Here is a 202,075-nt window from a genome sequence, read left to right as displayed (position 1 = left end):
CTGCAACGCCCAATGCGGTGAACTGCTGGAGCCAGCGTCCATCGCGGTCTCGATCGGAACTCACGCCGCTCGCTCCCGCAGCCGGACGCCGCCGCCGCCGTTTTCTGGAATGAACTCGACGCCAGCGGCTTCGAGGGCGGTGCGGATCGCGGCCACATTCGCCTCCCGTGTTTGGCGTCGCCCACTCTCAAACTGGCGGACCGTTAAGCCGCTGATCCCGGACCTCACCCCCGCCCGCTGAATTGTCCAGCCCAGAAGCTTCCGTGCCTCCCGGCACTGCTCTGGGGTCACTTTCTTTGGTCCAACAAGTTTCGCGCGGCCCGGCGGAGCAGCCACCCTCGTGGTCCGGGTGCATCAAAGATAGCGGCTCGCAGTCGCCGGAGTTCAGCCTCAGCCTGAGTTCGCGCCAGGGCTGCTTCCAATGCTTGGCCTCGGGCTACCTGCTGCCCCTCCTCAAGCACCTTCATGCGCTTAGCCGTGACCTCGGCAATTCCCTGCTGCTCAATTGTTCGCAGCTGGGCACGAACTTCGCCCAACTCGCGACTGAGCCGGACCATCTCTGCTTCAAGCTCTGCGACACGCGGGGTGGAGCCTTTGGCCAGCCGGCTTGGCCGACGGCGGCTCATCTGCCACGGCTCTCGACCTGCGTGCTCAGCCTGCCCCACGTCGCCGTGATGAGATTAATCCCATCCATTGCTTCGACTTCCACCACGTCTCGGGCCTGCACCACGTCCCGGACCACCACCATGGCCACCAGGCCCATTCCAGCCTGGGCCACCGCCACCATACCCTCCGCATCGATCAAGGCCGATTGGTCCGCAACCGCATCCAGATAGAGCGCCCGCCGTGAGTAGCAGTGCGAGAACCCCAAAGAGCCGCCACCTAGTCCGCCTAAGCATTTTGCCCTCACCCATCACCGTTCAACCGGCACCAATGTGCCAAGGGCAATGCGGCTGCATGAAGGACACGCGACTACTGCAATGCCATGTCACTTGGCGAGTGTGACAGCGATCCTCGGGCTCGGTCGCAAGTCCCTTAATCTTGCCGCTCCTTCAGCCGCACACCGGCACCACCGCCATTCTCGGGGATGAACTCGACGCCAAGGACGGCGATCGAAGCCTAGTGCCCTAAGGCGGGGGGTCTTGGGCTGCGCTGCGGCCGGCGCCGACGTCCGAAAGGCCTGACCTCACCGCGCCCTATTCCTAGCCCGCCTCACACACGCTGTACTCGCACCAGCGACGCTAGCTGCCACGGGGACGCGGGCGGTGTACCCGAACCCTCCCAGACCGGCGATGTGAAGACGCTGCTTGCCAAGCTACGGGCCTGCGCCACGCTCTCAGCGGCAACAATGCAACCACCACGGTAGTGGCTGGCTGTCCAGGCTGGATGAGCCAGTGCCGACAACCGCGGCGTGAGATGGAACTTTAGCATGCCCCAATATGCTGCACCGCAGCACGTGGCTGAACTAGAGATAGCAAGATCACCTACTCGTTAGGATAGCTTAGATGAGCTCTGTGAGGTTTCCGCGCTCCTCCACAGAGGCTTCCGGGTGCCGCAACTCCCAGAGCCGCTCATAAGCAGCAACCAAGGGCTCTACGCTGCGCCGACGCTCCCCAATGTCGGCTCTTGGTGCACGCTCGTGGGCGACTTCGGCCAGCACGAGCAGGCGCCACGCCACGTCTAGGTCACCCTGATCGCTGGCGTGGTGGAAGGCCAGCAAGAGTGCGTCAGACAGGCGGCGGGAGCGACGGGGCTTCGAAGCGGCTGGCGCAACAACCCTGTCTAGAAGAGCGCCAGGGGAGTTCTCTTGCACGGCCGCTGAGTGGAGTTCTGCAAAGGTGCGTGGTGGCTCGTCGTCCATGATCGACCGATCTCCTCGGAACGATCCTGAACCACGACTATTACGCGAACAAGCCATGAGAAGGACATACTTCTGGAGGCGGGCAGGGGATCGTGGCTGCTGAGTGACCCTCCTCGACGGGGGGACCTACGAGCTACTAGCCAGCGCGCCTCACTGACTGTGCGCCTCCCGCTCGATCCGCAGGTGCTCGCGCATCAGGTCCAATGTGGTCTCCAGGGTGGCCAGCACGGTCGGCGCTACTATGGCCGCGTCTGGGTGGCCGTCTCTCTCCAGCTCCGCCACGATTTGGGCTTGGCGACGCACGCGGGCCTCGGCCTCAACAACGTGGCGGCCTGCCATGGCGAGCGGGCTCTCAGGGGTGTCGGTCATGCCTGGCGCTCCCGTAGCCGGACGCCCGGGCCGCCCCCGTTCTCTGGGATGAACTCGATGCCAGCGGCTTGCGGAGGTCATCTCGAAAGGAGACTACCGGCGGAGCTGTTCCATGAAGCGTTGGTGCTGTGCGTCATTCATCTGCTGCTGGCGTGCTGCACCAGCCTGTTGCTGTTGGAACTGCTGCTGTTGCTGCTGCATACGCGCCTGATGATCGGCCTGCATCTGCTGGGATGAGTACCCGCTTCCCACGGCAGGGCCACCAACCATCGGAGGCGCGCCCCCACCTGCCCCAGCCATCTGGAACTGCTGATAGACGCCCATGACCTGCTGAGCGCCAGCCTGGAGGACTTGGCAGGCCTGCGGATTGCCTTGCTGGCAGGCTTCTTGCGCCTGGGTCAGTTCCGCACCGGCCTGCTGGAGCTGTCGCATGGTACCGCACCCCTGCGGGTTACCCGCCTGGCACTGCATTCCGGCCGCATTGATCATCTGCATCAATGGCCCGGCAATCCGTGGATCGAGCTGCTGCGCCGCAGCCGACATTGCGAAGGGTACAAGGGCGAGAGCAACGAGAACGATCCGCACAGCAGCCTCCCATGAAAGGTGCATCGTGGCGGCGGGAGGACCGGGCGAAAAGAACTTTCGATGGCGGATCGTTAGAAAGGCATGGTGGAGTTCAGTCCGCCGCCTTCTTTAACCGTACCCCAGCGCCACCACCGTTTCCGGGGATGAACTCCATGCCGGCGGCTTCCAGCGCTGCGCGGATCGCGGCCACGTTCGTCTCACGCGTCCGGACCTGCCCTAACTCGAAATTGCGAACTGTGTAGCCGCTCGTGCCTGACCGTACGCCAAGCCGTTGGTGCGTCCAACCAAGGAACTTCCGAGCCTCGCGGCACTGCTCGGGCGTCACTTCAAGTAGCTTCCGCCAGTGTCGCAGCCACTTCGGGCGCCCAGGTTAGATCCATCTCGCTACCAGATGCGCAGCCCAGGCCAGCGCTCCCTCAATGAGATCGTCAGGCAGCATGTTGATACCCTCGAAGGTATCAATCTGCACTGCGCGTTTGATGACATAGAGCCCGGCCAGGGTCGGGAGGATCGTCGCCGCGTCAAACACGATTACTGCTGCAGCGCTCAACGCGGTGAACTGTTGGAGCCAGCGCCGGTCCTGACCCTGACTGGCAGACATCATGTCGCACGCTCTCGCAGCCTGACACCGGCGCCGCCACCGTTCTCCGGGATGAACTCCACGCCGGCGGCTTCGAGGGCGGCGCGGATAGCGGACAGTGTAGCGCGCCGGGGGGCTACCTCCCCGTTCTCGAACCTGTCCAGGGTGCGGATGGGGACACCACTGACTGAAGCCAGTCTCTCTCGCGACCAGCCCAGCAGCCCGCGAGCCCCACGGACCTGAGCTGACAGAGTGGCGGATTTCCCGTCAGAAGGCATTGCGTTCACAGACGAACAGTGGCAGGTTTCCCGCCGCTACGGAAGTAGCGGCCGAGCGTGGTGCTGGACACACCGCCGCCCGGCCTGACCACAACCCGCTGATGGAGGTCAGCAAGCCATGGCTACCCACGCCCATACCACACCCACGCCCAGAAGACCGCTCCCGCTCCCCACATCCGGGGTCCGGGACAGAAGAGGCGCACCCACGCCCCGCGCGGCCTACACCGACCGCGCCCTGGCCTACCTGGCCACCGACGCCCGGCTGCCCCTGCCCCGGCTGACGCTGCCCAGCAGTGCGGCTGCCCTGGCCACCCTGGCCCTCCTGTTCGGAGGGCTGCTCTGATGGCCCACGCTCTCCCTCCTCCCGGCCTCGCCGTGACCGTCTCCATCACCGGCCTGCCCGGCATTCAAGGGCAGGCCACCACGGCCCCTCCTCTGGCACAGGGGGGTACCACGACGGTTCCCCCTTCCGCCGACTGGCAGGCCGCCCAGGCCGAGGCGCACGCGCTGCAGGCTGCCGTCCGCCGTGGCCGTGCCGAACTGGAGCAGCGGATCGGTCCGCGCGGCCTGACGCTGGGCCACATCACTCTGCCCGGCGGCGCAACGGTGCCGATCCACGCCACCAGCCCTGACGACGCCAAGCGGCTATGGCGCCGGCTGCACCTCGACTACTCGAACCAGGGCCAGCGTGCGGCTGTCGTGGACGCGGTGCGCGAGGCCTGCGGGCGCTGGGACGCCGAGGCCGAGCGCTGCGGCCTCAAGGGGCTGGAGCGGCGGGCCGAGGGCGCCAGGGAGCGGGCCAGGAACGCCGCCCGTCAGCATGTGGCCCAGCTGAGCGGCGAGCCCGAGCTGACGCTGAGCTAGCAACCCCCATCCCAGCCGCCGGAGCCCGCCGCCGAGATGTGGCGGGCTCTGCGCGCTCACGAGAACGGATAGTGAACAATGACGGACGTTGGCGGTAGAATGCGACTCGGCGCGGCTAGGTCCCCCAGCCGAAAGCCAGGACCCCTTCCCTGGCCCGCCGCGCCATTCCTCAGCCTAGGCAAACCCATCGGAGGTGTTGTTGGAGGACGAGAAGCCGGACCCGCGACTCGACACCGATCCGGTCGAGACGTGGAGACGATCCCCGCTCAGTCGAGAGGCGATCGGTCGAGTGGTGGCGGCAACCAACCTTCCGTTGCTGGCCGAAGGAATGGAAGCGGAGGCCGTGTACCTGTCGCTTGCGAAGCTGCTGGATCTCGCAATGCACTTCGCGATCGGCCTACGGCGCCCCTCGCAGAGCGTGAGGCGGGCAGCTGCGAAGGCCTACTTGGCATTTACGAGGAGCGCCATTCCAACTTGGCACAGTGTGGGTGGTGCACCGGTGCCGCCAGTCGAATGGGCGTTTGCCATGGCGAAGTGGGCGGAGCAGGAAATCACTGCCCCGCCGGAAAAGGGCGCAGCGCGGGACGCCTTCGACCATTTCGCCTATCCACGCTTCCTCGCCTTCTATCGCTGCGTCTTTGGTCGTTCTCCTTCGGCCACTGCGGGCGGGCCAACCGAGCGCTTCCTGACAGCACTTTACGACGAGATGGATCGTGGATCGGTCGGTCGAACCTACGACCCGCCGGAAGCCGGGCTGCGCGTGGCAGAGAGTTGGACGAAGCCGAAGCCGCAGAACCTACGCATGAAGATCCGCGAATTCACTACACTCTCCGAGAGCCCCGAAGTGAACTGCCTTGTTGGCATGTTCCTGGTGAAGTTTCAGGAGCGCACGAGGAACGCCCCAGCAGGTGGGCCAACCACGCATTAACGAATGAACGGCGTAGGGGTGGAGGAAAATGCCCCGAAGTCGCGCCTTTTCCTCCATGGAGGACTCACGGGCGAACTTCGCCATTTAATTCAATCTATTCCTGCCGTTCAGAGCCACTCATCTTCCGCGCACGCACCGGCAACACCGCCAGTGTTCGCGAGGTTAAGATGTCGAACCTGACCCTCATCAACCAAGGACCGCTCGCCGGGACTGCACAGCCGGAAACGCGGCTCGCGCACTCGATCAGCCGCACGGCACAGCTGCTCGATTGCGGACGGACCACGGTCTACCAGCTGCTCGCTGAGGGAAGACTGGAAGCGGTGAAGTTGGGGCGCAGCACGCTGGTGCTCGACAGCTCCATCCGCGCCCTGCTGGACAGCCTGCCGCGCTACGCCGCCTAAAAAAGCAAACCCGCCGCGGGAGGTCCCGGGCGGGCTGCGAGGAAAGACGAACTACAGAACTACGCGGGTCACTGACACCCCGCATGTAGCGTCTCTCTCGCTGCTTCGCCAGCCCCTTTCACGGCTCCCCTCCTGATGTGGAGCCCGACGATGCTTCGAGACTCACATGGCCGGCACAGCGCATCCGAGCGCTACCCCGCCCCGATCCGGCTGCATCTGCTGCCTGACGCACCTGACGCATCGGGCGAGCCTCGCGCCGCACTGCTGGTGCCGCCGTCGCACACCCTGACCCGCCGCCCCGCGCTGCGCGTGTTCGCCACCGTGGCCGCCGCCATCGCTGCCAAGCGGCTGCTGGAGGCCGGGCAGTGATCGTCGCCTCCGACCTCGCCGCACGACTCAGGCTGGAGAAGCACCCGCGTTCCTGGCGCGGTGACTGCCCGTCCTGCGGCTACGCTCGCGCTTTCAGCCTGCGCGCCGGCAAGGAGCAGCGCCCGCTGCTGTACTGCTCTAACGGCTGCGACCGCGACGCCCTCAACGACACGGTGTCACGCATCGCTGGCGGTGATTGGCAGGCACCGCAGCGCGACCTCAGCGCCGAAACCTCGGCACGTGAGCGCAAACAGGCCGCAGCCCTTCGCCTGTGGTCCAGTAGCGCACTGGCGAGCGGCACTCTGGCTGACCGCTACCTGACCGGCCGCGGCCTGCCCGACCTCGCCGCCTCACCCCGGCTGCGCTTCCACGCCGACACGCCGCACCCGGAGGCCGGTCGCCTGCCCGCCATGGTGGCCTGCGTCACGGATGCGGTGGGCGAGACGGTGGCGGTGCACCGGACCTTCCTCGATAGCAGCACTGGCACGAAAGCCAGCGTGGAGCCTGCCAAAGCCAGCCTCGGCCCGGTGTGGGGTGGTGCGATCCGGCTGCAGCCCGTCGCGGCCGAGCTGGTAATCGGCGAGGGTATCGAGACTGCCGCCTCGGCGGGGCGGCTGATGCAGCTGCCGGCCTGGGCCGCCATCTCGGCCGGCAATTTGGCGCGTGGCCTGGTGCTGCCGCCGGAGGTGCGAAGCGTCGTTGTCGCGGCCGATCCGGATCCCGCGGGCCAGGATGCCGCCCGCGCCGCCTGGAACCGCTGGACGGCCGAGGGTCGCAAGGTCCGTATCGCCACCCCACAGCGGGCCGGGGCTGACTTCAACGACATCCTGCGGAGCGCTGCCCATGGCTGATGGCGACGCTGGCTTCACCATCGCGGACGCGCCCTCTGCCACCGACGCACACGGCACCACTTGGCCGCCACTGTTCGAGATGCGGCGTGAGGGGCTGTTCTTCGTCGCGCCCGCCAAGCGCAACCCCAAGACCAATGAGGAGGAACAGGGCTCGCCCATGTGGCTGGCCGCCCCGTTCCGCGTGCTGGGCGAGGCGCGCGACCCCGCCGGGCATGGCCGCGCCCTGCTGCTGGAGTGGCAGGACAACGATCACCGCACGCAGCGCTACGCCCTGCCCCGTCGCCTGCTGCACGCCGAGGGCGGCGCACTCGCCGGCGAGCTGGAGGATCGCGGCCTGCGCATCCGCACCGGCCCGCTGTACCGCAACAAACTGGCCGACGCGCTGTCCGACCTGCGCACCACCGGCCGGGTCAGCAGCGTCGCCCGCGCAGGCTGGCACGAGATCGCCGGCCGCGCGCTCTACGTCATGGCCGATGGCAGCACCTACGGCGCGGGTGGCGAGGCGGTACTGCTCACCGGTGCCGGCGAAGCTGCCGCGGCCCGTGTCGCCGCCTGCGGCACGCTGGAGGGCTGGCAGCAGCAGGTAGCCGCCCCCGCGGTCGGCAATCACCGCCTTGCCCTGTTCCTCTCCGCCGCCTTCGCGCCGCCGCTGCTGGAACTGCTCGGCGCCGAGGGTGGCGGGCTGCACATGCTGGGCAACAGCTCGGGCGGCAAGACCACCTGCCTGGAAGCCGCCGCCAGCGTGTGGGGCAACCCGCGCATGGGGCAGCAGGTGCGGAGCTGGCGCGCCACTGCCAACGCCCTGGAGGGCACTGCGGTCGAGTGTTCCGACGCGCTGATGGCCCTGGACGAGATCGGCCTGTGTGGCGGCCACGACGTGGCGGCAGCGCTGTACATGCTGGCCGGCGGGGCCGGGCGAGGACGCGCGGCGCGGGACGGCAGCCTGCGCGCCGGCAAGACCTGGCGCACGCTGTTCCTCAGCACAGGCGAGCTATCGCCGGCCGACAAGGTGGCCGAGACCGGGCAGCGCAGCCGGGCTGGGCAGGACGTGCGCTGTGCCACCATCCCGGCCGATGCCGGTCGAGGCCTGGGCGTGTGGCAGCAGCTGCACGAGGCTCCCAGCGGTGAAGCGCTGAGCAACGCGGTGAAGGCAGCGGCCCTCGCCCACCATGGCCACGCGGCACGAGCCTTCCTCGACGCACTGACCAAGATGCGCGCCGAGCAGCCGGCGGAACTGCTGCGCGAGCTGCGCGCCACGGTGGAGGACTTCACCCGTGGGCCGCACGTCCCGGCCGGCGCCGATGGTCAGGTGCGGCGTGTGGCCCAACGCTTCGGGCTGATCGCCGCAGCGGGCGAGATGGCCGCTGAGTTGGGTATCCTGCCCTGGCCCGAAGGCGAAGCGGAGCGGGCTGCGGTCGCGTGCTTCGGGGCATGGCTGGCGGGACGCACGGGCGGGCACGGCAGCGGCGAGGATGCTGCGGCCCTCTCGGCGGTGCGAGCCTTCATCGGGGCGCATGGCGCGTCGCGGTTCTCGACGCTGTTCCCCAGCGTGCGAGAGGGTGCCACGGGCGAGCACGACGAGAACGAGCGGCCGATCGTCAACCGGGCTGGCTGGCGCCGCCGCGCTGGCGAAGACCGATGGGAGTACCTGATCCTCCCCGAAGCATGGCGGGACGAGGTTTGCCGCGGCCTCGACGGGCAGCAGGTGGCACGCGCGCTAGATGCGGCCGGACTGCTGGAACGCGGCGAGGGGAAGAACCTTGCTGCCCGCGTCTCCATCCCCGGCGAGGGCCGTCCCCGACTGTTCGTGGTGCGGGCCGGACTGCTGGCCGGGAAGGAAGACTGATGCCCCTTCCGACCTGCTGTCCGACCTGTCCGACCTACTGCGCAGTAGGTCGGACAGGCGTAAGTCTTTGTTCTGAAACAGCTGTCCGACCTGTCCGACCTGTCCGACCTATTTTCAGCATGGGGCCACTCGCATGAGCGGTTTGCGCCAGCTTGCCGGTGCCTATCGCCGGACTGATGCGCCGCCCAGGCCGGCTGCTCCGCCTGCCCTCGACCATGACGCTGCCGAAGCCGCCGCCATGGCCGAGCACTACGCCGCCCCGGCCAAAGTCGCGCCGCCCGCTTCCCGGCCCCGTGACGCCCTCGACGAATGGCTGGGCCTCAACCCGCCCGCGTCCTCCGACCCGCTGCGCGACGGGCTGCTGCGTGGCTACCGCACCACCCGGCTCCGGCCGGCAGCCCTTAACCCTGGAGACCCTGCATGACCACCGCACCCGATGCCCTGTCCGACGCTGAGGTGGAGCGGCTTGCCCGCGTAATCCTCGACGAGTGGGAAGCCGCACGCGCTACCCCCAATCTCCGGCTCATTAGTCTCAGTCCCGGCACGCTGGCCAAGCGGCAGCTCGCTCACGAGTTCGGTCGCCGGCATGGCTGGACGTGGCAGCACCACGACTTCTCGGCGGAGGAGCTGACCGGGCGCCGGCAGCGCTACTTCTACCGACGCACCATGCCGCCGCGGCACGATCACGGCTGTGGCTACCTACAGCGCCGTGCCCGTGCCGCCACCGTCATCCAGCCCTACAACGTGACCGACGAGCACAGGGCCGAGATGCAGCGCTGGGCCGACGAGCACGGTCTGGTGCTGATGTTCCCCGACTTCCCGAGCTGGTGGCTGCCGACCCACACCACGCTCTGCGTCTTTGCCCGGCCGGACCGGCTGCTGGCGGGGATCACCGGGCCGGACGTGCCCCAGCAGGCCGCCGCGGTCGGGGGCTGACCCCTGCCACCCCGGGTCCTTCCCCGTTCCGTCAGGCAATACGGGTGGGCAGGGCGCGTCAGTTTCCTAGCCATAGGCCTACCCAAGGGGGTTCCGCTTCCGGTTCCTCGACACCATATAACTCATTGCAAACGTTGAGCTTTTCATCGGTAGCCAGATCCTACCGGAGCCCAGGGAGTTCCTGTTGATGGCCACGGACGCCGAAGTTGCCGCGCACCTCGACCTGAGCGACCGCACAGTGCGCGAGCTGCGCAAGCGGGGGGTGTTCCCGGCGCTGCGGCGTGGCGCCGCCGACTTGGACGCCTGCCGCCTGGCCTACATCCGGCACCTAAGGGAACAGGCGGCCGGGCGCAGTGCTGACGCCTCCGACGTGACCGCTGCCCGGGTCCGCCTGCTGACCGCCACCGCCCGCCAGCGCGAGGCCATCGTGGGGCGGCTAGAGGCCCGACTGATCACCTCCGACGATATGGAGAAGGTGGTGGGTGGCATGCTCAGTGCCGCCCGCACGCGCCTCCTCGCTATCCCCTCGGCCGCGGCACCGCTGGTCGCGGCACCGCTGGTCGCCACCGTGACGGACGCACGGAAGGTGCAGGACGTCCTGACCAACCACATCCACGACGCCTTGAGCGAGCTGGCGGAAGCGGAGGTGGTGGCGGCCGTGAAGCGGCAGGCCGTCGCCTCGGCCGACCGCGAGGCCGAAAAGCTTGGCGCGGGCGGGGCCTTCGATGATGGCGCCGCGCTGGCCGGGCCCGCTACCGCTAGTGGGCAGGCCCAGGCCCCGCAGCCCTCCGCATAGAGACGCGGCCTAGCTCACGCCGGCCACGACACCCTGGGGCATCGGGCCTCGGGCAGCCTCACGAAAGGATCTAGCCACCATGACCACCGACACGACCCCTGTCCCGTCTGTCGCCACCGCTGCCGGCCTGGCCGAGCTGCTGGGCGTCACGCCCGCCACCGTGGCCCGCCTGACCGAGCGCGGCGTGCTCCCCACGACTGCCGGCCAGCACGACGCCCCGGCGGCGGTGCGCGCCTACGTGGGGCATCTGCGGAGCTGCGCAGCCGGCGTCTGAGCTGCGTTGCCTGCACCCGGTCCTCAGCACGGGGGACCGCGCTTGGTGGGGGCGCCGCACCGTTTCGGGAACACCGTTTCGGGAACGCGTCACCACCTTTCGACAACCGCTTTCCGAATGGGTTTCCGAAAGGGTTCTGCTGCGCGACTTCTTCGCTAGCACCTGCGATGTTGGCTAGAGGCGCACGTTACCCGCCAATTTCGGAAATACCCTGCGCGGCCTGACGCTAGCGAAATAGCGCACCTCGCCCACCCGTATTGATGCAGAGCTCGGGAAGGACCCAGGGCCGGGGAGCGAAGAACCTGTAACGCCGCCCGGCATCACTGCCGGGCGAACGTCACCATGCCGATGCCTTGGTTAGTATCGCCGACGAGGCATCGGGTAGTGCCGCCGCCTGTAACGGGGCGGCGGAGGCGGCGGGGGGCGGTGGCGCCGACGCGGCGGCCCTTCCCTGTACGGCTGAGCTTCAGCGGTCCCCGCAGTGAGCGCCACCGGGGCAGCGCCCAGCGTTACCAGCAATCCGAACAACAGGCGTCTTCGATCCAAGGTAGCCTCCAATCCCCAGCCGCGCCACTACCTTGAAACGCAGAATCGGGGTGCGCCGAGCGTGGACGGTTGCTGAGGGCTTAGGAAGCCTTAGAGGCGGAGGGAGGGCGCCGCATTGCACCGCCTGTTCCGTTCATCGATGACCGCCACTGGCCGTCATAAACCGGCACACGTGCGGGGGTTGGCGCGGAGGTTGAACCTAGATCACAGCCAGAGAACTGGCGGTTTTCTGCCAAAATTGAGCGAAAAGTGGCGGAGGGGATGGGATTCGAACCCACGATAGGACTTGACATCCTATAACGGTTTAGCAAACCGCCGCCTTCGGCCACTCGGCCACCCCTCCGCAGGAGTGGAAGTTCACACGGCGTTGCAGGCCCCGCTTCTACCGAGGCTGCGCGCCCGCGTCAAACCTCAGGACAGCGGAACCTCGAAGCCCTTGCGCGTGCCGGGCCGCGCCATCATCCGCTCGTACCAGGCGGCGACGTTGGGCAGGTCGTCGAAGGGCACCAGGTGCTTCTCGTGCCGCCAGGCCCAGCCCAGGATGGCGAAGTCCGCCACGCTCGGCTCGCCCTCGGTCGCCACGAAGTCCCGCCCGGCCAGCCGCCGGTCCAGCACGCCGTAGAGCCGGCGCGTTTCCTTGCCGTAGCGCTCCACCCCGTAGTCGCGCGCCGGTCCCTCGGGCTGCCCAAGGAAGTGGTGCACCTGCCCCGGCATCGGCCCAAAGCCGCCCATCTGCCACATCAGCCATTCCAGCACCGGCACCCGCGCCCGCAGGTCGCGCGGCAGGAACCGGCCCGTCTTCTCCCCGAGGTAGAGCAGGATCGCGCCGGATTCGAAGACGCTGATCCGCTCGCCCCCCGGCCCGTCCGGATCGACGATGGCGGGGATGCGGTTGTTGGGGCTGAAGGCCAGGAAGGCCGGGTCGAACTGCTGGTTCTTCGTGATGTCCACGACGTGGACGGAATAGGGCAGCCCCATCTCCTCCAGCGCCACGCTGATCTTGCGGCCGTTGGGCGTGTTCCAGGTGTGCAGCTCGATCATGACGCTAGATCTCCACGGGGGATGAAGGTTTCGGGGAGCCCGGCCAAGGTCCCACCGGTGCGAGGTTGCGGCAGCCGGCCGGCGCAAGGAAGATGCGGCCCACCCTGGAGTTCGCCGCTTGCCCGTTCCCAGCAGCCCGCCGCCGCCGGCCGCGGCCCTGTCCGACGCCGCCGCGCTGATGCGCTACGACGCCAACAAGAAGTCGGCCCTGGTGGCCTACCTCTTGTGGTTCTTCGCGGGCTTCCTGGGTGGCCACCGCTTCTATCTCGGGCGGATCTTCACGGCGGTGCTGCAGCTGCTGATCACGCTGCTCTCCGCCCTGTTCACCGTGCTGGTGATCGGCGTCTTCGGCCTGATGCTGGTGGGGCTGTGGGTGCTGATCGACGCCGTCCTCATCCCCGGCATGGTGCGCGAACACAACAACCGCCTGATCCGCGCCCTGGGTCACTGAGCCGCCAGCCCTCATCCCAGCTTGCGCTTGATCACCTCGTTCACCAGGGCCGGGTTTCCCTTGCCCTGCATCGCCCGCATGGTCTGCCCCACGAAGAAGCCGAACAGCTTGTCCTTGCCGGAGCGGTATTCCGCCACCTTGTCGGCGTTCTTGGCCAGCACCTCGTCCACCACCGCTTCGATGGCGCCGCTGTCCGTGACCTGCTTCAGCCCGCGTTCCTCGACGATGCTGCCGGGCGAGCGGCCCGTTTCCACCATCGCCTCGAACACCTCCTTGGCCAGCTTGCCCGACAGTGTGTTGTCCGCCATCAGGTCCAGCAGCGCGCCCAGATCGGCCGCCGAGACCGGCGAGGTCGTGATGTCCCGCTTGGTGCGGTTCAGTGCCGCGAACAGGTCGCCCATCACCCAGTTCGCGGCCTGCTTGGCGTCGCGGCCGCGCGCCACCTCCTCGTAGAAGGCGGCGGTTTCCTTTTCCAGCGTCAGCACGTGCGCGTCGTAGGCCGTCAGCCCGAACTCGCCGACGTAGCGCGCGCGGCGCTCGTCCGGCAGCTCCGGCAACGCGGCCTTGAGCTCGGCGATCCAGTCCTCGCTCAGCACCAGCGGCGGCAGGTCCGGGTCGGGGAAGTAGCGGTAGTCGTGCGCATCTTCCTTGCTCCGCATCGACCGCGTCTCGCCGCGCGACGTGTCGAACAGCCGGGTTTCCTGCACCACCTCGCCGCCGGATTCCCACACCTCGACCTGCCGGCGCGCCTCGGCCTCCACCGCCTGCATCACGAAGCGGATGGAATTGACGTTCTTCACCTCGCAGCGCGTGCGGAACCCTTCGCCCGGCTTGCGCACGGACACGTTCACGTCCGCCCGCAGCGAGCCTTCCTCCATGTTGCCGTCGCAGGTCCCGAGGTAGCGCAGGATCTGCCGCAGCTTGGTGACGTAGGCGCCCGCTTCCTCCGGCGATCGCATGTCGGGCTCGCTGACGATCTCCATCAGCGCCACGCCGGCGCGGTTGAGGTCGATGAAGCTCCGCGACGGGTCCTGGTCGTGCAGCGACTTGCCCGCATCCTGTTCCAGGTGCAGCCGCGTGATGCCGATCCGCTTGGTGGCACCGCCTTCCAGCTCCACCGTCAGCTCGCCCTGCCCGACGATCGGGTGCGCGAACTGGCTGATCTGGTAGCCCGTGGGCAGGTCCGCGTAGAAGTAGTTCTTGCGGTCGAAGCGCGACCAGGGATTGACCTGCGCCTTCAGCCCCAGCCCGGTGCGCACCGCCTGCGCCACGCACTCGCCATTGATCACCGGCAGCATGCCGGGCATCCCGGCATCCACGAAGCTCACCTGGCTGTTGGGCGGCGCTCCGAATGCGGTGGCCGCGCCGGAAAACAGCTTGGCCCGCGAGGTGACCTGCGCGTGCACCTCCAGCCCGACCACGATCTCCCAGGGGCCGGTCTCACCGGCGATGGTGTAGCTCATGCGCCCGCACCGTCAGGATGCAACATCATGGCGGTTCCATAGCCGATAACCCCCGCTCCCGGCAAAGCCCGCGGGCGACCGGGACCAGCCCTGCGGATACCGGCCCGCGATCCCGTCCCCTCATCCGGCCGGCCGGCGGAAGCCCGGGCCACCGCAGCGCGCCGTTCAGCGCAGCCGCCGCACCAGCAGCACCACCGCGGCCACGAGGCACGTCGCCCCGAACAGGCCCGCGAAGACCTGCGCCACCAGCCGGTTCCGCAGCCGGTCCAGCGCGGCGTCGGTGGTCAGCAGCTCCGGTTGCTGCGGGTCCAGCAGCACCCGCACCGGCCTTTCGTCGAAGCTCCCGAAGTAGTCGTAGGCCACGCGCCGCTGCCAACTGGCGCCGGGCCTGGCGGAGGCTTCCAGCGTGGCTTCGCAGCGCGTCAGGAACAGGCGGAAGGTGCGGCAGCTTCCTTCCAGCACCCGGGCATTGGGCGCGGGCTGCGCCCGGTCCTGCACCGCCATATCCGTGCGCAGCAGCGGCCATTGTTCCCGCACCGTGTCATAGGTGCCGTAGGCGATCAGCAGGCAGAGCAGCACGAAGAACACCGTCCGCCCCCAGCCCATGCGGTGGCGGTCGGACCCGGCGGGGCGGGAGGAGGCGGCCTGCGACATGCGGGAACGGTACTACGACGCAACGATCCCGCAAGCCGCCCCGCCTGCCCCGCCTCAGCGCGCGGCGCGCGCCGTCACCCGCCAGATCGTCCCGGCGGTATCGTCCACCACGTAGAGCGCCCCGTCCGGCGCCTGGGCCACGTCCACCGGACGGCCCCAGACCTCGGCGGTTTCCTCGCCATCCACCCAGAAGCCGGTCATGAAGTTGTCGTACCAGCCCACGGGACGCCCACCCTCGAATTTCACCCGCACCACCTTGTAGCCGGTGGGGGCCGCGCGGTTCCACGATCCGCGCAGCGCCACGATGGCGTCGCCCGAGAAGCCCGCCGGCACCCGCGGCCCGTGCCAGAAGATGAAGTCCATCGCCGCCGAATGCGGCTCGAACAGCAGCTCCGGCGTGCGGGACGCTGCCACCCGCTCCGGCGCCATCTGGGCGAAGCCGGGCTGCGGGTTCTGCCCGACATAGGCGTAGGGCCAGCCGAAGAAGGCCCCCTGTTCCATCCGCGCCAGGAAGTCCGGCACCAGCCGGTCGCCCACCCCGTCGCGCTCCTGCACCGCGGCCCAGAGGTCACCCGTTTGGGGGTGGAAGGCCAGCCCCACCGGGTTGCGGACGCCCGAGGCGAAGGTGCGCTGTTCCCGCCCGTCCGGCGAGAAGACCTGGATCGTCGCCTTGGGCTCCGGCTCCACCCCGATATTCCCCGAGGAGCCGACGCCGACATACAACCGTCCGTCCGGCCCGATCTCGATGTCGCGGTTGATGTGTCCCACCGGCATGCCGAAGGCACCGCGGGCCGAGATCAGCGTCTGCTCGTCCATCACCCGCGGCCGGCGCTGCTCGGGCGGGGTATCGGCGGCCCGGCGCACGCCCGGCGAGGAAGGCGGCCGCACCGCCTGGCCGGGCTGGTAGGCCATGCGCCAGATGCCCTGCTGGTCGGTGATCAGCAGCTCGCCATCGCGCAGGGCAATGCTGTTGGGGCGATCGAAGCCGCCGGCCCAGCGCTGGATCCATTCCGCCTTGCCGTCGCCGTCGGCGTCGCGCAGCAGCATCAGCGCGCCCGCCGCCTGCGCCACCACCAGCAGGTCGCCATTGGGCAGCACCAGCAGCTGCCGCGGGCCCTGCAGGTTCTCCGCCACCAGCGTCACCTCGAAGCCGTCCGGCACCTGCGGCACCCGGCCGTCGCGCGGCACGATCAGCGGCGGGTTGCGCAGCGAGGTGTCCTGGTACGGCGCGGGCAGCGCGTCGGCGCGCACGGTGAAGCGCTGGCCGATCGTCTGGTCGGTGACGCGCGGCGTGGCAGCCGGCTGCGCCGCCGCGGGCTGGGCGGCCGTGGATGGGGCGGCCGTGGACTGGGCGGGCGCGGCTTGGGCCGGCGCGGTCTGGATGGGTGCGGGCTGGATGGGTGCGGGCTGGGCCACCTGCCCCGGCCGCGTCTGGGCCTGCACCACGAGGGGCACCGCCCCGCCCATCGCGCCGAACATGGTGGCGGCGAGCAGCATTCGTCGAAGCGTCATGGGCGAGCCTCCCTGGTTCTGGTCGGCGGCGATTTCGGCACCGCTCGCCTGCAAGGAAGGATGGTCCCGCTCAGCCCGACCGACAACAGCGACGGGATGCCGGTCGGATCAGCGGCTTGCCGACTTGGCCCAGGTGAAGACCTTGCGCTGCTCGTCCCGAAGGAAGCGGCGATGCTCGGCCGGTGTGGCGCCGATCGGCAGGCCCAGCCGATCGGCCAGCTTGAGAAAGCCGTCCAGGGCCGGGCCGCTCAACTCGCCGGTCGGCACTTCCTCCATCTTCACCACGATCGCGGAAAGCAACGGCAGGCCCTGCCGATGTGCTCGGATGCAGATGCCGGCAAGGTGGTCGGGCATGCCGACGAAAATCCTACCGTTCCACTCCAGCCCGCTCGCCTCCGCCACGTCGCGGTAGCTCAGGAACCGTTCCCGCTTTGCGGCGTCCAGGAGCGCCGCACGGGTCCGCTCCGGGTCCAGCGTCGCGGCACTGCCGGCACGCCGGTCCAGTTCCTCCTGCGCAGCGATGCAGAAGGGTGCCTCCATCATGCCCCGCGCCTTGCAGTTGGCGAGGATCTGCCGCAGCTCCTCCGGCTTCTTGCCGGCCCAGTCCACGGCCACCGCCGCTACGCCCCCGCCCGCACCGCCGGCAGCGCGTCGAACCCGGCACTGCGCTCGATCGCGCTGCCCACCGCGAACACGGTTTCCTCGTCGAAGGGCCGCCCGATCACCTGCAGCGCCAGTGGCAGCCCGCGCGCGTCCAGCCCGGCCGGCACCGCCAGCCCCGGCAGCCCCGCGAGGTTGGCCGGCACCGTGAACACGTCGTTCAGGTACATTGCCACCGGGTCGTCCTGCTTCTCGTCCGCGCCGAAGGCCGCCGAGGGCGTGGCCGGCGTCAGGATCGCGTCCACCTGCTGCCATGCCAGGTCGAAGTCGCGCTTGATCAGCGCCCGCACCTTTTGTGCCTTCAGGTAATAGGCATCGTAGTATCCGGCGCTCAGCACGTAGGTGCCGATCATGATGCGCCGCTTCACCTCGTCGCTGAAGCCTGCCGCGCGCGTGCGCTCGTACAGGTCCTTCAGGTCGCCGCCCGCCTCGACCCGCGCGCCGTAGCGCACGCCGTCATAGCGCGCGAGGTTGGAGGACGCCTCCGCCGGCGCCACCACGTAATAGGTCGGCAGCGCGTGCTTCGTGTGCGGCAAGGAGATGTCGACGATCTCCGCGCCCTCGGCCCGCAGCCAGTCCAGCCCCTGCTGCCACAGCGCCTCGATCTCGGCCGGCATGCCGTCCAGCCGGTATTCCCGGGGCACACCGATGCGCAGGCCGCGCACGCCGCGCGCGCAGGCGGCGGCGAAGTCCGGCACCGCGACGTCGGCGGAGGTGCTATCCTTCGGGTCGAAGCCGCTCATGCTCCGCAACAGGATGGCGCAGTCCTCGACCGTGCGCGCCACCGGCCCCGCCTGGTCCAGCGAGGACGCGAAGGCCACCACTCCCCAGCGCGAGCAGCGCCCGTAGGTCGGCTTGATCCCCGCGATGCCGCAAAAGGCCGCCGGCTGCCGGATCGAGCCGCCGGTGTCCGTGGCCGTGGCCCCCAGCGCCAGCCGCGCCGCCACCGCCGCGGCTGAACCGCCGGAGGACCCGCCCGGCACCAGCCGCGTGTCGGGGTCGTTGCGCCGTGACCACGGGTTCTCGACACCCCCGAAGGCGGAGGTGCTGTTGGACGACCCCATCGCGAACTCGTCCAGGTTCGCCTTGCCCAGGAACACCGCCCCGTCGCGCAGCAGATTCGCCGTCACCGTGCTCTCATAGGGTGGGATGAACTCGCCCAGGATGCGGCTGGCGGCGGTGGTGCGGACGCCCTGCGTGCAGAACAGGTCCTTGATCGCCAGCGGCACGCCTTCCAGCGGCCCCACAGTCCCGGCCGCGCGGCGCGCGTCGGACGCCCGAGCGGCCTCCATCGCGCGATCGGCGGTCACGGTGATGAAGGCGTTCAGGCGCGGGTTCAGCGCCTCGATCGCCTCCAGGTGGGCGCGGGTGAGCTCCTCGCTGGTCAGCAGCCCCTCGTTCAGCGCGTCCAGGGCGCCGCGCAGGGTGAAGTCGGTCGGGCGCATCACTCGACAACCTTCGGTACGGTGAAGAAATCGCCCTGGCGGTCCGGCGCGTTCGCCAGCACCGCCTCCGTCTGCCCGCCATCCGTCACCACGTCCTCGCGCAGCCGCAGCGTGGCGTCGCCGGCGCCCGCCAGGGGCTCCACGCCGGAAGTGTCCACCGCCTGCAGCTGCTCCACCCAGGCGAGGATGCCGTTCAGCTCCCCTTGCAGGCGGGAAACCTCCCCCTCCTCCAGGTGGATGCGGGCGAGCGACGCGACGCGCCGCACGGTGGCGGTATCGAGCGACATTTCGGGCAAAGACCCCAGTTCTTCGGTATCGGGCCAGGAAGCCGCGGGGTGAGCCGAAGTCAAGGGGCGCGATGTGCCACTTTCGCCCGGAAATGACACATGCCGTGGCTTCGGCAGCGGGTTCGGCTTGACGCGGCAGCCCCATCGTTCTAAGAATAAATTCTTATAAACACCCGGTTTTGCCCGACTTACCCAGCCCTGCGACCGCCTGTGCCGACCGCCGAACGGCCTCCACCGAACCGACCGGGGTAAGGAAGTAAGATGGTAAGGAAGTAAGGCGAACTCCCCCGCCCGCCATCGCCGCTTGACCCCCGGCCCTGGCCGGGCGCTAAGCCCTCCTCGTGCCCATCACCCCCCTGCCCGCGCTGCGCGCCGCCCTGCCCCGCCATGCCCGGCTCATCGGCCTGGACCCCGGCCGCCGCACGGTGGGCGTGGCGCTGTCCGACGTGTCGCTGATGCTGGCCAGCCCGTACCGGGCGCTGGCCCGCGGCAAGCTGCTCGCCAACGCCGCCGAGATCGCGGCCATCGCGGCCAAGGAGGGCGCGGCCGGGCTCGTGGTCGGGTTGCCGCTGGGGCTGGACGGGTCCTTCGGCCCGGCCGCGCAGGCGGCCAAGGACTGGACCTCCGCCCTGTCTGAGGCCACCGGCCTGCCCGCCGCCCTGTGGGACGAGCGGCTGAGCAGCAGTGCCGTGAACCGCATGCTGATCACCGAGGCCGACCTGTCCCGCGCCAAGCGGGCCAAGGCAGTGGACGCCGCAGCGGCCGCCTACATGCTGCAATCGGCGCTGGACGCCACGCGCCCGCCTCCGCCGGGCTGAGGTCGGCCGAGCCGCGTTTGCGCGGCCCGGGACCGGCGCTGCGGGCCTGTCCGGCCCGGCGGCGTCCGTGGGGCAGCGCCCGTCCGGCGACATCTCCCCGGCGCGAACCGGCCCTTAGCGGACCAGGCTGATCCCGGACTCCCGCGCGATGGCCGGCCAGAGCGCGTTGTCCGCCATCGCCATACGCCGCAGTGCTTCGCCGCCGCCACCCTCGGCGGACAGGCCCAGCGGCGCCAGCCGGTCGCGCACATCCGCGGTGCGCGCGGCTTCCGCCACCACCGTCTCCAAACGCGCCAGCACCGCCGGCGGCGTGCCGGCCGGCGCGAAGAGGCCGATCCAGCCCAGCTGTTCCAGCCCGGGAAAGCCCGCCTCGGCCGTGGTGGGGACGTCGGGGGCCAGCGGGTAGCGGGTGGGGGTGGACACGGTCAGGGCCCGCACCCGCTTGCCCTCCAGCCCGGCCAGGGCCGGACCGGGCTCGGTAACGGCCAGGGTGGTTTCGCCGTTGGCGGTGGCGTTGATGGCTTCCACGCTGCTCCGGTACACCACGTCCTGCATCTGGATGCCGGCGCGCTGGCAGAGCTGGGCCACCAGCATGCGGAAGCTCAGCCCGCCGAAGCCGAAGGTCCCGGTATTGGCCGGCCTCGCCTTGGCCCAGCTCACCAGGTCGCCCAGCGTGCGGATCGGGCTGTCGGCCGCCACCATCATAAAGGTGGGAAAGGTCGCCAGCACGGCCACGGGGGCCAGGTCCTTGGCCACGTCGTAGGCCGGCTGCTCGCTGCCGGGATTGGCCAGGATTGGGCCGCTGGGGTTCACCACCAGCGTGTAGCCGTCCGGCCGGGCGCGAATCGCGGCCTCGGTCCCGACCTGCCCGGCGGCACCAGGGCGGTTCTCAATCACGAAGGGCTGGCCCAGCTTTTCCGCCAGCTTCTGCCCGAACAGCCGGCCGAGGATGTCGTTGGCGCCGCCGCCGCCAAAGGGCACGATGATCCGCACTGGCCGGTCCGGATAGGTGCCCTGCGCCCGGGCCGCGGGAAGCCCGCCCGCTCCAACCAGGGGCGCACCGCCCAATCCCGCCAGCACGCCGCGCCGCGTCAACCGCATCGAACAGCTCCCCCCAGGCCTGCCGCGCGGCTCGCCGGGACGTCGGGGCCGCGCGTGGCGTCGAGGCGCAGCATGGCGCAGTCATGCGCCTTGCTCCAGCGGCCCCGTGGCGCCAGGCGGAGAAGCTGTTCGGACGTCCCGTCCCCTGACTGCCGGGCGAGCCGGGCCGGATTCGCCGCCGGCACGCGGTTCCGGACCGGGCACCGCACCGGGCCTCGCCGGGCAAGGGGTCCCGCACGGCTTGGAGCCGCCCGGCCCGGGGGCTAGTGTCCGCCCGCAACCCGGCAGCGAGTGGTGATGGTCGCGTTCCCGCATCGGCATCTCCTGGCCATCGAAGGCCTGGAGCCGCCCTATATCGCCGACCTGCTGGACCTCGCGGAAAGCTACGCGCTGCTGAATCGCAGCGGCAAAACGCAGCGCGACGTCCTGCGCGGCCGCACCCTGATCAGCCTGTTCTTCGAGGACAGCACCCGCACCCGCACCTCCTTCGAGATCGCCGGCAAGCGGCTGGGGGCGGACGTGATCAACATGGGCGTCTCCACCTCCTCCGTGAACAAGGGGGAAACGCTGCTGGACACGGCGTCCACGCTGAACGCCATGAAGACGGACCTGCTGGTGGTGCGCCACGCCCAGTCCGGCGCGCCGGCGCTGCTGAGCCAGAAGGTAGACGCCGCGGTGATCAACGCCGGCGACGGCACGCACGAGCACCCGACCCAGGCGCTGCTGGACGCGCTGACCATCCGCCGGCGCAAGGGCCGGCTGGAGAACCTGGTGGTGGCGATCTGCGGCGACGTGCTGCATTCCCGCGTCGCGCGCTCCAACATCCACCTCCTCAGCGCCATGAACGCCCGCGTGCGGATCGTCGGCCCGCCGACGCTGATCCCGGCCGAGGCCGAGCGCCTGGGCGTGGAGGTGCACCACGACATGCGCTCCGGCCTGCGCGACGCCGACGTGGTGATGATGCTGCGGCTGCAGAAGGAACGCATGGCCGGCGGGCTCGTGCCCTCGGCGCGCGAGTTCTTCCGCTTCTTCGGCCTCGACGCCGCCAAGCTGGCCTGGGCCAAGCCGGACAGCATCGTGATGCATCCCGGCCCGATGAACCGCGGCGTCGAGATCGACAGCGCCGTGGCCGACGACCCCGTGCGCTCGGTGATCGGCGAGCAGGTGGAGATGGGGGTGGCGGTGCGCATGGCGGTGCTGGACGTGCTGTCGCGCCAGCCCGGACGGAACAGCCGCTGATGCCCGACATGCTGCTCAGCAACGCCCGCCTGCTGGACCCCGCCACAGGGCTGGACGCGCCGGGCTCCCTTCTCCTGCGCGACGGCGCGATCGCTGCCCTGTCCACCTCCGGCCCTGCCGGCGTGCCCGAAGGCGCGGCCGTGGTGGATTGCGGCGGCGCCTGCCTCGCCCCGGGGCTGGTGGACCTGCGCGCGTCCCTGGGCGAGCCGGGAGCGGAGCACCGCGAAACCATCGCTTCCGCCGCGCTGGCCGCGGCGGCGGGCGGCATCACCACCCTCTGCGCCCTGCCGGACAGCGAACCGGCGCTCGACGACCCCGCCCTGCTGCAATTCATTTTGCGCCGCGGCGAGGCCACGGGCAGCCTGACCATCCTGCCCTACGGCGCCGCCACCCGCGGCTGCGAGGGCAAGGAGATGACGGAGTTCGGCCTGCTGCGCGAAGCCGGCGCCGTGGCCTTCACCGACGGCGCCCGGACGGTCGCCGACGCCCGCACCCTGCGCCTGGCACTGAGCTATGCCCGCGGCTTCGGCGCCTTCGTGGTGCAGCACCCCGCCGAGCCCAGCCTGTCGCGCGGCGCGGTGGCCACCGAGGGCGAGCTGGCGACGCGGCTGGGCCTGCCCGGCGTGCCGGCGGCGGCGGAAGCGATGCAGGTGGCGCGCGACATCGCCCTGGCGCGGCTTTCCCGCGGGCACGTCCATTTCGCCCATCTCAGCACCGCCGCGGCGCTGGACCTCGTGCGCGCGGCCAAGGCGGAGGGGCTGCGCATCACCTGCGACACGGCGCCGCCCTATTTCGACCTGAACGAGACGGCGGTGGGCGACTACCGCACCTACGCCAAGCTGAACCCGCCGCTGCGCCCCGAATCCGACCGCCTCGCCGTAGTGGCGGCGCTGGCGGACGGCACGATCGACGCCGTGGCCTCCGACCACCAGCCGCACGACGCCGACGACAAGCGCCTGCCCTTCGCCCAGGCCCAGGCCGGCGGCACCGGGCTGGCGACGCTGCTGGGCGTGACGCTGGCCCGCGTCCATGCCGGCGACCTGCCGCTCCTGCGGGCGCTGGAACTGCTCACCAGCGCCCCCGCCGACCTGCTGGGCCTGCCGGTCGGGCGGCTCGCGGTGGGTGCCCCCGCGGACCTCGTGCTGTTCGACCTGGAGCGCGGCTGGAAGGTCGAGGCCGGCAAGCTGCCGGGCAAGGCGCAGAACTCCCCCTTCGACGGGCGGGCGCTGGAGGGCAAGGTGCTCGGCACCTGGAAGCACGGCCGGCGGGTGTTCGGGTGATGCCCTTCTGGCTGGCCGTGTTCCTGGCCTTCATCCTGGGCGGGCTGCTGGGCTCGATCCCCTTCGGCCTGCTTCTCACCCGCGCGGCGGGGCTGGGCGACATCCGCGCCATCGGTTCGGGCAACATCGGCGCCACCAACGTCCTGCGCACCGGCAACAAGGCGCTGGCGGCGGCGACGCTGCTGCTGGACGGGCTGAAGGGCGCCGCGGCGGTGTGGATCGCGGCGGCCTGGTTGGGCCCGCAGGGCGGCGCGGTGGCCGGGCTGGCGGCGATCGGCGCGGTGCTCGGCCACTGCCATCCGCCCTGGCTGGGCGGCCGCGGCGGCAAGGGCGTGGCCACCGCCCTGGGGGCGTTCCTGGCGCTGGGCTGGCCGATCTTCCTTACCGCCGCCGCCGTGTGGCTCCTCGTGGCCAAGCTGACGCGGATCTCCTCGGCCGGCGGCATGGCCGGGATGCTGGCCGCCATCCTGCCGGCCGCCTGGATCGGCGGGGCGCCGCTGGCCACGCCCGTGGCGGCCATCGCGCTCTACGTGGTGTCCCGCCATCGCGCCAATATCGAGCGCCTGCTGGCCGGCACCGAGCCGCGCATCGGCCAGGGGAAGAACCCGGGGAAAGAACGCCGCCCGTGACCGAGGCCGAGCTGCTGGCCCGGCTGCGGCTGGCCCGCACGGACGGGATCGGTCCCCTCACCTTCCGCCGGCTGCTGGACCGCTACGGTTCGGGCGCCGCGGCGGTGGCGGCGCTGCCCGGCTGGTCCGCGCAGCGCAACACCCCCTTCCGCCTGCCCGAGGCCGGCGAGATCGCCCGGGAGCACGACGCGGTGCGCCGGATGGGCGGGCGCTTCCTGCTCTGGGGCGAGCCGGACTACCCGCCGCTGCTGGCCCTGCTGGAGGACGCCCCGGTGGTGCTGGCCGTGCTGGGCGACCCGGCGGTGCTCTCGGCCCGGCAGGTCGCGGTGGTGGGCGCCCGCAACGCCTCCGCCGGCGGGCGGCGCATCGCCGAGGAACTGGCGCAGGGGCTGGCGGCGGCGGGCCTCACCGTCACCTCCGGCCTGGCGCGCGGCATCGACGCCGCGGCGCATGCCGGTGCCCTGCGCGCGGGGCAAACGGTGGCGGCGCTGCCCGGCGGCCTGGACGTGGCCTATCCGCCGGAGAACGCCCGGCTGCAGGACGCCATCGCCGAGCGCGGCGCCCTGGTGGCCGAGGCGCCGCTGGGCACCGCCCCCCTGGCCCGGCACTTTCCCCGCCGCAACCGCGTGGTGGCCGGGCTGAGCCTGGGCGTGGCCGTGGTGGAGGCGGCGCTGCGCTCCGGCACGCTGATCACCGCCCGGCTGGCGATCGAGGCCGGGCGGGAAGTCTACGCCGTGCCCGGCTCGCCGCTGGACCCGCGCTGCCAGGGGTCCAACGACCTGCTGCGCCAGGGCGCGCACCTGTGCGAGCGGGCGGCGGACGTGCTGGAAACCCTGCCGGATTCGCCGCATCCCGTGCCGCTGTTCCGGCCCCGGCCCGAACCGGCCCGTGCCGCACCCGCCGTGCCGCATCCCTCCGCGGAACGTGACTGCGGGGGGGACGAGACCAGCCAACTTCTTGAGCTGATTGGTCATTCCCCCGTCCAGGTTGACGAAGTGCTGCGCCGCTGCCACCTGTCGCCCGCCACCGCCCAAGCCATGCTGCTGGACCTGGAACTCTCGGGCAGGGTGGAAATGCTGCCCGGCAACCGCATCGTCCGGTCCGCCGTTCCGGGCCGAGAGGGCACCTGACCATTCCATGACCGATGTCGTCGTCGTCGAGTCGCCCGCCAAGGCGAAGACCATCAACAAGTACCTGGGTGACGGCTACAAGGTCATCGCCTCCTTCGGCCATGTCCGCGACCTTCCCGCCAAGGACGGCTCCGTGCGGCCGGAGCAGGACTTCGCCATGGACTGGTCCTCGGAGGACCGGGGCGAGAAGCAGGTGCGCGAGATCGCCGCGGCGCTGAAGGGCGCCAAGCGCCTGTTCCTGGCCACCGACCCCGACCGTGAGGGCGAGGCGATCTCCTGGCACGTCCGGGAGATGCTGGAACAGAAGCGCCTGCTGAAGGGCGTGGAAGTCCACCGCATCACCTTCAACGAGATCACCAAGCGCGCCGTCCAGTACGCGATCGAGCACCCGCGCGACCTCGACGTGCCGCTGATCGACGCCTACCTGGCGCGCCGCGCGCTGGACTACCTGGTGGGCTTCACCCTGTCGCCGGTGCTGTGGCGCAAGCTGCCGGGCTCGCGCTCCGCCGGCCGGGTGCAGTCCGTGGCGCTGCGCCTGATCTGCGAGCGGGAAGCCGAGATCGAGGTCTTCAAGCCGCGCGAATACTGGACGGTGGAAGGCCGCTTCGCGACCCCGATCGGCGCCCATTTCAACGCCCGCCTGACCCACCTGGACGGCAAGCGGCTGGACCAGTTCGACCTGCCGGACGAGGCCGCGGCCACCCGCGCCAAGGCGGCGGTGGAAGCCGGCAGCTTCTCCGTGCTCTCGGTGGAGAAGAAGCGCGTCCGCCGCAACCCGCAGGCGCCCTTCACCACCTCGACGCTGCAGCAGGAAGCCTCGCGCAAGCTCGGCTTCGGCGCCCAGGCCACGATGCGGCTGGCGCAGCAGTTGTATGAGGGCGTGGAGATCGGCGGCGAGACGGTCGGCCTGATCACCTATATGCGGACCGATGGCGTGCAGATGTCGCGCGAGGCGATCGACGCCATTCGCGACCACGTGAAGGGCGAGATCGGCCCGGACTACCTGCCCTCCGCGCCGCGCGAATACACCTCCAAGGCCAAGAACGCCCAGGAAGCGCACGAGGCAGTGCGCCCCACCGACGTGGCCCGCACACCCGGCGACGTGGCCCGTTACCTGAACCCCGACCAGCGCCGCCTGTATGAACTGGTGTGGAAGCGCGCCGTGGCGTCCCAGATGGCCTCGGCCGAGCTGGACCAGACCACGGCCGACATCGCCGACGAGTCCGGCCGCACCCGGCTGCGCGCCACCGGCTCGGTGATCGCCTTCGACGGCTTCCTGAAGCTGTACCGGGAGGACGTGGACGACGCGCCCGAAAACGCGCCGCTGGACGACGACCCCGACAGCCGCGTCCTGCCGCCGATGTCCGAGAAGGACCCGCTGAAGCGCGGCGAGGTCCGGGCGGACCAGCACTTCACCCAGCCGCCGCCGCGCTATTCCGAAGCCTCGCTGGTCAAGAAGATGGAGGAGCTCGGCATCGGCCGGCCCTCCACCTACGCCTCCGTGCTGCAAACCCTGCAGGACCGCGATTACGTCAAGCTGGACAAGCGCCGCTTCCAGCCGGAAGACCGCGGCCGCCTGGTCACGGCCTTCCTGGTCTCCTTCTTCGAGCGCTACGTGGACACCGGCTTCACCGCCGCGCTGGAAGAAAAGCTGGACGACATCAGCGGCGGCCGGGCCGACTGGCGAGCGGTGATGCACGAGTTCTGGGACGCCTTTTCCGTCGCCGTGGGGGCCACCAAGGACCTCAAGATCAGCGACGTGATCGACGCGCTGGACGAGGATCTCGGCCCGCACTTCTTCCCGCCCGCCGATGACGGCAGCGACCCGCGCCTCTGCCCGAATTGCGGCACCGGGCGGCTGGGGCTGCGGCTGGGGCGGACCGGCGCTTTCATCGGCTGCTCCAACTACCCGGAATGCCGCTACACCCGCCCGCTGATCGCGCCCGGTGCCGAGGGCGAGGACACCGGCGCCTTTGCCGAGCGCGAGCTGGGCGCCGGCCCGGACGGGCAGACCGTGTCCATGCGGCGCGGCCCCTACGGCATCTATGTCCAGCTCGGTGAGCCCGGCACGGATGCCAAGGGCAAGCCCACCAAGCCGCGCCGCGCCAGCCTGCCGCGCGGCATGGACCCCGAAGGGGTGACGTTGGAGCGGGCCCTGGCCCTGCTCTCCATGCCCCGCATCGTCGGGCTGCATCCCGAGACGGGCGAGGAGATCAGCGCCAATCTCGGCCGCTTCGGGCCCTATCTGAAGATGGGGGCGCTGTCGAAGTCGCTGGACAAGGACGACGACGTGCTGACCGTCGGGCTCAACCGCGCCGTGACGCTGCTGGCCGATGCCAAGCCGCGCTCGGTGATCCTGGGCGAGCACCCGAAGGACGGGGCGCCGGTGGAGATTCGCCGCGGCCGCTTCGGCCCCTATGCCCAGCACGGGCAGCTGGTGGCCAGCCTGCCGCGGGGCGTCCAGGCCGAGGACTTCACCCTGGACCAGGCCGTGGCGCTGCTGGCCGAGAAGGGCAAGGTGCTGCCGCCCCGTGGCGGTGCCCGCAAGGCGCCGGCCAAGCGCGCCGCCGCCCGCCCGGCCGCGGAAGCCGCCGAGAAGCCTGCCCGCGCCGCCGCGGCCAAGCCCGCAGCCGCCAAGGCCCGCCCGGCCGCGAGCAAGGCCAAGGCGACACCGGCCCGCGGCAAGGCAACCGCGGCCAAGAAGGCGCCCGCCCGCAAGGCCACGGCCAAGGCGCCGACCGGGTAAGGGGGAAGAACCGACATGGCGCGGCGGATTTCGCGTGGCCCCGGCTCCGGCCACGTCACGGTGAAAGGGCCGCCGCGCAGCCGCGCCGCGGCGGGTCCGCAGAACAGCGCCCGGCGCCGCCCTGCCCCACCGCCCGACGGTGAGCCGGCCGCCCTACCCAGCCGGGACGCGCTGGTGGCTTTCCTGCGCGACGCCGGCGGCAAGGTCAGCAAGAGCGAGATCGTCCGGCATTTCGGCCTGGGCGTCACCCAGCGCCCGGCCCTGCGCGACCTGCTGCGGGAGCTGAGAACGGCGGCCACCGCGGCGCCCGCCGGCAAGCGCTCCTTCCGCCACCCGGCCTCGCTGCCCGACACCGCCATCGTGGAGGTCTTCGGCACCGACCCGGACGGCGATCCCCTCGCCCGCCCGGTGAACTGGGACGGCGACGGCCGGCCGCTGGTCTACATGCATGCCGAGCCCAAGGGGCAGCCCGCCCTGGCGCCAGGCGAGCGGGTGCTGGCGCGGCTGAAGCCGATCGGCCGCGACAAGTACGAAGGGCGCACCCTCAAGCGCTTGGCGGAAAGCGGCACCTCCCGCATCCTCGGCCTGTTCGAGAGCAGCATGATCCGCCCCGTGGACCGCCGCGCCCGCGCCGACTGGTCGGTGCCGCCCGGGGAGAATGCCGGTGCCGAGGATGGCGAGCTGGTGCTGGCCGAGCCCCTGCCCGGCTACGGCCTCGGCCCGCGCCCCGCGCGCGTGGTGGAACGGCTGGGCCGCATGGACGCGCCGCGCGCCGTGTCGATGCTCTGCATCCACGCCCACGGCATCCCCGCCGAGTTCGACGACGACACGCTGCGCGAGGCCGAGCGGGCCCGCGGCGTCGGCCCGGAAGGGCGCGAGGACCTGCGCGACATCCCCCTCGTCACCATCGACGGCGAGGACGCGCGCGACTTCGACGACGCGGTGTTTGCCGAGCCCGACGGCGAGGGCTGGACGGTGATCGTGGCCATCGCCGACGTTTCTCATTACGTCCGCCCCGGCAAGCCGCTGGACCGCACCGCGGCGGATCGCGGCAACAGCGTCTACTTCCCCGACCGCGTGGTGCCGATGCTGCCGGAGGCGCTGAGCAACGGCTGGTGCTCGCTGCGGCCGGACGAGGACCGCGGCTGCCTCTTCGTGCGGATGCGGTTCGACGCCGAGGGCCGCAAGCAGGAACACCGCTTCGGCCGCGGCATCATGCGCTCCTCCGCCCGGCTGACCTACGAGGCCGTGCAGGACGCCCGCAACCGCGGCGAGCCGCGCTTCGACGCGCTTTACGGCGCCTTCGGCGCCCTGCTCGGCGCCCGCGAGAAGCGCGGCACGCTGGACCTGGACCTGCCGGAGCGGAAGGTGGTGCTGAGCGACGATGGCAAGGTGCTGGCCATCACCCCGCGCGAGCGCCTCGACAGCCACAAGCTGATCGAGGAGTTCATGGTAGCCGCCAATGTTTGCGCCGCCGAGGAGCTGGAACGGCTGCACCAGCCCTGCATGTACCGGGTGCACGACCGCCCCTCGGACGTGAAGCTAGAAGGGCTGCGGGAGTTCCTGGGCAGTTTCGACCTCAAGCTGCCGCCGGGCAACGAGCTGCGTCCGCGCGACTTCCACCGCCTGCTGGACGAGGTGCGCGACCGCCCCGAGGAGCGGCTGGTGAACGAGACGGTGCTGCGCGCCCAGTCGCAGGCTGCCTACGCGCCCGACAACATCGGCCATTTCGGCCTGGCCCTGGCCCGCTACGCGCATTTCACCAGCCCGATCCGCCGCTACGCCGACCTGCTGGTACACCGCGCCCTGGTGTCCGGCCTGCGCCTCGGCCCCGACGGGCTGACGGCGGAAGAAGCGGCGCATTTCCCGGAAACCGCCGAGCACATCACCCGCACGGAACGCCGTGCCGCCCTGGCCGAACGCGACGCGGTGGACCGCTACCTCGCTGCGTACATGGCAGACCACGTGGGAGCGCAGTTCGAAGCGCGCATTTCCGGGGTGACACGCTTCGGCCTCTTCGTCACCCTGGAAGGGAACGGAGCCAGCGGAATCGTTCCCCTGCCTTCACTTCCGGACGACCGATGGGACCACGAGGAAGGCGCACGGCGCGTGGTGGGCCGGCGGACCGGCATCACCTTCTCGCTGGGGCAGCCCGTGGACGTGCGGCTGTTCGAGGCCGTGCCGCTGACCGGCAGCCTGACCTTTCACATCCTGCAGAGCCCCAACCCGCAAGGAGCGTCGCGCCGGCGGACCGGACCGCGCGCCACTGGTTCCAAGGCGCGCTCCTCGCCGCGGCGCTGATCCTCGGGGCGCCGGCGGCGCCGGACTGGGGTCTGGCCGGGACGGCCTGGGCGCAGGCGGCGCCCTTTCCGCGGCTTGCGGCGGTGGACACCCTGACCGCCGGCTTCACCGAGATCCGCGACCGCCACCTGGAAGCCACCGATGCCCGCGATTTGTCGCTCTGGGGGTTGCGCGGCCTGGCGGCCGTCGACCCTGCCCTGTCGACCGAGTTGCGCGACGGCGTGCTGGTGCTGTCTTCCGCGGGGCGGGAGATCGGGCAGCGGCTCGCCGGGCGCGGGCCGGCGGATGCGGCCGAGGCGCTGACCTGGCTGCTGGAGACGGCCTGGAACGCCTCGCCGCCGCTGCGCCGCGGTGGGCTGGACGGCCTGCTGCAGGCGGTGTTCGACGAGATCTTCAACCACCTCGATCCCTATAGCCGCTACCTGTCGCCCGCGGCGGCTGGCACGGCGCGCGACCGCCGCTTCGGCACGGCCGGGGTGGGGCTGCGGCTGGAACCCGGCCCGCGCGGCGTGTCTGTGGCCGAGGTCCTCCCGCGCGGTCCGGCGGAAGCGCTGGGGCTGCGGGTGGGGGATCGGCTGCTCTCGGTGGACGGCACGCCGGTGGAGGACCCCGCGGCCGCGGCAGCGCTGCTGGAAGGACCGCCGGGCACGGGCGTGCGGCTGGTGCTGCTGCGCGGGCGCGGCCGCCGCACCGTGACGCTGCGCCGGGTGATGCTGGCCCCCGTCACCGTGCACGCGGAACGGCGGGACGACCTGCTGTTGCTGCGGCTCTCGGCCTTCTCCTCGGCCACCCAGGACCAGCTCGCCCAGGCGCTGCTGGCGGGTTTCGAGCGGGAGCCGGCGCCGCGCGGCATCGTGCTGGACCTGCGCGGCAATCGCGGCGGGCTGGTGCGCGAGGCGGTGCGGGTGGCCGGCGCCTTTCTGGCCACCGGGCTGATCGCCCGCACCGACGGTCGCCACCCCGATTCCCGCCGCGCCTGGGACGCCCCCGGCGAGGACCTGGCCCAGGCCCGGCCGATCGCGGTGCTGGTGGATGGGCGCACCGCCTCGGCCGCCGAGATCGTGGCGGCGGCCCTGGCCGACCGTGGGCGCGCGGTGGTGGTGGGCAGCGCCACGATGGGCAAGGGGCTGATCCAGATCCTGATCCCCCTGCCCAACGGGGCTGAGCTGTCCTTGTCCTGGAGCCGCATCCTGGCCCCCTCCGGCTGGCCGCTGCAGGCCCTGGGGGTGATCCCTGCCCTCTGCACCAGCGGCGGAGCGGAGGCCACGGCGCAGGCCCTGGCAAGGCTGGGGCGCGGCGACCCACCCCTGCTGCCGGTGCTGGAACGCCAGCGCGCCGCCCGCGTGCCGGTGCTGACCAGCGAGGTCGCGGCGCTGCGCGGCGCCTGTCCGCCAGCCGAGGGGCGCGAGGCCGACCTGCAGGCCGCCACCGCCCTGCTGGTCACGCCCGAGGCGTATCGCGCCGCCCTGCTGCGTTGATCCTGCCTGCGTGCACCGCATCGCCGGGCTGCACGATGCCCGAAGCGCTTGACGCGACGGCAGGTCTGGCTAGGTTGCGCCGTTTCAACGGCCCGGGCATTGCCCGCCGGCCCGCCGCGGAATCCCAGACATGGCCAAGTCCAACACCATCCAGATCAGGCTCGTGAGCAGTGCCGAAACCGGCTACTTCTACGTGACCAACAAGAACACCCGGAACACCACGGGCAAGCTCGAGATGAAGAAGTACGACCCGGTGGCGCGCAAGCACGTCGTCTTCCGCGAAGCCAAGATCAAGTAACACGGCTGGCGCCGGGGCTCCTGCCCCGGCTTCCCCGGTGCGGGGCAGCCTCGCGATGCGCTGGCATGTCCGGCGCAGCCGCGCCCTGACGGGCGCGCGGGGTGTTCAGGCCAGCGCGTCGTCCGCGGCCATCACCAGCCGGTTCCGTCCTGCCGCCTTGGCGCGGTACAGCGCCGCATCCGCCAGTCCCAGCAGCGCTTCCACGCTGTTGCCGGGCGTGGCGGTGGCGCAGCCGATGCTCACGGTCACGGTCAGCGCCTGCCCGGTGTTCAGCACGGGGCTGCCACAGATCGCCTGCCGCAGCCGCTCCCCCACCATCTGCGCGTCGGTCTGGCTGTTGTCCGACAGGATCACCAGGAATTCCTCGCCGCCGTAGCGGGCCACCACGTCCACGGCCCGGACATGCTGGCGCAGGCGATCGGCCACCGCCCGCAGCACCACGTCGCCGCAGGCATGGCCGTAGGTGTCATTGACCAGCTTGAAGTGGTCGACATCCAGCAGCAGCACGGTGGCGCCATTGGTGCGCAGCAGGCTTTCCAGGTGGCGGTTGGCGTAGCGCCGGTTGCGCAGCCCCGTCAGGCTGTCCGTCACCGCCATTTCCAGCGAGCGCTGCAGGTCGGCCCGCACTTGGTCCTGGTAACGTTTACGGCGGATCTGGTTGCGGGCGCGGGCGCGCAGCTCGTTGGGGCCGACCGGCCGCAGCACGTGGTCGTTGGCGCCGAGGTCGAAGCCGCGCAGCACCTGGTTGCGCTGATCCGGATTCGCGATCAGCAGCACGGGCAGGTCGCGCGTGGCACCCTGGGCCCGTAGGCGGGACGCGAAGCGCAGCCCTTCCCCCGCATCCAGCGACAGGCTCAGCACCGCCAGGTCGAAATCCGTCCCGATCAGCCATTCCCAGGCCACGCCCGTGTCGGTGGCGATCACCGACACGATGCCGTCGGCGCCGAGCACCTCCTCCAGGTGCCGCGCCTCGTCGCGGTCCTCCGTGGCAATCAGCGCCTTGGCGCCGGACACGCTGACGGGCGGCTCGTCGGGCCGCTGCAGCCCGAGATCCTCCGCGGTTTCCGAACGAATCCGGAAGGCGTCCAGCACCTGCTTGGTGCGCAGCAGGGCACGCAGCCGGGCAAACAGCGTGGCATGGTCCACGGGCTTGGACAGGAAGTCGTCGGCGCCGGCTTCCAGGCCGCGCACCCGCTCCATCTGGTCCACCAGGGCGGTGATCATCACCACTGGGATATGCGCGGTTCCCGGCCGCGCCTTGAGCCGGCGGCAGACCTCGTAGCCATCCATGCCCGGCATCATCACGTCCAGCAGGATGACGTCCGGGTTCCATTCCTCCGCCAGGCGAAGGGCCAGGAAACCGGAATTGGCCAGGGCCACCTCGTAGTATTCCGCGCGCAGGCGGGCCTCCAGCAGGTGGAGGTTGGTCGCAATGTCGTCCACCACGAGGATGCGTGCACTCACGCTTCCTTGCTCCCTACCGCAGGCCGTTTGGCAGGAGCCGCGAGGACCCGTCCCATCTTGTTTCCCTAGCACATAACGCGTCTACGACCAACCGCGGAAGCGCAGAGATCGTTGCACCTGCGCGTAAAGGTTGTCCATGGCAGGCCGGCATCCCGTGAGCCCTCCTGCCGGCCGGCGCTGCCCACCCGGTCTCGCCGGGCTGCGGCGCCCCGCTTCAGCCCGTTGCCAGCACCACAACCCTGCCGTCAGGCCGCAAGAGCGTCGCGCGCAGCACGGGGGCCGGACCGGGCCGGACGGCGATCCCGCCCACCCCGCGCGCCGCCAGGGCCTGATCGAGGCCGGCAGGATCGGGGTGCTCGGCCACGAGGTCGCGCAGCCGCAGCCCGGAATCCGGCAGCCGCGTCGCGGCGGACACGCCGCCGGGCCACTCGATCAGGCAGGGCAGCAGCCCACCCATCGGATCCGGCGGCGCAGCGAAACGCCAGTGCAACTCGCCGCGCGACATCGCCAGCGCCTCGCCGGCGGCGCCGCCCAGTTGCTCCGTCAGGGCAACCAGCCCGGCGGTGCGGGCCACGAAGGTCAGCAGCGCCGGCGTGTCGCGGATCGCCTCCCGCACTGCCGGACTGCCCAGGCCGAAGGAACGCGGCGGCGCGGGCGCCTGGGCTGGGTCCGGGGCGATCAGCTCCAGGTAAAGCTCCGGCCCCATGCCGACCAACCGGTTATGCGTCCCCCAGCCCGGATGCGCCCCGCCCCCGGCGGCCGCCACCCCAAGCACCTCGCGCGCCCAGCGCTCGCCCTGTTCCAGGGTGGCGCAGCCGACCACGAGGTGGTCCAGCGCCGCGGTCATCGCGCGGTGAACTGCGTCTTGCCGAACATCACCTCGCGCTCGGCATCGGAGATCGGCCCCTGACGCTGGCGGTCGGCCAGCACCTCCACCCCGCGCTGCACGGCGGGGCGAGCGGCGATCGCCTGGAACCAGCGCTGCACCCCGGGATAGTCGGCCAGGTCGATGCCGCGCCGTTCCGGGTTGCGCAGCCAGGGGAAGGTGGCGATGTCGGCAATGGAATACTCGTCGCCGGCCAGCCACTCGGCCTCCGACAGGCGCTTGTCCAGCACGCGGTGCAGCCGCTTGACCTCGTTGCCGTAGCGTTCCCGGGCATAGGGGATCGGCTCGGGGGCGTAGTTGGTGAAGTGGCCGTACTGGCCGAACATTGGCCCGACCCCGCCCATCTGGAACATCAGCCATTGCAGGCAGGCGAGGCGCGCCACCGGGTCGGCCGGGATCAGCTTGCCGGCCTTCTCGGCCAGGTAGATCAGGATGGCGCCGCTCTCGAAGAGCTGGACGCGCTGCCCACCTGGCCCGTCGAGGTCGACGATCGCGGGGATGCGGTGGTTGGGCGTGATCGCCAGGAATTCCGGGCGGAACTGCTCGCCGGCACCGATGTTCACGGGCACCACGCGATAGGGCAGTTCCAGCTCCTCCAGCGCGATATGCACCTTGTGGCCGTTCGGCGTCGGCCAGCTCCAGAGTTCGATCATCGTTTCCGCTTTCCCGATTCCTGGGTTCCCCAGATGGGTGGGGGGTATCCCCCGCGACAAGGCGTTGCCGAACCGGCTGCCGCACCGCACCATCGCGCGCGGTTCGGGAGATGCGGCATGACGGAATGGCAGGTGAAGGACGCGGACAGCTTCGTGGGCGCGGACGGGTCGATCGATGTCCGCCGGCTGATGGCGTCCGTAGACCCCGAGGTGCATGCCGACCGGGCCGACCGCTACTACGCCGCCGTGCCGCTGCACGACCCGCAGTTCCGCAAGCCGGTGGGCGATCCCGGCATGGCGCGCGACATGCTGCGCAAGATGACGCTGGCGATGCAGTTGCTGGACGCCCAGCCCGGCCAGCGGGTGATGGACTACGGCTGCGGCACGGGCTGGCTGTCCCGGGCGCTCGCGCAGCAGGGGCTGGAGGTGGTCGGCGTCGACGTGTCCGCCACCGCCCTGGCCAAGTCCGTCGCCTACACGGCGGTGCACATGCCGCAGATCGCCACCAGGATCCGGCACGCGCAGATCACCGGGGGCAAGGTGCCGGTGGAGGACCAGTCGGTGGACCGCGTGGTCTGCTACGACGTGTTCCACCACGTGCACGACCAGGCCACCGTGCTGGGGGAGATGTTCCGCGTCCTGTCGCCCGGCGGCCGGGCGGTGTTCATTGAACCCGGACCGCGGCATTCCCGCTCCCCCGCCTCGCAAACCGAGATGCGGCAACACGGCGTTATCGAGAACGACGTGGTGCTGGAGGAAATCTGGCCGCTGGCCCAGGTGGCCGGCTTCGAGCGGTGCGAGGTGGCGGTGGTGCCGAACCTGCCGCTGCTGCTGTCCTTGCCGGAGTTCACCGCCGAGGCCGCGCGGGTGGAAGCGAAGGGCCAGCCCTCCCCGGCCACCGTGGAACGCGTCTTTGCCCGGCTCGATCCCTGGATCGAGAACATGCGCTGCTTCGTGCTGCACCGTGGGGGCAAGCCCGCCCCGGCCGCGAAGCCCGCTGCTGCGGGCGCCGAAACCGCCGCCAAGCCTCCAGCCACCGCGGCCAAGGCACCGCCGGCCGGCGGCCCGGCCAAGCCCCCGGCACCCACCAAGCCCGCGACGCCGGCCAAGCCTGCCGCTGCAACAGCAGCGACCCTGCCGGCCGGGAAGACCGCCGCACCGCCGAAGGCGGCAGCGCCCGAGCCCGGGTCGACTGCGCCCAGCAGCCGTGAAATTCCCCGAACCGCAGCGCAGCGCCCCGAACCGCTGGCAGCCGTATCCGCGACCGCCGCGCCGCTGGGTGAGCAGATTGCCGTGTCGGTGGAGGTGCGCAACCTCGGGCCGTTCCGCTGGCTGCCCGGCGGGAGCGGGGTCGGCAGCGTCAATCTCGGGGTGATGCGGAGGGTCGCGGGAGGCGGGCTGGAGCGCGACTTCCGGCGGGTCCGGATGGCCTCGCGCCCCGTGGAACCGGGGGAAACCATCCGTCTGACCTTTGATCTGCCGGTGGCGGGAAGCACGGGCTGGATGCTGGACCTGGTGGCGGAGGAGGTCACCTGGTTCGGCCTGGATGTCCCACTCGAGGTCCAGGCCCCGCCAGCCCGCAGGCCCGGCTGAGCCCGCGCGCAGCGAAGGCGGCGGCATGACCTTGCCCCAAAGGGTGCTGGATCTCTGGTTTGCCGGGAATCCGCACGCCTCCCGGCAGGTCTGGTTTCAGCGCGACGACGCCTTCGACGCGGGTCTGCGCCGCGAACTGGGCGAGGCCGCCGCCTCGGCCGCAGCAGGTGCGCTGGATGCCTGGGGCGAAGCGCCCGAAGGCGCCCTCGCCCTGGTGCTGCTGCTGGACCAGCTGCCCCGCAACCTGCACCGCGGCAGCCCGGAGGCCTTTGCCGCCGATCCGGCGGCCCGGCAGCAGGCTCGCCGGGCGGTGCTGGAGCGGCGCTTCGACCTCCGGCTCACGCCCGTGCAGCGCGCCTTCCTGTACCTGCCTTTCGAGCATTCCGAAGCGATGGCCGAGCAGGACCTGTCCGTCGTCCTGTTCGAAGGGCTGCGCGACGCGCCCGGCATGGCCGCACCGGGCGGCATGGTGGATTTCGCGTGGCGGCACTGGCAGGTGATCCGCCGCTTCGGCCGCTTTCCCCATCGCAACGCCGTGCTGGGGCGGCACAGCGCGCCGGCGGAAGCGGCCTATCTCGCCGCGGAGGGTGCCGGGTTCTGACGGGGCGCCTGTGGCAGGGATGCAACAGGCAGGGAGAAGCGGCGAAGGACCTGCCTGCCTCGCAACCTGGTGAGTTCGTCCACATTCTTACCCATGCAATTTTGCCCCCGATAGAACTCGCTAGGGTTAACTCCAAATGAAGCTTCGCCAGGCACTTCTCGCCGCTACCGTGCTGTCCGCTCCGACCGCTGCGATGGCGCAGTCCAGCTGGCTGCCCACCGCCGCCGCGCAGCCCGTGACGGGCCTGTACATCGGTGCCGGCGCCGGGTGGAACCATCTCGACCATCGCAACATGACGGCCCAGGGCGGCAACGCCACCTACTTCGACACCACCCGCGCCAGCCGCCAGGGCAACATCGACTTCAACGAAGGCTTCGCCGGCGTCGTGTCGCTGGGCTGGGGCTTCGGCAACGGCGTGCGGGCGGAAATCGAGGGCAGCTACCGCTACAACGACCTCGACAAGCTCGGCGGCTTCCCCGGTCGCAACGGCGGCGGCGCGTCCTCCGCGTTCCGCAACTTCAACGGCGAGCAGCAGCAGTACGGCGTGATGGCGAACGCCTTCTACGACTTCCAGCTGCCGCGTTGGTTCCCGCAGATGCCGATCCCCGTCGTGCCCTATATCGGTGGTGGCGCCGGCTACATCTGGAACGACCTGGACGTCCGCGGCACCCGCCTGGTGGCGGGCGGCAACACGGTGGACATCGACGATCGCGTCGGCCACTTCGCCTATCAGGGCATCGCCGGTCTGGCCTTCCCGATCACCGCCGTGCCCGGCCTCTCGCTGACGGCCGAGTACCGCTACATGGGCCAGCTGCAGGGCCGCTTCGACGGCCAGGTGCGCAACCCGCAGGGTGGCGTGGTGAGCCGCGGCAAGTTCGAGGTGGACCAGCCGAACAACCACTCGGCGATGCTGGGCCTGCGCTACGCGCTCTACACCCCGGCCGCCGTGGCGACGCCGGTGGCGCCGCCGCCGGTCAGCCAGCAGCCGGCCCCGGCCCGCACCTACCTGGTGTTCTTTGACTGGGATCGTGCGGACCTGACCGACCGCGCCCGTCAGATCATCTCCGAGGCCGCGCAGAACGCGCGCCGGGTGTCCTCGACGCGCATCGAGGTGGCCGGCCACGCCGACCGTTCGGGCACGCCGCAGTACAACCAGCGCCTGTCCCAGCGCCGGGCCGAGGCCGTAGCCGCCGAGCTGGCGCGCCAGGGCATCAGCCGCTCGGAGATGTCGATCCAGGCCTTCGGCGAGAGCCGCCCCCTGGTCGCCACCGCTGACGGCGTGCGCGAGCCGCAGAACCGCCGCGTGGAAATCATCCTGCGCTGATCCGCGCAGACCACACGCGACCTTCGAGGGAGGGGCCGGTCCGCGAGGACCGGCCCTTTTCCTTTGATCACGAGGCTGAGCCGGCGAGGTCGCGACAGGCTGCCTTACCCGCGTCTGGCCGCCTTCGCCGCGGCGCAGGCCGAGCCCTCCCCACCGCGCGGGTCGCCGAGCACCACCATTCGGCAATCCGGACATGAAAAAGGGCGCCCGAAGGCGCCCTGATCCAGTGTCTGTCCCCTCCGGGAAGAAGGGGAGGAGCCGTGACTCAGCGGGTCGTGGCGGAAGCCTGGCGCACCCGAGCGGCCGGAGTGGCCTGCCGCGTGCGGTTCGCCGGCGCCGAGGCGCGACGGGTGGAGGTCGCGGCAGCCGGCGTCGCCGGGCAGTCCGGGCGGCCGTGCGGGTTGGACAGGTTGTTGGCCTTGGCCACTTCCGCCAGACCGGTCTCGGTCGGGGCCGCGATCGCCGCCTGCAGCATCGGGCGGGCATTGGCGCAGAAGTTCGTGCCCTGGCGGATGCCGTCCTGGGACTGCGCGTTGGCCAGGTTGGTGATGTAACCGTCCACCGCCTTCTGCCCCCCGGCACGGCGATAGCTGGTCGAGATGGTGCGGAAGGCGCCGCCCAGCTCACGCGAGTGGCGCGTCACGAAGGCGTTGTACAGGTCCTGCTCACCGCAGGCGAGCGCCACCACCATCACCTGGCTCTGCAGGGCGCGGACGTCGAAGGCCGCCCTTTCGGCAGGCTGCAGGCAGGCGGTCTGGGCAAAGGCGGGCACGGCAGACCCAACAAGGGCAGCAGCCAGGCCGGCAAAGAGGAAGCGAGACGGCATCATCGCGGCCGATAACTCCGAACGGTTGGATCGGGAGCAAACCCCCTTGCCCCCTGGTCGAGCCTATACGCTGCCTTCGAGAGCTTTGCCCAGCAAGAACGAAGCCGGGCTACATACGATTACACAACGGGTTGCGGCCCGTTGCGGAAATGCCATGCGAACTCGCATCAGGCCGCCCGCCGCCTTTGTAGCCTTCCTAACCGCGCCATCTGCCGGTCGAGGAAGTCCAGCGTCGCGCTCGCCCCGTCGGAGTCGTCGGCCATCCAGTACGCGAGAACCGAGCCGTAGAGCGCGGCCAAGGTCGCGCGGCGCGTGTACCAGGAGAAGTCGGCGGAAGTGTCGCCGGCCGCGTACCAGATTGCGCTGGCCGTGCGCGCCGCGGTGCGCGCGGCAGCCCGGGCGTTCCAGGGCAGCGCCAGCACGGCCAGCCCCCGGCGCACCGCTTCCTTGTGCGGCGCTGCCTGTTGCAGCCGCAGGGCGATCAGGTTGCGCACCGCGGCCGACACCTTGCCCGGCACCGGCGGGGCAGCGGCCGCCATGTCGCGGTCGGCCAGGTCGCACCAGGCTTCCAGCGCGCTCACCGGCCCGGCCGGAAAGAGCCATTCCGCCGCCTCGGCCGGCTCGCCGAGGTCGCGCAGCCCGGCTGCCAGGGCTGCGCGCGTCCAGCCAAGCGCCGCCACGTGCGGCAGGGCCGCCCGCAGCGCCGCGTCGCGCTCCGGGCTGCGTTCAATGTCCAGGCTCAATGCTCATTCTCCGCCGCCGGCCGGGCCGCCGCCGCAGCGCGGGCCAGCTCTTCGTTGAAGCCCAGCAGCGACAGGTCGGTCATCCGCATCGGGTACATCACGCCTTCGAGGTGGTCGTATTCATGTTGCAGGACGCGCGCGCCCAGTGCCTCCGCCTCGCCGGCCAGGGCTTCCCCATCCAACCCCACGGCGCGCCAGCTGACCCGGCGCGCCCGCATCACGCTGCCCCGCAGGCCGGGAATGGACAGGCAGCCCTCCCAGCCAGGCTCTACCGCCTCGCCCAGGGGTTCCACCACCGGGTTGATCAGCGCCCGCCCGCCCTCGCCTTCCCGCACCACGAAGAGGCGCAGCGGCACATGGACCTGCGGCGCCGCGAGGCCGAGGCCGCTGGCGTCCAGCATGGTCTCGATCATGTCCTCGGCCAGTCGCCGGATCTCCGGCGCGGTCGGGTCCGGCACGGGGTCCGCGTGCCGAAGCAGCACCGGGTGCCCCATTCGCGCGATCTTGAGGATGGCCATACGGGGGCTCCGAGGGATGTGCTCCCATTTAGCCCCCGCGCCTCCGTTCGGAAGGGCTTTCCTCGCGTCGGCAGAACGTGGTATCGGCGCCGCTCCTGAAGACCGGGCGAATCGCCCGTGCTTCGGCACATCTTCGATTTTTCCCCATTCGAACCCAGGAGGACCGAGCCGCGTGCAGGTCGTCGTTCGTGACAACAATGTCGATCAGGCCCTCAAGGCGCTGAAGAAGAAGCTCCAGCGCGAGGGCGTGTTCCGCGAGATGAAGCTCCGCCGGCATTACGAGAAGCCCTCCGAGCGCCGCGCCCGCGAGGCCGCCGAGGCTGTTCGCCGGGCCCGCAAGGTGGAGCGCAAGCGCCTGGAGCGCGAGGGCTTCTGAGGCCCCTCTCCTTCCCCTTTCGGGAAGGAGCGAGACCCGAGATCAGGAACGCCGCGGCACGGGACCACCCGTGAACCGCGGTTTTTCTGTTGCCGTGTCCCCTGCCATGCATGTGGGGAAAGGCACGCGGCTTGCTGGCTGGGACGCAAAATTCCCACCGGATCCGCCATGCCCCGACACATCTGCCCTATTCCGCGCCGCAGCCTATTGCTGGGCGCGCTCGCCCTGCCGGCCCTCGCCCGTGCCGCGGCCTCTCCCACGGTCGCGGCCCTGTTCGCGGGCCGGATCGATGATGGCGGCTTCATGCAGGCGGGCTTCCAGGGCCTGACCTCCGCCCGAGAGCGGCTGGGCGTGCGGATCAGCCTGACGCAGGGCATCCGCCCCGAGGCGCCGCTGCTGGCTGCCGCGCTGCGGGAACTGGCCACTGCCGGACCGGACCTCGTGGTGGCGCATGGTGGGCAGAACAACGCCGCCGCGGCCGAGGTCGCCGCGGCGTTCCCAGGGCTGCGCTTCGTGGTGACGCAGGGCCAGGTCACCGGCACCAACCTGTCCAGCTACGAGGTGCTGCAGGAGCATTCCGCCTTTCTGGCAGGCGTGCTCGCCGCGCTGACGACGCGGACGGGGGTGGTCGGGCACATGTCCGGCATCCGCGTCACCCCCGGGCTGAAAGGGCGCGCGGCTTATGCGCATGGCGTGCGACACGGCAACCCCGCCGTGCGGCTGCTGACCAATTTCTCCGGCAACCAGGACGACAACGCCCTGTCGAACCGCAACGCCCTGGCCATGATGGCGGCCGGTGCGGACGTGGTGTTCACCATGCTGAATGCGGGGCGCGACGGCGTGACGGAAGCCTGCCGCAGCCAGGGCCGGTGGCAGATCGGTAATGTCCGGGACTGGGTGGCGGTGGACCCCGCGGTGTTCCTGGGTTCGGCGGTGGCGGATTCCGGCTTGGCGCTGTTCAACGCCGTGCGCGACGTGGCGGAGGACCGCTTCGTGCCCGGCACCATCCGGCAGATCGGGCTGGAACAGCCCGATGCGGTGCGGCTGACCCTGGCGCCACAGGTGCCGCCCGCGATCCGGGCCCGGCTCGATGCCGTGGCGGCGGAGATCGTGGCGAAGCGGCTGGAAGTTCCGACGGAATGGTCGGGCAAGGAATTCCCCAACGCCTGAGCGGGCGGGAGAACCCGAGGGCGAGCCGCGCCGCCCCCGGGATGCAGGTGCTACTTCTGCAGCGCCTGCACGATCTGCTGGGTGACCTTCTTGGCGTCGCCGAACAGCATCATGGTGTTGTCGCGAAAGAACAGCTCGTTCTCCACGCCGGCATAGCCGGACGCCATGCCCCGCTTGACGAAGAACACGGTCTTGGCGCGCTCCACGTCCAGGATCGGCATGCCGTAGATGGCCGAGGACTTGTCGGTCTTGGCCGCCGGGTTGGTGACGTCATTGGCCCCGATCACGTAGGCCACGTCGGCCTGGGCGAATTCGGGGTTGATCTCCTCCAGCTCGTGCACCTCGTCATAGGGCACGTTGGCCTCGGCCAGCAGCACGTTCATGTGGCCGGGCATGCGGCCGGCCACGGGGTGGATGGCGTACTCGACCTCCGCCCCTTCCTTTTTCAGCAGGTCCGCCATCTCGCGCACCACCTGCTGCGCCTGCGCCACCGCCATGCCGTAGCCCGGCACGATGATGATCTTGGACGCATTCTTCATGATGTAGGCGGCATCCTCCGGCGAGCCGGACTTCACCGGCCGCGCCGGCTGCGCCGCCCCCCCGGCGCCGGCCGCCGCGGCGGGCGCACCGCCGAAGCCGCCGAGCAGCACGTTGATGATCGAGCGGTTCATGCCCTTGCACATGATGTAGCTCAGGATGGCGCCCGAAGCGCCCACCAGCGCGCCGGTGACGATCAGCAGCAGGTTGCCGATGGTGAAGCCGATGCCCGCCGCCGCCCAGCCGGAATAGCTGTTCAGCATGGACACCACGACGGGCATGTCGGCGCCGCCGATCGGGATGATCAGCAGGAAGCCCAGCGCGAAGGCCAGGATGGCGATCAGCCAGAACAGCAGCGCGTTGCCGGTCACCACGAAGGAGATGATCAGCACCAGCAGCAGGATGCCCAGGCCGAGGTTCAACTGGTGCTGCTGCGGAAAGGTGATGGGCGCGCCGGACATGGTGCCCTGCAGCTTGGCAAAGGCGATCACCGAGCCGGAAAAGGTCACTGCGCCGATGGCCAGACCCAGCGACATTTCCACCAGCGACTGTGTGTGGATGTCGCCCGGCACGCCGATGCCGAAAGACTGCGGTGCGTAGAAGGCGGCGGCCGCGACGCAAACGGCGGCCAGGCCCACCAGCGAGTGGAAGGCCGCCACCAGCTGCGGCAGCGCCGTCATCTGGATGCGGTTCGCGAGATAGGCGCCGACGCCACCGCCGATCACGAGGCCTGCCAGCACGATCACGATGCCGCCGGTCTGCATCCCCGGCTGCGCCAGGGTCGCCACCACGGCGATCGCCATGCCGATCATGCCGTAGAGGTTGCCGCGGCGGCTGGTCTCGGGGTGGCTCAGCCCGCGCAGCGCCAGGATGAACAGCACCGACGCGACGAGGTAGGCGAAGGTCGAGAGGGAGTGGATCATGGCGCGTGCTCAGCCCTTGCGCCGGAACATCGACAGCATGCGTCGCGTCACCAGGAAGCCGCCGAAGATGTTCACCGAGGCGAGCGTGACCGCCAGGAAGCCGAAGACCTTGGCGGCGATGCTGTCGCCCAGCCCGGTGGCCAGGATGGCGCCCACCACGATCACGGAGGAGATGGCGTTGGTGACGCCCATCAGCGGCGAGTGCAGCGCCGGCGTCACGTTCCACACCACGTAGTAGCCGACGAAGCAGGCGAGCAGGAAGATCATCAGCAGGAGCAGGAAGGGCTCCGCCGCCGCGGCGCCGTGCTGCACCGTCTCCAGCATCGCCGGCACGTGCTGGTCGGCTAGGGCGCGGGCTTCGCGGGCGAGCGCGATGGCGCGGTTGGCCGTGGCCTCCGCCTGGTTGGCGAGATCGGTCGGGTTCATGGTCGCTGTTCTCTTCAGGCGGCCGCGGGGGTGGGGGCGAGTTGCGGATGCACGACGCGGCCGCCGCGCGTCAGGGTGACGCCGCGGACGATCTCGTCGTCTTCCGGGAATTTCGGCGCCGCGGCGTCCTTGTCCCAGTAGGTCGTCAGGAAGGTCAGCAGGTTGCGGGCGTAGAGGGCGCTGGCCGAGGCCGGGATGCGGCCGGGCCAGTTGCGGTAGCCCAGGACCTTCACGCCGTTGGCGGTGGTGGTCATCTCGCCCGGCACGGTGGCGGCGCAGTTGCCGCCCGCATCGGCGGCGATGTCCACCACCACGGAACCGGGCTTCATGGCGGCCACCATGGCTTCGGTCAGCAGGATCGGCGCGCGGCGGCCCTGCACCAGCGCGGTGCAGATCACCACGTCGGCCTTGGCCGCGGCGGCCCCCACCACCTCCGCCTGCTTGCGCAGGTAGGCCTCGCTCATCGCCTTGGCGTAGCCGCCGGCGGTCTGGGCGGCGGCGGTTTCCTCGTCCTCCACGCCTACGAAGGCGGCGCCGAGCGACTTGATCTCCTCCTTGGCCGCTGGCCGCACGTCCGAAGCCGACACCCGCCCGCCCAGCCGGCGCGCGGTGGCGATGGCCTGCAGCCCCGCCACGCCCGCGCCCAGCACCAGCACCACCGCGGCGGGAATAGTGCCGGCGGCGGTCATCAGCATGGGGAAGCCGCGGTCATAGGCGGCGGCACCCTCGATCACCGCGCGATAGCCGGCCAGGTTCGCCTGGGAGGAGAGCACGTCCATGCTCTGCGCCCGGGTAATGCGCGGCAGCAGCTCCATGGAACAGGCGGTGAGGTTGCGGGCGGCGTAACCCTGGGCGCGCTCGGGAACGGACAGGCCGTCCAGGATGCCGATCACCGTGGCCCCCTCGGGGATCAGCGCCAGCTCGTCCAGCTCGCCCTCGCCGGTGGCCAGGGGCGCACGCACCTTCATCACCATCCCCGCCCCGGCCAGGGCCGCGCGGGCATCGGGGGCGATCTCCACGCCCGCCTCGGCGAAGGCGCCGTCGGGGATGCCGGCGGCCAGTCCCGCCCCGGTTTCCACCACGACGGTGTTGCCGAGCGCGATCAGCTTCTTCGCCGTGTCCGGCGTCGCCGCCACGCGGGTTTCCCCGCTCCTGCGTTCCTTGAGTACCGCGAGGCGCATCCTGTCCCTTCCCCCGACACTTCGATGCCGTGTCGCAATGCACCATGACGGCGGCCGGAAGCGCCAGCAAGGCGGCGCTCGCGCGGGGTGGCCCGGCCGTGACAGAATGGGCGCATGTTGTTCCATGAGATCGCCGGCCCCGCCCCCGGCAGCGACGGCCCCGTGGCGCTGGCCATCAGCCAGCCCTCGCATGCCTGGATTTCCGGCCAGTTGCTGCGCGCCTGGGCCGATCCGGTGTCGCCCGCGGTGCTGCTGGCGGCGGAACAGCACGATGTCGGCTGGCTGGACTGGGAAACAGAACCGAGCTTCGACCCCGAGACGGGCCGCCCGCACCTGTTCCGCGCGATCGGCGCCCGGGTGCACGCCCCCATGTGGGCGCGCGGCGTGGAGCGGGCGCTGGGCGCCTGGGGCAGCCGCGTGGCGCTGCTGGTGTCGCGCCATGGCGGGCTGATCTACACGCGCTACACCGACCGCCACCGCGTGGCGCCGGAGGATGCGGCGGCCGCCGACTGGTTCCTGGAAACGCAGCGCCCGATGCAGGCGGCCTGGGCCTGCGCGCTGGGGCTGGACGCGGCGGAGGTGGACCGCGACGCGGCGCTGGTGGCGGCCTCCGACACGCTGTCCCTGGCCCTGTGCGGCGAGTTGCGCACCCCGGTCGAGGTGCCGGCACCGGACGCGAGCGGTACGATGCGGACGCTGCATCTGGCCGCGGCGGATGACACTGCCACCCGCTTCACCCTGTCGCCCTGGCCCTTTGTGGGCGGATCGCTGGAAGTCTGCTGCGAAGCCCGCCCGATCCCTGCCCCCGGCCGGTTCGCGGATGAGGACGCTATGCGGCACTGGCTTCGCTCACCCGAGCGGGCGGTCTTTCGGGTGAAGCTGACGCCGGGCTGACACCCGATACGCACCGTCCCCGCCCGGCTGGCCCCCTCACCGAGGCCCGCCGCGCCTAGACGGCGACCGCTCCGGCAGCCGGCACGCCGGCGCGGGCCAGCGCTTCGGCCTGGCGGGCGGCGAGTTCCGCCTCATCGAAGCCTTCCACCATCTCCTTGAACAGCCGGTGCCAGTTCACCCGTGCCCGCAGGCGCAGGAAGACGCTGCCCAGCCCCACCGTGGCGCGGTCCATCAACACGAACTCTCGCGGCGGGCGGACGCCGCCGGTGCGCTTGAGGCCGGCATGCACCTCCTCGGCAACCTTGCGGCCGTAGAGCGGGTCGTTGGTTTCCTGGATGGGCCGCTCGCGGTCCTCCATCAGCGGCTCATGGACGAAGCGGGCCCACTTCATCAGCACGTCCATGGTGTCGCGCTTGAGGTCGCGGAAACCCCATTTCTCGAAGGCATGGGCGGCCTTGTCGTCGTCGCCGCTCTCGATCGCCTCGAACAGCATCACCGTGCCGCCCACGAAGCGCGGCTCGAAGACGCGGATCGTGCCGAAGTCCAGCAGGTTGATGCCACGGTCGTCGGGGCGAACCTGGTAATTGCCCAGGTGCGGGTCGCCGTGGATCACGCCGTAGCGGTAGAAGGGCACGTACCAGGCGCGGAACAGCGTGCGCGCATAGGCGTTGCGTTCGTCCTGGGAGGGGTCTTCCTCGATACGCTGCTGGATGGCGCGGCCATCCAGCCAGTTCATGGTCAGCAGTCGCTTGGTGGTCAGTTCCGGCACCGGCGAAGGCACCCGGACACCCTCCACATTCTCCAGCATGAGGCCGTAGAGGCGCATCTGCGCGGCCTCGCGCTCGTAGTCGAGCTCCTCGCGCAGACGGTCGCGCAACTCGTCGTAGATGTCGCCGCCCTGAATGGAACTGTCCATGCGCGCGTAGAGACCCATCGCCAGCTTCAGCTGCCGCAGGTCGGCTTCCACCACCGTGGGCATGTCGGGGTATTGCAGCTTGCAGGCGACCTGCCGCCCGTCCGGCAGGGTGGCGCGATGCACCTGCCCCAGCGAGGCCGCCGCCGCCGCTTCCTGCCCGAAGGTCTTGAAGCGGGACTGCCAGGCCGGGCCGAGCTCGCTCGCCATGCGGCGGCGCACGAAGGGCCAGCCCATGGGCGGCGCGTTGGACTGCAGGGTGGCAAGCTCGCGCGCATATTCCTCCGGCAGCGCGTCGGGGATGGTGGAGAGCATCTGCGCCACCTTCATCATCGGGCCCTTCAGCCCGCCAAGGATGGCCTTAAGGTCCTCCGCATGCGCGGCCTTGTCGGTCTTGATGCCCAGGAAGCGCTGCCCCGCCACCCGCGCGGCGATGCCGCCCACTGCGCCGGAGGTGCGCGCCATGCGGCGGAACTCGCCGAAGAGGTTGGCCTTCTCGTCGCTCATGCGCGCGGCTCCGACGCCGGCACCGGCGCTTCCAACTCGTCGATGAAGCCCGCGATCACGTCGAGGCCCTTGGTCCAGAAGGCCGGGTCCGAGGCATCCAGCCCGAAGGGGGCCAGCAGCTCCTTGTGCCGCAGCGTGCCGCCGGCGCGAAGCAGGTCGAGGTACTTCGCCTGGAAGTCCGGCACCGCGCCGGACTGGTAGACGCCGTAGAGCGCGTTCACCAGGCAATCCCCGAAAGCGTAGGCGTAGACGTAGAAGGGCGAGTGCACGAAGTGCGGGATATAGGCCCAGTACACGGAATAATCGGGCGTGAACTCGAAGGCCGGGCCGAGGCTTTCCGTCTGCACCTGCATCCACAGCTCGCCGATGCGCTCGGCGGAAAGCTCGCCGTTGCGGCGTTCGTCGTGCAGCAGCGTTTCGAAGCGGAAGAAAGCGATCTGGCGGACCACCGTGTTCAGCATGTCCTCCACCTTGCCGGCCAGCAGCATGCGGCGACGGGCGGGATCGGTCTCGGCGTCGAGCACGGCGCGGAAGGTCAGCATCTCGCCGAAGACGCTGGCGGTTTCGGCCAGGGTCAGCGGCGTGCCGGAACGCAGGTAGCCCTGCTTGCTCGCCAGCACCTGGTGCACGCCGTGGCCCAACTCATGCGCCAGCGTCATCACGTCGCGCGACTTGCCGTGGTAGTTCAGCAGCAGGTACGGGTGGACGGACGGCACCGTGGGGTGCGCGAAGGCGCCGGAGGCCTTGCCCGGACGTGGCGGCACGTCGATCCAGGGATGGTCGAAGAAGCGCTGCCCGACCGCGGCCAGTTCCGGCGAGAAGGAACCGTAGGCCTCCAGCACGCGGGTGCGGGCTTCCGGCCAGGGGATGGTGCGGTCCTCCTCCTGCGGCAGCGGCGCGTTGCGGTCCCAGTGCTGCATCTTCTCCAGCCCCAGCCACTTCGCCTTCATCGCGTAGTAGCGGTGGCTGAGCCGGGGATAGGCGTCGCGCACGGCCTGCACCAGCGCGTCCACCACCTCGTCCTCGACCATGTTGGCGCGGTTGCGCGACGATCCCGGGCGCGGGTAGTGGCGCCAATTGTCGATGATCTCCTTGTCCTTGGCCAAGGTGTTGGTGATCAGCGAGAAGAGCCGCACCCGGTCGCCGAAGGCGGCCGAGACGCCCTTGGCGGCAGCCTCGCGCACCGCGCGGTCCTTGTCGGAAAACTTGTTCAGCGCGTCCGACACCGTCAGGTCCTGGTCACCGACGCGCACGGTCATCGCCGCCACCGTCTCGTCGAACAGGCGGTTCCAGGCGGAGCGGCCGGTGACCTCCTTTTCGTGCAGCAGCTTCTCCATCTCGTCGGACAGCTGGTGCGGGCGGAACACGCGCAGGTCGCGCAGCCAGGACGCCCAGCGTCCCAGCGCCGGCGAGGCGGCGAGCTTGCCGTCCAGCTCCGCATCCTCCAGCCGGTTCAGTTCGAGCGTGAGGAACAACATGTGGCTGCCGATCCGCGTCGCCCGTTCCTGCATGGTCTGGTAGAAGCGGCCGTTCTCCGGATTGGTGGCATCGCCGGAGAAGAGCAGCTGGGCGAAGCTGAGCACGCGGCCCAGCACCTCCTCCACCCGCTCGAAGCGCTCGATCGCGGCAGCCAGGGCATCGCCGCTCAGGGAAGCGACGCGGCCGGCGGTGGCGGCCTCGAAGGCCACCGCCTCGGCCTCGGCGGCATCCAGGTCGGCGGCGAGGCGCGGGTCGGTCGTGCCGGCGTAAAGGTCGGACAGGTCCCAGACCGGCAAGGCGCCGGCCTCGCCCGCCGCACCCGCCCGCCCCGCCGTGTCGTGCACCTGGTCGCCGGGGGAAAACGCGGCCGGGGAGTTGCCGGCGGGGGCGAAGCCGGGGCAGGTCGGGTGGTTCATGAGGGTGCTGGTACCTTCGGGACGAAGATTCGGTGTTGTGCTGGATATATGGGCGCAGCGATCCGGACCAAGGTGGAAAGCTGGGGGACACGACGGGATGAACGGTGTGTGGAACAGCCTGCCCGGCATGCTGCTGGAACTGGCGGTGCAGCGCGGCGACCGGCCGATGCTGCGCCACTGGGCGGCAGGCGGCTGGCAGCGCACGAGCTGGGCGCAGTTCGCCGCCGCCGTGACCGCCGTGGCGACGGGGCTGCGGGCCCGCGGCATTTCCCCCGGCGACCGCGTCGTGCTGGTCAGCGAGAGCCGGCCGGAATTCCCCATCGCCGACGCCGCGCTGATGGCGATCGGCGCGGTCAGCGTGCCGACCTACACCACCAACACGGTGGCCGACCACGCCCATATCCTGCGCGACAGCGGGGCACGGGCGGCCATCGTGTCGGGCGGCAAGCTGGCCGCCCGCGTGACGGAGGCGGCCGGGCCCGAGGGGCTGGAGCTGGTGGTCACCATGGACGGCAGCGACCTTCCCGGCGCGGTGTCCTGGGCCGAGCTGACCGCGGAAGCGGGCGACCTCGACCTGCTGCGGGCGGAGGTGGAGCAGATCCCGCCGGGGCGGCTGGCCTGCCTGATCTACACCTCCGGCACGGGCGGCAAGCCCAAGGGCGTGATGCTGCCGCACCGCGCCATGCTGGCCAACCAGCGCGGCCTGGCGGAGGTGCTGACGCGGCTGCACCTGGACGGCGAGGCCTACCTGAGCTTCCTGCCGCTAAGCCACGCCTACGAGCACACGGTGGGCAATTTCCTGCTGCCCTCCCTGGGCATGGAGGTGGTGTACAGCCGCGGCGCCGACCGTCTGGCCGCTGAGCTGAAGGACGTGGAGCCCGCCCTGGTCACCGCCGTGCCGCGGCTGTTCGAGGTGCTGCGCGCCCGCATCCTGGCCGGGCTGGACAAGGAGAAGCCCTGGAAGCGCAAGCTGTTCGACCGCGCCGTGGCGCTGGGCCTGCGCCGCCTGGACGGGCCGCGGCTGAACCCGGTCGAGTGGCTGGAGGACCGGCTGCTGGACCGCCTCGTGCGACGCACGGTGCGGGAACGCTTCGGGTCCCGGCTGGTGGCGCTGGTGTCCGGCGGCGCGCGGCTGGACCCGGAACTGAGCGGCTTCTTCCTGGCGCTGGGCGTGCCGGTGCTGCAGGGCTACGGCCAGACCGAGGCCGGGCCGGTGGTGTCGGTGAACCTGCCCTGGGACAATCACCGCCGCACCGTCGGCCACCCCCTGCCCGGCGTGCAGGCCCGCATCGCCGCCGACGGCGAACTGCTGGTGGCGGGCGAGCTGGTAATGGACGGCTACTGGAACGACCCGGCCAACACCGCCACGGCGCTGCAGGCCGATGCCGCGGGCGTGCCGTGGCTGCACACCGGCGACGTGGCGACGATCGAGGACGGCCGCATCGTCATCCGCGACCGCAAGAAGGACTTCATCAAGACGATCGGCGGCGACATGGTCAGCCCCGCCAAGCTGGAAGGCCTGCTGATGGCGGAGCCGGAGATCACCCACGCCGTGGTGGCGGGGGAAGGCCGGCCCTCGGTCGTGGCGCTGGTGGTGCCGGCGGAGGGCGCCGACCCCGGCCGCGCGGTGGATCGGGTCAATGCCCGGCTGTCCGGCATTGAGCGGCTGCGGAAATGGCGGGCGGTGGACGCCTTCACCGTGGAGAACGGGTTGCTGACGCCGACCATGAAGGTGAAGCGGCGGGCGGTGCTGGAACACCACGCCCGGACGGTGGACGGGCTGTACTGAGCACCCCGCCGCGCGGGGCGGGACTGAGCACCGCGCGGAGCGGGTTCGCCTTACTTCCTTACGACCTTACTTCCTTACCCGGTCCCCTCGCGGACCGGCGGCTGCCCCAATCAAGTCGTTGGTTCGACACAAAAATCCGGACGCGGCTCCGGCGCAATCTGACATTATTCCTACAATCTGCCATGCCCCGAGGTCAAGCGAAGCGGGGGCGTCAGTCCTCGCCCTCCGGCCGGCTGCGGCCGGCCTTGACCCCGGCGCGGCGGGTCTTGCCGTCCAGCCGCCGCAGCTGCGACCCGCGGGTGGGGCGCGTCGGGCGGCGGGTGGGCGGCGGCGGGGTGGCGGCCTCGCGGATCAGCGCCACCAGCCGCTCCAGCGCGTCGGCGCGGTTGCGCTCGCGCGTGCGGTGTCGCTGGGCGGTGATGACGATCTCGCCCTCGGCGGTCAGGCGGCGCCCGGCCAGGGTTTCCAGCCGCTGCCGCACGGCGTCGCCCAGGCTGGGGGAATGCCGGACGTCGAAGCGCAGCTGCACCGCGCTCTCCACCTTCCGCACGTTCTGGCCGCCGGGGCCGGAGGCGCGCAGGAAGCTCTCGGACACTTCGCGCTCGTCGATCGCGATCCGGGGGGTGATCGGGATCAGCGCCACGGCGCGCCTCCTCCGCGCGCCGCGCGGTTCCTCACATGCCCAGGGCCCGGCGGTACAGGTCCAGCAGCGTTTCCATCTCCTCCACATCCGCCGGCTCCTGCTTGCGGATGCGGATGATCTGGCGGATTACCTTGACGTCGAAGCCGGCGCTCTTGGCCTCGCCCATGATGTCCTTGATGTCGTCGCCCAGCGCCTTGCGCTCTTCCTCCAGCCGCTCGACCCGCTCGATGATCGAGCGCAGCCGGTCCGCCGCGATCCCACCGACGTCGCTGTCGGGTTCGTCCTTCGTTTGTTCCGCCGCTTCCGACATGGTGTGCCCTGGTCCCCCTCAGTGCTCGCGTGGGGGCGGGTGATAGCGGCCGGGGGGCGCCGCCTCAATGGGGCGGGTGCCAGCGGACGGGAAGCGCCGCCGCCACCGCCCGGCTGCCGCCCGGGAACCCGGGGGTTGTGGCTCAGGGGTTGGGCGGTCCGGCGCCGGGCATGGCGGCGGCCGGGCCTTCCGCGGCGCGGGCGCTCAGATCCGCCTCGCGCAGCATCTTGTTCAGCATCTCGTCGCCGATGTGGTCGTGTTCGCGCAGTTGCAGCAGGGCGCGGCGCACGGCGTCCTGGCCGCGCTTCGGGTCCGCCTCCCCTTCCGCTGCCCGGGATGTTACGCGGCCGGCGAGTTCCTCCTCGCGCTGCTCCTCCGCCTCGTCGCCCAGCGCGGCGGCTTCCACCGCGGTGCGCAGCGTCAGCCCCTGCACCACCACGGAGGCGAGGATCAGCAAGGCGGCCACCACCAGGGTCAGCCCACGATCTTCCATGGCCGGCGGCGCCGACAGCGCCACGATGACGCCGAGGATGGAGGGCGTGCAGGCCCAGGCCATGACGCCGGCCGCCGTCAGCCGGGTGATCTCGCGGCCCGCTTCCCCTTCCCGCTCGCGCAGCGCCCTGGCCGGCGCGGGCAGGCAGGCCGCGAGGTAGGAAAAGGCGAATTGCAGCGCCAGCACCAGCAGCACCAGGGCCAGCGCCGTGCCCGCGGTGCGCCACAGCGGCCAGCCTTCCGAGATGCCGAGCGCCTCGGGCAGCGCGCGCCCGGCCAACAGGAACAGCACGGCCGAGATCAGCAGGCTCACCTCCTCCCAGAAGGGCGTGGCGGAAAGCCGCGCTTCGGCGGAGGTGCCGGCCGAGCCGGTTTCGGCATCCACCTCGCCGGAGGCGACGGTCAGGGCCGCGGCGATGATGGTGGCGGACAGCGAGAGGTCTAGCCCTTGCGCGACCAGGGCGCAGAGGTAGGGCAGCGCCACCGACACCGCGATCTCCACCGGTGCCGGCCTGGCGTGCCCGCGCAGCCAGCGGCTGGCGCGGCCCATCGCCCATCCCGCCGCCGACCCCGCCACCAGCGCCCAGGCGAAGGACCCGGCAAAGGCGAGCGGCGTCGTGCCCCCCGCCGACACGGACTGGACCAGCACCGCCAGGAAGCCCAGCGAGATCACCCGCGCCACGATCTCGCGCACCTTCAGCGCGTCGGCGATGGCCCGGGGCACGCGGGGCCGGCCCTAGGCCTCGTGGAACAGGCGGGTGTCCACCAGCGCGCCGACGATGCCCAGCAGCAGGGCCGGCGCCCAGTCCAGCCCGGGCAGCAGCCAGCGGGCGGTGACGGCGACGGCGGGAATGGTGACGGCGGCCAGCGCGATGCCGATGCCCACCCCCGTGCCGAGGGTGAAGCGGAACAGGTGCACCGAGACCCGGATCGCAGCGGCATAGATGATCGGCGGCAGGAACAGCGCGATCAGCAGCTGCGGGTCCACCGGCGTTTCCGGCAGCCCGGGCAGGAAGGCCGTAGCGACGCCCGCCGCGACCAGGGCGAGCGGTGCCGGGACGCGCAGCAGCTTCGCCAGGACCAGCAGGGGTCCCACCGCGGCGATGACGAGGGCAGCGAATTGAAGCCCGCTCATGGCACAGGGTTCCCGAGAACAGCGCGTCCAGCTTCGGAGAGCAGCATCTCGCTTCCGGCCCGTAAAAAACCGCCGGGCTGCCCGCGGGCCGCGGCCGGTTCTCCGGCCGACGCGCCCCACCGCCGCCGTTCGGGGCAGCCGGTTTGCCGGGCGGATTTCCGTCCCCGGCCGACGGGCGCCGGGCCTTTCCGGCTTCTCGCCCGGGACGCGGAATGGTTGTATCCGGGACGTGATGCGCCATCCTGGCACCCTCCCGCGGCCCGCTGGAACACCCCTGCCGCGACGCCCGGCGGCATGCCCCGATGCGGGTTGCCGTTCCGCGGGCCGCATCCGGCGGGCGGGGCGGGGCGTATGAACCTCAGCACCCCCGAACCGGGCCGGCCCTCCGCGGAGGGTGCGGCCCGCGGCGGCGAGGCGTCGGCGGGCAGCAGCCTGGCGGCGCTGCTCGACGCCGTGGCCCGGGGGCGCCGGGAGGCCTTGCAGCAGGTGTACCAACGGCAATCCTCGCGGCTGTTCGGGGTGGCCCACGCCATCCTGCGCGACCGCGACGCCGCGGCGGACGCCCTGCATGACGGCTTCCTGCGCATCGCCTCCCGCGCCGGGCAGTTCGACCCGGCACGCGGCACGGCGGAAGTCTGGCTGGGGGCGGTGGTGCGGCACGCGGCGCTGGACCTCGCCCGGCGGCGCGGCCGCGAGATGCCGGTGGACGACCCCTCGCTGGGCGACCAGCCGGTGGCGCCGGAAGCGCTGGACCGGCTGCTGGCCGAAGGCGAGGGCCGCCGCCTGCGCGACTGCCTGGCCGGGCTGGAGGAGCGCAACCGGCAACCGATCCTGCTGGCCTTCCTGCACGGGCTGTCGCACCCCGAGATCGCGGCGCGGCTGGAACTGCCGGTGGGCAGCGTGAAATCCTGGATCCGGCGCGGGCTGCTGCAGCTGCGCGGGTGCCTGACGTGACGCCCGAGGAACGCGAGGTGCTCGCGGGGGAATACGTGCTGGGGGCGCTGGACGCCCGCGCCGCCGCCGCGGTGGAACGCGCCCTGCCCGGCGACCCCGAGCTGCGGGCGGCGGTGGCGCAATGGGAGAACGACCTCGCCCCGTTGCTGGCGGCCATGCCGGCGATGGAGCCGCCGCCGGAACTCTGGGAACGGATCGACGCGTCCCTGCGGCTGGAACAGCTGGCGGCCGGCGTGGCCCGCCGGCGGGCGCCGCGGCTGGGGCTGTGGCGCGGCTGGGCGATCGGCGCCACGGCGGTGGCGGCCGGGCTGGCGGGGGTGCTGCTGCTGCGGCCGCCGCCGGAGCGGCTGATGACCGTGCTGCTGACCCAGCGCGACCAGCCCGCCTGGGTCGTGGAGGCCCAGGGCGACGCGCTGCGGCTGGCGGCGCTGAACCCCCGGCCGGTGGAAGGGGACCGGCAGCTGCAGCTCTGGGCCCTGCCCGCCGGTGCCACGCGGCCGACCTCGCTGGGGCTGATCCCGGCCGATGGGCGCTTCAGCGTGGTGCCCAGCGGCCTGCGGCCGGCGCCGGGGATGCTGATCGAGATTTCGCTGGAACCGCCCGGCGGCTCCCCCACCGGCCTGCCCACCGGGCCGGTGCTGTTTATCGGGCGGCTTTCCGCCGCCGGCAGCAGCTGAGGCCCGGCCGGGACCCTGCGGCGCGGGAAGGATAAAAAAACGCGGCCCGCTGCCTCCATCGGCCCTCGCCGCCGGTAGCGCTCCCGAGGGATCCGAACGGTCCCCGCAACTGCCGGGAGTTCTGCCATGAGCCGCTCGTTCACGCGCCTGCGTTCCGCCTTGCCCGCCGTTCTGGCCGCGGGGGCGATGCTCGCCGCCGGCGGCGCCGGGGCCGCCACGCTCGTGGGGCTGACCGCGGACAACCACCTGGTCCGCATCGACACGGAGAGCCGCCGCGCCGAGGCGCCGGTGGCGGTGCGCGGCGCCGAAGGGCGGCTGCTGGGCATCGACGTGCGGCCCAGCGACGGCAAGCTGTACGGCGTGACCGACAGCAACCAGATCGTCACCCTCGACCCGGGCACCGGCGCGGCCACGGCGGTCAGCCGCCTGTCGATGCCGTTCCAGGCCGGCGGCCGCGCCACGGTGGACTTCAACCCCGTGGCCGACCGGCTGCGGCTGATGGGCCAGGGCGGGATGAACTTCCGCATCAACGTCGCCACCGGCGAGGTCAGCCGCGACGGCGAACTGAAGAACCAGCCCGGCAGCCCGGGCGCCGGCAACGCGCCGCGGGTGGTGGCGGGGGCCTACACCAACAGCGTCGCGGGCACGCAGGCCACCGCGCTGTTCACGGTGGACACGGGGACGCGGCAGCTGAACCTGCAGGCGCCGCCCAATGACGGCGTGCAGCAGCCCAAGGGCGAGATCGCGGCCACGCTGCCGGCGGGGGTGGCCTTCGACATCCTGGCCGACGGCCAGGGCGGCAACGCGGCCTTCCTGCTCGCGGGGGCGGCGCTGCACGGCGTCAACCTGGACACCGGCCGGGCGACGCTGACCGGGCAGGTCACGGGGCTGCCGGCTTCCGAGGTGATCGACATCGCCGCGATGCGGTGACGCGCGTCGCGCGGCGGCGGGGTACCGGGCCGTGGTGGCGGGCCGGCCCCCCCCGCCGCGCAGCGACGAAGGCGCCCGGGCGACTCCGTCCGGCCGCCGCGTCGCTGGGGGCGGCGAACCGCGCTCAGGGGCGGGTCCGGCGCGGCGGGGTGGTCACGCCGCGCCGGCCCGGGCCGCCACCCGGCGCGGTGGCGGCGGTGCGCCCGCCACGGTTCCGTCGCGGCCGCGGTGCAGCAGGTGGGTCATGGCGGCGGTGCCGAGCACGGGCACCAGCAGGTTGAGCAGCGGCACCGCGGCCAGCCCGGCCAGGGCGGCGCCCACGGCCAGCACCTCCGGCCGCCGGCGGCGCCACAGGGCGCGCGAGGCGGCCACGGTCATGCGGCGCTGGGCCACGCCCTCGAAGAAGCCCTGGCCCAGCGACCAGGCGGCCACCGCCCAGAGCAGCACCAGCCCCACCCCCGGCAGCAGGAAGGCCAGGGGCAGCACCAGCAGGGTCAGCAGCAGCACGCGCGCCGCCAAGCCCAGGGCCGCCCAGACCTGCGCCGTCAGCGAGGCGCCGGCGGCCGGCGGCAGGCCGGGGAAGTGCTGCCGTTCCACCGCTTCCGCCACCTCGTCCACGAAGAGGCCGGAGATCGCCAGGGCAACCGGCACGAAGAGCCAGACGGCCGACACCAGCACCAGCGCGCCGCCCAGCGTCGCCGCCAGGGTGGCGAGCCAGCCGGTGCCGCCGGCCAGGGCGCCGACGCCCCAGCCGGCCAGCAGCACCAGCGCGCCGAAGGCGACGATGGCGCCGAGCAGCCCCTTGATCAGCGGCCAGCGGAAGCCGGGCTCGGTGAGCTGTCCCCAGGGCAGGAGCAGGCTGGCGGCGACGGCGCGCATGGGTCGAAACGGTGCTCCGGGTCTGGGGCGGTCAGTGGCCGGGGTTGCCGGCGGCGAAGGCGGCCTTTTGGTCCGCCGTGGCCTCGCGCTGGTGCTGCGCCTGCCACTGCTTGTAGGGCATGCCGTAGACGATCTCGCGCGCGTCCGGGTCGGCCAGGGTGATGCCCTGGTCGGCCGCGGCTTCGCGGTACCAGCGGGACATGCAGTTCCGGCAGAAGCCGGCCAGGTTCATCAGGTCGATGTTCTGCACGTCCGTGCGCTCGCGCAGGTGGGCCACCAGCTTGCGGAAGGCGGCGGCTTCCAGAGCTTCGCGCTGCTGGGGGGACAGGTCGGCGGCGGCGCCGATGTCGAGCCGGGCTTCGGGCTGCGGTGCGGGCATGCGGGTGGGCTCCTTCGCGGGGCGTGTGTCGGGCACCCAGGTGGCCCTCCTGCGGCCCGGCTGCCAGGGTGGCGGATATGGTGGTGGCCGCGGTGGCGGATGCGCCGGCAGGGCTGCGCTGCGGCGGAGGCCGCGTGTTGCATCGCGTTCCCGTTGGGGGAAGCTTGTCCGCCATGAACGACTCCACGGCCCGGTCCATCCTGCGGAAACTGTTCGACGCCGGGCTGCGCGCGGCCGATCCGCGCGCGGTGCTGGCGGCGCAGCTGCCGGAACCGCCGCGGGGCGGCCGGGTGCTGGTGCTGGGGGCGGGCAAGGCCAGCGCGCTGATGGCGGCCGCGCTGGAGGATGCCTGGCCGGAGGTGCCGCTGTCCGGGCTGGTGGTCACGCGCTACGGCCACGCCGTGCCGACCCGGCGGATCGAGGTGGTGGAGGCCAGCCATCCCGTGCCCGACGCAGCCGGCGAGGCGGCGGCGCGGCGGATGCTGGCGCTGACCGCGGACCTGCGGGCGGAGGACCTGGTGGTGTTCCTGGTGTCCGGCGGCGGCTCGGCGCTGCTGGCGCTGCCGGCGCCGGGGCTGTGCCTCGCGGACAAGCAGGCGGTGAACCGGGCGCTGCTCGCGTCGGGCGCCACGATCGGGCAGATGAACACGGTGCGGAAGCACCTGTCGGGGATCAAGGGCGGCCGGCTGGCCGCGGCCTGCGCCCCGGCCCGGGTGGTGACGCTGGCGATCTCCGACGTGCCGGGGGATGACCCAGCGGTGATCGCCTCCGGCCCCACCGTGGCCGACCCCACCACCTTTGCCGAGGCGCGCGCCATCCTGCGCGGGCGGGAAGCGGCGGTGCCACCGGCGGTGCTGGCGCATCTGGAGGCCGCCGCGGACGAGACCCCCGCCCCGGGAGACCCGCGCCTGGCGCGGTGCGAGTTCCGCATGATCGCGACCCCGATGCTGGCCTTGCGGGCGGTGGCGCGGGCGGCGGAAGCGGAAGGGCTCTGCCCGGTTATCCTGGGCGACGCGATCGAGGGCGAGGCGCGCGAGGTCGGCACCGCCCTGGCTGGCATCGCCCGGTCCAGCGCGGCGCACGGGCTGCCGGCCGTGCCGCCCTGCGTGATCCTGTCGGGCGGGGAAACCACGGTGACGCTGCGGCACCCCTCGCCCGGGCGCGGCGGCCGCAACACGGAAGCGTTGCTGGGCTTCACCCTGGCCACCGCGGGACGCGGCGGCACCTGGGCGCTGATGGCGGACACGGACGGCATCGACGGGGCGGAGGAAGCGGCCGGCGCGATCAGCACCCCCGACACGCTGGCGCGGGCCGCCGCGCTGGGGCTGGACCCGCGGGCGGCGCTGGATTGCCACGACGCGGCCGGGCTGTTCGGGGCGCTGGACGATCTGGTGGTGACCGGCCCGACCCTGACCAACGTCAACGACCTGCGCCTCATCCTGGTGACGTGAGCGGCGGCGGCCCTGGTGCCGCGGCCGATCCGGCGCATCTGCGGGGGCATGGACCCGACCCGCCGCACCGTTCTCCTGGGCGCCGCCGCGCCCACCCTGTCCAGCATGGGGGCACTGTCGCAGCCCGCCGGCGGGCCGCCCGTGCCGGCCCGGCCGGCGCCCACGCGCCCGGCCCTCGGCCCCGGCGGCTTTCCGGCGGGCTTCAGCTGGGGCGTTTCGGCCAGCGCGCCGCAGACGGAGAGCGCGAAGGGGCGCGGGCGATCCAACTGGGACGACTTCGCCGCGCAGCCCGGGCGCATCGCCGACGGTTCCGACCCTTCGGTCAACACCCGTTTCGAGGACCGCTACGAGGAGGATATCGGCCTGCTGGCCGATGCCGGGCTGGGGGTCTTCTGCTTTTCCGTGTCCTGGCCGCGGCTGGTGCCGGGCGGCTCCGGCCCGCCGGACCCGGCCGGGCTGGACCTGTACGACCGCATGGTGGACGCCATGCTGGCGCGCGGCGTGCAGCCCTGGCCGCTGATGCAGCACTGGGACGTGCCCTCCCCGTTGCCGGGGGCCTGGCTGAACCGCGACATCGCCCCCCGTTTCGCCGAGCACGCGGCGGCGGTGGCCCAGCGCCTGGGCGACCGGGTGCGGAACTTCGTGGTGTTCAACGAGCCCGCGACCGTGGCCTTTATCGGCCACTCGATCGGCATCCACCCGCCGGGGCTGCGCACGGCGGAGGCCTATGTCACCGCCATGCACCACCAGAACCTGGCGCAGGGGCTGGGTTTCCAGGCGATGCGGGCGGTGCTGCCGTCCTCCGCGCGGCTAGGCACCACGCTGAATATCCAGCCCGTGCGGCCCGCCACCGACAGCGACGCGGACCGCGAATCCGCGGCCGTGCTGCACGATGCCTGGAACCTGGCCTTCCTGGACCCGCTCTTCGGCCGCCCCTACCCGGCGCGCTTCGAGCGGCATCTCGCGCCGCTGCTGCGCGCCGGCGACCTGGAGGTGATCGCGGCGCGGCCGGATTTCCTAGGGCAGAACTTCTACCAAGTGCTGCACGCCGCGCCGGCGCCGGACACCGGGCTGGGCCATGCCTTCGGTCGGCCGCGGCCGGGGCTGGAACTGACCGACATGGGCTGGTCCATCACCCCCGACGGGTTGGGGGAATCGCTGCGGCTGTTCCGCGACACCTACGGCAACCCCGACGTGGTGATCACCGAGATGGGCGCATCCTTCCGCGACCCGCCGGGGGCGGACACCGCGGCGGTGGTGGAGGACCCGCGGCGCATCGCCTGGCTGCGGGCGCATCTGGAGGCCACCAAGCAAGCTATTGCCGAGGGCTGCAACGTGTCCGGCGCCCTGGCCTGGACGCTGACCGACAACTGGGAATGGGCGGAAGGCTTCGGCCCCACCTTCGGGCTGGTGCGGGTGGACCGCGCCACGCTGCGGCGGACGCCGCGCCGCAGCCTGGAATGGCTCGGCCGCTGCGCCCGGGCCAACGCGGTGGTGTAGCGCGCCGGCTGCCGACCCGCTGGGAATAGGAAGCCGGGGGGAGGCATCTCCCCGGACCCTCTTCTATTTCCGGGAATTTCCAGGAGCGCCCCTGGCCCGTGGCGCTCCTCTACTCACGAAAGAAGGAGGGGGTCCGGGGGAGTTCACTCCCCCGGCCTTGCTCCGGGTCCGGCAGCACCGCGCAGTGTCACGCGCCCGCGCCTTGGCACCCCGGCCGCCCTGTGGGATGGAGGCGGCCACCGCGCCGCAGCATCGGCGCCGAGGGAGTGTTCGCGAGTGCCGCAGAGGATCCCGTTGCGCCGCCGCCGCCGCACCAAGGTCATCGCGACGCTCGGGCCGAGCAGCTCCTCGCCGGAGGTGATCGAGCGGCTGTTCCGCGCCGGCGCCGACGTGTTCCGGCTGAACTTCTCGCACGGCAACCACGAGACGCACGCGGCCAACATCGCCACCATCCGGGCGCTGGAGAAGAAGACCGGCCGGCCGATCGGCATCCTGGCGGACGTGCAGGGGCCCAAGCTGCGCGTCGGCCAGTTCGGCGGCGGCCGGGTGCAGCTGCAGACCGGGCAGAGCTTCCGCCTCGACCTCAGCCCGGTGCCAGGCGATGCGCGCCGCGTGCGGCTGCCGCACCCCGAGATCATCCAGGCAGCGCAGATCGGCACCACCCTGCTGCTGGACGACGGCAAGCTGCGGCTGCGCGTGACCCGCGCCCGCGAGGACCACCTGGAAACCGAGGTGGTGGTGGGCGGCGCGCTGAGCGACCGCAAGGGCGTCAACGTCCCCGATGTGGTGCTGCCGATCCCGGCGCTGACGGCCAAGGACCGCGCCGACCTGGATTTCGTGCTGGAGCAGGGCGTCGAATACATCGGCCTGAGCTTCGTGCAGCGGCCCGAGGACGTGGCCGAGGCCAAGGAGATTGCCCGCGGCCGCGCCTGGATCATGGCCAAGCTGGAAAAACCGCAGGCGGTGGAGAACCTCGACGCCATTCTGGCGCTGACGGATTGCGTGATGGTGGCGCGCGGCGACCTGGGCGTGGAATGCCCGGCCGAGGACGTGCCGCTGATCCAGAAGCGCATCGTCCGCGCCGCCCGCGCGCACGGGCTGCCGGTGGTGGTGGCGACGCAGATGCTGGAAAGCATGATCTCCGCCCCCTCCCCCACCCGGGCCGAAGCCTCGGACGTGGCGACGGCGGTGTTCGACGGGGCGGACGCGGTGATGCTGAGCGCCGAAACGGCGGCCGGCAGCTTTCCCTTCGAGGCGGTCAACATGATGGACCGCATCCTTTTCCGAGTGGAGCAGGACCCGGGCTGGCGGGCGCTGACCGATGCCGCGCGTCCCGATCCGGAGGCCACGGCCTCGGGCGCCATCGCCGCCGCCGCGCGGCAGGTGGCGCACACCATCGGGGCGGAGGCGATCGCGACCTTCACCTCCACCGGCTCCACCACCCTGCGCGTGGCGCGGGAACGGCCCTCGGCGCCGATCCTCGGCCTGACCTCGGAGATCGACACCTGCCGCCGCATGGCGGTGGTGTGGGGCGTGCACCCGCTGATCACCGCCGTGCCGCATTCCATGACCGACATGGTCAGCCGCGCCACCCGCGCCGCGCAGTCCGAAGGCTTCGCCAAGCTGGGCGACGAGGTCGTGGTCACCGCCGGTGTCCCATTCGGCTCGCCCGGCACCACCAATGCGCTGCGCGTCGCCATCGTCGGCGGCCCCGCCGGCACCAAGGAAGCCTGAGATGTCCCGATCCACCCTGCGCGCCGGCCTGCTGGGCGTGGCGCTCTTCGCCGGCGGCCTCCTCGCCACCGCGGCGCCCGCCGCGGCGCAGCGGGCGGGCGTCTACGACGTCACCGGCACCACCCCGGACGGCCAGTCCTATGCCGGCATCCTCGGGCTGCGGCAGGTCGGGCTGGCCTCCTGGCAGGTGCGCTGGCAGATCGGCGACGCGCCCTATGAGGGCTTCGGCATGTCCTCGGGCACCACGCTGGCGATCGGCTTCTCCATGGGGCAGTCGCCGGCGGTGGCGATCTACACGGTGCAGCCCGATGGCAGCATGACCGGGCAATGGACGCTGATCGGCAGCAGCGAGATCGGCACCGAGACGCTGATCCCGCGCACCGACGGCCCGGCCGCCCCGGCCCGTCCCGCGGCACCCGGCCAGGTGGCGCCCGCGCCGGGAACGGCGGCCCCGGCGGCGCCCGCCCCGGCGGCACCCGCTCCGGCGGCACCCGCTCCGGCGGCACCCGCTCCGGCGGCACCCGCGGCCCGTGCACCCGCGCCGGCCGCCCCGGCAACCCCGCCGGCCCAGCCCGCGCGTCCGGCACGCTGAACCCGGCCGGGGCCGGGTCAGTGGCGGCCCCGGCGCCCACGGGCCGGGCCGCGGCGGATTCCTGCCCACCGCCGGGGCTGGCACGGCACGCGGCCGGGACGGTTTACGCGGCAGCCAGCCCGCGCAGCCGGCCGGCATAGGCCGTCGCGGCCGCGGCGATGGCTTCCGACGTGGCGGCCCTGGCGCCGAAGAACAGGAACGGCTCCTGCCAGGCCAGGCCGCAGCGATGCGCCGTGGCCTGGAGGGGGCGCAGCAGCTCGGGCAGCGGGAACAGGTTCGCGCCGGTGGCGGTATAGGCCTCCGGCCGGTTGCCGGCGGTGGCGGCTACGAGGACGGGGCGGCCGGCGATGCGGGCGCCTTCGGTCTGCGGGTTGATGTAGAACATCCGGGTCAGCACCGCGTCCTGCCAGGCCTTGAGCAGCGGCGGCGTGGCGTACCACTGCACCGGGAATTGCAGCACGAGCCGGCGGGCGGCGAGCAACCGGGCCACCTCGGCCTCCGTGTCGATCCGGCCGGCCGGATACAGGGCGTCCAGATGTGCCACCGCGACCCCGGGCAGGGCAGCGGCGGCTTCTGCCAGAGCCTTGTTGGCGCGGGATGCGGCGAAGTCCGGGTGGCACAGCAGGATCAGGGTGTCGGTCATGGGTCGCTCCTCGGCGTTGTTCGCCGAAGCTGAGGATGCGGGCCCTATGGGTCCAACGGATCATCCGTATGGCCTAACATCGGCCGCATGAATGACATGCGCGGGATCGACCTCAACCTGCTGGTGGTGCTGGGCGCGCTGTTGGAGGAGGTGCATGTCACCAGGGCAGCGCGCCGGCTGGGCTTGTCGCAGCCCGCCACCTCCAACGCGCTGGACCGTCTGCGGCATCTGTTCGACGACCCGTTGCTGCGGCGCGCCGGGGGCCGGCTGCAGCTGACGCCCAAGGCCGAGGCGCTGCGGCAGCCGTTGGCGGCGGCACTGGGAGCGGTGCGTGGGGTGCTGGAACTGCCCGCGCCCTCCGTGGCAACGGCGCGGCAGGTGGTGCGGCTGCTGCTGGCGGATGCGCCGGCGGCGGTGCTGCTGGCAGAGTTGCAGGCCCGGTTGGCGGCCACCGCGCCGGGGGTGACGCCCGCGCTGCTGCCCTGGGCCGGCGCCGCGGACGCCCTGGCGCGGCTGCTGCGGGGCGAGGTGGACCTCGTGGCCTCGGTGCTGCCGGCGCTGGAACCGCCGCTGCGCGGGCGCCCGCTGCTGGAGGAGCGCTACCTCGTGGCCATGCGGGACGGCCATCCGGCGGCGGACGGCTTCGACCTGGAGCGCTGGCTGCGCTTCCCGCACGTCGTGGTGTCCGGCCACGGGGCGACGGAAACGCCGTTGGACGCCGTGTTGGCGGCGCGCGGCCTGTCGCGCCGGGTGGCCGTGGTGGTGCCGAGCTTCCTGCTGGTGCCGCCGCTGCTGACGCGGTCGGACCTGCTCGCGACCCTGCCCTCGCGCTGCATCCCGGCCGGCGCGGGGCTGGCGCTGCGGCCGCCACCCCTGCCGGTGGAGGGCTTCCGGCTGGACCTGGCCTGGCACGAGCGGGGCGCGGGGGATGCGGTGGTGATGCACGTGGCCGGACTGATTGGCGATGCACTGGCAGAGGGGTGAAGGGCGGCGGTTCGCGCGCGGGATGAGAGGAGGTTTCGCGCCGGCGTGGTGGCCGCGATAGGCTGCGGCATCCGCGGGGGTGGCGACGCCGGGACGCGGGTGGGTGGAAGGGAGCCGGCATGGTGCAGGCAGCGGGAAGCGCGTTCCGCGACGGCGAAGGCCTGCCCGAACTCGTGCCCATTCCCGCCGGGCGGTTCCGCATGGGCTCGCCGGACGAGGAACCCGGGCACGAGGACAACGAGTACCCGCTGCGCGAGGTGTGCATCGCCCGGCCTTTCGCGCTGGGCCGCTTTCCCGTGACCTTCGCGGAATGGGACCGCTTCGCCGCCGCCACCGGCGCGCCGCGGCCGCCCGACCAGGGCTGGGGGCGCGGCGACCGGCCGGTGGTCAACCTGTCCTGGGACGACGCGCAGGGTTTCGCGGCCTGGCTGCGGGCGGAAACCGGACGCGCCTACCGGCTGCCCAGCGAGGCGGAATGGGAATACGCGGCCCGCGCCGGAACGGAAACGCCCTGGCACTGGGGCGAAACCGTGGGGCCGGGCGACGCCAATTGCCTGGTGGACGGTTCCGCCTGGGGCGGGCGCGGCACCACGCCGGTGGGGCAGTTCCCGCCCAACGGCTTCGGATTGCACGACATGCTCGGCAATGTCTGGGAATGGGTCGAGGACTGCTGGAACGAGTTCTTCCTCGGCGCCCCCTGCGACGGCACGGCCTGGACCCGCGGCGATTGCGGGCGGCGGGTGCTGCGCGGCGGGTCCTGGCAGGACGTACCGCGGCAGATCCGCGCCGCCGCGCGCAACCGCAACGGCGCGGGGTTCCGCTGCAACGATTACGGCTTGCGGATCGCCCGCGACTTGTGAGGCGCCGCGGCCTCGGCCTCTAGCAGGGCGCGCTTGCGCTCCACCCCCCAGCGATAGCCGGTGAGCGAGCCGTCCTTGCCCACCACGCGGTGGCAGGGCACCGCCAGCGACACCGGGTTGCGGGCGCAGGCGCGGGCCACGGCGCGGGTGGCGCGGGGATCGCCGAGTTCCGCGGCCAGGCCGCCATAGGTGCGGGTTTCGCCCAGCGGGATGGCGCGCAGGGCTTCCCAGACCCGGCGCTGGAAGGCGGTGCCGCGCAGGTCCAGCGGCAGGTTCAGGGCCGCGTGCGGCTCGGCCACGAAGCGAACGGCGTCGCGCAGCGCCCCGGCCAGGGCCTCGCCGGCCGGTTCGATGCGGGCCTGGGGAAAGCGGGCGCGCAGGTCGCCTTCCAGCGCGTCGGGGGTTTCGCCGAAGCCCAGGAAGCAGATGCCCAGCTCGGTGGCACCCACCAGCAGGGGGCCCATGGCGCTCTCGGCCAGGGCGATGCGGATCACCTCCCCCGCCCCGCCGCGCCGGGCGGCGCCGGGGGTCATGCCCAGCGCGCGGCCGGGCTGTTCGTAGACGCGGCTCTCGCTGCCGAAGCCGGCTTCGGCCACGGCATCGGCCACGCGGGCACCGCTGCCCAGGGCGGCCTGCAGGCGGCGGGCGCGCACCCCTTCGGCAAAGGAGCGCGGGGTGAGGCCGGTGGTGTCGCGGAACAGCCGCAGGAAGTGGTGGCGGGCATAGCCGGCGCGGGCCGCCAGGGCGGCGAGCGAGGGGATGGTGTCGGATGCCTCGATCAGCGCGCAGGCGGCGCGCACGGCCTCGGCATGCAGGGCGGCGCGCTCGCCGCGCGGGTCGCAGCGGCGGCACGGGCGGAAGCCGGCGGCCTCGGCCTCGGCGATGCCGGGAAAGAAGCGGGCGTTGCGGCGCAGCGGCGGGCGGGAGGGGCAGCCGAAGCGGCAATACACGCCCTGGGTGGCCACGGCGTAGAGCGCGTCGTCCCGGACTTCGCGTCGCAGCAGGGCGGCCCAGAGGGCGTCCTCCCCGGCTTCCGGCGGCGGGTTCGCGGGCCGCAGGTCGGGCGGCTGGCTCACGGGCGGCGCGTCGGGCGGGGGCGCGGCGGGCGGCGGGGCCGGATCGCGGCGGGACAGGCTGGGGGCGAGGGCGTCGGGCATGCCGCTGCCTCCCACGCCGGGCTGCAACGGCGCCATCCGGCCGTTGCGCCGGTGCGCACGGCCGGCTCCGCTCAGGTGTTGTCGCCCAGGGCACGGCGGCGGAGGTCACGCAGCCGCGCCTCGCCGCCGGCCAGCTTGGGATGCAGGCGCAGCGCCGCTTCCAGGCTGCGCAGCGCGCCCGAAAGGTCGCCGCTGCCATCCTGGATCGAGCTCAGGGCCAACAGCGCGCCGAAGTGCCGCGGCTCCAGCCGCAGTGCTTCCTGCAGGTCGCGGACCCCGGCACGGGGGTCGCCGGCGGCGGCCTGGGCCTGGGCGCGCAGCACCCAGGAATCCGCGTGGTTGGGCTGCAGGGTGATGGCGGCGTCCAGGTCCTCCACCGCATCGGCGGCCTGGCGGGCTTCCATGTTGCGTCCGGCGCGGCGGAGCAGCAGCACCACGGCCGGGCTGGCGCCCTGGGCCCAGAGCGCACGGATGCGGGTTTCGAGCGGCGCGGCGGCGGCCGTGTCGGGCGCGCGGGCGAGCTGGTCCAGCAGCCGGTCCAGCTCGGCGCGGCGGGGGTCGGGGGCGGGGTTGCCGGGCGGGCGGGTGCCGGGCGGCGCGGGCTGGGCCGGGGTTGCGCCCGGGGCGGTCGGCGGGCGGGACGGCTGTGCCGCGGCCGGGATGGCGGGAAGCAGGGCGGCCAGCAGCGCCAGCAGGGGGACGCCTGCCGGGCGGCGCTGCCGCAGCGACACGGTGGGGGACGCGCTCCCCGGCCCCGGGTTCGGCGCCGCTGGGGTCACGCCGCGGCCTGCTTGCGGCGCACGGTGCCGATGGCCGCGGGCTCCGGCCCGCCGGCCATCCAGTCCAGCAGCTCCACCGTGTGCACGGTGGGCATGGCGTCGCCCGCCAGTTGGGTGAGGCAGCCGATATTGCCGGACGCGATCAGGTCCGCCCGGGTGCGGCCCAGGTTGCCCAGCTTGCGTTCCCGCAGCTTGCTCGCGATCTCCGGCTGCAACAGGTTGTAGGTGCCCGCGGAGCCGCAGCAGAGATGCGCCTCGGCCGGTTCGCGCACGGTGAAGCCGGCGCGCTTGAGCAGGTCCTTGGGCACGGCGGTGATGCGTTGCCCGTGCTGCAGGGAACAGGCGGCGTGGTAGGCGACGGTGAGATCCGGCACCGGGCGGGAGGGCGCGTATCCGAAGCGCGTGAGCACCTCCGACACGTCGGCCGCCAGCGCGGCAACGGCGGCGGCACCGGTTCGCCAGGGCTCCGGCTCCTCGCGGAACATGTGGCCGTAGTCCTTGACGGTGGTGCCGCAGCCGGAGGTGTTCACCACGATCGCGTCCAGCCCTTCCCCGCCGATCTCGGCCGACCAGGCGGCGATGTTGGCGCGGGCTTGCGCCATGGCGGTATCGTGGTGGCCCATGTGGTGGTTCAGGGCGCCGCAGCAGCCCTGTTCGCGCGTCACCACCACCTCGATCCCCATGCGGCAGAGCAGGCGGATGGTGGCCTCGTTGATGGAGGGCGAGAGCACCTGCTGCGCGCAGCCCGTCAGCAGCGCCACCCGGCCGCGGCGTTCGCCCTGCGCGGGATGCACCTGCGGCGCCTGCATGGCCGAGCGCGCGGGAAGTTTTGCGGGGGCAAGGTCCAGCATGGCGCGCAGGCGGCGGGCGTTGAGGGAGGCCCCGGGGATCAACCCGCGCAGCGGGCGGGTGAGGCGCGCGCCCAGCAGGCCCAGGCGCAGGCGGGTTGGGCTGGGCAGCATCCAGCCCAGCGCCCGGCGCAGCAGGCGCTCGGGCAACGGGCGGGTGTAGGTGTTCTCGATGTAGTGGCGGGCGTGGTCCACCAGGTGCATGTAGTTCACGCCCGAGGGGCAGGTGGTCATGCAGCTCAGGCAGCTCAGGCAGCGGTCGACGTGCTTCACCACCTCGGCGGTGGCGGGGCGGCCGCTCTCCAGCATGTCCTTGATCAGGTAGATGCGGCCGCGCGGGCTGTCCAACTCGTCGCCCAGCAGCACGAAGGTCGGGCAAGTGGCCGTGCAGAAGCCGCAATGCACGCAGGATCGCAGGATGGTGTTGGACTCTCGGGTGTCGGGGTCCTGCAGCTGCTGCGGGGAAAAAGTGGTCTGCATCGGCGCAGTCTAGAGCAGATCGCCAGGACCGGTATCCTGCCTGCGAGCGGGAATCTGCTGCGACCCGACCGCGGCGCCACGGTTCTTCCCGCCCGCCCCTGCCTCGGAGGCGGGCCGGCCAGCGGCCGCGTCACGCCGCGCCTTGCCGGGGGCGGCAGCCGGGCCGGCGGGATGCGGCGGGTTCCGGCCGGGATCAGGGCGTTCAGCGCCCTGCCCAGATTCGCCCGGGATTGAGGATGCCTGCCGGGTCCAGGGCTGCCTTGACCCGCCGGCTGATCGCCAGCAGCGGGGGCGGCTCGGCCGGCACCACCTCCACCGCGGCGCGCAGCGTTTCGGGCGCGCGGAACAGGGTGTGGGTGCCCTGGGCGGCCTGGGCGGCGGCGACCACCTGCCCGTGCGCTTCCGCCGTGGGGGGGCCGGCGGCCCAGACCAGCCCACCGCCCCAATCCAGCAGCAGCCGCGCCCCGAAGGCCTCGCGCAGGGCCCTGGCGATCTTGGGTCCGGCGGAAGGACGTACCGACACGCGCCACACCGCGTCCTCCGGCGCGGCGCGCAGCAGTTCCGCATCGCGCAGGGCGCGCCACAGCTCGCGCGACGCGTTGCCGCCTATCTGCGACACCGGGCCGAAGCTGCCCAGCGCCTCGTGCAGCCGGGCGGCGCGGTAGGAGACGGATTCGGCGAAATCCTCCAGGCGCAGCAGGGCCGCTGGGCCCTCCAGCCCGTGCGCGCCGGCTCCCTCCGGCAGCACCGCCGCGCCGGACACGCCGAAAGGGCTGCCCAGGCCGGCGGACAGTGCCGCCACGCCGCGGGCAAGGTCGGGCACCCGCACGGCCAGGGTCGCGGTGGCTTCGGGCACCGGCAGCACCTTGACGGTGATCTCCGTCAGCACGCCCAGGGTGCCGTGGGCGCCCGACAGCAGCTTGCACAGGTCCAGCCCGGTGACGTTCTTCAGCACCCGCCCGCCGGAGCGCAGCACCTCCCCTTCCCCATTCACGAAGCGGATGCCCAGCACGTGGTCGCGGGTGGCGCCGCCGGTGATGCGGCGCGGGCCGGACAGGTTGGCCGCCACCGTGCCGCCCAGCGTGGCACCGGCCTCTCCGCCGAAGAGCGGGCGGGGATCGGGCGGTTCGGCGATCAGCATCTGGCCACGTTCGGCGAGCGTGGCCTCGATCTCGGCGATCGGGGTGCCGGCGCGGGCGGACAGCACCAGCTCCTGCGGCTTGTACAGGGTGATGCCGGTGAGCTCCCGCAGGCTGAGGGTGCGGGCGGCCTGCACCGGGCGCAGCAGGGCGTGCTTGCTGCCGGCACCCTGCACCAGCAGCGGCTCGCGCGCTGCGAAGGCGGCAGCCACGGCAGCGGCGACGCCGGCCTCATCGGAGGGCGCGGCGTCGGTCGCGACGGCGATGCTCATTCCGCCGCGACGCGCAGCTCGGGCAGCGGGAAAACCTTGGACGGGTTCAGCAGCCAGTCCGGGTCGAAGGCCGACTTGATCAGGCGCTGCTGGTCCAGCTCCCGGGGGGTGAACTGCACCGTCATCAGGTCGCGCTTTTCCACGCCGACGCCGTGCTCGCCGGTCAGGCAGCCGCCGACCTCGACGCAGAGCTTGAGGATGTCGGCACCGAACTTCTCCGCCGCGTGGAAGGAGGCGGGGTCGTTGGCGTCGAACATGATGAGGGGGTGCAGGTTGCCGTCGCCGGCGTGGAACACGTTGGCCACCTTCAAGCCGCAGGCCTCCGACATCTCACCGATGCGACGCAGGACATGGGGCAGCTCGCCGGTGGGGATGGTGCCGTCCATGCACAGGTAGTCCGGGCTGATGCGGCCCACCGCGCCGAAGGCGCCCTTGCGGCCCTTCCAGATCGCCACGGATTCTTCCAGCGTCGAAGCGACGCGCAGCGAGATCGGGTCGAAGCGTTCGCAGGTTTCGCGGATGCGGCCGAGCAGCCGGTCCTGTTCCTCGGCGCTGCCCTCGACCTCGATGATCAGCATGGCCTCGGCGTCCAGCGGGTAGCCGGCATGGGCGAAAGCCTCGCAGGCATGGATGCAGGGCCGGTCCATGAATTCCAGCGCCACGGGGATCACGCCGGAGCCGATGATGGCGTCCACCGCCTGGCCCGCTACCTCGGCCGAGCGGAAGGCGGCCAGCATGGCGCGCGCGCCTTCCGGGCCGCGCAGGATGCGGACGGTGACTTCCGTGACGATGCCGAGCTGGCCTTCGGAGCCGGTGATCAGCCCCAGCCAGTCGTAGCCCGCGGCGTCCAGGTGCTCGCCGCCGATGCGGATCACCTCGCCCTCAACGGTCACGAAGGTAACGCCGAGCAGGTTATTGGCGGTGACGCCGTATTTCAGGCAATGCGCGCCGCCGGAGTTCATCATGACGTTGCCGCCGATCATGCAGGCGAGCTGCGAGGACGGGTCGGGGGCGTAGAAGAACCCTTCCCCCTGCACGGCACCGGTGATGCCGAGGTTGGTGACGCCGGCCTCCACCACCGCCAGCCGGTCGTCGAAGTCGATTTCCAGCACGCGGTTCATCCGCATCAGCCCGATCACCACCGAATCCGCCAGCGGCAGGGCGCCGCCGCTGAGGCTGGTTCCCGCCCCGCGCGGCACCACGCGGATGCCGTGGGCGTGGCAGTAGCGCAGCACGGCGGCGACCTGTTCCGTGGTTTCGGGCAGCACCACGGCGAGCGGCGGCTGGCGATAGGCAGTCAGCCCGTCCGTCTCGTAGGGCTTGAGGCGCAGCGGTTCGCCGATCACGCCGCCGCTGAGGCCGTTGCCCGGCACCAGCGCGGCCAGGGCGGCGAGAATCTCCTCGCGCCGGGCCAGCACCTCGGGCTTGGGTTCGGGCTGACGGATCATGGGCGCGGCTTCCCGGTGGCTGGGCTGCAGAAGATGGGCGGCGGGGCGGCAGCGGGCAAGCGCAGGGTCGATGGCGGGGCGACTGCGGAACTTCTTCGTTGCGTTTTCGGCACGTTTTCGGGCCATCGTGCCGGCGCCTGTGCGAGGGTCCGCACCGCTGGCCGACCGGTATCCGCGGTTGCCCGGCGCCGTCCCGCTCCGCGCCACGCCGCGGGGAGCAAGCGGCAGCGCCGCCACCACCTCGGGGACGCCGGGCCAGCGCCGTTGCGGAGGACCGTGCCCGATGTTCACCCGTTCGCTGCTGCTGGCCGTCACCCTGGTCTGCGGCCCGCCCTGCCTGCCCGCCGAAGCAGCCGCGCCGAGGCCGGAGGTGGTGACCTTGCGGCTACCCGGTGCCGACGGCACCGTGACACCGGTGTCCGGGCTGCTGAGCCCGCCGGCCGAGAGCACCGCGGCGTCCGCCCCCTGGCCGGTGGTGGTGATGCTGCATGACGGGCTGGGAATGGACGCCCGGCTGTCGCTGCTGGCGGAGCGCTTCCAGGTGGAAGGCTGGGCGACGCTGGAACTGGACCTCGTCCCGGCATCGGAGGACGGGGTCGCCCCGCCCGGTCCCGATCCGCTGGGCCCCTACGCCGATGGCCGGGCACTGGCGGGCAGCCTGGCGGAGGTGCTGTCGCTGCTGGTGACGGACCACCGCATCGACCCGGAACAGGTGGCGGCCCTGGGTTTCGGGCTGGGCGGCCGCGCCGCGTTGCTGGCGGGGTCGGAGGAGGTCGCGTCGCTCTCGCTGGGGGCCTACGGTGTCCGCTTCGCCGCCCATGCCGCGCTGTATCCGGGCTGCGACGCTCTGCTGGCCGAGGATTTCGCGGAACCCGTGCCCTGGAGCGCGGCGCCGGTGGCAATCCTGAACGCGGCGGAGGACGGGCGCGACCCGGCCGGCGCCTGCGCGACGTTGCGCCAGGCGCTGGTCCATGCCGGGCGCGCGCCGGCGCTGTGGCAGGACTATGCCGGCACGACCTATGGCTGGGACCTGGGGGCGACCTCGGGCGAGGCGAGCCTGCGCCTGCCGCGCGCGGACGGCCCGCCGCTGGCCGTGCGGAGTGATCCCTGGATCGCCTCGGACGCCACGGCGCGAGTCGTACATTTCCTGGGCACCGCGCTGCGCCGGGCGCCGGGGTTGCCGGCGGGATCGCAGGAAGCGCTGCGCTGACACGGAAAAACGGGCAGCCGAACCGGCGCGCTGCCCCTGCGGGCCGCGTTCCGGGAATCGGTGCCCGCGCGGGGGCCGGGCCGCAGCCCGGCTGCCCGAATCAGCCCTGGCGGGCCTTCATCCGGGGGTTCTTCTTGTTCAGCACGTAGAGGCGGCCGCGGCGGCGCACCACCACACAGTTCTTGTCGCGGAGCTTGGCGGTCTTCAGGCTGTTGCGGATTTTCATGGCCAACTGCTTGTTCGGGAAAGGTCGCGGGGCTTTACCGGCGGGGGGTGGGGGCGTCAACCGTTCCGGGTCGGCCGTCAGGACCTGCCCGCCCCGGGCAGGTGGTTCGGGTCGAGAATCTCGGTTGGCCAGAAGGGGCAGTCCGCCGGGAGGGAAGCGGCTGCCGGACCGAGCGCCGCGCGTGCCCGCGGCAGGGCTAGGGCGTAGGCCTCGGCCACCACCTCATGCAGCACGGCGTCCAGGACGGGATGGTCGCGCAGGCAGCGCGCGGCTTCCCGCCGGTCACTCCGCAGCGCCAGCCGCCACGCGTCGCACCGACCGGCGGGCTGCAGCTGCCACCGTAACAGGGTGACGATCACGGACTGCAACAGGCCGCTCAGGTCATGCCACTCGTCGCTGCCGGCCCCCGGGATGCGGCGGGCCGTGCCCGGTTCCGTGGCAACGGCCGGCATCATGGCCCGCAAGGCCTCCTTCAGCCAGGCATTGAACGCGGCCTCGCTGCCGCCCTCGGTGCCCAAGGCCGACCCTCCCCGGGGCTCGCTGCTCCGCCCTCAGGCGCTCTGGCGCATCTGCTGCTCCGGCCCTGGCAGCTCCACCGTGATGGCCAGGGCGGACAGGTCGGAGCCGCGCTCCAGGTCCACCTTCACCTTCTCGGGATTGATGGCGACGTGCTTGGCGACCAGCTCCACGATCTCGCGCTGCAGCTTGGGGAGGAAGTCCTCCCCGGTGCGGGAAATCCGCTCGTGCGAGATGATGACCTGCAGCCGCTCCTTGGCGGCCGAGGCAGTCTTAGGCTCCGCCTTTCGGTTGGCCCGGAAGATGTCGATCCAGCCCATCACGCAGCCCTCCCGCCGAAGAGGCGCGACAGGATGCCCTTCTTCTCGGCGCCGAGGAAGCGCATCGGCCGCTCTTCGCCCAGGAAGCGGGCCACGGCGTCCTTGTAGGCCTGGCCGGCGGTGCTCTCGGCGTCCAGGATCACGGGGTTGCCGGTGTTGGAGGCCTTGAGGACGCTCTCGCTCTCGGGGATCACGCCCATCAGGGGGATGCGCAGGATCTCCTGGATGTCCTCCAGCTTCAGCATCTCGCCGCGCTCCACCCGGGCCGCGTCGTAGCGGGTGACCAGGAGGTGCTCCTTGATCGGCTCCTTCCTCTCCTCGGCGCGCTTGGACTTGGATTGCAGCACGCCCAGGATGCGGTCGCTGTCGCGCACAGAGGAGACTTCGGGGTTGGTCACCACGATGGCCTGGTCGGCGAAGTAGAGCGCCAGCAGCGCCCCCTTCTCGATGCCGGCGGGGCTGTCGCACAGGATGTAGTCGAACTCCTTGCTCAGCTCCTCGATCACCTTGCCCACGCCTTCCTGGGTCAGCGCGTCCTTGTCCCGAGTCTGCGAGGCCGGGAGGATGGAGAGCGTTTCCACCCGCTTGTCGCGGATCAGCGCCTGGTTCAGCCGCGCCTCGCCGGTGATGACGTTGACGATATCGAACACCACCCGCCGCTCGACCCCCATGATGAGGTCGAGGTTGCGCAGGCCGACGTCGAAGTCGATCACCGCCACCTTGCGCCCGGTCTGCGCCAGCCCGGTGGCAAAGGCGGCGGAGGACGTGGTCTTGCCCACCCCGCCCTTGCCGGAAGTCACCACGATCACCTGCGCCATAGCGCCCCGCCCCTTTTCCGAAATTGCCCGCTCAGCCCAACCGGTCGAAGCGCATCGTCTCACCCACCAGGCGCGCCTGCACGGCCTTGCCGATCGGCGCCTCACCCAATCCGTCGCGCACGGCGTAGAAGCCGGCGATGGACACCAGCTCCGGGTCGAAGCTCATGGCGAAGACCCGCGCTTCCGTGTCCTCCGCCCCGCCGGCGATGGCGCGGCCCTTGAGCGCGCCCCAGACATGCACGTTGCCGTCCGCGATCACCTCGCCACCAGCGTTCACCGTGCCGGTGACCACGAGGTCGCAGCCTTCGGCCCAGATGCGCTGCCCGCCGCGCACGGAGCCTTCCACGACCATGGTGCGCCGGGCCAGCGGGGCGACGGGCGCTTCCGCCGCGACGGGGGGCGCGGGCGGGGCCGCGCTGGGGGCGGGCATGGCCGGGCCCTCGGCCGCGTCGCCGCCCACGCTGCGCAGTGGCGGCAGCCCGGCCGACAGCGCCGCGGCGCGCAGCCCGGGCGAGCCGCCGGTGGTGCCGATGGGCGAGATGGCGACGGCGCGCAGTTCCCGCACCAGCGTGGCGAAGTCCAGCTGGGCGTCGGGTTCCAGGTCGTCCAGGCCGATGGCGATGGGCGCGTTGCGCAGGAAGCCGGGCGCACGGCGGAACTGGTCGGCGATGGCGGGAACGATGGCCTCCACGCGGCCGTCCAGCAGGCGCAGCACCAGCAGGCTGAAATTGGCGGCCCGCAGCCGGAACGGCTCGGCACGCGGCGCGACATGGGCGGACATCCCGACCGAAACCCCCTGGGAGCAATTCCCCTCGGGACGCAGACTACACGCGGCGGGGGTGGCGACAAAAGCCACCTCACGCGGCCGGGAGCCTATCATGAGCGTGAGAACACCCGTTCCCCTCCGTTCGGAGTACCGCTATTTCCTGCGGATTCCGACGCGGTGGGGCGACAACGACGCCTACGGGCACGTCAACAACGTGCAGTATTATTCCTGGTTCGACACGGTCGTGTCGCGCTTCCTGCTGGACACGGGCGAGATCGACCTGCGTTCCTCGCCCCTGATCGGGGTGGTGGTGGAAACCCTGTGCCGGCACCACGCGCCGGTGTCGTTTCCCGACGAGGTGGATGCCGGGCTGCGGGTGGGGCGGATCGGCAGCAGTTCGGTTCGTTTCGAGATCGGCATCTTTCGGCAGGGCGAGGAGGCGGCCGCTGCGTCCGGCCACTTCATCCACGTCTACGTGGACCGCGCCACGCAGCGGGTGCCGCAGCCGATCCCGGACTCCTTCCGGGCGAAGCTCGCGCCGCTGCTGGTGGCCGAGGGCGGCTGAGCGCGCCCCTGCTTCCACCGCTTTCGGGGTAGGCGCTGCGCGGGTGGGCTGGCACATGGCCGGGATGGCCGCCGGGCGATGTCGCCGGGGCGGCCCGGCCGGGAGAACGCGATGCGGGGCGCTGCCGCCGCCTTCCTGAACGCGATGTGGCGGCGCACGCCGCGCAATCCCGGGGCGGACCTGTCGCGCCTGCCGGTGGGGCTGGACTTCAACGGCATCCGCGTGGCCGAGGGCGTCCGGGCGGCGCTGGCCTGCGCCGTGGTGATCCTGTTCAACGAGTGGCTGCAATGGCCCTCGCTGAACCAGATGGCGCTGGCGGCCTATTTCACCTGCCTGTGCGACATCGGCGGGCCGATCCGCACGCGGCTGCCGGCGCTGCTCTCCTTTACCCTGCTGGGGGCGCTGGTCTGGGCGGGCTTCGGGTTGCTGCGCGGGATGGCCGGGCTGCCCGCCGTGGTGCCGCTGGCCTGCCTGGGCATCGTGCTGTGCTCCTTTGCCCGGGTCTGGGGCGCGGCTGCCACGGCGGTGGGCAACATCCTGGCCATCGTGCTGATCCTGGCGCTGGACGTCCCGCTCCGCCCGGCGGAAGCGCTGGAGATCGGCGGCACCTTCGTGGCGGGCGGCTTGTGGGCGACGCTGCTGGCGCTGGTGATCTGGCGCCTGCACCCGTATCGGCCCGCCCGCGCCGCGGTGGCCGAGATCTGGCGCCGCATGGCCGGGCTGGTGACCGACCTGCGCGACCTGCTGGCGCGAAGCGACGTCGGCCCTGCGGAATGGGAAGCCCATGCACGCGCGCATCGCCGCGCCGTGCGCGAGGAGATCGAGTTCGCCCGCACCCTGGTGATGGACCTGGTCAGCCTGCGCGGGCGGCTGTCGCTGCGCGGGTCGCAGGCGCTGCTGCGGCTGGAAGCGGCGGACCAGCTCTTCGGCACGCTAATCGCGCTGTCCGAGCTGCTGGAGAACGCCGAGCCCCCTGCCCGGCGACAGGCGGCCGCGGCGCTGCTGCGGCGGCTGCGCCCTACCCTGACCGTGCTGTCGCACGCCACCCTGACCGACCAGGTGCTGGCGCCGGAGCGGATGGAGCGCAGCGTGCGGGAACTGGTGGAATCCTGCCGCGACGACCCGGCGCTGTTTCGCCTGGCCGAGGCCATCGCCGACCGGCTGCGCATCGTGGCCAAGCTGAGCACCCCCGGCGGCTATGCCCCCGGCGGCCCCCTGCCCGGTGATGCCGGGCAGCCCTGGCAGCAGCGCCTCCTGGGGCCGCTGCGCGCTAACCTGTCCTGGAACTCGGCGATGCTGCGGCACGCGCTGCGCACCGGCGCGGTGGCAGCCCCGGCCCTGGCGGCGACGCTGATCTGGGAAAACCCGTTCGGGCACTGGCTGACCATCACCGCCGTGCTGACGCTGCAGCCCTTCTACGCCGCCACCTGGCAGCGGGCGCTGGAGCGGGTGGGCGGCACGGTGCTGGGCGGGCTGGCGGGGGCACTGCTGGCGCTGGCGGCGCCGACGCCGGTGCTGCTGGCGGGGCTGCTGTTTCCGCTCTGCGCCCTGGCCTTCGCGGCGCGGCAGGTCAGCTTCTCCGTCTGGATCGCCGGGGTGACGCCCGTGGTGGTGGTGCTGACGGAGCTGTCGCATCCCGGCCTGTCCTCCTGGGAGATCGCGGAACAGCGCACCGTGTTCACCCTGGCCGGCGGCGCGGTGGCGGTGCTGGGCTGGCTGCTGCTCTGGCCGAGCTGGGAGCCGGACCGGCTGCGCGGGGAGCTGCGCGCCGCACTCCTGGCGCATGGGCGCTACGCCCGGGCGGTGCTGGCCGGCCTCGCCGGCGAGGCCGCGGCCGCGGAGGCCACCGAAGCGGCGCGGCGCGAGGCCGGCATGGCCACCAACAACCTGGAAGCCTCGCTGTCCCGCGCCCTGCAGGAGCCCGGCCAGGGCCGGCGGGCGGAGGTGGAGGCGGCGATGGTGGTGGATGCCGGGCTGCGCCGCATCGCCGGGCGGCTGTCCGCCCTGGGCCACGACGCGCCGGCCCGCACGGCGCTGGACCCGGCGGGCTGGCGGCGCTGGGCGGATTGGGCGGCGGGGGCCCTCGCGGGGCTGGCCGGCGGGGCTGGCGGGCCGGTGGCCCGGCCGGAGGACGCGCCGGCGGAGCCGCTGGCGCGGATCGCCCGGCAGATCGAGATGCTGGAAGCGCCGCTGCGCCGGGTGGGCTGAGGTGCTCCCCCGGGTGCGGTCCGGGGCGGCGCTCAGCCGGCCAGGAGACGGCGGGCGCCCTCAAACAGCACGCGCATCCCGGCCGCGAGGTCCTCGGGCCGGGTGTCCTCCGTCCAGTGGTGGCTGATGCCGCCGATCGAGGGCACGAACAGCATCCCCGACGGCATCCGCCGCGCCAGGTACTGCGCGTCGTGCCCGGCGCCGGAGGGCATGCGCTGCCAGCCGCCGGGCACCAGCGCCTCGGCGGCCGCGGCCAGCGCGTCCTGCACGGCGGGATCGCAGGGGGCGGGGCGGGACTGGCTCATCACCTCCAGCCGGGCGGTGCAGCGCTCGCGCCGGTTGCTCTCGGCCACGGCGCGGCGGAGCACGCCGTCCAGCCGGTCCAGGGTCGCGGGGTCGATATCGCGGAACTGGAACAGGATCTCCGCCCGCCCGGGAATGATCGAGGGCGCGCCGGGTTCCAGGGCGATGCGGCCGGTGGTCCAGACCGTGCGCTCGCCGCAATGGCGGGGGAACTCGGCGTCGATCTCGGCCAGCAGGCGCACGGCGGCGAGGCCGGCGTCGCGCCGCTCGGCCATGGTGGTGCCGCCGGCATGGTCCTGCTGGCCCTCGACCGTGATGCGGTACTGCCAGATGGCGACGATGCCGGTGACCACCCCGGCCTGCATCCCCTGGCTTTCCAGGCTGGTGCCCTGCTCGATGTGCATTTCCAGGAAGGCCCGGTAGCGGCCTTCTTCCAGGGCCAGGCGGGGCAGCCCGGCCAGGCTCGCTGCCGCCAGCGCGTCGCGCAGCGGGGTGCCGTCGTAGCGGTTGCGGGCGGCGTCGATCTCCGGCTCCTCCAGCAGGCCGGTGAAGGAGCGGGAGCCGAGAAAGCTGCCGTAATGGCCTTCCTCGTCGGCGAAGGCGACCACGTCCACCGGCAGCCCGCCGCGGGCCAGTTCCAGCGCCGCCACCACGCCCAGCGCGCCGTCCAGCCAGCCGGCCTGGTTCTGGGTTTCCAGGTGGCTGCCGGCCAGCAGCTTCGGCCCAGGGCCGGGATGGCGGCCCAGCACGTTGCCGATGCCGTCGATCGTGGCGTCCAGCCCCGCCTCCGCCAGCCGGGCCAGCAGCCAGCGGCGGGCCTCCATGTCGGCGGGCGAATAGGTCGGGCGATGGTTCCCGGTGCGGAAGGCGCCGATGCGGCGCAGGTCCCCGAGGTCGGCCAGGAAGCGGTCGGTGTCAGGGCGCGGCGGGGCATTGTGCATGACATCGCAAAGTGCGGGCGACGCCGGGGCGGTGCAAGGCAGCAGGTTTCCGGCCGGGTGCTGCCCTCGGCGCGGACGGTCCGGGCAAGGGTGGGTGCCCGGCACCCGCCACTGGCTCCCGCCCGAGGCACAGCGCTGACCCGGCCCCGGACATGATCGTGCCGTTATCCTTTGGAACACAGGGCCATGCGGCTTTCTCCTGCGATCCTCCCGCAGGATGTGGCAGAGAGTTTCGTGCTGCGCCGCACCCACTGCCGCCGGGACCGTGACCGAACGATGCTGACCAGCCTGCCCAACACCCTTCTCGCCATCGCCGCCCTGCTGCTGGTGGTCAGCGCCGTGCAGCCGCTGGCGCGGCGGCTGATGCTGTCGGACACGGTGCTGCTGGCGATCGGCGGCATCCTGATCGGCGGCGGCGCCACGCTGGTGCTGCAGAGCCCCTTCACCACGGCGCTGGACGAGGCGGCGAGCACGCTGATCAACTTCCCGATCAACGCCGACGTGTTCCTGTTCATCTTCCTGCCCGTGCTCGTGTTCCACGGCTCGCTGGGGATCGACGTGCGGCGGCTGGCGCGGGACGCGGCGCCGGTGCTGGTGCTGGCGGTGGTGGCGGTGCTGGTGACCACGGCGGCGATCGGCTTTGCCTTGCAGCCCATCGCCGGGGTGCCGCTGCTGGCCTGCCTGCTGCTGGGCTCCATCGTCGCCACCACCGATCCCAGCGCCGTGGTGGGGGTGTTCCGCGACATCGGCGCAGACAGCCGCCTCACCCGGCTGGTGGAAGGCGAGAGCCTGCTCAACGACGCCGCCGCCATCTCCATCTTCTCGCTGCTGCTGGCGCAGCTGACCGGGCAGCAGGCGGCGGGCCTGGGCGCCGGGATGGTGTCGCTGGTGCTGTCCTTCGCCGGCGGGCTGGCGGTGGGCTTCGTGCTGGCGCGGGCGGTGCTGCTGGCCGTGCCGGTGCTGGGCGGCAATCGGGTGGCCGAGATGACGCTGACCCTGGCCCTGCCCTACCTGTCCTATATCCTGGCCGAGGAGTTCCTGCATGCCTCGGGGGTGGTGGCGGCCGCGGCGGCGGGGCTGACGGTCAGCGCCATCGGCCCTTCCACCTTCCGGCCGCAGAGCTGGCAGTTCATCAACGACGTTTGGGCCCAGCTGTCCTTCTGGGCCTCCTCGCTGGTGTTCGTGCTGGCCTCCATGCTGGTGCCCAAGCTGCTGCTGGGGATGAACCAGGGCGACGTGCTGCTGGTGGGGGTGGTGGTGCTCTCCGCCATGGCGGCACGGGCGGCGGTACTGTTCGGGCTGCTGCCGCTGCTGCATCGCGCCGGGCTGTCGCAGCGCGTGCCCCTGCCCTTCCAGGTCACCATCCTGTGGGGCGGGCTGCGCGGCGCCATCACCCTGGCGCTGGCGCTGTCGGTGACGGAACACCCGCTGGTGCCGCGGCAGGTGCAGCAGTTCGTGGCCATCCTGGCCACCGGCTACGTGCTGGTGACGCTGCTGGTGAACGGCACCACGCTGCGCTTCCTGGTGCGCGCCCTGAAGCTGGACCAACTCTCCCCGGCCGACCAGGCGCTGCGCAACCAGGTGGTGGCGATCGGCCTGGGCGAGGTGCGCGACCGGGTGCGGCAGACCGCGGCGGAGTTCGGCTTCTCGCACCGCGCGGCGGGACCCGTGCTGGAGATGTACGAGCGCCGCATCAAGGTGGAAACCGCCGCCAACACCTTCGACACCGCCATCAGCGACCGTGAGCGGGTGACGCTGGGGTTGATCACCTACGCCTCGCAAGAACGCTCGGTGCTGCTGGAAATCTTCAAGGACCAGGGCCTGAGCCGCCGCATCATGGAGAACCTGCTCTGGACCGCCGAAGCCATGGTGGATGGGGCGCGGGCGGAAGGGCGCCTGGGCTACATCAAGGCCGCGCGGCAGCGGTTGCGGCCGACGCTGCGCTTCGTGCTGGCGCAGTGGATCCACCGCGCCTTCCGCATCGACGCGCCGCTGATGAACTGCATGGCCGAGCGCTTCGAAACGCTGCTGCTGACCCACTTCATCTCCGTGTCCATGAACCGCTTCATGCATCGCCGCATGGAGCCGGTGCTGGGCAAGCGGGTGATCGAGGTGGTGGGGGAGATCGTCGCCCGGCGCGAGGACCTGCTGGCCGACGCGATGGACACGCTGCGCCTGCAATACCCCGGTTACGCCGAGGCGCTGGAAGGCCGCATGCTCCGGCAGATCGGGCTGCGGATGGAATCGGACGAGTACGGCGAGTTGCTGCGCGAATCCTTGATCGGGGAGGAGCTGCACGAGGAGCTGACCCGCTCCCTTGCCACTTGGCGGCGGCAGATCAGCCGGCCGCTGAAGTTCAACCTGCAGGCCGGGCTGGACAACCGCATCAAGGATTTCCCGATCTTTGCCGGCTTGCAGGACGCGGTGCTGCACGACCTGGCGATGAGCCTGACCATCCGCTTCGCGGTGCCGGGGGAAAAGCTGTTCCGCCCCGGGCGGCGGGCGCAGTCCGTGTACTTTATCAGCACCGGCCGGGTGGTGCTGGGACGCGGCGGGCGCGAGGTGGAGCTGGGCCCGGGCGACGCCTTCGGCGAGGAGGTGATGTCCGGGCATCGCCGCCTGGACCGCGCCCGCGCCGCCAGCTTCTGCCACCTGCTGGCGCTGAGCCGGGCCGACCTGCGGCGCCTGAGCCTGGAGGTGCCCGAGCTGGTGTCACGGCTGGAACGCTTGTCGCGCGAGCGCTGGCCGGAGGAGCCCACCCCGGAGCCGGAGGAAAGCCTCACCCTGCCGGGGGTGCAGCCCCCACCGCGGTTGTCCCTGGACAGCCCGTTGCCCAGCAATGCCGCCTGAGGGCTCCGGGGGCACCCCGACCTCGCCGCCCGGTCGGGCCTGCGACCGGGCAGGGGCAGCTCGCTTTGCGGCGATCCAAGCGCGATTGCGACCGGGCCGGCAAGCGCCGCGACGGCTGTCCCGTGCGGTGGTGGCCCCTGCCGCCGCGCCCCGGAAGCCCGGGAGCGCGAGGGCCGGCGTTCCGCCGCCGGGCCGGCCCGGAACCCGGCCGATGCGCCGCGCGGGCCCTCGCGCGGTGGACACCCCCGCCCGGCTCGGCTAACGCCGCCCGCCGTGCCCGAGAACCCGCCCAGCCCGCCCGCCCTGCGGACGGATGACTTCGACTTCGCGCTGCCGGAACGGCTGATCGCGCAGCACCCGGCCCGGCCGCGCGACGCGGCGCGGCTGCTGGTGGTCGGCCCGGAGGGGCCGGAGGACCGCGTGGTGTCCGAGCTGCCGGCGCTGCTGCAGCCCGGCGACCTGCTGGTGTTCAACGACACGCGGGTGATCCCGGCCCGGCTGCACGCCCGGCGCGGCGAGGCGGCGATCGAGCTGATGCTGAACCGCGCCGAGGGCGGCGGCCTGTGGCAGGCCCTGGCGCGCAACGCCCGCCGCCTGCGCCCGGGCGACATCCTGCGCATCGAGGGCGCGCCGGACCTCGCGCCGCGGGTGGTGGAGCGGCAGGAAGGCGGCTCGGTGATCCTGGATTTCGGCCCCGACCAGGCAGCCCTGGCCGCCGCGCTGGAAACCGCCGGCGAGGTGCCGCTGCCGCCCTATATCACCCGGCCCGAAGGACCCTCGGAAGCGGACCGGGCGGATTACCAGACCGTGTTCGCCCGGGTTCCCGGCGCCGTGGCCGCCCCCACCGCCAGCCTGCACGTCACCCCGGCGATGCTGGCGGCGATGGACGCGCGCGGCGTGAAGCGGGTAGGCGTGACGCTGCACGTCGGCGCCGGCACCTTCCTGCCGGTGCGCGACGACGACCCGCGGCGGCACCGCATCCATGCGGAATGGGGCGAGGTGTCCGAGAACACGGCGGCCGCGGTGAATGCCGCCCGCGACGAGGGGCGGCGGGTGGTGGCGCTGGGCACCACCTCGCTGCGGCTGCTGGAAACGGCGGCCGGGGACGACGGACGGCTGCGGCCCTTCCGGGGCCTGACCGAGATCTACCTGCTGCCCGGGCATCGGTTCCGCGGGGCGGATGCGCTGCTGACCAACTTCCACCTGCCGCGCTCCACCCTGTTCATGCTGGCCTGCGCCTTTGCTGGCACGGAGCGGATCAAGGCGGCCTATGCGCACGCCATCGCGGCAGAATACCGCTTCTTCTCCTACGGTGATGCCAGCCTGCTGCTGCGCGCCGAGGACAGGTGATGGCGGCGTCGCACCTGATCCGGAGCTTGCTTTGGTCCCTGGGCGCGACCATCTTGATCTTCGTGACCGGTAAGTTCGGATTGCTGCGATGAGGCGGTCTGCCATGCAGGAAAACGGCGGCGGGTTCCGTCGCGCGGCACGATCCGGCGACGCCGAGCCCCGGCCCGCGCCGCCGCCCCGTCCCGCCCTGGCGGTGCGCGCGCCCGTGCACCTGCCGCCGGGCCTGCCGCACAAGCCGGGCGGCGCCATCACCTTCACCGTGTCGAAGGGCGTGGACGTGTTCGGCCTCCGCCGCAAGTAGAACCCCGCGCCGCAGCCGGCGCGCTTCCCGCCCACCCCGTTCCGCCGGTTCCATCCCTGTCCCGGGTCTGCGCGGCGGGTCCGCCCTGCCCTCTTCCCAGGTTTCCCGTGTCCCTGTCCTTCGATCTTCTCGGCACCGACGGCGCTGCCCGCGCCGGCACCCTGCGCACCGCCCATGGCGAGGTGCCCACCCCCGTCTTCATGCCCGTGGGCACGGCCGGCACGGTGAAGGCCATGACGGCGGATGCGGTGCGCGCCACCGGCGCCCGGATGGTGCTGGGCAACACCTACCACCTGATGCTGCGCCCCGGGGCGGAACGGGTCGGCCACCTGGGCGGGCTGCACGCCATGATGGATTGGCACGGCCCGATCCTGACGGATTCCGGCGGCTTCCAGATCATGTCGCTGAGCAAGCTGCGCGACATGGATGCCGATGGCGTCACCTTCCGCTCGCACGTGGACGGGTCCAAGCACCGGCTGACGCCGGAACGCTCGGTGGCGATCCAGCACCTGCTGGATGCCGACGTGACCATGTGCCTGGACGAGTGCACGCCCTTTCCCGCCACGGAAGCCCAGGCCGCATCCTCCATGCGGATGTCCATGCGCTGGGCCGCCCGCTGCCGCGAGGCCTTCGTACCGCGGCCGGGCTACGGGCTGTTCGGCATCGTGCAGGGCTCCACCTTTCCGGAGTTGCGGGCGGAAAGCGTGGCGGCCCTGACGGCGATCGGCTTCGAAGGCTACGCCATCGGCGGCCTGGCCGTGGGCGAGGGCCAGGAAGCGATGTTCTCCACGCTGGACTGCACCGCCCCGCTGCTGCCGGCGGACAAGCCGCGCTACCTGATGGGGGTGGGCACGCCCGCCGACATCATCGGCGCCGTGGCGCGCGGCGTGGACATGTTCGACTGCGTGATCCCGACGCGCTCGGGCCGCACGGCGCGCGCCTATACCTCGCGCGGGGTGCTGAACATGCGGAACGCCCGCCACGCCGAGGACCTGTCCGCCCTGGACCCGGACTGCGACTGCCCGGCCTGCACCCGGCACAGCCGCGCCTATTTCCACCACCTGTTCCGGGCCGAGGAGATGCTGGGCCCGATGCTGCTGACCTGGCACAACATCCGCTACTACCAACGCCTGACGGCCCGGCTGCGCGAGGCCATCCTGGCCGGCCGCTTCGCCGCCGAGGCCGCCGCCATCGCCGCGCGCTGGACGGCCGGCCAGGCCGCGGAGCCCGCCCCTGCCCTGCCAGCGGCCGCCACACCGGAACCTGCCCGATGACCGCCACCGATGTTTCAGGCCTGACGCAGCTCGGCCGTCCCACCGCCCAGCCCGGCAGCCCGGAGGAGGCGGTGCTGGAGCGCGTGCCCAACCCGCATCCCGGCACGACCTTTTGCGTGCGCTTCGTGGCGCCGGAGTTCACCTCGCTCTGCCCGATGACGGGACAGCCTGACTTCGCGCACCTGGTGATCGATTACCTGCCGCGCGACTGGCTGGTGGAGAGCAAGTCGCTCAAGCTCTACCTGACCGCCTTCCGCAATCACGGCGCCTTTCACGAGGCCTGCACGCTGGACATCGCCAAGCGGCTGGTGCGGGAGCTGGAGCCGATCTGGCTGCGCATCGGCGGCTACTGGTACCCGCGCGGCGGCATCCCGATCGACGTGTTCTGGCAGACCGGCACACCGCCGGAGGGTGCCTGGATTCCCGCCCAGGACGTGCCGCCCTATCGCGGCCGCGGCTGATCCGGGAAAGCTCGGCATCCCTCCGGACGGGGGTGGCTGATCGCCGGGACCGGTTCCCCAGGAGGGAGGCCGGCCACGGTGGGCGGCCCTGCCCCAGCCAGGGGCTGCATTTCCGGCCCAGCCGGAACCGGAGTGCCGCGCCGGCCGGTCCCGCGGGGCCGATCCGATCAGTTGATCTGGGCGAGGTCCTCGCCCAGCACCACGATCTGGATGGCGTAGGAGACTTCGCCGTCCTCGGAGTCGCGGTGCACGGTGCCGATGAACTCGTCGCCGATGCGCAACTCGATGCTGCCGCCACGCTGCTTGGGGGCGGCCACCACGATTCGGGGGTTGCCGAATTGCTTGCGCAGGTGGGCCTGGACCTGCGCGATCTCACCTTGTGTCATGGGCTACTTCTTTTCCTGAGTGGCGGGCAGATAGGCCATGGCTCGCCGTCGTGAAACGGCAACACCGGCGCGCCGGTTGCCTTTCGGGCTATGGCGGCGCGCTGCGGCACTGCTGCAACGCTTGACGGGCGTGATGCCCGGGCCGGGTCCATCCGACGCGCTTGCCGATGCAACCGCCGGGCCGGGGCGGCGCCTCAGCTGCCCAGCAGCTGGCCGCCATCCACCACGATCGTCTGCCCGGTGATCCAGGACGCGCGCGGCGAGGCCAGGAAAGCCACGGTTTCCGCCACTTCCTCCGGCCGGCCGAGGCGGCCGAAGGGTATCTGCGCCAGGGTGTCGGCATAGAGCGGATCGCCCGCCAGGCGGCGGCGCTCCCAGCTGCCGCCGGGGAACTCGATGGAGCCGGGGGCCACGCAGTTCACCCGGATGCGCTGCGGCGCCAGCATCTTGGCCTGACTGCCGGTGTAGTGGATGGCGGCCGCCTTCACTGCGCCGTAGGGAGCAGAGCGCGTGGTGGCCCGCATCGCCGAGATGGAGGAGATGTTGATCACCGAGGCGCCCTGCCCTGCCGCCAGGAAGGGCAGGGCCGCGTGGGTGGCGCGCATGATGGCCAGCAGATCCACGGCCACCGAAGCCGCCCAGCCCGCCTCGTCGTCCGTGCTGCCGAAGCCGGACGCGTTGTTCACCAGCACGTCGATGCCGCCCAGGGCCGCCACCGCTTCCGGCACGTAGCGGGAAATGGCGGCGGCGTCCGCCAGGTCGGCCACCCCGGCATGGGCGAGGACGCCGGCGGCCTCGATCTCTCGCCGCGTGGCTTCCAGGGTTTCGGCGCCGCGGGCGCAGATCGACACCGCGGCGCCGGCGCGGGCGAAGCACAGCGCCGTGGCGCGGCCGATGCCGCGGCTGCCCCCCATCACCACCACGCGCCTGTTCGCGAATTCCATCCCGCCCATCCCTGCCGATTCCCCGGCAGCACAGCCGAGCCGAGGGTTGCCGGCAAGCGCGCGGCGCTTGCGGCCCGCGCCACGGGGGAACAGATAGGGGCTCCCCCTACCCTCGCCCGTGGCCCTGCCCCGCTCCCATGCCCTTCGATGCCCCGCTCTCGACGCCCGCCGCCCGCGACGCCATTCGCGGCGAAGCGTTGCGCCTGGGCTTCGACGCGGTGGGCTTCGCCCGCGCCCATCTCGGGCCGGAGGTGCGGGAGCGTCTCGCCGCCTTCCTGGCCGCCGGGATGCACGGGGAGATGGGCTGGCTGGCAGACCGGGCGGAACAGCGCAGCCACCCGCAGGCGCTGTGGCCCGAGGCGGTGTCGGTGATCTGCCTGGGCATGAACTACGGCCCCGAGCGCGATCCGCTGGAAAGCCTGGGGTGGCGCGACCGCGGCACGATCAGCGTCTATGCCCGCCACCGCGACTACCACGACGTGGTGAAGAAGCGGCTGAAGGCCCTGGCGCGCTGGATGGTGGAACGCTTCGCGGGGTCGGCGCTGAAGGTGTTCGTGGACACCGCCCCGGTGGCGGAGAAGCCGCTGGCACATCAGGCCGGGCTGGGCTGGCAGGGCAAGCACAGCAACCTCGTGTCGCGCGAGCACGGGTCCTGGCTGTTCCTCGGGGAGGTCTTCACCACCCTGGACCTCGCCCCGACCGCGACGCCGGAACCGGACCATTGCGGCAACTGCTCGCGCTGCCTCGCCGCCTGCCCGACCGACGCCTTCGTGGGCCCGTATCGGCTGGATGCCCGGCGCTGCATCTCCTACCTGACCATCGAGCATCGCGGCCCGATCCCGCCCGAGCTGCGGCCGCGCCTGGGCAACCGGATCTACGGTTGCGACGATTGCCTGGCCGTCTGCCCCTGGAACAAGTTCGCCCATCCCACGGCGGAGCCGGCGCTGCAGCCGCGCGACGACCTGATGGCGCCGCCGCTGGCGGAACTGGCGGCGCTGGACGATGCCGGGTTCCGCGCCCGCTTTTCCGGCAGCCCGATCAAGCGCATCGGCCGCGACCGTTTCGTGCGCAACGTGCTGAACGCGATCGGCAATTCCGCCGACCCGTCGCTGCGGCCCGTGGCGGAGGGGCTGCGCGCCGATCCCGACCCGGTGGTGGCGGAAGCCGCGGAATGGGCCGCGGCGCGGCTGGACGGGCCGGCGTGAGCGGCGGCGAGGCATCCGAGACGCGCGGTGACGGCGCCCTGGTGCTGTTCAGCGGCGGCCAGGACAGCGCCACCTGCCTGGCCTGGGCGCTGGAGCGCTTCGGCCGGGTGGAAACCCTGGGCTTCGATTACGGCCAGCGGCACCGGGTCGAGCTGGACTGCCGCGCCGCCTTTCGCGACCGGCTGGCGGCGGCCTTCCCCGCTTGGGCCGCGCGGCTGGGCCCGGACCACACCCTGCCGCTGCAAGCGCTGGGCGCCGTGTCCGACACGGCGCTGACCGGCGAGGCCGCCATCGCGCTGCGCGAGGACGGGCTGCCCAACACCTTCGTGCCCGGGCGCAACCTGCTCTTCGTCACCTTTGCCGCCGCGCTGGCCTATCGGCGGGGGCTGCGGCACCTCGTCGCCGGCATGTGCGAGACCGATTATTCCGGCTACCCGGATTGCCGCGACGACACGCTCAAGGCGCTGCAGGTGGCGATCAACCTGGGCATGGCGAGCCGCTTCGTGCTGCACACGCCGTTGATGTGGCGCGACAAGGCGGCGACCTGGCGGCTGACGCGCGACCTGGGCGGCGCGGCGCTGGTCGATCTGGTGCTGGAACACACCCACACCTGCTACCTCGGCGACCGCACCCACCGGCACGAATGGGGTTATGGCTGCGGCGCATGCCCCGCCTGCGAGCTGCGCCGTCGCGGCTGGGAGCGCTTCGTGGCAGAGCCGGCGGCATGACCACCGCCTCCCCCCACGCCGCCGCGGCCCGCGCCGAGGGGCTGCTCTTCCTGCTCGCCTTCGCGCTGTGCATCCCGGCGGCCAACTGGCTGATCGGCCATGCCGGCACGGTCTGCCCCGCCGATGGCCCCTGCCTGATCCCCGTGGGCTTCGGACTGATGGCGCCCTCGGGCGTGCTGATGGTGGGACTCGGGCTGGTGCTGCGCGACCTCGTGCAGCGGCGGCTCGGCCTGGGCTGGGCCGTGGGGGCGGTGGCGGCCGGGGCGGCGCTGTCGGCCCTGCTGGCGCCGCCGGCGCTGGTGCTGGCCTCGGCGCTGGCCTTCCTGCTCAGCGAGTTGGCGGACCTCGCGGTCTATACGCCGTTGCAGAAGCGCGGGCTGGTGCTGGCGGTCGCGGCCTCGGGGGTGGCGGGGCTGGTGGTGGACAGCGTGGCCTTCCTGTTCGTGGCGTTCGGCAGCCTGGATTTCCTGCCCGGGCAGGTGCTGGGCAAGCTGTGGATGGTGCTCCTGGCGCTGCCGCTGGTGGCCTGGCTGCGGCGGGCCGATGCGCGGCGGGGGCTGTCTCCGGCCTGAGGCGCGGCGGACAGCGGTTGAGGGCGCGGTGGTGCGCATAGCGCGACAGCGGAGCCCCCACCAAAGCCATGGTTCCGCCACCCGGACCACCTCCGCCGAGGCCGGGTCCGTCGGGTCGTCCCGGCTGCCGCGCCGATTGCCTTCGGCACGCGGGGACCTCAACCTCACGGCATGGATGATATCGGCTCCCTTCCCTGGCACCTGACCGCCCCTTCCTTCGCGGAGATCGAGGCGGCGGCCGACCGCATCCGCGGCGTGCTGGTGGAAACGCCCCTGCTGGAAAGCGAGCGGCTGAACGCGCAGCTGGGCGGGCGCCTCCTGCTCAAGGCGGAAGGGCTGCAGCGCACGGGCAGCTTCAAGGCGCGCGGCGCCTGGAACCGGCTGTCCCTACTGACGCCGGAAGAACGGGCGCGCGGCGTGGTCGCCTTTTCCTCCGGCAACCACGGCCAGGGGGTGGCCTGGGCCGGGCGCCGGCTGGGCGTCGCATCGGTGGTGATCCTCATGCCGGCCGACGCACCCGCCGCCAAGATCGAGCGCACCCGCGGCTGGGGCGCGGAGGTCGTCCTCTACGACCGCGTCCACGAGGACCGCGAGGCCCTGGGACGCCGCCTTTCGGCCGAGCGCGGCCTGGTGCTGGTGCCGCCCTACGAGGACCGGCGCGTGATCGCCGGGGCGGGCACCCTCGGGCTGGAGGTGGCGCGGCAGGCCCTGGCGATGGGCGCGGCGCCGGATGCCCTGCTGGTGTGCTGCTCGGGCGGCGGCCTCAGCGCGGGCTGTGCCCTGGCCTGGGAAGCCCTGCTGCCGGCCGCCCGGGTCTTCGCGGTGGAGCCGGAAGGCTTCGACGACACCGCCCGCAGCCTCGCGGCCGGGGAGCGGGTGAGCAATGCGCCCGGCGGCGCCTCCCTCTGCGACGCGGTGCTGGCGATGACGCCAGGGGTTCTCACCTTCTCCATCAACGCGCCGCGGCTCGGGGGCGGGCTGGTGGTCAGCGATGCCGAGGCCCTCGCCGCCATGCGGGTGGCCTTCGAGGAGTTCGGGCTGGTGGCGGAGCCGGGCGGTGCCGTGGCACTCGCGGCCGCCTTGTCCGGGCGCCTGCCGATGGCGGGCCGCACCGTGGCCGTGGCGCTGACCGGCGCCAACGTCGACCCCACCATGTTTGCGCGGGCGCTGGCCTGACCGCCGGGCCGGCCGGTCAGTTCGGCGGCGCCTCCCGGCTGTCCGCGGCAAGATCCAGCCGCAGCACCAGAGCATCGGCGCCGTCGGCGTAGTAGCGCCGCCGGCGGCCGACCTCCACGCAGCCTGCCGCCGCATACAGGGCGCGGGCAGCGGCGTTGCGCTCCGACACTTCCAGGAACAGTTCCGCCGCCCCGCGCGCGGCGGCCCCGACGGCGGCAGTGGCCAGCAGGGCGCCGCCCAGCCCGGCGCGGCGGTGGTCGGGGTGGACGGCCAGGGTCAGGATTTCCGCCTCTCCCGCCGCGACGCGGGCCAGCACGAAGCCGGCGCCCTCCGCCAGCAGGCCGAAGCCGCCGGGCAGGTCCAGCATGGCGCCGATGGCCACCTCGCCCCATTGCTCGGCGGGGGGAAAGGCGGCGGCGTGCAGCGCGGCCAGGGCCGGCACATCCGCCGCCCCGGCCGCGCGAAGCGTCACGGGCGCACCGCCGGGGGTTCGAGGTAGAGCGGCTCGGCCGGGCGCTGCGGGGTGCCGTCGCGCAGCACCCGCGCTGCCACCGCCGCCACGTCGCGCGCCCGCGGCAGGCGGGCATCGGTCAGCAGCGCATTGGTTCCACGGGCCAGCAGCCGGGCGGCCACGGGCAGCGCGGCGTCGCCGGCCACCGCGACCGGGCCGGGGGCGGCGGGCAGCGCATCCTCGGTGAACACGGCGGGGGCCTCGCCCGGGCGTTCCAGCGCGACCCGGCCGCGCTTGGTGTCCACCGCGGTCCAGAGGGCGCGGCGGGCACGGAGTTCCGCCGGCAGCGCCTCGGCCAGGGCTTCGCCCACGGTAATGCCCAGGCAGGGCACGCCCCAGCCGGCGGCCAGGCCGCGCGCCAGGGATACCGCGGCACGCAGCCCGGTGAAGCCGCCCGGTCCCACCGTGACCGCCACGGCGTCGCAGGGGCCCGGCGATGCGGCCAGCAGGTCGCGCACCAGGGCGGGTAGGATCGCGGCGTGGCCGCGCGGGCCGTCTACGACGGCTTCACCGAGGACCGCGCCGTCCTGCCACAGCGCAACGGAACAGCGTGCCAGGGCGCCGTCTAGGGCCAGGATCCTCATGCCCGCAGCCCCGCAAAGAAGTTCCGCAGCAGCGCGGCGGCCTCGGATTCGCGCAAACCGCCGATCACCTCCGGCGCGTGATGGCAGGAGGAGGCGGCGAAAACCCGCGCGCCGTGCTCCACCCCGCCGCCCTTGGAGTCATAGGCGCCGAAGCACAGCCGCCGGATGCGGAAGAAGGAGATGGCCTGGGCGCACATCGGGCAGGGCTCCAGCGTGACATACAGGGTACAGTCGGGCAGGACCTTGTCGCCCCGCGAAGCCGCGGCGGCGCGCAGGGCCAGGATCTCCGCATGGGCAGAAGGGTCGCGCCGGGCCTCGACCTCGTTGCCGGCGCGCGACAGCACGGTGCCGCGGGCATCGGTGACCACGGCGCCCACGGGAACTTCCCCGCGGGCGGCGGCGCTGGCGGCTTCTTGCAGGGCGATCTCGATCGGCGACACGTTGGCTTCTTGCCCCCCGGCCGCGCGGGGGTCTAGCAACCCTCCCATGAACGCGCGCCCCGTGATCGGATTGACCCTGGACGCGGAGGAAGCCGGCGGCTGGTCCAAGCTGCCCTGGTACGCCATCCGCCAGAACTACCTGTCCGCCGTGGCCGAGGCCGGCGGCCTGCCCGTGGCCCTGCCGCACCTGCCGGAACTGGCGGAATCCTACCTGGACGGGCTGGACGGGCTGGTGGTGACCGGGGGTGCCTTCGACGTGGACCCCGCGCTCTACGGCAGCGCCGACCGCCACCCCACCGTGACGCTGAAGGGCATGCGCACCGAATTCGAGCTGGCGATCCTGCGCGGCGCCCTGGCCCGCGACCTGCCGGTGCTGGGCATCTGCGGCGGCGAGCAGCTGCTGGCGGTGGCGCTGGGCGGCACGCTCATCCAGCACATCCCCGACACGGTTCCCGATGCCCTGCCGCACGAGCAGCCGGAACCGCGCACCATTCCCGGCCACAGCGTGTCGGTGGTGCCGGGCACGCTGCTGAGCCGCGTGGTCGGTGGGGCGGCGACGCTGGCGGTGAACTCCTCGCACCACCAGGCGGTGGAAACGGCGGGCACCGGCGCGGTGGTCAGCGGCACGGCGCCGGACGGGGTGATCGAGGCCATCGAGCACCCGGGCTACCGCTTCTGCCTGGGCGTGCAGTGGCACCCCGAATACGCCGTGGACCCGCACGACCCGGATATCTTCACGGCCTTCGTGGCGGCGGCCCGGCGCCGCGTCTCCGAGCGCGAGATGGCTCCGCGCGACGCGGTGGAAGCATGAGCGATCCCCACCGTCCCGCCGGCGGTGACGCCGAGCCGGACGACGATCTGATCGAGATCCCCGAAGGCGAGGCTGCCGCGGAGGCGGAGGGCGACTCGCCCGACGACGCGCCGCCTAGCGAACGTGGCGAGCGCATCGCCCGCTTCCTGGCCCGCGCCGGCGTGGCCAGCCGTCGCGCGGCCGAGGCGATGATCGCGGAGGGTCGGGTCAAGCTGGCCGGCCGCACGGTGGAAACCCCCGCCACCTTCGTGTTCCCCGGCGACAGCATCAGCGTGGACGGCAAGCTGGTGGCGGCGCCGGAGCGCACGCGGCTGTTCCGCCACCACAAGCCGGAAGGGTTGGTCACCACCCACAAGGACCCTCAGGGCCGCCCCACCGTGTTCGAGAAGCTGCCGCCCGGCTTGCCGCGGCTGATCTCGGTGGGCCGGCTGGACCTGACCAGCGAGGGGTTGCTGCTGCTGACCAATGACGGCGCCCTGGCCCGCAAGCTGGAACTGCCGGCCAATGGCTGGCTGCGCCGCTACCGCGCCCGCGTGCACGGCCGGGTGGACGAGGCGGCGCTGGCCCGGCTGCGGCACGGCGTCACGGTGGACGGCATCACCTATGGCCCGATCGAGGCCGGGCTGGACAGTCGCCAGGGCACCAATGCCTGGCTGACCGTGGCCATCCACGAGGGCAAGAACCGCGAGGTCCGCAAGGTCCTGTCCTTCCTGGGGCTGCAGGTGACGCGGCTGATCCGTACCGCCTACGGCCCCTTCCAGCTCGGCGCCCTGCCCTCCGGCGCGGTGGAGGAGGTCAACGCCAAGGTGCTGCGCGACCAGCTCGGGCTGGACGTGGCGCCGCGCATCCAGCGCGGCCGCGACCGCGTGGCCGAACCCGCCGCGGAAGCGGAAGCGCCCGTCCCCGCCCGCAAGCGGCCGCCGCGGGCGCGCAATGCCGGCGACCCGTATCGCACCCCCTGGGGCGCCAAGCCGCGCGGCAAGGCGTGACGCACTCGCTGGGGCGCCCGGCCGCGCGGCAAGACATGGCACGCCGCCCGGTTTGCCAGGCATGAGGATCGTGGCGGGACGCTGGCGCGGCCGTCGGCTGGAAGCGCCGCCCGGGGAGGCCACGCGTCCCACGGCGGACCGGGTACGGCAGGCGCTGTTCGACATGCTATGGCACGCGCCCTGGGCCGGGCGGGAGCGGGTGGAAGGCGCCACGGTGCTGGACGCCTTTGCCGGCACCGGCGCCATGGGGCTGGAAGCCCTGTCGCGCGGCGCGGCGCGGGCAACCTTCCTGGAGAATGACCGGGCGGCGCTGGCGGCACTGCGGAGCAATCTGGAAACCTGCCTGGGCGCTGGGGCGGCGCGCGGCGGCGGGCCGGCGCGCATCCTGTCCGGCGATGCCACCAAGCCGCCGCGCGCCGACGCGCCCTGCGGGCTGATCTTCCTCGATCCGCCCTATGGCCAGGAGCTCGGCGCCACGGCGCTGGCGGCCTTGCGCGGCGCGGGCTGGGTGGCGCCGGGCGCCGTGGCCTGCCTGGAACTCGGCCGCACCGAGGCTGCGCCGGAACTGCCGGGCTGGGAGTCCGTGGCGGAACGCGCGCACGGCGCCGCCCGGCTGCTCGTGCTGCGCGACGCGGGCTGAAGCGGCGCCCGGCCTCCCGCTCCGTCAGGCCGGCAACAGCACTTCGATGCCGTAGCGCGAGGCGGCTGCCAGCAGGCGCGGCACGTCCGGCGGCGACATGGCCGGGAAAGCCGAGGCCTTCGCCGCCGGCACGGGGTCGCCGGCTTCCAGGAAGAAGCGCTCGTGCAGCCCTCCGGGCACGTTGATGATCAGCATGCGGGCTGGCTCGGTTCCGGGATTGCGGAACTGGTGCGGCAGGCCGCGCGGCACGAACAGGAAGGCGCCGGGCCCCTGCTCGGCCGTGGTGTCGCCCAGGGTGAACTCGTAGCGCCCCTCCAGCACGTAGAAGGCCTCGACATCATCGCGTTGCAGATGCGGCGGCGATCCCTGACCGGGGGCGGTCACGGTGTCGATCAGCGACAGCTCGCCCTCCGTGGTGGCGGCCGTGGCACGAAAGGTCAGCAGGTTGCCGAGCAGGTGTACGGTGCTCCCCGCCTGGGGCTGCGCGGTGATGAAGGGCATTGCCTCGCTCCGATCCTGGGTGCATGAAGATCGCATGATGAAATCAAAGTTTCTTCATGAGATTTATGTCTCATGAACCAGCCCTCTCCATGAGTCAATCCGTTTCCGGAAGAGATCGGCAACGGCAACGCACGCGGCGGGACCTGCTGGCTGCGGCGCGCGAACTGGTGGCGGAAGGGCGGCAGCCCACGGTGCAGGAAGTGGCCGACCATGCCGGCATCTCCCGCGCGACCGCCTACCGCTACTTCTCGACGCCCGAACTGCTGGTGCAGGAAGCCTTGCTGGACGCGGTGGCGGGGGAGCTGGACCGCTTCGGCGCCGCCGGCCCGCCGCGCGGGCCCGAGGAGGTGCCCGCCGCCCTGGATGCTCTGGTGGAACGGGTGATGGGCTTCGTGCTGCGGCAGGAAGGGCTGTTCCGCGCCTATCTCGCGCAGGCCGTGACTCCCATGGGAGGGGCGGTGCAGCCTCGCGGTGGCCGGCGGGTGGATTGGATCCGGGAGGTGCTGGCACCCCTGCGCGGCATCGTGCCGGAGCCGGCGCTCGAGGAGCTGGTGAGCGCGCTGTGCCTGCTGACGGGGATCGAGACGGTGGTGGTGCTGCGCGATGTGCGCGGCCTCGGCGACGCGGCGATAGTGGAAACGGTGCGACGGATCGCGCGCGCCCTGCTCGCCGCCACCCGGGCGGGCTGAGGGGCCGGAAAAGGCTCGGGCTCCCCGGCAATGGCCGAGGAGCCCGGGAGGTCCTCAGATGTGCAGGGGCCGCCCGTCCACGGCCAGGGCCGCTTCCTTTACCGCCTCGTTCAGCGAGGGATGCGCGTGCGAGGTGCGCGCGATGTCCTCGGCCGAGGCGCCGAACTCGATCGCCAGCACCAGCTCCGCGATCATGGTGCCCGCATCGGGGCCGATGATGTGGGCGCCCAGCACGCGGTCGGTGTCCTTGTCCGACAGGATCTTCACGAAGCCATCGGTGGAGCCCATGGCGCGGGCGCGGCCATTGGCGGTGAAGGGGAACTTGCCGACCTTGTAGGCGCGGCCGCTGGCCTTCAGCTGCTCCTCGGTCTCGCCCACCGCGGCGACCTCGGGCCAGGTGTAGACCACGCCGGGGATGGCGCCGTAGTTCACGTGCCCGGCCTGCCCGGCCAGGATTTCCGCCACCGCGACGCCCTCTTCCTCGGCCTTGTGGGCCAGCATGGGGCCGGTGATCACGTCGCCGATGGCGTAGACGCCGGGGACGTTGGTAGCGAAGTGGTTGTCCACCACCACGCGGCCCCGCTCGTCCAGCGCCACGCCGGCGGCGTCCAGGTTCAGCCCGCCGGTGAAGGCACGGCGGCCGATGGCCAGCAGCACCACGTCGCAGCGCAGTTCCTCCGCGGCGCCGCCGGCGGCGGGCTCCACGGTCAGGGTGACGCCGTTATCGGCCACGGTCGCGCCGGTGACCTTGGTCTTGAGGCGGAACTTGATGCCCTGCTTGCCCAGCACGCGCTCGAAGGTCTTGCCGACCTCGGCGTCCATGCCCGGCACGAGGCGGTCGAGGAACTCCACCACTGTGACCTCGGCGCTCAGGCGGCGCCACACGGAGCCCAGCTCCAGCCCGATATAGCCGCCGCCGATCACCACGAGGTGCCCGGGAACCTTGTCCAGCTCCAGCCCGCCGGTGGAGGTGACGACGCGCTTCTCGTCCACCTCGACGCCGCGCAGCGGGATGCTTTCCGAGCCGGAAGCGATCACGATGTTCTTGGCCTCGTATTCCTGGCCCGCGACGGCGATGCGGTTGCCCGCCAGGAACTTCGCCTCACCCTTGAGCCAGGTGACCTTGTTCTTCTTGAACAGGAACTCCACGCCCTTGACGTTGGCGCTCACCACCTCGGCCTTGCGCGCCTGCATGCGCGCGAGGTCGAGGCTGACCTGGCCCACGCCGATGCCGTGGTCGGCGAAGTGATGCACCGCCTCGTCGTAGTTCTCGCTGGACTGCAGCAGCGCCTTGGACGGGATGCAGCCGATGTTGAGGCAGGTGCCGCCCAGGGTTTCGCGCTTTTCCACGCAGGCCACCTTCATGCCGAGCTGGGCGGCGCGGATGGCGCAAACGTAGCCGCCGGGGCCGGCGCCGATGACGATGAGGTCGAAGCTCTCGGACATGATGGAGGATATGGTCCCGTGGCCGTGCGATGTCGCCCGCGGAGGTAGCAGGGCAGCCGCGCGACCGAAAGTGCGGGCGCGCAACGGGCGGCGCTTCGGCTAGGCTCGCCGCCCCCAGGGCGAGGAGGGTACGACATGCGGGTTCCTCAGGCTTCCGAGGTTGCGGTGCTGGACCTGCCGCCGCTGCGGCTGGCGGCGCTGCCGCATCGCGGTCCCTACCCCGGCATCGCCGGCGCCTTCGACCGGCTGCTGGGCTGGGCCAGGGAGAGCGGTTTGAAGCGGCCGGACACCCGCTGGTTCGGCCGCTACCTGGACGACCCCGCGGTGGTGCCGGCGGCGGAACTGCGGTCGGAAGCCTGCATGACCCTGCCGCCCGGAGCAGGGATCGGCGCCGGGGCGGCGCTGCCGCTGCAACTGGTGGAACTGCCGGCGATGCGGGCAGCGGTGCTGCGCTTCCAGGGTCCGTATTCGGAACTGCACCGGGCCTACGAGGTCCTGCTGCAGGACTGGCTGCCCGGCAGCGGCGAGCGGCCGGAAGGGCTGCCGGTCATGGACGAGGCGCTGAACGACCCGCGCGAAAACCCGCCGGAGGAATGGCTGACCTCGGTGATCCTGCCGCTTCGGCGTCCCTCTGGCGGCTGAGGACCAGGGGAAGCTTGCCCCGGGCAGGCAGGGACGATTATGTAATACTATATCATATCATGAGGTCACCCCGTGCTCCGCCGCTCTGCGCTGCTCCTGCCCTTCGCCAGCCTTCTCCCGACCGGCGGCCGCGCCCAGACGCCCGCCGATGCGAACGCGGCGCCCCTGGCCGTGGTGGCGTCCTTCTCCATCCTGGGTGACCTCGTGAGGGAGGTCGGCGGCGACCGGGTGACGGTGCGTACCCTGGTGGGCACCAACGGCGACGCGCACGTCTTCCAGCCCCGCCCTTCCGACGCCGCCGCTCTGCGCGAGGCTGCCGTGGTGGTGCGCAACGGCTTGAACCTGGAACCCTGGCTGGACCGACTGGTGCGTTCCGCCGGGACGCGGGCCCGGATGGTCACCGCGACGGAGGGCGTGACGCCGCGCCGCATGGAGGATGACGGCCACGGGCACGGCTCCATTGACCCGCATGCCTGGCAGGACCTGCGCCACGGCCAGGTTTTCGTGCGCAACATCGCCGCCGGGCTGGCCGCGGCGGACCCGGCCGGGGCGGAAACCTATGCCCGCAACGCCGAGGCGCTACGCGGCCGGCTGGCGGCCCTGGACGGCTGGGTGCGCGAACAGGTCGCCAGCGTGCCGGATGCGCGCCGCAAGGTAATCACCAGCCACGACGCCTTCGGTTACTTCGGCGCGGCCTACGGCATCTCTTTCATCGCACCGCAGGGCATGAACACGGAGAGCGAGCCCTCCGCCGCCCAGGTCGCGCGGCTGATCCGGCAGGTCCGCGCGCAGAACATCACGGCGGTGTTCATCGAGAACATGACCAACCCCGCCCTGTTGGACCGCCTGGCGCGGGAGGCCGGCGTGCGGGTGCGGGGGGAACTGTTCTCCGACGCGCTGTCGCCGCCCGAAGGGCCTGCGCCGACCTATGAGGCGATGTTCCGGCACAATCTCGGCCTGCTGGTGCCGGCCATGCGTGGGGAGGGCTGACCGCCCCGGCGCGGCGGCGAGGGCCACCGCGCGACCGGACGGGTTTCCGGCCGCGCTGCGTCGCACCGGCCCGGCCTCAACGGCCGGGTGGCGGTCCCGCCTGGCCCGATGCCAGGGATCCGGCGAAGTGGCAGGCGGCCGGCCAGGCGCCGTGGCGCAGTTCCAGTTCCGGCACGTCGTGCGAGCAGACCGGGAACTCCGCCCGCGGGCAGCGCGGGTGGAAGGCGCAGCCGCCGGGCGGGGCGAGCGGGCTGGGAACTTCGCCGGGGATCGGCGGCGGGCGCGGCGGGGCGTCGGGGTCCAGCCGCGGCACGGCCGAGAGCAGCGCGCGGGTGTAGGGATGCCGCGGCGCGGCGAACACCGACGCGGTGGGGCCCTGTTCCACCACCTTGCCCAGGTACATCACCGCCACGCGCTCGGTCAGGTGGCGCACCAGGCGCAGGTCGTGGGTGATGAACACCAGCGTCAGCCCCAGCCGCTCGCGCAACTCGGCGAAGAGATTCACCACCCCTGCCTGTACCGACACGTCCAGGGCTGAGACCGGCTCGTCCGCCACGATCAGCTCCGGCTCCACGGCCAGGGCGCGGGCGATGCCGATGCGCTGCCGCTGCCCGCCGGAGAACTCGTGCGGCCGGCGGTCGGCGGCGTCGCGCGGCAGGCTCACCTGGTCCAGCAGCGCGGCCACGCGGGCGGGGATCTCGGCCGGCGGCACGATCGCGTGGACGCGCAGCGCCTCGGCCAGGGCCTCGCCCGCCGTGAGGCGCGGATTGAGCGAGCCGTAGGGGTCCTGGAACACCATCTGCGCCCGGCGGTGGAAACGCCGGCGATCGGCGCCGCGCAGGGCGGAAAGCTCCGTGCCGTCGAAGCGCAGCCCGCCCTTGTCCGGTGAGTCCAGTCCCACCAGCAGCCGCGCCAGGGTGGACTTGCCGCAGCCGGATTCGCCGACGATGCCCAGCACCTCGCCGCGTTCCACCCGCAGCGACACGCCGCGCAGGGCCTGCACGCGGCCGCCGCGCGGGGCCCGGAAGGTGCGGACGAGGTCGCGCGCTTCTACGATCGGCGGCGCGGGATGTTGCAGGGCAGCGCTCATGGGTGGGACCGCGGGGTGCCGGTGGCCAGCGCGGGGCCGGCCTGGGGCGGCGGCGCGCCGCCGGGTGGGGGCGTGCCGGCGGCGGGCTGAGCGGCGGCAGCGGTGGCGCCGGTCCGCGGCGGCAGCCGGTCGGCGGCCAGGCAGGCGCTGCGCTGCTCGTCCGCGGGCAGCGGCACGGGGGCCGGCATTTCCACCCGCCCGTCCACCCAGCACTCCGCCGGCACCAGCGGCGGCACCGCCGGCAGGCAGCCCGGCATCACCCAGTTGCAGCGCGGGGCGAAGGCGCAGCCCGGCGGCATGGCGCGCGGGCTGGGCGGCATGCCCGGCACGGGAAAAAGGCGACCGCCCGCCCCGCCCTCGCCCGGCATCGCGCCCAGCAGGGCGGCGGTATAGGCGTGGCGGGGGTGGCGGAAGATCCGGCGCGCCGGGCCGCTCTCCACCACCCGGCCGGCATACATCACCGCGACGCGCGAGCAGGTTTCCGCCACCACGCCGAGGTCGTGCGTCACCAGCACCATGGCCATGCGGTGGTCCGACACGAGGCGCAGCAGCAGCCGGAGGATGCCGTCCTGCACGGTGACGTCCAGCGCGGTGGTGGGCTCGTCGGCCAGCAGCAGCCGCGGCCCGGGGGCCAGCGCGATGGCGATCATGGCGCGCTGCCGCATCCCGCCGGAGAACTCGTGCGGATAGGAAGACAGGCGGGTGCGCGGACTGGGGATGCCGACCTCGGCCAGCAGCGCCTCGGCGCGCTCCCGCCGGGCGCGGCGGCCGAGCGAGGGATGGTGGACGAGCAGGCTTTCCTCGATCTGCGCGCCCACGGTCATCACCGGGTTCAGCGCGAGGCCGGGTTCCTGGAAGATCATCGCGACCTCCCGCCCGCGGGTGCGCTGCAGCTCGCGCGGCGGCAGTGTCAGCAGGTCGACGCCGTTCCACAGCACCTCGCCGGACACGGCGGCGCCGGCCGGCAGCAGGCCGGGGATGGCGCGCAGCGACACGCTCTTGCCCGAGCCGCTCTCGCCCACCAGGCCCAGCACCTCGCCGGGCATCACCGCCAGCTCGGTGCCGTGCACCACCTCGACCCCGCCGAGGGTGACGCGCAGGCCGCTGACGCGCAGGCCGTCGCGGTTCGGCGCTGCCGGCGGGTCGTCCAGCGGGGCGGGCGGAAAGGCCAGGGCGGGGGCACGTTCCATCAGCGGGTCCCCCGCGGGCCGGGGACGGATGCGGGCATCACCGCCGTACCTCCAGCCGATCGGCCAGGCCGTCGCCCAGAAGGGAGAAGCCGAGGCCGCAGAGCACCACTGCCGCGCCGGGAAACAGGGCGATCCAGGGCGCCTGGGTCAGGAAGTTCTTGCCGTCCGCCACCAGCACGCCCCATTCCGCCTCCGGTGGCTGCGCGCCCAGGCCGAGATAGCCGAGCGAGGAGCCCAGCAGGATCGCCAGCGCCATGTCCGACACGGCGTAGGCCAGGATGGGCCGCACCGCATTGGGCAGCACGTGCCGCCCGAGGATGCGCGGCAGGCCGTAGCCCAGCCCCCGCGCCGCGGCCACATGGTCGGAAGCCGACACCACCGATACCTCGCCCCGCATCAGCCGGGCATAGGGCACCCAGCCGGCGATGGCGACCGCCACGTACATGTTGCCCAGGCCCGGCCCGAGCACCGCGACGATGGCGATCACCAGCACCAGGAAGGGAAAGGTCACCACCAGGTCCATCGCCCGGCCCAGCAGCGCATCGGCCCAGCCGCCGAGATAGCCGGCCAGCAGCCCCAGCAACCCGCCCACCAGCAGCGGCCCCGCCACCGCGAAGACGGCAATCTGCAGGTCCACCCGCGCGGCCCAGATGGTGCGCGACAGGATGTCCCGCCCGAACTGGTCGGTGCCGAAGGGATGCTCCCAGGAGGGCGGCGCCAGCAGCGCGGTGAAGTCGAAGGCCAGCGGGTCGTAGGGCGCGATCAGCCCCGGCACGGCCGCGCAGGCCAGCAGCAGCGCGAGCACGGCCGCACCGGCGAGGAGCGCCCTCATGCCGGCGTTGCCCCGGTGAGCCCAGCGCGCATCACCGCCCTCATCCGCGCCGCCGTGCCGCGGCGCGCGGGTCGAGCCAGGCGACGGTAAGATCAGTGACCAGGAAGGTGAGCGAGACCAGCAGGGCCAGCACCAGCGTCAGCCCCTGCACCACCGGGTAGTCGCGGGCAAAGATGCTCTCCACCATCAGCCTTCCGACGCCGGGCACAGCGAAAACGCTTTCCGTCACCACGGCGCCGCCCAGCAGCGCGCCGATATGCAGCCCGACCAGTGACACGGTGGCCGCCGCCGCGGGACGCAGCACGTGGGATCGCATCACGACGTTTTCCGGCAGGCCCTTGGAGCGGGCAAAGGACACGTGCTCGGCCCGCAGCACCCCCAGCAGCGAGGCGCGCAGCGAGCGCGTGGCCACGGCGGTGAAGGACAACGCCAGGGTCAGCGCCGGCAGGAATAGGTGGTAGAGGTGCTGGCCGAAGGTTTCGCCGTAGCCGCCCACGGGGAACAGGCCCCATTGCGCGGCGAACAGGGTCAGCAGCAGCAGCCCCACGAAGAAGATCGGCGCCGACAGCCCGACCTGCAGGCCGCCGCGCACCGCCACGTCCTGCCAGCGTCCGGCGCGCAGGGCGGACAGGAAGGCCAGCGGCAGCGCCAGGGCGAGCGAGATCAGCACCGCCATCAGCGTCAGCAGCCCCGTCACCGGCAGGCGTTCCACCACCAGCCGCCACACCGACACGCGGCTGGCGATGGAGGTGCCGAGATTGCCCCCCAGCAGCCCGGACACGTAGGCGACCAGCTGCGTCAGCCAGGACTGGTCGAGCCCGAGCTGCGCCGAAAGCCGGTTCACGGCCTCGTCGGTCGCGCGGTCGCCCAGCAACGCGGAGATCGCGTCGCCGGGCATGGCGCGGGCGAGGAGGAACACGGCCAGCACGGCGAGCGCCAGGGTGGGCAGCATCTGCGCCACCCGGCGCGCGGCATAGCGGAGCAATTGGGGCTCAGCGCTCGACGTAGGCGCCTTCGAACAGGTTGTTGCCGAGCGGGATCTGCACGAAGCCCTTGCCGTTGCGGCGGAACACCACGGGATAGGGCGTCTCGTAGAGGAACAGGATGGGCGCGGCCTCGACGTAGCGAGCCTGGATCTCGCGGTACATCTCGCCGCGCTTGGCCACGTCGGTTTCCCGGCCGCTCGCCTCGTAGAGGCTGTCGATCCGCTCGTCCTTGAAGCCGGAATACAGGCAGTCGATGTTGGGCGAGTAGGCGAAATAGGACGTGATCTGCGACGGGTCGGAGATGTCGTTGGTCCAGGCCGCCGTGCGCATCTGGAAGTCCTTGGCCCGGTAGCGCGCGGTGCGGGTGGCGCTGTCCACCTGCTCGATCCGCAGCCGCACGCCCAGCGCCGCCCACATCTGCTGCACCGCGACCAGGTCGTTGCTGTCGTCCTGGTTGCCCGACAGCGACATGCAGCTCAGCTCGAAACCCTGCGGGTAGCCGGCCTCGGCCAGCAGGGCGCGGGCGCGGGCGGCGTCGAAGGGATAGAGCGGCGCGAAGCTCTGGAACAGCGGCGTGGTGGTGGACATGAAGGACTGCATGGGCTTGCCCAGCCCCTGCGTGGTGATGGCGATCACCGCGTCCTTGTTCACCGCGTGGTTCAGCGCCCGCCGCACCCGCGCGTCGCCCAGCGGGTTCTTGGCACCTCGGTATTCCGGCCGGCAGTTGAAGGTCAGGTAGCGCACGCGGGTGGAGGGCCACAGCTCCATGCGCAGCTGCGGGTCGTTCTGCAGCTCGCGCACCCGGGCGTAGGGGACGAATTCCGTGCCGTCCAGCTCGCCGGCGCGCAGCTTCAGCAGGCGCGTGGCATCGTCGGGGACGATCTCGAAGCGCAGCTCGTCGAGGTAGGGCAGCGGCCGGCCGTCCTCGCCCAGCTTCCAGTGGTGGGGATTGCGGCGCAGCACCATGGTCTGGCCGCGCCGCCATTCCGTGACCACGAAGGGGCCGGTGCCCACGGGCCGCTCGGCGAAGGCCTTGATCTTGTCGTCCAGCGTGGCGCCGGGCGTGGCCTCCACCAGGCGCTGCGGCAGGATGCCGGTGTTGAAGGTGGCCAGCGCCGGGACCAGCGTGGCATCCGGCGCCTTGAGCCGCACCACCACCTGCGCGCCCGACACATCCACCCCGGCGATGGAGCTGACGAGCGAGCGCCAGGCCCCGCTCTCCCGCGCACGGTTGAGCGACCAAACCACGTCCTCGGGCCGCATCTCGGAACCGTCGGAGAACTTCACCCCCTGGCGCAGCGTCAGCGTCAGGGCCGTCTTGTCGCCGTTCCATTCCCAGGCCGTGGCGAGGCCGGGCTGCACGTCCTTGCCATCCGCGGTGGGCAGCAGCAGCGTGTCGAAGACGTTGGTGAGGACCCAGATATCCGTGTTGGCGTCGTTCAGCACGGGGTCGAGGAACTGACTGTCGGCGTAGCGCCCGAATACCATCCGGCCGCCGCGCGTGGCGGCCTGGGCCGCGCCGGAGCTCAGCACGGCCGGCGCCACCGCCAGCGTGGCGAAGCCGCCGAACAGGGCGCGCCGGGTCAGCTCGAAGGGATGGGTCATGGACGATCTCCGCGGATGGCGTGAGGCTGGTATGCCGCGGGCGAGGGTGTCAACGGTCGCGGGCAGCGTTTCCCAGCCGCCACCCGGCCACCCTGGCTATGCCGCGCGCAGGCGGTGCGCGCGGCCGGCGCCGACGCCTATCCGCTGGGCAGCCCCCGCTTGCAGGACAGGGCGGTGCCCGGCGGCAGGTCAGCCGGCGCGGTTCGCCTCCGCGGCCCGGTCCTCGGCCGCCATGTGGCCCTGGCGCTGCATGTCCGGCATGAACAGCACCGACACCAGCGCCACGGCGAGCAGCGCGGTCACGTACCAGCCGAATCCGGCCTCCCAGCCTTCGGCCTTGAAGCGCAGCGCGACGTATTCCGCCGTGCCGCCGAAGATGGCGTTGGCCACGGCGTAGGAGATGCCGACACCGAGGGCGCGCACCTCGGCCGGGAAAAGCTCCGCCTTCACCACGCCGCTGATGGAGGTGTAGGCGCTGACCACCAGCATCGCGACCAGGATGAACCCCAGGGCCGTCCAGGGCGAGGACGCCTGCCCGATCACCCCCAGCAGCGGGCCGGTGGTCAGGATGCCCAGCACCCCGAAGGCGATCAGCATGTTCCTGCGGCCCACGCGGTCCGACAGTGCGCCGAGAAGCGGCTGCATCAGCATGTAGAGGAACAGCGCCCCGGCCATCAGGATGCTGACCGTTTCCACCGCGAAGCCGGCGGTGTTGACCAGGTATTTCTGCATGTAGGTCGTGAAAGTGTAGAAGACGAGGCTGCCGCCCGCGGTCAGCCCCGTCACCGTCAGCAGCGAGCGCGGATGGTCCAGCAGCGCCCGCAGCGTGCCGGCGCCGCGGCGGGAGCGGGTTTCCGCCGTGGACGTCTCGTGCAGCGAGCGGCGCAGGAACACCGCCACCACCGCGGTCAGCGCGCCGATCACGAAGGGGATGCGCCAGCCCCAGGCGCGCAGGTCCTCGGTGCTCAGCAGCTGTTCCAGCACCACGATCACCAGCACCGCCAGCAGCTGCCCGCCGATCAGCGTGACGTACTGAAAGGAGGCGTAGAAGCCGCGGTGCTTCGCCGTGGCCACCTCGCTCATGTAGGTGGCGGAGGTCCCGTACTCCCCACCCACGGAGAGCCCCTGCCCCATCCGCGCCAGCAGCAGCAGCGCCGGGGCCGCGAGTCCGATCGTCTCGTAGGTCGGCAGCACGGCGATCAGCAGCGAGCCGCCGCACATCAGCAGCACCGAGACCAGCATGGAAAAGCGCCGCCCCTTGCGGTCCGCCAAGCGCCCGAACAGCCAGCCGCCGATCGGCCGCATCAGGAAGCCGATGGCGAAGACCGCCGCGGCGTTGAGCAGCTGCACGGTGGGATCGTCGGAGGGGAAGAAGGCGTGCGCGAAATACAGCGAGGTGAAAGCGTAGGCGTAGAAATCGTACCACTCGACCAGATTGCCCGAAGCGGCGCCGACGATGGCCAGGATACGGTCGCGGACCTCATGCGGCCGGGCGATGACGGGGGTGGCGGCGGTGTCCATGGCGAGGAGCTCCCCTGCGGGAACCGCCACGGCCCGATCCGGCCGGCCGTCGCGTCCCGCGCCCACCCGGGATAGACCCGCGCCGGCGCGCTGTCCCGGCGCTGCGGGCATGGCTGGCAACACGAGGCGCGGAGGAATCCCGCGAGCCGCCGAAGGCCGGACATGAAAAAGGGCGGGAGCCGATGGCCCCCGCCCCGATCCTTCGCCCGGCCCGGGGGCCGGAGGCGCCGTGCCTCAGAGGCCCAGCATCAGGCGCCGGGGGTCCTCGATGCCTTCCTTGACGCGCACCAGGAAGGACACCGCCTCCTTGCCGTCCACCACGCGGTGGTCGTAGCTGAGCGCGAGGTACATCATCGGCCGCACCTCGATCTTGCCGCCCACCACCATCGGGCGCTCCTGGATCTTGTGCATGCCCAGGATGCCGGACTGCGGCGGGTTCAGGATCGGCGTGCTCATCAGCGAGCCGTAGATGCCGCCATTGGTGATGGTGAAGGAACCGCCCGCCAGCTCCTCCAGCTTCAGCTGGCCGTCACGGGCACGCTTGCCGAAGCCGCCGATCGCCTTCTCGATCTCCGCGAAACCCAGGTCCTGGGCGTTGCGCAGCACCGGCACCACCAGCCCGCTCGGCCCGCCGACGGCGATGCCCATGTGGACGAAGTGCTTATAGACGATGTCGTCGCCGTCGATCTCGGCGTTCACCGCCGGCCATTCCTGCAGCGCCGCGACGCAGGCCTTCACGAAGAAGCTCATGAAGCCGAGCTTGACGCCCTGCTTCTTCTCGAAGGCGTCCTTGTACTCGTTGCGCAGCGCCATCACCGCCGACATGTCCACCTCGTTGAAGGTGGTCAGCATGGCGGCGGTGTTCTGCGCCTCCTTGAGCCGGTTCGCGATGGTCTTGCGCAGACGGGTCATCTTGACCCGCTCCTCCCCGGCCTCCGGCGCCCGGGCGGCGCGGGCGGCAGGCTTGGGCGTCTCGGGCGCGGGACGGCTGAGATAGGCCTGCACGTCGCCCTTGGCGATACGGCCGTCCTTGGCGCTGCCCTGGCCGATCTGCGCGGCCGTGACGCCCGCTTCCGTCATCATCTTGGCGGCGGCTGGCAGCGGCGCGTGGGCCGGGGCCTCCGAGCCACCGGGACGGGCGACCGGGCCGGTGGTGGGCCGCGGCGTCTCCACCTTGGGCTGCGCGGGGGCGGCGGCCACCGGCTGCGGCGCCGGCGTCGGCGCGGCCGGGGCGGCCACCGGCTTGGAAGCGGCGGTGCCGGAACCGGCGCCGATGCTGCCCAGCAGGGCGCCGACCTCGACCTCGGCGCCCTCGTCGGCGGCGATGGACTCCAGCACCCCGGCCTCGGGGGCGTTGACCTCCACCGTGACCTTGTCGGTCTCCAGTTCCACCAGCGGCTCGTCCGCCTTCACCGCCTCGCCGGCCTTCTTCAGCCAGCGGGCCACGGTGGCAGTGCTGACGCTCTCGCCCAGGGTGGGCACCAGGATGTCGCTCATGGAAACTATTTGCCCCGTGTCACGAAAGGCCGAGGGCCTGCTTGACCAGGGCCTCCTGCTGTTGCGCGTGGACCTTGGCCGAACCCGTTGCCGGGCTGGCGGCCGCGATACGCCCCGCGTAATCCGGCCGCTTGGCCTTCATGTCCAGCCCCTTCAGCACCGCCTCGACCCGGCGGTCGATGAAATTCCAGGCGCCCATGTTCTCAGGCTCCTCCTGGCACCACACCACCTCGGCGTTGCGGTAGGGCGTCAGCGCGGCCGCCAGCGCCTTCTTGGGGAAGGGATAGAGCTGCTCGACCCGCAGGATGGCCACGTCGGTCAGCCCGGCGTCGCGGCGGGCCTGCAGCAGGTCGTAGTAGACCTTGCCGGTGCAGAGCACGACGCGCTTCACCTGCTCGTCCGGGCCGAGGGCATCGACCTCGGGCAGCACGGTGCGGAAGGCGCTGCCGGGGCCGAACTCGCTCAGGCTGCTCACCGCCAGCTTGTGCCGCAGCAGCGACTTGGGCGTCATCTGCACCAGCGGCTTGCGGTAATTGGCCTTCAGCTGCCGCCGCAGGGCGTGGAAGTAGTTGGCGGGGGTGGAGATGTTGACCACCCGCATGTTGTTCTCGGCGCAGAGCTGGAGGTAGCGCTCCAGCCGGGCGGAGGAATGCTCCGGCCCCTGCCCCTCGTAGCCGTGCGGCAGCAGCATCACCAACCCGCTCATGCGCAGCCACTTCGTTTCGGCCGAGGCGATGAACTGGTCGATGATCACCTGCGCGCCGTTGGCGAAGTCGCCGAACTGCGCTTCCCACAGCACCAGGGTCTGCGGGTCCGCCAGGGAATAGCCGTAGTCGAAGCCCAGCACGCCCATCTCGCTGAGCAGCGAGTTGAAGGCTTCCAGCCGCGGCTGGCCTTCGCGGATGTTGTTCAGCGGGACGTATTCGGCCTGGGTCTGCTGGTCGATCAGGTAGGCGTGGCGCTGCGAGAAGGTGCCGCGCTGCACGTCCTCACCGGACAGGCGGACGCGATGGCCCTCCAGCAGCAGGGTGCCGAAGGCCAGGGCCTCGCCGGTCGCCCAGTCGATGCCCTCGCCGCCCTCGATCGCCTGCTTCTTCGCTTCCAGCTGGCGCAGGATCTTGGGGTTGGCATTGAAGCCCTGCGGCACGCGGCTCAGCGCGGCGCCGACCTCGCGCAAGGTTTCCAGCGCCACGGCGGTGCCGTCCTCCGTGTCCGCCGCCTCGTCGCCGGCGGCCTTGAGCCCGGCCCAGTGGCCTTCCAGCCAGTCCGCCTTGTTGGGCTTGAAGGAGGCGCTGGCCTGGAAGGCTTCCTCCATCCTGGCGTTGAAGCGGTCCAGCATGCCCCGCGCCTCGGCCTCGGGCACCGAGCCCTCGGCCGCCAGGCGCTGCGCGTACTTCACCCGCGTCGTCGGCATCTCCTTGATGCGGGCATACATGGTGGGCTGCGTGAAGGCCGGCTCGTCCGTCTCGTTGTGGCCGTGGCGGCGGTAGCAGACGATGTCCAGCACGATGTCGGCGCCGAACACCATGCGGTACTCGGCGCACATGCGGGCGCAGAACACCACCGCCTCCGGGTCGTCGCCGTTGACGTGCAGGATCGGCGCCTGCACGGACTTGGCCACGTCGGTGCAGTACAGGCCGGAATAGGCGTGCGCGGGGGTGGTGGTGAAGCCGATCTGGTTGTTGGTCACGACGTGCACGGTGCCGCCGGTGCGGTAGCCGATCAGCTGGCTCATCGCCAGCGTCTCGTAGACCAGCCCCTGGCCGGCGAAGGCGGCGTCGCCGTGCAGCAGGATGCCCATCACGGAGCGGCGGCCCTTGGTGTCACCGGCCATGTCCTGCCGGGCGCGCACCTTGCCGACCACCACGGGGTCCACCGCTTCCAGGTGCGAGGGGTTGGGCTGCAGCGACAGGTGGACGAGCCTGCCGCCGATCTCCACGTCCGTGGAGGTCCCGAGGTGGTACTTCACGTCGCCCGAGCCCTGGACGTCGTCCGGGTTGGCCTGCATGCCCTTGAACTCGGCGAAGACCTGCACGAAGGGCTTGCGCACCACGTTGACCAGGGTGTTCAGCCGGCCGCGGTGCGCCATGCCGATGGCCACCTCGGTGACGCCGCCCTCGGCCGCGGTCTCGATCACCGCCTGCACGGCGGGAATGGTGGACTCGCCGCCCTCCAGGCCGAAGCGCTTGGTGCCGACATACTTGCGGGCGCAGAAGGCCTCGAAACCCTCAGCCTCCGTCAGGTCGTTGAGGATCTTGGCCTTCTGGGCCTTGTTGAAGGCGCCGGTCCAGGGCGCGCCCTCGATCCGCTGCTGGATCCAGGCCTTCTGGTCGGGGTCCTGGATGTGCATGAACTCGACCCCGATGGGGCCGCAATAGGAGGCGCGCAGGATCGCAATGATCTCGCGCAGGGTCGCGGTTTCACGACCGAGGACCTGGTTGATGAAGATCGGGCGGTCGTAATCGGCATCGGTGAAGCCGTAGGTCGCCGGATCCAGTTCGGAATAGGACTTCTTCTTCTGCAGGCCGAGCGGGTCGAGGTCGGCTTCCAGGTGGCCGCGCACGCGATAGGCGCGGATGAACATCAGGGCGCGGATGGAATCCAGCACCTGCTGGCGCGCGGCTTCCGGGCTGGCCGCCGCGGCAGCCGGGGCGGCCTCCGCCTTGCCCTTGCCCTTCGGGGCAGCGGCCGGCGCGGCCTCCTCGGGCGCGAAGCCGCCGCGGGGGCGCGGCGCCCAGGACGCGCCGGAGGCATCCTCCAGCACGGCGCGGGCGTCGTCGTTCAGGGCGGCAAAGAGATCCTGGAAGGAGACATCGACGCTATCGGGCCGTTCCACCCAGCGCGCGTAAAGGTCCGCGAGAAAGGCGGCATTGGCGCCCGTCATCGCGGTCGCGAGGATGTCCACACCCGGCATAACACGTCCTCCTGCGTGCCGACCCCTTTCGGCCGGACGCTTGTCCACTTCTCAAACCGTCGCCCGTCATAGGACGGCAGCGGCGGTTAACATAGGGAGGATGCCGAAATCATGGCACCGGGCATCACATCGCACAGTCGCGTGGCAGATACGCGCCGGCTGCTGTCCGGAAAGCCACACCCTCTGTTCGGGGAAGGGGAAAACGGCCGGACCGCACGATGGCGGACACGGCGAAGCAGGGAGACCGGGGCGCGGGGATGAACCCGCGCCCCGCTTCGGTTCAACCGTTGATGGCCTTGATCATGGTGGAGCCCAGCGCCGCCGGGCTGTCCGCCACGTGGATGCCGGCTTCCCGCATGGCGTCCATCTTGGCCGCCGCCGTGTCCTTGCCGCCGGAGATCACCGCGCCGGCATGCCCCATGCGGCGGCCCGGAGGCGCCGTGGCGCCGGCGATGAAGCCCACCACCGGCTTGTAGTTGGCCGAGCCGGGCTTGTTCTCGCGGCCCAGGAACTCGGCCGCGAGGATCTCGGACTGGCCGCCGATCTCGCCGATCATCACGATCTGCTTCGTTTCCGGGTCGGCCAGGAACAGCTCCAGCACCTCCTGGAAGTCCGTGCCCTTCACCGGGTCGCCGCCGATGCCGACGCAGGTGGACTGGCCGAGGCCCGCCGCCGTGGTCTGCGCCACCGCCTCGTAGGTCAGCGTGCCCGAGCGGGACACGATGCCCACCGAGCCGCGGCGGTGGATGTGGCCGGGCATGATGCCGATCTTGCAGGCCTCGGGGGTGATCACGCCCGGGCAGTTCGGCCCGACCAAGCGGGACTTGCTGCCGGACAGGGCGCGCTTGACCTTGACCATGTCCTGCACCGGGATGCCCTCGGTGATGCAGATGATCAGCGGCAACTCGGCCGCGATCGCCTCCAAGATGGAGTCCGCGGCGAAAGGCGGCGGCACGTAGATCACCGAGGCATCGGCCCCGGTGGCCTCCACGCACTCGGCCACGGTGTCAAACACGGGCAGGCCGATATGGGTCTGGCCGCCCTTGCCCGGCGTCACGCCGCCCACGTAGTTGGTGCCGTAGGCGATGCCCTGTTCGGCGTGGAAGGTGCCCTGGGAGCCGGTGAAGCCCTGGGTCATCACCTTGGTGTGCTTGTCGACGACAATCGCCATGATCAGGCGGCCTTCTTCACGGCGGCGACGACCTTCTGGGCCGCGTCGGCGAGGTTGTCGGCGGGGATGATCGCCAGGCCGGAATCGGCCAGGATCTTCTTGCCGAGGTCCACGTTGGTGCCTTCCAGGCGCACCACCAGCGGCACGGAGAGCGAGAGGTTCTTGCTCGCCTCCACGATGCCGTTGGCGATCATGTCGCACTTGGCGATGCCGCCGAAGATGTTGACCAGGATCGCCTTGACGTTGCTGTCCGAGGTGATGATCCGGAAGGCTTCCGTCACGCGGGCCGCGGTGGCGGTGCCGCCCACGTCGAGGAAGTTGGCGGGCGAGGAGCCGTAGAGCTTGATGATGTCCATGGTGGCCATCGCCAGCCCGGCGCCGTTCACCATGCAGCCGATCTCGCCGTCGAGCGCCACGTAGTTCAGGTCGTTCTTGACCGCGTCGAGTTCCTTCGGGTCCATCTCCGTGTCGTCGCGGAGGGCCTCCAGGTCCTTGTGGCGGAACAGCGCGTTGTCGTCGAAGCTCACCTTGGCGTCGAGCGCCACGATCTCGCCCGCGCCGGTGACCACCAGCGGGTTGATCTCGATGGCCTCCATGTCGAGGCCGGTATAGGCCGCATACATGGCGGTGACGAACTTCACGAAGGTGCCGACCTGCTTGCCTTCCAGGCCAAGACCGAAGGCCAGCTTGCGGGCCGCCCAGGGATACAGGCCGGAGGCCGGGTCGATCGCGACCTTCAGGATCTTCTCGGGGTGCTTCTCGGCGACCTCCTCGATCTCCATCCCGCCCTCGACCGAGGCCATGATGGTGACGCGGGAGGTTTCGCGGTCCAGCAGGATCGAGAGGTACAGCTCGCGCTTGATGTCGCAGCCGGCCTCCACGTAGACTTGGTTCACGACCTTGCCCTCGGGGCCGGTCTGCTTCGTCACCAGCGTGTGGCCGAGCATGGCGGCCGCCGCCTCGCGCGCACCCTCGGGCTTCACGACGCGGACGCCGCCCTTGCCGTTCGGGTCGTCGGTGAAGCGGCCGGCGCCGCGGCCGCCGGCATGGATCTGCGACTTCACCACCACCACGGGGCCGGGCAGCTTCTTCGCCGCCACCTCGGCCTCCTCGGGGGTCCTGGCGAGAAAGCCGTCGAGCACTGCGACGCCGTAGCGCTTCAGCAGCTCCTTGCCCTGGTATTCATGGATGTTCATGCCGGCACCGCTTTCCTGATCCGGAAAGAGGCCAGGACGCGCCCCGCGTGCCCCGGCCCCCTGTTGTGGGATGGGCCAGGGCGCGCGGAGCGCACCCCGGCCGGATGCCTCAGACGCCCAGCGCCTTGAAGTCCTCGACCAGCTTCTTCACCGCGTCGCAAGACTTGTCGAAAGCGGCCTTCTCGGCCTCGGTGAACTGCACCTCGACGATCTTCTCGACGCCGCCGGCGCCGATCACCACGGGCACGCCGACGTAGAAGTCGTTGAGCCCGTACTCGCCGTTCAGCATCACCGCGCAGGGCAGGACGCGCTTCTTGTCCTTGAGGTAGCTCTCGGCCATGGCGATGGCGGAGGCCGCCGGCGCGTAGAAGGCGGAGCCCTTTTCCAGCAGCTTCACGATCTCGCCGCCGCCATTGGCGGTGCGCGCCACGATGGCGTCGATCTTCTCCTGCGTGGTCCAGCCCATCTTGATCAGGTCGGGCACGGGGATGCCGGCCACCGTGGAGTAGCGGGTCAGCGGCACCATGGTGTCGCCGTGGCCGCCCAGCACGAAGGCGGTCACGTCCTCGACCGAAACGTTGAACTCCTGCGCCAGGAACAGGCGGAATCGGGCGCTGTCCAGCACGCCGGCCATGCCCACCACCTTGTTGGCGGGCAGGCCGGACTTCTGCTGCAGCGCCCAGACCATCACGTCCAGCGGGTTGGTGATGCAGATCACGAAGGCGTCCGGGGCGTGCGTCTTGATGCCCTCGGCCACCTGGCCCATCACGCCGGCATTCTTGGTCAGCAGGTCGTCGCGGCTCATGCCCGGCATGCGAGGGAAGCCGGCGGTGACGATGATCACGTCGGCGCCAGCGATCGCGGAATAGTCGGACCCGCCGGTCATGTGGCTGTCGAAGTCGTCCACCGGGCTGGACTGCATGATGTCCAGCGCCTTGCCGGCCGCGACGCCGCCGAAAACGTCGAACATCACGACGTCGCCGAGTTCCTTGAGCCCGATCAGGTGGGCGAGGGTGCCGCCGATGTTGCCGGCGCCGATCAGCGCGATCTTCTTGCGGGCCATGGGAGGGGATCCTTCGGGAAGCCGTTGCACTGCGAAAAAAACTCAGGAGCGCTTAGCCCCGGCCGCCCGGCCGGGCAAGGCGGGCCCGGGATGCGGCCCCCCTGCCCCAGCCCGGCTCACCCTTTGCCAGAGCGCCGCGACCGGCCTCCCCCCGGAAACCGACGCGGCCGTCAGGCCCGCTTTCCCGGCGCCCCCGCGCCGGGAAAGCGGGCCACCCCCATCAGAGCGGCATGCAGCGGATGGTGTCGGAATGGCCGCGGGCCAGGGTGGCCATGGTGCCTTCCGGGCAGGCCATCTGCTCGCCATCGCTGGCCGGCAGGCCGGCATGCCAGGACCGCGCGGGTGCCGGCGCGGCCTGAGCGGAGGAGATGAAGCCGGCGAGCCGCGGCCCGGTGCAGCGCCCGCGCGAGTCGCGGCGCAGGCAGGCGGCCGAGGCCATCTGGCGCATCTCGGCCCGGTCCAGCACGCGGTTGGCGTGGCGGGTGCCGGGCAGCGCCTTGGCCTGTCGGCTGCCGGCGCGGGCCACCACCATGCGGCCGCGCAGCGGCGCCGCGGCGACGATCCGCCCGCGCGAGGGGGCGGCAGTGAAGGCACGGCCACGCAGCGGGGCCGCGGCAAAGGCGCGGCCGCGATCCGCCCCGCGAGCGGCGACGCGCGGCACCACGGCGCGGAAGGCGCGCGGCGCCGCAACGGCCCGCACCTCACGGCGAGAGGCCGGCGCGGCGCTGGCGCGGGCGGCCCGAACGGCCGGGCCGGGCGCCTTGGCGGTGCGCGTCACCTGGGTACCCCGCGACGAGGAGCCCCCGCGCGCCGCCTCGGCCTGCCCCCCGGCAAGCACGGCCACGCCGAGCCCCGTCAACAAAGCGATCGTTTTGATCAGCCGCATGCTGTTCCCCCTCATGCGTCTCAGGTCAGGTGTGGCAGAGCGAGGTAATCCTGGCTCTGCATCTCCAGGAGGCGGGAAACGGTGCGCTGAAACATGTGCGCGTTCTCTCCCCGCTCGTAGAGCCTGTCAGGCTGGTCGGCGGCACTGGCCACCAGCTTGCAGCGGTGCTCGTACAAGGCGTCGATCAGCGTCACGAAGCGACGCGCCTTGTCGAAATTCTCCGGCCCCAGCCGCGGCACGCCGTCCAGCACCAGGGTGTGGAAATGCGTGGCGATGGCCAGGTAGTCGGCCGGGCCCAGCGGGTGGCCGCACAGGTCGTCGAAGCCGGCCCGGCCCACGCCGTTGACGGCCTGCGGCATTTCCACCCGGCGGCCCAGCACGGCCATCGCCTGCGGCTCGCCCCGCTCGCGGCCGGTCAGCTCACGGAAGGCGGCGTCCAGGGCGCGCTCGGCGCGGCCGTCATCGGGGGAATGCCAGGTCGGCAGACCGCGCACGCGGTCGCGACGGTAGTCCTGCTGCGCCTGCAGGGTCAGGACTTCCAGCCGCTGCTTGATCAGGGCGATGAAGGGCAGAAAGGCGTCGCGGCCGGGGCGGCCCTTGAACAGGTCGTCCGGCGCGGTGTTTGAGGTGGCCACCACCACCGTGCCGCGGGCGAACAGCGCCTCGAACAGGCGGCCCAGGATCATGGCGTCGGTGATGTCGTGGACCTGGAACTCGTCGAAGCAGAGCAGCGCGGCGCGGCCGGCGATGCCATCGGCCAGCGGCGGGATCGGGTCGTCGCCGCCGGGGTTCTCGCGCTTCCACCGGTGGATGGTGCGATGGCAGTCCTGCATGAACTGGTGGAAGTGGATGCGCTGCTTGCGCGGCACGTCGGCGGTGGCGAAGAACAGGTCCATCAGCATGGACTTCCCGCGCCCCACCTCGCCCACGAGGTAGAGGCCGATCGGTGCGTTGCCGGGCGCTTCGTCCACCGGCTTGCGGCGGAAGAAGCGGCTGAAGAAGCCGGCCTCCTCCGGGGCTTCCGGGCTGGGATCGTAGCCGCGGGTGCGGCGCCACAGGTCCTGCAGCTTCTCCGCGGCCAGGGCCTGGGCGGCGTCAGCACGCAACTCCCCGGCGGCGACCTTGGCGCGATAGGCGGGCAGCGGGCCGGACGATGCGGCCGGGGACGCTGCGAGAGGAGCCGGGGCCGCGGAAGTTCCGTCCATCGAGGCGACGGGATAGCCCGCCCGGATGGGGCGGGCAACCCGATTAGCTCGCGACGCCGTGATTACGCGACGCGCTTCACCCGCCGGGACAGGGCAGCAGCGCCCCTGGGCCGCTCAGGCTTCGGTGTGGTCGCGCCCACCGCCATTGGTCTCGATGAGCCCGATGGCACCCTCGCGTGGGAGTTCCGTCACGAGCTTGCCATCCGTCACGGCGGAGATGGCAGCCAGGGGCAGGTAATGGTGCTGCCCATCGGTGCTATCGCGCCGGGTCAGCTTGATGCGACCAGCGTCCAGGTGGTCCACAGTGCCGAGGTGCCCGCCATCGGCACCCACGACCTCCATATGCTCGCGGATCTGGGTGGTATCGACCATCGGCGCCTGCTCCCGGGAGTTGGGGCGCCGGGTGAACCGCGCCCTGTTTCACAGCAGGATGCTAACGACGCACCGCCGCGCGAGATGCGGCCGCCTGCCACCCGCGAGGGGATGGCAGGCCTTGGAGAAAAGGCTGCTTAGCCCTCGCGTTCCACCAGCATGGTCTTGATCTGCCCGATCGCCGCCGCCGGGTTCAGGCCCTTCGGGCAGGTGCGGGCGCAGTTCATAATGGTGTGGCAGCGATACAGACGGAACGGGTCCTGCAGGTTGTCGAGGCGGCCGCCCTTGTCCTCGTCGCGGCTGTCGGCGATCCAGCGATAGGCCTGCAGCAGCACGGCCGGGCCGAGGTAGCGGTCACCGTTCCACCAGTAGCTCGGGCAGGCGGTGGAACAGCAGAAGCACAGGATGCACTCCCAGAGCCCGTCGAGCTTGGCGCGCTCCTCCTTGCTCTGCAGCCGCTCGGAATCCGGCGGCGGCGCGGTGTCGGTCTTCAGCCAGGGCTCGATCTCGCGCAGCTGGGCGTAGAGCTGGCTCAGGTCGGGCACGAGGTCCTTGACCACCGGCATGTGCGGCAGCGGGTGAATGCGGACCTCACCCTTCACGTCCTCGATCGGCTTCAGGCAGGCCAGGGTGTTCAGCCCGTCGATGCTCATGGAGCAGGAGCCGCAGATGCCCTCGCGGCAGGAGCGCCGGAAGGTCAGCGTGCTGTCCACCTCGTTCTTGATCTGGATCAGCGCGTCCAGGACCATCGGCCCGCACTTGTCCAGGTCGAGCTCATAGGTGTCGTAGCGCGGGTTCTCCCCGGTGTCGGGGTCCCAGCGATAGATCTTGAAGGAGCGCGGGGTCTTGGCGCTCGCCGGGGCAGGATAGGTCTTGCCCTGGCGGACTTCGCTGTTCTTGGGGAGCTTGAACTGGGCCATGATCCTCGGGGTCCTAGTACACGCGCGCCTTGGGCGGGAAGACCTGCACCTCGTTGGTCAGGGTGCGCATCTTCACGTCGCGGTAGTCCAGCCTCACGTTGCCCTGCTCGTCGCACCAGGCCAGCGTGTGCTTCATCCATTCCTTGTCGTCGCGCTCGGGGTAGTCCTCGTGCGCGTGGGCGCCGCGGCTCTCGTGCCTGGCCTCGGCCCCTACCATGGTGCACATCGCGTTGCCCATGAGGTTGTCGAGCTCCAGCGCTTCCACGAGGTCGCTGTTCCAGATCATCGAGCGGTCGTTGATCTTGAGGTCCGGCAGCCCGGCCCAGACCTTGTGCATCTTCTCGACGCCCTCGGTCAGGCTCTCGGCGGTGCGGAACACTGCGGCATGGTTCTGCATGGTGCGCTGCAGGTTCACGCGCAGCTCGGCCGTGTGGGTGCTGCCCTTGGCGTGGCGCACCCGGTCCAGACGGACCAGCGCCGCCTCACCCGCGTTGGGCGGCAGCGGTGCCTGCGAGGCGCCGGGCTTGATCGTCTCGGCTGCCCGGTGCGCCGCGGCGCGGCCGAACACCACGAGGTCGAGCAGCGAGTTGGTGCCCAGCCGGTTGGCGCCGTGCACGCTCACGCAGGCCGCCTCGCCCACCGCCATCAGGCCGGGCACGGTAGCGTCCTGGTCCTCGCGGGTGGGGCGCAGCACCTCGGTGTGGATGTTGGTCGGGATGCCGCCCATGTTGTAGTGCACCGTCGGGAGCATCGGGATCGGCTCCTTGGTGACGTCCACGCCGGCGAAGATCTTGGCCGTCTCGGAAATACCCGGCAGCCGCTCGTGCAGCAGCTCGGCGCCGAGATGCTCGAGGTGCAGGTGGATGTGGTCCCTTTGCGGACCCACGCCGCGGCCCTCACGGATCTCCATGGACATGGCGCGGCTCACCACGTCGCGGGAAGCGAGGTCCTTGGCGGTCGGGGCGTAGCGCTCCATGAAGCGCTCGCCCTCGGAGTTGGTGAGGTAGCCGCCCTCGCCGCGCGCACCCTCGGTTACCAAGCAGCCGGAGCCGTAGATGCCGGTGGGGTGGAACTGCACGAACTCCATGTCCTGCATCGGCAGGCCGGCGCGCAGGGTCATGCCGCCGCCGTCGCCGGTGCAGGTGTGGGCGGAGGTGCAGGAGAAGTAGGCGCGGCCGTAGCCGCCGGTGGCCAGCACCACCGTCTGCGCCCGGAAGCGGTGGATCGTGCCGTCTTCCAGGTTCCAGGCCATCACGCCGCGGCAGGTGCCCTCATCGTCCATGATGAGGTCGAGCGCGAAGTATTCGACGAAGAACTCGCAGTTGTGCTTGAGCGACTGCTGGTACAGCGTGTGCAGGATGGCGTGGCCGGTGCGGTCGGCGGCGGCGCAGGCGCGCATCGCCGGGGTCTTGCCGTAGTCCTGCATGTGGCCGCCGAAGGGCCGCTGGTAGATGCGGCCGTCATCGGTGCGCGAGAAGGGCACGCCGTAGTGCTCCAGCTCGATGATCGCCGGGATCGCCTCGCGGCACATGTACTCGATGGCATCCTGGTCGCCGAGCCAGTCCGACCCCTTCACGGTGTCGTACATGTGCCAGCGCCAGTCATCCTCGCCCATGTTGCCCAGCGCCGCGCCGACGCCGCCCTGGGCGGCCACGGTGTGCGAGCGGGTGGGAAACACCTTGGTGATGCAGGCGGTCTTGAGGCCCGAGGCCCCCATCCCGAAGGTGGCCCGCAGCCCCGCCCCGCCGGCGCCGACCACCACCACGTCGTAGGTATGGTCCACCACCCGGTAAGCGCCGCCGCCGAGACCCGGCTTGCCGATCGCGTTCATTCCAACCGCCTCACACCTTCGCGGCGCGCCGGACAGGGCCGGGTTGCCGCAGGAGAAACTGTTCCCACCGTTTCCGGGGCGATGCCGGGCGGGCCCTTGCCGCGGCCCGGCGTCTTCCCGGAACAAATGGGGTGCGAATTCAGCGCCGCCAGACCTTAAACGGCCCGGCAACGCGCATCCCCGATCAGACCGCGATCCGCAGCACCGCCAGGGCCGACACCAGCGCCAGAACCAGGCAGATGCCCTTCTGCAGCAGGTTCACGGCCTGCCGGGCGCTCTCGGGGCGAACATAGTCCTCCACCACCACCTGCAGGCCGGAGGCCGTGTGCTGGAAGCCGATGCCGATGATCAGCAGCAGCAGCACCGCGTTGAAGGGCCGCCCGATCCAGCTCACCACCCGCTCGTAGGGAGCGCCGGACAGGCTGGCCACGGAGAACACAAACCACAGGGTCAGCGGCAGCAGCGCCAGGGAGGACACCCGCTGCAGCCACCAGTGATGCGTGCCGCCCTTGGCGGAACCCAGGCCGCGAACCCGGCCCAGCGGGCTCTGCAGGCGGGTGAGATGCGTTTGCTGGTCCAAAACCGCGTTCCTTCTCAGCGTGCCCAGGCGATGATGGCGATCACCCAGGTCAGCACCGTCAGCACCGCCGTGCCGATCAGCACCATCCAGCCGGAGCGGTAGGTGGTGGGGATGTCGTAGCCGTAGCCGGCATCCCAGAAGAGGTGGCGGACGCCGTTCAGCGTGTGGAACCAGGCCGCGCCGCTGAGCAGAAACAAGGTGATGACGCCGAGCCAGGAGCCCGCATACCACTGCGCCGCCCCGAAGGCGCGCGGGCCGGAAGCGGCGGCCGCCAGCCACCACACCAGGAACACCAGCCCGAAGCTCCAGCCCACGCCCGTAGCGCGGTTGGCGAAGCTCAAGGCACTGGTCATCTGCAGCATGTCGTAGGCTTGCAGGTGGGGCGAGATGGGGCGCTGGACGATGCTGCCGTCCGTGCGCCTCCCCTTCATGATCGCTTCGCGCGCGTCGTGCCCTGCCATCTCAGCGTCCCTGGCTGTTCCCGCAGACCGCAGAAAACATCGCCCGGCGCGGCACCGGGCCGATCGCGGCCTCTGCCACCTTATGTTGCTGAAAAGCCGAAACCGTCAACGCAGGGGGAATGGATGGCAGCCCCCCGCCGGGCGGAGCCGGTGGGGGGCTGCATCACCTCCGCGTGGGGGCGGAAGGCTGCTTACCAGCCGCGGCCCCGGCCATAGCCGCGGTTGTAGCCCCGGTCATAACCCCGGCCGTAGCCGCCGCCGTAGTAGCGCGGCTCGCGCGGGGTAGTCACGGCACCGCCCACGGCACCCAGGGCACCGCCGATCAGCGCGCCGGCACCCACATTGCCATCCGTGGCGCCCGCGATGGCGGCGCCCGCGCCGGCCCCCAGCAAGCCGCCGCCCACGGCACGCTGGCCGGGGTCATAGGGGTTGGTGCAAGCCGCGGTGCCTAGCAGCAGGAGGCCCAGCGCCCCAGCCTTCACGGTCCGAATCATGTCGCGCTCCTCGATCAGAGATGCCGGTCACCCTGGGGGCGAGTCGCGGCGTCTTTGCGGCGAACGCAGGACGGGGGCATGGCGCTGCATCGCGGGAACGCGAGAAAGGCCCGGGATACGCGGCCCGGCCCACGGGACCCGCGCCACGCCGTCCGGCCTGACCGGGGACTGCCCCGATCAGGCCATCGCGGCCCGTCAGGCCGCTTCGCGCACCAGCAGGCCCTGGCGGTGCATCTCCTCGGCGATCTGCACGGCGTTCAGCGCGGCGCCCTTGCGCAGGTTGTCCGCCACGCACCAGAAGGCCAGCCCGTGCTCCACCGTGGGATCGCGGCGCAGGCGGGACACGTAGACCGCGTCCTCGCCGGCGCAGTCCACCTGGGTCACGTAGCCGCCGTCCTCGCGGTGGTCGAGCACCACCACGCCCGGAGCGGCGCGCAGCGCCTTCCAGGCCTCGGCCTCGCTCACCGGCCCCTCGAACTCCACATGCACCGCCTCGGCATGGCCAATGAACACGGGGACGCGGACGCAGGTGGCGAAAACGGCGATGTCGGGGTCGAGGATCTTGCGGGTCTCGACCGCCATCTTCCACTCTTCCTTGGTGGCGCCGTCATCCATGAACTTGTCGATGTGCGGGATGCAGTTGAAGGCGATGGGCTTGGTGAACTGTTCCGGCGTCACCGCGTCGTTGACGAAGGTGCCGCGGGTCTGGGTGAAGAGCTCGTCCATGCCTTCCTTGCCGGCGCCGGACACGGATTGGTAGGTCGACACCACCACCCGCTTGATCCGCGCGATGGCGTGCAGCGGCTTCAGCGCCACCACCATCTGGATGGTGGAGCAGTTCGGGTTGGCGATGATGCGGCGCTTGCGGAAGCCCTTCAGCGCCTGCGGGTTCACCTCCGGCACCACCAGGGGGACGTCCGGCTCCATGCGGAATTGGCTGGTGTTGTCGATCACCACGCAACCCGCCTCCGCCGCGCGCGGCGCGTGGATCGCGGACACGGAGGCGCCAGGGGAGAACAGGCCGAGGTCGGTGCCGCGGAAGTCGTACTTGTCCAGGCTCTGCACGGTGAGGACCTTGTCCTCCCCGAAAGAGACCTGCTGCCCGGCGGACCGGCCGGAGGCCAGGGCCACCACCTCACCCACGGGGAAGTTGCGCTCGGCCAGCGTCTTGAGCATCTCGCGCCCCACCGCCCCGGTGGCGCCGACGACCGCGACCTTGTAGCCCATGTGTGATCCCCGACCCTTCTTGACAGGCAATGAAGGGCGGGACTTAGGGCGCCCGTACCCCCCGGCGCAACCCCGGAAGCGCCCGCGCAACGCAGCGGGCCATGCAGGGCCGGGCGGGCAGGGTCGCGCGGCCCTGCCCGCCCCCGCCCGTCAGGCCGCGCGCACCGCGGCCAGGAAGGCGGTGGACTTGGTGCGCAGCACCTCGGCCGAGGTGGCCAGCCCGCCGCTGGCTTCCAGCATGCCGGCCGCGGCCTGGCCGGTATCCTCCGCCGCCCGGCGCACCCCGGTGATGGACTGGTTCACCGTGTTGGTGCCCTGCGCCACCTTGGCGGCGGAGCGGGCGATCTCGTGCGTCGCGCTGCTCTGCTCCTCCACCGCCGCGGCGATGGCGGTGGCGATCTCGCTGGTGCGCTCCACGGTGGAGCCGATGCCGTGGATCGCCTCCACCGCCCGGCCGGTGGCGGCCTGCATCTGGGCGATCTGCTGGCCGATCTCCTCCGTGGCCTTGGCGGTCTGGGCGGCGAGGTTCTTCACCTCCCCCGCCACCACGGCGAAGCCCTTGCCAGCCTCGCCGGCCCGGGCCGCCTCGATGGTGGCGTTCAGCGCCAGCAGGTTGGTCTGCCCGGCAATGGAGCCGATCAGCCGCACCACGTCACCGATCCGCCCGGCGCTCTCGCTCAGCCCGCGCACGGTGTCGTCGGTGGCGCGCACCTCGGACACGGCGCGGTCGGCCACGGCGGCCGCCTCGCCCACCCGGCGGGTGATCTCGGCCACCGAGGCAGCCATCTCCTCGGCCGCGGCGGCCACGGCCTGCACGTCGCCGCTGGCCTGGCCGGAAGCTTCCGCGACCTCCGCCGCCTGACGGCCGGAATGGTCGGCCGCGTCGGCCAGCCCCTGGGCCGCCTGCCGCAGCTCGCCCGCGCGGGACGCCACGCCGTCCACCACGGAACCGACCTCGGCCTCGAAGGTGTCGGCCAGGCGCGCCTGCTCGGTCACCACGGACCAGCTCAGCATCGGCCCGACATAGCCGCCGGTCGCGTCGGTCACGGCGGACACGCGCAGGTCCAGCACCTCGCGGCCCAGCTGCATCCGGGTACGGTGCGGCAGTCGCGACGGGTCGGACAGCACGTCCCGGTTGGCTGCCAGTGGCGGGAAGATCTCCAGCCCCTTGCCCACGACCTCCTCCGGCGCACAGGGCAGCGTGTCGGCAATGCGGTCCAGCACGGCGCGCATCTCGGCATTGGCGTAGGTGATGCGCAGCTCGTCGCGCGGGTCGGCGGTCATGACGCCCAGCGGCAGCTGCTCGATCATCTGGCCCTGGGCAAAGGCGCGCCCCACCGTGCCGCGCAGCTTCTCCAACGCGTCGGCGATCAGGCCGATCTCGTCCTTGCGGCCCTGGTCCGGCACGGGGGTGGAAGCGTCGCCGCCGGCAATGGCCTGCACGCTGCCGGCCAGGCGGCGCAGCGGCGTGCCGATGGCGCGGGCGGTGAACCAGCCCGAAAGGATCAGCAGCAGCGCCATGCCGCCACCCAGCAGCAGGGTCATCTCCTGCATGCGGTCGGTGGTGGCAACCACCGCGGCGCGGTCGGCATCCGTGTCGGCGGCCATCAGCTCGCCCGCCCGGCCCAGCGCCGCCAGCATGGCCACCTGCCCCACCGCGATCTGCTCGCGCCGGGCCTTCTCCAAGGCGGCCGCGGCCTGGAGGATGGTATCGGAGGCGGCGGACATGCCTTCCGCGATGCCGCCGACGCGGCCCATATCCTCGCGCAGCTTGTCGCTCATACGGCTGGACAGGGTGCCGCGCAGGTGCACCCGCAGCTGCGCCATGGCGCGGCGGATGCGGCGGACCTGGGCCTCGTCCTCCGTGGCCAGGAAGCGCTGCAGCCCCAGCCGCATGTCGTTCACCGCCGCGTGGAAGGCCAGGGCGCGCTGCCGCAACTCCTCCGCTTCCGTAGGGCTGGATGTTTCGAACTCGACGCTGCTCAGCACGGTCTCGAAGGCCTGATCGTAGAGGCCGCTGTTGGGGTAGAAATTCTCCTCCCGCGCCTTGAGCAGCGCCGTGCGCGCCGCCTGCAAGGCGCCGACGCCTTCCTGCAGGCCCTGGGTGGCGGCCGGCACCGCCAGCACGGCGTCACGCGTGGCGGAGGTCACGCTGCCCTCGGCCGCGCGCGCGATCATGTCCCGGGCGCGATTCAGCGTGGCCAGGGCCTCCGCAGCGAGGCTCTCCACCGCCGCCAGGGTCTGGGCATCCTGCAGGTCCTGGCCCAGGCCGGGCAGGCGGCGGGCGGTGGCGCCGGCGTCGGAAAGCAGCTTCTCGGCCGCGGCGACCCGGCCCAGCTCGTCCTGCCGTGCCACCACATCCGCCATCTCACGGCGGGTGACCACCGTCAGCGCGCCCAGCAGAACCAGTGTCAGGCCGGCCGAGGCGGCGAGCTTGCGGCCGACCGACAGGTTGGAGAAGAAACGCATGCGGTGGCACCCCTCGGGATTTTGGCCCGGCGAGGATGTCACGCGGCGGTGAAGGGCCGGTGAACGCGGCCGCCCTCCCGGGCGAGGCGCACGGGACGGCCTTGCGGAGCGCGCCCGGTGGCGGCAGATGCGCCTGCCGTGCTGAACCTCATCAAGCTGTCCGTGGGCCCCCGGGACGTGGCGGAACTGCGCCGCGCGCAGGCGCGCCGCCTGGGCGAGGATCCGCCACTGCGCCACTGGACGCGGATGATCCCCAAGCGCGGGGCGGAGCTGGTGGATGGCGGCTCCATCTACTGGGTGGTGGCCGGCTTCGTGCGGGTGCGGCAGCGCATCCTGGCCATCGAGGCCGGGCAGGAGCCGGACGGCCGCGCCCGCGCCGGGCTGGTGCTGGCGCCGGAGCTGGTCCCGGTGGAAGCCCGCGCCACCCGGCCCTTCCAGGGCTGGCGCTACCTGCTGCCGGACGCGGCGCCGCCCGACCTGCCCGCGGGCGTGACCGAGGCCGAGGGGCTGGACGCGCTGCCGCCCAAGCTGCGGCGGGAGTTGCGGGAACTCGGCCTGATCTGAACCCGCCGCCCGGGCCGGGGTGAACGATTTGTCAGCATTGGCCCATGGGTGGGTGAGGAGCCGGGCCGCATGATCCCCTCCGTCGCGCGGTTCCCACCGCCCCTTCGCGGGGGCAGGACACGGTTCCGGGCGGGAAGGATCGGCGGTGGCCTAATCCCGGCAGGTCATCGTTCGACCGGCCGTCCTCGCGAGGGGTCTGGCTGTCTGGGCCGGCTGGGCGGAAACGCCCGGCCGGCCCTTTCTTTGTCGGGCGCCGGGCTTCCGCCGATCACCCGCGCGCCGCCACCGCCGCACTCCAGGGCGACATCACGTCGCTGATGCCCACCGCCTCCTCGCCGACGCGCCGGATCGCGTTGGGGCAGGCGAAGTTCACCGGCAGGGTGGTGTGCTCCACCACCTCCAGCGCGCCGTCGGCGGCCAGAGCCTCCAGCGCGGCGGCATCCAGGCGGCGGTCGGCGGTGGCCCCTTCCGTGCCCGATACGTCGATGCGGGGGAAAGCGGCCGCCTCCTCCGGCGCCATGCCGAAATCCAGGTTCAGCGCCAGGGTCTGGTACACCGCGGCCAGGATGCGCCGCCCGCCCGAGGCGCCGGCGGCCATCACCGGCCCTGCCCCGTCGCGGGCCGAAACGGTGACCGGGCACATGTTGCACAGCGGCCGGGCGCCGGGGCGGATGGCGTTGGCGCTGCCGGGTTCCGGGTCGAACCACATCACGCCGTTGTTCATCAGCACCCCCGTGCGCGGCAGCACCACGCGGCTGCCCATGGAGGAGAGCAGCGTGGTGGTGACGGACACCATGGTTCCTTCCGCGTCGGTGACACACAGGTGGGTGGTGCAGGTTTCCCCCGGTTCGGCGGTGGCGGCGCCCAGGCCGGACAGGCGCTCGCCATAGGCGGCGCGCATGGCCCGGGCAAAGGCGCGGTACCAATCCGCATCCGGCCGGGCGCCGGGGACGGTGTCAGCCATCGCGCGCATCACCGCGGCCAGGGTCGGCGCGGCGGTCAGCCCGCCGGCCGTGTGCAGCCTGTGGGTGCCGCGCCAGTCCAGCACCGTGGCCGGGCGCAGCGTGGCCCGGCATCCCGCCAGGTCGGCCGCCGTCACCACCCCGCCGGCTTCGGCGATGTCGGCGGCCAGATCGGCCGCCACCCCGCCGCGGTAGAAGTCGTCCAGCCCTGCCGCCGCGAGCCGTTCCAGCGTATCGGCCAGCGCGCCCTGCCGGAAGAAGCGGGCGCTACCCTGGTAGGCTGGCACCGGCGGCAGGTCGCCGGGCAGGTAGATCCGGGCGCTCTCGGGGTACAGGCGCAGCACGGAGGCGGAGTTCGCGACCTTGAGCAGCGTGAACCAATCCTGCGCCAGCCCGCGCCGCGCCAGGGCCACCGCCGGGGCCAGCAGGTCGCGCGCCGGCATGCCCGTGCCGAAGCGCGCCCGCAGCGCCTCGTAGCCGGCCACGGCGGAGGGGATCACGAAGCTGAGCGGGCCGTGGATGTTGCGGTCCCCCACCACCTCCGGCCAGGTGAAGAGGTCCTGCTTGCGCCGCCCGGTCAGGGGATAGGCGGCGGGGTCGATGCCCGCCGGCGCCACCGGGCCGAAATCCACCACCTCCGCCTCGCGCTGCCCGGCGCGGTGCACCACGGCGAAGCCGATGCCGCCCAGCCCGCTGTTCCAGGGCTCCGCCGTGGCCAGGGCGAAGGCGGCGGCCACCGCCGCATCCGCCGCGTTGCCACCGGCTTCCAGCACCGCCACCCCCGCCTCCGCCGCCGAGCGCGATTGCGACACCACCATCCCCCGCCGCCCGCGCGCGGCCGGCTTGGTGATCTGCCAGTGCTGGGTGACGTGCGGGGCGGGCTGGTAGTCGGACAGGGTGGACATGCGGGAAAGGCTCCTCGGGTCGCCGCAGCCTCCCGCCGCAGGGCGGCCACGGCAAGCGGCACCCCGCACAGCCATTCGGCGGCGCCCCTTGGCCAGTGGGCACCGGGCGGCTTATCTGCCCGGGAACACGGCCGGAAACGGAAGGGATCGACGCATGGCAACGAGCCGCGGCTTGCAGGTGGCACCGGCGCTGGAGGCCTTCATGGCCACCGAGGCCCTGCCAGGAACCGGCATCGAGCCCGACATCTTCTGGAGCGCAGCAGAAGCCATCCTGCGCGACCTCGCCCCGCGTAACACGGAACTGCTGGCGCGGCGCGACGAGTTGCAGGCACGGATCGACGCCTGGCACCACGCCAACCCCGCGCGCCCGATCGACCCCGCCGCCTACGAGGGCTTCCTGCGCGAGATCGGCTACCTGCTCGACGCGCCGGGCGAGGTGAGCGTGTCCACCGCCAATGTCGACCCGGAGGTCGCCACGGTGGCCGGGCCGCAGCTGGTGGTGCCGGTCAACAACGCCCGCTACGCGCTGAACGCCGCCAATGCCCGCTGGGGCAGCCTGTACGACGCGCTCTACGGCACCGATGCGCTGCCGCAGCAAGGCCCGAAGACGAAGGGTTACGACCCCGCCCGCGGCGCGCAGGTGATCGCCCGCGCCCGGCAGGCGCTGGACGAAGCCGCGCCACTGGTCGAGGGCAGCCACGCCGACGCCACCGGCTACAGCGCCGCGAACGGCGCGCTGGCGGTGACGCTGCGCACCGGCAACACGGTAGCACTGCGCGATCCCGCGCAGTTCGTCGGCTTCGCCGGCGAGGCCGTCAGCCCTGCTTCCGTGCTGCTGCGCAAGAACGGGCTGCACCTGGAGATCCGCTTCGACCGCAGCAGCGCCATTGGCAAGGGCGACGCCGCCGGCGTGTCCGACCTGGTGCTGGAAAGCGCCGTGTCCACCATCCAGGACTGCGAGGATTCCGTCGCCGCCGTGGACGCGGAAGACAAGGTGCTGGTGTACCGCAACTGGCTCGGCCTGATGCGCGGCGACCTCGTGGAAACTTTCGAGAAGGGTGGCCAGACCGTCACCCGCGCGCTGAACCCGGACCGCACGTTCACGGCGCCGGACGGCAGCACCCTGACGCTGCCCGGCCGCTCGCTGATGCTGGTGCGCAATGTCGGCCACCACATGATGACCGACATTGCCACGCTGGACGGCGAGGCCGTGCCGGAAACGGTGCTGGACGCGCTGATCACCGCCGCCTGCGCGCTGCACGACATCGGGCCCAACGGCCGCCACCTGAATTCGCGCGCCGGTTCCGTCTACATCGTGAAGCCCAAGATGCACGGGCCCGACGAGGTGGCCTGGGCGGTGGAACTGTTCGGCCGCGTGGAGGACGCGCTGGGCCTGCGGCGCAACACGCTCAAGATGGGCATCATGGACGAGGAGCGGCGCACCACCGTGAACCTCAAGGCCTGCATCGCGGCCGCGCGGGAGCGGGTGGTGTTCATCAACACCGGCTTCCTCGACCGCACCGGCGACGAGATCCACACCTCCATGGAAGCCGGGGCGGTGGTGCGCAAGAACGACATGCGCGCCCTGCCCTGGATCAAGGCCTACGAGGACTGGAACGTCGACACCGGCATCGCCTGCGGGCTGCGCGGCAAGGCGCAGATCGGCAAGGGCATGTGGGCCGCGCCCGACGCCATGGCGGACATGCTCCAGCAGAAGATCGGCCATCCCCGTGCCGGCGCCACCACGGCCTGGGTGCCCTCCCCTACCGCGGCGACGCTGCACGCGCTGCACTACCACCAGGTGGACGTGGCCGCCCGGCAGGAGGAGATCGCCGGCGGCGGCCCGCGCGCCAAGCTTTCCGACATCCTGTCCGTGCCGCTGGCGGAGAACACCAACTGGGCGCCGGCCGACGTGCAGGCGGAGCTGGACAACAACGCCCAGGGCATCCTGGGCTACGTCGTGCGCTGGGTGGACCAGGGCGTCGGCTGCTCCAAGGTGCCGGACATCCACGATGTCGGGCTGATGGAGGACCGCGCCACGCTGCGCATCTCCGCCCAGCACATCGCCAACTGGCTGCGCCACGGCGTCGCCACGGAAGCGCAGGTCACGGAAACCCTGCGGCGCATGGCGGCGGTGGTGGACAAGCAGAATGCCGGCGACAGCAACTACACGCCGATGGCGCCGAACTTCGACGGCCCTGCCTTCCGCGCCGCCGCCGACCTGATCTTCCAGGGTGCCGCGCAGCCCAACGGCTACACGGAATTCGTGCTGACCGCGCGGCGCCGCGAGGCGAAGTCCGCCGCCTGAACGCGCGGTCCGGGTCTGAGAAAGGAAGGTCGGGGGAGTGAACTCCCCCAATCCCCCTCCTTCTTTCGGGAGTTTGCGGGTGCCCCGAAAGGCACCCGCAAACTCCCGAAAATAGAGGGGGGTCCGGGGGGATACTTTCCCCCGGCTTTCTTCTCTCCGACTCTCAGCCTGCCAGGGCACCGGCCGGGATCAGGCGCGTCACGTCCGCCCCGGCCTTGGTCGCGAACTGCGCCTCGATGCGTCGCGTGTCGAGGTCCAGCACCGCCACCTTGTCGGAGGACAGCGACACGAAGGCCACCGGCCGCGACGGATGCAGCGAGGCCGCCGCCGGAATCGCGTCCAGCTGCACGACGGCGATCTCCTCCATCTCCGGGCTGAGCATGGTGATGGTGCGGGCCTGCAGGTTGGTCACCAGCAGCCGGCCGTCCGGCAGGGCGTAGACGCGCAGCGGGTCGCCGCCAAGCTGCTTGGTGAAGCGGATGCGCATGCTGTCCGTCTCGATCGCCACCAGCGTGCCGCTGCGCCGGTTGGCCACGAACAGCGTGCGCTCGTCGGGGCTGAGGCAGTTGCCTTCCGGCATGCGGCCGGTGGTGACGCTCACCGGCGCGACGGACGCGTCGCGCGGCCGCACCAGCGTGGCGGTGTTGGACAGCAGCCCGGTGACGAAGGCCCGCTCGCCGTCGCGGCTCAGGGAGAAGAGATGCGTCTTGAGGCCACCCGCCGCGACGGCGCTGCTGGGCGCGGTGGCATTCAGCGGCTCGTCGATGCTCAGCAGCACCGCCTTCTCCTCGCTCAACGCGTAGAGGCGGTCACGGCTGTCCAGCGCCATGCCGTGTAGGCGGTTGAAGGGGCTGCACTCGATGCTGCGCGCCACTCGGCGCTCACGCAGGTCCACCACCAGCACGGCGTGGCCACCCTCCCCCGGGTTAGCCGAGGACTCCACCCCGTAATGCCCCACGAAGGCGGTGCGGTTGTCGGAGGACACGACGAACTCGTGCGGAAAGGGCGGCAGCCGCACCTCGCCCAGCCGGGCGCCGCTCGACGCGTCCAGGAAGGCCAGGGTAGCGGCGGTCTTTTCCATCACCAGCAGCACCTCCCCAGCCACCGCCGGCGTTTGTGCGGCCACGACGGACGGGGCGGCGGCCAGGGCGGCGAGGCCCCCCAGAACGGTTCTGCGCTGCGGCACGGCTCTTTCTCTCCCTCGGGTAGGCGGGGCGCCGCGGTTAGCCTGCGGCACTGCCCCGGTAAGCCTAGCCCGGCGGCCGGGGTTGCGCGTGGCCGCCGGGTCAGCTGTTCCAGGGCGCGGCGGTCAGCACCAGCATCGCCTCGATCCCCGGCCGGGTCCGCTGCACGACGGGGATGCGAAATTCCAGCCCCCCGGCCGTGGGCGTGCCGACCGCGTCCTGGGTGGTGCGGTTGGGCGAGGTGGAATCCGTCCCGTAGCGCAACCGCCACTGCCCAGCCGGTTCCTCCGGCGGGATGGCTTCCAGGTTGAACTTCTCGCGGAACAGGTAGCCGCCGGGATAGTGGTTCTTCAGCCAGAGCACCCCGTCCACCTCGTATTCCGGCACCAGCACGCCGAGGTCGAGGCTGAAGCCCAGCGAGGGCCGCTGCGGATCGACGCGGGACGCGGCGTTCAGGTAGGTGGTGAACAGCTGCGGCCGGTCGTGGTGAGGCCGGTCGTAGTTCTCGGCCTTGTCGGGAAAGAGTTCGCCGAATTTGCGGAACACGGTGGAGTTCTCCGCCGCCAGCCGCCGGCTGAGATCCCAGTTGGCGCCGCGCACCCGGGTGACGCACTCGAAGTGGTAGGAAGCGCGGATCTGCTGCCCGCCGTCCTTGAAGGCCTGGATATCCTCGGGCAGCGACAGCGCGTGCACTTCCAGCACGCCCTCGACGCGCACGTTGCCGAACAGGAAGCGCGTGAGATTCTGGTAGCCCTCCTCGGAGTTGACGATGCCGTAGGGGCCGGAATGGCTGCGGTGCACGAAGGCGCGCGGCGCCAGGCGCTCCGGGCAGTCCGGGATGCCGGTGAGCGCGGTCACGGCGGCATTGGCGATGCGCACCAGCCCGTCGCTGAACGGCCCCACCACGCGCGACGACCAGCCGCTGGCCACCGCGTAGTCCTTGGCGTTGGTGCCGACCAAGCAGAAGAAGCGGTCCGCGTCGAAGCGGCCGTTCAGGGAATGCACCGGATCGGTGCCGGCGGGCAGGCCGAGATACTGGGCCATGCGCTCGCGGTTGAAGTTGTCGGCGCTGTTGCGGGTGAAGAAGCTCGGGACGTTGCCGATGATCTCCAGCTCGATGCCGTTGTGCGGCGTCGCGTAGGTGAAGGCCTTGTCCACCAGCGCCTTGGTTTCCGGTCGGCCGATGGCATCGTTCTGCAGGAAGCAGCGGATCACCAGCCCGCCCATGGAGTGGCCGACGAGGTAGACCTTGAAGCTTTCCCGGTCGGCGGGGTCGGTGCAGACGCTGTCGCGCACGCGCTCGATCAGATCGTTCAGGTCGGCACCGAAGGTTTCCATCCGCAGCTGCTCGCCGCCGCCGAAATCGGCGGAAACCTTGTCGTAGTAGCGGTAGATGATGATCGACTTCGGATCGAGCGGCCGGTCCGGCACCATGTCCAGCCCCGCGGAATACACGTCGCGGTAGCCGAAATCCTTCATCAGCCGCACCAGCGGGGATTCGAAGTAGTGCCGCTCGACCTTGCCGGTCCAGAGCTGCCGCAGCTTCGTGGAGCCGAGATTGAACCCCATATAGGGGTCGGACACCGTGTCCTCGATCTCGCTGTCGTTGCCGGCATAGCCGCGCACGTAGATGATCGGGAAGAAGGGCGCGGTGATCGGCATGAGACGGGCTTCCTCCGGCCGGGAAGCGCGCCGCCTGGGTTCAACGACGGCGCGACGCCGGTTTGCGCCGTCAACCGTAACGGTTTCGGACCATTCTCGGCAAGGCGCCGCGTGGGTTCAGCCCAGCCAGTGCGGCAGCGGCAGGCCCTTTTCCCGGAGGAACTCCGGGTTGAACAGCTTGGACTGGTAGCGCGACCCGCCGTCGCAGAGCACCGTGACCACTGTGTGCCCGGGCCCGAGGTCGCGCGCCACGCGGATCGCCGCCGCCACGTTGATGCCCGCGCTGCCGCCGATGCTCAGCCCTTCTTCCGACAGCAGGTCGAAGATCTGCTCCAGCGCCTCGGGGTCGGGGATCTGCACGGCATCGTCGATCGGCGCCCCTTCCAGGTTGCCCGGCACGCGGGCGGCCTGGCCGATGCCCTCGGTGACAGAATTGCCCTCGGCGTGCAGCGTGCCGGTCTTGACCCAGGAATACAGCGCACTGCCCATCGGGTCGGCCAGCACGATACGGATATCCGGGTTACGCGCCTTCAGCGCCCGCGCCGTGCCCGCCAGGGTCCCGCCCGTGCCGCAGGCACAGGTGAAGGCATGGATGCGGCCATCCGTCTGTTCCCAGATCTCCGGGCCGGTGGTCAGCTCATGCGCGTGCGCGTTGGCGAGGTTGTCGAACTGGTTGGCCCAGACCGCGCCCATCTCCTCCGCCAGGCGACGGGAATAATGGACGTAGTTGCCGGGGTCGGAATAGGGCTTGGCCGGGATCAGCCGCAGGTCGGCGCCGATCATGCGCAGGAAGTCGATCTTCTCGCGGCTCTGCGTCTCGGGCATCACCACCACCGACCGCCAGCCACGCGCATTGGCCGCCAGGGTCAGCCCGATACCGGTGTTGCCGGCCGTGCCCTCCACCACCGTGCCGGGCTGGAAGGGCGTCAGCAGCCCGCGCTGCACGGCGTCGCCGAGGATGCCGATCGCTGCACGGTCCTTGACGCTGCCGCCGGGGTTCATGAACTCCGCCTTGCCCAGGATCTCGCAGCCCGTGGCCTCCGAGGCGCGCCGCAGCCGGATCAGCGGCGTTTGCCCCGCAGCACCCCAGAACCCGTCCGCGCGGGATGCGGACATGCCGCCTGGCAGCGTCACGCGCCCATCCCCGCCGCACCGACACGGCGCACCACGTCGCGGTTCCACTGCGAAGACTCCGGCTGCTGCAACATCGAGCTTCTCCCTCCTGCCTCGCGCCGAAACCGGCCGGCCGCGTGACGCCGCTGACATGTGCAGCCTGCCCCGGGGCGATACCAGGGGGCGTCCGCCGCGGTCGCGGCGGTTTGCGCGGTGCCGCGCTGCCTCATAGGCTGCCGGACGAGTGCGGGCCCGGCGAAGCGCCGCCCGCCCCGTTTTCCCAACGCCGGAGCAGAACCGGGATGTCCGACGAACGGGAGCTTCCCTCCCCCGCCCTGCCGGCCACCGAGCCTTCGGCGCAGGAACGCGCCGAGCGCCTCGCGGCCGAGCTGGACGCGTCCTTCAAGGCGCGCGGCCGGTTGTACTGGGATTTCTACACCGTGCTGCGTGACGCCCACGGCGAGGCCGAGGCCGAGCGCCTGCTTTCCGCCGCCATCGAGACGCGCGGCCGCGCCGCGGGAGAAGCGCTCTTCGCCGATCTCGACGATCCCACGCCGCGCAGGGTGGTGGAACGCTTCCTGACCCGCGCCAGCCCGGATTGGGGCCAGCTGTTCCCGCACAGCATCCGCGAAGCCCCGGACGGCACGCTGCGCGTGCTAGTGCGACGCTGCCCGCTCAAGGATGCCTGGGAGGAGGATGGCCGCACCCCGGCGGAGATCGCGACCCTGTGCCGCATCGCCAATCGCGCCGACCATGCCGTGTTCGGCTGCAGCGGGCTGCGCTTCTCGGCCGAGAGCTGGACTCCCGGCCATGAAGGCTGCTGCCACCTGAGCTTCGTGCCGGACTGAGGGCGTGGCCCACCGCCGGACCGGGCCAGCGACCCGGCAACCGACGAAGCCGGCGGCGAGGCGGATCGCGCCGCCCCGCCGCTTCCGTCAGGCCCGCGCCAGCGCCGCCTTGACCCGCTCCGGCGTGAACGGCGCCTGCCGCAGACGCACGCCGGTGGCGTCGAAGATGGCGTTGCCGATCGCTGCCGCCACGGGGCGGGAGGATGCCTCGCCGGCACCGGTGGGCGGCTGGTCCGGGCGGTTCACCAGCACCACCTCGACGCCCTCCGGCGCCTCGGTGATGTCGATCATCGGGTAGCCCATCCAGTCCGTGCTGGTGACGTTGCGCTCGTCGAAGGTGATCTCCTCCCACAGCGCGCGGGAGGTGGCGTGGACGATGTTGCCCTCCACCGTCAGCCGCGTGCCGTTGGGATTGATCACCAGCCCGCAGTCATGCGCCACCACCCAGCGCAACGGCCGCACCGCGCCGGTGCGCCGGTTCACCTCGATGGTGACGATCGCCGCCACGATGGTGTCCACCCGCTGCGCGTAGGCCACGCCGCGGCCCTGCACCACCTCGCCGCCGGCGACCTGCCGCGCCGCCGGGCGCGGCTGCCAGCCGGCGCGCTCGGCCGCGGCGCGCAGCACCCGCAGGCCGCGCTCGCTCTTCATGTGGTCCAGGCGGAACTGCACCGGGTCGGCGCCGGCCACCGCCGCCAGCTCGTCGATGAAGCCTTCGGAGGCGAAGTTGATCTGCGGCCCGAGAGGGTCGCGCAGGTGCGAGGTGCGCAGCGGCGACGCCGCCGCCAGCAGCGGGGGGATGGTTTCCCAGGCCAGCAGCTGGTTCTCAAAGTCGTAGGTTTCCGCCGGCACCGCGAAGCCCTGGGTCGGCTTGGGCGCCTGGCCGTTCATCTGCCCGGCCAGGGACTGCCGCGGGTCGCTCTCGTTCGTGTCGATGTCGACGCGCGAGAAGCCCTTGCTGATGAAGGAGTAGCCCACCACCCGCCCCTGCGCGTCCAGCCCGGCGCGGCAGCGATGGATGGAGGCCGGGCCCTTCGGGTCCCAGGCCGTGCCGTCGGCGCGCATGTACTGCAGCCGCACGGGGCGCCCGACTTCCTGCGACAGCACCGCCGCGTCCAGCGCCGCGTCGCCCGCGTCGTTGCGGCCGTAGGAGCCGGGGCCGCGCACGAAGATGGCGCGCACCTTCTCCACCGGCAGGCCGGTGATGGCGGCCACGCCGTCCCGGCCGAAATGCGGCTTCTGGCTGCCGGTCCATAGCGTGGCGCCGTCGGCGCGCACGTCGGCGACCGCACAGGCCGGGCCCATGCTAGCGTGCGACTGGAAGGGCCAGTGGTACTCGGCCTCCACCACCCGCGCGGCGCCGGTGATCGCCGCCTCGGCGTTGCCCTGCTTGGTTTCCTCGCGCCGCGTCACCACGGGGGCATCGCGGATGTGCTCGTACAGACGGTCGCTGCCGGGAAAGGCCGGTGCGGCGTCGGACCAGGTCACGGCCAGCTGGGTGCTGGCGCGGATGGCATTCCATTCGCGCTCGGCCAGCACCGCCAGCAGCCCGCCCTTCTGCACCACGCGGGCGCCGGGGATATCGCGGATCGAGTTCTCGTCCACGCTCACCGGGACGGCACCCGCCACGGGCGGGCGGATCACCCGCGCATGCAGCATGTTCGGCAGCCGGATGTCGGTGACGAACTCCATCCGCCCGAAGACCTTCTCGCGGATGTCGGTGCGCGGGATGGATTGGCCAACGACCCGGTACTGGTCGGGCCGCTTGGGCTCCGCCACGCCCCGCGCCACCAGCTCGTTGCCGATCTTCCCGTTCCACTGCATCGGCACGTCGAAGAAGCGGCCGCCGATCAGCTCGCCATAGGACACCGTGCGCGCGGCGTCGCCGCGCACGGACACCACGCCGTCCGTGACCTCCAGCGCTTCCGTGCCCAGGCGCTGCGCCGCCAGGGTCAGCAGCACGCGGCGGGCCTCGGCCGCGGCGTAGCGCAGGGTGATGCCGCCCTTTTCCACGCCGAAGGAGCCGGAGGCGCCGCCCTGGTTCACGCTGCTGGCGCTGTCGCCCATCACCACCGTCACGGCGGAATGCGCCACGTCCAACTCGTCGGCCACGATCTGCGCGATGGCGACTTCCAGCGCCTGGCCGACATCGACCTTGCCGAAAAAGGCGGTGACGGAACCGTCCGCCTGCACGGCGATCCAGCTGTCCAGCTGGTCGGCCGTCAGCGGCGGCTTCGCCGCGGCGGGCGTGCGCGCCGGGGCGCTGCCGGACTCGTCACGCGGGGCGTCGACCTGGGCCAGCGCCGGGGCGCCGAAGGCGACGAACAGAGCGCCGCCGGCGCCCAGCAGGCCGCGGCGGGACAGAATGGCGTTCATGGTCCCTCTCCCCTCACGCCGCCTGGGCGACGCGCTGCACGGCGCGGATGATCGACAGATGCGTGCCGCAGCGGCACTTCAGCCCCGACAGCCCTTCGCGGATCTCGGCTTCCGTGGCGCGCGGCTTGTCGCGCAGCAGCGCGGCGGCGGTCATCACCCAGCCGTTGATGCAGTAGCCGCATTGCAGCGCCTGCTCCTCGACGATGGCGGTCTGGATGGGATGCGGCCGTTCCGGCGTGCCCAGCCCGGCCAGCGTCACCACCGGCTGCCCCTCCACCGCCGAGATCGGCGTCACGCAGGAGCGCGTGGGGGTCCCGTTCACGTGCACGGTGCAGGCGCCGCATTGCGCCAGGCCGCAGCCGAAGCGGGGGTCGTTCATGCCCAGCTCGTCGCGCAGCGCGTAGAGCAGCGGCATCTCGGGATCGTCGACCTCGATCCGGTGGGACGTGCCGTTCACGTCCAGCTTCACGGCCACGGCCATGATTGTTCCTCCACTCGGCAGTTCTTTTCAACCACCGAGGGTAGGCCGTTAGCGATTCGCGAACAAGCTTCGCGAGCATCTTCCTGCCGGGCGGTCGCGAAGGGGCGCGGCCGGGTGAGAAACGCCCCCCGCGCGCAGGATGCGGCCGCGACGCTCCGGCCGCCGGGACCGGCGCTCAGAGCATCCCCTTCAGCCGCAGCAGCCCGAGCGCGGCGACCGTGGACTGGTCCTCGATCACCCCCTCGCGGATCATCCCCTCCACCTCGGCCAGCGGAAAGGCGCGGGTGATGAGGTCCTGCTCCTCCGGCTCCAGCGACGCTTCGCCGGGCGTCAGGCCGGTGGCCAGGAAGACGTGGTTGGCTTGGGTGCAGAAGCCGTAGGCCAGGAACAGCCGCCCGGCATAGGTGACCTCCGCCGCCCGCAGCCCCGTTTCTTCCCGCAGTTCGGCACGGGCCAGCTCGCGCGGGTCGGTGCCGGGGCGGTCTTCCCACATGCCCTGCACCAGCTCCCAGTAGCGGCGGCGGACGGGGTAGCGGTACTGCTCGATCATGTGGACCATGCCGTCCTGCACGGCGGCGACGGTGACGAAATCCGTCTTCTCCACCACGCCGAACAGGCCGGGCGAGCCGTCGCGCCGGCGCACCCGGTCCTCTCGCACCCGCATCCAGCGGTTCTCGTAGACCAGTCGGGTGTCGGTGGTGGTGATGTCGTGGTCGGACATGCGGCGTGCGGTTTCCCGGAATGGTCGGCGGTGCTGGGTCGGGCGGGGTGCGAAGCGCTGCGGGCCGCCGCGCGGCCCGGCGGGTGTCAGGCGGCGTTCTCGCCGGCATAGGGGTTGCCCTGCCGCTCCTCGCCCAGCGTGCCGCCGGGGCCGTGGCCGCACAGGAAGGACACCTCGTCGCCCAGCGGGAACAGCTTCTCGCGGATCGCGCGCACCAGCCCGGGCCCGTCGCCGTAGGGGAAGTCCGTCCGCCCCACCGAGCCGCGGAACAGCACGTCCCCCACCAGCACCAGCTTGTGCCCGGCATTGTGGAACACGACGTGGCCGGGCGTATGGCCGGGGCAGTGCAGCACGGCGAAGCGGTGGCCGCCGACCTCCACCGCGTCGCCCTCGGCCAGCCAGCGGTCGGGGGTCACGGCGCGGGCAGGGAAGCCGAAGGGCGCCGCGGCTTCCGGCAAGCCGTCCAGCAGGAAGCGGTCCGCCTCGTGCGGGCCTTCCACGGGGATGCCCAGGGTTTCCGCCACCTCCGCCGCCCCCGAGGCGTGGTCGAGGTGGCCGTGCGTCAGCAGCACCTTCTCCGCCGTCACGCCCAGTTCGCGCAGGGCGGCCAGCACCGGCGCAGCCTCCCCGGGGTCCACCACGGCGCCACGCTTGGTGGCGTCGTTCCACAGGATCACGCAGTTCTGCCGGAACGGCGTCACCGGCAGGATGGCGCCGCGCAGGGTGCCGGTGTCGGACAGGGCCATGCTCGGCGCTCCTCCTTCGGGGTTCAGGCGCCGCTCGCCAGGTGCTCGGCGGGCCGCCCGGCGGTGGTTGGCGCCGGCGGCCGCTCGCCGGGACGCCAGCCGGCGGGCACAGGGCCGGCAGCGGGGCGGCTGGCCACCGCCACGGCGGCGCGCAGCTCCTCGGAGGAATAAGGCTTGGACAGCAGCGGCAGCCCCGCCGCCGCTACCCGCGCCGGCGCGCCGCTGTAGCCGCTGACCAACAGCGCCGGCAGGCCGGGGCGGCGGCGGCGCGCTTCCGCCACCAGCGCCAGCCCGTCCATGCCGCCGGGCATCAGCACGTCGGTGAACAGCAGGTCGAGGCCGAATTCCGGGTCCGCCATGGTGGCCAGCGCCTGCGCGGCCGAGGACACGCGCGTCGCCCGGTGGCCGAGGCGGCGCAGGGTTTCGCTGGCCAGCACGGCCACCGCCTCGTCATCCTCCACCACCAGGATGCGCAGCCCCGGCGTATCCCCTGCCCCGGCCGGATCGCCCGCGGGAACCGGCGTCACCGCCTCGGCCGGGGCGGTGCGGGGCAGCAGCAGCGTCACCGTCGTGCCCTCGCCCGGCACGCTGTCCACCCGCACCGCGCCGCCGGACTGGCGCGCGAAGCCGTGCACCTGTGCCAGCCCCAGGCCGGAGCCGACGCCGACCTCCTTGGTGGTGAAGAAGGGCTCGAAGATATGCGCCAACACTTCCGCCGGCATGCCCGTGCCGGTGTCGGCCACGCACAGGCGCACGAAATCGCCGCGCAAGCCGTCCGGGTCCGGCGCGGCCTCGCCGATCGTGACATTCTCGGCGGTGATGCGCAGCGTGCCGCCCCCGGGCATGGCATCGCGGGCGTTGACGGCCAAGTTGATCAGCGCCGCCTCCAGCTGCGCCGGGTCCACCAGCGCAGGCCACAAGCCCGGGGCGAAGCGGGTTTGCAGCTGCACGTCGCCGCGCAGCGACCGCGCCAGCAGCTCGCGCAGCGACCCGTCCACCAGCCCCGCCACGTCCACCGGCTCGGGCCGCAACGCCTGCCGCCGCGCGAAGGCCAGCAGCTGCCGCGTCAGCGCCCCGCCGCGCCGTACTGCGTCCCGCATGGCGGAGATGAAGCGGGCGCGCCGGGCGGCATCGCGCTCGGCCGCACCGTTGCCGTCCTCGGGCGGCGGGGCCGCGCCGCCTTCCGTGCCGTTCGCGCGGGCCCGCCCCTCGGGTTCGCGCACCCGCTCGATGGCTTCCAGCCCGGCGCCCAGCACCTGCAGCAGGTTGTTGAAGTCGTGCGCCACGCCGCCGGTCAGCTGCCCCAGCGCTTCCAGCCGCCGCGCCTTATCGGTGGCCGCTTGGCGGACGCGTTCCTCCGTCACGTCGCGGGCGACGCAGAACAGCAGCCCGTCGGCCAGCGAGGCCTGCACCTGCCAGGACAGCCAGCGCCAGGAGCCGTCGGCATGCCGGCAGCGGGTTTCCAGCCCCTTCACGTCGGCCCCGTCCAGGGCGCGGGCAAAGGCGGCGCGGGCGGCGCCCACGTCCTCGGGGTGCAAGGAGTCCAGGAAGGGGCGCGTCAGCAGCTCCGCCTCCGGCCGGCCGGTGATGCGGGTCCAGGCCGGGCTGACGGAGCGGAAGCGGCCATCCGTGCCGCAGATGCCCAGCACGTCCAGCGACAGGTCGAAGATCCGCGCCAGGTCGCGCGACCGTTCGGCGACCCGGGCCTCCAGCTCCTGGTTCAGCTGGCGCAGCGCTTCCTCGCCGCGCTTGCGGGCGGTGACGTCCTGCGACACCCCCACCAGCCGCGCCGGCCCTGGGCCGGGCACGGACTGGCCGCGGATCTCCACCCAGCCGGGCGCGCCGTCACCCCGCAGCACGCGGTATTCCACCGCGAATTCCCGCCCATCGGCCAGCGCCGCCGCGACGCTCCGCTCCAGTTCGGGCCGGTCCGCGGGCTCCACCATGCCCAGCAGGATGCCGTAGTCCAGCGGCGCCTCCGCCGGCAGGCCGTAGTTGCTCTTGCACTGCGCCGAGACGATCAGCGTGCCGTCGCCGGGGATCAGCTCCCAGGAGCCCAGCCGACCCGCCGTCAGGGACAGCTTCAGCCGCGCCTCGCCCTCGCGCAGCGCGGCCGCTGCCTGCTCGCGCTCCTGCAGGTGGGCGCGCGCCTGGTATTGCCGCTGGCGGGCGCGAAAGGCGGTGCGCACGGTGCGCACCAGGGTGGCAGGGTGGAAAGGCCGTTCCAGCACCGTGCCGTTGCCCAGCGCATCGGCCAGCCGCGGTGCCGCTTCCGCCGCTTCGCCACGCGATCCGGCCCGCGCCAGGATCACCACCGGCAGGTCCGACCAGGGGGGCTGGCCGGCCATCCAGTCGCGCAGCGCGCCCAACGCTTCGCCGTCCTCGCGCAGCGCTTCCTCCGTGGCCACCAGCACGGCGGCGCCGCGCGCCAGCTCGCGCAGCGCGGTGGCGAGGTCGGAGCAGGCTTCCGCCTGCAGCTGGGCATCGCACAGCAAGCCCACGGCGATGGCGGCATCGCGCCCGTGCGGTGCCACCACGAGGCAGCGCAGCTCCAGCGCCGTGGCGGGGGCTCGGTGCGGCATGCGGGTCAGTCCGCCGTCCTGTCCCCGGGTTCCAGCAGCATCCCGCCGGCCCCGCCGGCCAGGTATTGCGGCGTGCCGCGCAGCACCCCCTGCAGCCCCGTCATCGGCTCGCCCACCTGCACGCCGGAGAGGCCGATGCGGTATTCGCGGATCGTGTCCTCGTGCCGGCCGATGCGCTTCTTGATCACGGACATGGCGCGCCGCACCCGGCCCTGCGCCTCGAAGTAGCGCAGCAGCACGATGGTGTCGGAGATGTAGGTGAAGTCCACCGGCGACCTCATCTCGCCCACCAGCCCGTGCTGCGCCAGCGTCACCAGCGTCAGCACGTTGCGCCGGTTGAGGTAGGTCAGCAGCTCGTGGACGTGCAGCAGCAGGAAGTGCTCGTCCGGCATGGCCGCCTGGAAGCCGTTGAGGCTGTCCACCACCACCGTGTCGACGCCGCGCAGCTCCACCTCGTCGCGCACGCGATGGGCGAACTCGCCCGGCGAGAGTTCCGCCGCGTCCACGGATTCCAGCCGCAACCGCCCCGAGGCCATCGGCCCCGCCAGGTCCAGCCCCATGCCGGCGGCGCGCGCCACCACCAGGCTGATCTCCTCGTCGAAGACGTAGATCACGGCAGCCCCCCCCGCCGCCGTGGCGGCCAGGGCGTAGTGCAGCGCGATCACCGACTTGCCGGCGCCGGAGGGACCCATCAGCAGCGTGTTGGTGCCGCGCTGCAAGCCGCCGCCGAGCAGGTTGTCCAGGCCCGGCAGCCCGCTGGGGACCTGCTGGTGCAGGGCCCGCGATCCCGCGCCCGTGCCGAGCTGCCGCCCCTCCTGGTCCGCCGCCACGAGGCGCGGAAACACCCGCAACCCGCCGGTGTCGAGGACGAGGTCGTGGTAGCCGCCGCGGAAGCGGGTGCCGCGGTACTTGACCACGCGCAGGCGCCGGCGCTCGGCGCCGTAGGCGGGGGCCAGCTCCTCCAGCCGCACCACGCCGTGGGCGATGCTGTGCACCGCCGCGTCCGCGTCGTCCGTGGTCATGTCGTTGAGCAGCAGCACCGTTACCCCGGTATGGGCGAAGCGGTGCTTCATCGCCAGCAACTGCTGCCGGTAGCGCAGCGGCCCCTGCGACAGCAGGCGGATCTCGGACAGCCCGTCGATCACCACGCGGGTCGGGCGATGCGCCTCGATCTGCGCGAAGATGCGGCTCACCGCCTCGCCCAGTTCCAGGTCGGCGGCGTGCAGCAGGCTCTGGCCCAGGCTGGGATCGGCGAGCTCCGGCGGGCTGACCTCGAATACCACGAGGCCGGGATGGTCCAGGGACCAGCCATGCGAGGCCGCGGCGGCGCGCAGCTCGGCGCCACTCTCCGACAGGGCGACGTAGAGGCAGCGTTCCCCGGCCGCCAGCCCGGCCAGCAGGTAGGCCAGGCCGAAGGTGGTCTTGCCGGTGCCGGGCTTGCCTTCCACCAAGTAGAGGCGCCGCCGTTCCAGCCCGCCCGCCAGAATGCCGTCCAGGCCGGGAATGCCGGTGGTGGCACGCCCGGCGGGTAACGTTTCGTCGCTCAAGCCGTGCTCCACCCTTCGCCCGCTTAGCATGCCGCATCGGACCGCCCTCGTCACGGCGGCAGGGCGCGGTTCCCCTCCGCCCCCTGGGCAGGCGGCCCGGGTTCCCGGATGGCCGGGCCGGTCAGGCGATGCCGCCTTCCGCCGCGGCGGAAGGCGCTGCGGGACTGCCGGGCGCGGGCGGCCCGCCCAGTTCCGCCATGATGCCGGGGACCTCCCCCGGCAGCTCGCGCGCCAGGAATCCCACCGGCCCGCGGGAATGCGCCAGCCGGCGGCCGGCTTCCCCGTGCAGGAACACGCCCCAGAGCGTCGCCTGCACCGGCGTGGCACCCCGCGCCAGCAGCCCGGCGATGATCCCCGCCAGCGTGTCGCCGGAGCCCGAGGTGGCCAGGCCGATGCCACCCCCCGCCCAGTTCCAGCTTTCGCCCTGCGGCGTGACCACATGCGTGCAGCCGCCCTTCATGGCCACCACCACCTGCAACTGCGCCGCGGCCCGGCGGGCGGCAGCGAGCGGGTCGGCCTCCACCTCCTCGCGCGAAATCTCCAGCAGTCGCGCCATCTCGCCGGCATGCGGGGTGATTACCACCCGCCCGGCATGGGGACGCAGTGCGTCCCGCGCGCGCAGCAGCCCGGTCATCGCCGCGGCGTCCAGCACCAGGAACGGCCCGTCCAGCCCGCGCAGCAGCTCCGCCGTCAGGGCTTCCACCGCCTCCGGCTCGCTCATGCCGGGTCCGAGCAGGATAGCGTGGCTGCTCTGGCACCGTTGCAGCAGCACTGCCGCGGCCTCCGGCGCGATGCCGCCGTCCGGGGTTTCCGGCAGCCCCATCACCAGCGCTTCCGGCACCAGCAGCCCGAGCTGCGGCGCCACCGAGCGGCAGGTGGCCAGCCGCAGCCGCCCCGCCCCGGCCCGCAGCGCCGCCACGCCCGAGAGCAGCACCGCCCCCGGCACCTCCACGCTGCCACCCACCACCAGCACGGAGCCGCGCCCGTCCTTGTCGTCGCCGTCCTGGTGCTGCGGCAGCGGCATGCCGCGCAGCAGCTCGGGGGTGACGGGGTGCTCGCCGCTCATCGGGTGGCCACCGGCGCGTCGGGCTCGGCGGTGACGGGCGTGCCCTCGCGCTCCAGGGGTGCGACGAAGTTGTAGCGGTGCAGAACCAGCCCGCCATTGGCGCCGCGCGTCGCGTCGAAGCGGTACTCGGTGACGCTGCAATTCGCCACGTCGGCCTCGCGGTCGATCGCCAGGATCTGCTCCTCCGTCATGTTCTCCAGCAGGTAGCGCAGGCACAGCACCACCACCTGGTGCCCGACGATCAGCACCCGCCGCCCGCCATGGTGCAGGCTGACCGTGTCCAGCGCCGAGCGCAGCCGCAGGATCACGTCGCACCAACTCTCGCCCCCCGGCGGCCGGTGGTAGAATTTGCCCAGGATGCGGCGGAACTCCGCCTGTTCCGGCGCGTGGCGCAGGATGCCGGCGCGGGTCAGCCGGTCCAGCACGCCGAACTCCTTTTCGCGCAGCCGCTCGTCCACCACGAAATCATCGGGCCCTGTGGGCAGCCCACCACTGCCGTGGATCAGCGCCGCCGTGCGCCGCGCCCGCAGGTAGGGGGAGGTCAGTACCACCTCCGGCCGCTCCATCTCCGGCTGGCTGGCGAACCAGCGGCCCAGCGAGGCCGATTGCTGCTCCCCCAGCGCGCTGAGCGGCACGTCCACGTCGCGCTCGGCGATGTCGATATGTGTCTGCCCCGCCGCATCGGCGGCGTCCCGCGCCACGTTTCCAGCACTCTCGCCGTGCCGCACGATCCAGAGCCGCTCCGGCCAGCGCTGCTGCATAGGGTTCCCCGCCGCTTCGATGATTAGGGGCGTAACTCCGCAGGCCGGCGGTCGTTCCGTGCGCGTCTTGCCGCCATTTCTGCGATCTGATATTTCACAACGTGTGCCGGCGAACCTTTCCCCCCTGACCGAGGCGGATACTGCCTCCCTCGCCGACCGGGTCTACCGCCGGCTGCGGGACGCCATCGTCGACGGCACCCTGGCCCCCGGCGCCCGCGTGCCGGAACGCTCCCTCGCCGCCTCCCTGGGCGTGTCCACCGCCCCCGTGCGCGATGCGCTGCGCCGGCTGGATGCCGAAGGGCTGGTGGTCACCCTGCCCCGCCGCGGCACCGTGGTGGCGGATTTCGGGGAAGCCCAGCTGGAACAGATGGGCCGCATCCGCGTCGCGCTGGAAGCTGTGGCCGCCGAGTTCGCCGCCCGCCGCGCCGGCCCGGCCGACATCGCGGCCCTGTCGGCGCAGCTCGCCGCCATGCGCGACGCCACCGGGCGGGGCGACGCCGACACGCTGGCCGCGGCCAATGAGCGCTTCCACGCCGCCGTGCACGCCCTGGCCGACAACCCTTTCCTGTCCCACACCCTGCGCGCCCTGCGCGGCTACGAGCAGGTCGGCCGTCGTCGCAGCCTGGCCGCTCCGGGCGAGCTGCGCCGGGCGCTGCGCGAGCACGCCGCCCTGCTGGCCGCCCTGCGCCGCGGCGACCCCGAGCGGGCCGGGGCGCGGATGCGCGCCCACGGCCTGCGATCCCTGCAACAGGCCTTCTGGGCCGCGCCCCGCGACGGGGAACAACACGCCGCCTGAGCCGTCCCCACGGACCCGCCCCAAGGCCGCTTGCGGAACGGGTGCAGGGGACGGCCACGACATGGCCCGCGGGCCGCAACCAGCACCGGGCGCAGATCCGGGAACCACGCCGTGCCACGAGGTCAGGTTCACCTGCCCGCGTCGCCGGCTGATCCAGAAGGAAACGAGACCGAGCCGATGCGAAGCCTTCGCCGCCGTAGCGCCGCCCTGGCCGCCTGCCTCTTCGCGACGCTCTGCGCCGCGCCTTCCGGGACGCGCGCCCAGCTGCCGGACCGCCCGATCCGCATCATCGTGCCCTCGCCGCCCGGCGGCACCGGCGACCTCGCGGCGCCGCTGCTGGGCCGCCCCACGGTGGTGGACAACCGCGCCGGTGCCAACGGCCATATCGGCATGGCCGAGGCCGCGCGTGCCCCGGCCGACGGCACGGTGGACGTGTTCTTCGACAACCTGCCCTCCATCCTGCCGCAGATCCGCGCCGGCACGGTGCAGCCGGTCGCCGTGCTGTCGGCCGAGCGGGCGCCGGAACTGCCGGAGGTCGCCACCTTCGCCGAGGCCGGCGCGCCGGGCGTGGTGATCGACAGCTGGTTCGGCTTCCTCGCCCCCGCGCGCACGCCGCCGGCGACGGTTGCGGCGCTGAATGCCGCTTTCGCCGCCGCGCTGGCCGAGCCGGCGTTGCGCCGCCGCCTCGCGGAAGCCGGGGTAGTGCCACTGGGCGGCTCGCCCGAGCGCATGGGCGAGCATATCCGCACCGAACTGTCCCGCTGGGCCGAGGTGGTCCGCACCAACGACATCAGGGCCGAATAAACATGAGCCGCATCACCGCGCTGCGCAGCCTCCGCCTGGCGGAGCGCCCCAACCTCCTCTGGGTCGAGATCGAGACCGATGAGGGCCTGATCGGCCTCGGCGAGGCCTTCCGCGGCGCCCAGGCGGTCGAGGCCGTGCTGCACGAGCACGTCGCCCCCTGGCTGCTGGGTCGCGACGCCCGCCAGATCGAGGCCGTGTCGCGCCACCTGCTGACGCCCTATGTCGGCTTCGGCGCCGCTTCCGCGGAGGTCCGCGCCGCCGCGGCGGTGGATCTCGCGCTCTGGGACCTCGCCGGCAAGCGGCACGGCATCCCCGTGCACGAAGCCCTGGGCGGCCGCGTGCGCGACGGCATCCGCGCCTACAACACCTGCGCCGGCTACGACTACAACAGTCGCGGCGCCGTGCAGCGTTTCATCGGCACGGCGGATGCGGCTGTGGGCCCCTATGACGACCAGGTGGCCTTCAACCGCGATGCCGGCGCCCTGGCCGAGAGCCTGCTGGCCGAAGGCTACGCCGCCATGAAGATCTGGCCCTTCGACCCCTTCGCCGCGGCCTCGGGCGGGCACAGCATCTCGCTGGAAGACCTCAAAACGGGCCTGGAACCGTTCCGCCGCGTCCGCGCCGCGGTGGGCGACCGCATCGAGATCATGTGCGAGCTGCATTCCATGTGGTCGGCCAATGCCGCCGCCCGGATCTGCGCCGCGCTGGAAGACGTGGGCGCCTACTGGGCTGAGGACCCCATCGGCAAGATGGACGACGTGGAGGCCCTGGCCGACCTGCGCCGCCGCACCCGCGTGCCGATCTGCGCCAGCGAAACCCTGGGCGGCAAACTCGCCTTCCGCCGCCTCCTCGCCGCCGAAGCGGTGGACGTGGTGATGCTGGACCTCGGCTGGTGCGGCGGCATGACCGAGGCCCGCAAGATCGCCGCCCTGGCCGAGGCGCACAACAAGCCGCTGGCGCCGCACGACTGCACCGGCCCCGTGGCGCTCTGGGCCGGCACGCATCTCGCGCTGCACGCGCCCACGGCGATCTTCCAGGAGGTGGTGCGTGCGGCCCTGTCCACCTGGTACCGCGACCTCGTGACCGAACTACCGGTGGTCACGGCCGGCCTGGTGCAGGCACCCACCGCCCCCGGCCTGGGCACGGCGCTGCAGCCAGCGCTATGGCAGCGCCCCGACGCCACCGTGCGCGAAGCCCGCGCGGGCTGAGCGCTCCCCGCCGGGCCGGTTCTCCCGGCCCGGCGACCGGCCGCCTCAGCGCTTCGGGCGCAGCCAGTGCATGCACAGGGCGCCGGCGACGCCGATGAGCATGGTGAGCGCCATCGGCCGCGCCGTACCGTCGCTGAACAACCCGACCAGCAGGGTCGCCAGGGCGGCGATGCTGAACTGCAGCGTGCCCATCAGGGCGGAAGCGGACCCCGCCCGGGACGCGTGGCGCGACAGCGCCGCAACCGCGGCATTGGGCAGCACCAGCGTGCCGGCCGCGGTGGAAGCCATGATCGGCAGGAAGATGCCGAGCATCCCGCCCAGCCCGAGCACGGCGTTGAACACCAGCACCAGCACCGCGAGCGCGGAGAGGAACACGCCCCAGCGGATCACCCGGTGCGGGCCGAAGCGCGCCACCAGCCGCGGGTTGATCTGCGACACGGCGATGAAGCCCGCCGCGTTGAGGCCGAACAGGATAGCGAAGCGCTGCGGGTCCAGCCCGAAGCCGGCGATGAAGACCTCCGGCGCGCCGCTGAGATAGGCAAACAGCACGAACAGCACGAAGGCGCCCATCACCACGTTGGTGATAAAGGCGCGGTCGGTCGCCACGTCCACGTAGCGCGACAGCAGCCCCGTGAAGCCCAGCCGCATGCGCATCTGCACCGGCAGCGTGTCCGGCAGGAAGCGCCACACCAGCAGCATCGACACCACGCCATAGGCCGTCGTCACCCAGAAGATCGCCCGCCAGGAGGCCACGCCCAGCAGGAAGCCGCCCAGCGTCGGCGCCAGGATCGGCGCCACGCCCATCACCAGCATCAGCCGGCTCATCACCCGTGCCGCCGCCAGCCCGTCCGCCACGTCGCGCACGATGGCGCGCGGGATCACGGAGGAGGCGGAAGCCCCGAAGGCCGCCACGAAGCGGAAGGCCGACAGCGTGACCAGGTCGGTGGACAGCGCGCAGCCCACCGAAGCCACGGTGTAGAGCGCGGTGCCCACCAGCAGCGGCCCGCGCCGGCCGAAGCGGTCGCTCAGCGTTCCCTGGGTGATCTGCCCCACCGCCAGCCCCAGGAACCAGGTGGCCAGGGTCAGCTGAGCCGCCCCCGACGCGGTGCCGAGGCTGCTCTCGATGGCCGGAAAGGCGGGCAGGTACATGTCGGTCGAGACGGGGTTGATCGCCGTCAGGAAGCCGAGCAGCAGGGGAAGCCAGGAGGGCATGGGAATCCGGCAGGTGGAAGCGGGCCGGCGGAACCGTTGCCGGCCGCGCCGCAAACCCGCGGACACAGGAACCGCGCGACCGGGAACCGCGCCCGCCGGGGACGCTGCGCGCCCGGCGCGCCGCCCGGTCCTTGTCGGCCCGCCCGGCCGGGGCCGCAACCCCGCGTTGGTGCCGGAACCCCGCCGCGGGCAGGAGGCGGGTACGCGCCGGAAGCGGGCGCTGCGGGACGCCGCGCCCGGCGCCCGGCTCCCCGCCGCCTAGAACAGGCTCTCGAAGTTCACCGTGGGGAAGCTGTCCAGCTGCGTGCCGGGGGTGGCGTTCACCACCTCCACCCCGTGCGCCTCGCCCCAGGCGCGGCAGTAGCTGTAGCAGACCTCCGACCAGGCGGTGCGCGGCGGCACGAAGATCCGGTTGGTGGTGTAGGCGTTGGTGAAGTGCGTCGGCCCCTGGGCGGCATTGCCTTCCCAGAAGTCGAAGCCCAGCCGCGTGCGGCGTTGCAGCTCGGCCGGCGGGATGTGGGCGGTGGGGTTGGGGTCGGCCTCGTCCTGGCCGCGCCGCCGCACCCGCGCGATGGGGTAGGAATGGTCCACCCCCACCAGCACGATGGGGTTGCAGCCCATCATGGCGGCGATCTGGATCAGCACGATGGTGACGGTGAAGCTGTTGAACAGCATCGCCGGGGTTTCGCCGAACTGCGGAAAGGTCAGCAGGTGCTCGCCCGCCTCGACCTCGGAGGGCATCGGCACCGGTACCTGGTTGGGCATGCGCAGGAAGCCCAGGTACTCGAAAGGCACGAACTTGATCGAGGCGGCATCCATGCCCGCCTCGTATTCCTCGCGGTACATCTCGATCTGCAGCCGGTCGGAGATCGCCCAGTAGGGGAAGGCCATCCCCCAGTCGCCATAGCCCATGAAGGACCGGTTGGACCCGAGGCAGATCTCGCCCCGCAGCTTGCCCATGTCGATGTTGCGCAGCGACGGCCCGTTGCCCACCACGAAGGCGCGCTGCCCGGCATGGCGGTTGCGGAACCCGTCCAGCAGCATCGGGATCTCGACGCTCAGGTCGTGCACGCGGCCGAGGAAGCGGAAGCGCCGCGCTCCCAGCGCGTGCATCACGCGCACCGCGGGAAAGCGGTCGTTCCAGGCCGGCTGTTCCTCGCCTTCCTTGAAAACCATCACCATGCGCGACGGCTCGGCGATCACCACCGCCTCGGGCGACACGCGGCCCAGCAGCGGCCGCAACCGCAGGGCTTCCGGGCGGTCCGGCGCATCGGGCAGCACGGCGTGTTCCAGCCCGTGGCGCAGCGCCAGCCCGGCGGCGATCGGCGCATCGGCGGCATCGCAGACCAGCAGCGGCGGGTCGCCGCCCGGGGCATCGCGCAGCCAGGCGGCGGCGAGGTCGGCATCCGCCGCGTTGACGTGCACCAGCCTCATGCGGCGGCCTCCTCGGGCGGCACCGCGCCGTTTCGTTCCGCCGATCCGGCCATCAGCCCGTCGGCTGTTCCGGCCGCCGCAGGCTCAGCCACCGCGGCCACCGGCCGGTCCACCGCCAGCAGCAACGGCCCGGCGAGCCGCCCGGCGCCGGGCTGCGGCAGCGTCCAGCCCAGCCGCAGTTCCAGCCGCCCGGCCCCGCTGCCCTCGATCGGCGCTTCCAGCGCGCCCAGTTCCGGCACCGCCCCGAACTCCACCGGCGCCGCCGCGGGGGAGAAGCGCAGCGGCACGCCGTCCAGGCGCAGCTCCAGCCCGCCGAAGGCTGCGGCATCGGCCGGCGCCAGCACCAGCCGCAGCACGGCCGGTGGCGGGTCCAGCGGCGGCAGCACCAGCGTGGCCACCGGGCCGGGACCGATCCGCCGCACCGGCAGCCCGTCGAGGAACTCGGCATCGTGGAAGCCGGTCAGCTCCGTGCCGCCACGCAGCAGCACCCGCCGCGCCGCGCCGCTCGCCGCCATCACCGCGGCCATCCGCGTGCTCATGCCGGCACTCCCTGCAAGGACCTGGCCGCGTCGGCGCGGGACGCGTCGGCAGCGTCCGGTGCCACCGGCCGCCGGGTCGCGGCCAGCGCCGCGTCCAGGGCCGCGTAGGGCCGGGGCGAAAGCTCGGCCGTCGGCAGGGTACCGCCGGCCAGCGCGCCGTCCGGCATCGCCGGCCAGGTGCCGCCGGCCCGCAGCGCGAAGACCCGCGCCCCCAGCCCGGCCAGCACCGCCGCGCCCGGGGACACCGGCCCCGGCGGCGCCAGGTCCAGCACCGCCGCGACCCGCGCCGGGTCCAGCCCGGCCAGGGCCGCCGGCCAAACCAGGCCCACCGCTGCGGGCAGCGCCAGCCGCGCCCGCAGCGCGTCCTCGCTTTCCAGCGGCGGCGCGTCCACGGCGCAGAGCAGCCGCACCCCCGCCGTCGCGGCGAGCGGCAACCAGCGCGCCACCACCTCGCGCAGCGCGGCCGGGGTGCAGAGCGTGGCGTCCAGCACCAGCCAGGGCCCCTCCCCCTCCGGCCCGGTGGCACCCTCCACCGCCAGCGCCGCACCCAGGCCGACGGGGTCCGGGCCGATCGCCGCGTTGCCCAGCGCGGGGTCGAAGCCCAGCACGGCGTCCACCGTTTCACCCAGCGCCAGGCTGTCGGCCGGGGCGGGCAGCCCCCCGGGCAGCAGCAGCACCGCGGGCAGTCCGGCCGGCAGCGCCGCCATCCGCGCCGGGCCGCGCAGCAGGATGCGCGCCAGCCCAGGCTCCGCCGTCAGCGCGGCCAGCGCGTCCGCCAGAGCGTCCGGGCCGGGATGCAGGTCGTTCAGCAGCATCACCCCGTCCGCCAGGGCCTGCCAGCGCGACAGGTCCTCGGCGAAGCCGTGCGGGTTGCCGTGCAGCAGCAGCAGCAGCGGCCCACGGCGCCGCAATTCGGACAGCAGAGCCCGTTCCGCCGCGCCGCGCACGGGATGCAGCGGCCCGGGATCGCCGATGGCCACCAGCGTCACGCCCGCGTCGGGGTTGGACAGCAGCTCGGGCGGCAGGAAGGCGACATCGGTGCCGAAGGCCGCGCGTCCGCGCCGCGTGCGCTCCGGCACCGCGGTGGCGAGGTGGGCGACTTCGTTGTGCCGCACGAACTCGACCTGCACGGGCCTGGGCACCTCGCCCCAGGGCATGCCGGCGGCGCGGGCGTTCAGCGCAAAGCCGGCATAGGCATCGCCGTAGGCGCGGTGCTTGTTGTGCGCGCCGGTGTGCAGCCGGTCGGGCAGGGTTTCGCCCATCAGCTCCTCGCCCAGCAACACGCGCACTGCTTCCACCCGTGGGCGGGACAGGACGTGGCCCTCCACCTCCAGCACGCCGTACTCGTCCATCACTACGCGGCGCAGCTCGGCCAGCACGGGCAGGCCGTCCGCGTCTGGTGGGGCGGCGGGATGCGGCTCCGGCACGCCGGGCGTCACCGTGTCCCACCTCACCGGCAGGCGCTGCACGGCAATGCCGGCCTCGCCGTAGCCCACCAGGGTCAGGGCTTCCGCCGCTTCCAGCATCCAGCTCTCGCCGGCGTCGAGGTGGATGCTGAAGCCGGGCGCCTGCTCCGGGAAGCCGTCCAGCTTGTTCAGCACGTCCGGCCGCGTCCGCCCGCCCTGCATCCACAGCCGGCGCGGCCCGGCAAAGGCTTCCACCGCTGCCGGCGCGGGATTGCCCGCGGCCCAGCCGCTGATCACGGCGCTGCCGGCTTCGCGCGCGAAGCGCAGGCCGCCGCTGCGCCACCAGTTCGGCGGCTTGCGCGGCTTGCTTTCCACGATGTCGGCGACCTCGAAGACACGCATCGTGTGGTCCAGCACCGTGCCGTCCGCCGCGCGCGCCACCGCCGCCACCGTGACGGTGGACTGTTCCGGCACGTGCGGGGCCACCAGGCCGAAACCGACATCGGCCGTGCCGACCCAGGGCTGCGCCGCCAGCACGTCGGCGCGGCTCATGCCGCGCTGCGCCTCGCCCAAGAAGCGGTTGTCAGCGAAGAGCTCGATCCGCGACCCCGGCGGCAGCGCCGCCCAGCCGCGCAGTTCCAGCAGCCAGCCCGGATGCAGCGCCGCGGCGCCGAGGTTGAGCAGCTTCTGCTGCGGCCGCCGCGGCAGCGCCTTGGGCGGCGGCACCACCGGGCGCGCCGGCGCCGGCGTTGCCAGGAAGCGTTCCAGGCTGTTCAGCGCGGCCAGGCCGCAACGCTCCACCGAGCCCACGGAGGCCACGGCCTCGGGCAGGTGCAGCCATTCCTCGGGGCTGGAGCGGGACACGCGCAGCATGCCCTCGCGCAGCTGGCCCACATCGCCCACCGGCGCCGTGACCAGCGCATCCCCGCACACCTCGCGGAACACGTCCAGGTCGTAGCAGACGCAGGGCGTGCCGGCCGAGAGTGCCTCGATCGGCGGCAGGCCGTAGCCCTCGAACCAGGACGGGTAGAGCAGCATCCGCGCCCGCTTCAGCTCCACGAACTTGTCGAGGTCGCTGGCCAGTGGCCGCACTTCCAGCTCCATGCCGAAGCGGCGCACCGCGGCGGTCAGCACGTCGCGATACGCCTCGTCGAGTTTCGGGCTGCCGACGATCACGGAGAGCGTCCAGCCGCGCATCTCCTCGCACAGCACGTCCACCACGTCCTGCGCGCCCTTGTGCGGGTCGCGCGGGCGCAGAAAGGTGACGATGCGGTTCTCGCGGAACTGCGGCGCCACGCGGTGCAGCGCGTCGAGGTTGATCGGCTGGTGCCAATGGTCGAAGAGCAGCCGCGGGTCGTCGAACCAGAGCCGCGCATGCTTCTCGGATTCGCGCGAGTTGCTCATCACCAGCACGGGGTTCTCGGCCACGTCGCCGGCCGCCAGCTTCCATTCCCGCCACAGGGATTCATCGCGCGCCACGGGGACCGCGGCGTTGAACCAGTTGGGCGTTTCGAAGTTGAAGATCGCCAACCGCGCCCCGCGCCGCCGCGCGAAGCCGCGCGCGCCCACGTAGACCGCGCGGTCCAGCGACTGCGTCGGGATCAGGATCACCGCGTCGAAGCGACCTTCCGGCAGGGCCGTCAGGAAATCCTTGGTGACGTGGATGTTCACCCGCCCCGGCCGGCCGAAATCCTTCAGGTCGGCATGGAACACGGGCACGTGGTTGGTCACGAAGGCGACCTCGGCGCCCGCCCGCGCCAGGCACTGCGCCAGTACATAGGCCGCCAGCCGTCCGCCGCCGTAATTGCCCGGCGCGTTGGTGACGAAGATGGCGACGCGCATCAGGCGGCAGCCTTCCGCTCGGACGCCTGCACCACCATGCCGGCCGCGGCCAGCCGTTCCAGCATCGGCGCCAGCGCCGCTTCCTCCGCCGGCGCGGCGAGCAGCCGCACGGACACGCAGCCGGCCAGCAGCACGAAAGCCAGCAGCGCTTCCAGCGGATGCCGCGCGCCTTCCACGGTGGCCAGCGGCAACAGGTCCGCCGCGTAGCCCGTGGCGGGCTCCGGCGGCCGGGTCCAGAACATCGGCGCCTCCGCGTCGAACAGGGTGACGATCCTGCCGCGCCGGGGATCGCCGGGCCAACTCAGCGCCACCACGTCGGGGGTCGGCTGCAGGACCTGCACGGCCGCGGGAAGGCCGGCCACCAGGACCAGGTCCGCATCGCTGCGGCCCGCCGGCAGCAGGGCGGCATCGGCCACCAGCGCCCGCTGCCCGGCATAGGCACCGCGCAGCGCCGCCAGCCGCGCCGCATCCGCGGCAGAGGGTCCGGGCAGCAGCGGCACCGCCGGCAGGCCCCAGCCTTCCGCCAGCGCCGCCAGGGCACGGCCATCCGCGCCAGGGGCCGCCACCAGCAAGCGCTGCACCCGCTCGCCCACCGCCTCGGCCAGGGGGCGCGCATCCGTGCCGCCCTGCATGCGGAACACCCGGTCCGGGCCGGCCAGCGTCATGAAGGTTTCCACGAAGCCCGCCAGGTCCGGTCCATCGGCACCGTCCAGCAGCAGCCCCGCGCGGGTCGCCGGCACGCCGCCCAGCCGGGCCGCGAACAGGCGTCGCCGCAGCGTTTCCGCCAGCGGCACCGGTGCCGGCGCCAACCCCAACGCCGAGGCGGCCAGGGAAGCCGCGCAACCCGGCGACACCACGGCCGTGGGCAGGCCGGGGCAGAGCCGCTGCATCACCAGCCTCAGTCCCTCGTCCGGCAGCACCGCGGTGCTGCCGTTCAGCCGCGCCCGCATCTTGGTGATCAGCACGCGACGCCGCGGCGCGCCGAACACGTCCTGCGGCCCGGTCACCTCCGCGCGGTTCAGCAGCACCGCGCGCGGCAGCCCGGCGGCGGGCCGGCCCAGCCGTGCCAGCAGCAGCGGTTCATCCACCACCAGCCGCGCCGGGGCGCAGCGGGCCAGCAGCCGCGCCAGCGCTGGCTCCAGCGCCGGATCGGCGGGCATGGCGTTCCAGGCATCGGCGGCGTCGGGCGGCTGGCGCGCCGGCACCGCCAGGGCGCCGACCTCGAACACGTTCAGCACCGCCGGCAGCGCGGCCTCGAAGCTGACCGGGTCGGTGCAGAGCAACAACCAGGGCGTGCAGCCGGCATCCCGCAGCGCTTCCGCCAGCCCGCGCAGCGCGTCCCAGCCCGGCCCTTGCGCGGCGGTGGCGGCAAACAGCACCAGCCGCTCGCCGGGCGCGGCGAGCGCGGCCGCGGCATCCGGCCGGCGTGAGGCCACCGTGTCGGCCGGCCGGTCGACGCAGTTGGGGCCGAGGCGGCCGTGCAACGCCACGCGCTGCGGCGCCGCAGCGCCGGCAACCATCAACTCCAGCGCCAGGCCGTCCGGTGCCACCGGCTGCGCCGCACCGGCCCGCCGCAGCAGCGCGTCCAGGTAGCCCCGCAGTTCGAACCGGCCGCCGCCCAGCGCGTGCATCCCGCCCAGCGGCCACCCAGATAACGAGATCGTGATCGCATTTGTCTCAGCACGTGCGATTACTCGCAAAGTCAGGACGCCGGCCTCGTCCAGTGTGGCTTCCTGAACGGAGACGAAATGAGAGGATTCCGGCGAGGTTTCGTGACGCACTGATCCGAAGGGATGATCGGGGTGCCGATGACCGTTCTGCGCAATCATGGTTCCAGATCTCTCTCGCTCGCCTGCGTCTCAGGAAGGGCGTCGCATCGCATCGTCGACGCGACGACGCCCTTCCGCCCGGCGCCCCGCCGAGCCGGCCGGAAACGCCGGTGGTCCTTGTCGCAACAGGGCGAAGTATGCAATCTGCCGCCGCGCATGCTGCATTGCAGCAGAGCCGGTCACTGGATGGAAGGGGTGTCGCGATGCGCATCGGGATCATCGGCTTCGGCAAAATGGGCCGGACCCGGGCAGCCGCCGTGGAAGCCGCGTCGCAGGCCAAGATCGTGTCGGTGTTCGACACGGTGCAGGACCCCGAGACTCCCTACCCCTTTGCCGCTTCCGCCGAGGCGATCGTGCAGGACCCGTCACTGGACGCGGTGTTCGTGTGCACGCCCAACTGGCTGAACCGGCCACTGACGATCGCCGCACTGCAGGCTGGCAAGCACGTCTTCTGCGAGAAGCCACCCTGCTTCACCGCCGCCGAGATGCGCGAGATCCGCGCCGCCGAGGCGGCGTCCGGCAAGGTGTTGATGTACGGCTTCAACCACCGCCACCACGGCGCCATCCTGCGCATGAAGGAGTTGGTGGATGAAGGCCGCTTCGGCCGCATCCTCTGGATGCGCGGCCGCTACGGCAAGAGCGTGGATGCCGACTACCTGACGGGCTGGCGCGCCGACAAGCGGCTGGCCGGCGGCGGCATCCTGCTGGACCAGGGCATCCACATGCTGGACCTGTTCCTGCACCTCGCGGGCGAGCCCTTCGACGAGGTGCACGCCATGATCTCCAACCTGTACTGGAAGACGCCGGGCATCGAGGACAACGTCTTCGCCCTGCTGCGCAACCGCCGCACCGGCCTGTCCGTGAGCTTCCATTCCACCATGACGCAGTGGCGCCACTTGTTCTCGCTGGAAGTCTTCCTGGAGCGCGGCTACCTCGTGCTCAACGGCCTCAAGACCTCCTCCGGCACCTACGGCGAGGAAGTGCTGACCGTGGCGCGCAACCGCGCCGTGGCGCCCGCCGCCACCTTCGACAGCGAGGAACGCTTCCATTTCGAGGTGGACAGTTCCTGGCAGCGCGAAACCGACGCCTTCTTCGAGGCCATCCGCACCGGCGCCCCGGTGCAGTACGGCTCCTCGGCCCAGGCGCTGCAGGTGATGGAACTGGTGGACAACCTCTACACCAACGAACGCCATGAATCCGAGGAGCTGCGCGAAGCACTCCTCAGCCACGCGGATTGAGGAAGGCAGCACGAGCATGGACGCGCAGATCACGCCCGACTGGAACGGCTGGCTGGACGACTACTTCAAGCGCTACACCGCGGATGCCTTCGACCCGCGCCACTACCCGCAGCTGGTCGCCTTCCGCGACCTGGCGCTGAGCATCCGCGAGCGCAAGAAGAAGATGATGTTCGCCGGCAACGGCGCCTCCGCCTCCATCGCCAGCCACGGCGCGGTGGACTTCACCAAGCAGGGCCGCGTCCGCGCGGTGGACTTCAACGAGCCCAACCTGATCACCTGCTTCTCCAACGACTACGGCTACGAGAACTGGATCTGGCGCGCCATGGAGCGCTACGCCGATGCCGGCGACGCCGCCGTGCTGATCTCCGTGTCCGGTTCCTCGCCCAACGCGGTGAAGGCGGCGGAATGGGCGAAGAAGAACGACGTCACCGTGGTGACCTTCACCGGCAAGTCGCCCGACAACCCGCTGAAGCAGCTGGGCGACATCAACCTGCACATCCCCTCCGGCGCCTACAACGTGGTGGAAGGCGTGCACAACATCTGGCTGACCACGGTGGTCGACATGGTGGTGGGGCAGGCCGAGTACAGCGTGACCTGATCCCATGCGCATCCTCGCCATGATCCCGGCCCGGATGGGCAGCCAGCGACTGGCGAAGAAGAACCTCAAGGAGATCCGCGGCGCGCCGCTGATCGCGCACGCGGTGCGCAAGTGCCTCGCCGCCGGCGTCTTCGACGAGGTCTGGGTGAACTCCGAACACCCCGACTTCGCCGCCGTCGCCGCGGCCGAGGGCGTGGGCTTCCACCAGCGCCCGGAGCATCTCGGCTCCAACACCGCGACCTCCGAGCAGTTCGTGGCGGAGTTCCTGGAAAAGCACGAATGCGACGCCGTGGCGCAAGTGCACTCCATCGCCCCGCTGCTCACCGCCGCCGAGGTCCGTGCTTTCGTGGAGCGCATGCGCACCGGCGCGGAGGACGCGCTGATGAGCGTGATCCCCGAGCCGCTGGAATGCCTGTATCGCGGCCAGCCCGTGAACTTCACCTTCGCGGAGAAGACCAACAGCCAGGACCTGAACCCGGTGGAGCGCATCACCTGGAGCATCACCGGCTGGAAGCGCGCGCCCTACCTGGAAGCCGTCCGGGCTGGCCGCTGCGCCACCTATTCCGGGAAGGTCGGCACCTGGCCGGTCGGGCGCAACGCGGGCCACGTCATCAAGACCCAGGAAGACTTCGACATCGCCGAAGCCCTCTGGGACACCGTGCACGCCGGGACGGCCTGAGCGCCGTCCCACGCCACCTCAGCCGCCGATGCTGAGGTTGAGGCGGCGGATCATCTCGCCATCCTGCTGGTACTGGCGGCGCGCGGCCTCCGCGTAGGCCGCGCTGTCGAGATAGGCCGGCGCCATGTCGTAGCGCTCCAGCACCGCGAGGTGGCTCGGGTCGTTCAGCGCGTCGCGGAACCCGTCCTGCAGCACCCGCACCACGGCCGGGCTCATCCCCGCCGGGCCTGCCAGGCCGTAGGGGCTGTCGGACACGATGTTGATGCCCTCCTCGCGCAAGGTCGGCGCCTCGGGGAAGCGCTTCGGCCGCTCCGCCGTCCAGGTGCAGAGCAGGCGCAGCCTCCCATCCTTCACCAGCTCGCCCCAGGCGCTGGCATCGGCCGAGGCGTCGATCTGCCCGCCCACCAGCGCCTGCAGGTCCTCCGCCACCCCGCGGAAGGGCACGTGCACCCATTGGATGCCCTGCTCCGCGGCGATCTGCTCCATGGTGATGTGCAGCGAGGTCCCCACGCCCGGCGAGCCGTAGGTCGCCTTGCCCGGGTTGGCCTTGGCATAGGCCAGGAACTCCCGGAACGTCCGCCACGGCGAATCCGCCCGCACCACCACGCCGAACAGGTAGCCGGTGACCTGCGCGATCCAGGTGAAGTCGCGCATCGGATCGAAGGGCGGCCGCTGCACCATCTGCGGGTAGCGGAACACCGAGACGGGCATCTGCGCCAGCGTGTAGCCGTCCGGCCGGGTGCCGCCCACCAGCGCCTGCGCCGCCAGGATGCCGCCGGCGCCGGTGCGGTTCTCCACCACCACGGGCTGCCCCAGCCGGCGCGAGGCCGCGTCGCACAACGCACGCATCTGCACGTCCGTGGTGCCGCCGGGCGCGAAGGGCACCAGCATGCGGATCGGCTTGTCCGGGAAGCGCCCGGAACCCTCCGCGGGGGCCGGCGCGCCCTGGGGCGCCGTCTGGGCCAGCGCGCCCTGCCCCGCCGCGGCCAGCAGCCCGCCGCCCAGCGCCAGCGCCCCGCGCCGCCCGATCAACCCGTTCCGCATCACGCGTCTCCTCCCCTGTCGGACCTTTGCGGCCCGTGTTCTTCCGTTCCGGCCCACCCTGCCCCGGACGGCGTCACTCCGCCTCGACCAAGCGGTCCGCCGCGGCCACGGCACGCAGGTGGTGCTCGGTGTCGCCGAACTGGTTTTCCAGCACCGTCAGCCGCTTGAAGTAGTGCCCGGCCTTGTATTCCAGCGTCATGGCGATACCGCCCTGCAGCTGCACCGCTTCCTGCCCGACATGCCGCGCCGCGCGGTTCACCTGCGCCTTGGCCGCCGCCACCGCCGCGCGGCGCTCCGCCGGGTCCGGCGCTTCCGCCATCATCGCGGCGTACAGCGCCATGGAGCGCGCCTGCTCCCCCGACACCAGCATGTCCGCGGCGCGGTGCTGCAAGGCCTGAAAGGACCCGATCGCGACGCCGAACTGCTGCCGCGTCTTCAGGTAGTCCACGGTGAGGTCGCGCAGCGCGTCCATCGCGCCCACCGCCTCGGCACAGAGCGCCGCGAGCGCGATGTCCACCACCTGCTCCATCAGCGGCAGGCCGTGGTCCACCTCGCCCAGCACGTCCTCGGCACCCAGGCGCACGCCGTCCAGCGTGATCTCCGCCGCGCGCTGGCCGTCCTGCGTGGCACTGCCGCGCCGGGTCACGCCCGGGGTGGCCGGGTCCAGCAGGAACAGCGTGATGCCCTCGCGGTCGCGCCGCCCACCGGCGGTGCGGGCGCTGACGATCAGCCGCCCCGCGCTGCCGCCGTGCAGCACGGCACCCTTGCGCCCGTCCAGCACGAAGCCGCCGCCGTCCCGCCGCGCGGCCGTGGCCACGTCGTGCAGGTCGTAGCGGGACTGCGCTTCCAGCTGCGCGAAGGCCAGGGTCAGGGAACCCTCGGCCACGGCGGGGATCAGCGCTTCCCGCTGCGCGGCGCTGCCGCCCAGGCGCAGGAAACCGCCGCCCAGCACGGCCGTGGACAGGAAGGGTTCCACCGCCAGGCCGCGGCCGATGGCTTCCATGACGAGCATGGTTTCCACCGGCCCGCCGCCCAGCCCGCCATCCGCCTCGTCGAAGGGCAGCATCAGCAGCCCGAGTTCGGCGTAGCGGGCCCACAGCGCCTCGCTATAGCCGTGCGGTCCGGCCTGGTGGCGGCGACGCTGCTCGAAGTCGCCGTAGGCATCGCCGATCACCCGGTCGATGCTGTCCTTGAGGAGCCGCTGCTCCTCCGTCAGGTCGAAATCCAAGACGCTCGTGCTCCCGGGGCGGCTGCTTCGCGGGCCGCGCGATGGACGTGGATCACAGGCCGAGAAAGGCCTTGGCGATGATGTTGCGCTGGATCTCGTTGGACCCGCCGTAGATCGAGACCTTGCGCATGTTGAAGTATAGCGGCGCCAGGGCATCCACGCCCTCCGGCCCCATCGCCGGCTCGTTGTTTCCGTCCGACGGCGCGTGTTCCGGCGCCGGCAGCGCATAGGGGCCGGCGATGTCCAGCAGCAGCTCCGTGGTGGCCTGCTGCAACTCCGACCCCTTGATCTTCAGGATAGAGGAGGCCGGGTCCGGCTTGCTGTTGTCCCGGTCGCGCTGCGCCGCCACCACGCGCATCTGGGTGATCTCCAGCGCCTTCAACTCCACCTCGATGCCCGCGACGCGGCGGCGGAAGCCGGGATCGTCCCACAGCATCCCCTCCCCCGCCGGGGTTTCGCGCGCCAGGCGCTTGGCGCGGGCGATGCGCTGCTTGCTCATGCCGATGCGCGCGATGCCGGTGCGCTCGTTGGCCAGCAGGAACTTGGCGTAGTCCCAGCCGCGGTTCTCCTCGCCCACCAGGTTCTCCGCGGGCACCTCGACCTCGTCGAAGAACACCTCGTTCACCTCGTGCGCGCCGTCGATGGTGATCACCGGCCGCACGGTGATGCCGGGCGATTTCATGTCGATCAGCAGGAAGGAGATGCCACGCTGCTTCTTCGCCTCGCGGTCGGTGCGCACCAGGCAGAAAATCCAGTCGGCGTATTGCCCCAGCGTGGTCCAGGCCTTCTGCCCGGACACCACGTACTTTCCATCCCGCTTCTCAGCCCGCGTCTTGAGCGAGGCGAGGTCCGACCCCGCGCCGGGTTCGGAGAAGCCCTGGCACCACCAGATGTCGAGATTGGCCGTGGCCGGCAGGAAGCGGCGCTTCTGCTCCTCCGACCCGAAAGCAGCGATCACCGGCCCGACCATGTACACGTTGAACTGCAACGGCAGCGGCACGGCGGCACGCTGCAGTTCCTCGGTGAAGATGTAGCGCTGCACCGGCGACCAATCCTTGCCGCCCCATTCCACCGGCCAGTTCGGCGTCGCCAGACCGTTCGCGTTGAGGATGCGTTGCGAGGTGACGATCTCCTCGCGCGACAGGTGGCGCCCTTCCGCCACGGTGCGCCGGATTTCCGCCGGGATCTCCGTGCGGAAGAAGCGGCGCAGGTCGTCGCGAAAGGCGATCTCCTCCGGGGTGAAGCGCAGGTCCACGTGGATGTCCTCCTCAAACCTTGCCGGCGCGTTCGCGCTCTTCCGCCACCAGGGCGCTGGCCAGCAGCTTGCCGGCGGGCGAGCGCGGCAGGGCGTCGCGCAGTTCCAGCGCCGCCGGCATCTCATGCCGCCCGAGCCGGTCGCGCAGGAACTCCTTCAACTCAGGCAGGGTCAGCTCCGGTGCGCCGGGGCGCAGCGTCACGAAGGCCTTGGCGGACTGGCCGCGATACGCGTCGGGGATGCCGATCACGATCGCCTCCGTCACGTCCGGGTGCTCGTAGAGCGCCGCCTCGATCGCGGTCGGGTACACGTTGAAGCCGCCGGAGATGATCATGTTCTTGCGCCGGTCCAGCAGCGTGAACAGCCCGTCCGCTTCCAGCCGGCCGATGTCGCCGGTCAGGAACCAGCCGTCGCGAAAGGCGGCCGCGGTATCCTCCGGCCGGTTCCAGTAGCCGGCGAAGACGTTGGGACCGCGGATCGCGATCTCCCCCGCCTCGCCGGGCGGCATCTCCACCCCGGGATCGTCCAGCGACACGATGCGCAGCTCGATCCCCGGCAGCGGCACGCCGATCAGCCCGGGCCGCAGCGGCGCCGCCACGGGCACGCGCGTGCCGGCGGGCGCCGTTTCCGTCATGCCCCAGCCCACGCGCAGCCGCTGGCCCAGCAGCCGCTCCACCTTCTGCCCGACCTCGAAGGGCAGCGGCGCGCCACCGGACACGCAGGTGCGCAGGGAGGAAAAGTCGCGGCCCTCGACGCCCGGATGGTTCAGCAGCCCGATCCACATGGTCGGCACGCCCGCGAAGAAGGTGACGCGCTTCTCCTCGATGTCGCGGATCGCCGTTTCCGGGTCGAAGCGCGGGCGCAGCAGCACCTCATTGCCCTCGGCCAGGTGGCGCAGCAGCACGGTGGTCAGGGCATAGATGTGGAACAGCGGCAAGACGCCCATCACGCGCTGCTCGCCGGGGGTCAGCCCCTCGCTGTCGAACCAGTGGCGGTAGATGCTGACCGCGGAGGTGAGATTACCGTGCGTCAGCATGGCGCCGCGCGGCAGGCCGGTGGTGCCGCCGGTGTATTGCAGCAGCGCGACGTCGCCGGGCGACACGACTGGCCAGGGCTCGCCGGTGGGTTCCCGTTCCAGCAGCGCCGCCAATGGCTGCAGCCGCTCATCCCACTCCAGGGCGCTGGCCTCGCCGCCCCAGCGCGCATCCTCGCCCAGCAGCACGCGGTCGGCGGCGCCGCTCTCCAGCAGCCATCGCGCCTTTTCCGGCAGGTCGAAGAGGTCGGTGGTCACCACCAGCCGCGCACCGCTGTCGGCCAGCTTGTGCGCCAGCTCCCGCCGCGCATCCAGCGCGCTGAGATGGGTGATACGCGCGCCCAGCCGCGCCAGCGCCAGGAAGCAGACGGGGTGCCAGGGCGTGTTGGGCAGGAACAGCGCCACCGCGGTGCCTGGCCCGACACCCAACTCGCGGAAACCGGTGGCCACGCGGTCCACCAGCGCCCCCAGCTCCGCGAAAGACGTGCGCCGGTCACGGTACTCCAGCGCCGGCCGCGTGCCCCACCGCGCCACCGCATCGTCCAGCAGCCTGGGGATGGTGCCAGCCTCGATCGGCGCGTCCCAGCGGCAGCCCGGCGGGTAGGAGGCTTCCCAGGGGTGCGCCGGCCGATCCGTCACGTCGCCGCTTCCTCCAGCGAGGCGAAGCCGCGCCCCTCGCGCGCCAGCTGCGCCAGCAGCGGTGCCGGCCGCAGCGTCTCGTCGCCCGTGCGGGCGGCGAACTCCTCCAGCCGCCCCGCCACGCGCGCCAGCCCCACTGCGTCGGCATGGAACATCGGCCCACCCGTCCAGGCCGGCCAGCCGTAGCCGTTGAGCCAGACCACATCGATGTCACCCGGCCGCGCCGCGATGCCCTCGGCCAGGATGCGGGCGCCCTCGTTGATCATGGGGAAGAGCAGCCGCTCGGTGATCTCCTCCTGCCCGATCACCCGGCGCTGCACGCCCAGCCGCGCCGAGGTTTCCTCCACCAGCTGCCGCACCACCGGGTCCGGCGCACCCTGCCGCGCCCCGCCGGAATAATCGTAGAACCCGCGCCCGGTCTTCTGCCCGAAGCGCCCGGCCTCGCAGAGCGCGTCGGCCACCGGGGCCGTCCGACCGTCGCCCGCCGTGCCCTGCGCCTTGCGATTGCTCCAGCCGATGTCGAGCCCGGCCAGGTCGGCCATGGCGAAAGGCCCCATGCGGAAGCCGAACTCGGTCAGCGCCTTGTCCACGTCTTCCGGCAGCGCGCCCTCCACCAGCAGCCGCTCCGCCTGCACGGTGCGGCGCGCCAGCATGCGGTTGCCGACGAAGCCGTGGCAGTTGCCCACCACCACCGGCACCTTGCCCAGCTTGCGGCCCAGTTCCACCGCCGTGGCCAACGCGTCGGGTGAGGTGTTGGCGCCGCGCACCACCTCCAACAGCTTCATGACGTTGGCCGGCGAGAAGAAATGCATCCCCACCACATCGCCGGGGCGCGAGGTCGCGGCGGCGATGGCGTCGAGGTCGAGATAGGAGGTGTTGCTGGCCAGCACCGCGCCGGGCTTGGCCACCCGGTCCAGCGTGCCGAAGATCTCGCGCTTGACGCCCATCTCCTCGAAGGCGGCTTCCACCACCAGGTCGGCATCGGCCGCAGCCTCCAGCCCCACGCGCCCTTCGATCCGCGCCATGCGCTCGTTTCGCGCCTCGGCTGTCAGGCTGCCGCGCTTCACGGAGGTGTCGTAGTTGCCGGCCACGCGGTCCAGCCCGCGCTTCAGCCCTTCCTCGCCCGTCTCGATCAGCGTCACGGGGATGCCGGCATTGCTGAAGCTCATGGCGATGCCGCCGCCCATGGTGCCGGCGCCGATCACCGCCACCCGCGTCACCGGCCGCGCCGCCGTGCCCTTGGGCAGGCCGGGGATGCGGGCAATCGCGCGCTCGGCGAAGAAGACGTGCCGCAGCGCCACCGAACGCGGGTCCTCCAGCAGCCGCAGGAAATGCGCCCGCTCCAGCGCCATGCCCTCCTCGAAGGGCAGATCGAAGGCGGCCTGCACGGCTTTCACCGCGGCCGCCACGTTGGGCATCTCGCCCGAGCGCTTCAGGATCGCCGCGGCGGCCGCCTCCATCGCCTCGCGCGAGCCCAGCCGGTCCGTGCGGTCGCGCAGCCGCACGAGGGGCTGCCCCGCCAGCGTCAGGGCCCGCCGCGTGGCCGCCGCCAGCAGGTCGCCCTCCGCCACCTCGTCCACGATGCCGAGCGACAGCGCCTCGGTCGCCTTCACCGAGCGTCCCTCAACGATCAGCTTCAGCGCCGCTTCCCCGCCGATCAGCCGCGGCAGGCGCTGCGTGCCGCCCGCCCCCGGCAGCAGCCCCAGCTTCACCTCCGGCAGGCCCAGCACTGCCCCCGGCGCCGCCACCCGGGCGTGGCAGCCCAGCGCGATCTCCATCCCGCCGCCCAACGCGGTGCCGTTGATCGCCACCACCACCGGCTTGGTCGCCGTGTCCAGCACGGCAATGGTCATGGGCAGCGAGGGCGGGATCGGCGGCTTGCCGAATTCGCTGATGTCAGCCCCGGCGATAAAGGTGCGCCCTTCCGCCGTCAGCACGGATGCGCGCACCGCCGGGTCGGCCTGAACCGCGAGCAGGGCCTGCACCAGCCCGCCGCGCACCGCGGCGCTCAGCGCGTTCACGGGCGGGTTGCTGACGCGGATCACCGCCACGCCGTTCTCCACCGTCCACCGCACCGGCCCTGGCTGATCCATCGCGCGTATTCCCTGCCCAATCGGCTCTGTTCCGCAGTGCGGAAATATGTTCTGCTCTTTTCGGAAGTCGTATCGGAACCCCGAGCGGCCGGTCAAGCACGCCGGCCTGGCGGAGGAAACATGCGCAAGCGCGACGCCACGACCGCACCCTCCATCGCTGAGGAAACGGAGGACCGCGCCTTCGTCACGGCCCTGGCCCGCGGCTTCGACGTGCTGCGCGCCTTCACGGCGGAGGACCCGATCCTCGGCAACGGGGAACTGGCGGAGCGCACCGGCCTGCCCAAGGCCACGGTGTCGCGGCTGACCCACACGCTGTGCCGCATCGGCTGCCTGCTCTACCTGCCGCGCTTCGCGAAATACCGGCTGGCGTTGGGGCTGGTGCCGCTGGGGCAACTGGCCCTGGCCAACCTCGCCGTGCGCCAGGTCGCGGCGCCGCTGATGCGACAACTGGCCGAGGAAACCGACGCCTCCGTGTCCCTGGGCAGCCGCGACGGGCTGCACATGCTCTATGTCGAGCACGTGTCCCCGCGCTCGGCCGTGGCGCTGCGGCTGGAGGTCGGCTCGCGCATCCCGCTCGGCCCCACCGCCATGGGCCGCGCCTACTACGCCGCGGCCGATGCCGCCGAGCGTGCCGCGCTGGAAGCCGGGCTGGCGGCGGCGGACCCGGTACACTGGCCCGCCCTGCGCGACGGGCTGCAGGAAGCGGCGGCGCTGCACGCAGCCCTGGGCTTCACCGCCTCGGTGGGCGACTGGAACCGCACGGTGCACGCCGCCGGCGCCGCTTTCGCCTTGCCGGGGGGCGGCGGCATCGTGGCGCTGAACTGCGGCGCCCCGGCCTTCCTGCTCAGCCGACAGCGCGTGCTGGAGGAGATCGGCCCGCGCCTCGCCGCCGTGGCACGGCGCATCGAGGCCCTGGCGGGCGCGCCGGGCTGAACGGGCGGAAGGAAGCCGGGGGGAGATATCCCCCCGGACCCTCTTCTATTTTCGGGAGTTTCAGGGGGAGCTCTGACGGCGCCCCCAAAACTCTCGAAAGAAGGAGGAAGGCTGGGGGAGTTCACTCCCCCAGCCTTCCTCACTCCGGCAGCCGCATCTCCACCTGGCCGAAGCGCCCGAAGCGCGCCACCGCCACGCCCGGACGCGGCCCCGGCAGGTAGCCGGTGCAGGAACCGGTCAGCACGTATTGCCCGGCCTTCACCGTGTAGCCGCGGGCATTCGCCAGGGCCACGAAGGCCACGGTAGCGCCGAAAGGCCCGCCCTCGATCAGCTCCCCCGTGCCGGCGGCGACTTCTCGACCGTCGAACTCCAGCTGCACCGGTAGCTCGATCAACTCCTCCGGCGTCCAGTCCGCCGTGCCCTCGCCCAGGATGGCCAGCCCGGTCGCGCCGTTGTCGGCGATCAGCCCCAGCCCGCCGAACTGCCCCAGCGCGGGATAGCGGGTCTGCGGCACCTCGATGGAGGGATGCACGGACAGGATGGCGGCGCGCACATCCTCGGCCGACCAGGGCGCCCCCGCCGGCCCGAGGTCGCGGCCGAAGCGGAAGGCGATCTCGCTTTCCAGCCCGAACTGCGGCAGGTCGGCCGCTGCCGGCGCGGCAGGACCCTGCAGCACGCGGGAGGCCGGCAGCACCCCGAAGAAGCCGCGCGGCAGGCCGAAGCCTTCGCGCACGCTGCGCACCGTGGCGCCCAGCTTCCAGGCGCCGATCTCCGCCACCGTGCGCGCCACCACCGCGTCCTGCACCGCTTCCGCCGCGGCGAGGTCGGTCGGGATCTCCGATGCCTCGGGCTCCAGCACGCCGCGCGCGGCGAAGGCGGCGGCCAGCTTCTCGGCCAGGGAGGTCATGCGCGATCCTTTCCGGTAGTGCAAACGACGTGCAGCGGCCCGCCCAGCACGTCGCCGGTCACCGACACCGTGCCGCCCGCGGCTTCCACCAGGGCGCAGCCGGCGGCCACGTCCCACCACAGCACGCCTTCCTCCTCGTAGCCGTCGAAGCGGCCGCAGGAGACCCAGGCCAGCGAAAGGGCGGCGCTGCCGATCATCCGAACCTTGGTCCAGGACTCCACGCGGCCGAAGACCTTGGCCAGCCCGGCGGGGGAATGGTCGGATTTGGCCGGCAACCCGGTGGCCAGCACCGCGCGCGGCCGCGGCGGCGGCTCGAACGGCGCGCCGTCGCGGCGCAGCCCCAGGCCGGGGCCGCCGGAGAACAGCTCGTCGCGGTTGAAGTCGTAGATGGCGCCCAGCACCGCCCGGTCATCCCGGCACAGCGCCACGGACACGCAACACAGCGGCACGCCGCGGAAGAAGTTCCACGACCCGTCCAGCGGGTCCACCGCCCACCAGAACTCGCCCGCCCCCGGCGCCCCGCCGATCCAGCCGGCCTCCTCGCTGAGGATCGGAAAGGGCGACCCCTCCCGCAGCAGGGACAGGATCATCGCCTCCGAGGCCTTGTCCTGTTCGAGCTTGATGTCGCGCCCGATCGCGGATTCCGCCACGCCGCCGCCGGCGCGCAGCAGGTCGCGGGAACAGCGCGCGGCGGTTTCCGCCAGGGCGAGGGCTTGGGTCAGGTCGTCCATGCCCCGATCCTGCGCCATTCGCACCCGCAGCAGAAGGTGCGGTTCCCGCATGGCCGGGAACCCGCGCCCTCCCTGCCCCGCCGGGGCTGCACACTGCTTCGCGCGTTGCCCGCCCGCGCCTTACCCGGCATTCTCCCGGCGGTCCCGCCCTGCCCGGAGATACCCATGCGACGACGCGGCCTCCTCGCCGCCGGCGCGAGCCTTGCCTCGGCCCGTGCCGGCCTGGTGTCTCCCGCCCTTGCGCAGTTCAGCGCCTTTCCCGAGCGCGCCATCCGCCTCGTGGTGCCCTGGGCCAGCGGCACGGCGGCGAGCAACGGCGCCCGGCTGACCGCGGCGGCGATGTCGGCGGGCCTGGGCGTCGCGGTGAACTGCGACCCACGCCCCGGCGCCTACGGGCTGCTGGGGGTGGACCTCGCCGCCCATGCCGAGCCGGACGGCTACACGCTGCTCTTCGCCGGCACGGTGAACTTCACCCGGCCGCTGCTGGACCGCGACCCGCCCTTCGACCCCGACCAGGTTTTCGACGCGGTCGGCCCGGTGGGGGAGGAAGCCTTCCTGCTCTGCGCCCGTCCCGGCCTGCCGCGCGACCTCCGCGAACTGATCGCCACGGCCCGGCGCGGCGTCGGCAGCCTCAACGTCGCCTCCTCCGGCGTCGGCTCCACCAGCCACATGGTGGCGGAGTTCCTGGTGCACGCGGCGCAGCTGGACGCCGTGCACATCCCCTACCGCACCCCGGTGCAGGCGCTGCGCGACCTGATCACCGGTCGCGTCGACCTGTACTGCGAGGCGGTGTCCACCCTGGTGGGCCCGCTGAGCGGCAACCGCATCCAGCCGGTGGCCGTCACCAATGCCGGCCGCACCCCCCTGCTGCCCGCCGTGCCCACGGTGGCGGAGGCCGCCCTGCCCGGCTTCGCCGCGGCACCCTGGTGGGGCATCGTCGGCCCCGCCGGCCTGCCGGAGGAAGCCCGCACGCGCGTGGCAGCGGAGCTGCGCCACGTGCTGGGCCAGCCGGGGCTGCAGGCGGCGCTGGGCGAGCAGGGCTGCCGCGCCTTCACCATGACCTCCGCCGAGTTCGGCACCTACCTGCGCCAGGAAAGCCGCCGCTGGGCCGCCGCGGTGGAGGCCGGCGAGCTGCGCACGGGCTGAACCGCGCCAGATCCCCGTCCTATCCCGCGCCCTCCGCAACCGAACCGCGCGCCTCAGCGCACCAGGCGCAGGTTGGACAGCTGCTGCCCGATCTCGGTGAAGGCGCCGCGCAGCGCCGTCGCGTCGGGGCTGTTGAAATAGTACTCCGGCTTGCTGGCGCAGGTCCGGAACAGGTTCTGCGTGGTGGTGTTGTTCAGCGCGAAGGTGATCGTATAAACGGTGATTCCCGCCGCCTTGATGCTGGCGCAGAGCACCCCGGTGCGCCGGTTGAACTCGGTGATCGCGTTGGCGCTGCTGACGCGCGTCAGCCCCAGCCGGTTCTCCGCCAGCCGTCCGTAGGAGGTGTAGTCGCTGTCCGTGGTGGCGACATAAGCGCGCGCTCCGCCCGGCGGCTTGGTGCAGGCCGTCACCGTGCAGGCGCCCGGCGCGCCGGCGGTGGAATCCGCGAGGTCGTTGACCCCGTCCGTCATCAGGATCAACACCTTGTCCATGTTGGGCGTGTTGTAGTCCAGCGGCAGGTTGGCCGTGCCCCACAGCCCGCGCCAGCGCGGCGACAGGTTGTTCCACCCCCATTGCAGCCCCTGGTTGGTCACGGTGCCGCCGCGGTCCGGCCCGGCGCGCAGCGCGGCGATCTCGCTCAGCAGCGTTGCCTTGGACTGGATCAGCGGCGTCAGCGCGCGCTCGCAGGACAGGTTCGGTCCACGCTCGCTGTTGCCGAGGCTGTGCTGCTGGGAGTCGCTCTTGGGTGATTCCGGGTTGGCCTCGTTGGGCACGTTGGTGCCGCTGGTGGACCAATCATTGTCGCCGGGATAGGGCGAATACTGGTTCAGCGTGGAACGCCACCGGAACGGCTGGAAGGGTGCCTGCGCCGGCGGCGTGTCCGTCATATCCTGGCCGCCCATGCGGGCCTCGACGCAGCCGCGCCAGACCGTGGGCAAGAACTGGCCGGGGTCGTAGCTGCCGGGGGCCAGAAAACCCGTGCGGCCGCGCCCGATATTGACCGTGGTGGTATAGGGCACGATCGAGACCCAAAGGTTCGGCACGGTGGCGCGACTGCCGAACATGATGTTGATCAGGTCCGTCGCCGCGTTGCGCAGCGAGGCGATTTTGCTCGGCTGCCCGCTGCCGGGGCTGTCGGACATGGAGCCGGTGACGTCCAGCACCAGCGCCAGCTCCATCCCCCGCTCCTGCCGACGCGCGGCCTGGTCGGCCTTGGCCGTCATCAGCGCCACGTTGCCCATGCCGACGAGTTCGCCCAGGCGCATGAAGGTGGTGGGCAGTGTCGCCGTGGTCTGCACCCGCACGACGTTGCTGTCCGCCGGATCGGTCAGCACGCGGATATCCGTCACCGTCGCCCGGAGAAAGCCTTCCGTTACGGTGGCGCTGCGCCGGGTGAAGTTGGCCCAGAACCAGGCGCGTATCTGCGCGTCGCGCGTGGGATCGGCGATGGCACGCGCCCCCGCCAGCGCCGCCGCATCCGTGGCGGTCACCAGCCGCGAGCGCAGCGCGTAGAGGCGGGTCAGGTCCACCGCGACGCCCACCATCAGCAGTAGTGGGATCGCCGCGAAGGCCATCAGCATGGCCACATTGCCGCGCCGGTCGCGCCAGGGCTTCGCGCCACGCCCCGGCCGGCACCACGCCCCGAGGCGCCTCACGTGGGCACCCGCAGGATCGACACCAGCCGCGGCCGCTGCACCGCGAAGCTCCAGAGCTGGTTAAAGGCCTGAGCTTGAAAGAAGCGGCGCGACAGCACCCAGGGTTCCCATCGGAGGTACACCTCCACCAGCACCGCACCCTGGCCGGAGGCCAGGGTGATCTCCGCGTTGAAGGGCTGTACCCTCACCGTCTGCCCCTCGCACACCACGGCGGACCGGACGTTGTAGGAGCCGGCGGAACTCTGCCCGAGCGACTGGACGCCGCTGCCGAGATTGCCGCAGCTGGTCAGGTATACTTTGCCGGCGGTGGCCGTGACGCCGTAAGGCGCGGCGATCTGCCGCGCGACGTCGAACAGCGCGGTGACGTCCTCGGCCTTCAGCGTCTCGTACTGCGCCATCAGGTTGGCCACCTCGCCCGCCGTACGCTCCAGCCGCATCGACACGCGCAGGAAATCCACCACATCCACGACCGCTACGGCCACCAGGGCGAGGATCGGCAGCACCAGCGCGAACTCCACCGCCGCCACGCCGCGCCGGTCACGGCGACGGTGCGACTTACGACGTGGGAAAGGGTTCATTGCGGATCACCGTGGTGCTGCGGTGATGGGCGGTGGCGCGGCGCCCCGTCACTAGCACCGCCAGCGGCGTCAGGAAAGGCTGCGTGTAGTCCAGCCGGTACAGCACCAGGTCGCCGCTGCCACCCGCTGTGTTGCGGCCCGCATTGCTCAGCAGGGTGGTGGAAATCACCAGCCCCTCCGACTTCAGCACGGGGCTGCCGTAATGCAGCACCACGCGGCGGATCGCTTCCTCGCGCGTCGCGGGCGGCGTGCCGGTCAGCCAGTCCGGCTTCAGCGCCCCGGTGGCGCCGAAGCGGCTAGCCTCGCGCATGCCCATGTCCAGCGTCGCCGCCGTCAGCTCCTGGAAGGAATATTCCAGGATCGCGCAGAACAGGGTCACCAGCACCGGCGCCAGCAGCCCGAATTCCAGCGCCGCGACGCCCCGGCGCGCGCCGCGCCTCACGTTCCCGCCAGGGCCGCGCGCCAGGCCGCGGCCGCGCTGTCGCTGCTGCTGCCCAACTCCGGCGCCAACAGGCGCGAAGCCCGCGCCACGTCGCCCCGCGCCGCATAGGCCACGGCGAGGTTGTGCCGGCTGCGGTCGCTGGCCCCCGGCGCCGCTGCCAATGGTTCCAGCATGCCCACCGCTTCCGGCGCCCGCCCGGACAGCGCCAGCGACAAAGCGAGGTTGTTGCGCGCCCCGGCATTCCCGGGCTCGATCGCCAGGGCTTCGCGATAGCTCGCCTGCGCCTGGTCATGCCGTCCCTGGAGGTCCAGCGACACGCCCAGCCCGTTTCGCGCCGCGGCATCGCGCGGCAGCGCTTCCACCGCCGTACGAAAGGCCGTCTCGGCCCCCGCCGCGTCGCCATCCCGCAGCTTGGCACGCGCGATGCCCACCAGCAGCGCCCGCCCGTCCGGCGCGGCCGCAGCCGTCGCCGTGCCCGGCGCGCCCACCGTGAGCGAGGGTGACCCACCGCTGCCAGAACAGGCCACCAGCGCGAGAAGGGGAAGCAGCAGCCAGGGTCGCATGAACGGGATCCTCCGCGTCATGGTCCGCGCAGCAGGTCCATCACCTGCAACAGCGCGGGTCCGCCCACCACCAGGAAGATGCAGGGCAGGATGAACAGGATGGTCGGCAGGGTCAGCAGCGCCGGCAGCCGCGCCGCCCGCGCCTCGAACCGCATCAGCGTTTCGTGCCGCAACTCGGAGGCCAGCACGCGCAGTGCCTGGGTCAGCGGCGTGCCGTATTGCAGCGTTTGCGCCAGCGTGCCGCCCAGGCGGCGCAGCGGCTCCAGCCCGGTGCGGTCGCCCATGTTGAGCAGCGCGGTGCGGCGGTCCGACAGGATGCGCAGCTCGGTGGCCGTGGTGGAGAACTCGGCCGACACGGCGGGGCTGCTCTCGGCCATCTCGGCCGACACGCGGTCCACCGCGGCTTCCAGCGGCAACCCGGCCTCGGCGCAGATCACCATCAGGTCCAGAGCGTCGGGCAGGCCCTTCTCCACCGCCGCGCGGTGCCGGCCGCGCATGTTGCGCAGCGCGTAGTCCGGCGCCAGCAACCCGGCCACCGCCGCGCCCAGCACCACCAGCAGCCGGTTGAAGCCGCCCGAGCCTTCGGTCAGCAGCAGCGCCGCCAGCGGCAGGCCCAGGAACAGCACCGCCTTGGCCCCCACGAACACCGCCACCGCGGCGGTGCCGCGGAAGCCCGCCGCCGCCACGGTCTGCCGCAGCTCCTGCAAGGTCTTCCCGCGCAGCAGCCCGGTGGCCAGGATGCCCTGTCCGATCCCGCGCAGCAGCCGCGCCACCGCCTCGTGCGACCGTTGCGAAGGCGCCTGCTCGCGGTTCAGCGCCCGCAGCCGCTCGGCCATGCGGGCTTCCCGCTTCAGGCGCGGCAGCAGCACCGCGATCGCCAGCGCGGCCAGCACCAGCACGCCCAGCAGCAGCGGCAGCGCCACGGCGCGGGTCACGACAGGCTCCGCTTGATGATCATGTGCATCACGCCCAGGCCGCCGCACAGGGAGCCCACCGCGGCCGCGAAGATCACCTGCCCGCGCGGGTCCTCGAACAGCAGCACGAGGTATTTCGGGTTGATGAAGGCCAACGCCAGCGTGGTCACCACCGGCACGGCCGACAGGATATAGGCGCTGGCCTTGGCCTGGCTGGCCAGCGCCACGCCGCGCTGCTGCGTCGCCACGCGCTTGCGCACCACGTCGGCGAGGTTGTCCAGCGTTTCCGTCAGGTTGCCGCCGGCGGCGTTCTGCAGCGTCAGCGCCACGGCGAAGAAGCTGTATTCCGCCAGCCCCGAACGCTGCGCCAGCCGCCGCAGGGCGACATCCAGGCTGATGCCGATGGCGATCTGGTCGCTCAGGTTGCGGAACTCCGTCCCCGTGGGGTCGGGCACCTCGCGCCCCACCGTGCGCAGCGCCTCCACCACCGGGATGCCCGCCCGCACCGCCCGCACCACCATCGCCAGGCTGTCCGGCAACTGCCGGTACAGCGCCGCCGAGCGCCTGCCGTGGATGCGCCCGAACAGGAAGCGCGAGCACAGGCACCAGCCCGGGATCGCCAGCAGCCGCGCCCAGCTGCCGAACAGCGTGGCGGCATAGAAGCCCAGCAGGATCGCCGGGATCAGCGACGCCGCCACCAGCAGCGCCGGGGCCGCGGGATACTGGTCCCGCCGTTCCGGCTGCGGGCCGAACAGCAGCGTGATCGCCGCCTGCACCGCCGGCGGCAGCACGGAAGGTCCGACCCGGCGCTTCACCGCCTCCCCCACCGGCCGCACCCGCGCATAAGGGCGCGACACGTTGGCGATGCGCACCGCCAGCTTGCGGTTCGGGCCGCTGCCGGACAACAGGCGCAGCCCGGCTGCCACGAGCGCCCCGGCCAGAACCAGCCCGAACAGCAGCAGCAGCGCCGCCCTCATCCCTCGGCGGTCTCCAGCGCCGCCATCCAGGCGCGCTCCAGCTCGAAATAGGCCAAGCGCGGCGCGAAGGCCGGGCGGGCGCGGCTGATCCGGTAGGAACCCTTCAGCTTGCCGTCGAGGTCCTCGCCCTCGTAGACCCACTGGAAGATGTCGTGCAGCACCACGACGTCGCCTTCCAGCCCCTGCACCTCCGTCAGCTGGATCACGCGGCGCACGCCGTCGCGCATCCGCTCCACCTGCACGATCAGGTCCACAGCCGACACGATCTGTGTACGGATGGCGCGCCCGGGCAGGTTGGCCTGCCCCATCAGCACCATGTTCTCCACCCGCGTCACCGCGTCGCGCGTGTTGTTGGCGTGGATGGTGCTCATCGAGCCGTCGTGGCCGGTGTTCATGGCCTGCAGCATGTCGAAAGCCTCGGCACCGCGGCACTCGCCCAGGATGATGCGGTCGGGCCGCATCCGCAGTGCATTGCGCACGAGGTCGCGCTGGTTGATCTCGCCGCGGCCTTCCAGGTTGGCGGGGCGGGTTTCCAGCCGCACCACGTGCGGCTGCTGCAGCTGCAGCTCCGCCGCGTCCTCCACCGTGACGATGCGCTCGTCCAGCGCGATCAGCCGCGACAACGCGTTGAGCATGGTGGTCTTGCCCGACCCCGTGCCGCCCGAGACGATCACGTTCAGCCGGCAGCGCGCCGCGATCTCCAGCACCCGCGCCATGGCCGGCGGCACGGAACCGTTGATCACCATCTGCGCGAAATCCACCTTGCGCTTGGCGAACTTGCGGATGGACAGGCAGGGACCGTTCAGCGCCAGCGGCGGGAACACGATGTTGACGCGGGACCCATCGGCCAGCCGCGCATCCACCATCGGGCTGGACTCGTCGATGCGCCGCCCCACCGCCGCGGCGATGCGCTGCGCGATGCCGCCCAGATGCGCGTTGTCGCGGAACCGCGCCGGCGACAGCGACACCTTGCCGCGCTGTTCCACGAAGACGCGGTAAGGCCCGTTCACCATGATGTCGGTGATCGTTTCGTCCTCGAGCAGCGGCGCCAGCGGCCCCAGCCCGAGCATGTCGTCCACGAGCTCCGCCGCGAGTTCCCGCTGCTCTCGCCCCGAGAGACCGATGCGCTGCGCGTCGGCGATCTCGGCGATGATCCGCTCCACCTCGCCCATCAGCGCCTCGGGGCTCAGCGTCGCCACCGTGGCGGGGTCGATGCGCGTCAGGCACAGCGCCCGCAACTCCGAGCGCGCCCGCGGCGGCCCCGCTGCCGGCTCCGGCGTCCGCTCCGGCCGCGGAGGCGGCAACGGCGCTTCCGACGCGACCGGAACCGCCGCTGTCACGCTGGCCGGCGCTTCCGACGCCCGTCGCCCGAAGGCGGTGCGCACCGTGCCGCTCACGCGAAGAGCTTCCGGAACAGGCCGCGCTTCGCCGCCGGCTCGGCAGAGCCGACCGAGGCAACCTCGCGCGCCAGCTGCTCGATGCCGTCGCGGAAGCCGCTCCGCTTGGCGGCCGCCGGCTCGCCGAGGTCGGCCGCCGCGGGCACCAGCTTGGGCAGCCAGGGGATCTGCAGGTCGGGCTCGCTGCCCAGGGCCTGCACCATCTGCTGCCGGTTCAGCCCGCCCGTCTGGTTGGCGCGGTTGAGCACGATCAGCGCCCGCCGGGCCTGCATCGGGGCGTTGGGCAGGCCGGCATAGCGCAGCACCTCCCGCGCCCCGGCCAGGGAGGGGTCGGTCACCAGCACCCGCTGGTGCGCCAGGTCCAGCACGTCGCGCGACATCAGCGTTGCCCGCGCCGGCAGGTCCACCACCACAAAGTTGAAGCGCCGGCGCAGCATGTTCACCAGTCGCGACGTCGCGCCCGGGACCGCGTGCGGCTCGTCCAGCAGCTTCTCCTCCGCCGCCAGCACAAAGAGCCGCTCGCCCACCGGCTGCGCCGTGCGCTCCACGAACAGTTCGTCGACGCGGTCGGGATGTTCCAGCGCCACGCGCAACCCGTTGGTGGTCTTGGCCCCCAGCAGCAGCGCCGTGCTGCCGCCGTGCAGGTCGCAGTCCAGCAGCGCCGTGTGCCGCCGCGCCTGTTCCGCCAGGTGCCAGGCGAGGTTGCTGGCCACCGTGGTCGCCCCGACGCCGCCGCGCACCCCCGTCACCGCGATTACCCGCCCACCCCGCAGGTACACGTCGGGCGAGGCTTCCGCGGCCCCGCGCACGAAGCCGGCGAAGTGCCGCGCCACCATCTCGTGCGACAGCGGCTTGTACAGGTATTCCAGCACGCCCAGCCCGCGCGTCACCTGCCGGTAGAAGGAAGCGTCCTGCCGCTCCCCCACCACCAGCACGCGCACGTCGGGCTCCACCACCTGCGACAATTCTTCCAGCGCGGTCAGCGGCTGGTCCAGCCCGGATACGTCCACCACCAGCGCCCGCGGCGTGATGCCCTTGCGCAGCGCGCGGGCCGCGGCCTGCAGGTCGCCGCGACGCACCTCCGCACCTTCCCCGGCCTCCGACAGCAGCGCCTCGCGCAGCACCGCGTCGCTTTCCGCATCCACCACGAAGGCCAGCAGCGACGGCCGTTCGGCGCCCGCGCCGCCGGGCGTGGCGACCGCGGCGTCACTGGGCGGCATTGCCGTCCCCCGAACCCGTGGAGTTGATCCGTGCCACGCCGGAGGCCGGCAGCGGCCGCACCCGGCCCTGGCGCAGCCGTCCCACGGCCTGCGTCGCCATCTGCCCTTCCGCGCGCGGCGAGGACGCACCGCGATCGAGATGCGCGGGGTCGGCCAGCATGGCGCGCAGGTTGGCGTCGTTGGCACCGCGCGGACGCCAGTGCCCCGGTGCGTTGTAGGGATCGGTGGCCTGGCAGCCGGTCACGGTGCCGGCCAGCAGGGAAAGCAGCAGCAGCTTGCGCATCGCCGGGCTCCTCAATCCAGCACGAAGCCGACATTGCCCGGCAGGTGCGGCGGCGCCGGCCGGCCGCGCCCGGTCTGCCGCAGCAGCAGGATGCGCTCCACGTCGTTGGGCGGCACGTAGCCGTCCGTGGGCGCCGCCAGCGCGCGCGGTCCGCCGGTGGGACGCACGAGATAGGGCGTGACGATGATCACCAGCTCCGTCTCGTTGCGCTGGTAGCGGTCGGACCGGAACAGCGCGCCCAGCACGGGAACCTCGCCCAGGAAGGGCAGGCCGCGCCCGGTCTGTCGGCTGTTGTCCTGCAGCAGCCCGGCGATCGCGAAGGACTGGCCGCTGCCCAGCTCCACCGTGGTTTCCGCCCGCCGCACCGATAGCGACGGGATGGTGACGGTGTTGTTGTTGCCGCTCAGCAGCCGCACCGCCCCGGTGTCAGACAGTTCGCTCACCTCCGGCCGCACGCGCAAGGCGATGCGCCCTTCGCCCAGCACCGTCGGCACGAAGGCCAGGCTGACGCCGAACTGCTTGAACTCGATGCTGACCTGGTTGTCGCGCTGGCTGACGGGGATGGGGAACTCGCCGCCCGCCAGGAAGGATGCCGTCTCGCCGGTCTGCGCCGTCAGGTTCGGCTCGGCCAGGATGGTGATCAGCCGGTCCTGCGCCAGGGCGTCGATCACTGCGTTGATGTCGCGCAGGCCCTGCGCGCCCGTGCGGATGCCGACGCCGAACAGGTCCGCCGGGCTGGTCAGATCCAGCGCCGAGTTCTGGGTCGCGAAGGCGATGCCCGCCGGCCCGGCGCCCGCCACGGCCAGCGCCGTGCCGATCCGCCCCACCCCGCCCAGCGCCGACCAGTTGATGCCGAGCTGCCGGGTCACCTCGCGGTTCACCTCGGCGATGCGGACGCGCAGGTTGACCTGCGTGCTGCCGATCACGCTCAACCGATTCTCCACCGGCATCTTCTCGTCCAGCCGGGTGCGCAGCAGCGCCACGGCGCGCTCGGCTTCCGCGGCGGTGGATACGTCACCGGTCAGCACCACGCCGGTGGTGCCGGCATCCACCCGCAGGTTGCCGCCGGGAAAGCCGCGCCGCAGCGTGTTCTGCAACTCGCCCATCAGCGCGGTGGACACGCGCACCGTCACCTCCCACTGCGCCAGCGGACGCCCGGCCTCATCGATGGCGGCCAGGGTGGTGCGGCCCGGCCCGGTGCCCAGCACGAACACGGTGGAAGGGCTGGCCGGGCGCAGCTCCGCCACGCGGGGATCCGCGGCGAACAGCGAAGCGGCGGCGCCGGGCAGGCTGATCAGCCGTCCCTGCCCGGCTTCCAGCAGCAGCCGCTGCAACGGCGCCTCGGCCGCGGCACTCGTGATCCGCGGCTCCGGCAGGGCATCCGCATCCCGCAGCACCGGCGGGCGTGCGGCCATGCCGTCCAGCAATCGCAGGTCGCCGCCGCGCGCTGGGGCGGCGCGCCCGCTCGCCGGCGGCAGCGCGCTCGACAAGGGCAGCAGCAGCGGCGCCCGGGACGCGCCCGGCAAGGGCGGCAACGGCGGCAGCACCGTTACCGGCTCCGCATCCTGGGGCTGCTGCGCCCGGGCAGGCACACCGCCCAGCAGCAGCAGCGCGAGCAGCCCGCCCTGCAGCACGCCCGGGGTGCCGAAGCGGGGCGAAAGCGCGGCGGCGTTTTGTCGCCCGCGGCATGGGATCATCGGAACTGAACCTCCTGCGGGTTCTCGGTGCCCTTGAACACGCGCACCGTGCTGCCGGTGGGGGCCGCGCCCACCGCCGCGCCGCGCAGCAGGGCCGGGCTGACGTCCCCGGCCCAGACCGGGCGCGCATCGGCCGCTTCCAGCGCCGGCGTGCCAGCGGCGCGCACGGACAGCGACAGCCGCCCGAGTCGGGAGGCCACCGCCACCCGCGTCGCTTCGGTCGGCGAGACTTCCATGGTGACGGTGCGGTTGCCGCCGTTGTTCACGTCGAACCCGCCGGGCTGCGCGCCCTGCACCAGGGACCGGTCCACCGCGATCACGCGCACATTGGCCAGCACCTGCTCGCCCACCACGCGGCGGGACATGGCCTGGTCGCGCTCTTCCAGCGCCTGGGTCAGGATCAGGTCCACGCGGTCGCCCGGCCAGATCAGCCCGGCCGTGCCGCTGACCGCATCCACCCCCACCGTCACGGCGCGCATCCCCGCGCCCAGCACCGCGGCCAGGAAACCGTGCTCGCCCGGGCGCAGCAGCGCCTCGGCGCGGATCGGCTCGTTCTGCGCCAGGGAACGGCGCAGCATGGCGCCGATCGCGCCGGTCCGCGCATCCACCGTGTCGCGCAGCGCGCTGTCCGGCAGGTCGGCTAACTCGACCTCCCGCGTGCCGAGGTCCTCGGGCTTCAGCAGGGTGCCGCCGGGCACGGGGCGTGCGGCCACCAGCACGGCCACCCGCGCCGGCGGCGGTGCCGCGGCGGCCTCGGCGACCTCGGGCGGTGCGCCGGGCAGCATGGCCACCACCACCACGCCGACGGCGCTGACCACGACTAGCACGATGATGAGCAGGCGGCCGATCATCGCGGTTCAGGCCCCCTGGCCGGACAGGGCCAGCCCGGTGCCCAGCGCGATGGCGACGCCGTAGGGCAACGGCCCGCGCCGACGCAGGCGACGCGCTTCCGCCGCCCAGACACGCCGCAGCAGCGTGCCGCCGGGCTGGGCCGGAACGGGCGCCACCCAGGGCGCGAGGAGAAGATAGAGCAGCGCCAGCACCCCGCCGGCCATGGCCACGTTCAGCAGCAGCCCGGGCACGGCGAAGGGCGGCAGCAGCAGCGCCACCGCGGGCAGCAGCTTGGCATCGCCGCCGCCCAGCAGCCCGCGCCACCACAGCAGCGCGCCGGCAGCAAACACCAGGGTCGCGGCCATTGCCGCGGCGGCCAGCGCCGAACCGCCCTCGCCCGCCCGGGCGGCGAGGCCGAGCGCGGCCACCGCCAGCGTGGCGCGGTCGGGGATGGTGCGGGTGGCGACATCCTGCGCCGCGGCCCAGCCGAGCGGCAGGAGGGCGGAAAGGGCCAGGATCTGCGGAACGGGGGTTTCGGCGTCCATGGGCGGTGATCCTGCCGGGAGTCGCCTTGCGGAACCGTTAGCGGCGGTTCGATCAACGGGCGGAACGGGCCGCACGGCCCGTTCCGCGGCGCGTGCTTACATCGTCACGCCGAGCTTGGTGCCGATGCTGGTGAACAGCGCGCCCATGCTGGAGCCGACGCTGGTCAGGCCGGCGGTGATGGCCACGGCCACCAGCGCGGCGATCAGCCCGTATTCCATCGCGGTGACGCCGCGCTTGTCGTTGCGCAGAACGGCCAGCGAGGCGACGAGGGAAGAAATCATGCTTGCTCTCCAGTTCGGTGCGCCGCGGCGTCACCGGGGGGCGGTGGTTGGAGGGCATCCTGCCCAAGGAGCATCCGGCCAGTTCGATGCGGCCCTGCCCGGGATGTTTGCCCGGGTCGCTCCGTCTCATCAGGCACTTCGACCGGCACCGATTCAGGGCGTGGACACCGGATGACGGCCTGATTACGTCCCGGTTCGTGAACGTGAGCTTAACCAATGCCGGGTCACGGCTATGTTACGTGCGCCCGTCGCGGCACGGATGCGGCAAGGGCTGCGAAATCAACCTTGTAGGATGCGCAGCTCAACCTTAGTGTCTGCAATCGCTTTCAAGGACATGCTTGCGCGATGCTGGCGGGGTCGCACGTGGCGCTCGGCGCGGCGGCCTGGGTGGTCGCGGCGCCGCGGCTGGGATTGCCGGCGATGAACCCGGCCTCGCTCGCCCTGGCGGTGCTGGGCGGGCTGCTGCCCGATATCGACCACCCGAAATCCTGGGTCGGGCAGAAGGTCCGCCCGGTGTCCGACATCATCGGCAAGGTGTTCGGGCACCGCGGCATCACCCATTCCCTGCTGGCCGTGGCCGGATGCTGCCTGTTGCTGCTGCGCGAGGACCTGCCGCGCGCCTGGCTGGCGCCCGTGGTGGTGGGCTACCTGTCGCACCTCGCGGCGGACCTGCTGACGCCGGGCGGGCTGCGCCTGGCCTGGCCGATCAAGGGCACCTACGCCCTGCCCCTGTGCCGCACCGGCTCCCCCTTCGAGCCGCTGGTGGTGGCGCTGATCGTGGCCTGGGCCGGCTGCGGCGCGGCGGGCAACGGCAGCTTGCGCGCCGACTGGAACACGCTGGGCCTGTGCCGTCTGTGGGAAGGCAGCGCGTCGCGCTGCGCCGCCCCTGTGGCCGTCGGCCGCGCCGCGGACCGGCCGCGGCCGCAGCTGACCAACCGCATGCCGCCGGACGCGCCGCGCGGCGCCCGCTCCTGACCGGCGGGCGCTCGGCCGGCTATTCCGCGCGGATATTCGCGCTGCGCACCACCTGCCCCATCTTGGCGGTCTCGCTGGCGATGAAGCGGCGGAACTCCTCGGGTGTGCCGGGCTCCGGCGTCATGCCCAGCGTGGCGAAGCGTTCGCGCGTCGTAGGATCCCGCAGCACGGCGGTGAAAGCCTCGTTCAGCCGCGCGATGATCGGCTCGGGCGTGCGGGCCGGCGCCACCAGCCCCATCCAGCCCGTGGTCTCGTAGCCCGGCAGCCCCGCTTCCGCCGCGGTGGGCACGTCCGGCAGCGCCGCGAAGCGCTGCGTCGAGCTCACGGCCAGGGCGCGCAACCGGCCTTCCTGCAACAGCGGCAGCGCCGCCGGCGGGTCCAGCACCGCGAGGTCGGTATCCCCCGCCACCACGGCGGTCAGCGACGGGCCGACGCCGCGATACGGCACCGGCGTGATCTTCACCTGCCCCAGCTGGTTCACCAGCTCGGCGGTGATGTGCATGGTGCTGCCGATGCCGCCATGCGCGATGGTCAGCCCGTCCGGCCGGCTGCGCGCCACCCGCAGCAGGTCCTGCAGCGTCCGCACCTCGGAGCGCGACTGCACCACCAGGATAAAGGGGGAACTGGCCAGCATCGTCACCGGCGCCAGGTCGCGCTGCGCGTCGAAGGGCATGGAGGCGTACATGCTGCCGTTGATCGACATGGCGCCCGCCGCGCCGATGCCGATCACCGTGCCGTCCGGCACCGCCTTGGCCACGAAATCCATGCCGATATTGCCGCCCGCGCCGGGACGGTTGTCGACCACGATCGGCTGGCGCAGCCGCTCGCCCACGCCGGGCGCCAGCACGCGGGCCACCATGTCGCCGCTGCCGCCGGGCGGAAAGGTCACGATCAGCCGGATCGGCCGGCCCGCGGCATCCTGCGCGCGCCCCAGGCGCGGCGCGGCCAGGGTTGCGGCCGCTGCGGCGAGCAGCACTCGGCGCGACGTGGCATGCGGCATCCGTTTCTTCCCCCTGCAACACCGGTTCGGGCATCGATGCCACGCCGGCATGAACGAACGGGCAATAGCAGGGAACCTGACACGACGCGAGTGGGAAGCTGGGTCCCCGTGTGAAGCCCGGAACAGCCGATCCATGCGGAAGCCGCAGCCCCGCATGGATCGGCCGCCGCCGGGGCGGCTTACTCGGCGGTGATGCCGGCGCGCTGGATCACGCCCGCCCAGTAGGGCACGTCACGGGCGATCTCGGCGCCGAAAGCCTCCGGCGTGCCGCCCTTCACCGTCATGCCCTGGGCACGCAGCGTGTCCTGGGTCGCGGGCAGTTGCAGCCAGTCGTTCATCTCCTTGTTCAGCCGCGCCACCAGCGCGGGCGACATGTTGGCCGGGGCCAGCACGCCGTACCAGCCGAAGACCTGCGCCTGCGGGAAGCCCGACTCCGCCATGGTCGGCACGTTGGGCGCCAGGCGCGAGCGCTGCTCGCTGCCCACCGCCAGCAGCTTGATCTGCCCGTCCTGCACCAGCGGCAGCGCCGTGTGCACCGGCAGGTACATCGCCGCCACGCGCCGCCCGATCAGGTCCTGGATCGCCGGGGCCGAGCCGCGATAGGGCACGTGGTTCATCTCGATCCCCGCCGTGGAGGCGAAGAGCGCGAGGCCCAGGTGCTGCGGCGTGCCGGTGCCGGGCGAGGCGTAGTCCAGCCCGCCGCGGGTCTTCTTGCTCAGCTCGGCGAATTCGCGCGCGTTGCCTGCCTGCACGTCCGGGTTCACCGCCAGCACGAAATCGGCCGTGGTCAGCTCGATGATCGGCACGAAGGAGCGCACGGGGTCGTAGCCGACCTGCTTGTACAGGCTCGGGTTGATGGTGAAGGCGTTGCCCTGCACCAGCAGCGTCCGCCCGTCCGGCGCCGCCCGGGTCACCTGCTGCGAGCCGATATTGCCCGAAGCACCCGCACGGTTGTCCACCACCACGGGCTGCCCGAGCCGCTGGCTCAGGAAGGGCGACATCAGCCGCGCCAGGATGTCGTGGCCGGTGCCGGGGGTATAGGGCACCACCAGCGTCACCGGCCCGTCCACGCCGGGTGCGCCGCCACCCTGCGCCTGCGCCAGGCCGGCGGCGAAAGGCAGCGCCGCCGCACCGCCGAGGATCTGTCTACGTCGAAGCATGGCTCAGGTTCTTCCTTCACACGGGAACCCCGCGCCGGCCGGATGCCCGCGGGGCATGAACGGCGATCTGGCACGGGGCTCCTTGCCATTCCGTTCCCTGGCGCACGCTCCCGCGGATTTTCCCGGGCCGCGTGCGCAGGGCAGTTTATGTGCCGCGCGCTGGCGCTCAGGCGCCGGTGACGCTCACCTCCACCGTGCCGATGCGCTCCACGCCGGCGCGGATCGTGTCGCCCGGGCGCACCGGGCCCACGCCTTCCGGCGTGCCGGTCATCAGCACGTCGCCGGGCTGCAGCGTGTAGAAGGAGGAGGCGAAGGCGATCAGCGCCCGCACCGACAGGATCAGGTCCTTGGTGCGCGCCTTCTGCCGGTGCTCGCCGTTCACTTCCAGGAAGATCTCGACATCGGCCGGGTCGCCGAACTCGTCCGCCGTCACCAGCCAGGGGCCGAGCACGGTGTAGCTGTCGATCGACTTGCGGAAGCTGCGCTCCTCGGGGCCGCGCAGCGTCATGTCCAGGCCCAGCGTGTAGCCGGCCACGTGGTCCAGCGCGTCGGCCTCGGAGATGTTGGTGCCGGCCTTGCCGATGATCGCCACCAGCTCGATCTCGTGGTCGTTGCGGCGGTCGGGGAAGCGCAGCGTCACCGGGTCCTGCACGCCGATGATGGAGCTGGTGGCCTTCAGGAACAGGCCGCTCTCCTGGATCTTGCGCACGTGGGCAGCCGAGAAGGTCTCGGGCTCGGCGATCGCCTCGTCGAGGTGGGCGACGTAGTTCACCGGCGCGGCCACGACCTTGCCGGGATTGCCCACCGGCGGCAGCAGCCGCACGGAAGCCAGCGGCACGCCGGTGGCGGCGGCGGCGGCGTCGCGGATCGCCGGCAGCAGCTCGGGGAGTGCTGCGATCACCGGGTCGAAGCGCGGCAGCGGCGGCCGGAAGTTCGGCAGCCGGTCGAGCACGGACGACACGTCCTTGACGAGGTCACCCTCGACGACGCCGAAGCGCCCCTCGTTGAAGAAGCACAGCTTCATGGGCGTTGGTCCTGTTCTTCTGGGATCGGTTGTGGGTTGCGGGAACGGGGGGCGGGGCGTGCCGGCGGCGGCGCGAACTGCGCCAGCACGTCCTGGCCGCGGCGCACCACGCGCTGCAGCAGGTCGAGCAGGGTCGCGCGCTCCTCGGCGGACAGGTCCACCAGCAGCTCGGATTCGCGCAAGGGCACGAAGCGCTTCACGGCGAGCAGCGCTTCCTCCCCCGCCGGGGTCAGCTGCAGCGCGTAGGCGCGGCGGTCATCGGCGCGGCGGACGCGGCGGATCAGGCCGTTGCCCTCCAGCCGGTCCACCGATTGCAGCAGGGTCGGGCCTTCCACGTCCATCAGCCGCGCCAGCGCCGCCTGGGTCAGTCCGGGATTGCTCTCGATGGCCAGCAGCATCCCGCCCTGCATGGGGGTGACGTGGTGCTTCTCCTCGCGGAACACGCTCTGCCAGTGCAGCGCGAACAGCGTGTGCGCGCGGCGCAGTTGGAAGCCCACGAGGTCGCGCACCGGCGCGACGGAACCGGCACCCGCCGGCCCGGAGTCGGATGCGGGAAGGCTGGCCGGCACGGCCGCCTCCCCCGCATCCGGCGCCTCGGCCGGCAGGCGAGCGACGCCGCCCACCGGCATTGCATCCGGCAGGGCGGCACCGGCGGGGCGCGCCCCGCCGGCGGGACGGGCCCGCCGGGCCGTGGCGCGCGCCGTCGTCACGCGGTGGCACGCTCCTCGCGGTACAGGCCCAGCTTCTCCTGCGCCACGCGGTCGGAGGAGCAGAACAGGAAGCAGTCGCTTTCCGCCTGGAAGGAACGCTGCGTCCAGTTCGGGATCACGAAGATGTCGCGCGGCCCGAAGGGGATCTTCTGGTCGCCGATCGTCGCCACGCCGCGCCCTTCGGCCACCGCCACGATGATGCCGTCGGTGGAGCGGATGCCCTGCGTCGCCATGCCGGCGGGCAGGTGCGTCATCCACGACGCGATGGTGGGCATCGCCCAGCCGCCGTCCATCGGGTTGCTGTACTTCAGCGTCGCCGCCCAGTGCGGGTCGAGGTCGCCGGCCGCGGCCACCGCCACCAGCGAGGCGCGGGTGCGCTCGAAGGGGTAGTTGAAGATCGGCGAAGACTTGCCGAAGGGGCTCTCCGCCTCGATCGGCAGCAGCGCGTTGCCGTAGCGGTTCAGCGAGTCGTCCTCGGGCCGGCCGATCGACTGCGCCGCATCGTTGTGGTGCTCGGAAAAGCCGCCCTCGAAGAAGTTCACCACCGGCAGGTCGAGGATGTCCATCCAGATGATCGGATCGGACGAGGTGTTGCCGTGGTCGTGCCAGGCCCAGGACGGGGTGATCACGAAGTCGCCCGTGCGCATCGTGGTCTTCTCGCCGGCCACGGCGGTGAAGCCGCCGCCGCTTTCCAGCACGAAGCGCAGCGCGGACGCGGTGTGGCGGTGCGCCGGCGCGACCTCGCCGGGCAGCACCAGCTGGATGCCGGCATACAGCGTGGCGGTGGCGCGGGACTTGCCGGGCATCGCCGGGTTTTCCAGCACCAGCACGCGGCGCTCGGCTTCCTCGGCGGTCAGCAGCGCGCCGGCTTCCATCATGTAAGGGCGCACCTGGTCGAAGTGCCACACATGGGCGCGCGGGCTCGGCCGCGGCTCGGGCGGCACCAGGCCCTTCAGGCGCTCCCACAGCGGCGCCATGGATTGCGCGTCGATGCGGTCGTAGAATTCCTGGCGCTTGGCCTGTTCCTCGGCCGAAACCGCGCCGGCATCATGCGGATGGTTGTCCATAACCCGTCTCTCCCTGCTCGGTGTCGCCGCGGCCCTGGCGAGAAGCACGGCCGCGCGCACCCGGATTGAAACCGTCGGGGCCTTCACCCCGTCGGCCTTGGCCCGCACCCGAGGCCAGGGCCCGCCGCGCGCACCGGCCATACCTCGCGGCAAAGGCCGGGTCGCGCCGTTCTCACGCGGCCGCCCGGAGGCGGCGCCCCGGCCCGCGCCGCCCGGAGGTCGGGACACGGCGTCGCCGGTGATATAGGTCGGCCGTCGCGGCACCGTCAGCCCCGCCCAGCCGCCCCGGCCGGCAGCGCGCCGGCCCCCTTCGCCGCAGTGGGTCCGGGTGGTTCTGAACCGCGCCCGACCACGTTTTGCTTAGGTAGGCTAACGATAAGGCTGCCTTTGGGGTTTCGCAAGCCCCAAATGCGCGGCCATCGCGGCTGACCGCCTTGACCCCATCGCAGGCAGCCTGATAACCGGGCGCCCTGTTCGCGCCGCCGTGCGGGGCGCAGAACCACCCGAGGAACGCGTCTCAAGGAAGGCGGCCGCACCATGCCCCAGGCTGAACACACGGCTGAACGAGCCTCCGCCTCGCCGGACGCCAACCCGCTGCGCGGCATCCGCGTGCTGGAACTCGGCCAGTTCATCGCCGGCCCCTTTGCCGGGCTGATGCTGGCGGACATGGGCGCCGAGGTGATCAAGATCGAGCGCCCCGGCTCCGGCGACCCGTTTCGCGGCTTCGGCACCGGCGGGCCGGACGGGCGCTTCACCGGCTACAGCCACAACTTCACCGCCTTCAACCGCAACAAGCGCTCCCTGTCGCTGGACCTCGGCAAGCCGCGCGGCCAGGCGCTGTTCCGCGAACTCGCGGCCAAGGCCGACGTGGTGCTGGAAAACAACCGTCCCGGCGTGCTGCAGCGCCTGGGCTTTGACTGGGACGCGCTGCGCGCGATCAACCCGCGGCTGATCTACTGCTCCATCACCGGCTTCTCGACGGACGGCCCCTACAAGGACCGCCCGGCCTACGACGCGATCGGCCAGTCCTTGTCCGGCATGCTCGGCACGCTGCTGGACCCCAGCGACCCGCGCATGCGCGGCCCCACCATCACCGACCAGATCACCGGCATGCAGGCGGCCTACGGCGTGCTGGGCGCGCTGATGGGCCGCGAGCGCAGCGGCCAGGGCGCGCGCGTGGAGATTTCCCTGCTGGACGCCAGCATGTTCCACATGCCTGACAGCTTCACCGCCCTGACGCAGTCCGGCTTCACCATGAACAGCGAAACGCGCGCCGCCTTCTCGCTGACCTTCGCCTTCCGCTGTGCCGACGAGAAGGTGATCGGCATCCAGGTATCCTCCACCGAGAAGTTCTGGCGCGCCCTGCTCAAGGCTATCGGGCAAGAGGCGATCGGCGCCGACCCGCGCTTCGCCGACCGTCCCGGCCGCATCCGCAACTTCTCCGCCCTGATCGAGACGCTGCGCCCGATCTTCGCCACCCAGCCGCGTGTCCACTGGCTCGACACGCTGTCGGAACACGACGTGCCCTGCGCCCCCGTGCATTCCATCCCCGAAGCGATGGCCGACCCGGAGGTGCAGCACCTCAAGCTGTTCCACGAAGTCCAGCACCCCCGCCGCGGGGCGCTGACCATGATGCACCGCGCCGTGCGGCTGGACGGCCAGCGCGAGGCGGACCCCCTGCCCCCGCCGGAACTGGGCGAGCACAGCGACGCCGTGCTGACCTCCTTCGGGGTGCCCGCCGCGGAGATCAGCGCCCTGCGTGCCGAGGGCGTGGTCTAGGGCGGGTTCCGAAAGGCCCGCCGTCCCGCGCCGCAGGGCCGCCCAGCCAGCACCCGCCGGGCGCGGGGATCACCAGCCTTCAACCGGCCCGGGAATCGCCCTGGAGCAGCCCTGCCCCCTCAGCCGCGAGCAGTTGCTCCAGGGAAATCCGGCGGTGCCCCATCCGGAGCGCACCCTCCGCCGACCACCAGCTTTCGGCCGGCCGGTCCCAGGTGAGCTCGACACCGTTCTGATCGGGATCGCGCAGGTAGGCGGACAGGCTCACGCCATGGTCGACGACATCGTCGATGGCGATGCCGGCAGCACCGAGGCGCCGGCTGGTGTCCTGCAGCGCGGCCAGTTCGCCGAAGGCGACCGCGAAATGATACAACCCGGTCGCCCCTTGCGGCCGCGGCGATCCCCCCTTGCTCTGCCAGGTGTTGATGCAGAGATCGTGGTGATAGCTGCCGAAAGACAGGAAGGCCGCTTCCTCCAGCCGCTTCGTGACCCGCATCCCGAGAGCGTCCTGGTAGAAGGCCAGCGACCGTTCCAGGTCGGACACCGACAGGTTCACATGGCCGATGCGTCGGGGGTTCGTCGTTTCGGCAGAAGGCCGGGTTTCCTGGGCAGTCATCGCATTCTCTCGTGGGGGGATGGAGAATGACGGAAGGCTTGCGCCCAGCATCGCACCACCCCTGTTGAAGGAGGTGCCGTGGGTGCGTCTGGGGCGCCTTTTCCCGCTCGCGCGGTGGCCGGACTAACCAAACCGGCCTGAATCTTTTCGATCCTTCATCGCTACGCCCGCTGGTCGGCGCGCGTCAAGCTCACGCGCCCGGCCGCACCGCCGCCTGACCGCGGCCACGATGCAGGCCCGCGCAGGCGGAAGCGCAGCCTTCGCTGGCCCTGCTGGAGCCCCGCGCGTTCCGCCCCGCGCCTCAGCCGCCGGGCAGCGGGTCGGCGGCGACGCGCACCAGCCGCACCAGCGTGCCGCGCAGCGCGTCCAGCTCGCCGCCCGCCAGCACGCCCAGGAATTCCTGCTCCACCCCGTCCACCACGGCGTCGCAGCGCGCCAGCAGCGCCGTGCCTTCCGCCGTCAGGCTGATGCGCAGGATGCGCCGGTTCTCCGCCGCCTCACGCCGGCGGATCAGCCCCTTGCGCTCCAGCGCCGCGATCATCTCGTTCATCGCCTGCGCGGTGACGCCCAGCCGTCGCGCCAGCTCGGCCGAGGACGGGCCGGACCCGGCCTGCCCTTCGGCCCGCTCCTCGCCGCCCTCGCCGGGCCGGTCCGACAGGCTCAGCGCCGTGTACTGGGTGGGCGTCAGCCCGAAGCCGGCCAGCGCCGCTTCCAGCCGCGCGTAGCTGGCCAGCTGGGCCTGCCGCAGCAGGTACATCGTCCGCATGGTGCCCGGCATGATGTTTCCGACGCGCCCCCTTCCCCGCACCGCCGGGAAGCGCGCCGTCCCGGTCCGTTCCCCTGCCGGTAGCGCCCGTTTCCGGACGGCGCAACACGGCGCTGGATTCGCCGCGGCCCAGGATGTAAGGTTACCTGACAAACGACGCTTTCGCGGAGGATCGCAGATGTCGGCAGCGCAAGGCCCGCAAACCCCGGCGCAGGACAACGCCGCCGCCCCGCCCGTGCTGGTGGAGATCGAGAACGGCATCGCCTGGGTGACGCTGAACCGCCCGAACAAGCGCAACGCCATGAGCCCGGCGCTGAATCAGATGATGCTGGACACGCTGGAAGCCCTGGAAGAGGACGACAGCTGCAAGGTCGTCGTCATCACCGGCGCGGGGGAAAGCTTCTCCGCCGGCATGGACCTCAAGGAATACTTCCGCGAAACCGACGGCAAGCCGGCCTCGCAGCGCTACAAGGTCTACCGCGCCGCGGGCACCTGGCAGTGGCGCAAGCTGCGCTTCTACCCGAAGCCCACCATCGCCATGGTCAACGGCTGGTGCTTCGGCGGCGCCTTCACCCCGCTGGTGGCCTGCGACCTCGCGATCGCGGCGGACACGGCGCAGTTCGGCCTTTCGGAGATCAACTGGGGCATCATCCCCGCCGGCAACGTGACCAAGGCCGTGCAGAACGTCATGAACCACCGCGACGCGCTGTACTACATCATGACCGGCAAGACGTTCACCGGCACCAAGGCCGCCGCCATGGGCCTGGTGAACGAGGCCGTGCCGCTGGCCGAGCTGCGCGAACACACCCGGGCGCTGGCGCTGGAACTGGCCGGCAAGAACCCGGTGGTGCTGCGGCAGGCCAAGCACGCCTTCAAGAACATCGCGATCATGGATTGGGACACGGCCGACGACTACCTGATGGCCAAGCAGGAACAGGGCCGCTTCCAGGATCCCGAGCGCGGCCGCGAACAGGGCATCAAGCAGTTCCTGGACGACAAGACCTACAAGCCCGGCCTCGGCGCCTACAAGCGCGGCGAGTAAACGGCGGCGGTGCGCGATGGCTTCTCCGGGCATCGCGCACCGCCGGCCCGGGCCGGGCGGAAGCACCCGGCCCGCGGCGATACGATGCCCGCAGCCGAGGCCACGGCCGGCGCGTTGCACCCGGCAAGTGCCAGCGGGAGTTCCGGCCATGCCCCTCGACAAACCCGACCCGATGACCAGCCCGGATCGCGACAAGCCCGGCAACCATCCCGTCGCTCGCCCAGGGCAGGAACCCGACCCGCGCGCGCAACAGCCGGAGCGGCGCCCCGGCGAGCCCGGAATCCAGGGCGGTCCGGCCGGTGCCGGCTCCACCAGCGACACGGGCGGCAGCCGCGGCTGACGGCGAGCGGCGGCCCGCGCCGCCCAGCGCCGGTTCGCCCAGGGCCACGCCGTTCAGGGCTACCGCGCCCAGCGCCCCCGCTCAGGGCCGGCGAAACAAGAAGGCTGTGCCGTCCCAGATCGCGAAGGGCGTCTCGCCGTTCACCACCAGCGCCAAGCCATTGGCATCCGCCCAACGCGCGGCCTCCGCCCGGTCGGCAGCGATGTCGCCGCGATAGCTCAGGTTGAGCACCGCCAGCGCCCCACCCGGCCGCAGCCGCGCCGCGATTGCTGCCACCTGCGCCTCCGCCACCCCCGCCTCCACGAGGTAGGGGAAGCTGTCCACCGCCAGCACCAGGTCGAAACCCTGCCCGTCCAGCGCCGGCAGCTCCGTTCCCGGCGTCCATTCGAAGCGTAGCCCGGTCACCCCGGCATGCCGCCGCCGCGCTTCCGCCACCATGCCCGGCGACACGTCCAGCCCCAGCACGGCGCGGCAGCGCGGCGCCAGCGCCGCCGCCACCCGCCCGGTGCCGCAGCCGAGGTCCAGCACCTCCCGCTCCGGCCCGATCAGCCTCTGCCCGTCCAGCCAGCCCAGGATTTCCGCCGTGGCCGCGGCCAGGATCGCCGGGTCGTTCAGCGAATAGGCCGCCACGCTGGCCTCCGGCGCCCGCGCCACCGCGCGGTCGAACATGGCCGCCACCCGCGCCACCGCGTCCGTCGCCGAGGCGCCGCCCGGACCATGCTCCAGCCCGGCCGCCCGCAGCATGGCGCCGACCTCCGCCAAACCTTCCCGCCGCGCCGCGAACAGCGCCCGCAGCGCCGCCGCCCGCGCATCCTCCCCGGGCAGCGCGTCCAGCCGGGCCGCCACGGCCGCCGGGTCCAGCCCCGCCAGCACCAGCCGCGCCAGCGCCACCTCCGGCGAGATCCGCCCTTCCAGGCAGAGCGCCAGCGGGTCCTCCGCGCTCACGCCACCGCCCGCCGCGCTGTTTCCAAGCTCAAGCCGTCATCCCTCGCCCCGGCGGCACCAGGTGCCGCGCCGCGTTGTGCCGGTCGGCCGCGCCCCAGCCGTATTTGTAGGCCTCGTCGCCGCGCAGCAGGTGCAGCTCGCCGCCGCCGGTTGCCAGGATCTCCTCGACGATCGCGCCCAGCAGGATCGCGCCCGGGCTTTCATAGGAACGCGCGCCGTCAAAGCCGCTGAGATACAGCAGCACCCGCCCGCCCGGCGCCAGCAGCGCATAGGTTGCCGCCGCCGGCACCCCGCCGAGCCGCAGCAGCTGCAACCGCAGCACCCCCACGGCCAGCAACCCCGGCGCCGCCGCGCGATGGAAGCGAAGCACGCGCGGATCGGCCAGCACGCCGCCGGGCTCGCCCCGCGCTTCCCAGCGTGCCCCGTGCAGCGCGATCAGCGCGTCCAGCGCGGGGTCCAGCGTGTTCGCCGTGGCGCTTTCCACCGCCCAGCCGCCGGCCCGCTCCGCCCGGTTACGGGCGTTGCGCAGCGCCGCGTGCCGCTTGCGCGACAGCACCGCGCCCAGCGTCGCCCCGGCCGGCAGTTCCAGCACCGGGCAGGGATCGCTGTTCCAAAGCCCTGCATCTTGCCAAGCACCCGCCAAGGCTTCCCGCAGCGCCGCGCCGGGCGGCAGGTCCGTCAGGTCGCAGGTGGTGGCCTCGGGCGAAGCCTCCAGCGCCGCGCGCAGCAGCAGCGACGCCGCTTCCGCCGGCGCCTCCGGTTCCAGCAGCACGTCGAGGTAGTCCGACAGCCCGATCCCCATCGGCAGCAGCTTGGTCTCCTCCCCTTCCGGCAGCAGGTAGAGCGGCAGCAACCCGCGCAGCCACCCTGCCCCGTCCCGCAGCGCCGCCGCCCGTGGCTGCCCGGTGCCGAACTCCGCCCACCAGGGCAGCAGCCAGAAGGGCGACTGGAACGGCGTCGCCGCCGGGCAGCGCCGCCACAGCGCCTCCCATTCCGGCCGCAGCGCCAGCAGCGCCGCGTCGTCGCGCAGCACCTCGGCCCGCAGGCCGCACGCCGCCGCGCTCACGCCGCCAGCCTGCGGTAGATGTCGAGATACGCCGCCGCCATGCGCTCGCGGGAAAAGCGCTCCCGCGCCACGCGCCGGCATTCCTGGGGATCGATCTCGCCGACCCGGGCGATGGCATCGGCCATCTCCGCCGCGTCGCGCACCAGGAAGCCGGTGCGCCCGTGCTCCACCACTTCCGGCAGCGCGCCGTTCGGAAAGGCCACCACGGGCGTGCCGCAGGCCGCCGCCTCCATCGCCACCAGCGAGGAGGTTTCCGCCACCAGGCTGCACACCAGCAGGCAGCGCGCCGCGCCCAGCAGCCGCCGCTTCCGCACGAAGCCCAGCGGCCCCAGGAAGCGCCGCGCCCCGTCCAGCAGCGGCACCACCTCGCGCGCGAAATACGCCTCGTGCTCGGGGTAGGGGTATACCTCCCCGCCCAGCAGCAGCGGCACCTCGGCCGCCTGGGCCGCCTGCAGCGCGAGGTGCTGCCCTTTCTCCGGGCACACCCGCCCCAGGTTCAGCGCGAAGCCCCGCCGCGCGTGCCGCGCCCCCCCCAGAGCTTCCACCGCCACCCCGTTCGGCACCGGCGGCAGCAGCCCCGCCGCTCGCCCTTCCAGCCCGCGATGCTGTGAGGCCGAAACGCCCACCAGCCAGGTGTTCGGCCGCGCCGGGTGCAGTGCCTCGGCCGGGTACCAGTCCGGCGGCAGGTGCAGCGTTACCAGCGCCGGCGGCCCGGGGGGCGGCAGGGTGCGGTCGAAATCGATGCCGTGCAGGTGCACCACGTCCACCGGCTCCGCCCGCAGCACCGCCGCCACGGCCCGCGACGCCGCCGCCTGGGCCGCCGCCCTGGCCGCCGCGTCCAGTGCCCCGGCCGGGCGGGGAATGGCGCGCAGCTCACCCGCAACGCGCGAGCCTTCCTGCGCCACCACGATCGAGCGATGACCCGCCGCCACCAGCGCCGCGTCCAGCGTCGCCAGCACCTGTTCCGCCCCGCCCACGAAATCCGCCCCCACCGGCGCCAGCGGATAAGCCACGGACAGCACGCGCAGGGCGCTCACGCCGGCAGCCCGAGCTCCGCCCGCGCCGCGGCGGCAAGGCCGCGCCAGCGCGCGCCGTCCATGCCCCAGGGAAACCGCTCGTAGAGCAGCTGTTCCGCAGGCGGCGCAGTGAAATCGTAAGGAGGCGCGGCCCGCAGCGCCCGGCGCCCCAGGGGGAACTGCGCCAGCGTCGCGGCCTGGGTGCGGAAGCAGTCCAGCATGGCTCGCTCGCGTGCCGCTTCCTCCGCGGTCAGTGTCACCACGGTCGCTACCTCGCCGTCCGGCAGGAACTCGCCCACCGCCCAGCCCTGCGGCCCGGCATGGTAGAAGGCGGCCTCGAAGATCGCGGGCGGTTCGGGGCACAGCGCCGCTGCCGCGTGCACCGCGAAGGCCACGGCATCGTGGTCGGGATGCCCGCCCTCATAGGGATGCGTCAGCACCGCCCGCGTCCCCTGCCGCACGAAGGCCGCCGCAAGACGCCGCGCCAGTTCCGCCAGGGCCAGCGAGGCCCCCTGGTCGGCCACGCCCAGGCACAGCCGCTCCGCCGGAACCCCGGCCAGCGCCGCGTCCAGCTCGCGCGCCCGTTCCGCGCCATATTCCGCCGGCATGTCGAAACCCGCCGCCCGCGCGTCGGCCGCGTTTCGCGGGGCACCGTCGGTGACGTGGACGATCAAAAGCTGCCGGAATAGCGGCAGCAACGGCCCGGCGGCGATGGTCTCGTCGTCCGGATGCGCCACCACCAACGCGAGCGGCTCCTCGACCGGTTCGCGCCGTTCCAGCCGGGCGAGAAGGCTCAGGCCGCGGCCCCGGCGGAAAAGCGCCCGGGCGCGTAGCGGCGGATCATCGTGGCGCAGAACTCGGCGAAGCGCTCGGCCTGCTTGGGCGGGGCGGTGTAGTGCGCCCAGGTGCCCTCTTCCTCCGGCGTGAAGCAGAAGGTCACGGTGGTGTCGAAGCCTTCCAGCGCCCGCATCTGCCGGTCGAACCAGGCTTCCGCGTTGGGCCGCAGCCAGTCTGCCCAGCTCAGCCCGGTGCGGAGATAGGTGACGCCCATGTCCTTCATCTTGCTCACCGCGTCGTCCAGCCGGTGGTCCTCGAAGTGGAACCACTGGCACAGGCCGAACTCGGGCACGACCTCGCGGAAGTGCTGCGCGGCCAGCTTGGCCCGCCCGTGCTCGTCGAACAGGCCCATGTGGAAATGGCGGTAATAGGAGGAACCCTCGGCCTCGCGGTGGCGGGTCGTCGCCTCCCAGGTCGCCGGCAGGTCATACAGGCTGTACCAGTGGATGCGTGGCGCCTTGCCCCGCAGCAGCTCGTGCGTGCGGCGCAGGCCCCAGTCCTGCACCTCCTCCGCCCCGAAGGTGGAGATGCCGACCTCCGACACCCAGACCGGCTTGTCCGTCACCGCCTGGATGGAGGCGATCTTGTCCGGCCACTCGTTCAGCAGCCAGTGGTTCCAGTCCAGCGGGAAGCCGTGCACCGCCACGGCATCCACGTTGTCCATCACGCCCTGCGCCGCCAGCACCTGCAGGAAGCTGGGGTCGATCGGCGACATGCCGCCCAGCACGCGTGGCAACCCCGGCGCTTCCGCCGCGATCGCCTGCCCCGCCAAGTTGGTCATGTTGGCGAACATCGCCCAGCCCGGATCGGCCTCCAGGTCCCAGTGGGACTTGTTGTTGGGCTCGTTCCAGATCATCGCGGCTTCGATCATGCGCCTCGGTCCTTCTTCGCGCCCGATTAACCGGCCTGCGGCGGCAGGTCGCCACCGCCGGCATCGCCCGGCCCGCGCGCCGGATACACCGGGCCGGACCATTTCTCCGGCCGTTCCGTGCGTCGGCACAGGAACACCTCCGGCTCCGGATTCTCCAGCACCGCGAAGCCCGCCGCGCGCAGCATGGCGGCGGAAGCGGCACGGTTCGGCGCCCACCAGTTGGTGGGGTCGCCGGAATAGCTCTTCTCGATGAAGTGCAGCTTCGGCCAGGCGGGATCGTCGAAAATCTCGCTCTCGAAGAAGTCGTAGTCGGGCGCGATCGGCTTGATGCTCTCGCTGCCGCGCTGCATCGACTGGAACAGCAGCAGGTCGCCGGCGACGTGCTCCTGGATCAGGTCCAGCGCCAGCAGCGGGTGCCGCAGGTGGTACAGCACGCCCATGAACACCACGAGGTCGAAGCGCTCGCCCAGCTTGGCCACGTCATAGACCGACAGCTGGCGGAACTCGATCTCCAGCCCCTCGACCTCCGCCGCGAAGCGCGCCTGCGCCAGGTAGTCCTCGTCGAAATCGACGCCCAGCACGCGGGCGGCGCCGCGGCGCTTCATCTCCATGCTGTAGAAGCCGCCGTTGCAGCCGATATCCAGCACTGTCTTGCCGGTCAGGTCGGCGGGCAGCACGGATTCGAAGCCGCGGAACTTCACCGCCGGATAGTCGCCCAGGAAGTGCCCCGGCGCCGTGCGCACGCCGCGCAGGTCCAGGTTGTGGAACCACGGCCCCAGCTCGGCCGCGCGCGCCGCGATGCGTTCGGGTGTCCAGACCTCAGCGCTCATGCCACTCCCTCACCCTGTTCCGCCCCCGCACTGCCCGGCAGTTGCGCCGCCATGCCGCCCAGTAGCTGCGTCGCCTCGCGATAGCCGTTCAGCGTGCCGACGTCGACGTAGGAGCGCCCGGCCCGTACCCCCCAGGCCTCGTTGCCGCGGGCGATCCAGGCATTCACCAGTGTGCCGATATACTCGTCCTGCCGCTCGCGCGCTTCCCACAGGGCGCGCAGCGCGTGCAGCGTAGCGCCGGGCATCTTGAAGGCGCCCCAGATCCAGTTGGTGGCCGCCCCCGTGCGCTTGACCTGGATCTCCCGCACCCGGCCCTCGGCATCGGTGTCCACCGCGTCGAAGAATTCCGGCCGCGCCACCGGGAACAGCAGGAAGCTCAGCCGGTCGTCGGGCAGTTCGCGCAGCGCGTCCTCGGGGAACCACACCGTGTCCGGCAGCCCCACCAGCACCGGCTCCTCCGGCCGCACGAAGGGGGTGGCGCGGAAGATCGCGTCGCACAGGCCGGCCGCGCGTTCCTGCACCGCGTAGGCCACGCTCGCGGTGCCGAAGGCGCCGCCGTAGTAGCGCAGGATGTCGCTCTTGAGCGGCGAGATCACGAAGAGGATCTTGTCCGCACCTCCGCGCACCATCCGCTCCACCAGGTGCTCGCTGACCGCGCGCGGCCGCTCCACGCCCGATTCGTCCACCCGGCTGCCCACCGGCAGCAGCTCCTTGGAAAAGGCCAGCGGCTGAATCCGCGTCCCCTGCCCGGCCGCCGGCACGATGCCCCACATGCGCGGCTCAGGCCCCGGCCGGGGCGGTGGCGGACTCGATCGCCGCCACCATCTCGCGCGCCCGGCGCGCCGCCGTGTGCTCGGCCAGCACCCGCTCCCGCGCCCGGCGCGCCAGGGCGGCCAGCTCCTCGTCGCCCCGGTCGATCGCCGCCAGTGCGTCGTCGGTGTCGTGCGCCACCAGGATCTCGCGGCCCGGCTCGAAGAAGGCGTCCAGCCCGTCCCACCAGTCCGTCAGGATCGGCGCGCCGGAGGCCGCGGCCTCGAACAACCGCCCCGACGGGCACCAGCCCGAGCGCGCCATCGCCTCCCGCGTCACGTTCAGCGTCAGGCGGGAAGCGGCGTAGAAGGCCGCGTGCTCGGCCGGCGGCAGGTGGCGCACGAAGAAGGTGTTGGCGGTCCAGGGGAAGTCCTGCGGGTACTGCGCGCCCGCGATCACGAAGCGTGCCTCCGGTCGCAGCCGCGCCGGCTGCACGAACAGCCGCTCCAGCATCGCCTGCCGGTCGGCGGCGTAGGTGCCGATATAGCTCAGCGCCGCCCGGAAGCGGTCGGCCGGCGCCGCCGGCGCGTGCAGGGCCGGGTCCACCGAGCCGTAGATCGGCACCACCCGCCGCGCGCCCAGCCGGTCGCGCAGCGCCGCCAGCGCCTCGCCGCCGGTGTAGCTCAGCACCAGGTCGTAGTTCGCGAAGCCCTGCGGCCCGAGGTAGTCCACCGCCTCCCCCGCCGCCACGCGCGCCAGGGTCACGGGGGTGTCGAGGTCGTAGAAGCAGCGCAGCGCCCGCCCGTCCTCCAGCAGCGCTGCCGCCCCGGGCGCGTCCGGGCAATAGGAGGTGACCATGCCGCAATCCGCCTCCGCCAGCGCCCGGCGCGCCCGGGGCAGCACCTCCGACCAGTCGCGGTACAGCACCAGCTCGCCGCCTTCCGGCAGGGCGTGCAGGTCGCGGTTCTCGGCGTAGTAGGGCACGTCGCGCTCGAAGAAGGTGACGCGGTGGCCGTCCGCCAGCAGGGCGGTGATCAGCGCCCGCCACAGCGCCGCATGCCCGTTGCCCCAGGAGGAGGACACGGCGAGGCCGAAGATAACCAGCCTCATGCCCGGGAGGTTCCGGCGAGAACGGCAGAGGCGGCAGGCATGGGTCCGATCCAGCAAAGGATTCGGCGATCTTTGGTGGGCGGCCGTTCCGTCAGCAAGCCGTGAAGCCTTCACCATCCGGTGCGCCACCCGCCGGCGGGCCCGCATATCAGGGCTGGTCGGGGCCGAGCATCCGGTGAAAGCGGATCGAGGAATCGGTGAAGCCCAGCGCGCGGTAGAATGCCTGCGCCTCGCGCCGGTCGCGCCCCGTGGTCAGTTCCAGCCGGTTGCAGCCGCTTCGCTCCGCCAGCAGCGCCGCCGCGTCCACCAGCTGCCGCCCCAGGCCGCGGCCGCGCGCCCCTTCCGCCACCACCAGCGTGGTGATCCGGGCATCGGGGCGGAGCCGGTGCAGCATCCGCGTGGCATGCACCGCCACCACGCCCAGCACCTGGCCCGCCTCCTCCGCCACCAGCACGGGGTGCGAATCGCCCTCGCGCAGCGTGGCCAGCACCTCCGCCTCCGTCACCTGCCGGCCGAGCTGGCGCACCAGCTCCACCAGGGCGGGGGCGTCGGCCTCCGTGGCGCGGCGGATCGCGGTCACGCGGCCCGCAGCACCCGGCCGGCCACCGCGTCCAGCTTGGCCACCAGGGCGGGGTCGCGCGCCGCGGGGGCGGTGATGATCGCGTGCTCCAGCGCCCGGTCGCAGCCGGCCGGGCACGGCCCGCGCGGCGCGCCCAGCATCGGGATCACCGCCTTGACCAGCGCCTTGGCCTTGTCGGCATTGGCCAGCATCACCTTGACCACCGCGTCCACCGACACCGCGTCGTGCCCGGGATGCCAGCAGTCGAAGTCGGTCACCATGGCCAGCGTCGCGTAGCAGAGCTCGGCTTCCCGGGCGAGCTTGGCCTCCGGCATGTTGGTCATGCCGATCACGTCGCAGCCCCAGGCCCGGTACAGCTCGCTTTCCGCCTTGGAGGAGAACTGCGGCCCTTCCATCACCAGATAGGTGCCGCCGCGCCGGTGCGGCACGCCGGTTTCGCGCGCCGCATTCTCCAGCGTGTCGCCCAGCCGCGGGCAGGTCGGGTGCGCCATGGACACGTGGGCGACGCAGCCGGTCTCGAAGAAGCTCTTCTTGCGGGCAAAGGAGCGGTCGATGAACTGGTCCACGATCACGAAGTGGCCCGGCGGCAGGTCGCCGTTCAGGCTGCCCACGGCGGAGATGCTCAGCACCTCCGTCACCCCGGCCCGCTTCAGCGCGTCGACGTTGGCGCGGTAGTTCAGCTCGCTCGGCGGTATCCGGTGGCCGCGGCCGTGGCGCGGCATGAACACGCAGCGCACGCCGCCCAGCCGGCCGAACAGCAGTTCGTCCGAGGGCTCGCCCCAGGGGCTTTCCACCTGCCGCCATTCGCGCTCCTCCAGCCCGTCGATGTCGTAGAGGCCGGAGCCCCCGATCAGGCCGATAACCGGTTCGATCAGCTCGGACATGCGGTGCTCCAAACAGCAGAACGGCCGCTCGCGCGGCCGGTCGCCTCGATGGGAAAGGGCGCCGGGGATCCCGGCACGGCAACCGCCCGGTGGGCGCGCAACGGCGCACCCCCGGCCGGCCGCAAAGTCAGTGCAGGTCGGCCCAGAGCTTGCGCTTCAGCATGAAGGCCAGGCCCCAGAGCACCAGCAGGAAGATCACGATCCGCACGCCCATGCTGTGCCGCGCTTCCAGGTTGGGCTCCGCCGCCCAGGTCAGGAAGGCCGTGACGTCGCGCGACAGCTGGTCCAGCGACGGGTTGTCCTGCCCGGGAAAGGACAGCTGCCCGTCGTTCAGCGGCTTGGGCATTGCGATCATGTGCCCGGGGTAGAACTCGTTGTAGTGCATCCCCTCCGGCACGTGCACGCCGGCCGGCGGGTCGCGGTAGCCGGTCAGCAGGGCATGGACGTAGTCCGCCCCTTCCTCGCGCGCCTTGACCAGCACGGACAGGTCGGGCGGCAGGGCGCCGCCATTGGCCGTGCGGGCCGCCGCCTCGTTCGGGAAGGGGGAGCGGAAACGGTCGGTCGGCCGGCCGGGCCGGTCGGCCACCACGCCCTCGTCGTTGGGCGCGCCGGGCACCTGCACGCTGGCGGCGATGGCCTCCACCTGCTGCGCGCTCAAACCGATGTCGCGCAGGTTGCGGTAGCTCAGCAGGTGCATGGAATGGCAGTTGGCACAGACCTGCAGGTAGATCTGCGCGCCTCGCTGCAGCTCCGCCCGGTCAAACGTGCCGAGCGGACCGGAGAAGGAGAAGTTGGCGTCCGGGATTTCCGGCGCGGTGCCGTGGTCCTGGGCACGGGCGACGCCGGGCACCAGGGCGGGGGCGACCGCCAGGGCGGCAGCGAAGGCCACCCCGGCGAGCGTCTTGGACCAGTCGCGCAGCATCACGCCTTCTCCATCGGCTTGGCAGTGGCGGCGCCCATGGGCAAGGGCCCGCCTCCCCGGTGCAGCACGGGGCGCGAGATGCTTTCCGGCAGCGGCAAGGGCCGCTCCAGCCGCGAGAACAGCGGCAGCAGCACCAGGAAGTACAGGAAGTAGTAGGCGGTGGCGAAGCGGCTGATCGTCACATAGGGCTCCTCCGGCGGCTTGCCGCCGACATAGAGCAGCACCAGGAAGGAGATCACCCACAGGAAGAAGGCCGGCCGCGCCAGCGGACGGAAGCGCATCGACCGCACCGGGCTCATGTCCAGCCAGGGCAGCACGAACAGGATGGCGATGGAGCCGAACATCAGGATCACGCCGCCCAGCTTGTTCGGCACGGCGCGCAGGATCGCGTAGAAGGGCAGGAAGTACCATTCCGGCACGATATGCGCCGGCGTCACCAGCGGGTTGGCGGGGATGTAGTTGTCCGTGTGGCCCAGGAAGTTGGGCGCGAAGAACACCAGGATGGCGAAGACCAGCAGGTACACCACCACGCCCAGCCCGTCCTTCATCGTGTAGTACGGGTGGAAGGGAATGGTGTCCTGCGGCCCCTTGGGCTGGATGCCCAGCGGGTTGTTGGATCCCACGATGTGCAGCGCCGCGATGTGCAGGAACACCACGCCCACGATCATGAAGGGCATCAGGTAATGGAGGGAGAAGAAACGGTTCAGCGTGGGATTGTCCACGGAGAAGCCGCCCCACAGCCAAGTCACCACGCTCTCGCCCACCAGCGGGATGGCGGAGAACAGGTTGGTGATGACGGTGGCGCCCCAGAAGGACATCTGGCCCCAGGGCAGCACGTAGCCCATGAAGGCGGTGGCCATCATCAGCAGGAACAGGATCACGCCGAGGATGAACAGCAGCTCGCGCGGGGTCTTGTAGGACCCGTAATACAGGTTCCGGTAGATGTGGATGTAGACCACGATGAAGAACATGGACGCGCCGTTGGCGTGCACGTAGCGCAGCAGCCAGCCATAGTTCACGTCGCGCATGATGCGCTCGACGCTGTTGAACGCCATGTCCACCTGCGGCGTGTAGTTCATCGCCAGGAAGATGCCCGAGGCGATCATGATCGCCAGCGAGATCATGGCCAGCGCGCCAAAGGTCCACAGGTAGTTGAAGTTGCGCGGAGTCGGGAAGCTCCCGTACTCCTTCTCGAGCATGGTGAAGATCGGCAGCCGCTGGTCGATCCAGCGCAGCACGGGGTTCTTGACGTCGCTTTGGATCAGGCCCGGGGCGGCCATGGAATGCTCCTGCTCCTGAAGGCGGAGAAACGGGGGGCCGGCGGGATGCCCCGCCAGCCGGCCGCGGTCAGCCGATTCGGATCTTGGTGTCGGATGTGAAGCTGTAGGTCGGAACCGCAAGGTTCAGCGGCGCCGGGCCGCGGCGGATGCGGCCCGAGGTGTCGTAGGCGCTGCCGTGGCAGGGGCAGAACCAGCCGCCGTAATCGCCCCTGACGTCCGAGGATTTCTGGCCCAGCGGCACGCAGCCCAGGTGCGTGCACACCCCCACCACCACCAGCCACTCGTCCTTGCCCGGCTTCACGCGGCTCT

At 72.1% G+C, this 202,075-nt stretch carries 197 protein-coding genes, 1 tRNA gene and 1 pseudogene (1 of these 199 cut by a window edge); 69 read left to right on the top strand and 130 right to left on the bottom strand.

The genetic code is table 11. The features are described from left to right. Positions 1–60: 60 nt before the first annotated feature. The 8 genes from ACLIBK_RS08000 to ACLIBK_RS07965 form a co-directional block, all read right to left on the bottom strand. Positions 61–291: a helix-turn-helix domain-containing protein gene (locus tag ACLIBK_RS08000; RefSeq protein WP_415386709.1), complete on the bottom strand. Its 231-nt coding sequence runs from the start codon at positions 289–291 to the stop codon at positions 61–63. Positions 292–622: 331 nt separating this feature from the next. After that, entirely contained in the window at positions 623–805 is a 183-nt protein-coding gene (locus ACLIBK_RS07995) for a hypothetical protein (protein ID WP_415386708.1), read from the bottom strand. Positions 806–1,501: 696 nt separating this feature from the next. After that, positions 1,502–1,861: a hypothetical protein gene (locus tag ACLIBK_RS07990; RefSeq protein WP_415386707.1), complete on the bottom strand. Its 360-nt coding sequence runs from the start codon at positions 1,859–1,861 to the stop codon at positions 1,502–1,504. Positions 1,862–2,011: 150 nt separating this feature from the next. Continuing rightward, on the bottom strand, positions 2,012–2,230 hold the full coding sequence (locus tag ACLIBK_RS07985) for a hypothetical protein (protein ID WP_415386706.1): 219 nt from the start codon (positions 2,228–2,230) through the stop codon (positions 2,012–2,014). Positions 2,231–2,323: 93 nt separating this feature from the next. Beyond that, positions 2,324–2,815 carry a hypothetical protein gene (locus ACLIBK_RS07980; protein ID WP_415386705.1) on the bottom strand — a complete coding sequence of 164 codons (492 nt, stop codon included), beginning with the start codon at positions 2,813–2,815 and terminating at the stop codon, positions 2,324–2,326. A gap of 91 nt (positions 2,816–2,906) precedes the next feature. Continuing rightward, entirely contained in the window at positions 2,907–3,140 is a 234-nt protein-coding gene (locus ACLIBK_RS07975; RefSeq protein WP_415386704.1) for a transcriptional regulator, read from the bottom strand. A gap of 45 nt (positions 3,141–3,185) precedes the next feature. Further along, entirely contained in the window at positions 3,186–3,419 is a 234-nt protein-coding gene (locus ACLIBK_RS07970; protein WP_415386703.1) for a hypothetical protein, read from the bottom strand. After that, a complete protein-coding gene (locus ACLIBK_RS07965; protein ID WP_415386702.1) occupies positions 3,416–3,673 on the bottom strand; it encodes a helix-turn-helix domain-containing protein in 258 nt (85 codons plus the stop codon). Before ACLIBK_RS07965 ends, ACLIBK_RS07970 begins: the two co-directional genes overlap by 4 nt. Positions 3,674–4,015: 342 nt before the next feature. Here ACLIBK_RS07965 and ACLIBK_RS07960 point away from each other — a divergent pair, with 342 nt between their 5' ends. The 10 genes from ACLIBK_RS07960 to ACLIBK_RS07915 all read left to right on the top strand — a co-directional run bounded on the left by ACLIBK_RS07960 (position 4,016) and on the right by ACLIBK_RS07915 (position 10,938). After that, on the top strand, positions 4,016–4,537 hold the full coding sequence (locus tag ACLIBK_RS07960; RefSeq protein ID WP_415386701.1) for a hypothetical protein: 522 nt from the start codon (positions 4,016–4,018) through the stop codon (positions 4,535–4,537). Between the two features lie 199 nt (positions 4,538–4,736). Further along, a complete protein-coding gene (locus ACLIBK_RS07955) occupies positions 4,737–5,465 on the top strand; it encodes a hypothetical protein (RefSeq protein ID WP_415386700.1) in 729 nt (242 codons plus the stop codon). 167 nt (positions 5,466–5,632) lie between these two features. Continuing rightward, positions 5,633–5,866 carry a helix-turn-helix domain-containing protein gene (locus ACLIBK_RS07950; RefSeq protein WP_415386699.1) on the top strand — a complete coding sequence of 78 codons (234 nt, stop codon included), beginning with the start codon at positions 5,633–5,635 and terminating at the stop codon, positions 5,864–5,866. A gap of 150 nt (positions 5,867–6,016) precedes the next feature. Then, positions 6,017–6,235 carry a hypothetical protein gene (locus ACLIBK_RS07945; protein ID WP_415386698.1) on the top strand — a complete coding sequence of 73 codons (219 nt, stop codon included), beginning with the start codon at positions 6,017–6,019 and terminating at the stop codon, positions 6,233–6,235. Then, positions 6,232–7,086 carry a toprim domain-containing protein gene (locus tag ACLIBK_RS07940; protein WP_415386697.1) on the top strand — a complete coding sequence of 285 codons (855 nt, stop codon included), beginning with the start codon at positions 6,232–6,234 and terminating at the stop codon, positions 7,084–7,086. Before ACLIBK_RS07945 ends, ACLIBK_RS07940 begins: the two co-directional genes overlap by 4 nt. Next, entirely contained in the window at positions 7,079–8,932 is a 1,854-nt protein-coding gene (locus ACLIBK_RS07935) for a DUF927 domain-containing protein (RefSeq protein ID WP_415386696.1), read from the top strand. Before ACLIBK_RS07940 ends, ACLIBK_RS07935 begins: the two co-directional genes overlap by 8 nt. Positions 8,933–9,065: 133 nt before the next feature. Continuing rightward, the gene (locus ACLIBK_RS07930; protein WP_415386695.1) at positions 9,066–9,356 is read left to right on the top strand and encodes a hypothetical protein; all 291 of its coding nucleotides are present in this window, start codon (positions 9,066–9,068) and stop codon (positions 9,354–9,356) included. Further along, on the top strand, positions 9,353–9,868 hold the full coding sequence (locus ACLIBK_RS07925) for a hypothetical protein (protein ID WP_415386694.1): 516 nt from the start codon (positions 9,353–9,355) through the stop codon (positions 9,866–9,868). The genes ACLIBK_RS07930 and ACLIBK_RS07925 overlap by 4 nt, the downstream gene beginning before the upstream one ends. A gap of 184 nt (positions 9,869–10,052) precedes the next feature. After that, on the top strand, positions 10,053–10,664 hold the full coding sequence (locus ACLIBK_RS07920; protein ID WP_415386693.1) for a hypothetical protein: 612 nt from the start codon (positions 10,053–10,055) through the stop codon (positions 10,662–10,664). 79 nt (positions 10,665–10,743) lie between these two features. Further along, positions 10,744–10,938, top strand: a complete 195-nt coding sequence (locus ACLIBK_RS07915; protein WP_415386692.1) for a hypothetical protein — start codon at positions 10,744–10,746, stop codon at positions 10,936–10,938. Positions 10,939–11,734: 796 nt separating this feature from the next. On the opposite strand, the gene ACLIBK_RS07910 is transcribed toward ACLIBK_RS07915, so the two are convergent. After that, a tRNA-Ser gene (locus tag ACLIBK_RS07910) sits at positions 11,735–11,827 on the bottom strand. A 68-nt stretch (positions 11,828–11,895) separates the two neighbouring features. After that, positions 11,896–12,525, bottom strand: coding sequence for a glutathione S-transferase family protein (locus ACLIBK_RS07905; RefSeq protein ID WP_415386691.1), 630 nt, complete (start codon positions 12,523–12,525; stop codon positions 11,896–11,898). A 118-nt stretch (positions 12,526–12,643) separates the two neighbouring features. On the opposite strand from ACLIBK_RS07905, the gene ACLIBK_RS07900 reads away from it, so the two are divergent. After that, on the top strand, positions 12,644–12,976 hold the full coding sequence (locus ACLIBK_RS07900) for a TM2 domain-containing protein (RefSeq protein WP_415386690.1): 333 nt from the start codon (positions 12,644–12,646) through the stop codon (positions 12,974–12,976). A gap of 11 nt (positions 12,977–12,987) precedes the next feature. On the opposite strand, the gene gatB is transcribed toward ACLIBK_RS07900, so the two are convergent. The 6 genes from gatB to gatC form a co-directional block, all read right to left on the bottom strand. Beyond that, positions 12,988–14,439 carry an Asp-tRNA(Asn)/Glu-tRNA(Gln) amidotransferase subunit GatB gene (gene gatB / locus ACLIBK_RS07895; RefSeq protein ID WP_415386689.1) on the bottom strand — a complete coding sequence of 484 codons (1,452 nt, stop codon included), beginning with the start codon at positions 14,437–14,439 and terminating at the stop codon, positions 12,988–12,990. A 165-nt stretch (positions 14,440–14,604) separates the two neighbouring features. Next, positions 14,605–15,093 (bottom strand): hypothetical protein, encoded by a 489-nt coding sequence (locus tag ACLIBK_RS07890; protein WP_415386688.1) that lies wholly within the window; start codon positions 15,091–15,093, stop codon positions 14,605–14,607. A 54-nt stretch (positions 15,094–15,147) separates the two neighbouring features. Beyond that, positions 15,148–16,605: a PQQ-dependent sugar dehydrogenase gene (locus tag ACLIBK_RS07885; RefSeq protein ID WP_415386687.1), complete on the bottom strand. Its 1,458-nt coding sequence runs from the start codon at positions 16,603–16,605 to the stop codon at positions 15,148–15,150. Between the two features lie 108 nt (positions 16,606–16,713). Beyond that, positions 16,714–17,220 carry a hypothetical protein gene (locus ACLIBK_RS07880; RefSeq protein ID WP_415386686.1) on the bottom strand — a complete coding sequence of 169 codons (507 nt, stop codon included), beginning with the start codon at positions 17,218–17,220 and terminating at the stop codon, positions 16,714–16,716. A 5-nt stretch (positions 17,221–17,225) separates the two neighbouring features. Next, positions 17,226–18,710, bottom strand: a complete 1,485-nt coding sequence (gatA, locus tag ACLIBK_RS07875; protein ID WP_415386685.1) for an Asp-tRNA(Asn)/Glu-tRNA(Gln) amidotransferase subunit GatA — start codon at positions 18,708–18,710, stop codon at positions 17,226–17,228. Further along, entirely contained in the window at positions 18,710–18,997 is a 288-nt protein-coding gene (gene gatC, locus ACLIBK_RS07870; RefSeq protein WP_415386684.1) for an Asp-tRNA(Asn)/Glu-tRNA(Gln) amidotransferase subunit GatC, read from the bottom strand. Before gatC ends, gatA begins: the two co-directional genes overlap by 1 nt. A gap of 341 nt (positions 18,998–19,338) precedes the next feature. On the opposite strand from gatC, the gene ruvX reads away from it, so the two are divergent. Beyond that, positions 19,339–19,815 carry a Holliday junction resolvase RuvX gene (gene ruvX / locus ACLIBK_RS07865; protein ID WP_415386683.1) on the top strand — a complete coding sequence of 159 codons (477 nt, stop codon included), beginning with the start codon at positions 19,339–19,341 and terminating at the stop codon, positions 19,813–19,815. A gap of 114 nt (positions 19,816–19,929) precedes the next feature. On the opposite strand, the gene ACLIBK_RS07860 is transcribed toward ruvX, so the two are convergent. Then, a complete protein-coding gene (locus ACLIBK_RS07860; protein ID WP_415386682.1) occupies positions 19,930–20,916 on the bottom strand; it encodes a Bug family tripartite tricarboxylate transporter substrate binding protein in 987 nt (328 codons plus the stop codon). Between the two features lie 297 nt (positions 20,917–21,213). On the opposite strand from ACLIBK_RS07860, the gene ACLIBK_RS07855 reads away from it, so the two are divergent. The 8 genes from ACLIBK_RS07855 to rpmG all read left to right on the top strand — a co-directional run bounded on the left by ACLIBK_RS07855 (position 21,214) and on the right by rpmG (position 32,017). Further along, on the top strand, positions 21,214–22,155 hold the full coding sequence (locus ACLIBK_RS07855; protein ID WP_415386720.1) for an aspartate carbamoyltransferase catalytic subunit: 942 nt from the start codon (positions 21,214–21,216) through the stop codon (positions 22,153–22,155). Further along, complete coding sequence (locus tag ACLIBK_RS07850; protein WP_415386681.1) at positions 22,155–23,435, top strand: dihydroorotase; 1,281 nt, start codon at positions 22,155–22,157, stop codon at positions 23,433–23,435. The genes ACLIBK_RS07855 and ACLIBK_RS07850 overlap by 1 nt, the downstream gene beginning before the upstream one ends. Next, positions 23,435–24,064 carry a glycerol-3-phosphate 1-O-acyltransferase PlsY gene (gene plsY, locus ACLIBK_RS07845; RefSeq protein ID WP_415386680.1) on the top strand — a complete coding sequence of 210 codons (630 nt, stop codon included), beginning with the start codon at positions 23,435–23,437 and terminating at the stop codon, positions 24,062–24,064. The genes ACLIBK_RS07850 and plsY overlap by 1 nt, the downstream gene beginning before the upstream one ends. After that, entirely contained in the window at positions 24,061–25,194 is a 1,134-nt protein-coding gene (gene dprA, locus ACLIBK_RS07840) for a DNA-processing protein DprA (RefSeq protein WP_415386679.1), read from the top strand. Before plsY ends, dprA begins: the two co-directional genes overlap by 4 nt. 7 nt (positions 25,195–25,201) lie before the next feature. Further along, the gene (topA, locus tag ACLIBK_RS07835) at positions 25,202–27,940 is read left to right on the top strand and encodes a type I DNA topoisomerase (protein ID WP_415386678.1); all 2,739 of its coding nucleotides are present in this window, start codon (positions 25,202–25,204) and stop codon (positions 27,938–27,940) included. Positions 27,941–27,955: 15 nt separating this feature from the next. Then, a complete protein-coding gene (rnr, locus tag ACLIBK_RS07830) occupies positions 27,956–30,241 on the top strand; it encodes a ribonuclease R (protein ID WP_415386677.1) in 2,286 nt (761 codons plus the stop codon). An 83-nt stretch (positions 30,242–30,324) separates the two neighbouring features. Further along, on the top strand, positions 30,325–31,719 hold the full coding sequence (locus ACLIBK_RS07825; RefSeq protein WP_415386676.1) for a S41 family peptidase: 1,395 nt from the start codon (positions 30,325–30,327) through the stop codon (positions 31,717–31,719). A 130-nt stretch (positions 31,720–31,849) separates the two neighbouring features. Beyond that, positions 31,850–32,017 (top strand): 50S ribosomal protein L33, encoded by a 168-nt coding sequence (rpmG, locus tag ACLIBK_RS07820; RefSeq protein ID WP_415386675.1) that lies wholly within the window; start codon positions 31,850–31,852, stop codon positions 32,015–32,017. A gap of 105 nt (positions 32,018–32,122) precedes the next feature. Here the strand turns inward: rpmG and ACLIBK_RS07815 are convergent, their stop codons facing one another. The 3 genes from ACLIBK_RS07815 to ACLIBK_RS07805 form a co-directional block, all read right to left on the bottom strand. Then, positions 32,123–33,481: a PleD family two-component system response regulator gene (locus ACLIBK_RS07815; protein ID WP_415386674.1), complete on the bottom strand. Its 1,359-nt coding sequence runs from the start codon at positions 33,479–33,481 to the stop codon at positions 32,123–32,125. Between the two features lie 214 nt (positions 33,482–33,695). Beyond that, the gene (locus ACLIBK_RS07810) at positions 33,696–34,328 is read right to left on the bottom strand and encodes a VOC family protein (protein ID WP_415386673.1); all 633 of its coding nucleotides are present in this window, start codon (positions 34,326–34,328) and stop codon (positions 33,696–33,698) included. Further along, positions 34,325–35,020: a glutathione binding-like protein gene (locus tag ACLIBK_RS07805; protein WP_415386672.1), complete on the bottom strand. Its 696-nt coding sequence runs from the start codon at positions 35,018–35,020 to the stop codon at positions 34,325–34,327. The genes ACLIBK_RS07810 and ACLIBK_RS07805 overlap by 4 nt, the downstream gene beginning before the upstream one ends. 117 nt (positions 35,021–35,137) lie before the next feature. Here ACLIBK_RS07805 and ACLIBK_RS07800 point away from each other — a divergent pair, with 117 nt between their 5' ends. The 3 genes from ACLIBK_RS07800 (at position 35,138) to ACLIBK_RS07790 (ending at position 38,538) form a co-directional block, all read left to right on the top strand. Next, complete coding sequence (locus ACLIBK_RS07800) at positions 35,138–36,613, top strand: methyltransferase domain-containing protein (protein WP_415386671.1); 1,476 nt, start codon at positions 35,138–35,140, stop codon at positions 36,611–36,613. Positions 36,614–36,638: 25 nt separating this feature from the next. Further along, positions 36,639–37,214: a DUF924 family protein gene (locus tag ACLIBK_RS07795; RefSeq protein ID WP_415386670.1), complete on the top strand. Its 576-nt coding sequence runs from the start codon at positions 36,639–36,641 to the stop codon at positions 37,212–37,214. Between the two features lie 136 nt (positions 37,215–37,350). Beyond that, positions 37,351–38,538 carry an OmpA family protein gene (locus ACLIBK_RS07790; protein ID WP_415386669.1) on the top strand — a complete coding sequence of 396 codons (1,188 nt, stop codon included), beginning with the start codon at positions 37,351–37,353 and terminating at the stop codon, positions 38,536–38,538. A 265-nt stretch (positions 38,539–38,803) separates the two neighbouring features. On the opposite strand, the gene ACLIBK_RS07785 is transcribed toward ACLIBK_RS07790, so the two are convergent. The 3 genes from ACLIBK_RS07785 to def all read right to left on the bottom strand — a co-directional run bounded on the left by ACLIBK_RS07785 (position 38,804) and on the right by def (position 40,625). Beyond that, positions 38,804–39,367, bottom strand: a complete 564-nt coding sequence (locus ACLIBK_RS07785; protein WP_415386668.1) for a hypothetical protein — start codon at positions 39,365–39,367, stop codon at positions 38,804–38,806. 164 nt (positions 39,368–39,531) lie between these two features. Then, entirely contained in the window at positions 39,532–40,107 is a 576-nt protein-coding gene (locus ACLIBK_RS07780; RefSeq protein WP_415386667.1) for a COQ9 family protein, read from the bottom strand. After that, positions 40,104–40,625: a peptide deformylase gene (def, locus tag ACLIBK_RS07775; protein WP_415386666.1), complete on the bottom strand. Its 522-nt coding sequence runs from the start codon at positions 40,623–40,625 to the stop codon at positions 40,104–40,106. Before def ends, ACLIBK_RS07780 begins: the two co-directional genes overlap by 4 nt. A gap of 172 nt (positions 40,626–40,797) precedes the next feature. Between def and rpsU the strand changes: the two genes are divergently transcribed. Then, positions 40,798–41,001, top strand: coding sequence for a 30S ribosomal protein S21 (rpsU, locus tag ACLIBK_RS07770; RefSeq protein WP_019459559.1), 204 nt, complete (start codon positions 40,798–40,800; stop codon positions 40,999–41,001). Between the two features lie 168 nt (positions 41,002–41,169). Continuing rightward, positions 41,170–42,171: a BMP family protein gene (locus ACLIBK_RS07765; protein WP_415386665.1), complete on the top strand. Its 1,002-nt coding sequence runs from the start codon at positions 41,170–41,172 to the stop codon at positions 42,169–42,171. Positions 42,172–42,221: 50 nt separating this feature from the next. Here the strand turns inward: ACLIBK_RS07765 and ACLIBK_RS07760 are convergent, their stop codons facing one another. The 3 genes from ACLIBK_RS07760 to ACLIBK_RS07750 are packed head-to-tail and all read right to left on the bottom strand — an operon-like array spanning position 42,222 to position 45,238. After that, entirely contained in the window at positions 42,222–43,631 is a 1,410-nt protein-coding gene (locus ACLIBK_RS07760) for an NAD(P)(+) transhydrogenase (Re/Si-specific) subunit beta (RefSeq protein ID WP_415386664.1), read from the bottom strand. A gap of 9 nt (positions 43,632–43,640) precedes the next feature. Beyond that, entirely contained in the window at positions 43,641–44,057 is a 417-nt protein-coding gene (locus ACLIBK_RS07755; protein ID WP_415386663.1) for an NAD(P) transhydrogenase subunit alpha, read from the bottom strand. Positions 44,058–44,071: 14 nt separating this feature from the next. After that, on the bottom strand, positions 44,072–45,238 hold the full coding sequence (locus ACLIBK_RS07750) for a Re/Si-specific NAD(P)(+) transhydrogenase subunit alpha (protein WP_415386662.1): 1,167 nt from the start codon (positions 45,236–45,238) through the stop codon (positions 44,072–44,074). Between the two features lie 114 nt (positions 45,239–45,352). Here ACLIBK_RS07750 and ACLIBK_RS07745 point away from each other — a divergent pair, with 114 nt between their 5' ends. Then, positions 45,353–46,132: a DUF3891 family protein gene (locus tag ACLIBK_RS07745; protein WP_415386661.1), complete on the top strand. Its 780-nt coding sequence runs from the start codon at positions 45,353–45,355 to the stop codon at positions 46,130–46,132. A 55-nt stretch (positions 46,133–46,187) separates the two neighbouring features. Here ACLIBK_RS07745 and ACLIBK_RS07740 read toward each other — a convergent pair whose 3' ends face one another. Beyond that, positions 46,188–47,552: an ABC1 kinase family protein gene (locus tag ACLIBK_RS07740; RefSeq protein ID WP_415386660.1), complete on the bottom strand. Its 1,365-nt coding sequence runs from the start codon at positions 47,550–47,552 to the stop codon at positions 46,188–46,190. Further along, positions 47,549–49,447 carry a M3 family oligoendopeptidase gene (locus ACLIBK_RS07735; protein WP_415386659.1) on the bottom strand — a complete coding sequence of 633 codons (1,899 nt, stop codon included), beginning with the start codon at positions 49,445–49,447 and terminating at the stop codon, positions 47,549–47,551. The genes ACLIBK_RS07740 and ACLIBK_RS07735 overlap by 4 nt, the downstream gene beginning before the upstream one ends. 97 nt (positions 49,448–49,544) lie before the next feature. On the opposite strand from ACLIBK_RS07735, the gene ACLIBK_RS07730 reads away from it, so the two are divergent. After that, a complete protein-coding gene (locus ACLIBK_RS07730; RefSeq protein WP_415386658.1) occupies positions 49,545–51,236 on the top strand; it encodes an AMP-dependent synthetase/ligase in 1,692 nt (563 codons plus the stop codon). A gap of 211 nt (positions 51,237–51,447) precedes the next feature. Here the strand turns inward: ACLIBK_RS07730 and arfB are convergent, their stop codons facing one another. The 3 genes and pseudogenes from arfB to ACLIBK_RS07715 form a co-directional block, all read right to left on the bottom strand. Continuing rightward, entirely contained in the window at positions 51,448–51,879 is a 432-nt protein-coding gene (gene arfB, locus ACLIBK_RS07725) for an alternative ribosome rescue aminoacyl-tRNA hydrolase ArfB (protein WP_415386657.1), read from the bottom strand. A 31-nt stretch (positions 51,880–51,910) separates the two neighbouring features. After that, entirely contained in the window at positions 51,911–52,189 is a 279-nt protein-coding gene (locus ACLIBK_RS07720) for a DUF2312 domain-containing protein (RefSeq protein ID WP_415386656.1), read from the bottom strand. Positions 52,190–52,331: 142 nt separating this feature from the next. Then, positions 52,332–53,816 (bottom strand): annotated as a pseudogene (locus tag ACLIBK_RS07715) (cation:proton antiporter). 351 nt (positions 53,817–54,167) lie between these two features. On the opposite strand from ACLIBK_RS07715, the gene ACLIBK_RS07710 reads away from it, so the two are divergent. From ACLIBK_RS07710 to ACLIBK_RS07700, 3 genes are all read left to right on the top strand, one after another. Then, a complete protein-coding gene (locus ACLIBK_RS07710; protein WP_415386655.1) occupies positions 54,168–54,770 on the top strand; it encodes a sigma-70 family RNA polymerase sigma factor in 603 nt (200 codons plus the stop codon). Continuing rightward, complete coding sequence (locus ACLIBK_RS07705) at positions 54,767–55,447, top strand: anti-sigma factor domain-containing protein (protein WP_415386654.1); 681 nt, start codon at positions 54,767–54,769, stop codon at positions 55,445–55,447. Before ACLIBK_RS07710 ends, ACLIBK_RS07705 begins: the two co-directional genes overlap by 4 nt. 126 nt (positions 55,448–55,573) lie before the next feature. Beyond that, positions 55,574–56,377 carry a DUF4394 domain-containing protein gene (locus ACLIBK_RS07700; protein ID WP_415386653.1) on the top strand — a complete coding sequence of 268 codons (804 nt, stop codon included), beginning with the start codon at positions 55,574–55,576 and terminating at the stop codon, positions 56,375–56,377. Between the two features lie 153 nt (positions 56,378–56,530). On the opposite strand, the gene ACLIBK_RS07695 is transcribed toward ACLIBK_RS07700, so the two are convergent. Together ACLIBK_RS07695 and ACLIBK_RS07690 are read right to left on the bottom strand one after the other, a co-directional pair. Continuing rightward, complete coding sequence (locus ACLIBK_RS07695; RefSeq protein ID WP_415386652.1) at positions 56,531–57,256, bottom strand: EI24 domain-containing protein; 726 nt, start codon at positions 57,254–57,256, stop codon at positions 56,531–56,533. A gap of 31 nt (positions 57,257–57,287) precedes the next feature. After that, the gene (locus tag ACLIBK_RS07690; RefSeq protein ID WP_415386719.1) at positions 57,288–57,584 is read right to left on the bottom strand and encodes a DUF1244 domain-containing protein; all 297 of its coding nucleotides are present in this window, start codon (positions 57,582–57,584) and stop codon (positions 57,288–57,290) included. Between the two features lie 224 nt (positions 57,585–57,808). Here ACLIBK_RS07690 and ACLIBK_RS07685 point away from each other — a divergent pair, with 224 nt between their 5' ends. The 4 genes from ACLIBK_RS07685 to ACLIBK_RS07670 all read left to right on the top strand — a co-directional run bounded on the left by ACLIBK_RS07685 (position 57,809) and on the right by ACLIBK_RS07670 (position 62,912). Further along, positions 57,809–59,086, top strand: coding sequence for a glycerate kinase type-2 family protein (locus ACLIBK_RS07685; protein WP_415386651.1), 1,278 nt, complete (start codon positions 57,809–57,811; stop codon positions 59,084–59,086). Between the two features lie 48 nt (positions 59,087–59,134). Further along, positions 59,135–60,586: a glycoside hydrolase family 1 protein gene (locus ACLIBK_RS07680; RefSeq protein WP_415386650.1), complete on the top strand. Its 1,452-nt coding sequence runs from the start codon at positions 59,135–59,137 to the stop codon at positions 60,584–60,586. A gap of 276 nt (positions 60,587–60,862) precedes the next feature. After that, complete coding sequence (gene pyk / locus ACLIBK_RS07675; RefSeq protein ID WP_415386649.1) at positions 60,863–62,320, top strand: pyruvate kinase; 1,458 nt, start codon at positions 60,863–60,865, stop codon at positions 62,318–62,320. A 1-nt stretch (position 62,321) separates the two neighbouring features. Continuing rightward, entirely contained in the window at positions 62,322–62,912 is a 591-nt protein-coding gene (locus ACLIBK_RS07670; RefSeq protein WP_415386648.1) for a hypothetical protein, read from the top strand. Between the two features lie 103 nt (positions 62,913–63,015). Here the strand turns inward: ACLIBK_RS07670 and ACLIBK_RS07665 are convergent, their stop codons facing one another. Further along, a complete protein-coding gene (locus ACLIBK_RS07665; protein ID WP_415386647.1) occupies positions 63,016–63,555 on the bottom strand; it encodes an NAD(P)H-dependent oxidoreductase in 540 nt (179 codons plus the stop codon). A gap of 87 nt (positions 63,556–63,642) precedes the next feature. On the opposite strand from ACLIBK_RS07665, the gene ACLIBK_RS07660 reads away from it, so the two are divergent. Together ACLIBK_RS07660 and ACLIBK_RS07655 are read left to right on the top strand one after the other, a co-directional pair. After that, positions 63,643–64,539 (top strand): LysR substrate-binding domain-containing protein, encoded by an 897-nt coding sequence (locus ACLIBK_RS07660; protein WP_415386646.1) that lies wholly within the window; start codon positions 63,643–63,645, stop codon positions 64,537–64,539. A 119-nt stretch (positions 64,540–64,658) separates the two neighbouring features. Beyond that, positions 64,659–65,399 (top strand): formylglycine-generating enzyme family protein, encoded by a 741-nt coding sequence (locus ACLIBK_RS07655; protein WP_415386645.1) that lies wholly within the window; start codon positions 64,659–64,661, stop codon positions 65,397–65,399. Here ACLIBK_RS07655 and ACLIBK_RS07650 read toward each other — a convergent pair. From ACLIBK_RS07650 to ACLIBK_RS07630, 5 genes are all read right to left on the bottom strand, one after another. After that, entirely contained in the window at positions 65,369–66,556 is a 1,188-nt protein-coding gene (locus tag ACLIBK_RS07650) for a methylated-DNA--[protein]-cysteine S-methyltransferase (protein ID WP_415386644.1), read from the bottom strand. The genes ACLIBK_RS07655 and ACLIBK_RS07650 overlap by 31 nt on opposite strands. A gap of 71 nt (positions 66,557–66,627) precedes the next feature. Then, complete coding sequence (locus ACLIBK_RS07645) at positions 66,628–67,287, bottom strand: hypothetical protein (RefSeq protein ID WP_415386643.1); 660 nt, start codon at positions 67,285–67,287, stop codon at positions 66,628–66,630. Between the two features lie 44 nt (positions 67,288–67,331). Then, positions 67,332–68,663, bottom strand: coding sequence for a glycolate oxidase subunit GlcF (glcF, locus tag ACLIBK_RS07640; protein ID WP_415386642.1), 1,332 nt, complete (start codon positions 68,661–68,663; stop codon positions 67,332–67,334). A gap of 202 nt (positions 68,664–68,865) precedes the next feature. After that, positions 68,866–70,074, bottom strand: coding sequence for a glycolate oxidase subunit GlcE (glcE, locus tag ACLIBK_RS07635; protein ID WP_415386641.1), 1,209 nt, complete (start codon positions 70,072–70,074; stop codon positions 68,866–68,868). Then, the gene (locus ACLIBK_RS07630; RefSeq protein ID WP_415386640.1) at positions 70,071–71,522 is read right to left on the bottom strand and encodes an FAD-linked oxidase C-terminal domain-containing protein; all 1,452 of its coding nucleotides are present in this window, start codon (positions 71,520–71,522) and stop codon (positions 70,071–70,073) included. Before ACLIBK_RS07630 ends, glcE begins: the two co-directional genes overlap by 4 nt. Positions 71,523–71,805: 283 nt before the next feature. On the opposite strand from ACLIBK_RS07630, the gene ACLIBK_RS07625 reads away from it, so the two are divergent. Next, positions 71,806–72,732, top strand: a complete 927-nt coding sequence (locus ACLIBK_RS07625) for a dienelactone hydrolase family protein (protein ID WP_415386639.1) — start codon at positions 71,806–71,808, stop codon at positions 72,730–72,732. 100 nt (positions 72,733–72,832) lie between these two features. On the opposite strand, the gene ykgO is transcribed toward ACLIBK_RS07625, so the two are convergent. The 5 genes from ykgO to minC all read right to left on the bottom strand — a co-directional run bounded on the left by ykgO (position 72,833) and on the right by minC (position 75,393). After that, positions 72,833–72,958, bottom strand: coding sequence for a type B 50S ribosomal protein L36 (ykgO, locus tag ACLIBK_RS07620; RefSeq protein WP_415386638.1), 126 nt, complete (start codon positions 72,956–72,958; stop codon positions 72,833–72,835). A 77-nt stretch (positions 72,959–73,035) separates the two neighbouring features. Continuing rightward, the gene (locus ACLIBK_RS07615) at positions 73,036–73,413 is read right to left on the bottom strand and encodes a DUF29 family protein (protein WP_415386637.1); all 378 of its coding nucleotides are present in this window, start codon (positions 73,411–73,413) and stop codon (positions 73,036–73,038) included. Between the two features lie 96 nt (positions 73,414–73,509). Further along, complete coding sequence (gene minE, locus ACLIBK_RS07610) at positions 73,510–73,794, bottom strand: cell division topological specificity factor MinE (protein WP_415386636.1); 285 nt, start codon at positions 73,792–73,794, stop codon at positions 73,510–73,512. Further along, the gene (gene minD / locus ACLIBK_RS07605) at positions 73,794–74,612 is read right to left on the bottom strand and encodes a septum site-determining protein MinD (protein WP_415386635.1); all 819 of its coding nucleotides are present in this window, start codon (positions 74,610–74,612) and stop codon (positions 73,794–73,796) included. The genes minE and minD overlap by 1 nt, the downstream gene beginning before the upstream one ends. Before the next feature lie 31 nt (positions 74,613–74,643). Beyond that, the gene (minC, locus tag ACLIBK_RS07600; RefSeq protein WP_415386634.1) at positions 74,644–75,393 is read right to left on the bottom strand and encodes a septum site-determining protein MinC; all 750 of its coding nucleotides are present in this window, start codon (positions 75,391–75,393) and stop codon (positions 74,644–74,646) included. A 97-nt stretch (positions 75,394–75,490) separates the two neighbouring features. On the opposite strand from minC, the gene ACLIBK_RS07595 reads away from it, so the two are divergent. Next, positions 75,491–75,943 (top strand): acyl-CoA thioesterase, encoded by a 453-nt coding sequence (locus ACLIBK_RS07595; RefSeq protein WP_415386633.1) that lies wholly within the window; start codon positions 75,491–75,493, stop codon positions 75,941–75,943. Between the two features lie 111 nt (positions 75,944–76,054). Then, positions 76,055–78,151: an FUSC family protein gene (locus tag ACLIBK_RS07590; protein WP_415386632.1), complete on the top strand. Its 2,097-nt coding sequence runs from the start codon at positions 76,055–76,057 to the stop codon at positions 78,149–78,151. Between the two features lie 32 nt (positions 78,152–78,183). On the opposite strand, the gene ACLIBK_RS07585 is transcribed toward ACLIBK_RS07590, so the two are convergent. Beyond that, positions 78,184–79,395 carry a Zn-dependent hydrolase gene (locus ACLIBK_RS07585; protein WP_415386631.1) on the bottom strand — a complete coding sequence of 404 codons (1,212 nt, stop codon included), beginning with the start codon at positions 79,393–79,395 and terminating at the stop codon, positions 78,184–78,186. 276 nt (positions 79,396–79,671) lie between these two features. Between ACLIBK_RS07585 and ACLIBK_RS07580 the strand changes: the two genes are divergently transcribed. The 5 genes from ACLIBK_RS07580 to queF all read left to right on the top strand — a co-directional run bounded on the left by ACLIBK_RS07580 (position 79,672) and on the right by queF (position 85,631). After that, complete coding sequence (locus ACLIBK_RS07580) at positions 79,672–82,245, top strand: cation:proton antiporter (protein ID WP_415386718.1); 2,574 nt, start codon at positions 79,672–79,674, stop codon at positions 82,243–82,245. Between the two features lie 303 nt (positions 82,246–82,548). After that, on the top strand, positions 82,549–83,595 hold the full coding sequence (gene queA / locus ACLIBK_RS07575) for a tRNA preQ1(34) S-adenosylmethionine ribosyltransferase-isomerase QueA (RefSeq protein ID WP_415386717.1): 1,047 nt from the start codon (positions 82,549–82,551) through the stop codon (positions 83,593–83,595). 88 nt (positions 83,596–83,683) lie between these two features. Continuing rightward, entirely contained in the window at positions 83,684–83,896 is a 213-nt protein-coding gene (locus ACLIBK_RS07570) for a hypothetical protein (RefSeq protein ID WP_415386630.1), read from the top strand. A gap of 107 nt (positions 83,897–84,003) precedes the next feature. Next, entirely contained in the window at positions 84,004–85,170 is a 1,167-nt protein-coding gene (tgt, locus tag ACLIBK_RS07565) for a tRNA guanosine(34) transglycosylase Tgt (protein WP_415386629.1), read from the top strand. After that, positions 85,167–85,631: a preQ(1) synthase gene (queF, locus tag ACLIBK_RS07560; protein WP_415386628.1), complete on the top strand. Its 465-nt coding sequence runs from the start codon at positions 85,167–85,169 to the stop codon at positions 85,629–85,631. Before tgt ends, queF begins: the two co-directional genes overlap by 4 nt. Before the next feature lie 167 nt (positions 85,632–85,798). Here queF and ACLIBK_RS07555 read toward each other — a convergent pair whose 3' ends face one another. Next, positions 85,799–86,017, bottom strand: coding sequence for a DUF3126 family protein (locus ACLIBK_RS07555; protein WP_415386627.1), 219 nt, complete (start codon positions 86,015–86,017; stop codon positions 85,799–85,801). Positions 86,018–86,211: 194 nt separating this feature from the next. Beyond that, entirely contained in the window at positions 86,212–86,961 is a 750-nt protein-coding gene (locus tag ACLIBK_RS07550) for an SDR family NAD(P)-dependent oxidoreductase (RefSeq protein WP_415386626.1), read from the bottom strand. 137 nt (positions 86,962–87,098) lie between these two features. Between ACLIBK_RS07550 and queG the strand changes: the two genes are divergently transcribed. From queG to ACLIBK_RS07530, 4 genes are all read left to right on the top strand, one after another. Beyond that, positions 87,099–88,166 (top strand): tRNA epoxyqueuosine(34) reductase QueG, encoded by a 1,068-nt coding sequence (gene queG / locus ACLIBK_RS07545; RefSeq protein WP_415386625.1) that lies wholly within the window; start codon positions 87,099–87,101, stop codon positions 88,164–88,166. Then, positions 88,163–88,894, top strand: a complete 732-nt coding sequence (queC, locus tag ACLIBK_RS07540; protein ID WP_415386624.1) for a 7-cyano-7-deazaguanine synthase QueC — start codon at positions 88,163–88,165, stop codon at positions 88,892–88,894. Before queG ends, queC begins: the two co-directional genes overlap by 4 nt. Next, the gene (locus tag ACLIBK_RS07535) at positions 88,891–89,466 is read left to right on the top strand and encodes a VUT family protein (RefSeq protein WP_415386623.1); all 576 of its coding nucleotides are present in this window, start codon (positions 88,891–88,893) and stop codon (positions 89,464–89,466) included. Before queC ends, ACLIBK_RS07535 begins: the two co-directional genes overlap by 4 nt. 171 nt (positions 89,467–89,637) lie before the next feature. Next, complete coding sequence (locus ACLIBK_RS07530; RefSeq protein WP_415386622.1) at positions 89,638–90,642, top strand: threonine ammonia-lyase; 1,005 nt, start codon at positions 89,638–89,640, stop codon at positions 90,640–90,642. A 16-nt stretch (positions 90,643–90,658) separates the two neighbouring features. Here ACLIBK_RS07530 and ACLIBK_RS07525 read toward each other — a convergent pair whose 3' ends face one another. The 3 genes from ACLIBK_RS07525 to ACLIBK_RS07515 are packed head-to-tail and all read right to left on the bottom strand — an operon-like array spanning position 90,659 to position 92,168. Further along, positions 90,659–91,114, bottom strand: a complete 456-nt coding sequence (locus ACLIBK_RS07525) for a GNAT family N-acetyltransferase (protein WP_415386621.1) — start codon at positions 91,112–91,114, stop codon at positions 90,659–90,661. Further along, a complete protein-coding gene (tsaB, locus tag ACLIBK_RS07520) occupies positions 91,111–91,737 on the bottom strand; it encodes a tRNA (adenosine(37)-N6)-threonylcarbamoyltransferase complex dimerization subunit type 1 TsaB (protein ID WP_415386620.1) in 627 nt (208 codons plus the stop codon). The genes ACLIBK_RS07525 and tsaB overlap by 4 nt, the downstream gene beginning before the upstream one ends. Beyond that, positions 91,734–92,168 carry a nucleoside deaminase gene (locus tag ACLIBK_RS07515; protein WP_415386716.1) on the bottom strand — a complete coding sequence of 145 codons (435 nt, stop codon included), beginning with the start codon at positions 92,166–92,168 and terminating at the stop codon, positions 91,734–91,736. The genes tsaB and ACLIBK_RS07515 overlap by 4 nt, the downstream gene beginning before the upstream one ends. Positions 92,169–92,223: 55 nt before the next feature. On the opposite strand from ACLIBK_RS07515, the gene ACLIBK_RS07510 reads away from it, so the two are divergent. The 3 genes from ACLIBK_RS07510 (at position 92,224) to rsmD (ending at position 94,617) form a co-directional block, all read left to right on the top strand. Continuing rightward, positions 92,224–92,988 carry a gamma-glutamyl-gamma-aminobutyrate hydrolase family protein gene (locus ACLIBK_RS07510; protein WP_415386619.1) on the top strand — a complete coding sequence of 255 codons (765 nt, stop codon included), beginning with the start codon at positions 92,224–92,226 and terminating at the stop codon, positions 92,986–92,988. A 134-nt stretch (positions 92,989–93,122) separates the two neighbouring features. Continuing rightward, positions 93,123–93,977 (top strand): pseudouridine synthase, encoded by an 855-nt coding sequence (locus tag ACLIBK_RS07505; RefSeq protein WP_415386715.1) that lies wholly within the window; start codon positions 93,123–93,125, stop codon positions 93,975–93,977. Positions 93,978–94,038: 61 nt separating this feature from the next. Then, on the top strand, positions 94,039–94,617 hold the full coding sequence (gene rsmD / locus ACLIBK_RS07500; RefSeq protein ID WP_415386618.1) for a 16S rRNA (guanine(966)-N(2))-methyltransferase RsmD: 579 nt from the start codon (positions 94,039–94,041) through the stop codon (positions 94,615–94,617). A gap of 24 nt (positions 94,618–94,641) precedes the next feature. Here the strand turns inward: rsmD and ACLIBK_RS07495 are convergent, their stop codons facing one another. Further along, on the bottom strand, positions 94,642–95,118 hold the full coding sequence (locus ACLIBK_RS07495) for a cupin domain-containing protein (RefSeq protein WP_415386617.1): 477 nt from the start codon (positions 95,116–95,118) through the stop codon (positions 94,642–94,644). An 89-nt stretch (positions 95,119–95,207) separates the two neighbouring features. Between ACLIBK_RS07495 and ACLIBK_RS07490 the strand changes: the two genes are divergently transcribed. Beyond that, the gene (locus ACLIBK_RS07490; RefSeq protein ID WP_415386616.1) at positions 95,208–95,807 is read left to right on the top strand and encodes a TetR/AcrR family transcriptional regulator; all 600 of its coding nucleotides are present in this window, start codon (positions 95,208–95,210) and stop codon (positions 95,805–95,807) included. A 54-nt stretch (positions 95,808–95,861) separates the two neighbouring features. Here ACLIBK_RS07490 and lpdA read toward each other — a convergent pair whose 3' ends face one another. After that, positions 95,862–97,253 carry a dihydrolipoyl dehydrogenase gene (lpdA, locus tag ACLIBK_RS07485; protein WP_415386615.1) on the bottom strand — a complete coding sequence of 464 codons (1,392 nt, stop codon included), beginning with the start codon at positions 97,251–97,253 and terminating at the stop codon, positions 95,862–95,864. A 135-nt stretch (positions 97,254–97,388) separates the two neighbouring features. On the opposite strand from lpdA, the gene ACLIBK_RS07480 reads away from it, so the two are divergent. Further along, the gene (locus ACLIBK_RS07480; RefSeq protein ID WP_415386614.1) at positions 97,389–97,895 is read left to right on the top strand and encodes an AraC family transcriptional regulator; all 507 of its coding nucleotides are present in this window, start codon (positions 97,389–97,391) and stop codon (positions 97,893–97,895) included. Positions 97,896–97,967: 72 nt separating this feature from the next. After that, positions 97,968–98,885 (top strand): metal ABC transporter substrate-binding protein, encoded by a 918-nt coding sequence (locus ACLIBK_RS07475; RefSeq protein ID WP_415386613.1) that lies wholly within the window; start codon positions 97,968–97,970, stop codon positions 98,883–98,885. A gap of 76 nt (positions 98,886–98,961) precedes the next feature. Here ACLIBK_RS07475 and ACLIBK_RS07470 read toward each other — a convergent pair whose 3' ends face one another. The 21 genes from ACLIBK_RS07470 to ACLIBK_RS07370 form a co-directional block, all read right to left on the bottom strand. Further along, the gene (locus ACLIBK_RS07470) at positions 98,962–99,975 is read right to left on the bottom strand and encodes an ABC transporter ATP-binding protein (RefSeq protein ID WP_415386612.1); all 1,014 of its coding nucleotides are present in this window, start codon (positions 99,973–99,975) and stop codon (positions 98,962–98,964) included. Further along, complete coding sequence (locus ACLIBK_RS07465) at positions 99,972–101,165, bottom strand: ABC transporter ATP-binding protein (RefSeq protein ID WP_415386611.1); 1,194 nt, start codon at positions 101,163–101,165, stop codon at positions 99,972–99,974. Before ACLIBK_RS07465 ends, ACLIBK_RS07470 begins: the two co-directional genes overlap by 4 nt. Before the next feature lie 37 nt (positions 101,166–101,202). Further along, the gene (locus ACLIBK_RS07460; RefSeq protein ID WP_415386610.1) at positions 101,203–101,997 is read right to left on the bottom strand and encodes an ABC transporter permease; all 795 of its coding nucleotides are present in this window, start codon (positions 101,995–101,997) and stop codon (positions 101,203–101,205) included. A gap of 40 nt (positions 101,998–102,037) precedes the next feature. Further along, positions 102,038–102,982, bottom strand: coding sequence for an ABC transporter permease (locus tag ACLIBK_RS07455; RefSeq protein WP_415386609.1), 945 nt, complete (start codon positions 102,980–102,982; stop codon positions 102,038–102,040). Positions 102,983–102,989: 7 nt separating this feature from the next. Continuing rightward, positions 102,990–104,588, bottom strand: coding sequence for an ABC transporter substrate-binding protein (locus ACLIBK_RS07450; RefSeq protein ID WP_415386608.1), 1,599 nt, complete (start codon positions 104,586–104,588; stop codon positions 102,990–102,992). Positions 104,589–104,777: 189 nt separating this feature from the next. Continuing rightward, positions 104,778–106,109, bottom strand: coding sequence for an MFS family transporter (locus ACLIBK_RS07445; protein ID WP_415386607.1), 1,332 nt, complete (start codon positions 106,107–106,109; stop codon positions 104,778–104,780). A 234-nt stretch (positions 106,110–106,343) separates the two neighbouring features. Further along, positions 106,344–107,606, bottom strand: a complete 1,263-nt coding sequence (odhB, locus tag ACLIBK_RS07440) for a 2-oxoglutarate dehydrogenase complex dihydrolipoyllysine-residue succinyltransferase (RefSeq protein WP_415386606.1) — start codon at positions 107,604–107,606, stop codon at positions 106,344–106,346. 19 nt (positions 107,607–107,625) lie between these two features. After that, positions 107,626–110,520 (bottom strand): 2-oxoglutarate dehydrogenase E1 component, encoded by a 2,895-nt coding sequence (locus ACLIBK_RS07435; RefSeq protein ID WP_415386605.1) that lies wholly within the window; start codon positions 110,518–110,520, stop codon positions 107,626–107,628. Between the two features lie 280 nt (positions 110,521–110,800). Continuing rightward, positions 110,801–111,691, bottom strand: a complete 891-nt coding sequence (gene sucD / locus ACLIBK_RS07430) for a succinate--CoA ligase subunit alpha (RefSeq protein WP_415386604.1) — start codon at positions 111,689–111,691, stop codon at positions 110,801–110,803. Positions 111,692–111,693: 2 nt separating this feature from the next. Further along, entirely contained in the window at positions 111,694–112,887 is a 1,194-nt protein-coding gene (sucC, locus tag ACLIBK_RS07425) for an ADP-forming succinate--CoA ligase subunit beta (protein ID WP_415386603.1), read from the bottom strand. 109 nt (positions 112,888–112,996) lie between these two features. Continuing rightward, positions 112,997–113,950, bottom strand: a complete 954-nt coding sequence (gene mdh, locus ACLIBK_RS07420; protein ID WP_415386602.1) for a malate dehydrogenase — start codon at positions 113,948–113,950, stop codon at positions 112,997–112,999. A gap of 220 nt (positions 113,951–114,170) precedes the next feature. Beyond that, entirely contained in the window at positions 114,171–114,836 is a 666-nt protein-coding gene (locus ACLIBK_RS07415; RefSeq protein ID WP_415386601.1) for a hypothetical protein, read from the bottom strand. Positions 114,837–114,856: 20 nt separating this feature from the next. Continuing rightward, a complete protein-coding gene (zapE, locus tag ACLIBK_RS07410) occupies positions 114,857–116,041 on the bottom strand; it encodes a cell division protein ZapE (protein WP_415386600.1) in 1,185 nt (394 codons plus the stop codon). Positions 116,042–116,155: 114 nt separating this feature from the next. Beyond that, positions 116,156–116,413 carry a DUF2171 domain-containing protein gene (locus tag ACLIBK_RS07405; protein WP_415386599.1) on the bottom strand — a complete coding sequence of 86 codons (258 nt, stop codon included), beginning with the start codon at positions 116,411–116,413 and terminating at the stop codon, positions 116,156–116,158. A gap of 137 nt (positions 116,414–116,550) precedes the next feature. Continuing rightward, a complete protein-coding gene (locus ACLIBK_RS07400) occupies positions 116,551–117,333 on the bottom strand; it encodes a succinate dehydrogenase iron-sulfur subunit (RefSeq protein WP_415386598.1) in 783 nt (260 codons plus the stop codon). Between the two features lie 13 nt (positions 117,334–117,346). Next, entirely contained in the window at positions 117,347–119,164 is a 1,818-nt protein-coding gene (gene sdhA / locus ACLIBK_RS07395) for a succinate dehydrogenase flavoprotein subunit (protein ID WP_415386597.1), read from the bottom strand. Positions 119,165–119,348: 184 nt separating this feature from the next. Beyond that, a complete protein-coding gene (gene sdhD / locus ACLIBK_RS07390) occupies positions 119,349–119,744 on the bottom strand; it encodes a succinate dehydrogenase, hydrophobic membrane anchor protein (protein WP_415386596.1) in 396 nt (131 codons plus the stop codon). A 14-nt stretch (positions 119,745–119,758) separates the two neighbouring features. Continuing rightward, entirely contained in the window at positions 119,759–120,205 is a 447-nt protein-coding gene (sdhC, locus tag ACLIBK_RS07385; protein WP_415386595.1) for a succinate dehydrogenase, cytochrome b556 subunit, read from the bottom strand. Between the two features lie 191 nt (positions 120,206–120,396). Beyond that, complete coding sequence (locus tag ACLIBK_RS07380) at positions 120,397–120,699, bottom strand: hypothetical protein (protein WP_415386594.1); 303 nt, start codon at positions 120,697–120,699, stop codon at positions 120,397–120,399. A 195-nt stretch (positions 120,700–120,894) separates the two neighbouring features. After that, the gene (locus ACLIBK_RS07375; protein WP_415386593.1) at positions 120,895–121,926 is read right to left on the bottom strand and encodes an aspartate-semialdehyde dehydrogenase; all 1,032 of its coding nucleotides are present in this window, start codon (positions 121,924–121,926) and stop codon (positions 120,895–120,897) included. Positions 121,927–122,076: 150 nt separating this feature from the next. Then, positions 122,077–124,395 carry a methyl-accepting chemotaxis protein gene (locus ACLIBK_RS07370; protein ID WP_415386592.1) on the bottom strand — a complete coding sequence of 773 codons (2,319 nt, stop codon included), beginning with the start codon at positions 124,393–124,395 and terminating at the stop codon, positions 122,077–122,079. 117 nt (positions 124,396–124,512) lie between these two features. Between ACLIBK_RS07370 and ACLIBK_RS07365 the strand changes: the two genes are divergently transcribed. Further along, positions 124,513–124,959 (top strand): DUF1489 family protein, encoded by a 447-nt coding sequence (locus tag ACLIBK_RS07365; protein WP_415386591.1) that lies wholly within the window; start codon positions 124,513–124,515, stop codon positions 124,957–124,959. Positions 124,960–125,227: 268 nt separating this feature from the next. Here the strand turns inward: ACLIBK_RS07365 and ACLIBK_RS07360 are convergent, their stop codons facing one another. Beyond that, positions 125,228–126,826: a gamma-glutamyltransferase gene (locus tag ACLIBK_RS07360; protein ID WP_415386590.1), complete on the bottom strand. Its 1,599-nt coding sequence runs from the start codon at positions 126,824–126,826 to the stop codon at positions 125,228–125,230. 154 nt (positions 126,827–126,980) lie between these two features. Here ACLIBK_RS07360 and ACLIBK_RS07355 point away from each other — a divergent pair, with 154 nt between their 5' ends. Continuing rightward, positions 126,981–129,134: a malate synthase G gene (locus tag ACLIBK_RS07355; protein WP_415386589.1), complete on the top strand. Its 2,154-nt coding sequence runs from the start codon at positions 126,981–126,983 to the stop codon at positions 129,132–129,134. A gap of 163 nt (positions 129,135–129,297) precedes the next feature. Here the strand turns inward: ACLIBK_RS07355 and ACLIBK_RS07350 are convergent, their stop codons facing one another. The 3 genes from ACLIBK_RS07350 to ACLIBK_RS07340 form a co-directional block, all read right to left on the bottom strand. Beyond that, positions 129,298–130,320 (bottom strand): YncE family protein, encoded by a 1,023-nt coding sequence (locus ACLIBK_RS07350; protein WP_415386588.1) that lies wholly within the window; start codon positions 130,318–130,320, stop codon positions 129,298–129,300. A 100-nt stretch (positions 130,321–130,420) separates the two neighbouring features. Continuing rightward, the gene (locus tag ACLIBK_RS07345) at positions 130,421–131,980 is read right to left on the bottom strand and encodes a hypothetical protein (protein ID WP_415386587.1); all 1,560 of its coding nucleotides are present in this window, start codon (positions 131,978–131,980) and stop codon (positions 130,421–130,423) included. Between the two features lie 117 nt (positions 131,981–132,097). Further along, entirely contained in the window at positions 132,098–133,096 is a 999-nt protein-coding gene (locus ACLIBK_RS07340) for a cysteine synthase A (RefSeq protein ID WP_415386714.1), read from the bottom strand. A gap of 299 nt (positions 133,097–133,395) precedes the next feature. Here ACLIBK_RS07340 and ACLIBK_RS07335 point away from each other — a divergent pair, with 299 nt between their 5' ends. Continuing rightward, a complete protein-coding gene (locus ACLIBK_RS07335; RefSeq protein ID WP_415386586.1) occupies positions 133,396–133,941 on the top strand; it encodes an L-2-amino-thiazoline-4-carboxylic acid hydrolase in 546 nt (181 codons plus the stop codon). Between the two features lie 87 nt (positions 133,942–134,028). Here ACLIBK_RS07335 and ACLIBK_RS07330 read toward each other — a convergent pair whose 3' ends face one another. From ACLIBK_RS07330 to ACLIBK_RS07295, 8 genes are all read right to left on the bottom strand, one after another. Further along, positions 134,029–136,317 carry a molybdopterin cofactor-binding domain-containing protein gene (locus ACLIBK_RS07330; RefSeq protein WP_415386585.1) on the bottom strand — a complete coding sequence of 763 codons (2,289 nt, stop codon included), beginning with the start codon at positions 136,315–136,317 and terminating at the stop codon, positions 134,029–134,031. Between the two features lie 13 nt (positions 136,318–136,330). Then, positions 136,331–136,798, bottom strand: a complete 468-nt coding sequence (locus ACLIBK_RS07325) for a (2Fe-2S)-binding protein (protein ID WP_415386584.1) — start codon at positions 136,796–136,798, stop codon at positions 136,331–136,333. A 175-nt stretch (positions 136,799–136,973) separates the two neighbouring features. After that, positions 136,974–137,519 carry an NUDIX domain-containing protein gene (locus ACLIBK_RS07320; RefSeq protein ID WP_415386583.1) on the bottom strand — a complete coding sequence of 182 codons (546 nt, stop codon included), beginning with the start codon at positions 137,517–137,519 and terminating at the stop codon, positions 136,974–136,976. A gap of 86 nt (positions 137,520–137,605) precedes the next feature. After that, a complete protein-coding gene (locus ACLIBK_RS07315) occupies positions 137,606–138,265 on the bottom strand; it encodes an MBL fold metallo-hydrolase (RefSeq protein WP_415386582.1) in 660 nt (219 codons plus the stop codon). Between the two features lie 23 nt (positions 138,266–138,288). Next, positions 138,289–140,847 carry a PAS domain-containing protein gene (locus ACLIBK_RS07310; RefSeq protein WP_415386581.1) on the bottom strand — a complete coding sequence of 853 codons (2,559 nt, stop codon included), beginning with the start codon at positions 140,845–140,847 and terminating at the stop codon, positions 138,289–138,291. A gap of 5 nt (positions 140,848–140,852) precedes the next feature. Next, positions 140,853–142,394, bottom strand: coding sequence for an ATPase domain-containing protein (locus tag ACLIBK_RS07305; protein ID WP_415386580.1), 1,542 nt, complete (start codon positions 142,392–142,394; stop codon positions 140,853–140,855). Positions 142,395–142,515: 121 nt separating this feature from the next. Continuing rightward, positions 142,516–143,460 (bottom strand): NAD(P)H-hydrate dehydratase, encoded by a 945-nt coding sequence (locus ACLIBK_RS07300; RefSeq protein WP_415386579.1) that lies wholly within the window; start codon positions 143,458–143,460, stop codon positions 142,516–142,518. After that, the gene (locus ACLIBK_RS07295; protein WP_415386578.1) at positions 143,457–144,221 is read right to left on the bottom strand and encodes a histidine phosphatase family protein; all 765 of its coding nucleotides are present in this window, start codon (positions 144,219–144,221) and stop codon (positions 143,457–143,459) included. The genes ACLIBK_RS07300 and ACLIBK_RS07295 overlap by 4 nt, the downstream gene beginning before the upstream one ends. 103 nt (positions 144,222–144,324) lie before the next feature. Here ACLIBK_RS07295 and ACLIBK_RS07290 point away from each other — a divergent pair, with 103 nt between their 5' ends. The 3 genes from ACLIBK_RS07290 to ACLIBK_RS07280 all read left to right on the top strand — a co-directional run bounded on the left by ACLIBK_RS07290 (position 144,325) and on the right by ACLIBK_RS07280 (position 147,029). After that, on the top strand, positions 144,325–145,017 hold the full coding sequence (locus ACLIBK_RS07290) for a GntR family transcriptional regulator (protein ID WP_415386577.1): 693 nt from the start codon (positions 144,325–144,327) through the stop codon (positions 145,015–145,017). A 177-nt stretch (positions 145,018–145,194) separates the two neighbouring features. Continuing rightward, positions 145,195–145,821, top strand: a complete 627-nt coding sequence (locus ACLIBK_RS07285) for a Bug family tripartite tricarboxylate transporter substrate binding protein (protein WP_415386576.1) — start codon at positions 145,195–145,197, stop codon at positions 145,819–145,821. A 2-nt stretch (positions 145,822–145,823) separates the two neighbouring features. Then, a complete protein-coding gene (locus tag ACLIBK_RS07280; RefSeq protein WP_415386575.1) occupies positions 145,824–147,029 on the top strand; it encodes a mandelate racemase/muconate lactonizing enzyme family protein in 1,206 nt (401 codons plus the stop codon). Positions 147,030–147,074: 45 nt separating this feature from the next. Here the strand turns inward: ACLIBK_RS07280 and ACLIBK_RS07275 are convergent, their stop codons facing one another. The 5 genes from ACLIBK_RS07275 to ACLIBK_RS07255 all read right to left on the bottom strand — a co-directional run bounded on the left by ACLIBK_RS07275 (position 147,075) and on the right by ACLIBK_RS07255 (position 155,093). After that, positions 147,075–148,241: a multidrug effflux MFS transporter gene (locus ACLIBK_RS07275; RefSeq protein ID WP_415386574.1), complete on the bottom strand. Its 1,167-nt coding sequence runs from the start codon at positions 148,239–148,241 to the stop codon at positions 147,075–147,077. Between the two features lie 258 nt (positions 148,242–148,499). Then, a complete protein-coding gene (locus ACLIBK_RS07270; RefSeq protein WP_415386573.1) occupies positions 148,500–149,675 on the bottom strand; it encodes a hypothetical protein in 1,176 nt (391 codons plus the stop codon). After that, positions 149,672–150,214 carry a hypothetical protein gene (locus tag ACLIBK_RS07265; RefSeq protein ID WP_415386572.1) on the bottom strand — a complete coding sequence of 181 codons (543 nt, stop codon included), beginning with the start codon at positions 150,212–150,214 and terminating at the stop codon, positions 149,672–149,674. Before ACLIBK_RS07265 ends, ACLIBK_RS07270 begins: the two co-directional genes overlap by 4 nt. Beyond that, positions 150,211–153,462 carry a glycosyltransferase gene (locus ACLIBK_RS07260; RefSeq protein WP_415386571.1) on the bottom strand — a complete coding sequence of 1,084 codons (3,252 nt, stop codon included), beginning with the start codon at positions 153,460–153,462 and terminating at the stop codon, positions 150,211–150,213. Before ACLIBK_RS07260 ends, ACLIBK_RS07265 begins: the two co-directional genes overlap by 4 nt. Continuing rightward, a complete protein-coding gene (locus ACLIBK_RS07255; RefSeq protein WP_415386570.1) occupies positions 153,462–155,093 on the bottom strand; it encodes a hypothetical protein in 1,632 nt (543 codons plus the stop codon). The genes ACLIBK_RS07260 and ACLIBK_RS07255 overlap by 1 nt, the downstream gene beginning before the upstream one ends. Before the next feature lie 401 nt (positions 155,094–155,494). Between ACLIBK_RS07255 and ACLIBK_RS07250 the strand changes: the two genes are divergently transcribed. From ACLIBK_RS07250 to ACLIBK_RS07240, 3 genes are read left to right on the top strand one after another with little or no spacing between them, the layout of a single operon-like run. Next, on the top strand, positions 155,495–156,529 hold the full coding sequence (locus tag ACLIBK_RS07250) for a Gfo/Idh/MocA family protein (protein WP_415386569.1): 1,035 nt from the start codon (positions 155,495–155,497) through the stop codon (positions 156,527–156,529). A 16-nt stretch (positions 156,530–156,545) separates the two neighbouring features. Further along, positions 156,546–157,127: an SIS domain-containing protein gene (locus tag ACLIBK_RS07245; RefSeq protein WP_415386568.1), complete on the top strand. Its 582-nt coding sequence runs from the start codon at positions 156,546–156,548 to the stop codon at positions 157,125–157,127. A gap of 4 nt (positions 157,128–157,131) precedes the next feature. Next, positions 157,132–157,806, top strand: coding sequence for a cytidylyltransferase domain-containing protein (locus ACLIBK_RS07240; RefSeq protein WP_415386567.1), 675 nt, complete (start codon positions 157,132–157,134; stop codon positions 157,804–157,806). 18 nt (positions 157,807–157,824) lie between these two features. Here ACLIBK_RS07240 and ACLIBK_RS07235 read toward each other — a convergent pair whose 3' ends face one another. From ACLIBK_RS07235 to ACLIBK_RS07215, 5 genes are all read right to left on the bottom strand, one after another. Next, positions 157,825–158,850, bottom strand: a complete 1,026-nt coding sequence (locus ACLIBK_RS07235; protein ID WP_415386566.1) for a tripartite tricarboxylate transporter substrate binding protein — start codon at positions 158,848–158,850, stop codon at positions 157,825–157,827. 73 nt (positions 158,851–158,923) lie between these two features. Continuing rightward, positions 158,924–160,078 carry an acyl-CoA dehydrogenase family protein gene (locus ACLIBK_RS07230; protein ID WP_415386565.1) on the bottom strand — a complete coding sequence of 385 codons (1,155 nt, stop codon included), beginning with the start codon at positions 160,076–160,078 and terminating at the stop codon, positions 158,924–158,926. 52 nt (positions 160,079–160,130) lie between these two features. After that, the gene (locus ACLIBK_RS07225) at positions 160,131–161,333 is read right to left on the bottom strand and encodes an acyl-CoA dehydrogenase family protein (protein ID WP_415386564.1); all 1,203 of its coding nucleotides are present in this window, start codon (positions 161,331–161,333) and stop codon (positions 160,131–160,133) included. A 13-nt stretch (positions 161,334–161,346) separates the two neighbouring features. Continuing rightward, a complete protein-coding gene (locus ACLIBK_RS07220; RefSeq protein WP_415386563.1) occupies positions 161,347–163,005 on the bottom strand; it encodes an AMP-binding protein in 1,659 nt (552 codons plus the stop codon). Next, the gene (locus ACLIBK_RS07215; RefSeq protein WP_415386562.1) at positions 163,002–165,098 is read right to left on the bottom strand and encodes a 3-hydroxyacyl-CoA dehydrogenase NAD-binding domain-containing protein; all 2,097 of its coding nucleotides are present in this window, start codon (positions 165,096–165,098) and stop codon (positions 163,002–163,004) included. The genes ACLIBK_RS07220 and ACLIBK_RS07215 overlap by 4 nt, the downstream gene beginning before the upstream one ends. A gap of 120 nt (positions 165,099–165,218) precedes the next feature. Here ACLIBK_RS07215 and ACLIBK_RS07210 point away from each other — a divergent pair, with 120 nt between their 5' ends. Further along, complete coding sequence (locus ACLIBK_RS07210) at positions 165,219–166,031, top strand: IclR family transcriptional regulator (RefSeq protein ID WP_415386561.1); 813 nt, start codon at positions 165,219–165,221, stop codon at positions 166,029–166,031. 139 nt (positions 166,032–166,170) lie between these two features. Here ACLIBK_RS07210 and ACLIBK_RS07205 read toward each other — a convergent pair whose 3' ends face one another. Both ACLIBK_RS07205 and ACLIBK_RS07200 read right to left on the bottom strand, forming a co-directional pair. Then, a complete protein-coding gene (locus ACLIBK_RS07205; protein ID WP_415386560.1) occupies positions 166,171–166,938 on the bottom strand; it encodes a 2-keto-4-pentenoate hydratase in 768 nt (255 codons plus the stop codon). Beyond that, positions 166,935–167,669, bottom strand: coding sequence for an inositol monophosphatase family protein (locus tag ACLIBK_RS07200; protein WP_415386559.1), 735 nt, complete (start codon positions 167,667–167,669; stop codon positions 166,935–166,937). Before ACLIBK_RS07200 ends, ACLIBK_RS07205 begins: the two co-directional genes overlap by 4 nt. A gap of 165 nt (positions 167,670–167,834) precedes the next feature. Here ACLIBK_RS07200 and ACLIBK_RS07195 point away from each other — a divergent pair, with 165 nt between their 5' ends. Then, positions 167,835–168,815, top strand: coding sequence for a Bug family tripartite tricarboxylate transporter substrate binding protein (locus ACLIBK_RS07195; protein ID WP_415386558.1), 981 nt, complete (start codon positions 167,835–167,837; stop codon positions 168,813–168,815). A 53-nt stretch (positions 168,816–168,868) separates the two neighbouring features. On the opposite strand, the gene ACLIBK_RS07190 is transcribed toward ACLIBK_RS07195, so the two are convergent. The 13 genes from ACLIBK_RS07190 to ACLIBK_RS07130 form a co-directional block, all read right to left on the bottom strand. Then, positions 168,869–170,395 (bottom strand): pilus assembly protein TadG-related protein, encoded by a 1,527-nt coding sequence (locus ACLIBK_RS07190; RefSeq protein WP_415386557.1) that lies wholly within the window; start codon positions 170,393–170,395, stop codon positions 168,869–168,871. Between the two features lie 71 nt (positions 170,396–170,466). Beyond that, entirely contained in the window at positions 170,467–171,048 is a 582-nt protein-coding gene (locus ACLIBK_RS07185; RefSeq protein ID WP_415386556.1) for a TadE/TadG family type IV pilus assembly protein, read from the bottom strand. Next, positions 171,026–171,490 carry a TadE/TadG family type IV pilus assembly protein gene (locus ACLIBK_RS07180; protein WP_415386555.1) on the bottom strand — a complete coding sequence of 155 codons (465 nt, stop codon included), beginning with the start codon at positions 171,488–171,490 and terminating at the stop codon, positions 171,026–171,028. Before ACLIBK_RS07180 ends, ACLIBK_RS07185 begins: the two co-directional genes overlap by 23 nt. Then, positions 171,487–172,053, bottom strand: a complete 567-nt coding sequence (locus tag ACLIBK_RS07175) for a tetratricopeptide repeat protein (protein WP_415386554.1) — start codon at positions 172,051–172,053, stop codon at positions 171,487–171,489. The genes ACLIBK_RS07180 and ACLIBK_RS07175 overlap by 4 nt, the downstream gene beginning before the upstream one ends. Before the next feature lie 17 nt (positions 172,054–172,070). Next, a complete protein-coding gene (locus tag ACLIBK_RS07170; protein ID WP_415386553.1) occupies positions 172,071–172,988 on the bottom strand; it encodes a type II secretion system F family protein in 918 nt (305 codons plus the stop codon). Beyond that, positions 172,985–173,944, bottom strand: coding sequence for a type II secretion system F family protein (locus ACLIBK_RS07165; RefSeq protein ID WP_415386552.1), 960 nt, complete (start codon positions 173,942–173,944; stop codon positions 172,985–172,987). Before ACLIBK_RS07165 ends, ACLIBK_RS07170 begins: the two co-directional genes overlap by 4 nt. Beyond that, the gene (locus ACLIBK_RS07160; RefSeq protein WP_415386551.1) at positions 173,941–175,341 is read right to left on the bottom strand and encodes a CpaF family protein; all 1,401 of its coding nucleotides are present in this window, start codon (positions 175,339–175,341) and stop codon (positions 173,941–173,943) included. The genes ACLIBK_RS07165 and ACLIBK_RS07160 overlap by 4 nt, the downstream gene beginning before the upstream one ends. Then, positions 175,338–176,561 carry an AAA family ATPase gene (locus ACLIBK_RS07155; protein ID WP_415386550.1) on the bottom strand — a complete coding sequence of 408 codons (1,224 nt, stop codon included), beginning with the start codon at positions 176,559–176,561 and terminating at the stop codon, positions 175,338–175,340. The genes ACLIBK_RS07160 and ACLIBK_RS07155 overlap by 4 nt, the downstream gene beginning before the upstream one ends. After that, a complete protein-coding gene (locus tag ACLIBK_RS07150) occupies positions 176,548–176,844 on the bottom strand; it encodes a hypothetical protein (protein WP_415386549.1) in 297 nt (98 codons plus the stop codon). The genes ACLIBK_RS07155 and ACLIBK_RS07150 overlap by 14 nt, the downstream gene beginning before the upstream one ends. Positions 176,845–176,855: 11 nt before the next feature. Then, positions 176,856–178,541: a type II and III secretion system protein family protein gene (locus tag ACLIBK_RS07145; protein WP_415386548.1), complete on the bottom strand. Its 1,686-nt coding sequence runs from the start codon at positions 178,539–178,541 to the stop codon at positions 176,856–176,858. After that, entirely contained in the window at positions 178,538–179,392 is an 855-nt protein-coding gene (gene cpaB, locus ACLIBK_RS07140; RefSeq protein WP_415386547.1) for a Flp pilus assembly protein CpaB, read from the bottom strand. The genes ACLIBK_RS07145 and cpaB overlap by 4 nt, the downstream gene beginning before the upstream one ends. A gap of 6 nt (positions 179,393–179,398) precedes the next feature. Further along, positions 179,399–179,917: a prepilin peptidase gene (locus ACLIBK_RS07135; protein ID WP_415386546.1), complete on the bottom strand. Its 519-nt coding sequence runs from the start codon at positions 179,915–179,917 to the stop codon at positions 179,399–179,401. 96 nt (positions 179,918–180,013) lie between these two features. Next, a complete protein-coding gene (locus ACLIBK_RS07130) occupies positions 180,014–180,199 on the bottom strand; it encodes a Flp family type IVb pilin (RefSeq protein WP_415386545.1) in 186 nt (61 codons plus the stop codon). 345 nt (positions 180,200–180,544) lie between these two features. Here ACLIBK_RS07130 and ACLIBK_RS07125 point away from each other — a divergent pair, with 345 nt between their 5' ends. Continuing rightward, the gene (locus tag ACLIBK_RS07125) at positions 180,545–181,174 is read left to right on the top strand and encodes a metal-dependent hydrolase (protein WP_415386544.1); all 630 of its coding nucleotides are present in this window, start codon (positions 180,545–180,547) and stop codon (positions 181,172–181,174) included. Between the two features lie 19 nt (positions 181,175–181,193). Here ACLIBK_RS07125 and ACLIBK_RS07120 read toward each other — a convergent pair whose 3' ends face one another. The 5 genes from ACLIBK_RS07120 to gtdA all read right to left on the bottom strand — a co-directional run bounded on the left by ACLIBK_RS07120 (position 181,194) and on the right by gtdA (position 186,135). Beyond that, entirely contained in the window at positions 181,194–182,174 is a 981-nt protein-coding gene (locus ACLIBK_RS07120; RefSeq protein WP_415386543.1) for a Bug family tripartite tricarboxylate transporter substrate binding protein, read from the bottom strand. A 179-nt stretch (positions 182,175–182,353) separates the two neighbouring features. Next, a complete protein-coding gene (locus ACLIBK_RS07115) occupies positions 182,354–183,334 on the bottom strand; it encodes a Bug family tripartite tricarboxylate transporter substrate binding protein (RefSeq protein WP_415386542.1) in 981 nt (326 codons plus the stop codon). Between the two features lie 166 nt (positions 183,335–183,500). Continuing rightward, positions 183,501–184,358: a fumarylacetoacetate hydrolase family protein gene (locus ACLIBK_RS07110; RefSeq protein ID WP_415386541.1), complete on the bottom strand. Its 858-nt coding sequence runs from the start codon at positions 184,356–184,358 to the stop codon at positions 183,501–183,503. After that, entirely contained in the window at positions 184,355–185,068 is a 714-nt protein-coding gene (locus tag ACLIBK_RS07105) for a MarR family winged helix-turn-helix transcriptional regulator (protein WP_415386540.1), read from the bottom strand. The genes ACLIBK_RS07110 and ACLIBK_RS07105 overlap by 4 nt, the downstream gene beginning before the upstream one ends. Next, the gene (gene gtdA, locus ACLIBK_RS07100; protein WP_415386539.1) at positions 185,065–186,135 is read right to left on the bottom strand and encodes a gentisate 1,2-dioxygenase; all 1,071 of its coding nucleotides are present in this window, start codon (positions 186,133–186,135) and stop codon (positions 185,065–185,067) included. Before gtdA ends, ACLIBK_RS07105 begins: the two co-directional genes overlap by 4 nt. 537 nt (positions 186,136–186,672) lie before the next feature. Between gtdA and ACLIBK_RS07095 the strand changes: the two genes are divergently transcribed. Continuing rightward, positions 186,673–187,914: a CaiB/BaiF CoA transferase family protein gene (locus ACLIBK_RS07095; RefSeq protein ID WP_415386538.1), complete on the top strand. Its 1,242-nt coding sequence runs from the start codon at positions 186,673–186,675 to the stop codon at positions 187,912–187,914. Between the two features lie 79 nt (positions 187,915–187,993). Here the strand turns inward: ACLIBK_RS07095 and ACLIBK_RS07090 are convergent, their stop codons facing one another. Next, a complete protein-coding gene (locus tag ACLIBK_RS07090) occupies positions 187,994–188,527 on the bottom strand; it encodes a VOC family protein (RefSeq protein ID WP_415386537.1) in 534 nt (177 codons plus the stop codon). Positions 188,528–188,828: 301 nt separating this feature from the next. Further along, positions 188,829–189,305 carry a MarR family winged helix-turn-helix transcriptional regulator gene (locus ACLIBK_RS07085; RefSeq protein ID WP_415386536.1) on the bottom strand — a complete coding sequence of 159 codons (477 nt, stop codon included), beginning with the start codon at positions 189,303–189,305 and terminating at the stop codon, positions 188,829–188,831. A 166-nt stretch (positions 189,306–189,471) separates the two neighbouring features. Here ACLIBK_RS07085 and ACLIBK_RS07080 point away from each other — a divergent pair, with 166 nt between their 5' ends. After that, positions 189,472–190,335, top strand: coding sequence for a p-hydroxycinnamoyl CoA hydratase/lyase (locus ACLIBK_RS07080; protein ID WP_415386535.1), 864 nt, complete (start codon positions 189,472–189,474; stop codon positions 190,333–190,335). Between the two features lie 148 nt (positions 190,336–190,483). Further along, a complete protein-coding gene (locus tag ACLIBK_RS07075; protein WP_415386534.1) occupies positions 190,484–190,675 on the top strand; it encodes a hypothetical protein in 192 nt (63 codons plus the stop codon). Between the two features lie 81 nt (positions 190,676–190,756). Here ACLIBK_RS07075 and ACLIBK_RS07070 read toward each other — a convergent pair whose 3' ends face one another. From ACLIBK_RS07070 to petA, 13 genes are all read right to left on the bottom strand, one after another. After that, positions 190,757–191,620, bottom strand: a complete 864-nt coding sequence (locus ACLIBK_RS07070) for a methyltransferase domain-containing protein (protein ID WP_415386533.1) — start codon at positions 191,618–191,620, stop codon at positions 190,757–190,759. Between the two features lie 28 nt (positions 191,621–191,648). Then, complete coding sequence (locus ACLIBK_RS07065) at positions 191,649–192,686, bottom strand: GNAT family N-acetyltransferase (RefSeq protein WP_415386532.1); 1,038 nt, start codon at positions 192,684–192,686, stop codon at positions 191,649–191,651. After that, positions 192,683–193,723 (bottom strand): glycosyltransferase, encoded by a 1,041-nt coding sequence (locus tag ACLIBK_RS07060; RefSeq protein ID WP_415386531.1) that lies wholly within the window; start codon positions 193,721–193,723, stop codon positions 192,683–192,685. Before ACLIBK_RS07060 ends, ACLIBK_RS07065 begins: the two co-directional genes overlap by 4 nt. Beyond that, positions 193,720–194,442, bottom strand: a complete 723-nt coding sequence (locus ACLIBK_RS07055) for a PIG-L deacetylase family protein (protein WP_415386530.1) — start codon at positions 194,440–194,442, stop codon at positions 193,720–193,722. The genes ACLIBK_RS07060 and ACLIBK_RS07055 overlap by 4 nt, the downstream gene beginning before the upstream one ends. A gap of 53 nt (positions 194,443–194,495) precedes the next feature. Beyond that, positions 194,496–195,410, bottom strand: coding sequence for a beta-xylosidase (locus tag ACLIBK_RS07050; protein WP_415386529.1), 915 nt, complete (start codon positions 195,408–195,410; stop codon positions 194,496–194,498). Positions 195,411–195,436: 26 nt separating this feature from the next. Continuing rightward, positions 195,437–196,240: a TIGR04290 family methyltransferase gene (locus ACLIBK_RS07045; RefSeq protein WP_415386528.1), complete on the bottom strand. Its 804-nt coding sequence runs from the start codon at positions 196,238–196,240 to the stop codon at positions 195,437–195,439. Then, a complete protein-coding gene (locus tag ACLIBK_RS07040; protein WP_415386527.1) occupies positions 196,237–197,013 on the bottom strand; it encodes a sugar phosphate nucleotidyltransferase in 777 nt (258 codons plus the stop codon). Before ACLIBK_RS07040 ends, ACLIBK_RS07045 begins: the two co-directional genes overlap by 4 nt. 7 nt (positions 197,014–197,020) lie before the next feature. After that, complete coding sequence (locus ACLIBK_RS07035) at positions 197,021–198,100, bottom strand: CgeB family protein (RefSeq protein WP_415386526.1); 1,080 nt, start codon at positions 198,098–198,100, stop codon at positions 197,021–197,023. A 148-nt stretch (positions 198,101–198,248) separates the two neighbouring features. Further along, the gene (locus ACLIBK_RS07030; protein ID WP_415386525.1) at positions 198,249–198,680 is read right to left on the bottom strand and encodes a GNAT family N-acetyltransferase; all 432 of its coding nucleotides are present in this window, start codon (positions 198,678–198,680) and stop codon (positions 198,249–198,251) included. Next, on the bottom strand, positions 198,677–199,564 hold the full coding sequence (locus ACLIBK_RS07025; RefSeq protein ID WP_415386524.1) for an S-methyl-5'-thioadenosine phosphorylase: 888 nt from the start codon (positions 199,562–199,564) through the stop codon (positions 198,677–198,679). The genes ACLIBK_RS07030 and ACLIBK_RS07025 overlap by 4 nt, the downstream gene beginning before the upstream one ends. Positions 199,565–199,691: 127 nt before the next feature. Further along, on the bottom strand, positions 199,692–200,486 hold the full coding sequence (locus ACLIBK_RS07020) for a cytochrome c1 (RefSeq protein WP_415386523.1): 795 nt from the start codon (positions 200,484–200,486) through the stop codon (positions 199,692–199,694). Beyond that, on the bottom strand, positions 200,486–201,766 hold the full coding sequence (locus tag ACLIBK_RS07015; protein WP_415386522.1) for a cytochrome b: 1,281 nt from the start codon (positions 201,764–201,766) through the stop codon (positions 200,486–200,488). The genes ACLIBK_RS07020 and ACLIBK_RS07015 overlap by 1 nt, the downstream gene beginning before the upstream one ends. Before the next feature lie 67 nt (positions 201,767–201,833). Further along, a protein-coding gene (petA, locus tag ACLIBK_RS07010; RefSeq protein WP_415386521.1) for a ubiquinol-cytochrome c reductase iron-sulfur subunit crosses the window boundary here: on the bottom strand, positions 201,834–202,075 show its final stretch. It continues 394 nt past the right edge of the window; the window shows 242 of its 636 coding nt (coding positions 395–636); its start codon lies beyond the right edge, outside the window; it ends in the stop codon at positions 201,834–201,836.

Origin of the sequence: Roseomonas sp. BN140053 (assembly GCF_047690175.1) — a bacterium.
Taxonomy (GTDB): Bacteria; Pseudomonadota; Alphaproteobacteria; order Acetobacterales; family Acetobacteraceae; genus Roseomonas.
Note: the sequence above shows the minus strand (reverse complement) of the source record. Positions and strands in the feature narration are given on the sequence as shown.

Bases quoted from the DNA above. Each gene is read 5' to 3' on its own strand.
- ACLIBK_RS07990 (WP_415386707.1), bottom strand. From the start codon at position 1,861: ATGGACGACGAGCCACCACGCACCTTTGCAGAACTCCACTCAGCGGCC.
- ACLIBK_RS07985 (WP_415386706.1), bottom strand. From the start codon at position 2,230: ATGACCGACACCCCTGAGAGCCCGCTCGCCATGGCAGGCCGCCACGTT.
- ACLIBK_RS07970 (WP_415386703.1), bottom strand. From the start codon at position 3,419: ATGATGTCTGCCAGTCAGGGTCAGGACCGGCGCTGGCTCCAACAGTTC.
- ACLIBK_RS07965 (WP_415386702.1), bottom strand. From the start codon at position 3,673: ATGCCTTCTGACGGGAAATCCGCCACTCTGTCAGCTCAGGTCCGTGGG.
- ACLIBK_RS07960 (WP_415386701.1), top strand. From the start codon at position 4,016: ATGGCCCACGCTCTCCCTCCTCCCGGCCTCGCCGTGACCGTCTCCATC.
- ACLIBK_RS07950 (WP_415386699.1), top strand. From the start codon at position 5,633: ATGTCGAACCTGACCCTCATCAACCAAGGACCGCTCGCCGGGACTGCA.
- ACLIBK_RS07945 (WP_415386698.1), top strand. From the start codon at position 6,017: ATGCTTCGAGACTCACATGGCCGGCACAGCGCATCCGAGCGCTACCCC.
- ACLIBK_RS07935 (WP_415386696.1), top strand. From the start codon at position 7,079: ATGGCTGATGGCGACGCTGGCTTCACCATCGCGGACGCGCCCTCTGCC.
- ACLIBK_RS07930 (WP_415386695.1), top strand. From the start codon at position 9,066: ATGAGCGGTTTGCGCCAGCTTGCCGGTGCCTATCGCCGGACTGATGCG.
- ACLIBK_RS07925 (WP_415386694.1), top strand. From the start codon at position 9,353: ATGACCACCGCACCCGATGCCCTGTCCGACGCTGAGGTGGAGCGGCTT.
- ACLIBK_RS07915 (WP_415386692.1), top strand. From the start codon at position 10,744: ATGACCACCGACACGACCCCTGTCCCGTCTGTCGCCACCGCTGCCGGC.
- ACLIBK_RS07905 (WP_415386691.1), bottom strand. From the start codon at position 12,525: ATGATCGAGCTGCACACCTGGAACACGCCCAACGGCCGCAAGATCAGC.
- gatB (WP_415386689.1), bottom strand. From the start codon at position 14,439: ATGAGCTACACCATCGCCGGTGAGACCGGCCCCTGGGAGATCGTGGTC.
- ACLIBK_RS07890 (WP_415386688.1), bottom strand. From the start codon at position 15,093: ATGTCGCAGGCCGCCTCCTCCCGCCCCGCCGGGTCCGACCGCCACCGC.
- ACLIBK_RS07885 (WP_415386687.1), bottom strand. From the start codon at position 16,605: ATGACGCTTCGACGAATGCTGCTCGCCGCCACCATGTTCGGCGCGATG.
- gatA (WP_415386685.1), bottom strand. From the start codon at position 18,710: ATGCGCCCGACCGACTTCACCCTGCGCGGCGCCCTGGACGCGCTGAAC.
- gatC (WP_415386684.1), bottom strand. From the start codon at position 18,997: ATGTCGCTCGATACCGCCACCGTGCGGCGCGTCGCGTCGCTCGCCCGC.
- ACLIBK_RS07860 (WP_415386682.1), bottom strand. From the start codon at position 20,916: ATGCGGTTGACGCGGCGCGGCGTGCTGGCGGGATTGGGCGGTGCGCCC.
- ACLIBK_RS07855 (WP_415386720.1), top strand. From the start codon at position 21,214: ATGGTCGCGTTCCCGCATCGGCATCTCCTGGCCATCGAAGGCCTGGAG.
- ACLIBK_RS07850 (WP_415386681.1), top strand. From the start codon at position 22,155: ATGCCCGACATGCTGCTCAGCAACGCCCGCCTGCTGGACCCCGCCACA.
- plsY (WP_415386680.1), top strand. From the start codon at position 23,435: ATGCCCTTCTGGCTGGCCGTGTTCCTGGCCTTCATCCTGGGCGGGCTG.
- topA (WP_415386678.1), top strand. From the start codon at position 25,202: ATGACCGATGTCGTCGTCGTCGAGTCGCCCGCCAAGGCGAAGACCATC.
- rnr (WP_415386677.1), top strand. From the start codon at position 27,956: ATGGCGCGGCGGATTTCGCGTGGCCCCGGCTCCGGCCACGTCACGGTG.
- rpmG (WP_415386675.1), top strand. From the start codon at position 31,850: ATGGCCAAGTCCAACACCATCCAGATCAGGCTCGTGAGCAGTGCCGAA.
- ACLIBK_RS07810 (WP_415386673.1), bottom strand. From the start codon at position 34,328: ATGACCGCGGCGCTGGACCACCTCGTGGTCGGCTGCGCCACCCTGGAA.
- ACLIBK_RS07805 (WP_415386672.1), bottom strand. From the start codon at position 35,020: ATGATCGAACTCTGGAGCTGGCCGACGCCGAACGGCCACAAGGTGCAT.
- ACLIBK_RS07800 (WP_415386671.1), top strand. From the start codon at position 35,138: ATGACGGAATGGCAGGTGAAGGACGCGGACAGCTTCGTGGGCGCGGAC.
- ACLIBK_RS07795 (WP_415386670.1), top strand. From the start codon at position 36,639: ATGACCTTGCCCCAAAGGGTGCTGGATCTCTGGTTTGCCGGGAATCCG.
- ACLIBK_RS07790 (WP_415386669.1), top strand. From the start codon at position 37,351: ATGAAGCTTCGCCAGGCACTTCTCGCCGCTACCGTGCTGTCCGCTCCG.
- ACLIBK_RS07785 (WP_415386668.1), bottom strand. From the start codon at position 39,367: ATGATGCCGTCTCGCTTCCTCTTTGCCGGCCTGGCTGCTGCCCTTGTT.
- def (WP_415386666.1), bottom strand. From the start codon at position 40,625: ATGGCCATCCTCAAGATCGCGCGAATGGGGCACCCGGTGCTGCTTCGG.
- ACLIBK_RS07765 (WP_415386665.1), top strand. From the start codon at position 41,170: ATGCCCCGACACATCTGCCCTATTCCGCGCCGCAGCCTATTGCTGGGC.
- ACLIBK_RS07760 (WP_415386664.1), bottom strand. From the start codon at position 43,631: ATGATCCACTCCCTCTCGACCTTCGCCTACCTCGTCGCGTCGGTGCTG.
- ACLIBK_RS07755 (WP_415386663.1), bottom strand. From the start codon at position 44,057: ATGAACCCGACCGATCTCGCCAACCAGGCGGAGGCCACGGCCAACCGC.
- ACLIBK_RS07750 (WP_415386662.1), bottom strand. From the start codon at position 45,238: ATGCGCCTCGCGGTACTCAAGGAACGCAGGAGCGGGGAAACCCGCGTG.
- ACLIBK_RS07745 (WP_415386661.1), top strand. From the start codon at position 45,353: ATGTTGTTCCATGAGATCGCCGGCCCCGCCCCCGGCAGCGACGGCCCC.
- ACLIBK_RS07740 (WP_415386660.1), bottom strand. From the start codon at position 47,552: ATGAGCGACGAGAAGGCCAACCTCTTCGGCGAGTTCCGCCGCATGGCG.
- ACLIBK_RS07735 (WP_415386659.1), bottom strand. From the start codon at position 49,447: ATGAACCACCCGACCTGCCCCGGCTTCGCCCCCGCCGGCAACTCCCCG.
- ACLIBK_RS07730 (WP_415386658.1), top strand. From the start codon at position 49,545: ATGAACGGTGTGTGGAACAGCCTGCCCGGCATGCTGCTGGAACTGGCG.
- ACLIBK_RS07720 (WP_415386656.1), bottom strand. From the start codon at position 52,189: ATGTCGGAAGCGGCGGAACAAACGAAGGACGAACCCGACAGCGACGTC.
- ACLIBK_RS07710 (WP_415386655.1), top strand. From the start codon at position 54,168: ATGAACCTCAGCACCCCCGAACCGGGCCGGCCCTCCGCGGAGGGTGCG.
- ACLIBK_RS07700 (WP_415386653.1), top strand. From the start codon at position 55,574: ATGAGCCGCTCGTTCACGCGCCTGCGTTCCGCCTTGCCCGCCGTTCTG.
- ACLIBK_RS07695 (WP_415386652.1), bottom strand. From the start codon at position 57,256: ATGCGCGCCGTCGCCGCCAGCCTGCTCCTGCCCTGGGGACAGCTCACC.
- ACLIBK_RS07685 (WP_415386651.1), top strand. From the start codon at position 57,809: ATGAACGACTCCACGGCCCGGTCCATCCTGCGGAAACTGTTCGACGCC.
- ACLIBK_RS07680 (WP_415386650.1), top strand. From the start codon at position 59,135: ATGGACCCGACCCGCCGCACCGTTCTCCTGGGCGCCGCCGCGCCCACC.
- ACLIBK_RS07670 (WP_415386648.1), top strand. From the start codon at position 62,322: ATGTCCCGATCCACCCTGCGCGCCGGCCTGCTGGGCGTGGCGCTCTTC.
- ACLIBK_RS07665 (WP_415386647.1), bottom strand. From the start codon at position 63,555: ATGACCGACACCCTGATCCTGCTGTGCCACCCGGACTTCGCCGCATCC.
- ACLIBK_RS07660 (WP_415386646.1), top strand. From the start codon at position 63,643: ATGAATGACATGCGCGGGATCGACCTCAACCTGCTGGTGGTGCTGGGC.
- ACLIBK_RS07655 (WP_415386645.1), top strand. From the start codon at position 64,659: ATGGTGCAGGCAGCGGGAAGCGCGTTCCGCGACGGCGAAGGCCTGCCC.
- ACLIBK_RS07650 (WP_415386644.1), bottom strand. From the start codon at position 66,556: ATGCCCGACGCCCTCGCCCCCAGCCTGTCCCGCCGCGATCCGGCCCCG.
- glcF (WP_415386642.1), bottom strand. From the start codon at position 68,663: ATGCAGACCACTTTTTCCCCGCAGCAGCTGCAGGACCCCGACACCCGA.
- glcE (WP_415386641.1), bottom strand. From the start codon at position 70,074: ATGAGCATCGCCGTCGCGACCGACGCCGCGCCCTCCGATGAGGCCGGC.
- ACLIBK_RS07630 (WP_415386640.1), bottom strand. From the start codon at position 71,522: ATGATCCGTCAGCCCGAACCCAAGCCCGAGGTGCTGGCCCGGCGCGAG.
- ACLIBK_RS07625 (WP_415386639.1), top strand. From the start codon at position 71,806: ATGTTCACCCGTTCGCTGCTGCTGGCCGTCACCCTGGTCTGCGGCCCG.
- ykgO (WP_415386638.1), bottom strand. From the start codon at position 72,958: ATGAAAATCCGCAACAGCCTGAAGACCGCCAAGCTCCGCGACAAGAAC.
- ACLIBK_RS07615 (WP_415386637.1), bottom strand. From the start codon at position 73,413: ATGATGCCGGCCGTTGCCACGGAACCGGGCACGGCCCGCCGCATCCCG.
- minE (WP_415386636.1), bottom strand. From the start codon at position 73,794: ATGGGCTGGATCGACATCTTCCGGGCCAACCGAAAGGCGGAGCCTAAG.
- minD (WP_415386635.1), bottom strand. From the start codon at position 74,612: ATGGCGCAGGTGATCGTGGTGACTTCCGGCAAGGGCGGGGTGGGCAAG.
- minC (WP_415386634.1), bottom strand. From the start codon at position 75,393: ATGTCCGCCCATGTCGCGCCGCGTGCCGAGCCGTTCCGGCTGCGGGCC.
- ACLIBK_RS07595 (WP_415386633.1), top strand. From the start codon at position 75,491: ATGAGCGTGAGAACACCCGTTCCCCTCCGTTCGGAGTACCGCTATTTC.
- ACLIBK_RS07590 (WP_415386632.1), top strand. From the start codon at position 76,055: ATGCGGGGCGCTGCCGCCGCCTTCCTGAACGCGATGTGGCGGCGCACG.
- ACLIBK_RS07585 (WP_415386631.1), bottom strand. From the start codon at position 79,395: ATGCACAATGCCCCGCCGCGCCCTGACACCGACCGCTTCCTGGCCGAC.
- ACLIBK_RS07580 (WP_415386718.1), top strand. From the start codon at position 79,672: ATGCTGACCAGCCTGCCCAACACCCTTCTCGCCATCGCCGCCCTGCTG.
- ACLIBK_RS07570 (WP_415386630.1), top strand. From the start codon at position 83,684: ATGAGGCGGTCTGCCATGCAGGAAAACGGCGGCGGGTTCCGTCGCGCG.
- queF (WP_415386628.1), top strand. From the start codon at position 85,167: ATGACCGCCACCGATGTTTCAGGCCTGACGCAGCTCGGCCGTCCCACC.
- ACLIBK_RS07555 (WP_415386627.1), bottom strand. From the start codon at position 86,017: ATGACACAAGGTGAGATCGCGCAGGTCCAGGCCCACCTGCGCAAGCAA.
- ACLIBK_RS07550 (WP_415386626.1), bottom strand. From the start codon at position 86,961: ATGGAATTCGCGAACAGGCGCGTGGTGGTGATGGGGGGCAGCCGCGGC.
- queG (WP_415386625.1), top strand. From the start codon at position 87,099: ATGCCCTTCGATGCCCCGCTCTCGACGCCCGCCGCCCGCGACGCCATT.
- ACLIBK_RS07535 (WP_415386623.1), top strand. From the start codon at position 88,891: ATGACCACCGCCTCCCCCCACGCCGCCGCGGCCCGCGCCGAGGGGCTG.
- ACLIBK_RS07530 (WP_415386622.1), top strand. From the start codon at position 89,638: ATGGATGATATCGGCTCCCTTCCCTGGCACCTGACCGCCCCTTCCTTC.
- tsaB (WP_415386620.1), bottom strand. From the start codon at position 91,737: ATGAGGATCCTGGCCCTAGACGGCGCCCTGGCACGCTGTTCCGTTGCG.
- ACLIBK_RS07510 (WP_415386619.1), top strand. From the start codon at position 92,224: ATGAACGCGCGCCCCGTGATCGGATTGACCCTGGACGCGGAGGAAGCC.
- rsmD (WP_415386618.1), top strand. From the start codon at position 94,039: ATGAGGATCGTGGCGGGACGCTGGCGCGGCCGTCGGCTGGAAGCGCCG.
- ACLIBK_RS07495 (WP_415386617.1), bottom strand. From the start codon at position 95,118: ATGCCCTTCATCACCGCGCAGCCCCAGGCGGGGAGCACCGTACACCTG.
- ACLIBK_RS07490 (WP_415386616.1), top strand. From the start codon at position 95,208: ATGAGTCAATCCGTTTCCGGAAGAGATCGGCAACGGCAACGCACGCGG.
- lpdA (WP_415386615.1), bottom strand. From the start codon at position 97,253: ATGTCCGAGAGCTTCGACCTCATCGTCATCGGCGCCGGCCCCGGCGGC.
- ACLIBK_RS07480 (WP_415386614.1), top strand. From the start codon at position 97,389: ATGCGGGTTCCTCAGGCTTCCGAGGTTGCGGTGCTGGACCTGCCGCCG.
- ACLIBK_RS07470 (WP_415386612.1), bottom strand. From the start codon at position 99,975: ATGAGCGCTGCCCTGCAACATCCCGCGCCGCCGATCGTAGAAGCGCGC.
- ACLIBK_RS07465 (WP_415386611.1), bottom strand. From the start codon at position 101,165: ATGGAACGTGCCCCCGCCCTGGCCTTTCCGCCCGCCCCGCTGGACGAC.
- ACLIBK_RS07460 (WP_415386610.1), bottom strand. From the start codon at position 101,997: ATGAGGGCGCTCCTCGCCGGTGCGGCCGTGCTCGCGCTGCTGCTGGCC.
- ACLIBK_RS07450 (WP_415386608.1), bottom strand. From the start codon at position 104,588: ATGACCCATCCCTTCGAGCTGACCCGGCGCGCCCTGTTCGGCGGCTTC.
- ACLIBK_RS07445 (WP_415386607.1), bottom strand. From the start codon at position 106,109: ATGGACACCGCCGCCACCCCCGTCATCGCCCGGCCGCATGAGGTCCGC.
- odhB (WP_415386606.1), bottom strand. From the start codon at position 107,606: ATGAGCGACATCCTGGTGCCCACCCTGGGCGAGAGCGTCAGCACTGCC.
- ACLIBK_RS07435 (WP_415386605.1), bottom strand. From the start codon at position 110,520: ATGCCGGGTGTGGACATCCTCGCGACCGCGATGACGGGCGCCAATGCC.
- sucD (WP_415386604.1), bottom strand. From the start codon at position 111,691: ATGGCGATTGTCGTCGACAAGCACACCAAGGTGATGACCCAGGGCTTC.
- sucC (WP_415386603.1), bottom strand. From the start codon at position 112,887: ATGAACATCCATGAATACCAGGGCAAGGAGCTGCTGAAGCGCTACGGC.
- mdh (WP_415386602.1), bottom strand. From the start codon at position 113,950: ATGGCCCGCAAGAAGATCGCGCTGATCGGCGCCGGCAACATCGGCGGC.
- ACLIBK_RS07415 (WP_415386601.1), bottom strand. From the start codon at position 114,836: ATGCGGCTGATCAAAACGATCGCTTTGTTGACGGGGCTCGGCGTGGCC.
- zapE (WP_415386600.1), bottom strand. From the start codon at position 116,041: ATGGACGGAACTTCCGCGGCCCCGGCTCCTCTCGCAGCGTCCCCGGCC.
- ACLIBK_RS07405 (WP_415386599.1), bottom strand. From the start codon at position 116,413: ATGGTCGATACCACCCAGATCCGCGAGCATATGGAGGTCGTGGGTGCC.
- ACLIBK_RS07400 (WP_415386598.1), bottom strand. From the start codon at position 117,333: ATGGCCCAGTTCAAGCTCCCCAAGAACAGCGAAGTCCGCCAGGGCAAG.
- sdhA (WP_415386597.1), bottom strand. From the start codon at position 119,164: ATGAACGCGATCGGCAAGCCGGGTCTCGGCGGCGGCGCTTACCGGGTG.
- sdhC (WP_415386595.1), bottom strand. From the start codon at position 120,205: ATGGCAGGGCACGACGCGCGCGAAGCGATCATGAAGGGGAGGCGCACG.
- ACLIBK_RS07380 (WP_415386594.1), bottom strand. From the start codon at position 120,699: ATGATTCGGACCGTGAAGGCTGGGGCGCTGGGCCTCCTGCTGCTAGGC.
- ACLIBK_RS07375 (WP_415386593.1), bottom strand. From the start codon at position 121,926: ATGGGCTACAAGGTCGCGGTCGTCGGCGCCACCGGGGCGGTGGGGCGC.
- ACLIBK_RS07370 (WP_415386592.1), bottom strand. From the start codon at position 124,395: ATGCGTTTCTTCTCCAACCTGTCGGTCGGCCGCAAGCTCGCCGCCTCG.
- ACLIBK_RS07360 (WP_415386590.1), bottom strand. From the start codon at position 126,826: ATGTCCACCCTGTCCGACTACCAGCCCGCCCCGCACGTCACCCAGCAC.
- ACLIBK_RS07355 (WP_415386589.1), top strand. From the start codon at position 126,981: ATGGCAACGAGCCGCGGCTTGCAGGTGGCACCGGCGCTGGAGGCCTTC.
- ACLIBK_RS07345 (WP_415386587.1), bottom strand. From the start codon at position 131,980: ATGCCGATCACCGCGCCCTTCTTCCCGATCATCTACGTGCGCGGCTAT.
- ACLIBK_RS07340 (WP_415386714.1), bottom strand. From the start codon at position 133,096: ATGTCCGCATCCCGCGCGGACGGGTTCTGGGGTGCTGCGGGGCAAACG.
- ACLIBK_RS07335 (WP_415386586.1), top strand. From the start codon at position 133,396: ATGTCCGACGAACGGGAGCTTCCCTCCCCCGCCCTGCCGGCCACCGAG.
- ACLIBK_RS07330 (WP_415386585.1), bottom strand. From the start codon at position 136,317: ATGAACGCCATTCTGTCCCGCCGCGGCCTGCTGGGCGCCGGCGGCGCT.
- ACLIBK_RS07325 (WP_415386584.1), bottom strand. From the start codon at position 136,798: ATGGCCGTGGCCGTGAAGCTGGACGTGAACGGCACGTCCCACCGGATC.
- ACLIBK_RS07320 (WP_415386583.1), bottom strand. From the start codon at position 137,519: ATGTCCGACCACGACATCACCACCACCGACACCCGACTGGTCTACGAG.
- ACLIBK_RS07315 (WP_415386582.1), bottom strand. From the start codon at position 138,265: ATGGCCCTGTCCGACACCGGCACCCTGCGCGGCGCCATCCTGCCGGTG.
- ACLIBK_RS07310 (WP_415386581.1), bottom strand. From the start codon at position 140,847: ATGCCGCACCGAGCCCCCGCCACGGCGCTGGAGCTGCGCTGCCTCGTG.
- ACLIBK_RS07300 (WP_415386579.1), bottom strand. From the start codon at position 143,460: ATGAGCGGCGAGCACCCCGTCACCCCCGAGCTGCTGCGCGGCATGCCG.
- ACLIBK_RS07295 (WP_415386578.1), bottom strand. From the start codon at position 144,221: ATGCAGCAGCGCTGGCCGGAGCGGCTCTGGATCGTGCGGCACGGCGAG.
- ACLIBK_RS07285 (WP_415386576.1), top strand. From the start codon at position 145,195: ATGCGAAGCCTTCGCCGCCGTAGCGCCGCCCTGGCCGCCTGCCTCTTC.
- ACLIBK_RS07280 (WP_415386575.1), top strand. From the start codon at position 145,824: ATGAGCCGCATCACCGCGCTGCGCAGCCTCCGCCTGGCGGAGCGCCCC.
- ACLIBK_RS07275 (WP_415386574.1), bottom strand. From the start codon at position 148,241: ATGCCCTCCTGGCTTCCCCTGCTGCTCGGCTTCCTGACGGCGATCAAC.
- ACLIBK_RS07270 (WP_415386573.1), bottom strand. From the start codon at position 149,675: ATGAGGCTGGTGCACGTCAACGCGGCGGATGCCGACCTCGCCGCCGCC.
- ACLIBK_RS07265 (WP_415386572.1), bottom strand. From the start codon at position 150,214: ATGAGCACGCGGATGGCCGCGGTGATGGCGGCGAGCGGCGCGGCGCGG.
- ACLIBK_RS07260 (WP_415386571.1), bottom strand. From the start codon at position 153,462: ATGCGCGTCGCCATCTTCGTCACCAACGCGCCGGGCAATTACGGCGGC.
- ACLIBK_RS07255 (WP_415386570.1), bottom strand. From the start codon at position 155,093: ATGCACGCGCTGGGCGGCGGCCGGTTCGAACTGCGGGGCTACCTGGAC.
- ACLIBK_RS07250 (WP_415386569.1), top strand. From the start codon at position 155,495: ATGCGCATCGGGATCATCGGCTTCGGCAAAATGGGCCGGACCCGGGCA.
- ACLIBK_RS07245 (WP_415386568.1), top strand. From the start codon at position 156,546: ATGGACGCGCAGATCACGCCCGACTGGAACGGCTGGCTGGACGACTAC.
- ACLIBK_RS07240 (WP_415386567.1), top strand. From the start codon at position 157,132: ATGCGCATCCTCGCCATGATCCCGGCCCGGATGGGCAGCCAGCGACTG.
- ACLIBK_RS07235 (WP_415386566.1), bottom strand. From the start codon at position 158,850: ATGCGGAACGGGTTGATCGGGCGGCGCGGGGCGCTGGCGCTGGGCGGC.
- ACLIBK_RS07215 (WP_415386562.1), bottom strand. From the start codon at position 165,098: ATGGATCAGCCAGGGCCGGTGCGGTGGACGGTGGAGAACGGCGTGGCG.
- ACLIBK_RS07210 (WP_415386561.1), top strand. From the start codon at position 165,219: ATGCGCAAGCGCGACGCCACGACCGCACCCTCCATCGCTGAGGAAACG.
- ACLIBK_RS07205 (WP_415386560.1), bottom strand. From the start codon at position 166,938: ATGACCTCCCTGGCCGAGAAGCTGGCCGCCGCCTTCGCCGCGCGCGGC.
- ACLIBK_RS07200 (WP_415386559.1), bottom strand. From the start codon at position 167,669: ATGGACGACCTGACCCAAGCCCTCGCCCTGGCGGAAACCGCCGCGCGC.
- ACLIBK_RS07195 (WP_415386558.1), top strand. From the start codon at position 167,835: ATGCGACGACGCGGCCTCCTCGCCGCCGGCGCGAGCCTTGCCTCGGCC.
- ACLIBK_RS07190 (WP_415386557.1), bottom strand. From the start codon at position 170,395: ATGCTGATGGCCTTCGCGGCGATCCCACTACTGCTGATGGTGGGCGTC.
- ACLIBK_RS07185 (WP_415386556.1), bottom strand. From the start codon at position 171,048: ATGAACCCTTTCCCACGTCGTAAGTCGCACCGTCGCCGTGACCGGCGC.
- ACLIBK_RS07175 (WP_415386554.1), bottom strand. From the start codon at position 172,053: ATGCGACCCTGGCTGCTGCTTCCCCTTCTCGCGCTGGTGGCCTGTTCT.
- ACLIBK_RS07165 (WP_415386552.1), bottom strand. From the start codon at position 173,944: ATGAGGGCGGCGCTGCTGCTGCTGTTCGGGCTGGTTCTGGCCGGGGCG.
- ACLIBK_RS07155 (WP_415386550.1), bottom strand. From the start codon at position 176,561: ATGCCGCCCAGTGACGCCGCGGTCGCCACGCCCGGCGGCGCGGGCGCC.
- ACLIBK_RS07150 (WP_415386549.1), bottom strand. From the start codon at position 176,844: ATGCGCAAGCTGCTGCTGCTTTCCCTGCTGGCCGGCACCGTGACCGGC.
- ACLIBK_RS07145 (WP_415386548.1), bottom strand. From the start codon at position 178,541: ATGATCCCATGCCGCGGGCGACAAAACGCCGCCGCGCTTTCGCCCCGC.
- cpaB (WP_415386547.1), bottom strand. From the start codon at position 179,392: ATGATCGGCCGCCTGCTCATCATCGTGCTAGTCGTGGTCAGCGCCGTC.
- ACLIBK_RS07135 (WP_415386546.1), bottom strand. From the start codon at position 179,917: ATGGACGCCGAAACCCCCGTTCCGCAGATCCTGGCCCTTTCCGCCCTC.
- ACLIBK_RS07130 (WP_415386545.1), bottom strand. From the start codon at position 180,199: ATGATTTCTTCCCTCGTCGCCTCGCTGGCCGTTCTGCGCAACGACAAG.
- ACLIBK_RS07125 (WP_415386544.1), top strand. From the start codon at position 180,545: ATGCTGGCGGGGTCGCACGTGGCGCTCGGCGCGGCGGCCTGGGTGGTC.
- ACLIBK_RS07120 (WP_415386543.1), bottom strand. From the start codon at position 182,174: ATGCCGCATGCCACGTCGCGCCGAGTGCTGCTCGCCGCAGCGGCCGCA.
- ACLIBK_RS07115 (WP_415386542.1), bottom strand. From the start codon at position 183,334: ATGCTTCGACGTAGACAGATCCTCGGCGGTGCGGCGGCGCTGCCTTTC.
- ACLIBK_RS07110 (WP_415386541.1), bottom strand. From the start codon at position 184,358: ATGAAGCTGTGCTTCTTCAACGAGGGGCGCTTCGGCGTCGTCGAGGGT.
- gtdA (WP_415386539.1), bottom strand. From the start codon at position 186,135: ATGGACAACCATCCGCATGATGCCGGCGCGGTTTCGGCCGAGGAACAG.
- ACLIBK_RS07095 (WP_415386538.1), top strand. From the start codon at position 186,673: ATGCCCCAGGCTGAACACACGGCTGAACGAGCCTCCGCCTCGCCGGAC.
- ACLIBK_RS07090 (WP_415386537.1), bottom strand. From the start codon at position 188,527: ATGACTGCCCAGGAAACCCGGCCTTCTGCCGAAACGACGAACCCCCGA.
- ACLIBK_RS07085 (WP_415386536.1), bottom strand. From the start codon at position 189,305: ATGCCGGGCACCATGCGGACGATGTACCTGCTGCGGCAGGCCCAGCTG.
- ACLIBK_RS07080 (WP_415386535.1), top strand. From the start codon at position 189,472: ATGTCGGCAGCGCAAGGCCCGCAAACCCCGGCGCAGGACAACGCCGCC.
- ACLIBK_RS07075 (WP_415386534.1), top strand. From the start codon at position 190,484: ATGCCCCTCGACAAACCCGACCCGATGACCAGCCCGGATCGCGACAAG.
- ACLIBK_RS07050 (WP_415386529.1), bottom strand. From the start codon at position 195,410: ATGATCGAAGCCGCGATGATCTGGAACGAGCCCAACAACAAGTCCCAC.
- ACLIBK_RS07045 (WP_415386528.1), bottom strand. From the start codon at position 196,240: ATGAGCGCTGAGGTCTGGACACCCGAACGCATCGCGGCGCGCGCGGCC.
- ACLIBK_RS07040 (WP_415386527.1), bottom strand. From the start codon at position 197,013: ATGTGGGGCATCGTGCCGGCGGCCGGGCAGGGGACGCGGATTCAGCCG.
- ACLIBK_RS07035 (WP_415386526.1), bottom strand. From the start codon at position 198,100: ATGAGGCTGGTTATCTTCGGCCTCGCCGTGTCCTCCTCCTGGGGCAAC.
- ACLIBK_RS07025 (WP_415386524.1), bottom strand. From the start codon at position 199,564: ATGTCCGAGCTGATCGAACCGGTTATCGGCCTGATCGGGGGCTCCGGC.
- ACLIBK_RS07020 (WP_415386523.1), bottom strand. From the start codon at position 200,486: ATGCTGCGCGACTGGTCCAAGACGCTCGCCGGGGTGGCCTTCGCTGCC.
- ACLIBK_RS07015 (WP_415386522.1), bottom strand. From the start codon at position 201,766: ATGGCCGCCCCGGGCCTGATCCAAAGCGACGTCAAGAACCCCGTGCTG.